The sequence below is a fragment of the Microthrixaceae bacterium genome, assembly GCA_016702505.1.
In the GTDB taxonomy this organism is placed as follows: domain Bacteria; phylum Actinomycetota; class Acidimicrobiia; order Acidimicrobiales; family Iamiaceae; genus Aquihabitans.
Genome location: JADJDU010000003.1, coordinates 288,358 through 519,043 on the forward strand (window position 1 = coordinate 288,358; position 230,686 = coordinate 519,043).

A 230,686-nucleotide genomic window follows, 5' to 3' on the forward strand; every position below is an offset into this window, starting at 1 on the left:
GGGATCGCCTGGTGGCCGACACCCTGCGCCAGCAGATCGAGGCTGCCCTCCAGGAGGAGACCAGGCGGCACACCGTCGCCGACCTGTTCGGGGACGCTGACCTTCTCGTCAAGGTCCAGAACGAGATCCAGGGAACCATCAGCACCCGCCTGGAAGCGGCGATGGGCGGACGGTTCTTCTGCGGCCCCACGTTCACAGCGGGCGGTGAGTGCGGCAACCCGACCTTCGTGATCAAGCGGATCGACATCCCCGAGTCGGTAGCCGCCGCCTTCGAGTCGAACCGGACTTCTGAGGTGATGATCACCACCCGCCAGAACGAGGTCCGTCAACGCGAGGAGGAGGCTCGGGCCATCGCCGCCATCAACGAAGCCCTCCAGCAGAACTCCCGCGCCTACGTGATGCTCAAGGCCATCGAGTCCGGGAAGATCAACTTCTGGGTCATCCCCGAGGGAGCAGACGTCGACCTCACCGCTCCCGACACCTCCACGCCGCCCACGGCCGGCCAGTAAGCATCGGCACTCCCCTAACCATGCAGCTGGTCATATTGGGAATGCACCGGTCCGGCACCTCGGGTGTCACCCGGCTGCTGAACATGGCCGGCGCCTACTTTGGCCCCCCAGGGATCGCCACCGATGCCAACGAGGAGAACCCCAAGGGTTTCTGGGAACGCCGAGACGTGCGCGCCCTGTGCGACGGGCTCCTCCAGGGAGCCGGATTCGACTGGTTCCGACTCGGCGGCTTCTGAGCCGTCCGCCATCCCCGATGATCTACGTCAGGTCCAGGCAGAAGCCTTTGCTCATGTCCTAGATGACCTGAACGCCCATCAGCCTTGGGTGGTGAAGGAACCGAGGCTCTGCCTGCTCATGCCGGTTCTGGAACACCTCCTCGACAGCGCGGTGTTCGTTCACGTGTCGCGTGACCCCATCGAGGTGGCCCGATCCGTACACCACAGGAACAACCTCCCGATGGCGGGAGCCGTCGCCCTCTGGGAGACCTACACCCTCAGCGCCCTTTCGGCATCCGCAGGCCGCCCGCGGGCCCACGTCCGCCACGAGGAGGTCATGGCTGACCCGGTCGGCACCTTGAACCGCCTGATCGCTGACCTGGAAGCGTTGGGTGTGACCGGACTCGTCGCACCGGACCCCGAGGCGATAACCGACTTCATCGTTCCCAGCCTTCACCGCCAGCGCAGCGATCGCTCCAATCGGGAACACCACCTGAACGCCGACCAGCTCCACCTGGCCGACCTGTTGGACCGCAACCCACTGCCTGAGGTCCTGCCGCCACTGTCAGCAGGTGGGGCCGACGCGCTTGCCGACCTCGTCCGCTTCGATGACGAGATCGTGGCCCGCAAGCAGGCCGAGCTCGACCAGCGGAGGGCACAGGCCGAGACCAGGCGGCTGACAGCCGAGACCCAAAGGCTTGAGCGCGCTATCGAGCGCATGGAAGCCACCCTGGACCATGAGCGAACCAGAAGGGCCGAACTCGGAGCGTCAGCCCTCGAATCGCTGGACCGAGCCGAGCGCGACATCAGGGCCATGACTGCTGGCCGGACCGCGACGGCCGCCGCCTACCTCACTGCCGCCCGCCGCACCGTGACACCTGGCGTCAGTCGGACCGACCCAACTCCGTTCTCCCGGGCCCTAGCCGGCGTCGAGAAGGGACGACGTCGCATTCGCGGGATGACCGCCGACTTACCCAGCACCTCGGTACGTACCACGACCCCTGGGATTGCTGAGGACCAAGCCGACCCCCCATCCAAACCTGAGACTCCGATCCAGCGGACCCGGCCTAGAACACCGAGCAGCGATCGACCGAAGGTGGCCGTACTGGCCTGGGACGTAGGGCACAACCCGCTGGGTCGAGCCAACGTATTGGCCGAGGTCTTGAGCGGTGATTACGAGGTAGAGCTCTGGGGCGCTCAGTTCGAGCGATATGGAAGCCGGATCTGGGCCCCGCTGCGAGACATCCCGACTCCTGTGAACGTCTTCCCCGGACGTCCCTTCCCCGACCACCTCGAGACGATGGAACAGGTCGCCGCCACCATCGATGCCGACGCCCTCTGGGTGTCCAAGCCTCGGCTGCCATCGTTCCTGCTCGGGGCATTGACCAAACAGCTCCGAAATCGACCACTGGTGCTGGACATCGATGACCACGAGCTGGCGTTCTTCGACGTCGACGAAGGGTTGGACATCAGATCGCTCTCACCCCGACGCGGCGACAAGTCGCTGATTCTCCCCTTCGAGCGGGACTGGACCCGTGCCTGTGAGCCCTTGGTCGGTGGGGCAGATCTCCTCACCGTGTCCAACGTCGCCCTCCAACAACGGTTCGGGGGCACGATCGTCCCCCACGCCCGGGACGAGGACATCTTCGACCCCGGAGTCGTAGACCGTGGAGCGGCTCGCCATCGGCTGGGCATCGGGCCCAACGAGCGGGTTCTGCTCTTCGGGGGAACACCAAGGCTTCACAAGGGGATAATGGAGATCCTCACCGCGCTCGAGAAGCTCGGCGACCGTCGCTACCGGCTGATGGTGTTCGGAACCCGCGAGTTCGACGAGATGCGACCCCAGATCGGTGATTTGGCTCGATGGCTCCTACCCCTTCCTTATCAGCCGTTCTCGGCGTTGCCCGAGGTGGTGGCAGCGGCCGACCTGGCCTGCATCCTCCAGAACCCCGAACATCCGGTCTCGGCGTACCAACTGCCGGCCAAGCTCACCGATGCGTTGGCCATGGGGGTGCCGGTCCTACTGCGGGAGACCCCACCGCTCCGTCCGATCATCGAGGCCGGGGCCGTCGCTGCTCTCCAGCCCGAAGACGACCTCGCAGATGCCATCGGTGCGGTATTCGAAGATGCCGAGACCACCTCTGAGCGGGTGGATGCCGGCCGCCGGCTGTTCCTGGACACGATGAGCTATGGGGCGGTCCGCCACCAGATCCGCCCGGTGTTCGACTCGCTCATCAGCGATCCCCCCGCCCTATCTGCTGACCTCCGTGCCCTGATAGAGGTGCCAACGGAGTTGTTCGCCGGTCAGACCTCCTCGAGCCGCGAACCCCAGGCGTTCGCGCCAACCGTCGCGGCCTCGAGTCTCGGACCTGGCTGTACGGCGGCTCCCGGACCAGACGTCTCGGCCTGCCGGCCCGCAGCGACTACGTCGACCACGTCACCCGCGCACTGGCGAAGAAGGGCATCGGCGAGCGGCCATGGGTGCTTTGGGCATACCCGACAAATCCCGACCTCCCCCTTCTCATCGATCGTCTTCGTCCCGACGTGGTGTTGGCCGACGTGGTGGACGACAACCGGACCTGGTACTCACCGGGTACCGCCGAGCACGATCGGATCGACCAGAACTACCGCGACGTGCTGAGCCGCTCCGACCTGGTCATCGCCAACTGCGAGCCGGCAGCCGCGGCCATGAAGGAGTTCGCCCCCGAGGTGCACGTGGTGCCCAATGGTCTCGAGCTCGATCCCCCGACGGTCACCGCCAAGATCGATGTGCGCGCTTTCGGCAGCCCGATCATCGGCTACGTGGGGAACCTCTCGTCCCGCATAGACATCGATCTGCTCGACGCCCTAGCCCGGGCACGACCTCGCTGGCAGTTCGTGTTCGTGGGCTCGACCCACCTGGACCCAGCCATCCTCCGCCTCGATGAGCACGCCAACGTTCATTTCCTCGGAGTTGTCCACCATCACCAGGCCAGAGCGATCATGGCCGACTTCGATGTGGCTCTCATTCCCCACATCGACAACGAGATGACCCAGTCGATGAATCCACTCAAGGCTTTCGTGTACGCCTCCGTTGGTGTCCCGGTCGTGTCTACGCCCATCGCCAACCTGGGCGAACTAGGTGGGCTCATCTCGATCGCCAGCGGGGTCGACGGCTTCGTGACCGCCATCGAAGCCGAGCTGACCAAGCCGCGCACCTCCGTCGACCGTGCCAGGCTCGAACCCCATTCCTGGGGGTCGCGACTGAAGTCGGTCCTGGATCTGATCGACGGCATCGGCCGTGGTGATTCGCCTTTGGGACCTAACAACTAGATGCGCGTTCGCTGATAGCTTCCGCGCGTCGTCATCTGTCAAGGGGTAGATCCGCAACATGTATCCGTTCTGGGATATCGCTGTCGCGCCAGCGCTCAAGGCCGCCAAATCACGAAGGATCGTGGAGATCGGTGCCCTCCGTGGGGAGACCACGGCGTTCATGCTCGCCGACCTCGGAGCCGACACCGAGCTTCACGTGATCGACCCTGTTCCGGTCTTCGATCCGTCTGAGCACGAGGAGCAGTTCCCTGGTCGCTACATCTTCCACCGCGACCTGAGCCTCAACGTCCTGCCCGATCTCCCAGCGGTCGACGCCGCCCTGATCGACGGTGACCACAACTGGTACACGGTGTTCAACGAGCTGCGGCTGTTGAGCGAGACCGCCCGCGCCGCCGAGGCCCCACTGCCGCTCCTGGTCCTCCACGACGTCGGGTGGCCCTACGGCAGGCGGGACCTGTACTACGTCCCCGAGCAGATCCCCGAGGAGTTCCGCCAGCCCTACGCCGCTCAGGGAATGCTCAGGGGCCAATCCGAGCTGGCCGAGCGAGGCGGGCTGAACCCCACCAACTGCAACGCCACCCACGAAGGTGGGCCCCGCAACGGCGTCATGACCGCGGTCGACGACTTCATCGATGGCTACGACCGGCCGCTCCGACTCGTGTTCCTCCCCACCTACTTCGGGCTGGCGATCGTGGTCGAGGAAACGGTGCTAGAGGCGCACCCGGCGCTCAGAGACCATCTCGACTGGCTCGAAGGCAGGGATGGTCAGGCCGCCTTGGTCGAGATGACCGAGGCCTCCCGGCTCGACACGCTCGTCATGCAGCACAGCGTCTACTTCACCGACAAGGAGCGGAGCGCGGCGGCCGCCGACCGCTACCTCGGGCTGCTGGAGGGCGCCCTCCTCAACGAGCACTACATCGAACAGGAGATCCGCATCAGCTACCTGCTGGAGTGCAGCGAGCGCGGCATCACCCCTCGACCCGAGGCACTTCGAGACCCAGCCCGCCAGCTCACCGAGGAGCTCCAGCGCCTTCGTCGGGCCAGACACGCCGGCGATACCGTCGACGATGCCGGGCCTGTGGGTGCCGCGTTCCCCTACACCACCGTCGGGCGCCAGCACCTCCGCCACCTTGTCCAGCTTCTCGACACCATCCATGCCGAAGCGGTGACCGGAGACCTTGTCGACATAGGCCCAGGACGCGGCGGTACCTCCATCCTTTTCCGGGGATACCTCGAGGCCTACGCCATCGACGTGCCCCGGGTATGGGTGGTCGACCGGTTCCGAGCTCGTCCAGCGCCATCCGATGATCCTCGGGCGACGTCTGTCGGTCGAAGTGGCGACAAGCCTGTAGAGGCCCAGAGTGCCTGGGAAGTCGTGGGAGGACCGGGACTGCCGGAACTGCTCGGGGACCTCAACAGCGTTCGCGAAGGTTTCCATTCCTTCGACCTACTCGATGACCAAGTTCGGTTCGTGGCCGGAGACGACCTCACCGCCCTGGAAGCCGCTCCCATCGAACGGATTGCGTTGCTCCACCTGGGTGAACGGTCGGCTTTGGACGTTGCCGCTGCCCTTGATCTGCTCTACGACCGTCTGACACTGGGTGCATTCATTGTGGTCGACGACTTTGACGACCCCGACCGCCGGGCTGCGGTGGAAGCGGTCCGGGCCCGACATGGGTCCGACGAGGAGATCGTCACCATCGACCACGGCACCGTCATGTGGCGCAAGACCGAGAGGTCCCAGGCCGAGCTCGATGCGGCCGACGGAGCCTTGCCATCCTCAGACGATCGACCCACCGGCCCCGTGTTGGCCCCAGCACGAGGCTGGTTCCCGACCGACCTAACCGTGGTCGTGGTCTTCTACAACATGAAGCGCGAGGCAGCCCGGACGTTGCATTCGCTGTCCCGGGCCTACCAGCAAGGTATCGACGACATCACCTACGACGTCGTCGTCGTCGACAACGGCTCGGCCCCCGACCAGAAGCTCGATCCGGCCTGGGTCCGAAGCTTCGGCCCGGAGTTCCGGTTCATAGACATGGGCAGCGATGCCAAACCGTCGCCCATCCCGGCACTTAACCGCGGGATCGCCGAAGGCCACGGCATCAACTACGCCCTCATGATCGACGGTGCCCACGTCCTCACCCCTGGCGTCCTTCGCCACGGCCTGGCCGGCCTGACCACCTATGCCCCCGCCGTCGTCGCCACCCAGCAGTGGTATGTGGGCCCCGGACAACAGGCCGATCTGGTGGCAGAGGGCTACAACCAGAGTTACGAAGACGTCCTCTTCGACAAGATCAACTGGCCCTCAGATGGCTACCGCCTGTTCGACATCGGCCACTTCATCGGCGAGCGAGACTGGTTCGACGGCATGTGGGAGTCGAACTGCCTGTTTGCTCCCCGCAGCCTCCTCGAACAGGTCGGAGGGTTCGACGAACGGTTCTCTATGCCCGGTGGCGGATACGCCAACCTCGACCTCTACGAGCGACTCGGCGCCAGCCCTGACGTCACGGTGGTGACCATGCTCGGTGAGGGGTCGTTCCACCAGGTCCACGGAGGTACGACCACCAATCTGTCCGGTGACGAGAAGCGCCACAACACCCTGGCCGAGTACTCCCAGCACTACCAGGATGTTCACGGTCGCCCGTTCCGCGGCAACGCCAAACCGGTGCACTACGTCGGGTCCATGCCCCGTGAGGCAGCCCGCACAAAGGCCCGCCGTCGGGTTTCGCCCAACATGTTCAGCCTTCATGCGCCCGACCAGGTCGGCGGAGTACCCGAGAAGGCATCACCGATGCCGCAGGACCTGTGGTCGGAGTTCACCGACGCCTACTGGCACACCCTCAAGTGGCGCCAGACCCATTGGATGGGTCAGCGATTGTCCAAGCTTCCTGGAGACATGGTGATCATCCAGGAGATCCTCACCAAGGTCCGGCCCGACTGGATCGTCCACACCGGCACCGCCAACGGTGGACTGGACTGGTTCCTGGCCACGATCTGCGACCTGCTCGACCACGGTCAGGTCATCTCCATAGACCGCAAGCTGCACGAAGACCTTCCCCGCCACGATCGCATCACCTACATCGAGGGCGAAGCCCACCTTTCCAAGGTGAACAAGCAGGTCACCGACCTGACCGGTCCCGATAGCCATGCCGTGGTCATATTGGGCACCAAGGCCAGCTCAGCACGGACTTCGGCCGAGTTCCACATCTACGAGGACCTGGTCCCCGAGGGGTCGTACCTGATCGTCGAGGACACGATCGTCGGTGGCCACCCGGTGTGGGGCAACTTTGGGGTCGGGCCCTACGAAGCTGTCAAGGGCATCACCGAAACCAGGGGAGACTTCGTATCCGACACATCCCTGGAGAAGTACGGCCTGACGTTCAACACCACCGGCTACCTCCGGCGGATCAGCAAGGTCCAACACACGGCGCGCCGAAAAGGGCGCAAACGCTGACTACCCCGAGCTAACCCCCACCTTTGCTCAGAAGAGGATCGGTAGCTGCTCGGCCGGGTAGTGCGATGGCGAGAAGAACCAGTGCTCCAGCGCGTAGCGGTTGGTGTCCATCCCCGGAGAGATGCCGGTGCGGTGGAGCAGGAGATCGTCGAAGAGAAGAGCGTCACCAGCGTTGAAGACCGGCCGGATCACCGGTGCATCGATTGCCAACTCGTCGGCCAAACCGTCGCCCACCGCCCAGTCGAACAACGCCCCGTGAGAACCGGTCTCGACCAACTCGTCGAGGCGGCGGGGAATCCACTCCAGGCCAGGGGCCGTGGAGTCTCCCCCGCAGTCGGTGAGCGTCACCCAGACGTTGCAGCTACGGATCCCACGGCTCATGAACGCCCCGTCTTGGTGCCAGCCCGTTCCCGTTGTGTAGGGGACATGACGCAGAGTGCCCTTCTTGAGGGACAGGGCCGGGCGTTCCCCGAAGTACTCGGTGAGAACGGCCTGGAGGTTGGCACCCTCGAAGAAATCGAGCAGGGTCTTGAGCGCCCGCGGTGAATCGCCGGTGTACATGGAGCCCTGGGGTACCAAGAAGTGACGGCCACCCATCACGTCGTACTGGCCGTAGGCCTCACTGGGCTCGAAGAACGAGCACCACACCTCGGAGCCGTCTGAGCTGGTGCCCTCCACCCGTGCCTTGAACGCCGCCAAGGACTTGTCGATCACGCCCTTGAACTGCTCGACCTGTTCGGCGTCGAGCAACCCGCGCACGAGGAGACAGCCGTGGTGGCGCACCGCAGATGCCAGCTTGTCGGTGGTCAGTTCCGAGGCATCGATCTCGGGTGGTTCTACGCATCCTTCGAAAAGGTCCGGAACCGAGGGGGGCCATGACTCCCGACCACCGCTGCGGGCCACCTGGCTGAAAGCTCGATGACGAAGCTCGACCATTCGAACCTCGAGGGCATCGTCGGGCCTGACCTTCAACGCGTTCGCATAGTGCTGCACCGCAGACTGAAGGTCTCCTTCCTTCTCTGCGGCTCGACCGGCCTCAAGGGCCGCATCGGCGTCTGCGTGGTCCGTGGCAAGGGTTCCCGGAGGCGTCATGGCCGGAAGCTACTTCGACAACGGCCGGGCGGGAACCCCCACAACGGTCGTTTTTGGAGCGACATCTGTCACTACGACGGCGTTGGCGCCGATCTGGGCGTCCTCACCGATCTTGACCGGTCCGATCACCTTGGCACCCGTGCCGATGTGAGCCCGGGCCCCGACGACAGCACCGTTCACATTGCCCTCCTTGAGGCCGATCGTGACCCACGGACGCACCTCCACGTGCGGCCCGATCTCTACGATCCCGTCGATCACCACCGCCCCATGGGGAAGGTAGAGCCCAGGAGCGACTACCACCGGATCACCGATGCACACCTGGCCGATCATCATGGCCAACCGATGGAGTATCGACGGCAGAATCGGGACCTCGTGAACCTGGAGCGTCGCCTTCAGCCGATAGCAGAGCAAAGCGGCGAAAGCGTCGCTGCGCCAACAAAGCCTGATCACCTGGAGGACTAGGTCAGTCCGGGACCGAAACTCGTAACGCTCACCCCTGAACAGGCAGAAGATGCGCGCGTCCTCGCGCACCGCCCGTCTGAACGATGGGAAACGACGCCGGAACTTGCGCATCAGATCCCGACGTTGCGCCTTGGTTGGCCCCGGGGTCGTTGCCTTCACCCTCCGCCCACTCATACGAGGATCGGGACGTAGCGCTCAGGGAAGCACGAAGGCGCGAAGAACCATGACTCCAGGGCGTACCGATCGGCAGTGAACTCCCGCTCCGACGAAGACCGGTGAACGAAGAAGTCATCGAAGAAGATCGCATCGCCAGGCGCAAACGACGGGGTCTCGGGCGGAGCGTCCACGGCCACCTCGTCGACGAGACCTTGGCCTATCGAGTTGGGGAAGATCGATCCCTTGGTGCCGGTCTCCAGTATCTCGTTCACCCTCTTGGGCACGATGTCCAAGCCCGGAGCGGGATGGTCTCCACCGCAGTGCGACAACGACAGCCACAGGTCGATGGCCCTGATCCCCGCACCGATGAAGGCCCCATCTTGGTGCCAGGTGGGGGCCGATTCCCGCAGGCGCCGCAGAACGCACTTGTTGTAGGAGAGAGCCGGACGCTCCCCCAGATAGCCGGTCACGGTGTCGATAACGCCTTTGGCCCGAAAGATCTCCAGGACCTCCAACATCATCTCTGGCGCATCGGCAACCAACATCCCTCCGACCTCGCGCACCCAGGCTCGTTCGGTGGGGACGCTGGCGGCATCTACCTGGAAGGGACGGTAGGACCCGTTGCCCTCTGGACCTCCAGCGCTGGGATCGTCGTCTCGGTCTCCCAGCACATCGAGTGCCCGGGCCTTCACCGCCGAGACCTCCTCGGGGGACAACAAGCCGCGGACTATCACGCCACCGTGGTGGAGGATGCTCCCTCCCACCACGTCAACCGAGATCTGATCAGGAATGATCTCGGGAATCCCGGTTACCTCAGGGAAGGGATCGGATAGGTCCGGCGGCCAAGATGCCCGCAGCGACGGACCTCGTTCCCGGCCGAAGGCATCATGACGAAGCCTCACGATCTGGCGGGCAAGGTCAGAGTCGGGGTTGTGGCGGTACTCCTCGGTGAGGATGTCGACCGCCGCCATGACCCGACCCCCACCGTCGGAAACCAACGAACCTGTCATGCGGATGTCCTCCGTGTCGATGCACCCTGGGGCGCCTGATCTTCCGGCGCTATCACCGGGGTCGCCTGGGGTTCCTTCTTGCTGTTTGCGCCCACCGGACGGGCCGGTACGCCAGCCACCCGACTGTGCGCCGCCACGTCGCCGGTGACCACCGCGTTGGCGCCTATTCGGGTGTGGGCTCCAACCGATGCCGGTCCGTTGATGACCGCGCCAGTACCAACCCTCACATCGGTCCCGATGGTCACCTCTCCTCCAGAGGAGTCAATGGTGGACCACGGGAACATCACAACGCCGTCAGCCAGGCGAACCGGTCCGCGTAGGTCCACCTGACCATGGGCCAGGTACAGCCCTGGCCCCACCACCGCTTCGGGCCCGATGTGAACCTGGGCCACGACGGCGGCGGCCACCTTCATGAGGCGAGGAACCAACGGAACGCCATGCTGGCGGGCAGAGGCCCCAATTCGGTAACAGACCTGGGCCAGGTAGGCATCGCTTTCGAGAGCGAGCCTCACCATCTGCCCGGCGGTCACCCAACGGTTGCCCATGCGGTGGTACTCGCCCCTGAACCGGGCCGCGGCTCTGGCATCCGCGACCAAGGCCGAAACGAGCGGCGGCGATTCAGAGTTGGTGGGCACGATGGTGTGATCTACCGGCGGGCTGACGGACGGGGACCATCCCGGGACCAGGGAGGTGGGGGGATGGTAGCGGGAGCACGACGGTTGATCCGCGTGACATCGGGCCCTTCTGGTCGGGTCCTTTTGACCTACCGCCCGAGCTCAACCCAACGGCTTTCGCCAGTACGCCCCGGTCCAATCCACCGGGTGGATCTCGGCCTCTATCGAATGCTTCTTCCGATAGTCGTGAACCGCCTCCTGGCAGGCAGGAATGCAGCCGTAGTCGTCGATGATGACGAACCCGCCGGGTGAGACCCGCGGCTCGAGGTTGACCAAGGCGTCCATGGTCGACTCGTAGAGATCTCCGTCGAGCCTAAGGACAGCGACATCACCTATGGGAGCGGTGGGCAGGGACTCGGAGAACCACCCCTCCACGAACCTGACCTGGTCGTCGAGCAGGCCATAGCGGGCGAAGTTCGCCTTCACCTGTTCGACCGATACCGCCAACCCCAGGTCCAGAATCGCCTTGGCATCGGGGTTGGAGACCTGCATGGATGCATCAGCCGGGTAACGGTCCGGGTCTGGTTCGGGCAGGCCTTGGAACGAATCGCACACCCATACGGTTCTGTCGGTGACACCGAGGGTGGCGAGTACCGCCTTCATGAGAATGACCGTGCCCCCACGCCACACCCCGGTTTCGACGAGGTCACCTCGAACCCCCTCGGCGACAACTCGCCTCACCAGAGCCTCGACGTTGTCCAACCGGGCCCGGCTCACCATCGTCTCAGCGCTTCCCGGTATCCAGTCCTGGCCGATCGTCGATCGATCATCAGCGCTCATCCGTCGCACCAGCCGCCACCCGTTGGCGTGAAGAACATCCCAGACATCGTTGGGGGGGCCAAGGACCTCACTTGGCTGCCAGTGCAAGACATCGAGGACCTCATCGTCGGGGAAGAGGTCTCGGGTCAGGCAACCCTTCAGTAGGTCCAGGTATCGCTGGGCCATCGCGTTGTCGCCGGTTGGAGGATCAATGGTGGGGCTGGGCACGGCGGGCAGGATAGATCGCTCAGAGCACACCGATCGGTTCGTTGTGGCCCGGCACACCTGGGCTCACGGGGTGTCGCCGTCGCCACCTTCGCCACCCTGGTTCGCCATGAGGTGAGCGATCAGCTTCTGACGCACCTCCTCATTGGTCTCAGCCAACTGGGCGAACAGGATCTTCTCGTGCTCCTCGATCGAGACGGTGGTGAGGGTCCAGCCCTCCCGGCCGTGAGCAGCCCCGGGACCACCCCGATACGGCACCGCCGGAGCATCATCGACCACGAAATCCCACTCGGCATAAAAGTCCTTACGAGTCCAAGCCAACGTCGAAGGCGTCTCACCCGGACGCTGAGTCCGCAACGGCCCCACGAACACCTGACCCAACCCAACCCCAGAACCAGCACCCATCAAACCAGGCGGCGGACGATCGAAATACGTCCGCCAATACCGCTCCGAGAAGAACAACGCGCAGTAATCCAACCGGTGGTACTCATCGATGAACATGTACCCGTCATCGACCAGATACGGCCACAAACCAATCACACACTCATGGAAACTGGACTGATAATCCACATCCACATACGCACACACGATCGGCTCAGAGTGCGAACCCATCGTGTCCGAGAACCACCCCTTACGGAACTCACACACCTCCACCGCCCCAAACCGCGTGACGTTGGAACGCACCTCCTCCAACTCACCCTTGAACGCCCCCTCACCCATCTCACTGGCCCAATGATCGCCCTCCACCGCCGGCGGCAACCCTTCGAAGCTGTCATAGACGATCAAGCTCCGACCCGCCGCCTGAGCGATCAACGACAAGTTCGCAGTAGTACCACCCTTCCAACACCCCGCCTCCACCATCACACCTCAACCGAGCGCGGCACCGACAACACCTTCGCCGCAATGGCCAGATGCCCCCGATAGCTCAACCCGGTCTGGATCTTGGTCGTGTTCCGACGCATGCGTCGCGCCAACCCGAACCGCTTACGCCACGTCAACCCGTGCGAAGGATCGATCGGAGCCCCATAGAACAAGAACAACGTCAAATGAAACCACGACGCCGCCTCATAGGCGTCCGCAACCCGCCTCACCAACCGCGTACGCCGACCTTTCGAAAAACGCTGCGAAACCGCGGCCCGAACACGCCGACGAAGTCCAAACCCCTTAGATGACACGAGGCGCGACCGTAGTGCCCCCCTGCCACCGCGCACGGCGGCTGACCGCCAACCGTCAAGGAGCCGTCAGCGACACGTGGAACATCGGATCTCGACCAGGGTGATGGCCGATCGAGGGTCCTGGGTGGTCAGGAATCCTCGACTGCCCGGCCAGGCAGAAGCCCAGCCCGATCGGACCAGCGGTCGGACGAACCGGTGCCGATCCCAACTGCACCGACGGCCAGTCACTCGCCGGATCACCCCCCATGAAGGTCGGATCCGACCCCGAGGCGACCAGCACCGCCACCCACCACCGGACGCCGGCGTCGAGCACCACCGCATCCACAAGCGCCGCCCCGAACACCCCCGACCCTTCCAGCTCGATCCCCGCTGGTCCGGTAGAGGTGACCACCGCACCTGGCCGCCCATCCGCGGCGGTGGACACCACTGCGGCCGTCACCGAAACACCGGCCTGCGCCGACACCACTTCCAACCAGATGTCGGTGGCCCGGGCCGGTGCCGCCAGCACCGGCAACGGCATCCACATCACCACACCTCGCTCCAGCACCGTCCCGACCCCTGACGCCCGCAGCGACGAAACGGCGCATGGGACGGGGGCCAGGAATCCTCCCTGGCTCCCCATCGAGTTGGCGAGAACCGTGGTTGCGCCTCCCGGAAAGCTAGCGATCAACTCGGCCCGCCCCCCGGTGTCCCGAGCGGTGAGCACCGGGTCAGGCAATCCGGAATCCACCCGTTCGGCAGGGGTCAACCGCAACCGCGCCAGATCTACCTGCCCGGATCCACTGTTGACGGCCAAGCTCCCGACCCCCGCCCGGGAGAGGAAGGTGTCCATCGGCATGGAGCCGCCGGGTCCAAGCCCAAGGGTGGGGCCTGGGAGCCCAATGAGATCCAGGACAGGACGAGACGCTGACAGGCCCCAAGCCAGCTCCGGATCATCCTGGTGTACCCGGCCGGCCAGCACCGCTCCACCCAGTTTTGTGGAGACCGAAATGGTCCCAGCGCCTGGGCTCCACTCCTGTTCGCGGTGCAGCGAACTGACCACCTGCGATAGCAGTGATGCAGCCACGATTCCGGGGGCGATAGCCGCGGCAGCATGACCCGCAGCGATCGCCGACGTGATCGATGCCGGATGGACACCGTCGAGCGTCGGGAGCCGGCCAAGAGCACCGGCTCCATCGATCAGCAGGCACCCCAGGCGTTGGGCCACCCGACGTCCCGCCTCGGCGTGGTCCGGTGTGAACTGCGAGCTGATCGGGGCCAACCAAAGGGCAACGTCCGTCTCTGGGCGCCGCGCCTGGATGCCGGTGACCAGCCGGGAGACATCGCCCTCATAGTCATCATCGTTGGTGCCGGTGCCGACCACCACCAGGTCCGGTCGGATCGTGTCCAGAGCATCGAGAACCCAGCCGGGGTTCTCGAGGAAATCGAGGCTGGTGCTTCCACTGCGGACGGCGGGCCAGACCCTCACTCCCTGGTGCGCGTTGTGCTGGTGGACGTAGACGCCCTCCAACACCGAGGTACCCCCCTGAGATTCGATCACCAACTCCACCGGAGACGATCCGTCGGACCTGGTGAACAACGAGAGTCGCGAATGAGCCACGACCCCCTCCGTGTCGATGACGCCCATGACGCCGTCACCCCAAGTGACCCTCAACTGACCGGCATCGGGTCGACGCGTCCAAACGACGGAGAGGGCTTGACCGCCAACCTCGACCCGCGCCCTCTGACCCACCTCCAGCAAAACCGACCGACCGCCGAGGCCACATTCCGGGTCCGGAGGTGCCCCTGCCGCGCTGGACAACGGGTTCACGTAGGCGTTGTCGCTGGCCCTGCGGTACTGGACGGTCTCGACCCGATTCGAGAGCAGCTCACCGAGTTGCCACGGAATCGGGTTACCCGTCGCGTTCAGCTCGCTGATCGAGTCTCCGAGCCAGATGATGTTCGCTATCGCCGAGCCCGCTTGGGCGTCACGGAGCTTCGCCGCCCAACGGGACTCCTCGATCAACACGGTTCGGAGTTGTCAGTTGGCCATCCCGTGCGCGGCCAGCGTCCGCTCAACGGGTGAGTGCAGCTCCCAGTGGAGGTACTCGTCAATGTCGGTATCGAAACCCAGTCCGATATCGCAGAGCCGGTGAGGATCCTCAACCGTGAAGGAGGCAGGACCATAGGACTCCAGCGGAGGGACGTGGTCGGCCCAGTCTGTCCTGTGCCCGGAATCTTTGGCCTTCAACACGTCGCGGTACCAGGCTCCGACATCGTGACCCACCTCGATCGTGTAGGGGAACTTCCGACCCTGGGCGGGGAGGACGGCATGTTGGGCCGCCAAGACAGCATCGAGCCCTGAACCAGGCGGCACGCCGAGTCGCTCGACCGCGAAGCGCCCCATCTCGTCGATGAAGAGGCGCCAGCTCACGGGAGGCACCATGGTCACCGGCACCACCCGGGTAGCGGTGGTGATCGTGGGGTAGGCCTCCGGCTCGTTCTGGGTCAGCTCTCGCAACGCCTCGATCAGGTCTGCTTCTCGCAGGCCAACGGTATGGCGCAGATACCTGGCCGTGAGGCGCAACACCGCGAAGTTCTCCATCAGGCGGAACACCGCTCGGAGCTGGAGCATCACGTCGTAATCCTCCCGGGTGAAGCTGGAGGACGAGACCACCAGCGCACGTCCGAGTCCTGCTGACCCCCGAGACGGGATCGCGGGCGACGGCGATCGGTCGATTCGCTCGGTCCGGATCTGGTTCTCAGTCCTGTAGGACGGTTCGTTCATCGGGCTGTTGATCAGCATCTCGGTCTGGAAGACCTTTGCGTTGATCTCACGATCTATGCACTGCTGGAAGTCCTCTCGCACCGAGGCGGTCGTAGCTCCGGGTAGACCGATCATGAGATCAACCATCAGCGGAAGCTGGGCCTGGCGGAACTCACGGGCGAGATCGTCGTACTTCTCGACCTTGATGTTCTTCCGCCGAATGGTGGCCAGCGTGTCGTCGTCCATCGACTGCAACGAGAGAAGCCCTTCGGTGACAACGCCAGCTCCGGCCATCACCTGAACGATCTTCTGAAGGTACTTGACCGTGTTCTTGGCGTAGTTGGTGACGAAGCTTCCGGGATAGCCCTTGGTCGTATACAGCTCCGCGACCTTCTCCGCGATCTGGACGTCCTGGTCGAAGATGCCGAAGTTGGCGTCGCAGAGGAAGATCTTCTCGACCTTGTTGTCTGCGCACCACTCGAGCTCCGCGAAGATCCGCTCCAGGTCGAACTTCCTGATCCTCGAGGCAGTGCTCGATCCCCAGTCGCAGTAGGTGCAGCTGTAGGGACACCCACGGTTTGTCTCGATCATGGCCGTATTGATCACACCGCCACCGAACGGCTCGTACAGGCCTGTCAGATACGGCGATGGCACCACGTTGATGTCGGTCAGCCGGTCGCGGTCCGCCGTCCGCACGACGCCATTGGGGCCTCGGTAACTCAGGCCCGGCACCGAATCGAGGACCGAGAGGTCTCGCTCCTCGTCATCTCTAATGGGTGCCAACGCGGCCAACAGCTCGGCAAAGGTCACCTCGCCTTCGCCATGGACCACCACATCGATGAACGGGTTGGCAGCGAAGTAGGCCTCGACATCGCCCGGGTACTTGGGGGAGTCGGGTCCGCCATGGATCGTGATCGCCCTCGAGCTGCGATCCTTGATGATCTTGGAGCTCTCCAGGTTGACGCCGTGGGACCACACGTAGTTGCTGAACATGAAGACCGAGCCGTCGTCTATCAGCGACTCAAGCACGTCCGGGTACATGAAGGTGGCCGGGAGGAAGTCGTAGCTCTCCAAGAGCTGACCCTCGTTCCATGCCGATGCATATGACACCAACATCCCGAGTGACAACGGCATGATCAGCTGGTCATAGATCGGGATGACCGCAGTTCGGCGAACACCGGTCTCCGCCTGCTGGGCGTAGCGCTGCTCGATTCGATCTTCGAAATCAGATCGCAGGTGGGCCTGGGTTTCGATCGCCTTGGCGAACAGGTGACTAGCAATGAACTCCTGGCGAGAGGAGGTCTGCATCGACTCGGATCGTCCGACGATGCGCGATGCCAGGAGGATCCCGGCCGTTTCCATGAAACGGTCCTCAGTCAGCGCCGCCCGGCCCGCCTGCTCGACGTGGGCCGCAAAGGCCGCCTCGACCGATTGCGAGGTGCTCAAGTTCACGGCAGCGAGCACCTGAGCTGCGCTCAACACCGCCCGGACACCTCCGTCGTGGTCGAGCGCGTAGTAGCTGCCATCAGCCACCGTCAAGAGGATCGGGCTCCCGATGTCGAGATTGTCAGACATCGCTACTGCTTCGGCTGCCCCCTGTCCCTCCGACGAACCGCGGGACGGCACCACCGCTCTGTTGGAGCCCTCGACCAACTTGCGCTCCCGCAAGTAGAAGAGCGTGACGTGAAGGTCGAATGCGGGCACGCTCCAGTCAGCCGATATCTCCTCGATCAGGGGAGAAACGTCTCGAACCTCGGGCCCCGACAACTCAGCCATCAAGGCTAGATCGGCACCGGCGATCACAATCTCGGGAAGCATGTCGATCTTGGGAATGCACACTCCTTCGCGACGGAGCATGACGGTGGCGAAACGGCTGAGCCGCGCGCCGTCTGCGGATGATGCTTCAGAGTGTTGGCTCTCACGCGTAGTTGAGATGTCGGTCATCAAGTTCCCCTACCAGGCACACCTGGAACCTGCGCCCGTTGGCGCTGTGGACAGGATCCCACCCTATCGCCGGGTCGGGCCCGATGCCGATGGGCCGGGGCCCAAAGGTCGCAGGTGGGTCAGTCCCCTTCAGCCACGTCAGGGACGTGGGCGAGTATTCGCCGGGCCAGCGAGGGGATGATGTAGATCAGGTTCTCGACTTGATGCCCGTCGCCGCCGTCGGAGTTCACCTTTGCTTCCATCACGAGGCAAGGAGCGAGATCTCGGATCTGAAAGGCACCGTTGATGTTCAGCGCCAGCCCGTAGACCTCACCCACGCTCGAGGCCGTGACCGCCGCTATGGAATCGCAGGAGAGCAACTCGCGGCGCGCCGATGCCCGACAGATGACGTCGAAGACCGTCCGCTCGTCATCGGTCAAGCTCAGGCGAGTCTCCACCACCGAATCGATCTCGTGGTCGGACATCCTCGTGGAGATGAGGTGTCGGATCATCTGCCGACTGAACTCCTCCGCGTGTTCCTCGGGGACCGGAATCAGAACGTCACCCACCGGTCAGGATCCCTTGGGGGCGGCCGAAGTCATGCTCCCATCCTATTAGGCACCTGAGCGATAGGTCCGGTAGTCGTCGCTACCAGGTTGATCAGACCGGGGGATCAGGGGCGGCGTTCGATCGCCAGTCGGGCGCAGTGGTCGAGCATCTCCAACGCCGGGTCCGGCATTCGTCCGAGGTGAATCGGGTCAGCCGTCAGCTCCCGGAATGGGGCGCCACGAAGCGTCTGGTACTGGGCGTCCATGTCGGCCCAGGTGAACCTTCGGGACGTAGCCGCACCGCCATGGATCTGGTGGAACGTGCCCTCGGCCAGGAGCTGGACCAGTGTCGTGTCATCCCGCTGGCAGGCCCGCAGGTAGAGGTCGTGGTTCACCAGCCCGCCTCCGGGTAGGTCGAAGGCTTCGTCATAACCCCCGAGGTCAGTCCACAGATCGCGACCCATGAAGAGCGAACTGCTTTCGCTCTTGGCGCCGAACCAACCCCGATGCGACGAGCCCGCCAGGGTGGAGCAACCGAACAGCCGATAACCGTCCTTCGTCCACTCCACCTGCTCCAACAACGCGTCCTCGACGGCCTGGTCATAGCCAGCTTCGGCCGCCTTCATGTGGGTGGTGGGTCCAAGGTGGTATGCGGGAGCGGTCACCACCGCACGGTCTGCCACTCGGTCACCGCGAATGGCCATTGCCAGCAACCCAGGAGATGCCAATCGAGCACCATCCATCACCACCCCGACCAGCGACCCGCGGGCCGCCTCGATACCGATGTTGGCGGCACGTGCCGGCGATGCCGGGGCCGGGTCGAGCCTGATCAACCTGGCATCGAGCACCGAGTCTGCGACGATCCGATCCAGCGGCTCGGGGGAGCCGTTGTCGACGACGACCACCTCGTAGTCGTCAGGATCGACCTCTCGTTGGTATCGGGGAGACAGGCTGTAGAGGGTCCGTGGCAGTTCGCGACCCATTCCGTAGGCCACCACCACGACGGTCAGGGCCGGGCGTCGTTCCTCGCCCCCGGCGCGAAGCGTCACCGATTCCGGACCTTCATCGCACCCGGCGGAGGTACCCGCCGGGGTTGAAGGAAAGGTGGTACTTCTCCATCTTGGGATCGGGGGCGAAGTTCCCGTTGCGAGCCAGGATCTGCTTCACGGCCTCAGCCGGGCCAGGACCGAACCCAGCCCACACGGGGTGACCGTTTACCACCGTGTCAGCGATCACAACGTAAGAACCGACTGGCACGAGCGGCGCGTACCGCTCGAACTCCTCAGATGTCGTGTGACGGTCCACCAGGGACCCGAGCACGACCAAAGCCGTCCCCCCGGCCACCCGTCGATGCACCTCCTCGGCCACATCTCGGTGATGCGGGCGACCGGTCAGGTGCTCGAGACGGGGGTGTGTCGGTCGACCATCGCCATCGGATGGGTCGACCGACAAGACCTGCCCGTGTCCGATCAGTTCGCAGATCGAGGCCAACAGGATCGAACGACCGCCGTCCTTGGACCCGGTCTCGATGATCCAATCGGGTCGCACCGTCGAGATGATCTCCTGATAGGCGACGAGGTCGGTGGGAGGCGTCCGGGTCGACTGACCCAACCAAGTCGTGTCCTCCCAAGGCATCGCGGCGTAAACCGACTCGATGAACGCCTTGCCCAACTCCTCGGGCATGGGCCGGGGAGCCATCGGAGGACCGTCCACCCCACCGGCTGCGGCAGCAGCGTTGAACATCTCGGCCGACATCCGTCGAGGCCTGGTACGTCGGGCGGGCTGAGAGCGGATCGCCCCTACGTAGTGAACCGGCTTGCCCGGTCCGTGGAAGGCCCTACCCCTGAGATCCGCGTACTGCTGGCTGTAGTCGAAGACCTTGGTCCGACGCTCGGCGGCATCGACTCGGTTGGTGGTGTCGCCCCCGTGCAACTGGTGGAACGATCCCTCACCCAAGATGGTGGCCACAGTGATGTCGGGACCGCCCGCCAAGCGCTCGTACAAGTCGAGGTTGGCGAAACCAGCACCCGGAAGGTCGAAGCTCTCGTCGAACCCTCCGACCTGCTCCAGCGTCTCTCGCGCCACGAACAGGCAGTTGCTCTCCCACAGCCCGTCCAGCCAGTCTCGGTCACCGATGAAGTGACTGATCTCGAACAGGCGGTAGCCGTTGGTGGGCCAGGCGATCTGCTCGAACAGCCGATCCTCGTATTCACGGTCGTAGCCGGCAGCCATGGCATCGCCCTGCTGACCGGGACCGACGTACCACTGTTGGGTGGCCACGATCGCCGGTGCATAGGTGGCGAGTCCAGCCAGTCCCCAGCGGAGGACTCCCGGAGTCACCACGTGGGCTCCATCGATCATCAGCGCGAAGTTGCGACCTCGTCCCGCACGGATTCCCGCGTTGAGAGCGTTGACCGGAGACGGATGGATCGAGTCGAGCGACAGCAGGCGGAACTCGGGGCCGAACTCGGACACCAGGTCGGCACTCAGGGCCTGGCCGGGCCCGGATCCGTTGTCGATCACCAACACCTCATAGGTGATGGCGTCCACGCCGTCTTGGTACGACCTCGACAACGAGTGGAGCGTCCGACGAGCCTCACGAGCCATGTTGTGGAAGACCACTACGACGGTCAGATCTACCTGGTCACCCGGCGCGGGAGGAGCCAACGGCGCGCGAGGTAGATCGGCCTGGGGGGCGATGTCCAGAGCGCTCTCGAATGGCTCACCCCCGACCTTGCGCCACACCATCAAGCCGTGATCCCGGTGATCACACGGGCCGGTAAGACCTCGGCGCGTCCGGAACTCCTCCACCGAACGGCGGGTCTCGGACTCCTCGCTGGCATCGACGACCACGAACCCACCCACCGGGATCCGGCGGTAGAGCGCATCGAGCACCAACCCGGCATCCGCCCCGGTGTCGTGCCCCAGCCTCAACATGGCGACCTGTTCGATGTCGGCATCGGCCAACGACGCCTCGAGCTCACCCGACAGGAACTTCACCCGAGCGTCGAGCAACCCGAAGCGGGTGAATCCATCTCGGATCAGGTTCAGATCGGCGCGGAAGTCGGCCACGCCCCGCTCGGTCCATCGGGCTGACTTGAGCCCTTCGGGAGCGGCTCGGAAGCGGTCCACCACCCACACCTTCTGGTCCTTCAGGTCGTAGGCGTCGAGCCAGGCCCGAAAGAAGATGCCAGCACCTCCGCGTCCTACCCCGACGTCGACCAGATCGCCGGGTACGGCCTCTGCCTTGACGGTCTCGAGGCGACCGTGAAGATCATCGAGGCGGGCTCGTCCCATGTCGGTGTAGGGCACGAAGGAACGTCCGCGACCATCGTCGGGGCCGGCAGGCCCGAGCCGCTCGCGGGCCAGGCGAGGCCAGACCTCGGGGTCTTGGCGCACCGGGTCCCGCAGTATCCGGGCGTCGGGGGCCCGCCCGGCTTCGATCCGGGCAGCGAGGTGCGCCAGTCGGGCTTCGTCTTCCAGGTAGTGCTCGTTCAGCAGCGCCGCCTTGACCGTGCCGAGGTAGCGGGCCACCAGCCGTAGCTCTCGGGCAAGGGCCGGGAAGTGAGCGTTGTGCTGGAACACCATGGCCTGGAGACGGAGACGTTCCCCCAACTCCAAGAGCAGATTGCGTCCTTCCACACCCTCGAGGCGGTCGAGCACCGAAGCCAGATCCGGCTGTCGGGCCAGCCGCTCCTCGGCCACCACGATGGCCAGCCCGAAGTAGACGGGCAACACCACCAGCCGCACTGGCTCGTCGTAGCCAGCTATCCAATCCTCCAACCCGGTCATGACACCGTTGCGGGGTCCGCCCTCGTGCGTGGCGTTGAAGTGATTCGGGTTGAGTCCCGATGCACCCTTTGCCAGCTCGTTGCGATCGAGGTGGACTCCCTTTTGGGCATACGGCTGACGGAACTCGGCTGGCACCGTGTCCGGCGAGTAGTAGAGGTCGCGACGGCCGTAGGGCCAGCCGACATCATGGAGGATCATGATGGGTAGCTCGGCCCCCAAAGACCGGTTCCGCTCCGCCAGGAGCCGACACTCGTTGTACACCGTGTACCAGTTGTGATCGCCGTCGATCAGCGCTGCATCCATGGCCGGCAGTTCACCGAGGACATCGACGCTCAGGGCTCGGTGGAACACGTACTGACCGGCGAACTCCCGTTCATGCTCGGCGGGATCAAACGCCGGCTTCGGGTCGATCACGTGTAGCTCGGTCTCAGGCCCGAGCGTCTCGATGATCTGGCGGGTGTTCTCTCCCCGGAGGGCACCGATCTCGACCAGGCGTTTGACTCCGCCCGCCTCTAGCACGGGAGCGATGACGTCGTTCCAGAAGGGGAACATCGGCGGGGCGCGATTCCTTGACCGGGTTTGGGACGGGCGGACCCTAGCGCGGCGGGGAACGGGCGGGGCCGACGGCCAAAGAGCCGCACGGGTCACAGCTCCGGCCATTACCGGAGCCTTTCTGGTCGGGCGTGGTATCGATTTGGGGTGAGCACCGTCACCTACTCCGACTCCGCCGCAGACGGGACCGGGAGCTACACGGCCGAGTCGGCGATGGCCACCTCCCCGTCGGCACGGACCGCTCGCTGGGCGGCGTGGACATTCGGTGTCTACGTGGCAGCCGCTTTCCCTCTCATCCTGTTCGGACTCGGTCGGTACTGGTGGTTCTTCCGTGACGACTGGTACTTCGTCGCCGAGCGTGACATCTCCGTCGACGGACTGATGCAGGATCACAACGGTCACTGGTCATCCGTGCCGGTCGCAGCCTTCCGGCTCGCCTACGTCGTCTTCGGAATCCGGTCGTACATGCCGTATCAGGCGATGGTGGTGGTGGCGCACCTGGCTGTAGCGGTCTGCATCCGGATGATCATGCGTCGGTACGATGTGAACCCGTGGCTGGCAACGGTGGCGGCAGGTGCGCTCGTGCTCTTCGGTTCGGGCCGCGAGGACATCATCTGGGCCTTCCAGATCGGCTTCACCGGTTCACTGGCCTTCACCCTTGCCCAATGGGTCATCGCCGACCGGCCGGGCCCGGTGCGCCGGAGCGACTACCTGGCTCCCGTGTTGGGCACGTTGGGGCTTGCGTCTAGCAGTCCGGCGCTGATGGTCATGGCTGGTCTGTCGGTCACCCTTTTGGTCCGACGAGGTTGGAAGCCCATGGTGATCAACGTGGGCCCGCCCGCCCTCGCCTACCTGGTGTGGTCGGCCTTGATCCACCCCGACAGGAGTAGCCCGTGGGGACGCCCCGGACTCGGCGAATACCAGGACTGGGTGACCACCGGCGTGCGGGGCGTGTTCGTCGAGCTCACCGGATTTTGGTGGGCCGGAGCGATCCTCGGTCTTGCCGTCGCCGTCGGGATCGCCATGGCGGTCCTGAGGCCCGGGACCGACAGCACCAGCTCCAGCGACCGCGGCGATGAGATACACGGCTCCTCCAGCCGCGTCGTCAGAACGGTGGCGTCGGCCCGCTTGCGGCTGACACCGATCATCGGACCGCTGGCCTTGTTCGGATCGACCATCCTCTTCATCCTGGTGGCCGCCCAGCGTGCCTGGCTGTTCGGGCCCGGTGCGGCCGTGGCCAGCCGCTATCTGTACGCGTACGTGGCCCTGTCCCTGCCGCTGATAGCGGCGTCGATCCAGTCGATCTCACGGTGGTGGCGACCAGCCGCCGTTGCGATTCCTGCGCTGCTGATCCTGGGGGTACCTCACAACATCGCGCAGTTCGAGGACACCGTTTTCAGCCCCGATCACCACGACCACCAGGGCAGGCTGATCCTCAACGTCCTGCGCCATCCGGCCGCGGCCAACGCACCAGATCGACTTCGTCCCGATCCCGACGTGTTCAACTCCCAGAGCCTGACCGTGGGCTTCCTCCGCAGAGCCGCAACCGAGGGCAAACTCCCGGAGGTGTCGGGACCCATCCCCGCCGACATCGATGCCGAGTTGACGGTTCGGTTGGGGCTCATGCAAGAACTCGGTGACTGGCGGGTGGTCCCTTGCCAGGCGACAACAGTGGCCCACCTCGAGCCGACGGTCGGCATGGTCTTCTTCCTGACCGAGCCAGTGCTGGTGACTCCCCGCTCGAGTTCGGGCCAGCGCTTTCCGGTGGAAGTCACCCCCGACGACGGGGCCATCGTGACCGTGGTCGCGCCAGGCCTCGATCTCGACCTCACCAGCCAGGCGAGACCTGGTTCCCCCGCTTCGATCTGTGTCGTCAACTAACAGGGCCGAACCATCCGGTTCGGTTAGAGCGCCGAGACCAACTCGAGCACCCGACGGACCTGGAGGTCCCAACTGAAGGAAACCTCCACCTCGGCTCGTCCAGACGAACCCAGCCGTGATCGCAGATCTGGGTCGTCTCGAAGACGGACCATCGCCGACCGGAGCTCACCCAGATCTACCGGGGAAACCAGGAGGGCCTGTTCCTCGTGGGTCAGGCGACTGGCGACCGTCGGGACATCTGGAGCTATCACTGCCAGACCTGACGCCAAGTACTCAGCCAGCTTGAGCGGCGAATAGTGGAACTCCCCGTGTTCGGGAGCCACGACCACGGCCGTGTCCATCGCCCCGAAGTAGCGGGGAAGATCGAAATGGGGAACGGTGCCGGTGAACACCGCCCGCACCCCGAGCGACCTGGCCCGCTCTTCGACCATCGGACGATCAGGTCCATCACCAACCATCAACAGACAGACCCCATCGAGACCTGCTGCGGCATCCACGAGCCGGGTCAAGGAGTGGAACGGCCGGAAGCTCCCCACCCAGCCCACGACGAACTCCGCACCAATTCCGAGCCGAGCCCGCACTGCTGCCGCTTCTTCCGCGGAGGCCGGCTCCTCGATCTCCACACCCGACGGGGTGATGAGGATCCGGTCCCGGTCGACGCCGATGCGGACCGCTTCCTCGGCGACCTCCTCCGAGCCACAGGCCAACACCGAGGCTCGGCGAAGGGTGGGAGCCTCGCCTAGACGCTCCACCAACCCCCCCCAACCCGGACGCGCCACACCCCACCGCTTGGCCTCCCACACGGCGACGGCCGGAGCAAAGACCACCGAGGGAACCCCCAATGCGTCAGCCAGGTCGACCCCTGCGGTGTGGAACAACTCGTGTCGCTGCCACACGAAGTCGACCTGATGTCCAGACCAGGGCCCGTCGGGGGTGACGGTGAAGCCCGATCCCCGGGCCACCTGCCGAAGATCCTTCGCCGCGGTCTTGACCATCGTCGGAACCCGCGATGCAACCGAAGGGGACGCAGATGGACTCAGGTGGGCGCCCGAGGCTCGCCGTCGCGCTTCATCGGCATCGAGCACCCCCTCAGGGGTGACCATCCACGACGGGCCCACCACCCTTTCGCAGGCCGCCAGCCACCCAGCCGAGCTCAACAGCGCGGCCACAGGACCCTGCTGACCGGCAGTAGTCGTCGGGAGAACCAGGACCGCACCCACGGGGCGGACCCTAATGGGACCTCCCGCAGCGCACGGCTGCCAACGTCCCCGTCCGAACAATCGGAACGACCACACCCCGTGGCGGCCTATCCCCTGGTGGGGTAGCGTTTGCGCCTCGGAGCCGGTAGCCGGCCGACCGCGTCCGCCAGAAGAAGCCCACCATGATCCGACGTAGCCAGGAAGGCCCGTGAACCAGGAACGTTCGCTTCCGCCGGCCGATCCGATCTCACCGGTACCGGAGCTGCCGAGCCTCGTCTACCGAGTGGCTCGGGGGGCAGACAACCTGAGCCTACGGTTCATGGACCTGGGCATCGTGGCCGCGGCTTGGGCCTTGGCCATCAGTGCCGCCTTCGACACCTCGGCCAAGGACATGACCCTGGCGCTGGCTTGGATCATGCCCCTGGCCGTCATCGTCCAACTGGTCGGCCACCGCCTTGCTGGTCTCTACGGGCCGGTGTGGCGCTATGCCTCGGTCGACGAAGCGGCTCGGGTGGTGGCTGGCGTCTTGGGCGGGTCGATCCTGGCCACGATCACCACCGTCATCGCGGCCACCACCACCCACACCCCGTTCCCATTCGTCACCGCTCCGCCTCTCGCCGCTTTTCTGAGCTTGCTCGGTTGTGGTGGCGTCCGCTTCCAGTCCCGCCTCTTCGCCCTGGAACGTCAACAGGCCCGTGACGCCTCCGGCCTCCGGTCTGTCATCGTCGGTGCTGGCACCGCTGGCGCGGCCCTGGCCTACGAGCTCACCCACACCGACGCCGGACGACCCACCAACGTGGTCGGCTTCATCGATGACGACCCCGAGCTCGTCGGCCGGTCGGTGCGAGGCTTCACCGTGCTGGGCACCACCGACGACCTGGAATCGATCTGTGTCAGCCACCGGATCGAAAGGGTTCTGATCGCCGAGGACGAGGACAATCGGCACCGGGTCAAGACGGTGGTGGACCAGGCCTTGCGTACCCACGCCCAGGTCAAGGTGCTGCCGTTGTCCACCGGGCGGGTGGACGGCCCCCTCGTGCGCAACCTGCGCGACCTGGATGTGACCGACCTGCTCGGGCGCGAGCACGCCCCCGTCGACTCCGACGACATCGACCACTATCTACGCGACGCCACCGTGCTGATCACCGGGGCCGGGGGGTCGATCGGCAGCGAGATCGCGCGCCAGGTGGCTCGGCACCGTCCCGCTCGGCTCCTGCTCCTCGATCGTGACGAGAGCCTCCTCCACGACGTGACCACCGGGCCTCTCGCTGACTCGGGGGTAGACATCGCTCCGGTACTGGCCGACATCTGCGATCAGGTGAGGGTCCAGGATCTGTTCGAGAACGAACGACCCGACGTGGTGTTCCACGCCGCCGCTCAAAAGCACGTGCCCATCTTGGAGAAATACCCGGTGGAAGCGGTGCGGACCAACGTGTTCGGCACCTGGAACCTGATCAGCACCGCAGCCGAGTACGGCACCGGTCGTTTCGTGCACATCTCCACCGACAAGGCCGCCGATCCCTGTTCGGTCATGGGAGCCACCAAGCGCGCCGCTGAGCAGATGGTGTTCGAGGTCGGTCGTCGCCACCAACTCCCGTTCGTGGCCGTTCGCTTCGGCAACGTATTGGGCAGCCGGGGCAGCGTGGTGCCCACGTTCCTGCGCCAGATCGTGGATGGCGGACCGGTCACGGTCACCAGCCCCGAGATGACCCGCTACTTCATGACCATCCCTGAGGCCGTGAGCCTGGTGCTCCAGTCCGGGGCGATGGCCGATCCGGGCCGCGTCTACCTGTTGGACATGGGCGAGCCCGTGTCCATCCTGGCTCTGGCCCGACAGCTGATTCGCCTCGCTGGCCTCCGGCCAGGAGAGGACGTGAGGATCTCCATCGTCGGCACCAGGCCCGGAGAGCGACTCCACGAACGTCTCCACGACGACGCCGAGAGCATCGAACCGTCAGATCACCCCTCGATATCTTCGTTGAACCCGAAGATCCCATGGCAGTGGGATGAACTGGTCGAGGCCCTCGCCTCCCTGCGCAAGTCCGTCGATGCCCGTGACGACGCCATGGTCAGACACCAGCTCGAGTCGATGCTCCGAAAGGGCGGCGTCGATTGCGTACTCGACCATGGTGAGACCACCATTCCCGTCGACCAGCACCCGGGCTCGCCCCGGGCGACGGCGATCGTCAGAGACCTGTCCGAGAAGCGGGCCGAACGCCAGGCTCCACCGGCATCCGATACCGGCACCGTCCGCTGACCACCGACCAACGCGTCACGCCCCTCCCCCCACAAAGGCGAAACAACAGATGAAGGGTCTCATCCTCGCTGGCGGCTCGGGCACCCGGCTCCGCCCCATCACCCACACCGGCGCCAAGCAACTGGTGCCGGTGGCCAACACTCCGATCCTGTTCTACGGGCTTCAGCACATGGCCGATGCCGGCATCGAAGAGGTCGGCATCATCGTGGGCGACACCGGTGACGAGATCCGGGCCGCGGTGGGAAACGGATCGCGCTGGGGTCTCGAGGTCACCTACCTGCCTCAAGACGCTCCGCTCGGGCTGGCCCACGCCGTGCTGATCGCCCGGGATTTCTTGGGTGACGACGAGTTCGTGATGTACCTCGGAGACAACCTCCTCCGTGACGGGATCACCAGCTTCGTAGACGAGTTCACCGCCCACCGGGCCGAAACCGGCCCCGACTCCTGTTCGGCCCAGATCCTTTTGGCCCACGTTCCCGATCCGCAGCGTTTCGGTGTGGCCGAGCTCGGCCCCGATGGCGAGGTCGTGGCCCTGGTCGAGAAGCCCGAGGTTCCACCGTCGGACCTTGCCCTGGTCGGCGTGTACCTCTTCGATCCCTCCATCCACGAAGCGGTCAGAGCGATCGAGCCTTCGGACCGCGGCGAGTTGGAGATCACCGACGCCATCCAGTGGCTGATCGACAACGGCCACCGCGTCCGCCATGAGGTGCTCGACGGGTGGTGGCTCGACACCGGCAAGCTCACCCCACTCCTGGAAGCCAACCGCTTGATCCTCGAGGTTCTGGAGCCTTCCAACCACGGCAAGGTCGACGAGCACTCTCAGCTCGACGGCCGGGTTCAGGTGGCCGAAGGGGCCGAGATCATCCGGTCGACCATTCGTGGTCCGGTGGCCATCGGAGCCAATACCCGGGTTGTCGACAGCTACATCGGCCCGTTCTCATCGGTAGACGCTGACTGCGAGATCATCCAGTCCGAGTTGGAGCACTCGATCGTCCTGGCCAACAGCCGCGTCGAAAACGTCCCGAGGGTGATCGACTCGCTGATCGGTCGCCACGCCGTGGTCCAACGCACCCATCAGCGACCGCGAGCAAACCGCTTCTTGGTGGGCGACCACTGCCAGATCGACATCGATTCCTGAAAGAGCGACCTTCATGGCCACCATCACCCCATCCGACGTCATCGACGGGGTCACCGTCGTACAACCTGACATCCACGGTGACGAACGCGGGATCTTCATAGAGACGTACCGCCGGAACTGGTTCCCCGGCGGTCGGGAGATGATCCAAGGCAACCGCGGCGACCGCCGGGCCGGAGCCATCGTCGGCCTCCACTACCACCTGCACCAGGCCGACTACTGGTACGTGCCCTTCGGGCAGGCCCGGGTCGTGCTCCACGACCTCCGCACCGGTTCCCCCACCGACGGAGCCACGCTCACCATCGACATAGGGTCGACGCCCGGCACTGCCGGGGTAGACCACGACCACCGGGGCATCTACATCCCGCCCGGAGTGGCCCACGGGTTCTCCGCGCTCACCGACATGACCATCACCTACCTGGTCGACGGCTACTACAACCCGGCCGACGAGTTGGGGGTGGCCTGGGATGACCCCGCCATCGGAGCCGACTGGGGAGTGACCGACCCGGTCGTGTCGGCCCGAGACCAGGCCAACCCCCGCCGCTCCGACCTGGAGCCCGCCCTGCAACCTCACCACCGGCTGCGCATGGCGTAACCCGCCCCCGGTTCCCCAGCGTCCACTAAGTTCCGCACCCCATGAGCATCCTCGTCACCGGCGGCGCCGGCTTCATCGGCTCCAACTTCGTCCGCTACTGGACCGACCACCACCCCGAGGACCACGTTGTCGCCCTCGATGCCCTCACCTACGCCGGGGTTCGGGAGAACGTCGACGGGATCGACGGGGTCACCTTCGCCCTCGCCGACATCGGTGACACCGACACCGTGGCCGGGTTGCTCGAGACCCACTCCGTGGATCGCATCGTTAACTTCGCTGCCGAGTCCCACAACAGCCTGGCCGTGGTTGATCCAGCTCGCTTCTTCCGTACCAACGTCTTGGGTACCCAGGGGTTGTGCGAAGCGGCCCGTCGAGTCGGTGTCACCCGGTTCCACCACGTCTCCACCTGTGAGGTGTACGGCGACCTCGACTTGGACACCGACGAGATGTTCACCGAGGAATCCCCCTACCGGCCCCGCACGCCGTACAACGCATCCAAGGCCGGGGGAGACCACGTCGTCAGGTCCTACTACGAGACCTGGGACCTGCCCATCACCATCACGAACTGCGCCAACAACTACGGGGCCTACCAGTTCCCCGAGAAGGTCATCCCCTTCTTCACCACCCTGGCCATCCAGGACCAGTCGCTCCCCATGTACGCGTCTACCCAGAACCGGCGCGAGTGGATCCATGCCTTGGACCACTGCCGGGCCATCGACCTGATCCTGGAGCGAGGCCGGATCGGCGAGACGTACCACGTCGGCACCGGAGTCGAGAAGAGCGTGGAAGAGATCGCCGACCTGATCCTGGCGCACCTCGACAAGCCTCAAAGCCTGAAGACCATCGTTCCGGACCGTCCCGGCCACGACCGCCGCTACGTCCTGGACTGGACCAAGATCCGCACCGAGCTGGGTTGGGAGCCCACCATCGGCTGGGACTCTGGCATCGCCGAGACCATCGACTGGTACGTCGCCAACCAAGCCTGGTGGGAGCCACTGCGCGACCGTGCACCGGTAGCCGAGGGAACAGCATGGTCCAAGTGACGTCGTCGCCGTGAGCATCCGACGAAAGGTCCTGATCACCGGCGCGGGCGGCCAGGTCGGCCAGGAGGCCACCGACCTGTTCGGGGCGGCCGACTGGGAGGTCGTCGCCTGTGACCGGGCCCGTCTCGACGTCACCAACCGAGACGAGGTACTCGATGCCGTGGCGACGGCCAAGCCCGAGGCGGTCTTGAACCTGGCCGCATGGAACGCCGTCGACCTGGCCGAATCCGAACCCGACGGCGCTTACGCGGCCAACACCATGGCGGTGCGCCACCTGGCAGAAGCCTGCCGTCGCCACAACGCCCGCCTCGCCCACGTATCCACTGACTACGTGTTCGACGGGACCAAGGACACCCCCTACGTCGAGTGGGATGACACCAACCCCCTATCGGTGTACGGGCGTTCCAAACGCGGCGGTGAGGTGGAGGCCGGGTCCGAGGCGCTGGTGGTCCGGACGTCGTGGGTGTGCGGGGCCCGTGGCTCCAACGCGGTCACCACCGTGCTCCGACTGGCCGCCGAGACGGACCAGACGCTGGCCTTCGTCACCGACCAGCGTGGCTGCCCCACTCTGGCCAAGGACCTGGCCGCCACCCTGCTCACGCTCGTCTCGGATCGGCACAACGGCATCTACCACGTGACCAACTCAGGGGCCGTGAGCTGGTACGAGTTCGTTCAACACATCCTGGAGGCCGCCGGCCACCCCGTGTCGAGGGTCCGTCCGATCACCACCGCCAAGTTGGATCCCGCTCGACCCGCTACCCGACCGGCCAACTCGGTGCTCGATCATGCCGCCCTGCGCCTAAGTGGCATAGCTCCGATGCGACACTTCTCCGAGCCGCTGGCCGAGATGATCGCTGAGCTTGCGACCGGGGCACGGTGGCGTTGCCCTGAGGCCAGCGGACCAACACTGCCAACGCGCCAGCCGGTGACGACCAGCTCCCCGCACACTCGACCGCCCCGGGTTCCCTACTCGTCTCGGGGCAGGACCAGGACGCCCCTGCTGACGGTCATGGCCGTGCTGACATCTTCGGTACTGGCCGCCTGCGGGCTGTTCGGTCGCGCCGACCCGACTGTCGGCCACAAACGCACTGCTCCCTCGCGGCCATCGGTGGTGGTACTCGACCACGGGAGTTCTCCCCGGACCCGGCTCCGTTACCGCCCGACCGCCGGCACCACCGGTGAGCTGGAGCTGCGGACCGACGTTCATCTAACCCAACGCCTCGAATTGCCCATTGACGCCGATGGGTCAGGATCAGGCACCGCATCCACGCCCGTCGTCGTCGACCCTCCCGCGACCATCCACCGGATTCGCTTCACGGTGACCTCGGCCGACGACCGAGGTCACGACCTCGACCTAGAGGTGATCGACGCCAGCATCGACCCCCAGGGAACCACCCTCACCGACGCCCAACTCGCCGCAGTGACCGCCGAGGTACGAAAGTCGATCGGTTGGCGCGGAACGGCACGGATAGACCCCCAGGGCGTAGCCACGTCGCTCGACCCCCTGTCCGCTCCGGCCGTCGCGGTCCAAGACGATGCGCCCAGCGGGTCACCTCGAACCGAGACCGACCTGAGCCACCAGCTCGCGACCCTGATCCCACCCCTCCCCACCCAACCGGTAGGTCGGGGCGCACGTTGGCGCGTCACCACCACCTCCCCCGTGGGCGGCACCAAGCTGCGACAGGTCGCCACCTACGAGATCACCTCGATCGACGGTGGCTCCGTGCTCTACCGGGCCACCATCCAACAAGACGCGGGTCAGCAGGTCTTGTCAGGCTCGGACCGGGCCACCACCCAAGGCGGGAGTGCCTCCGACAAGACCCAGGCTGGCCAGCTGATCGCCGCCCACCTGAGCGGGACCACCACGGGCCGCTTCGACCTCGACGGGTTGAGATCGGAAAGTGAGACCCATTTGACCGGATCCCAACTGGTCGATGTCTCCAGCGAACCGGCGCGACGAGTTCGTCAGGAGATGCACCTGACCTCCAGTAGCGGACCGGCACCAAGCTGACGCGACCCAAATGCCTCGGGACATGCGAACATGGTTCCCGTGAGCGGTCCGGACCCCTACGAGCATTCTGGCTCGACCGACGTCGACCTGACCGTACCGGCCAGACCTGCATTCGCCCGGATCGCCCGCTTGGCCGCCACCGGCCTTGCCGCCAGGAACGGCTTCTCCTACGACGACGTCGAAGATCTGCGGATCGGGATGGGAGAGGTGTGCAACCTGCTGCTCGACGGGTCCGGTCGAGACCTGGTCATCAGGTTCTCGCTCCAGCCCGAGCGCATCGACGTGAGGGCGACGCGAACCGGAACCGATCAAGCTTTGACCGTCACCGACCTGAACGTCCAGATACTCAGGTCGGTCCTCGATGATGTCGAGATCGACCCCTCTGGTGGTCTCGTCGTTGCTACGAAGCACCGGACTTCCTCCTAGTGAGCAGTCCCGGCGGGAACCACCCACCCTCGTTGGACGAGTTCGTAGCCTTCCGAGCCGCCGAGGACGACGGCGAGCGACGGACGTTGCGCAACGACCTCGTCGAGAAGCACATGGCCCTGTCCGTTCACCTAGCCCGACGCTTCGTGAACAAGGGAATACCCGAGGACGACCTGATTCAGGTGGCAGCCGTGGGCTTGGTCAACGCGGTGGAGCGCTTCGACCCTCACCTCGGGTTCGAGTTCACCACCTTTGCCACCCCGACCATCCTCGGTGAACTCAAGCGCCACTTCCGCGACCGTGGATGGGCAGTGCGGGTGCCCCGCCGCCTCCAGGAGCTCAACCTCCGGATCACATCGGTGGCCAGTGAGCTGACGCCCCAACTCGGGCGATCACCGACCATCACCGAATTGGCGGCCGCTACCGGCGCCACCGAGGAGGAGGTGCTGGAGGCACTCGATGCTTCGCGCGCCTACCGCTACCGACCCACTGGCGTCTCAGCCGACGACGACGACGGTCCGGAGCTGGAATTGGGAGAGCACGACCTCGAGCTCCTTCGATCCGACGGGCGGCTGGAAGTCGAACGGATCCTGGAGCGCCTCCCGCGTCGCGAGCAGTTGATCCTCCGGCTCCGGTTCTACGAGGAGATGACCCAGCAAGAGATCGCGTCCCGCCTCGGCGTCTCCCAGATGCAGATCTCTCGCCTGCTGGCCCGGGTGTTGGAGCAGCTCAGGTCCGACCTGGTCGAGGACTGAGCCTGATGCCCCGACGTGTCCTTCAGGCGGTCACATTCCGGTCGAGCCGAATCCGCCCATACCCCGCTCGGATTCGTCGAGCGCTTCCACCAGGCAGAAATCCACGTGCTCGACGCGTTGGATCACGAGCTGAGCGATTCGATCTCCCCGCTTGATCTGGAACGGCTCAGTGGGGTCGTGGTTCACGAGCAGCACCTTGATCTCATCGCGGTAGCCGCTGTCGATCAGACCCGGGGAGTTCAGGCACGTCACGCCATTACGCAGGGCCAGGCCGCTGCGGGGCTGGATGAACCCGGCCGTGCCCGTCGGGAGAGCCAGGGCGATTCCTGTCGCCACCAACACCCGCCCACCGCCGGGGGCGAGAACCGAGTCGTGCCGGGCACACAGGTCGGCCCCGGCGTCGCCGATCCGAGCGTAGGAAGGTAGATCCAGGTCAGGGTCGAGTCGGCGGACGGGGACGCTCAGCATGCTCCGAATCTAGGCAACCGGCCTGGGTGTCCGTCCGCTCCGAATAGGTCTCGTGTCCTGAGCGGTAGCCTCGGCTGATGCTCGTTTGGATGGATCTCGAGATGACCGGCCTGGACCCCGATCAGCACGTCATCGTGGAGATCGCCACCCTCATCACCGACGATGATCTGGTCATCGTGGCCGAGGGACCCGACCTCGTCGTCCACCAACCCGCCGAGCAACTTCAGGGCATGGAGCCGGTGGTTGTCGAGATGCACACCTCGTCTGGGCTACTGACCGCCATCGGTGAGTCGACCATGACCCTCGAGGATGCCGGCGCCCAGACATTGGACTTCATCCGCCAATGGGTACCCGAGCCTCGCACCGTTCCGCTGTGCGGAAACTCGATAGGAACCGACCGGCGCTTCTTGAGTCGACACCTCCCCGAGATCGAGAACTACCTGCACTACCGGTCGGTTGACGTGTCGACGCTCAAGGAACTGGCCCGACGGTGGTACCCCGAGGTGGTTTCGGCCGCGCCCCGCAAAGCCGTGGCCCACCGGGCCCTCGACGACATCCGCGAGAGCATCGAGGAGCTCCGCTACTACCGCCAGAAGCTGTTCATCCCCGGCCAAGCTCCCATCAAGTAGAAGGTTCAGCGGATAGGTCCGGTCGTCGGCGCTGCGAGGTTGATCAGCCCGAGGCTTTGCCTCGGCTTGACCATGCCGTGGCTACGGGTCGCTGCTACATACGGCGTCTGGCTCCCTGGACCAACACTCGTTGATAGAGCCCGACAGGTAGGCGCGAGATGACGTCGATGACCTTGGCGTCGGGGCCGATCAGGGCTCGGCGCCGGTTTCGCTCGACCGCCTTGAGGATCTGCTGGGCCGCCTTGTCGGGTGTGGTCCGAGCGATCCGATCGAACTCCGCTCCGATCCCTCCAGGACCGGCCCGATCGGCGAGCTCGGGATCGACACGGGCGCGGCGGGCGATGTTGGTTCGTACGCCGCCCGGGTGGATGGTGGTACACGACACTCCGCAGTCGGCGACCTCAAGTTCCATCCGGAGGGCGTCGGTGAAGCCTCTCACCCCGAACTTGGCCGCGTTGTACGCCGACTGGGTCGGGATGCTGATGAGCCCGAACACGCTGGAAATGTTGATCACATGACCATCGCCGGCGGCCTTGAGGTGGGGCAGGAAGGCTTGGGTACCGTGAACTACGCCCCAGAAGTTGACCCCCATCAGCCATTCGAGGTCCGCGATCGCCATGGATTCGATGGGCGCTCCCAAGGCCACCCCGGCGTTGTTGAACACCAGGTTGACCCGACCATGATCCTCGACCACCTTGTCGGCCCATGCGAAGACGGCGTCCCTATCGGCCACGTCGATCTGGCTCGATGACACCTTGACGCCGCGCCCTTCACAGGCGGCGACTGTCTCGGCCAAACCGGTGGTGTCCACATCTGAGAGCGCCAGGTGGGTACCTCGGCGAGCCAGTTCGATGGCCAAGGCTCGGCCGATACCCGAACCAGCGCCGGTGATGGCGGCGACCCTGCCGCTGAATCTGTCGTTCCCCATCACTTGGCCACCAGTTCCTTGGTCTCGTTCGACCGGGTCTCGTTCGACTGGGTCTCATTCGATCGGGTTTCGGAGTCGAGCTTCGTACCGCTGCCGCCATCAGGCCTGCGAGGGTTCGAGAACTCCAGATCCTGGTCTATCGCTCCCCGCTTGATCAGCTTGAGGTCACGCCAGTAGTTCTGGTGCACCAACCAGGGCTCACGCGACCCTTGTTTGGGCAGGTACGCGCTGGCCCGTTCGACATAGCCGGAGTCGAGACCGAGCAACGGTCGCTGTTCTTGTTCACCGCCCTGGTTTCGGGGAGTGCACTGGCGTAGACCGCGGTCGCGCATGTGGTTGAGCAGGCGGGTCACGTGTTGGCAGGTGAGCTCGGCCTTCATGGTCCACGACGCGTTCGTGTAGCCCACGGCCACTCCCACGTTGGGGACACCTTCGAGCATCATCCCCTTGTACACCAGTCGTTCGCCGGGGACCACGGGTTCACCGTCCACCACCAGCTCCATGCCACCCATGAACAACAGGTCGAGGCCGGTGGCGCTGACCACCACGTCGGCCTGGAGCTCGTTCCCGGAGCGGAGGCGGATGCCGGTCTCGGTGAAGGTGTCTATGTGGTCGGTGACCACCGAGGCCTTCCCGGCCCGGATTGCCTTGAACATGTCACCGTCTGGCACCGCGCACAGCCGTTGGTCCCACGGGTTGTAGGTGGGGTTGAAGTGGGTGTCGACGTCATAGCCCTTGGGCAACATGGCCTCGACCCGCTTCCTCAGCACCTTGCGCACCAGATCGGGGCGTGCCTTGCTGAGGAAGTACGAACCCTGGGTGAACGTGGTCAAGGAGGTCCGGATGATCGGCGATGAGACCCGGTCGGGGAGGATGGCCCGCAGCACGCGAGCCAGCGGGTTGCGCAGCGGCAGGGATGCCACGTACCCGGGTGTGCGCTGAAGCATGGTGACGTGGGCGGCCTTGTCGGTCATGGCCGGGAGCAGGGTGACGGCGGTGGCTCCGCTGCCGATGATTACGACCTTCTTGTCGGTGTAGTCGAGGTCTTCTGGCCAATGCTGGGGGTGGATGAAGGTGCCCTGGTAATCGTCGCGCCCGGCGAAATCGGGCTGATGACCGTGGTCGTATCGGTAGTAACCGGTGCAGGACATGAGGAAGGAGCAGGTGAGGGTGACGGCGTCTCCCTCGGACCGTTCCAGGGTCACCGTCCAGACGGCATCGGTGGTCGACCATTCGGCTTTGACGACGCGGTGGCGGAAGCGGATCTTCTCGTCGATTCCCTCGGCCACGGCGGTGGCCTTCAGGTAGCGGAGTATGTCGCCACCATCGGCGATGGTCTTCTCACCGTCCCACGGTCGAAACGAGTACCCGAGGGTGTACATGTCAGAGTCGGAACGCACGCCGGGGTAACGGAACAGGTCCCAAGTTCCGCCCATCGATTCTCGGGCTTCCACCACGGCGTATGACGCCCACGGGCAGTTGGCCTGGATGTAGTGGGCGGCGGCGATGCCCGAGATCCCGGCTCCGACGATCAGGACGTCGACGTGTTCCGCGGCCTCGGGGGTGGTCACGTTGGATCCGTTGGACGCCGTTTCCACCGTGTTGGTTCGTGTACTCATGCCGAAGCCTTGAGCAGGTTGCCGTTGAGCTCTCCCTCAGTCCCGAAGAACCGGTTGCGCCACTCTTCCTCCAAGGCGGTGGTGTCGCGATCGTTGGGATGGAAACCAGGTCGGTCGTATTCGCAGAGTCGGCGCCACGTCTCCTTGCTGACAACCGGCGATCGACCGAACTCCTTGAGATGGCGGCGGAGGCTGCCCTGACGGCGGGCGTCGCGGTCCAAGACGATCCCGATGATCACCATGAAGGCCAAGGAGATGGCCAGACCGGAGCGGATGAACTTCATGGTCCAGACCCGCATCCGCTCAGAACCCCCAACGGCCCGGTAGACGTCGAAGGCCACGGCCTTGTGCTCGGACTCCTCGAGAGCGTGCCAGACGAACAGGTGCCGGGCGCCGTCATGGCCGAACATGTTGCGGGCATCTTCATCAGCGAGAAGCAGCTCGGCGAGCGTGGCCGTGAAATGTTCGAGGGCCGCGGTGGCGGCCAGGTTGGCCTTGGCTGGAGCGAAGCGGGTTCGAGCTTCCAACGCCCGCTTGGTCATCCGTTCGGAGAAACGGGTGTTGTAGCCCAGTTCGTCCAATCGCTGGTTGAAGTAGCGGTGCTCCCGCCCGTGAACCGATTCCTGACCGATGAAGCCAGCCACCTGCCGCTTCAGATCGGGGTCGGTGATCCGGTCACGGAAGTGGCGCACGGACCGGACGAAGTAGTCCTCGCCGTCGGGAAACAGAGACGACAGCGATGCCGCGAAGTGGCTGGAGACCGGGTTGCCGTTGGCGGCGAAGAACTTGGGCAGGTCAGCGAGGGACTCTTCGAAGGAGACCCGTCGGGTGTGGATGACGCGGTCCGGGTCGCTCGACTGGTTGGAACCGGTTGCGGCGCGCCCCCGGCTCTGCGCTTGAACAGCTTCGGGCAGGTCGGTAACTGACATCGGCAAGTTCCCCTGGCTCGGCCGGTCGACGACGTCCGTCGATCCGGACCGCCCACCACTCAGGTGGGCTGGCGCCGTCATCCTAGAAGAAAATGAGTGATTTACTCAAGTACTCATTTTTGCTACATTCGTCACATGTCCCAGATCACCGAGACCCCGACCGGCGCACTCCACGCGCCGGATGGTTACGACGCCTCGGCCAACTCAAAAGGGGCCCGAACTCGCCAAGCCATCCTCGATGCCGCCATCGTCCGGTTCGGCCGGGAAGGCTTCCGATCCACCTCGGTGACAGACATAACCCGAGATGCCGGCGTAGGCGGGACGGTCGCCTACACCTACTTCCCCAACAAGGAAGCACTGTTCTTCGCCGCCATAGACGAAGACGCGGCCCACCTGATCCGAATCGGCCTCGATTTCCTCGAAGCGCACCAGGAATCAGACTGGCGTCAGAACCTGCTCTTCTTCGTCGCTGCCGCCGTCAACGACCACCCACTGGCCCGCCGGTTGCTGGCCGGCCTCGAACCAGAGGTCACCAGTCGTGTGCTCGAGCTCCCCGCCCTAACCGACCTCCGAGCCGCATGCACGGACAAACTGCGAGCCGACCAGGTCAGCGGACGAGTCCGCCCCGACATCGACCCAGTCGTGGTCGGCAACGGGTTGGTGACCATCCTTTTGTCCCTGCTGATGTCGATAGTCCAGCTCGGCGGCACGTCGGTCTCGACCTACGCCGACTCCGTCGATGCCGTGCTGCGCGCCGCACTCGACCCACCTACGCCAGCCCCCTGACCACAGGCATCTGGGGCCGCGCCCGCTGCCTACGGAAAATCATTTGACGACCGTGCCGCCGTCGTGATCCCATGCATGTCCGACGCCACCGCGGCGTCAACTCGACCCGACCACCCCGAGCACCGGAGCCTCCGATGGCAACAACGCTGACCGAAACCCAGAGCCTCATGGCATCTGGTCTCGGCGCGTTCACCGGCGAGTGGTCGGTCGAGGCCGTACCCACCTTCGGGTACAAGACCAAGACCGCGTATGAGACCGCAGCCCCGGCGTCCGCGTGGTCCGCGATCGTGCGCAAGCACCGCAATGCCATTTCCGGCAGGCCTCAGGAGGGTTCGAGCTAGGCACACCGCCCAGAACGAACCGAGAACTCCGAGAGGCCGCCGGGACATCCCGGCGGCCTCTCGGCGTTACGGGCCATTGACCAACACCCGACACCCCACAAACTCCAAGAGCACCCCATGAAGACCCGCCACCACCGGGACATACCCACCAACCCCATCCACCGAAGACACCACTGACTCCCACCCACACGAGAAAGACGGGAAAACCGATGCTGACCGCACCGGACACCACCAACCTGACCGACGAGATCGAGGATCGCTCCTGGTGGGCCGAGGCCTCCTGTGCCACTGGAGGAGCCGGCCTGAGCGCCCTCTTCTTCTCCGACGAGCTCCAAGACATCGCGGCCGCCAAGCGGATCTGCTCGGAATGCCCGGTCCTGGCCACCTGCTTGGAAGGGGCGATGACCCGACGCGAACCGTGGGGGGTCTGGGGCGGTCAGCTGTTCCTCAACGGCCACATCCTCACGGCCAAGCGTCGGCGGGGCCGGCCACCCAAGGTGGCTCGCCCCGAGGATCACTTCCCTGAGGTCCCCATCCCCGAACACCTCCGCTCGGCCTGATCCACATCCCCGCCCCGGGGTCTGGTGACTGTGAGAGCGACAGCACCCCCCGGTAGCGTTTTGAGGCCATGACCCGCGACCACCACCCCGGTGAGGGCCTCGATCCCATCACCGATGTGCCCGGACCCCCGAGCCCCGCCGAGTCGCCTTCCCCCGCGTCCCAGCAGCGAGGCCTCCGAGGACTGCCCCGCCGCACCGTTGCCATTTGCCTTTGCCTCGCCACGATCGGCGCCCTCCTCGCCGCACTGGTGGCCACCACCATCGTCGACGGATCCAAGACCTCCGGGTCTGTACCCCAGGCCGAACTCGAACCCATCGGCGAGGTGGACATCGACCGGCTGCTGAGCGTGGCCCTGACCACAGTCGACGGCCAACCCACCACTCTCGCCGCTCACCTCGACCAGCGACCCATGGTCCTCAACATCTGGGCCCAGAGCTGCGTCCCCTGTGTGGAGGAGATGCCGCTCCTCGAGACCGCCCACCAGTCCAACCCCGATGTGGCATTCCTCGGGGTGGACACCCAGGACCGCCTCGACCGGGCCAAGCAACTGGCCGCCCAGACCGGCATCACCTACCCGTGGATCCAAGACCCGACCGGCAACTTCTTCTACGAAGCCGGGGCCACCGGCATGCCGACCACGCTGATGCTCGACCGTCGAGGGCGGATCCTCGCCACCCGAACCGGTGCCTTCGCCGACCAGACCGACCTCCAAGTCTGGATAGACGAACACCGGCCCCCTTCCTGATGGACGCCCCCCTGGCTCTGGCGTTCACGGCCGGGATGGTGGCAGTAGTGAACCCCTGCGGATTCGCCATGCTCCCGGCCTACCTGTCGTACTTCTTGGGGCTGGAATCAGTCACCCCCGACGGGTCCGACACCGAGCCGCGGGCCGACCTGAGCCGGGCTCTCGCCGTCGCCGGGGCGGTCTCGGCCGGCTTCCTGGCCTTGTTCGCCGTGGCCGGCGCGGTGGTGTCATGGACCTCGCTGCGACTCGTCGATGCATCTCCGTGGCTGACCATCGCCATCGGTCTAGCTGTTGCCGTCGGGGGTGTGGCCTTCCTCTTCGGATGGGACCCTTCGGTGGCCCTGCCCAGGCTCGATCGGGGTGGACGGACCCGGGGAATGGCCTCGATGTTCGTGTTCGGGCTGAGCTACGCCATCGCGTCGCTGTCGTGCACCCTGGCGCCATTCACCGGTGTGGTGGCCACCACCTTCGGCCGGGAGTCGTTCGCGTCGGGGCTGGCGACGTTCGTTGCCTACGGGCTGGGCATGGCTCTGCTCCTGATCATCCTCACCGTCACCCTCGCCATGGCCAGGCAGGGGATGGTCCGCGGTCTGCGACGCGCCCTCCCCTACGTGCACCGCGTCTCGGGATCGATCATGGCCCTGATGGGCGTCTACCTCATCTGGTACGGCATCTATGAGATTCGCCTGATCGGACGAGGCGAGAAGGTCGCCGGAGGTCCGGTGAGCACGGTGACCAACTGGTCGGCCACCCTGTCAGACCGCCTCTATGACGTCGATCCGTTCCAAGCCGTCCTGGTGCTCGGCCTGGTCGTTTCCACCGCAGTCCTGATCGGGCTGTTGCGCTCCGACCAGCGCTAACCGACGACCCGGCATTTCGACGGGGCAGAGCCCTTTGTGGCGGAGCCCCCGACCTGCGGAGATCTGCTTTGCCGGTCGCAGCAGCGAAGACGTCGGCCGTGAGGCCGGCGACCTAGCTCCGCCGGAAGGCTCCGCCTTTCGGTGGATCCAGGCTAAGGACCCGAGCGGGGTGGTGTGCTCGATCAGGGGGCCAGTCGGGTCAGGTTCCATCCCGACTCGGTCCGCCGGTACTCGAAGCGGTCGTGGAGCCGGTCGAGGCGTCCCTGCCAGAACTCGATCCGATCAGGGACAAGGCGATACCCACCCCAGTGGCGGGGACGGGGAACCGTGACGTCGTCGCCACCGACAGGCTCGCCGGACTCGTCCAGCCCGAATCGGGCACGGAGTTCATCGACCTTGCGGTCCAGCTCGTCGCGGCCGGTAATGGGACGACTCTGATCGGAGGCCAGCGCCCCGATCCGACTTCCCAGCGGTCGGGATGCCCAGTAATCGTCGTTGGCGGTGGTGTCGAGCAGTTCCATCCTGCCCTCGATCCGAACTTGGCGGTTGAGGTCCAACCAGCCGAACAGCAGGGACCCGTAGGGGTTCTCGGCCAGGTCATGGGCCTTGCGGCTGTCCAGGTTCGTGAACAGCTCGAATCCCTCCGGCCCGAACCTTCGACACAAGAGGTAACGAGCGGTCGGTCGACCTGAGGCGGATGCGGTGGCCAGCACGCAGGCCGCGGCGTCATAGCGGGGGGCCGCGGCCCATTCGTCCCACCAGCGGCCGAACTGCTCCAGCGGATCGGCCGACAAGTCGACGCGGCGGAGCGCCGCCACCGTGTAATCCTCCCGGAAGTGGCCCAGGTCGTAGCCAGACCCTTCTCCTAGACCAGGATCGTGGGTACCGGTGGCGTCGGAAGCCTCCATGGGTCCAGTGTGCCCGAGCCCGTGGTCAGGCGATGCGATCCGAGCCCCGGAAGTAGGGCAGGAGGACCTCGGGCACATCGATGCCGCCATCGGCGCGGTGGTACGTCTCGACGATGGCAGCCCACACGCGGGGCACGGCCAGCGCCGAGCCGTTGAGCGTGTGCACTGGGGCTGTTCCTCCACCACCTGGCCGGTAGCGGATGTTTCCGCGGCGAGCCTGGTAGTCCGAGAACCAAGAAACCGACGAGACCTCGAGCCACTGGTCGGTACCGGGTGCGTAGACCTCTACGTCGAACGATCGATGGTGGCTCTGCCCCATGTCTCCGGTGCAGATGTCGAGAACTCGGTAGGCCAGCCCGAGATCGGCGATGGTCTGCTCCACCGATGACACCATCTCCTCGAGCAAGGCCGGCGCCTGTTCTGGAGTGGCGTAGGAAAACACCTCGACCTTGTCGAACTCGTGGGTGCGCAGCATCCCACGGGTGTCTCGGCCCGCGGAGCCAGCCTCGCGCCGATAGCACGACGTTGCCGCCATGAACCGTCGAGGGAGATCGGCAACGTCGAGGATCTCGTCTCGGTGGATCGACGTGAGCGGAACCTCAGCGGTGGGGATGGCCCACAGGCCATCGCGCTCGAGGTTGTAGGCGTCATCGGCGAACTTGGGAAGTTGACCGGTGGCGGTGAGGGTCTCGGTGGTGACCAGGCTCGGGGGCCGTACCTCTTCGTAGAGGTCGGCGTTGCGGTCCAGCGCGTACTGGAGGAGAGCCCTAGCCAATGTGGCTCCGCCTCGCCTCTGCATGGTGAACATGGCACCGGAGATCTTCACGGCCCGTTCGTTGTCGAGGATGCCGTATCGCTCCCCCAACTCCCAATGGGGGACGCGTTGGTGGTCGCCGTACCCGTCGGGGTCGAATCCCGAGATCCGCAGCACCGGGTTGTCGGCATCACCGCCACCGTCGGGGGCGTCGGGAGCGGGGGTGTTGGGGATCCGAAGCAGGAGCTGGTGGATCTGCTCGGCCACCTCGCCCGCTTCGTCGGCCAAGGCCTGTTCGCGGTCGCCGAGCTCACGACTGGCGGCCTGAGCCGCCTCGGCCTCGGCGGTACGGCCCTCCTTGCGGAGCTGGCCCACCTCCTTGGACCGTGTCTTGATCTGGTTCCTGAGGTCGTCTCGGTCTGCCGCCAGCTGACGATGTTGGGCATCGAGCTGGATCACGACGTCTACCTCGGAGGCGTCGATCCCTCGACGGGCCAAGGCGGCCTTCACCTCGTCGGGTTCGGTGCGGAATCGGCGGATGTCCAGCATGGGACTCGACGGTAGCCGTCACAGCCACCACCGCTTCCACCCGGTTTTCCTGGACCCGCGCTCGGTGTGTCGTGCGTTCCCCTACGGCGATATCGTCGACCGGTGCCCGCCGTGGAGGTCTCGGACCTGACCGTGAACCACGGCCGTGTCATAGCTGTGGATCGGCTCACCTTCAGCGCAGATCGAGGTGAGGTCGTAGCACTCCTCGGACCGAATGGAGCCGGCAAGACCTCGACCGTGGAGGTCCTGGAGGGGTATCGACAGCCGACATCGGGAACGGTGACCGTGCTGGGCTTGGACCCCTCAGCCGAGCACCGCGACCTGGCCCCCAGCATCGGCGTGATGCTCCAGTCCGGGGGCGTGTACTCGGGCATTCGTCCACTGGAGATCCTCGAGCTGTTCGCCTCGTTCTACGCCGACCCGGCCGATCCCACCGCTCTCCTCGAACTGGTGGGTCTCGATCACCTGCGCCGGTCGACGTGGCGACAGATGTCGGGCGGCGAACAGCAGCGTCTGTCCTTGGCCCTGGCCCTGGTTGGCAGACCGCTGGTGGCCTTCCTCGACGAGCCGTCGGCGGGAGTGGACGTTCGTGGACGCCAGCTCATCCGCTCCGTCGTACGAGATCTGGCCCACGACGGTACCTGTGTGCTGGTTACCACCCACGATCTAGATGAGGCCGAAAAGTCCGCGGACCGGGTGGTGATCATCGACAAGGGTCGATTGGTGGCCACCGGAACTCCACATGAGCTCATGAGCACCGCCGGTGGTGCCCAGATCCGCTTCTCGGCCCCGGCCGGTCTAGACACCGCCGGGCTCGGCCAAGTGCTTGTGGCCGCCGTCACCGAGACCACTCCTGGAGAATACCTGGTCGAAACCGAGTCCTCTCCGGCAACCATCGCCGCCCTAACCGGTTGGCTGGCCCAACACGACCTACCGCTGGCCGACCTTCGGGCCGGACGCCAACGACTGGAAGACGTGTTCCTCCACCTAACCTCGGCAGCCCAAGACGGCCGCCTAGAGCACAACCCCGCTGGTCGGCGGCGTCGGAGCCAACCCGACCGAGCGCGACGACCGCGCCGAGGCCAACAGGCCGGCAAGTGATGACCACGACACGCCGGGCGGCACCGGCGCTCCAAGCCTGGCGGGCTCAGACCCGGACCGAGCTGACCCTCACCCTTCGAAACGGTGAGTCGGTGTTGCTCACCTTCCTCATTCCTGTGCTTCTCCTGGTCTTCTTCAGCCTGGTGGATGTGCTGCCAACCGGAACCGACGATCCCGTCGACTTCCTCTTCCCGGGCGTGCTGGCCTTGGCCATCATGTCGACCTCGATGGTGGCCCTGGCCATCGCTACCGGATTCGAACGCCAGCTCGGGGTGCTGAAGCGGTTGGGTTCGACGCCCCTAACACGGGGACAACTGCTGGCCGCCAAGACCGCGGCCATGGTGGCGGTGGAAGCCGCCCAAGTCTTGGTTCTGAGCCTGGTTGCGATGGCTCTCGGGTTCGGTTTCGCCGGCGTCGACGCAGTGGCCGCCGTGGGCGGGGCCCTTCTGGCCAGCGTTGCCTTCGCTGGGATCGGGCTGTTGATGGCCGGCACATTGCCAGCGTTGACCACCCTCGCCGCGGCAAACGGCATCTATCTGGTGCTACTGCTCCTTAGCGGAATGGTGATCCCGCTCGACAAGCTGCCCGACCCGGTGGCGGCCTTGTCGCGGCTGCTCCCCTCGGGGGCACTGGCCGAGGTGATCCACGGAGCGTTGGGGGCGGCCCCGATTCCGGCTCAAGCTTGGGTGGTACTAGCGGCCTGGGCGGTGGTCACGCCCGTGGTGGCAGCCAGCCTCTTTCGCTGGGAGTGACTTCGCCCTCGGCCGGAAGGCTCTGGCCTTTCGGCGGAACCATGCCGTGCTTATGGGTCGGTCCGCCTAAGCATGCCGTACTTATGGGTCGGCTCGCCTAATGGCTCGCCTCCGTATCAGTTGGGCAGGACGCTACCGCCGCCGGTAAAGAACTCGAAGGTGGCCAACACCCCGAGGTAGACGGCGAGGGCCAAGAACAACCCGGCGTAGAACGCGCCAGTGAGCAGCTTCTTGTCGAACTTGAGGTGCATGAACACCGATGCCACCACGAAGAACTTGAAGGCCATCATGGCTAGCAGACCACCTACCTCCAAGAGGTAGAGGGCCCGGCCGTCACCCCAGTCGTCCCACGGCAGGTAGGACCAGGCCACCTCGACCGCGGTGACCACAGCGAGCAGGATCGCGGTCTTCACGAACAGCTTGTCGGTGGGGTGGGCGTGCCCATCGCCATGAGCGACGTCGGCGGCGATGGTGACGGTGTTGGCGTCTGCGGTCATTGAACCCTGTTCCTACTTGATCAGGTAGACGACGGTGAAGATGATGACCCACACCACGTCGACGAAGTGCCAGTAGAGGCCCACGATCTCGACCGACTCGGCCTGAGCGGTCTTGATGCGGCCAGACAACGAAAGCCCGATGGTCGACAACAACATGACGATGCCGAGGGTTACGTGGACGCCGTGGAAGCCGGTGAGGGCGAAGAATGCCGACCAAGCCGGGCTGTGGGTGAAGCCGTAGCCAGCGTTCAAGAACTCCTTGAACTCGTAGACCTGACCGGCGATGAACACCGAGCCCAGCAGGGCGGTGGTAGCCAGCCATGTCCGCATGGAGCGGTGCTCGCCCCGCTGGATGGCCGACACGGCCAGCACCATGGTGAGCGAGCTCATGAGCAGCACGAACGACGAGATCGAGGTGAACGCCAGGTCGTACAGGTCGTGCGGGCGTTCATGTAGAGCGCCGTCGCCGACCCGGTTCTTGTAGATGAGGAAGGTGGAGATCAGACCACCGAACAGGAGGCACTCCGAGGCCAGGAACACCCACATGGCCAGCTTCTCGTTGGAGATACCGGTGCTGGTCACATGACCGTGGCCATCGTGTTCGGCGGAGGGAACCACCAGGCGGGGATCAGCGATGTCAGTCAACGAGCGCAGCCTCCTCGGGAGCGCTGACCTCGACCTGCGCCGAACTGTCGTCGGTGCCGGTCGGGTGGTCATCGGGATGGCCGTGGTCACCCTCGGGGTCGGTGGACGGTTCGATGACCCAGCCGTAGATGGCACCGACCACGCAGATGGCGCCCAGGACACAGAACCACAGGTTGAAGATGAGGCCCCAGGCGATGAACGGCATGCCGAAGGCCAAGACGATGGGCCAGTACGACGGTGACGGCAGGTGGACATCGGTGGCGTCGCCCTTCTGGGAGACGTCCTCGGTGGCGGCGATGCGAACCAGGTTGCCGTTCTCGTCTTCGCCGTACTTGCGGTGCCAGAAGTCGTCGAGCGAGTGGACGGTGGGGGTCACGTCGAAGTTGTGGGCCGGGGTCGGGCACGGGATCATCCACTCGATACCCCGGGCGTCCCACGGGTCACCGCTCAGGACAACCGCCTCGACCTTGGACCGACGCCAGCTGCTCCAGATGATCCAGAAGAAGTAGAGGAACGAGGCACCGATCATGACCGCACCGATGGTGCTGACCAGGTTCCAGAAGTTGAAGCCGTAGCCGTCACGGTAGGTGTAGGTACGACGGGGCATGCCCTGGAGGCCGAGGATGTGCATCGGCCCGAAGGTGAGGTTGAAACCGATCAGCAGGATCCAGAAGTTGACCTTGCCATGGAACTCACTCAACTTGTAGCCGAAGGCCTTGGGCCACCAGAAGTACCAAGCCCCCACGAACCCGAAGAGGGCACCACCGAACAGCACGTAGTGGAAGTGGGCCACGATGTAGTACGTGTCGGTCTGCTGCGTGTCGGACGGGGCGACGGCGTGGGTGACGCCCGACAGGCCGCCGATGGTGAACATGGTGACCAGGCCCACCGAGTAGAGCAACGGGGTGTCGAACTTCAGCTTGCCGCCCCACATGGTGGCCAACCAGTTCAGGATCTTCACACCGGTGGGCACGGCGATGAACATGGTGGCCGTGGCAAAGGCGGCCACCGAGATCGGGCCGAGACCGGAGGCGAACATGTGGTGAGCCCACACGCCCCAGCCCATGAAGCCGATGGCGATGCCCGAGAACACCATGAACGGGTATCCGAAGATGGGCTTGCGGGCGAACACCGGGATCATCTCGGAGATCACGCCGAATGCCGGCAGGATCATGATGTAGACCTCGGGGTGCCCGAAGATCCAGAACAGGTGCTGCCACAGCAGCGGGTCGGCGCCCATGCTGACGTCGAAAAACCGGGCCCCGAACAGGCGGTCGAACAGGAGCAGGAACTGGGCTGAGGTCAGCACCGGGATGGCGAACAACAGCATGAACTGGGTGACCAGCGACATCCAAGTGAACACCGGCATGCGCATGAGCGTCATGCCCGGAGCCCGCATGTTCAGGACCGTGGTGATCAAGTTGACCGCACCAAGCAGCGAGGAGATGCCGGTGATGATCAGGCCCATGTTCCAGAAGTCGATGCCGTGGGTGGGCGAGAACATCACGCCGTTGTTCGGCGCGTAGTTGAACCAACCGCCGTCGGCGCCGCCACCGAGCAGCCAGGCCGAGTTCAGCACGATGCCGCCAGCCAGGAACACCCAGAACGACAGGGCGTTAAGGCGGGGGAAGGCCACATCACGGGCGCCGATCTGCAACGGCAGCAGGTAGTTCATGAACGAGGCGCCGATAGGCATGACCACCAGGAAGATCATGGTGGTTCCATGCATCGTGTACACCTGGTTGTACAGATCCGCGCTCAGAACCTTGCCCTCCGGAGCGGCAAGTTGGAGGCGGATGAGTAGGGCTTCGAAGCCGCCGATCAAGAAGAAGAACAGCGCGGCGGCGCCGTACATGATGCCGATCCGCTTGTGATCGACCGAGGTGACCCAGCCTCGCCAGCCGGGGGTAGCCCCGGGGCGGGCGAAGACGCCCATTGGGCGGACCGGGGCTTCGGCCCCGGAACCCAGGGCGAGGGTGCCGTCAGTGGTTGCCATGACGTGCTCGCTCCTACTTCAGCGTGATGAGGTAAGCGACCAGTTGGTCGATCTGTTCTTCGGTGAGGTCGAAGTTGGGCATGCCCCGGCTCTCTGGGCTCATGGTCTCACCCGGGTACATGGCCTTCATCGACGGGGCGTCTCGCAGCCAAGCCTCGAGATCGGCCCGGTTGAGGCACTTGTTCAGCCCTTCCGGGGTGCTAGCCCAGTTGAGTCCGAGTGCGTTGCACTCGTCGGTGTCCTTGCGCAGATCGAACTTGGCGCCAGCGAACGTGGATCGACTCATGAAGTGGGTGAGGTCGGGCAGCGTGCCCGCGAGCTGGTTGACCTGATCGGGGAAGGCGAACTCAGTAGTCGACTCGGCCGGGCTGGTCTCACCTTCGACACCGGCGGGGTCCATCATCCCCCGGACCTTGTGGCAGCTCGTGCAGGTACTGGAGAAGATCTTCCAGCCTTCGATGGCCTGTTCGTCGGTGGGGTTCACCGGCTCGACCTGTTGCGCCTCGGTCCAGGCGGTGAAGTCCTCAGGGCTGACAGCCACCACCTTGATGCGCATCTCGGCGTGGGACAGGCCGCAGAACTCGGTGCACTGCCCGATGAACTCACCAGTGCGCGGGGCGTTGATGGTCAGGGGGTGGGTACGACCAGGCACGGCATCGCGCTTGCCGTTCAGCCGCGGCGCCCACCAGGAGTGGATGACATCGTTGGACTTGATCCGCAGGGCAATGTCCCGACCGGTGGGGATCACCAGGTCGTTGGCAGTGATGATCTCGTCGTACTTGCCGTCGTCATTCAGGTCGTAGCGGTACTCCCACCACCACTGCTGGCCGATCACCTCGACCCTGATCGGGTCCTTCGGCTCTTTGGCCAGATCGAAGATGGTGAGAACGGTGAACACCGCCACCACCAGCAGGATCACCGCCGGGAGGATGGTCCAGCCGATCTCCATCTTGAAGTGGCCGTGGACCTGCTCGGGGAAGGAGTTGAAGTCGTCGTCGTCCTTGGCCTTGAACTTCAGGCTGATCCACAGCGCTCCACCCAAGATCACCACGAAGACCACGCCGGCGATAGCGAACACCGGCAACACCAGGTTGTGGATCTGCTTGGCCTGCGGGCCGACGGGCTTGAGGGTGTCCTGAGGCGCGTTGGACGCGCAGCCAGCCGCGAACACCACGATCCCCAGGATCAGGGGCGTGAGCTTGGCCAAGCGGGTACGGACCGGACCGGTCATGGTTCCTCCTGGATCGGTCATGTCAGTTGGCCGCCTCAACGGTGCCACCCACTGTGCGCAGCGGGGCCAGGCCTTCTTCGCTGTGGGTGGGCTGTTCGGTTTCGTGACCGCCTTCGTGCTCCCGTTCACCGGCGATGGCCGCAACCACCCCCGCACCCAGGATCACGATGCCACCTGCTAGGAGGATCCCGGCGATGGCCGACTGGGACAGGCGGGGTCGCATTGCGACCAGAGCGCCGATGCCGAGGATCACTGCGGGAACGAGCCCGAAGACCAGGTAGGAACCGGTCTTGGGCAGGGCCAGCAGAACCCGCGACACGGCCAGAACCAGAAGGCCGACGATGATGAGGGCAGCTCCGGGAATCTCTACCGGGCGCATGAACCGATCTCGGATGGTCTGGTTGACCTCGGGGTCGCCCGTGGCCCGGTCAGCCCAAGCCCGGGCCGCCCATTCGACGGTGACGACCACCAGGCCAACCAGCCCGATCACGAACATGGCGGGCCCGACGGCGAGCCCCAGCACCAGAGCACCGGCGGAAAAGGCTCCCACCACCGGCCAGTAGTTGGCCCGGGCCGGAACCGGTACCTCGGGGACGGTCTCGAGGCCGAGGATCTGGGCGCTGGCCTCCGGATCGGTATCTCTCAGGGTGGCCAGGAAGATGCCGAGGAACAGCGACGAGGCAGCCAGGCCCATGAGGATGGCGTAACCCACGTGGTCTCCCACATGACCCTTGTAGCCAAGGGTGAGCGGACCCATGATCGAGTCCATGCCGAAGCCGTGACCCGACGTTGCCCCGCCGTAGATCACGGCCGACACGAAGCCGAAGGCGGCCAGGGCCAGCAGAAACTTTGATGCGCTCTTGGTCATGCGATGCCCTACTTGACGATGTAGATCATGTACCAGATCACCGCGTGAACGGCGATGGCGACGTACCAGAACAGGGCAGAAGCCACTAGGCCTTCACGGTCGCGCCCCGCGTATTCGCCGCCGAGGGTGCGAAAGACCATGACGGCCAGGTAGACCATGCCCACGATCACCATGCCGAGGTGGGCTCCGGTGATTGTGTAGACGAGCGCTCCCGCGGTGGTGGACACCGGGAGGGCCATCTGGGTGTACAAGAAGGTGGTGGCGTTGATCACAGCCACCCCGAACATGATGGTGAGGCCGAGGGCGAGGTAGGCCATCTGGCGATCGTTCTTGCCCACGGCATCGACGGCCCACCAGACCGAAACCGCCGAGATCAACATGGTGGCGAAGGCCATGTTGCCGGGGGTGAGCGGGATCTTGGATCCCTCGGGCAGCCAGGGCAGCCCTTCGGCGACGGCCGCAGCCCGGGTGGACGCGTAATAGCCGATCATCCCGACGAAGGCCATGGCGGTGGCGGCCGAAGCCAGAGCGGTACCGACCAGCAGCACCCGGGGCCGGGCCGGCGGAGCGGCGGGGGGAAGAGCGAGGGCGGCAGAACTCATCGGTTCTCCTCACGCAGATCGAAGAGCGGTTCGGGCGAGGTGACCACCGGGATAGGGGCATCGAAGTTGCCGATCGAGGGCGGCGAAGCGGTGAGCCACTCCAGGCTCTGACCCTCCCACGGATCCCTGGGGGTCTGGTCGGACCGACGGATGATCGGAAGGAGCGACACCACGGCCAGGATCAAGCCCAGCGCCACGACGACGGTGCCGACCAGCCCGACCAGGTTGAGCCCCTCGATGCCGCCGGTCCAGTCCGGCGCCACCTCGATGCCTTCGCCGCTGATCCCCGACACCAGATCGGGGATGGCAGCCAGGGCGGCGCCCGCCAGGAGCACAACCGGTACCAGACGAGCCAGGCCGTCGTTGGCCGGTTGACGCCCGATCTTGGTGGCCCACCAGTGAACGCCCCCGAGTGCAGCGGTGATGGCGGCGACTAGGGCCAGGTGGGCGACGCCCATGTCGTAAATGGTGCCGGCTGTCTCCAACGCCGGGATCGACCCGACGGCACCGGCCAGGGTGGCCAGCAGGAACAGGAGGGTTGAACCCATGGCGTAAACGGCACCACCGGTCAGACGGATGGTTCCCCGGCGGAACAGGTCCCCGACCAGGCCGAAGATGGCCAGCGCCGGGAGGACGGCAGCGAGGCCGATGGCCACCACGACCGGGCTCTCGAGGGAGCCGGAGTAAGGGGTGGCCAAGATCGCACCGAAGGCGGTGATCCCAGCACCAGCGATGGCGCTTTGGGCCATGGGGCGAGCGAGGAGACGGGCCCTGGTGGTGGTTGCCATCACGTCAGCAGCGAAGCCGAGAACGGGGATTGCGACCACGTAGATCTGAGGGTTACGTAGGACCCAGGCGAACCGTCCAAACAGGGCAGCGTTTCCGCCGAGGGTGCCCCCGGCGTGACGGTTGTCGACATAGGCCAACACCAGCGACCCGACTAGAACGGGAAGGGTAAGGATCCACATGATGGCGGCGACGGCCACCGACCAGGCGTAGAGCGGCACCATGCCCAAGCGCAGGCCCGTGGTCCGCAGGGCGATGACGGTGGTGGCCAGGCTGACCGCGGCCAGCACGATCGCCACGACCACCAGGATCATGGCGGCGATAAACAGGTTCACACCAGTGCTGCTGCTACCGCCCGGCCCACCGTCCATGGCGTAGGCAGCCAGGGTAAGCACCGATCCCACCAGCCAAGCCCAGTAGGAGGCGGCGGCGGCCCGGGGGAAAGCGATGGAGGTGGCCCCCACCTGAAGGGGGACGACGACCATGGCCACGCCGATGACCAGGGGGAAGGCGACCATGAAGACACCCGCTATGCGCCACAGCGTGAAGAGCTGAAGCACGGAGCCGTCGGAGAAGACCTCGAGGGTTTCGGGTTCGAGGCGCTCGAAGGCGAACAGGCCGCCAAGCACGGCCACGGCCATGCCGAGGAGCAGGGCGGTGACGATGTACATCCGGCCGACGACCTTGTGGTCGCCGGACCCGAGTACGCCAGCTAGACCGCCGGGCAGGGGGCGGTCGGACGGGCCTGCCGCTGCTGCGGCGGCCACGGTCTCGGGAGGGGTCTCGGTTACAGCCATTGGTGTGGCAACCTCACCGCCGTCGGATCCGGCTGGGGACGCGACGACGCCTCTTGGGGAACGGTTCGGTACGGCTCGGGACCTTACAAGGTGGCCCTCCGGACTTCGAAAAGCCGGGGTCCGGCGGGATCGAGCCGGTCTGCACTGTGGGATGTCTCATCGGGCGTTGGCCACGAACTGGTCGAGAGCCATGGCCCCGAACAGGAGGGTTATATAGGTGATCGAGTAGGTGAAAACCCTCATGGCGAGCTTGGTGGTGGGCTCGAGCCAGAGCTTGACGGCCATGCCCGTGAACACACCACCCAGTACCAGGGCCGCCACCAGGTACACCATGCCCATCTCCCCGACGGGGGCGAACAGGATCGATAGACCCCACAAGATGACCGTGTAGACGAGGATCCGCTGGGCTGTGGTCTTGAGCGATGCCACCGACGGGAGCATCGGTACATCGACCGAGGCGTAGTCGTCCTTGTACTTGATGGCCAGGGCCCAGAAGTGGGGCGGGGTCCAATAGAACATGAGGGCGAAGAGCACGATTGGGGCCCAACTCAACTCGTTGGTCACCGACGACCAACCGATCAGGACCGGAGCGGCTCCAGCTGCACCGCCGATGACGATGTTGTGGGTGGACGTCCGCTTCAACCACAACGTGTAGATGAACACGTAGAACAGGCATGCCGACACGGCCAGCACCGCGCTCAGCAGGTTGACCCAGTACCACAGCCAGGCGAACGCCAAGATCTCGATCGCCACCGCGAATACCAGGGCGGCCCTCGGCGTCACCACCCCGGTCACCAGGGGGCGGCCCTTGGTGCGCTCCATGACCTTGTCGATGTCCCGGTCGACGTACATGTTGATGGCGTTGGCGCCACCGGCGGCCAGCGTTCCGCCCAAGACAGTGTTGAACATGAGCCAGAAGTCGGGCATGCCCCGTGCCGCCACTATCTGGGTGGGCACGGTGGTGATCAGCAGAAGTTCGATGATGCGCGGCTTGGTAAGCGCCACATAGCCGACCAGACGCTGGCGCAGCGTGAACGGGGCCTCCTGAAGCACGACCGCAACCCTAGGGGCGGTCCTCGCGGATCAGCCAAAGAGAGCTTCGGACCGCTGCACTAGAAGCGACCGGGTCCGCTCCGGCACACTTCTGGGTGTGAGCACACCGGTGATCACCCCCAGCGAGGTCGCCTCTCAGGCCACCGACGACGCGCTCGACACCGACGTCCCCTGGATCGTCCTGGTCTGGAACGACCCGATCAACACCATGGACTACGTGGCGCTGGTGTTCCAGAAGTTGTTCGGGTTCTCCAAGTCCAAGGCCAACCGCCTCATGTTGCAGGTCCACAACGAAGGGCGGGCCGTCGTCTCCTCGGGTTCGAGGGAGAAGGCCGAGGTGGACGTGTTCCGGCTTCACGAACACGGCCTGTGGGCAACGATGCAGCACGACCGGTGAGTGAACCGATGGCAAGATCGCACCGGATTGGGTTGGCCGATGAGCCGGAGCCACGGGTGGGCCGAGAATCAGGGTGGTCCATGTGATCCGGCGCTCCAACCCCGTGGTCCGCAAGCGCTCCGGTGGTCGCTACGAGGTGGTGCTGGACCCGGTCAACCGACAGGCCATGGATTCGTTGCTGGGCGAGTTGGAATACCTACTCGACGGCGCACCCGATGATCCCAGCCTCATCCGACTTCACCCGCCTGCCTACTCAGACGATCCCGACCGCGACCTCGCCTACCAGATCCTGGCTGGTGATGAACTGCGCACCCGTCGCCGGGCCACGATCACCTCGGTCCGGGCCTCACTGAACCGCAGCGAGCTGTCCGAGGACGACTTGTGGGGCTGGCTCCAGGCCCTCAACGCGCTGCGGTTGGTGGTCGGCACCAGGCTGGGCATCCAAGACGACCACCATGATCGGCCGCCACTCAGCGGCGATGACCCACTCGTCGCATTGTGGGACGTCTACGACTTCACCGGTCAGGTGCAGTACTTCGTGGTCCTCGCCCTGAGCCCCTAGGACCCGAGCGGATAGGCACGGCACAGGGTTGATCAGGATGCCGCCATGCACATCCCCATGGCTCCGATCACCCTGCCCTGGACCGCGCTGGCCGCTTCCTCGGACTCGACGCTCAGCTCGGCCGGCGTCAACGAGGGAACCACGGCGTCGACCACGCAAGCGGCCTGCTTCTCGTTGCCACCCTGTTGAAGGATCGCCGCGTACAGGGAAGACCTCGTCACCGGCAGAGCCAACGCATCCAACGAAACCGAAGATGTGTCCACGTCAGGACCGGGATCACACGACTGGAGCTGGACGGCACCATTGGCGTCCCTCGACACGGTGGCCATGCCCTCGGGAGATGCCTGGGCCCATCGTTGGAAAGCGGCTTCCACGCGGGCCGAACGCTCCGAGTCGCGGCCCCGTGCGGTAGCTCTAACGCATACCCGAGTTCCGTCTCGGTAGGAGACGAAGCGCTCGCCTGCCACCTGGTCGGTGGCATCCATGGCGTCCTGGTGTGGGATCCGGGCCGCGAGCACCAGGTACAGCATGGGCGACCCAAGACGATCCGACTCGATCTCCTCGACTCCAGAGGGGACCACGACCTCGACCGCCACATCTTCTTCCTCGTCGGTGTCCCACAGACGAGGATCGAACAGGACACGAGTGCTGGGCGGGTTCTCGAGGGCCCGGTCGACACCGCTGTTGCCATCGGCTTCGGCCACTATCGCCACGAACGGTTCGCCGAACACATATGGGGCGGTGAACACAGCCGTAAGCCCGTCGGGTACCGAGCTCGTCACCTCGTCTACGGCGTCCTCACCCTGCTCGGCTGACTCCCGTTCGTAGTCTTCACGCTCCTCGGCAGAGAGCTCTTCGGTGATGTAGGTGTTCTCGATGCGTCCGGCATCGCCTTCGGCCACGGCGCGCAACGTCGTGTGGGGGTCTTCTTCCTCGTCACCCTGCCGTTTCAGGTCGAAGTGCTGGTCTTGGAGCACGTGTACCAGCTCGTGGACCAAGGTGACCTTCACCGCCGGCGTCAACTCGGTGCCCTTCACGTAGATCTGCTTATCGCTGGGTTGATAGAAGGCCAGGGTCCCCGAATCGCTGAGGGTGTTGACCGATTCGGTCAGGTCCACCTCACCCGAGACCAGTCCGAGGGCCCTGATCTGGGCGACGACGTCGTCGATTTCCGTGCTCTCTTCCTCGGACTCGGGGGCTTCAGAGGTGGTGGCCGCGGTGTATTCAGCCTCGGTGAGGAAGTTGACGTACACCGGGTGCTCGAACTCCAGGCCACGAGCCTCGGCCGCCCAGGCCGCCAGCGGAGCCACGCGGTCGTCCCAGCGGTCGGGATGGTCGGACTCCCGCGAAACCATGATGTAGGCCCCGCCGATCACCACCGCAGCCAGCACCAACACCGAAAGGGCCAGCACCCAACTCGGGGCTCGGTCTGGGAGCTGGTTGCCTCGTAGCCCAGGGTCCATAGACGGCGGAGGAGGAGCCAAGGTCGGCCAAGCCACCTGCCTGCCCGCCTGGTCTACGGACCCGCTTTCGGGGGCCGGCTGCGCCGGGCGCGCGCCGTTGCTGTCGCCTGAGGCGGGAGGTGGCGGGAGGATGGGCGGCGCCATCCGGGGTGCTGATGAACCTCCGGGGCCGACCGGGGGGCCACCAGCCCACACCCCAGGGTCGCGGGGTACCGCCGGCCAGACGACGCGTTCGGTCACCGGACGCTCCACTGTGAGTTGATCTGGCGGTGGCCGTCGGAGGTCACGCTCCTAAAGGTCGGCAGGTCGCCGAAGGGATTGAGGGGCCGACACCAGACCGGGCGAGGGACCCGGGCGGATAGGTCCGGTGGATCCCTCGGCCAATCCCCTTGTGAGGGCTCAGGATGTCGGCTGCTAGCGTTTCCCGGCCAGCCTGCCCCCATCGTCCAGCGGCCTAGGACGCCTCCCTTTCAAGGAGGTAACACGGGTTCGAATCCCGTTGGGGGTGCTGCGTCGTCGACCCCTGGTGGCAGCGGGTGCGGGCGATGCCCCAACGGTCCTCGTTCGAACCGGGCCAGCTGCGGCGGCCACAGCTCGCGCCCATCGGTTGGGCGCAGCACGAAGCCCTCGGCCCACTGGGGCCTCATACGCTCAGCGACCGAACCCAGCGTCGCGTGCTGCGACGATGGCTGCCGCCCGGTCGGGGACCTGGATCTTCGTGAAGATGTTCGAAAGGTGATTGCGCACCGTCTTGAGGCTGATGCCCAGCTCTCGGGCGATCGTGGCGTTGGCCTCGCCGGCCGCAACGTGGTTCAGGATCTCTTGCTCGCGTTCGGTGAGCATTGGATAGGTCGTCGGGGCTGCTGCGGCACTTCGGGAGATGTGCTGGAGGACGCGCTGGGTCAGGGCGCGCCCGAACACCGCCTCACCGCGGGCGGCGCCGTGGATCGCATCGAGGATCTCGTCCAGGTCAGCTCCCTTCACGATGTAGCCGGCTGCCCCGGCCTGGATCGCCCGGGCGAGTGAACGGTCGTCGTCGGCCATCGTGAGGGCCACAACCTGCGGCGGCGACGGCAACGCTGCGATCTGCTTGGTGGCAGCAAAGCCATCGAGTCCGGGCATGGCGAGATCCATCAGCACCACATCGGGTCGCCGCTCGGCCACGAGCGCCACCGCCTGTCGGCCGTCATCTGCGGTTCCGACCAGCTCGATTCCGTCCGCGTCGCGCAGCATCAGTGCCAGCCCGCGTCGATACACGGGGTGGTCGTCGGCGACCGCCACGCGCACCACGGCTGCCGGGCTACCGGCTCGGAGGCTCACCGGCCGTGGAGCGGCAGGCTCGCTCGCACCGCCACGCCTGACCGCTCGCCGGGGCCGAGAGAGCACGTTCCTCCGAGCTCCTCGGCCCGTTCGACCATGGTGTGCCAACCTGAGCCCGCGGTGGGGTGCTCCGTGAGATTTTGTCCGTCGTCTTGGATCGTGATGGCGAGGTCCGAACCGGCGATGACCTCGACCCGGCAGTGTCGAGCCCCGGAGTGCTTGGCTGCGTTTGCCATCGCCTCGGACGCGATGAGGTAGGCGGCGCTCTCGATCTCCGAGGGCGCCCGGGGAGAGGGCTCCGAGCCGTGCACGGTCACCAGCATCCCATTGGTGCTGAGCGAGCGCGCTCGGGCGCGCAGCGCATCGATGAGCCCGGCGTCTTCGAGGACGACCGGTCGAAGGCCCTCGACGACGCGACGGACCTCGTCCACGGCGCCGCTTGCGTCGCGGCGGACCTCGGCGAGGATGGCCTCGCGGTCGGAATCGTTCCGGCTGCGCCTGGCGACGTCGACCTTCAGGCCGATGGCGGCGAGGGTCGGGCCGAGGCCGTCGTGGAGCTCGCGGTGGAGGCGTCGCCGCTCCTCGACCCGGGCTTCGATGAGGCGGTCGCGCGAGGCGCTGAGCTCCTGGTTCAGCTGCTCGGACCGGACGACGAGCGCGACGTAGCGGGCGAGGTCGGTGAGCAGTGTCTCGTCGATGGAATCGGTCGCCCCGCCACGGGTCTCGACGGCCAGCACACCAACGTGGTGGCCCGCCGCGATCAGCTCGACGCGTACAGCGTCACCGTCGGGTGCGCCCATCTCCCACCGCGCCCGATCGGCCCCGACGGCGTCCGCGACTGACCGGAGCACCGCATCGAGCAGATCGTCCGAACCACCGTCGGCGGCCTGGGCGGCGACACGCTGCATCGCGAGATACGGAGCTGAGCGGTATCCGTACACCCAACGCTCCAGCCGCCGGTGAACCGCGACCGAGATCGGGTGCGCGATGAGCGCCACGATCACCACGGTGACGAGACCGCTCAGCCCATCGGCGATGCCCCGTTCGCTGGCAAGCCACCACGAGAAGCCGTACAGCACGGTCACGAACGTTCCCAGCACGACGTAGGTCAGGGCGCGGCTGAGCACCAACCGGATGTCGAACAAGCCGTGCCGGACGATGGCGATCGCGATCGCAGCCGGCAACGAGACCGAGGCGAGCGCCAGGGTGGCGTCGAACAGCAGCGCCAAGTCGCCGTCTGCCACGAAGTAGTCGACCCACCCGACCGCGATCGCGACCGGGATCGGCAGCACACCGGCGACGAGCCACAGGAGCTGTTGGCGCTCGTCGCCGCCCGCACCGCGAAGGCGCGCCACCACCGAGGCGACCGCCCCGACCAACAGGCCCACAACGCCCAACAGCCCCACGACGCCCAACACCGCGGAGACCGGTTCGGGCAGCCACGGCACGGGAGGCTCCCGCCCACCGTGCGCAGCTGCGAAGCCCGTCTGGTCACCAGGAGCAGCGACGACGAGCAGCACCATCCCCGCCACGCCGGCCAGCATCCAACGTCGCCAGAAGCTGCTTGCGGGCCGGCCGTCCGGTACGAGATAGGCCGCCGTGGCCACGCCTGCGAAGAGCAGCACCCAAGCCCCTGACAGCAACTGGTCTGCCACCAGGCCCGAGCCCCGGTCGTGGGGCCCTGCCGCCGCCAACACGGCGCCGAACCCCACGCCCTGGAGCACCAACAGCCAACCAACGGGATTCCGCGGTCGCCGACGGACGACGAACGCTCCGGCGAGGATCGGCCCAGCGGCACCCGAGAGGAGCAGCAGGAGCGGCATGGTCAGAGATTCTGACCGCTCGATCGTGACGACGACGGCGAACCGGGACCATTTCCCGGGCTGCTCGGGACGCTGGCCCATGCGCTCGGGCCGCCCGCCAGCACAGGGTGGACCAACAAGGACACCAACGAGGGGAACGACGCCATGGCTGCTGCAAGGATCGAGCGGATCATCCCCTGGGGCGGGGTCCTCGCCGCCCTCGGGTGGATCCTGGGCAACGCCGCACCGACGCCGGACAGCCCCGGAGCCACGGGTGCGCTCGAGCGTCTGGAGGACGGCACCACCCTCCTTCTCGTCGCCCAAGAGGGGTACGCCATCATGGCCGTCGGGCTCCTCGCCCTCTCCGTCGCCATCCGCGCCCGGCTACGGGCCGGCGAGAGCGACGAGTCCTCCTACTCCGGCCTCGCCCATGCCGGGCTCCTCCTCGCCGCTGCGGCCGTCCTCGCCCGCCTGGCGCTCGTCCAGGTGGCGGCCGCCGCCGCCTCAGACGGTGACGCCGCAGTGGTGCACGTCTGGTCCTACCTCGACTTCTACGCCTGGTGGCCGATCCTGATCGGCGTGGCGAGCGCAATGCTCTCGGCTGGCGTGGGCGGCCTCCGCACCTCCCAGCTGCCCCGCTGGTTCGCACGCACCACGGTCGCCCTCGGTGCTCTCGGATTGCTCGGAGCCCTCAACGTGCCGCCCGGAGGCGCCGTGATCTACCTCCTCCTCCCGCTCTGGCTGGTCGGCGCCACCGTCGTGCTCCTGCGCGGTGCGCCCACCCCGGCACCCTCCGCAGCGGCCGCCCCCTAGTTGCGCCAGCGATGGACGAAGATCACGAGCACCAAACCGAGCCTTCACGGCTCAGCTCGTGGGCATCGAGCCGCAACGCACGGTCCCTGGCGCCCCCGACGCCGGCCTGTTCACCAACGAGCGGGCCGAGCAGCTCCGCCGGGCGCTGCGCCGCGGACATCAGCCGGGAAGCGCCGGAAATGCCGTGCAACCCGATGCATCCTCCCTCCCTCGCCCCTCATGATCTCGAGGCCTCACGCTCGAGATCGATCATCCGAATCAAGGCGTTCCAAGCCAGGGTGTTCGAAAGAGCAGTGATCAGGGGTGCCACGAAGTCAAGCTCCTGCCGCGTCGCTGCGCTGGGGTGGCAACGACCGGCGATGGGATGCAGAAGAGCCGACCCCGAGAGGTCGGCTCTTCTGGACTTCATGGTCTCGCCTTTAGGGCAAGCGGATAGGCGAGCCGACCCATACACACGGCACGGTCCTATCCGCTAGGGCCCTTAGTCACGGAGTCGTGACCGTCGCTGCTCCGATCAGAGAGCGGCGGAGCAGACGGTGTCGACGATCATGCCGGTGACGGTGTAGGGGTCCATGTTGGCGTTGGGGCGACGGTCCTCGATGTAGCCCTTCTTGTCCTGGGCGACCTGCCACGGGATGCGCACCGAAGCTCCGCGGTTGGAAACGCCATAGGAGTACTCGGTCCACGGGGCGGTCTCGTGCGAGCCGGTGAGTCGGTCCTCGATGCCATGGCCATAGTTGGCCACGTGCTCGTCGGCCTTGGTGCCGAGGGCCTCACAGGCGGCGATGATCGGGTCGTAACCCTCACGCATGGCCTTGGTGGAGAAGTTGGTGTGCGCACCGGCACCGTTCCAGTCGCCCTTGACCGGCTTGGGCTCGACGGTGGCGCTGATGCCGAACTCCTCAGCGATGCGGTAGAGCAGCCAGCGGGCGACCCACAGCTGGTCGGACACCTCGAGGGGGCCGAGGGGGCCGACCTGGAACTCCCACTGACCGGGCATGACCTCGGCGTTGATGCCCGAGAGGGCGATGCCGGCCTCGAGGCAAGCCTCCATGTGAGCTTCGACCACCTCGCGACCGAACACCTCGTCGGCGCCGACGCCGCAGTAGTAGAAGCCCTGGGGGGCAGGGAAGCCGCCCACGGGGAAGCCGAGCGGACGACCATCCTGGAAGAACGTGTACTCCTGCTCGATGCCGAACAGCGGCTCCATGTCGGCGAACTTCTCGGCGACGGCAGCACAGGCGGCCCGGTTGTTGGTGGGGTGCGGGGTCATGTCGATGAGCAGCACCTCGCACATGACCAGCACGTCGTCTCCACCGCGGATCGGGTCAGCGAACACGGCGACGGGCTTCAGCACGCAGTCGGAGTTGTCGCCAGGGGCCTGGTTCGTGCTCGAGCCGTCGAAGCCCCAGATGGGAAGGTCGGCGACGGCGGTGCTGGCGCTGTCGGCCAGAACCTTGGTCTTCGAACGAAGGCGGGCGGTGGGCTCGGTGCCGTCGATCCAGATGTACTCGGCCTTGATTGCCACGGGATTCTCCAGTCTTAATGCCGGTCGGTTCGGGCCGGCAGCTCCGTTGTGCGAACAGCACCCTAGAGATCTCGGCGCGCGGGGTCATTTCCCAACTGTGAACGGACCGTGAACGAACTTCCGACCTCGGTCTGATTCCCACGGGAGTTGCCCACATCACCCGGGCAACGGGAGACTTGCCCGGTGGATCGCCAGATGGAGTACGTGCTGAGGACGGTCGAGGAGCGCGGGGTGCGGTTGGTGCGCCTCTGGTTCACCGATGTGCTGGGGCAGCTCAAGTCCTTCGCCATCTCTCCCGCCGAGTTGGAGAGCGCCTTCGAAGAGGGCATGCAGTTCGACGGGTCAGCAATCGACGGGTTCAGCCGCATCCAGGAGAGCGACGTCTTGGCCCGGCCCGACGCCGCCACGTTCGAGCTGCTGCCGTGGGACGACCGCCACGAAGCGTCGGCCCGCATGTTCTGCGACCTCACGACCCTGGACGGGGCACCCTTCGCCGGAGACCCACGTCAGGTTCTGCGCCGGAACCTTCACGCAGCTCGAGATCAGGGCTACTCGTTCTTCGTGGCCCCCGAGATCGAGTTCTTCTACTTCGCTTCGGCAGATCCCACCCAGGTCCCCCAACCGCTCGACACCGGTTCCTACTTCGACCTGACCACCGCAGACGTGGCATCAGACCTGCGCCGTCGCACCATCCACCATCTCGAGGCCATGGGCATCCCGGTCGAGTACTCGTTCCACGAGGACAGCCCCAGCCAGCACGAGATCGATCTGCGCTACACCGATGCCCTGTCCATGGCCGACAACGTCATGACCCTGCGGCTGGTCGTGCGGGAGACGGCGTTGGAGCAGGGCGTTCACGCCACCTTCATGCCCAAGCCTCTGGCCGGGGTCCAGGGTTCGGGCATGCACACCCACCTGTCGCTGTTCCAGGGTGATGCCAACGCCTTTCACGACCCCGACGAGCCCTATCTGCTGTCGGCCACCGGGAAATCCTTCGTGGCCGGACTGTTGCGCCACGCGGCCGAGCTCACCGCGGTCACCAACCAACTGGTCAACAGCTACAAGCGCCTGATCGTGGGTACCGAGGCACCATCCCAGATCACCTGGGCCCGCCACCACCGCGCCGCCCTGGTCCGGGTCCCGGTGAGCAAAGCCGGCAAGGAGGACGCGGTGCGGATCGAATACCGCTCGCCCGACCCGGCCTGCAACCCGTACCTGGTGTATTCGCTGCTCCTGGCCGCCGGGCTCAAGGGCATCAACGAGGGCTACGAGCTACCCGACGAAGCCACCTCGCTGTTCGATCTGCCCGCCACCGAAAGGGCTGCGGCCGGCATCGCCGATCTTCCCCAGTCCCTCGCCGAAGCGCTCGACGCCATGGAGGGTTCCGATCTGGTCCGAGAAACGCTGGGTGATCACATCTTCGAATGGTTCCTGCGCAACAAGCGCCGTGAATGGGCCGACTACAAGGCCCAGGTCACGCCGTTCGAGCTGGCCCGCTACCTGCCCACCTGGTGACCGGCATGGAACCACTTCTCGTCCACCCCAGTCCCCCACCACCAGAACTGGCGCGCCTGCTCGACCTGGGCGGCTACCCCTGGAAGGCGGTGGCAGACGAACGTGAAGCCGTAACCGCCACCCCCGACGACGGCTGGGGAGGGGCCATCGTCGGCTTCGCCGAGGATGGCGACACGGCGTGGGCGCTGTGCCGGGCCATCCGCAAGGGAGACGTGACCGTCGAACCCCTCCTGTTGCTGCTGGGCGGAAACCGCCTCGACGACCTCGAGCTGCGCGACGAGCTGTACGACGACTTCTGCCTGGACCCGTTCCACCCACGCGAGCTCGAAGCCCGCCTCAGGCACCTCTTTTGGCGTTCGGGCTCGGGTTCGGCGCCGGAGCTGGTCGAGTACGCCGGGTTGGTGTTGAACCTGGAGACCTACCAGGCCGCGGTCGACGGAGACCCGATCGACCTCACCTATATGGAGTATGAGCTGCTCAAGTTCTTGGCCCAACACCCCGGCAAGGTGTTCACCCGCGAGACGCTCCTGAGCCGGGTGTGGGGCTATGAGTACTACGGCGGCGCCCGTACCGTCGATGTCCACATCCGTCGTCTGCGGGCCAAACTGGGCGAGGAGCACGCCAACCTCATCTCCACCGTACGCAGCGTCGGCTACCGGTTCGGCCAGTCCCGCTGGGGGAACTGACCAAGCGGATAGGTCCACACAGGACTGGGCGGGGGTTGTTGGCGCTGACTCTTGGAGAGGCGCGCCGAGCGGGGGCAGAGCCCCTTGTGGCGGAGCCCTCGAGACCTGCGGAGATCGGCTTTGCCGGTCGCAGCAGCGAGGACGTCGGCCGTCAGGCCGGCGACCGAACTCCGCCGGAAGGCTCCGCCTTTCGGTGGATCCAGCCGCAAGTCCCTAGAGGCCGGCGAAGGCGGCGCCGAGCTGACCGGCCAGCCACGTGTTCCAGAACCAGGCTGCCGAATCGGTGTCGAAGTGGGCCCCGTCCTCGCGAATCGGTACCCCTTCGGGCGTCTTGTCTATCGAGTTGCCTTCGGCGTCGCACAGCTTGGCCGTCGGGTCGATGACCCTGACCCAGGTGCGGTTTCTTGCCGCGACGGCCAACAACCGTTCGTTGACCCACTGGCGCCTCTTCTCGTCGTAACGTTCCTGGCCGAGCCGGCTGGCCTGCTTCCCGAAGCACGGCACGGTCGGCATCACCGTGGGGATGCCTTCGGCTCGGTACTGGTCGATGCGTTCCTGGAGCCGCTGTTCGAGGATCTTGGCGTACTCGTCGGTGAACACCGAGATCTTCTGACCGAACACGACGTGGTCGTAGACCTCCCACGCCCCGAGCCACAACAACACCACATCAGGACCGTTGTCCAACCCCAGCCGCTCCGCGTTCTCCTGCTCCAGGCAGTAGGCGCTGTACTTCTCGGACCCTCGACCCTCCACCACCCAGAACGACGCCGGTGGCATCACGCCGCACCCGATGATGGCCCGATCCTCGATCTTGACCGAGCGGGTCAGGTCATCGCTCGGTTCCCAGCCGAGCGACCAGCCGACAGAGTCACCGGCGATCATCACTCTGAGAGAGCGCCCGTGCAGGTCATAGGGGTCCACCGCGGCATCTGGGGGAACGAGGGCGGTGACGGTCTCGCTGAAGGGGCCGACCGGTCCCGGTGGCAGCGGCAAGGTGGTGGCTGGACTGGGGGCCGTGGTCGGGGTGGGACCCGACGGCACAGTGGTCGAGATCCGAGCCCCGCCCGATTCGGGGCCATCGTCGAAGCCCGACGACGAGGCCAGAGCGCTGGCAGCAGCCTCGGCATCGGACACGGCCATGTAGCTGGGAGCGGCATCCCCGCCGCTGGTCGCCGCTGACGCCAGGGTTCCGCACAGCAACACCCCCAACCCGAAGCGGAAGGCGACCGGGTAGCGGAGCTCGACGGCATCGTCGCGCTCGCGTCGTCCTCGCGGCTTGGGCTGTCCCCAGCGGGTTCGTATCGGCTCCTCCACGAAACGGAACGACAGCGTGGCCAGGGCCATCGTCACGACCACCACCACCAGATACAGACCTATCCCCGACAGCCCGAAGTGCGACGAGACGTAGATCTGCACCGGCCACGACCACAGGTAGATCCCGTAGGACCGCCGTCCCAGCCAGCACAGGACCGGGTGCCCCAGACCGGCGCTGACCTTGCCTTCACCGGTCGACACACCGGCCACCACCACGGTGGCCAGCACCGCAACCGTCTGGAAACCGATCCGGTAGAACCATGAGGTGTCCTCGGCGGCCACCACTGCCATCACCGCCAGGGGGACAAGAGCCAAGCCGCCGGCTCGTGTGAGCGGGCGGGCCTTATCCAATGCATCGATCGGGCGGGGAGCGTCGGCCACCACCGGGTCCCACCAGCACGCCAACCAAGCACCGGCCAGCAGGGCAAATGCTCGCGTGTCAGTGCCGTAGTAGAGGCGGCTGAGGTCCATGTCGGTGCCGGCTGCGATCGTCATCCACAGTGCCGACAACAGCGCTCCGCCACCGGCCACACCGGCCAGAACCAGGCGGTAGCGACTGTTCAGCCGCTTCAGCACAAGGACCACGACCAGGGGCCACAGCAGGTAGAACTGCTCCTCGATGGCCAACGACCAGGCGTGACGCAGCGGGCTGGGCACCACCCCTTCGCTGAAGTAGGACTGCCCGGACAGCACGAAACGCCAGTTGGCCACGTAGGCCAGGGTGGCCAGGGCATCAGTTCGCAGGTCCGCCCACCGCCAGCTCGGCATCCACCACCGGGCCGCGATGGTCACCCCAGTGATGGTGACCAGCAGCGCCGGTAGTAGTCGCTTGAAGCGACGGGACCAGAAGCCACCCATGTCGATGGTCCCGCTGCGCTCCCGTTCGGCCAGCAGCAACCTGGTGATCAGAAAGCCGCTGATGACGAAGAACACATCGACGCCGATGAACCCACCGGGTAGCAGGCCGAGGTGGAAGGCGACGACCGCCGCAACCGACAGCGCCCGCAGACCATCCAGGGCCGGAAGGTAGGTGGGCCGGGGTTTGACCACAACCCGAACCGGACCACCGTCCAGCGTCGCGTCGCCCTTGGAGTCGGGCGGGGTCAGCCGACGCCGAGTGAGGGTTTCGGCGGCATCTGCCACTGGACTGGGCACCGCCTGTCCGGGCCGAGGAGCCGGGTCCCTGAGGTGGTGGAGCTCGGGCTCGGGGGCTTCAGGCCGTGGGTGGCCATCGAGGTCGTGGCCGGTGGGGCCGGGGTGGGGAGGCGACGGTCGGCGGGCCCGCTCGCGGGTGGGTAGCGGGACCGTTCCAGGACCGTCGACATGTTGGGGCCGGGGTCGGGCCGACATGGCCTCTGTCGGCTCAGACCGGTTCATGACCTGCTCCACGCTACCGGGTGGGGTACCACGCGTCCCGGTCGGGGCGTGACGATCCCTCCGGTTACATATCGGCGCGGTGCCGCCGAAGACTTGAGCCGTTCTCCACCTTGGGACCCGAGCGGATAGGTCCAGTCGTCGTCGCCGTGAGGTTGATCAGACCGAGGCCTCGCCTCGGTTTATCCATGCCGTGCTTATGGGTCGGTCCGCCTATCGGCAAACCTCCTAAGCCTCGATCCACCGATCGGACTTGGCTTGTGCTCAATTCTCCCTGGCCACTCCGGCAAAGCCAGTTCTCTGTGCGGCCACCGTTAGTGCTCGGCTGTCTGATGATCCCGAACGCGAGGGCTGGGCGGGGGTTCGGGGGCAGAGCCCCTTGTGGCGGAGCCCCCGACCTGCGGAGATCGGCTTTGCCGGTCGTAGCAGCGAAGACGTCGGCCGTCAGGCCGGCGACCGAACTCCGCCGGAAGGCTCTGCCTTTCGGTGGACGCTTATGGGTCGGCTCGCGTATCCGCTCACCTTGGGCTCGGGCCCGACTCGGGGTGGCGGAAGTAGGGGTGGACCGACGACAATGGACCCATGGGTCCTGTTCTCATCGTCATCGTCCTGGTCGTGGCCATTCCGGTGAGCGTGCTCGTCTCCGGAGCCGCCATTGCCGCCGGGCTGGGCTTCGCCGTCAAAGATGAGGTCGACCGCAACCACGCCGGTAGCGAGCTGCTGAAGACCAACGTCTGACCTCTCAACGACCTGTCCGTTCGGTTCGTACGCGCGCCAGGCACGAGCCGCCCACCGGAACCAGGCGACCGCCCTGCGTGGTTGGGGTACCGTTCTGACCACAGTCAGTCAGAAGGGGGCGGGGATCTCGGACGTCCGGGGCCTCGTCATGTCGCAAAGGGGTTCCATGCCCACCGGTACCGTCAAATGGTTCAGCGCCGAGAAGGGTTTCGGCTTCATCGCTCGTGACGGGGCTGAGGACGTGTTCGTACACCACTCGGCCATTGAGATGCAGGGCTTCCGCAATCTCCAGGAAGGCCAGGCCGTCGAGTTCGAGCTGACCAGCACCGACAAAGGTGACCAGGCTCAGGGTGTGCGGGTGATCTGACCCAGGCCGTCACCTGGGATTAGATCCGGCGGACAGCACTGGGGGAGGCCCAAGAGGCCACCAAAGGTCAGGGGCGACGAGCCCAGGCCTCGATTTCGACGCGCCCCCCGAGCGGTAGACGGGACACCTCCACGGCCGAACGGGCCGGTCGTGGCTCTTCGAAGGCCAGTGAGTACCGCTCGTTGAAGACAGAGAACTGGTCGAGGTCGGTCAGGAAGCAGGTGGTCTTGACCACGTGCTCCAAACCCAGGCCGTGCCCGGCGAGTTGAGCGGCCAGGTTGGCCAGGACCTGGTCCACCTCGCCGGCGAAGTCCTCCACCAAGGCCCCGTCTCGCAGACCGAGCTGACCCGACACCACCACCCATTCTCCGGCCGTCACCGACGGCGTATAGGGGAGCCCGGTCGGATGGGTCATGGTCACCTCCAGAACATCTTGGGTCGACTCGCGTGTCTCATGGGAGCGTGTGGGTCCCCGAAGGCAGATCGGACGGACAGCCCTGTGCCAACCACACCGCTGCGGCAACCGCGGCAAACGCCGCGTCAGAAACCCGTACCGGCGGCCCCGACTCGGGTTCGACGTGGACCTCGATCGGAGGAACATCAGCGGCCCGCACCACCCCGAACGACCGGATGGTCAGGTCCCCCACACCACCGTCGGGGGCCACACTCAGCCCTTCGCTGGTGATCAGGCCGAAAGCCATGTGGGCCGCCCCGATCACGTAGGACCGCAGAACCACATGATCGAGGGGATCACCCCCACCCACCGTCACCGAGATACGGCCATCCGCCACCGAAGCTCGGGCCCAGCCGCCCTCGGGGTCACGCACCTCGCCTGCCTCCCCCCGGGCCGCGGCCACCAACATGGCGACCTCGGCCCACACCGCGGCCCGCAGGTCCAGCGATGTGGGAGGACCAGCCACCTCGACTTGTTCGATCTCGAATCCGGGAGCCAGTTGGGCCGCGACGGCATCCAAGCCTGGGGTGCGGGCCACCCGGAGCACACCGGTTCCGTCGGACCGGACCCCACCGGCCAGTGGCGGCCTCTTGGGGCCGTTGCGCACCGCATCTTCCCGGGACCACAGCACCCTGACCGGCCGTCCGTGACGATCAGCCAACTCACGGGCGGCGGTCGGGAGAGGACTCGACATCTTGCCCCCGAAGGCGCCCCCGTTGGCAAGCACCGACACCGGTTCGCCACCCGGGACGCACCAGGACGCGTCGGTCTCCAGGTACGCCGGTTCCACCCAGGAAGTGCGCAGGGTGGCAACCCAGTCCCCGTCGGGCACCTCCAGCGGAGGTTGGGCGGGAGCGGTGGTCCGTCGGCCTTGGACCTTGCCCGCGGCCCGCCGAGCATCCTCGACCGTGTCGGCCACCACCCATCCCCCGGTACCGTCGGGGACGGCCACCAGGGCGTCAGCCGGGGCGGTGTCTTCGGCGAAGCCTCCCCGTCCCAGCGCCACCCCCGGGCTCACCGTTTGAGGGCCGCCAGATTCCAACGTGGCTCGCTCGGTGGCAGCCACCAGATCACGGTCGCCATCGGAGGGTCGGTCGAGCCGATCCCACGCCTCCACCACCGTCTGCCATCCGGTACAGCGACAGAGGTGGGCCTGCAACGCCCGCTGGACCGCCCCGTGATCGTCACGCCCCTCTCCCTGGCGTTCGTGTAGTGCCGCCAGACGCACAACGATGCCCGGGGTGCAGAACCCGCACTGGCTCCCGCCGGTGGAGCACAGGGCTTCGGCCCACTGCTCTTGCACCTGGGGGTCGAGCCCGTCGACGGTGGTGATGGTCCGACCCGCGACCCGCCGAAGGGGCGTCACACACGCGACACGGGGGGAGCCGTCGACCAAAACGGTGCAGCATCCACACTGCCCCTGGGGGCTGCACCCGTCTTTGGGTCCGTGCCGACCGAGTTGGTCTCGCAGCGCGTGTAGGAGCGAACCTCCCGAGTCGGCGACGGTCACGGCCTCGCCGTCGACCACCAGTTCGACGAGGTCACCAGATCGGTCGCCGCCCGGGGGCGGAACCGTCACGGTCAGCTGAAGGAGGAGCCGCAGCCGCAGGTGCGCTGCGCGTTGGGGTTATCGATGGAGAACCCAGCCTGGTTGAGGCCATCCTTGTAGTCCAACGTGGCACCGGTGAGCATCTGAGCGCTGGACGGGTCGACCACGACCTTCACACCGTCGAAGTCGGCGGTGACGTCATCGGTGGCGATGTCGGAATCGAAGAACATCTCGTAGCTGAAGCCCGAGCAGCCACCGGGCCGGACGGCTACCCGAAGGGCGAGGGCGTCGTCACCCTCAGCGCTGATGAGTTCCTGCACCTTGGTGGCAGCGGTGTCGGTGAGGGTGATCACGGGTTCCTCCACGGTCCGAGTTGGTAGACGCCATCGTATCGGCCCCCGCCCCTCGTCACACCAGACAGGGCATTCGGCCCCTACGGCTCGTTGCCGATCGGACCCCGCTGACCAGAGGGGGATCTGGGGGTCCGCCGGTAGGCTCCACCTCGTGACGGCTTCCGAGGTGCAACGCCCCTCACCCGACGATGTGCGCAACCATCTGCGGGGCGTCATCGACCCCGAACTGGGGTCTGACATCGTCGATCTGGGCATGGTCCGCAACGTCGAGGTGGGCCGCGACGGCTCCGTGGTCGTCACCGTCGCCCTCACCACCGCCGGCTGTCCGCTGAGGGCTCAGATCCAACGGGATGTGCGCACCCGGGTCGGCTCCATTACCGGCGTCACGTCGGTCACCCTGGACTGGGCCGAGATGACCGATGCCGAACGGACCCGAGCCATGGATCGGGCCCGATTCAACGTCTCTCAACGACCGGAGGACACATCGATCGCCCCCACCACCCGTGTGGTGCTGGTGGCCTCGGGCAAAGGAGGGGTCGGCAAGTCCTCGGTCACCGCAAACCTGGCCGCGGCCCTAGCCCAGAGGGGCCTGAAGGTCGGGGTTCTCGACGCCGACGTGTGGGGGTTCTCGATACCACGCATGCTCGGGCTCACCGGCAGGCTCGCAGGCCAGGCCTCAGGGGAGCGCCGAGAGATGGTCCCCCATGAGCGCGCCATCGGATCCGGTGTCGTGCGGGTGGTCTCCATGGGTCTGCTGGTCGACGACGAGGAGACGGCGCTCATGTGGCGGGGGTTGATGCTCAACCGCGGTGTTCAGCACTTCCTCCAAGATGTCCGCTGGGGCGATGACCTCGACTACCTGCTGGTCGACATGCCGCCCGGCACCGGAGACGTCCAGATGGGCGTGGCCAAGATGGTCCCCCGGGCCGAGGTCATCGTGGTGACCACCCCGGCCGTGGCCGCCCAGAAGGTGGCGATCAGAGCGGTGTCCATGGCTCGCAAGTCATACCTGCGGGTGGCAGGCGTGATCGAGAACATGTCGGCGTTCACCTGCGACCACGGAGACACTTACGCATTGTTCGGCGAGGGAGGAGGCCAGGCTCTGGCCGAGAGCGCGGGGGTGGACCTACTGGGCCGGATCCCGATCGAGCCCGCGGTCTCGGCTGGTGGTGACGCCGGTGAACCCGCCGTCCTCGCCGGAGGGGCGGCCGCCACGGTGTTCAGTCAGATCGCCGAGCGAATCGTGACCGATGCAGTGCCTCCCACCGCCTTGGCCGGTTGCTCGGCCCGGATGCTGGAGGCGGCGGTGGCCGCGCTCGACGCCCTGGACGCCGAGGAGGCCGCAAACCAACAGAAGACGACGTCGGCCTAGGCCAGCTGAGTGGTCGGACCCGATGGCTCAGCGCACTCGCAGGTTGCGAAGCGCCTCGGGTAGCTCCCCCACCACCGGACGCAGCACTCGTTCTTGGGCTTGTCCGGCTGTGGCCCCCGTGATGGGCACGGAGGTGCTGCACGTCTGGGCTTCGGTCGACGAATCGAAGTCTGAGCCGCGGAGGATGAGCCGAACCCCGAGCTCGGTCTCGACCGAAAGCGACTCGGCCAGCTCTTCGCTCACGTCTAGAACCACGCCCTCGTCTCCGGGGTAGTTGAGGCGCAGGTACTCGGGGGCGAACATCGGAACCCCTGACACCTCTCCCACCTCTTCTTGGTCTGGGCCGGGCCAGAAGTCCTCGTAGAGGAATGGGGCCGTCGACTCACAACACCCGGTCCCGATGGTGATGGACAGCGTTCCGGCTCTTCTGCGCGCCATCTCGGCAACCACCTCGGCGGCACGGGCGGTGGCGGTGATCTTCACCCCGACGACCATAACGCCGCGATCTCCGATGTGGTCGCTGCGGGTCGGACAACTCGGCTCGCACCCGACAGCGCGGGTAATTGGGTGGAAGGGCCCGAGGTCGGACATTCGCCCATCAGGGTGGCCCGGGACGAGTACCGTTGTGTCGCCAACTGGGCGGGACTCCTGGGGGCACCTTTTCCGTGGCAAGCCCGCCCACAACCAAGGAGCACCACCCATGAAGTCACGACTGCTGGCCACCGGCCTGCTCGCCGTCATGTTGCCCTTCGGCGCGGTTGCCTGTGGCGCCGACAGCACCGGCGACCTCGACAAGGGAGAGATGTCCAAGAAGCTTCAAGACGAAGCAGGCATGGACAAGGAAACCGCCGACTGTGTGGCCGGCGCCCTCATCGAAGCCGACTTCACCGAAGAAGAGCTCGAGAACGCCGACTCGCTCGAAGGCGAAAAGGGCGAAGCCTTCACCAAGGCCGTGGCCGAGTGCATGGGCATCGACCCCAGCCTGATGGAGGGCGCCACCGGCGGCTGATCTCACGGTAACCACCCGTTCGGATACGAGCCTGAACGCAGAGAGACCCGGGGCTCATGCCCCGGGTCTCCTCATGTGCGACGGTCAACCGCGGGTGCTGTCAGATGTTCCCGCTCAACGCCGACAGGTGGATGTAGTTGTCCCGGCTGCCGCCGGGGTTGGCGTGAACGTGCTTGACCTGCTGGTAGGCGCGAAGGCCTTGGATGCCAAGCTCCCGGCCGATGCCCGACTGCTTGTAGCCACCGAAGGGGCGCTCCGGCGAGATCAGGTGGTAGTCGTTGATCCAAACGGTTCCGGTACGCATCCGGTTGGCGATGGAGCGTGCCCGCTCCTGGTTGGTGGACTGCACACCACCCGCGAGGCCGTAGATGGAGTCATTGGCGATGGCGACGGCCTCGTCGTCGGTCTCGAACGGGATGACCGACAGCACCGGACCGAAGATCTCCTCTTGAGCGATCTTGGCCGAGTTGGGAACTCCGGCGAAGATCGTGGGCGTGTAGAACGCGGCGGCGTCGAGCCCTTCGGCCAACCCATCGGGGCGCTTACCGCCACAGATCGGGTCGCCCACCTCCTGTCGGCCGAGTGCGACGTAGCGCTCGACCGTCTCGACCTGGCTGCGGCTCACCAGCGGACCGAGATCGGTCTCGAAGTCCATCTGGCTACCGATCACGATCTTGCCGGCCTTGTCGGCCAACAACGACAGGAACTCGTCGTAGATGCTCTTGTGGACCAGAGCGCGGGTGCCGGACTCACACACCTGCCCGTTGTGGAAGAAGGTCCCCCACAACGTGACGGCGGCAGCGATGTCGAGGTCTGCGTCGTCGAGGATGATGTTGGCGGACTTGCCACCCAGCTCCAAGGTCACGGGCTTCACCGAGCCCGACGCGAGCTGCATGATCCGTCGGCCCACCTCGGTGGAGCCGGTGAAGGCGGTCTTGTCCACGAGGGGGCTGGCGGCCAGTTCCTCGCCGGCGGTGCCGCCGGGGCCGGCCACGATGTTGGCCACGCCTGGGGGTAGGTCCACCTCCTGGAACACCTCGCCCAACATCAGAGCGGTCACCGAGGTGAACGAGGCGGGCTTGAGGACCGAGGTGTTGCCCGCGGCCAGGGCAGGGCCGAGCTTCCACGCGGCCATGATGAACGGGAAGTTCCACGGGATCACCCCGGTGCAAACACCGTGGGGCTCGTAGCGGACCCAGTTCTGCGACGGCGGGAACGGAGTACCGGGCACCTCGATCTCGTCGGCTTCCTCGATGGCCAGCTTGGCGAACCACCGGAAGGCGCCCACTGCTCCCGGCACATCGGCGAAGGTGGACTTCTTGATGGTGCCGCCGCCGTCTCGCGACTCCATCTCGGCGAAGGCGCCCGCCTTGGCCTCGATGGCATCGGCTATCTGGTTCAGCTTGTCGCCGCGCTCCTTGCCCGACATTCGGGGCCAGGGGCCTTCGTCGAAGGCCTTGCGGGCCGCTTCGATGGCGCGCACCGAATCCTCACGGCCGGCCTTGGCCACCTCGCCGATCGGTTGACCGGTGGCGGGATCGTAGGTGGTGAAGGTCTCGCCCGACTGGGCTTCGACGTATTCACCGTTGATGAAAAGCTTGTAGTCGGCCATTTGCCGCGGCCCCCTTGGCTGCGTGGTGACGGATGTGTCGATGACAGGGTCGCTGTGGTGCGTCGATTGGACGGCACAGTCTTGACCCGTCGGTCAAGACGCTAGTCCCGGATCGGCCCGGCCGCACCAGCGGTCCACACCGCCCCCATGTCGTCTCGATCAGGACAGGTGGCTCGGCCTTCGGCCTCCAACTTGCGGAGGTGAGCCCACACGCTGAAACGAGCCACCGGATGAAGCGATTCGGGCACGTCGACGTAGATGGCCGCCACCAGGGCCGCGGTGTCGGCCCCGTCGGGACCGGCCGCGGCCAGAGCGTCGACGACCTGGCGTTCCCGCTCGGCTCGATGGTCCACGTAATAGGCGAGGTAGGCCGCAGGGTCGGTGATGAGGTGACCGTGGGCGGGTGCCACCGCTTCCAGCGGAGGGTCCCAGGTCCGCAGCCTCTCTACCGAAGCCAGATAGTCACCCATGTCGCCGTCGGGCGGGGTTATGACCACGGTGGAGCCACCCATGACGTGATCACCGGCGATGAGCACACCGTCTTCCTCCACCAGGAAGCACAGGTGATTGGAGGCATGACCGGGGGTGTGGATGGCCCTCAGGGTGAAGTCGGGACCGGCGATGGTGTCGCCGTCAGCGAGATGGCGGGTGCACACCAGCCCATCGCGGTCGTCGAAGGCCAATACCTCAGCCCCGGTGGCTGCCGCCAGGCGGGCTGCCCCCGGCGAATGATCGGGATGGGTGTGCGTGCACAGGATCCACCTGACCGAGCCAAGTCCGGCCAAGACCGCCTGGTGCGCCTCCAGGTCAGGTCCGGGGTCGATCACGGCCAGATCGCTGGCTCCGACCACGTAGGAGTTGGTTCCGGGGCCGGTCATGACCGACGGATTGGGACACAGCACCCGACGGAGCCGCGCCGTGAGCGACGTCGGCACCCCCACCTCTAATGGGGCGAACTCGGGTCCGCTGGACACTTCAGGCCCAACTCTCGTCATCGGGCCCGAACCCGGTGGTGGCCGGAGCCGTGTAGGACGGAGTCGACTCGGTGATCCCCTTGGCCGCTTCGGTGACCTGCCCCATCCACGGGCGGTCTTGCTTTCCGAAGGCGGCGTCGGCGTCGTAATCGGGGTCACCGGGGAGCACGATCCGCATACCTCCGTCGACGGACACCACCCGGGGCAGGATGGCGGGGACCGAGGTGATCTGAGTGGCGGCGGTCAAGGCGTCGGCGGCGGTGTCGAAGCGGGCCATGGCCTTCAGGCTGGAGATGGTTGGCGGCATCATGGTGATCTCACCGTTGAGGCACCGGGTGAGCGCATCGGCGGGGCGCACCCATTCGTTGGCGATCACCTCGTGATCGTCGTGCAAGGGCGTCTGGTTCTCTGGGGCCGCAGCCAAGAAGAAGCGGGTGTCGTACCGACGGGGGGCACCCACCGGCGTGATCCAATGGCCGAAGTAGTGCATCTCACCCACCGCGAGGCGCAGCGACTCCTCGGCGCACACCTCTACCAGGCGCCGCCGCCGGGCATCGATGTCGGCCCGATGTCCGGCCCAGCGTTGCGACCCTCGACGGTCGTCGAGGTCCACGAACCGGCCACCCCCGTCGACGGCCATGAGGATGCCGGCCTCTTCGAAGGATTCCCGGATGGCGGCCACCCAATAGGCGAGGCCACCCCGACCGATGCCGAGACGGTCCGAGGCGTCGGAGTCGCTACGCCCGAGGCAAAGGTCCTCGAGGTCGGATTCGCGGTCCTCGGGGTCCACCGCCCCGCCGGGGAAGACGTAGGCGCCACCCACGAAGTCCGAATTGAGGTTTCGTTGCAGCATGAAGACCTCTAGGCCCTCGCTTCCGTCGCGTAGCACCAGCACGGTGGCGGCGTCTCTCAACGGAACTTCGTTGGCAGACGGTGAAGAGGTCGAACCGCTCTGTTCTGTCATCGGAATGGAGGCTAGGTCGGCTAGCTCACCGACGTCCTCAGGCCTGGATGCTGCGGTCGGGTTGGTCGTGACCCGATGTGTCGATCACATCACCGGTGTAGAACCCGCCGCCGCTGGAACGGAACGAACCCACCCATCGACCGCCGCTCGCCGATGCTGAGAAAGCCGAGAAGGCGCCCAGCTTCCCCGCCTTGAACCGGGCCAACAAGGGAGCTCGAAACAGCGCCCGGGTAGGCGGGATGACCAGCAGATAGGCCAACAGGTCGCCGACGAAACCGGGAGCGAGCATGAGCGCGCCCGCCACCAGCAACAGGAACCCGTCGAGCAGTTCACGGTCGGGTATGCGCCCGTCGTCTACGGCCTGAGATATTCGGGCCAGCACCGAGATGCCCTGAGCCTTGAGCAGCCACGCCCCGATGGCACTCTCGACGACCAGCAGGGCGATGGTCTCCCACCCTCCGATCACCTGGGCCACCTGGATGATCACCCACAGTTCGAGCAGCGGCGCCACCACGAACAACACGAGCAAGACCAATCCCATCTCCCCACGCTACCGACGTCTCGGGGGTGTGCCCCGTCGCCTCTGTCACACCACGCCAACGCAGCAGGGAGGCGGGGCGGCTCCAACCTTGGAATGATGGGGGGATGGGCAGTATTGACAGGTGGCTGGGGTACGCCAAGGCCAAGGTGGAGTCTGCGCTCCGCTCGGGCAACCGAGAGCTGGACGAGCTCGAAGCCGAACGGGAGGCCGCTACCGCCGACCAGCCCTGGCTTCGATCGCAAGGCCCCGCTCCCACCTTCGAAGAGGCCAAGGCCCGCATCGAATACCAGGCCCGCCAGGCTGCCGAACACGGCGAGCCCAAGCCGGGCCAGGATCCGCCCCAGCCGCCCACCGATGGCGAGACCTCCCCGCCGGTCACGTCGCCTCAGGACCAGGCCCAAGATGCCGAGGCGGCATCGGCCAAGGTCGAGTTGGAGGCCCGTCAACGAGAAGCCTCGGCCCGCCTCGACGCCATCCGCGAGGAACTGGGAGTCGACCGTCCGGTCGATTCCGGCCCTTCGACTCCGTCAACCTGAACTCCGCCGGAAGGCTTTGCCTGTCGGCGGATCCAGGTTCAGGTGGAGCTCAGTACCAGGTTCTTGCGTTCGGCCTCGTTGAGGCCACCCCAGATGCCGTGAGGTTCCTTGATGGCGATGGCGTAGTCGAGGCACGGTCGCTTCACCGGACACGTGCGGCAGATCTCTTTGGCCTGCGCTTCTCGTTGGATCTTGTCTGCCTTGCGTTCGAACTCGCGTGGCGGAAAGAAGATCACAGCCTGGGGCCCGCGACATGCGGACCTGATCTGCCAGTCGTCTTCGACTCTTTGTGCACTCACCGGAAGTCCCCCTTTCGGTGCTCAGCGACCGTAGAGGCAACGCCGATAGGCCACAAGACCCAACTTTCGCGACCACAGTGCTCATCATCGCGAGCACCGATGGTCAGGAGCGGGGGCGCTTCTCCCGGTAGTCCACCGCTCCACCTTCGAGCGGCTCGACCTCGAGCAGCAGCCCCTCCACCTCGACAACCCGAACCGGATCGTTGAGGCCAATAGGGGTGGCCCGGTTGGTTCGAGCCCGCCACAGGGCGCCGCGGACCCGGACTACACCGTCGGGAGAGATCGCCGACACGGCCTCACCCTCCTCGCCGATCATCCATTCTCGTCCGATCGTGGGAGTCGAGAACCGGGTGCGAACCATGGCCGGCATACCGGCCAGCATGAACAGGGCGGTACCCACGATCCCCACCAGCAGCGTGATCCACGACAGCGACAGCCCGTCGAACACCAGCAACGACCCAGCGATGAGGCTGATGCCTCCGATGACGGACCAGAACCGCGGCACCCCGGTCTGGACATCCACCGTGAACCCGAAAACGGCCAGCACCAACAGTGCCAGCCCCACTGGCCGCACGGGCAACACGGCCAACCCGTAGGCCGACAGGGCGAAGCACCCGGCTCCGACCAGCCCGGCCACACCGACACCGGCGGTGTAGAGCTCGAACACGATCAGGGACAGGCCGATCAGGAACAACAGGTAGGCGGCGGCCGGGCTGGCCACGGTGTGGAAGAGCTGGTCCTGGATTGGTAGCGCCGAGAACACCGGCACCGACACCGGCTGGGTGACCTTGCGGCCATCCACGGTCACCACCTTGGTCTCCACACCGTCGATGCCGATGATGAACTCACCGATGACGGGAGCTGGGTGGTCCGGAGAGATGCCGAGCTGCCGGGCCTGCTCCTCGTCGACGGTGCCGTTTTCCAACCGGCCCTGAGCGGCTACGAACTCGTCCGAGAGGAGATCCTCGGGAATCTGGAGCGTGCCGGTCTTACCCAAACGGGAACCGGGGGCAAGCCCAACGATGTCGGCGGCACCGGCGAGTTGGGCGGCGCCGCCGAGAGCCACCGACCCGCTGGGACCAACCCACACAGCCACCGGCACCGACGCTTCGTGCACGGTACGAGCGAGGTCCTCGAGCTTCTCGGCCGACAGCACCGAACCGGTGCTGTCCAATTGGACCACGACCGCGATCATCCCAGTGCGTTCGGCGTGACGGATCGACCTCTGGAGGAAGTCGGCCAAGACCGGGTCGATCAGGCCCTCGGCCTTGAGCACGCTGACCCGGCCCGGCGTCGTCGAGGCGCTGACCCCCGGCGTCGTCGAGGAGGAAGGGGTCACCGCTCTGGTGGCTGGGGATGCTCCGGCCGGCATGGCCAGGGTCGCCAACCCGACCAGCAAGCCCAACAGCATCAAAGTGACACCGGTGACATGGCGGGGCTGGCGACCGACGACGCGGTCGGTGGTGGGTAAGGTTCGCAACAGACAGGCCTGACTGAGCGTGGACGGAGAGTGTCGGAGTGGATCCAGCGCAGTTTTTCGCTGCATCCCGACTTGTCATCGTTGCGGGCAAGGGCGGAGTGGGCAAAACCACGGTGTCGGCGGCCCTGGCCCGAGCCGCCTCCCGAACCGGCCTTTCCACCTTGATCGTGGAGGTCGAAGGCAAGTCCGGTTTGTCTGCCATGTACCACCAGCCCCAGTTCACCTATGAGGAAGTGACCCTGGCCGAGGCCGGACCGGACGGGTCAGCTGAGGTGCGAGCCCGGACCCTCACCCCCGACGACGCTCTGCTCGACTATCTCCAGAGCGCCGGAATGAGCCGAGTATCCAAGCGGCTGGTGGCCAGTGGAGCTCTCGACATGGTGGCCACCGCGGTCCCGGGGATCAGAGACATCCTGGTACTCGGCAAGGTGAAGTCCCTCGAACGAGGCCGAGCCGCAGACCTGATCGTTCTGGATGCTCCCGCCGCTGGCCACGCCATCACCTTCCTCCAGTCGGCCAGCGGCCTCGCCGACGCCGTACGTCTCGGCCCCATCAACAGCCAGGCTCGAGACGTTCTGGAACTTCTGGCTGATCCAACCCGGTGTCAGGTGGTGCTGGTGACGTTGCCCGAGGAGACGCCGGTCAACGAACTGGTCGACACCGCCTTCCAACTCGAGGACAGGGTCGGCGTGAGCCTGGGCCCGGTCGTGGTCAACGGGCTCTACCCCGAGCTGCGGGGCCTGAACACCGACCCCGACGACGCCGCCGAGCAGGCCGACGCCGCGCTACGCCCCGGAGAGGCCGAGTCCTTGGCTCGAGCCGCCGAGTTCCGCCGAGAGCGCATGGCTCTCCAAGCCGCCCAGACCCGACGGCTCAGCGAGGCGCTCCCACTCCCCCAGATCCACCTGCCCTACGTGTTCGACGCCGAGATCGACATGCCTCAACTCGATCAGTTGGCCGATGCCTTGCTGGCCGACATCGACGCGCTCGACGCCGCCGCCCTCGGCCGCTCCGAGGGGGACCGGTGAGCATCGGCACCGAGCACCAGCTCCTGTCAGACCTGGTGGCTACCAGCAGCATCATCATCTGCTCGGGGTCGGGCGGGGTGGGCAAGACCACCACCGCTGCGGTGATGGGCATGGAGGCGGCCCGCACCGGGCGCCGAGCCGTGGTCGTCACCATCGACCCGGCCAAGCGACTGGCCGACGCCCTCGGTCTCGGAGATGACGGAATCGGCAACGAGCCCAGACTCATCCACGGCGACTGGCCGGGGACCATGTCGGCAGTCATGCTCGACACCAAGTCCACCTTCGATGGCCTTGTCACCAACTACTCCTCCGACCCCGATCAGGCCGAACGGATCCTGTCCAACCGCTTCTACCGCAACATCTCCGGTGCGCTCAGCGGAACCCAGGAGTACATGGCCATGGAGAAGCTGTACGAGCTCCAGGCGTCACCAGAATTCGACCTGGTCGTCGTGGATACGCCTCCCAGCCGCAACGCTCTGGACTTCCTCGACGCCCCCCAGCGCCTCACCCGCTTTCTCGACCACCGGCTCTACCGGGTGCTGACCGCCCCGACCCGAGGGGTGATGAAGGCGGTGAACGCCGCGGCCCAGGCCTTCGTCCGCAGTGTGTCCAAGGTGGTCGGCGGCGAGGTGTTCGACGACGCCATCGCCTTCTTCCAGGCCTTCGAAGGCATGGAAGAAGGGTTCAAAGAGCGGGCCGAACTGGTGCTGAAGGCCTTGACCAGCCCCGACACATCCTTCGTTCTGGTGGCCTCACCGAAGCGAGACACGGTGCAGGAAGCCCACTACTTCGCCGACAAGCTGGCCGAAGCCGACCTGCAGGTGGCGGCCCTTATCGTCAACCGCATGCACCCCCGTTTCACCGAGGAGATGCCCGAGGCCCTGGCCGCCAGGGCCAACACGCTGGGCGACACCGATCTGGGGGGACTTTTCCGCAACCTCTCTGACTTCGCGCTGGTGGCTGACCGGGAGGAGGCCCACCTCAAAGGTCTCGCCGCCCAGGTTCACCCCGCTCCGGTGATCCGGGTGCCGTTCCTTCGCACCGACGTCCACGACCTGGCTGGCCTGGACCTGGTGGCCGATCAGATCTTCGGACGGACCCGATGACCCTCGGCGGCCCCTACTTCGAGGCCCAGCTCGTGGCGGTCCTGCCGGTGCACGACCTGGACCGGGCCGAGCTCTGGTACGGACGGATCGGTTTCGAGGTCTCGGCGAGCTACCCCGACTATCGGGTCCTGCGGGCCGGGCACCTGATCTTGCACCTTCGGCTGCTGGATCTGGGCGAAGGCCCCTCGACGGCCGGCGTCTACCTGACCATGCCGTCCGAGGATGCGGTGGCCATCGTTCACGCGGCTTGGACTGCGGCCGGTCCCGGCGTGTTGACCGAGCCGATGCTTCACCCACATGGATTGGTGGAGTTCGCGGCCGAAGATCCCGACGGCAACCTGTGGCGGATCGGCGCCCCGGCTGGGACCACACCCGCTCCAGAACGTGCTGTGGACTCCGGGCTTGCTCCCGACCGCGCCCCCGGTCGCGAGCCCGGCCCCGCCATCAGCGGCGAAACCGACGACGGGCCCGAGCCAGCCACCGGGACCAGCATCGTCGGTGAACCCGATTGGCTGACGTTGATGACGGCCGGCCACTGCACCCTGTGCAAGCTCACACCCTCTGAGGGGAACGCTCCCGGACTGGCCGGGAGATTGCGCGACGAGGCCCATCGCTGGAAGGTGGTTCTGCGCGACGCCGATGACGACATGGTTCGCATAGCCGGTTCACCCGGGGCATGGTCAGCACTCGAATACGGAGTCCACGTCCGAGACGTGTTGGCGGTGTTCACGGAACGAGTTCTGCGCACCCTGGCCGAGTCCGATCCCGAACTGGGGTGGTGGGACCATGAGGCCGCTATCGCCGACGGCTTCGCCAACGAATCCGACCGTGACGCCGTCGGTGATGACCTGGTCGAGAACGCCAACCGTCTGGCCGACGTCTTGGCCGGCGTGTCCGGCGATCAGTGGGAGCGCGGCGCCACCCGCCAGGAGACCGAGCGGTTCACGGTCGAGCTGTTGGCCCGCTACGCCCTGCACGAGGTTGTCCACCACCGCGTTGATGCCGAGCGGTCACTCGAGCCCTGAGGAGGCGAGCGGAGAGGCGAGCCGACCCATGAGCACGGCATGGTCAAACCGAGGCGAAGACTCGGTCTGACCAACCTCGCAGCGACGACGACCGGACCTACCCGCTAGGACCCTGAGGATCCAGGCCTCTAGCCCGGTGGTCAGCTTGGATGGCCGACGGCGACGACGGCCTCATCGACGGTCTCGGTGACCGACACGATCCGGTCGAAGCCGGTGGTGTGGAGCAATCGGGTGAGGGTGGGTCGGCTACATGCCACCGCTACCTCACCGCCGTTCTCTCGTGTTCGACGTATGCCCCCGATCAGTGCCCCCAGACCGGCAGAGTCCATGAACGGGACGTCGGACAGGTCGATCACCACCCGAGGCCGGGTGGACAGCGCGCTCAGGGAATCTCGGAACGTGGAGACCGTGTAGGCGTCCAGTTCGCCGACCGGCCGACAGACCACGTGGTCTCCTCGGTCATCGGTTTGGATCTCGAGCACGCGTGAAACTCCCATGCGGGGATCAGAAGGACACGTTGATGGTACCGGTCCAGCCGCCACCCACGGCCTGGACCCATAAGGACCCGAGCGGATAGGTCCAGTCGTCGTCGCTTTGAGGTTGATCAGACCGAGGCTTCGCCTCGGTTTAGCCATGCCGTGCTTATGGGCCGGCTCGCCCATTCGCTCGCCTCCTAAGCCTGGATCCACCGATCGGACTTGGCTTGTGCTCGATTCTCCCTGGCCACTCCGGCAAAGCCGGTTCTCTGGGTGGCCACCGCGGGTGTTCGGCTGTCTGATGATCCCGAACGCGAGGGCTGGGCGGGGGTTCGGGGGCAGAGCCCCTTGTGGCGGAGTCCCCGACCTGCGGAGATCGGCTTTGCCGGTCGTAGCAGCGAAGTCGTCGGCCGTCAGGCCGGCGACCGAACTCCGCCGGAAGGCTCTGCCTTTCGGTGGATCCCGGCTCGGGTCGGCGTGGCCCGGTGCCGGTCCCACGGGGAGGGCGACACCAGCGGGCACGGCCTTGGTGGGTGTGGTCACCACCCGGACTAGCCTCTCGGGCCGTGCCACGTGTCCTTCTCGCCACCGATGCCGATTGGATCCATCATGATGTGGACGCCGCTCTTGCCGGTGATGACATCTCGGTGGTGAGGGTGTCCCAGGGCTCCCAGGTGAGACCTGCGGTCCAGGCTGGCGGCGTGGACCTAGTGGTGCTCGATCTCCAGATCGGGAACATGGGCGGCATGGCCGCGTGCATGGATCTGCGCCTCGACGAGAGCGTCGACCTCTTGGACCGGGTTCCGGTGCTCATGTTGCTGGATCGGCCTGTGGACTCGTTCTTGGCTTCTAGGTCAGACGCCGACGGTTGGGTGGTCAAACCGCTCGATCCGTTCACGCTGCGTCGGGCGGCGTCGGCCCTGCTGGCCGGTGAGGGCTGGAAGCCAGACACCGGCCCCGACGCGGGTCAAGTGGTCGAGGTACTGGATGACCTGGAGGCCGAAGCCGCCGAAGCAGCAGCGGCCGCCGCGGCCGCGGTCGAAGCCGCCGAGGCCGAAGCCAAGGCTGTCGCCGAAGCTCAGGCTGCCGCCGAGGCCGATGCAGCCGCGGAGCAAGAAGCCGTCGAGCCGAACGACGTCGGCGACGAGCCCGAGGCCTGACCAGACCCCAGGTTGGTCGATTGGTGCGGCTACCAGGTGGGACCGACGCCGGAGCCTGCGCTACGGTGGCCCTCCGCACAACACCGGGGTGTGGCTCAGCTTGGCAGAGCGCTGCGTTCGGGACGCAGAGGTCGTGGGTTCAAATCCCGCCACCCCGACCACCAACCAAAGGGTTGATCAGCGAGGCTCCAGACCGGGTGGTCTGGAGCTCGTCCTTTTTCGAGACGTCGATGCCCGCACGCTCCCTGACGTCGGTCCCGACATGAGGCGGTCAAGCTGCCACCTCCCGTGACAGGGGTCACCACAGAATGTGGCCGAGGCTATTCGTAGCGCGGTTATGGAATGCGAATGTGCTGGTCAGAGGGTTTTTGTTGACCTGACAAGGAATAAGAGCGGTCATGTCATTATCATGAACGTCAAGTGCTCCCGCCTCTCCGGATCCCGCCACCGGATTGAGGCGGGGGCATCAACCCTTTTCGCCCGACCCGCTCGGACGGCTCGGTGCAGCGTTCGCCTCCCAGCCATGAAGCGCTGCCACCCGTGACACCACCCGGGCGAACACGTCCGGGTGCAGCGCCGCCCCCTCTCGTCGGATCTCCGAGGGGATGAACCGCAGCAGCCGGGATGCGTCGACGTAGCTGACCCGACCCTTGGAGTCCCAGGCCCCTCGCCCGATCTCGATCCACTCCGCGGCATCGGCACGATCGCGATGGCTTCGACTCGAGAGTTGAAGCCCGACCAGGAGGTGATTCTGATAGCCGATCACCAGAACCGGTCGGTCCTTGCCCTGAGCCGCGTCCTCCTCGTAGGGCACCCAGGCCCAGACAACCTCCCCGGGATCGGCGTCGCCATCACGATCGGGTGCATAGCTGACCGTGATCCCGTCATCACTCGAAGGCCACAGACGATCCGCCGTGGCACGAGGACCGGGAACCCGGCCATCGGGGTGCCCCAGCGGCGCGGTGAATCGACGCCGCAACCGACCGAGGACCCCTCCTGACATTGCCCAACCGTAGGAGATGGAGATCGACCAGGGGCCGTACCATCGCCACGACCTCAGGAGGGCACAGTGGACATCGCCGATCTACAGGACGTGATCGCCCGCACCTACGGCGACCGCGACCGCCAACGGGGAACTCCAGCCACCGTGGCATGGCTGTGCGAGGAGCTGGGCGAACTGGCCCAGGCCACTCGCAAGGGAACGCCCGAGCAGCAGCTCCACGAACTCGGTGATGTGCTGGCCTGGCTGGCCTCGCTGGCCCACCAACTCGGGTTGTCACTGGACGAGGCGGTCCAGCGCTACGCCGGAGGCTGTCCGCGCTGCGCCCAGATCCCCTGTGGCTGCCCCTGAGGAACCAGCCGCCCGCGGTCGGTCAGCGCTCGGCGGCCACCAGCTCAGCCAGTTGAACGGCGTTGAGGGCTGCGCCCTTGCGGAGGTTGTCGTTGGACAGGAACAGGGCCAGACCGTTCTCGACGGTCTCGTCCGGCCGGATCCGCCCGACAAAGGTGGGGTCGGCACCGGCCGCCATGAGCGGCGTCGGCACGTCGGCCAGCTCCACCCCGGGGGCGTAGGCCAAGATCTGGCGAGCCAGCTCAGCACCTATCGGACGTTCGAACGAAGCGTTCACGGCCAGAGAATGCCCGGTGAAGACGGGGACCCGGACACAGGTCCCTGAAACCTTCAGGCCCGGAATGTCGAGGATCTTGCGGGTCTCGTTGCGAAGCTTCTGTTCCTCGTCGGTCTCCTCCAGACCGTCATCCACGATCGACCCGGCCAGCGGGACGACGTTGAAGGCGATGGGGGCCACGAACTTCTGAGGGGCCGGGAACTCCACCGCTCGACCATCGTGGGTGAGAGTGGCGGCCCGGTCGACCACCTTTCGGGCCTGCTCATCGAGCTCGGCCACCCCGGCCAAACCGCCTCCCGACACCGCCTGGTAGGTGGACACCACCATCGAGCGCAGACCGGCCTCGCGGTGCAGCGGACCCAGTACCGGCATGGCCGCCATGGTGGTGCAGTTCGGGTTGGCCACGATGCCCTTCGGGCGATCGCCGATGGCGTGGCCGTTGACCTCGGCCACCACCAGCGGCACCTCGGGGTCCATGCGCCACGCCGAGGAGTTGTCGATCACGACGGCCCCGGCGGCCGCAACCTTGGGAGCAAGCTCCTTGGAGGTGGTACCCCCGGCCGAGAACAGCACGATGTCGAGACCGGCGTAGTCGGCGGTGGCAGCGTCCTCAACGACGACATCACCGGTGGGGCCGTCCAGCGTCCGACCCGCCGAGCGGGCCGAGGCGAACAGGCGGAGCTCGGTGAGCGGGAACTGTCGCTCGGCGAGGATGCCCCGCATGACGCCGCCGACCTGACCAGTTGCTCCAACGATGCCTACACGCATGACCTAAGGCTACGGCCGACCTCGCCATCCCCCCAAGGGCTATTGGTCCCGCCTTCCCAGGCGAGGCGCCAGGCGCAGGTGGTTCATGACCCGGGATCATCGACCCCGTCGTTGTCGGAGTTGTCGGAGACGTCGGGGGACGTCGGGGGCCCCGGAGGAGGCGTAGGGGCCCCGCCCGCGCCAACGGGCCAGCCCGGCGGCGTGAACGCTTGCTTCGGACTCTTGGGGTGACGTCGCCGCCACCAGCGCCGTCCGATCCACGCCGCCACCAGGATTGGGGTGAACGGCAGGACGAACCCGACCCCGGCCACGAGCACGAGGCCGACGTTGGCCATGGCCACGCCTCCGGCTCGGAAGGCCTTGGCGAAGCCGGGCAGGTCATCGGCGACCTCGGGATCGGTGGCCTGGTCCTCGGTGAAGCGGACCGTCACCGTGGACAGATCGACCTGGTCGCGCAGGACCTGGAGCTGGCCCTTCATCTGCTCGATCTGGGTCTCCCGATTGGTCAGCTCGGTCTCGATGGCCAGGAGGTTGAGCACCCCATCGGCCTCGGCCAACAGCTCCCGGAGGCGCTGGGCGCTCACCTCGGTTCGGGAGATGCGGACCTCGAGATCCACCACCTGGTCGGTGACGTCCTGGGCATCGAGCTGCTTCTCGAGCACCTCGCCCAACTCGGCGATATCGCCGAGGACCGCGTCGAAGTCACCCACCGGAATCCGCAAGGTGATCGAGACCTCCCGGTCACCCTCCAGCGTCGCCGTCTGTTGGCCGACGTGGCCACCGGCCGCGGAGACCAGATCTCGGGCCCGGTCCGCCGCCTTCTCGATGTCGTCCACCCGCACCACCATGTCGGCCGTGTAGATGACTTCCCTGCGCACGCCGGGTACCTCGGCACCGTCGGGTACCTCGGCTCCCGCCTTGGCCGTCTCGGCCGCGGCATCCCCGCCGGAGTCAGTGGACCCTTCGCCGGAAGCCCCACCGGCGGTGGCGTCGGAGATCGACATCCCGACGGTGTTGAAGTTCTCCTTGCTCTCGGAACACCCGACAGCAAGGCCCAACACCGCTATGACCGGAACAACCAGAGAGGCCCGTCGATTCATCACGTGGTTCTAGACGAAACCCATCGCCGAAAGGTTCCCGGCTGGCCGTCGAAGCGACCCGCCAGGAGCGCTGGTCAGGCGGCGTCGAGGCCGAAGGCGGTGTGGAGGACCGCTACGGCACGGTCGCACTGGTCGCCGGCCACCACCACCGAGATGCGGATGGCCGATGTGGAGATCATCTCGATGTTGATCCCGTTGGCGGCCAGGGTCTCGAACACGGTGGCTGCCACCCCCGGGTTGGTCCGCATGCCCGCTCCCACGAGCGACACCTTGGCGATCGAGGGGTCCGAGAGGACCCGGTCTGCGCCGATCTCGGCTGCCACCTGCTCGGTCAAGGGCAGCACCGTGGCCAGCTCACCGGCAGGAAGGGTGAAGGAGATGTCGGTGTGACCGTGTTCGGACACGTTCTGCACGATCATGTCCACGTTGACGTCGGCCGATGCCAATGCCCGGAACACCTTGGCCGACACCCCGGGGCGGTCGGGTACCTGGGTGATGGTGATCTTGGCCTCGGAGTCGTCGCCGACCACGCCCGAAACAATCGCGTCTTCCATCTCAGGATCCTCCTCGATTATCCAGGTCCCCGGCTCCCAGGTGAAGGCCGAACGAACGTGGAGCGGAACGCCGTGGGTGCGGGCGAACTCGACGGCCCGCATGGCCGGCTTGGGACATCCGGCCGCGCACATCTCGAGCATCTCGTCGAAGGAGATGCGGGACATCCTGCGGGCGACCGGCACCACACGCGGGTCGGTGGTGAACACGCCCGACACGTCGGTGTACAGCTCGCACACGCCACCGAGCGCTTCGGCCAGAGCCACGGCCGTGGTGTCGCTGCCGCCCCGACCCAAGAAGGTGACGTCGTTCTCGGTGGAGACGCCCTGGGCACCACCCACCACCGGCACCCGCCCGGCGTCCACCGCGGCGCGGATGCGGTCGGCTCGCACCTCGAGGATCTTGGCGTTCATGTGGTTGGTGTCGGTGAGGAAGCCGGCCTGGCTCCCGGTGAACGAGTCGGCCGGAACCCCCAGATCGTGGAGGGCCATGCACAGCAGCGCGGTGGCCTTGCGCTCACCGGCGGTGATCAACATGTCCATCTCCCGGCCCGGGCGGGTCTTGGAGACCTGGCTGGCCAGGTGCAGGAGCTCATCGGTCTCCTTCCCCATGGCCGAGACCACCACCACCACCTGGTCGCCCCGCTTGACGGTGCGCGCCACGTGGTCGGCCACCTCACGGATCCGCTCGGGATCGGCAACCGAGGTGCCACCGAACTTCTGAACGACTACGCCCACGGCGTGGCACGGTATCCGCCCGGTCCGGTCAGTGGGAAACGGGTACGAGGTCCGCTGTTGGCAGCCCGAGCGGGGTCCTCAGACCTGGTGCAGCGGATCGGCGGGTACCTCGGGTCCGTCGACCATGACACCCCAGGAGCGCAGTTGTGCCACTCCGGTCGGGATGTCCCCGCCCACCAACGTGCACAGCGCCTTGAGGTCGTCGTGGCGTAGCGACAGGACCTTGCCGTTGAAGTCACCGCGGGCGTCGATGATCGAATGCACGAACCGGCGGATCGGGGCCGCCGGGTCGATGCGGCCCACCGCTTCGAGGTCGAGCACGATCTTGCGTCGCTCGCCCGCCGGGGCCATCGAGGTCGGCTCTCCAAGCAAAACACCAACGGGCACCTTGTAGAAGTCGGCCAGTGCCCGCAGGCGGGGAAGCGACAGCGTGCGGAACCCTCGCTCGTAGGCGCCCACCGCCGAGGCGCTCCACTTCCCCTCCGAACGGACCTCGACCTCGGCCAGCGACAGCCCCTGCGCCTGGCGGATGGCCCGAAGGCGCTGACCGACCGCACGGGTGAAACCGTCCTCGTCCAACGAAGCGGGGCCGGCCTCGGTGATGGTGTCGTCGGCGGCGGCGGCTGAGGTCACCTCCCCATTGTGCCCGCTCAGCACGGATCGGCAATACCCAACCACGGAGGGTGTCGGCTCGAGCTGGTCAGACCCGTCTCCCTCACGCCCTCGGGTACTGCTCCGACATGAGAGACCCGATGGCGCGCTTGTAGGGTCTGGCCACCATGGGAACCGAAAAACGAGAGCGCCAGAAGGCCAACCGCGCCGCCCGGATCGCCGCCGAGGAAGCAGCCGAGGCCAAGGCCCGCCGCATCAAGACCATCCGGAACGTGGTGCTGTTCGGCGTCGGCATCATCATCGTGGCCGTACTCCTGTCCCTCACTGCCTGCGGCTCGACATCGAACTCCGATGACAAGGCCGACCAGCCCACATCCACGTCGACCACCGACGGTTCCGGTGAGGAGGCGGCCTCCGAGCCGAGCTCGGTCAGCCGCCCCACCGAAGCTCCCGAGCACGGGATCGGAGAGTGCCCGCCCGTCGAGGGGGTCGAAGTCCCGGTGATCGACTTCACCGACGCACCCAAGCTCTGCATCGACCCCTCGCGTACCTACACCGCCACCTTCACCACCGACCTCGGTGAGTTCACCGTCGAGCTCGACACCAAACGGACCCCGATCACCACCAACAACTTCGTGACGTTGGCCCGGTTCGGCTACTTCGACGGCACCGACCTGTTCCGCACCGAGGCCTCCACCGGCATCATCCAGGGCGGCTCGCCCCACACCCAGTCCAACAGCGACCCCGGTCCGGGATACACCATCCCCGACGAGGCCCTCCCGTTCAGCGCCGATGACTACGGACCCGGCGCGCTGGCCATGGCTCGCACCTCAGCCCCCAACAGCGGCAGTGCCCAGTTCTTCCTGCTGGCCAACGAGGGAGGCCGCTACCTCGGCGATCCCGCCCAGCTGGGCCCCAGCGCTGGCTCCTACGTGGTGTTCGGCCAGACCGTGTCGGGACTCGACGTGCTGGTGGCCATCGCCGAACTAGACGACGGCACCGGTGTCCCGTCTTCACCAGTGGCCATCCAGTCGGTATCCATCACCCAGACCTGATCATCCCGAGCCAGGGCTCCAGCGCCTAGCCCACCGAGCCTGTTGGGTGCCGGAAACACCAGCGCGCCACGTCCTCACACCCTCTCGCCACGGGTGAGCGGAGGCCGTCTCGGCCAAGTAACGCCGAGCGCACGGCGAAGAAACCGCCGTGCGGGATGGTCTCACCATGACCGCCACCACCACACGCGCGCCGTCGCCGGGGCGCCACGTACTCGAGCTCACCCGAACCATGTTCCGGAAAGGCCCCGCCCAGCGGACCCTGCACCTCACCTGGTTCGCCTTCTTCTGCACGTTCGTGGTGTGGTTCAGCTTCGCCCCCTTCGCCACCACCATCGGGCGCCAGTTCGATCTCACCAAGGGTCAGCTCGTAACCCTCGGGCTCTGCAACCTGGCGCTGACCATCCCCGCCCGCTTGGTGGTCGGCACCCTGCTCGACCGCATCGGTCCCCGCCGCACCTTCACCGGAATCCTGGTCTACGCCGCGGCTGCCAGCCTGCTGTTCGCCACGGCGCAGAGCTTCGAGATGTTGGTGGTGAGCCGACTGGCGGTGAGCGTGGTCGGGGCCGGTTTCGTCGTCGGCATCCGGATGGTGGCGGAGTGGTTCCCCCGCTCCGAGCTGGGCACCGCCGAGGGCATCTACGGCGGGTGGGGCAACTTCGGCGCCGCCGCCGCCACCCTCGCCCTCCCGCCGCTGGCCGCCCTCATCGGCGGACCTGATGGCTGGCGCTGGGCCACCGGTGGGGTGGGTGTGGCCGCCGCCATCTACGGCCTGGCCTACTTCCGCCTGGTGGACGACACCCCCGCCGGAGTTCCCTTCGAGCGAACCCGGTCGGCCACCGCACTCCAGGTCCCTGACCGCCGGTCCGTGTTCGGCCTGATGGCGTTGTCGGTGCCACTGGCCTTCGCTCTCGGAGTCATCGTGTGGCGGATCAACGTGGCCGGCGTGATCGGCTCGGCTGGCATGGTCGGCGGGTTCGCCTTCGTAGTGGTGCTCCTCGGTCTTCAGCTCACCGCGATCTGGCGCACCAACACCGCGGCCCGCGCCAACGCCGTACCTGCCGCCGAGCAGTACCCGTTCCGATCAGTCGTGGCCCTGGCCTTCGCCTATGCCTGCACCTTCGGTTCCGAGCTGGCTGCGGTGTCGTTCCTGCCCGAGTACTTCGAGCGGACCTGGGGACTGTCGGAGATGGTGGCGGGCGCCGCTGCTGCCGGATTCGCCGTGCTCAACCTGGTGTCCCGACCCATGGGCGGAATGCTCTCGGACGTGGTGAGCAGTCGCCGTCGTTGGTTGTCCACCCTTCTGGCCGGCCTGTCCCTCGGGTTCGTGGCCCTGTCAACGGTGTCGGGCGACTGGCCGGTGGCCGCGGCCTTCGCCTTGGTGGTGGTCACCTCGATCTTCGCCCAACTCGGTAACGGCGCCGTCTACGCCATCGTCCCGTTGGTCAACAAGAAGGCCAGCGGCCAGATCGCCGGCATGGTCGGCGCCTACGGCAACGCCGGCGGAATCGCCTTCCTGACCACCCTCCTGTTCGCATCGACCGGGGTCGGGTTCTTGATCATGGCCGGAGCCGCGGCGCTGGCCATGGTGGCCGGCAGGTGGCTGGTGGAGCCCGGTCGCAACCCCTCCGATGCCACTCCGGCGGTGGTCGAGGCCACTGCGGGTAGCGGTCACCCAGGGATCGAGGTTGCCGGACTCAGCGTCGAGCCGGCCATGGCGGGCTGATCTCTTCGGCCAGCCATGACAGCTCTGGCGTTCAGCCTGCTGGTAACACTGTCGGAGGGGGTGGAGACCCGTTCGGGATCAGACGGGCAGAGCCGAGAGGTCGGCCGGCTGACCGCCCAGGAACACCGCTACCTCTCCAGCCCCTTTACTCCTCCAGGTGCCATCGGCGGCCCGGATCAGGGCGGTGCGCTCGTCCACGCCGGCCAACACCAGGTCTGGTGGGCACATGCGCAGGGTCCGGTGGGCGGCATCCTCGGACCAGTGATCGTGGGCCGGGATCACGGCCACACCCACCAGCAGGTCCAACCCAACGGTGAACGCCCCACCCCGGGGATCGACCATGGGATTGCACATCACCATCGCTCCCGCAGAGGAACCGGCCAGGACCCCGCCGTTGCGCCATGCCGTCGTCAACGCCTCCCACACCGGCGAATCCATGAGCACCGAGCGGGCGTGCATGGGCGACCCGCCGACCAGGTAGGTGAACCGAGATCCGGCCACGACGGCGGCGTTCTCGGGGTCCATGGCGTGGGGACGGGCCAAGACATCGAGCCCCCGGGCCTTTGCTCCGAGACGGTCGAACCACGAGACCGCCTGCTCGACCAGACGCTGGGGGTGCTCATAGGCAGCACCGGTAGGCAAGACCAGCACCTCGTCGGTGCCGGCCGCCTCCAGGAGGTCGGTATCGAAGCTGCACCCGTCGGTGAACTCGCCACCACCCACCAACGCCAAGGTCCCGGTCATGGGCCGACCATACCCCGGCACCTCGCCCGGCCTGGACCCGGTCGACTCCCGTCGAGGTCCGTCATTTGGGCGGGCATGGCGGAGGGTCGGTAGCTTGGCCCGCCATGACGATCAAGAGCGTTGGCATTCTGGGTTCGGGGATCATGGGGTCGGGCATCGCCGAGGTGGCAGCCAAGACCGGTCACACCGTGGTTCTGCGGTCGCGCAAGCAGGAGTCGGCCGACGCCATGGTCGCCGCCTTGGACAAGTCGCTGACCAAGCAGGTCGAGCGGGGCAAGCTCACCGAAGATGACAAGGCCGCCACCTTGGCCCGCGTCACCGCCACCGATCACATCGGCGCCCTGGCCGATTGCGACCTGGTGATCGAGTCGGTCGTCGAGGACCTCGACGTCAAGACCGCCTTGTTCAAGGAGTTGGACGGGATCGCCAAGGAGAGCGCCATCTTGGCCACCAACACCTCGACCCTGTCGGTGGTGAACATGGCCGTGGTCACCGACCGTCCCCAGCAGGTGGTGGGTGTCCACTTCTTCAACCCGGCACCCATGATGTCGCTGGTCGAGATCATCCGGCCCCTCACCGCGTCCGACGAGACCGTGGCCGCCGTCACCGAGTTCGCCCGGGCCTGCGGCAAGGACCCGGTTGAGGTCAAGGACCGGGCCGGGTTCATCGTGAACGCGCTGCTGTTCCCCTACCTGAACAACGCGGTGCGGATGCTGGAGAACGGCACCGCCAGCCGTGACGACATCGACACCGCCATGAAGGGCGGCTGCAACTTCCCCATGGGTCCGCTCGCCCTGCTCGACCTGGTGGGCCTGGACACGTCTTTGTCGATCCTCGACGCCCTCTACGAGGAGTTCCGCGACCCCAACTACGCCGCGGTCCCCGCCCTGCGCCGCATGGTCACCGCCGGGCAGCTCGGCCGGAAGTCCGGCCTCGGCTTCTACGACTACTCCAAGAAGTAGTCACGAACCCGACCGGTCCCCCGTTTCCTCCGGTCGAACCGGAGCCCACTTCCTGGGTGATGCCCGACCCGCGCCAAGGTTCGGATCCGTCGGGCCTGGTCGCGGTCGGGGCCGATCTGGAACCGGGGACGGTACTGGCCGCCTATCGGGCCGGGCTGTTCCCGATGCCGTTCCGGAAGCGGTCGGTCGGGTGGTGGTCGCCCGACCCCCGCGGTGTGATCCCCCTCGACGGTCTGCGGATCAGCCGGTCGTTGCGTCGGAGCTGCCAGCGCTATCAGGTGCGGGTGGACACCGCCTTCGACCGGGTGATCGCCGCGTGCGGCGACCCCCGCCGGGACCACGGCTGGATCAACCGGTCCATCGTGGACGCCTACACCCACCTGCATCAGATGGGCTGGGTCCACTCGGTCGAGACCTGGACCCCAGAAGGCGAGCTGGTTGGCGGTTTGTACGGAGTGGCGGTGGGTGGACTGTTCGCCGGCGAGTCGATGTTCAGCCACCGCACCGACGCATCCAAGGTGGCCCTGGTGGAACTGGTCGAACGCCTCCGAACCGGCGGAACGACCCTGCTCGACGTGCAGTGGACCACCGACCACCTGGAGTCGCTGGGCGCGGTGGACGTGCCCCGGGCTGGCTACGTCGCCATGGCCGCCGAGGCGGTGGCCCTCCCCCAGACCACCGCCTTCTGCTGACCCGGGCTGCCGCACCGGTCTGACGCCGAGGGTCCGCGCCGGAACGGTTCGGTCCTGTTCGCCGGGAGAATTCCGAGAGTGCGGTAAACCTGACGGCGTCTTGCGGCGAGTGAGTGCCATGACAGACCTGAAGCGCGTGGAGGTAACGACGGTGCCAGATCGGCCTCAACGCCATCTCCGAACAGCACCCGAGCCGGAAGGCTCCACCGAACCGTCGGGGCAACCGACCGCGGTCACTACCGGGGCCTTTGACGACCTGTACCGGGCCGAATGGTCTGCCATCGTCGCCCTCGGTTGGACGCTGACCGGGTCTTGGGTCCAAGCCGAAGAACTGGCCCAGGATGCCTTCACCGACACCTACCGGAGGTGGGCCGACGTCGCGCGGTTCGACCGCCCCGGGGCGTGGGTCAGGCGGGCGGTGATCAACCGGGCCGCTTCGTACCATCGACACCGGGCCGTGGAGAACCGGGGGCTGGAGCGCTGGTCCTCGATGGAGCGGGACGGTGCCACCCATGCAGGAACCGACCTGACCGGAGACGCGGCCACCGACCGAACCACCGACCCCGTCTTCTGGGCGGCCATGCGGTCACTTCCCGAGCGTCAGCTCGCGTGCCTGGCCCTCCACTACCTGGAAGACCTGTCGGTGGCGGCGATCGCCAACATCCTGGGCTGTCGACAGTCGACGGTGAAGGTCCACCTCCACCGGGGCCGAAAGGCGTTGGCCGACCAACTCTCTGCTCAGGCGACAACAGAGGCAGGGCACGGAACCGCGATGGGGGCAGAGCGATGAACGACCCGACGTCTCCCGCCAACCAGCACTCCACCCGACGTTCGTCCCGGCAGACGGACACCGACACTCACACCCACACGGGAGTCCCGATGATCGACGACATCGATGCCCGAGGCCGGGCCGCAGCAAATCAGGTCCTGACCGAAGCGACTACCAGACCGGTCCCCACCTTCGACCCAGAACGGGTCGCGACGGTCCCGGCCCCAACCATGGCCGATAGCGACCCCCGGAGACCGGCTCGACTACTGCTGGCGGCGGCCGCGGTGATCGCCGTGGTCGCCGCCGGCGTGGTGTGGTCGACCTCGAGAGACGGAGACGACCAGACCCCGGCCGGGCAGGTCCGCACCAACCTGATCCGCCCGTACCTGCCCGAACCTCCGCCCGAAGGTCTGAAGCTGGCCGGGGTCGCCGATATCGACGACTCAGGGACCGACCTGGCCGGAACGGACGCCGAGGGCGGGCCGCTGATCACTTACGGTCCGGCAGTGGATGATCCCCGCCTCGGGATCACGGTGATGGCCAACGAAATGGACCTCTCCGGCGAGGACTCTCCCGAGACTGTGCAGATCGGCGAGCAGACCGCCGTCATCCAATCCGACCCCGCGTACGGGGGTACGACCATGTTGGCCATGGCCCTTCCGGGCCAACCGGCGGGCCGGACCCTGATGGTGATCGGCCGGGACGTCCAACGCGAGCTCATCACCAAGGTCGCCGGAGCGACCACCGTCGACGGGCTCGAGCCGGTGGTGGACAGCGAGATCCTCCCCGACGGTTGGAGCCTGCTGAGCAATGACCCCGGCGGCCTGATGGGTGCATCACCCATGGCGGCAGCACGGGGCGGGATCGGCCGCCGGGCCCACATGGCCTCGTACATGTCCAACGGCGCTGACCCCCAGTCCATGCTCACGGTCACCGTGGCCGCCGCGGATGAATCCTCCACCTTCACCCAGCGGCTGTTCCTGGCCGAGTCCGAAGCGGTCACGGTGCGGCCACCAAGGAGTGGTCGGACGCATTGGTGGCCCCGATACCGGAGTCGAGGGCTGGGTGCTGCTGTGGCTGGAACGGCCGGGAGAGGCGATTTCGATCACGGGCCTCGGGATGGATCGCGCCGCGGTGGAAGCGGCGGCCGAAAACCTCGAACCGGTCGACGACGCCCGATGGCGTGAGCTTCTGGAGTCGACCAAGCTCGGCGACCTGCTCGGCTGGCAGGACCCAGAGCAGAGCCAGGAGGTCGCCCGGGGCCAGTTCGCTGACGGCACCGGGTGGGTGCTGCGACTGGTCACCTACGACGTCATCTCCGACGACGCCGGAGCGAGCGGACAGGTGAGCAGCGACAGCGAAAGCTCAGAAGGGACCGGCAGCTCCGACGAGCCAGTCGCTGACACCCAGCCCGAACCCATCCTGGAGCTCACGGTTGCGCTCAGCGGAAATTCCTCCACCAGCAGCGAGGGCGGAGCTGTCAGCGAAGGTCCCGGAGGCGATGGAGGGCCCGGAACCGAGCCGGTGTTCGGACAGTTGTCCACCACCACCATCGAAGGCCGTACCTTCGGCGCCGGCGAGGTGTCAGAGGCGGTCACAAGGGTGGTCCTGGTCGACCGGGACGGCAACGTGGTGGCAGAGGCTGAACTGGTGTTTGGGGCCGGCGTCCACGCCTGGGTGGCCGAGATGACTCCGTCGGGTGGAGACCTGGCCCGTCAACCGGTCGAGGCGGTGGCCTACGACGCTTCGGGCAACGAGCTGGCCCGAAGGGCGGTCCCCTGGGCGACCGGCGACGGATCCATGCAGTTCCCCGGGGATCCGGGCGTGGATCCCGACATGCCCACCACCACTGTCGGCGGTTGAGCCGAGGACCCGTCGGGGCAGGTCGGATCAAACCTGTCCCGACGGGCTGACCAACCTGACCAAGTGGTCAAGTTCTGGCAGGCTGGGAGCGTGACCGACCCGACCCGAGCCGTGTCCGACGCCGCCCCACCCGCCACCGACGGGGCCGGTCTGATCACCCACTTCCGCGGCCCCTACGCCGACGGTCCGCCGCCCGAAGCGCTCCGTGTCCACCCACCTCAGCTCGACAGGTTCGGCCTGGCCGAGGTGCGCAGGGCCTTCGTCATCGGTTTCGTACTGGTGGCCTCGGTGCTTCGAGCCCTGGTCTTGTGGGGAATCCGCCGCCAAGGCCGAAAACCGGCTGCCGCCGCCTCCGAGGGCCTGGTCGACGGTTTCGAGGTCCTCGGTCCCACCTTCGTGAAGCTGGGCCAGCTGATCGCATCATCACCCAGCCTGTTCCCCGAACCGCTGGTGGAGGCCTGTGCCCGCACCCTCGACGAGGTCGGCCCGTTCGACCCGGCCGAGGTGAGGGCCATGGTCACCAAGGAACTGGGCCGACCACCGGGCCAGTTGTTCAAGTCGTTCGACGACCGGCCGCTGGCGTCGGCGTCCATCGCCCAGGTCCACGCAGTCGAGCTCCCTGACGGACGCCAGGCGGTGCTCAAGCTGCAACGGCCCGACATCGCCGAGCGGATGAACACAGATCTGCGGATCCAGCACTTCATCGCCCGCACCGTGCTCAGCCGGCTCAAGGCCATGAGCACCGCCAACGTCACCGCCATCATCGAGGACCTGCACCAGGTCACCAACCAGGAGCTGAACGCGGTTCTGGAAGCCCACCGCCAGACCCGGTTCAGAGACCAGATCTCCGCCTTCGGTGACAACGCCGGCATCACCGCTCCCGAGGTCTACTGGGAGTACTGCGGACCCCACCTGATCTGCATGGAGCGCATGTCCGGAGTTCCGATGGACGAGTTCGACGTGATCGAGGCCATGGGCATCGACGGCGAGCTGCTCCTGCGGCGGGGGATCAAGGTGTGGATGGAAGCGGCGCTGATCCACGGGCCCTTCCACGGCGATGTCCACGCCGGGAACCTGTGGGTGCTGGACGATGGCCGGGCCGCCTACCTCGACTTCGGGATCATGGGTGAACTGCCTGATCTTTGGAAGCAGACCCTGAGCGACATCCTCTACACCGCCATGATCGACCAGGACTACCGGCGGGTGGTCCGGGCCTACCAGCGGGTGGGGGCCATGCCCGCCGACATCGACCCCGAGATCGCCGGGCCCCAGATAGCCATGATCATGGAACCGATGCTGGTTCAAGGCGTCGGTTCGATACCTCTGGGAGAGAGCCTCAAGGCCAACCTGGAGCTGGCCCAACAGCTTGGCCTCACCGCCCCCAAAGAGCTGGTGCTGGTGTCCAAGCAGCTCCTCTATTTCGAGCGCTACGCCAAGGTCCTGGCCCCCGGCTACGTGCTGGCCAGGGACGCGTTCCTGGTGCGCAACGTCTTTCCCGACGACGTGGCTCAACTCGTCGCCAACCAGGGCATCACCCTGCCGGATTGACGCGGCCGGGCGACTCGGACCGGCCCAGGGTTCAGCGGCCGGTCCTGGCCACCTGCACCGCCACGAAGGTCGACAGCAACGCCGGGGGCACCATCACCGCCAGCATCGCCGGTGCCTGCCCCGTGGCCCCGACCCAGAAAAGTATGTAGACGGTGGCGTACACGATCCCGCCGGCCACGAACATCGCGACGGCGGGGGCCCACCGGCGACCGGCCAGGATCCCGCCGGCCGCAACCAACGAACCGACGATGCCCAGCACCAGGTCGGCCAACAGGAACGAGTTGGTTACGGCCCGCTCGGCCCCGAGCATCTCGAAACCTCCGCGCTCCTCGGTTCGTAGCCACAACAGAATCCAAAACGCCGCCCCGGTGATGGCCTGGATCAAGAAGTAGCCCCCGTAGGTTCGCCGGGCCAGTTCGTCATCCACAGCGTCGGACGCTACGGCACCGGCCGCGACCGGAAACCGACAAACACCCGAACCGGACGGGTCGAACCGCCAGACCAGGGCACCGCCGAAGCCTTCACCGGTCAACAGGGGATGTCTTTGCCGGCGCGCCACGCCGCGAAGATCTGACGTTGCGTCAGGTTCCCGGGTTCGCTCGGTGTGACATTTCAGGTCGGCACGGCGGAGAATGGGGCATGACCGACCAGCGCCAGCCGGACCGTCCGTGGATGATGCGGACCTACTCGGGCCACTCGACGGCCAAGGCCTCCAACGAGCTGTACCGCACCAACCTGGCCAAGGGCCAGACCGGGCTCTCGATCGCCTTCGACCTGCCGACCCAGACCGGCTACGACAGCGACGATCCCAAGGCTCGAGGCGAGGTCGGCAAGGTCGGTGTACCGGTCTCCCACATCGGCCACATGGAGACGCTGCTCAGCGGGATCCCGGTTGGTGAGATGAACACTTCGATGACCATCAACGCCACCGCGGCGTGGCTGCTCGGCCTCTACGTGGCCAACGCCGAACGTCAAGGCGTGGAGTCCAAGGCGCTGCGGGGCACCACCCAGAACGACATCGTCAAGGAGTACCTGAGCCGCGGCACCTACATCTACCCGCCGTTGCCGTCACGGCGCCTGATCGTCGACATGTTCGCCTTCTGTCAGGAGTGGATCCCCCACTGGAACCCGATGAACGTGTGCAGCTACCACCTGCAGGAGGCCGGAGCCACACCGGTCCAGGAGATCGCCTACTCCCTGGCCACCGCCATCGACGTGCTCGACGCCGTGCAGGCGTCGGGCCAGGTCCCCGAGGACCGCATGGCCAACGTGGTCGCATCGATCAGCTTCTTCGTGAACGCTGGCATCCGCTTCGTGGAGGAGACCTGCAAGATGCGGGCCTTCACCCAGATGTGGGACCGCCTCACCGCTGAGCGCTACGGCGTCACCGACCCCAAGGCCCGCCGCTTCCGCTACGGCGTGCAGGTCAACAGTCTCGGCCTCACCGAGGCCCAGCCCGAGAACAACGTGCAGCGCATCGTGCTGGAGGCACTCGGTGTCACCCTGTCACGAGATGCCCGGGCCCGGTCGCTCCAGCTTCCGGCCTGGAACGAGGCCATGGGTCTGCCTCGCCCCTGGGACCAACAGTGGGCACTGCGGATCCAGCAGGTGCTGGCCTTCGAGACCGACCTGTTGGAGTACGACGACATCTTCGCCGGATCTCACGTGATCGAGGCCAAGACCAACGCCTTGATCGAGGAGGCCCAGGCCGAACTGGACGACGTCTTGTCGCTGGGCGGGGCCTTCGAGGCCATCGACGAGCTGAAGGGCCGCCTTGTGCGCAGCCATGCCGAGCGGATGCGCCGCATCGAATCGGGTGAGCTGAAGGTGGTGGGTGTCAACTGCTTCACCGAGACCGCTCCCTCGCCGCTCGACGGTGACGACAACATCTTGAAGGTCGACCCCGCCGTGGGTGAGCAGGCCAACGCCGATCTGGCCGAGTGGCGCAGCACCCGGGACTCCGACGCGGTGAAGCGCAGCCTCGACGAGCTGCGCCGCGTGGCGCGCTCGGGCGAGAACGTGATGCCGGCCACCATCGACCTGGCCCACGCCGGCGGCACCACCGGCGAATGGGCCGAGGTGTTGCGTGAGACCTTCGGCGAATACCGGGCCCCCACCGGAGTGGCGGCCGCGGCCGGAGCCGGCGGCGGGTCCCAGGGGCTGCGCGACGTGGCCGAGCGGATCAAGGCTCGGACCGAAGGACCACCCCGATTCCTGGTGGCCAAGCCCGGTCTCGACGGTCACTCCAACGGAGCCGAGCAGATCGCCGTTGCCGCCCGCGACGCCGGGTTCGAGGTGATCTACCAGGGGATTCGCTTGACTCCCGAGCAGATCGCCGCGGTGGCCCGAGACGAGGACGTGGACGTGATCGGCCTGTCCATCTTGTCGGGCAGCCACCTTGAGCTGATCCCCGAGGTGGTCCGCCTGGTGCGCGAGCTCGGGGTCAACGCCCCGGTCATCGCCGGCGGGATCATCCCCGAGGACGACCGGCCCCGCCTGCTCGACCAGGGCGTTGCCGCGGTGTACACCCCCAAGGACTTCGAGCTGGCCCGCATCATGGGCGAGGTCCTCGACCTCGTCGGGTAAGGAGCCAGCCGACAGGGCCACCCAGGCCAGGACCCACGCGGGCCGACGAGGTCCCACCACGCCGCACCGGTCAGAGCGGCGCGACTCCACCTCGAGTCCCTGACAACCGGCTACCCCTCGTGCTGGTCACGCATCGAACGAGGCCAAATGCCGTCCAACTCGGCCAGCACCGACGCGGTGTCGGCGCCGAGCGGGCGACCGGCCCAGCGCAGGCGACCCGGCGTCTCCGACAACCGCGCCACCAAACCCTGCATGGGAGCACCGTCCAGATCTACGACCGTTCCCCGGGCCTGAACATGGGGATCTTTGGCCAGCTCGCTCATGTCGTAGACGGGGGCGGCGGCGGCGTGGGCCGCTTCGAAGATGGCCAGGACCTCGTGGCGTGGTCGATCCGCACACCAATCGGCCACTCGGGCTTCCACCTCGTCACGGTGGGCGATCCGCCCGGCGAAGCCCTCCATCCTCGGATCGCCACCCAACCCGACGATCTCCATCACCCGCTGGGCTACAGACTCGGCGCTGGTGGAAATCGCCACCCACAGCCCGTCGGCACAGAGATAGGTACCCCTTGGCACCGAATAGGGGATCCCCGAGCCCAACCGTGGTTGGAGGCCACCGTTCAGCTTCCAGTGGCTCATCAGTGGGCCCATCATCTGGAACAACGACTCGAGCAGGTTGACGTCGACGACCTGGCCCACGCCGGAGTGAAGGGCGACCATGGTGGCGAAGGCCGCGACCAGGCCGGTGACCTCGTCGGTCAGGGCGATGGGTGGGAGCAGTGGGGCGCCGTCTGGTTCACCGTTGATGGCGGCGAAGCCCGACATGGCTTCGGCCAGGGTGGCAAACCCGGGGCGCTGGGCATAGGGGCCGTCCTGACCGAACCCACTTACACGGGTCACCACCAACTTGGGGTTAGCGGCGATGAGCTCCACCGGATCCAGACCCAGCCGCTCGAGGGTGCCAGGCCGGAAGTTCTCGATCAAGACATCAGCGGTGGCCGCCAAGCGCACCATGGCGTCCAGGTCGGTCGGATCCTTGAGGTCGAGCACCACCGTTCGCTTGTTTCGGCCGATGAGCTTCCACCACAGCGTGACGTCGTCTCGAGGGTCGGTCCAACCCATGGCTCGGGTGGTGTCACCCGAGCCAGGTCTTTCCACCTTGATCACGTCGGCCCCGAAATCGGCCAGATAGCGGCCGCAACCGGGGCCGGCCACCACGGTGGCCATGTCGATGACCCGGAGGTCGTGCAACGGCCCGTCACCGGGTCCGGGGGGTGCGGGGGGTTGCGGCCGCGCCTCGTGGTCGCCGTCGTGGCCTATCACTGGAGGACGTGACAGCCACGACCCGGGCGTCGCCCGGTCAAGGCCCGGATGGAGGCGGTGGCCGCGCTGTCTCCAGCCAGATCCGACAGCACCCGGACGGTGACGTCGGCCGATGCCGGGGGCGGGTTCACGTCCAGGCCGATGGCATCGGCCAGATCGAGCCCGTGGACCACCAACTCGACGACCCTGGTGGCCAGGTACTGATCCAGCGCCATCTCGCCCACCATCAGGTGGCAGGTGGCGTCGGCGGGGGTGTCGGCGATGAGCTTCTCGCAGTGGAGCGCCAACTCGTCGGTGGCGGTCACCCAATCGTCTCGCTCGGCCGCCTCGCGTTTGGCTCGGGCCGCTATGTGAACGTGTGGGGTCTGCTCAGCCAGAACGATCCGGAAGTACTCAGCGGCGGTAGCGATCGGGGTGGGGTCGACCGTCTCTCCGGTCAGGTAGTCGATCACGGTCCGATAGGCCCGGTCGGTGTGGGCCACCAGCTCACGGACCGACCACTCCCCCAGCGCGGGCTGGTTCCAGTAGTCGCTGTCCACCGCTCCGACCATGGAACGCCACCAATGGCTGGCGAACCGGAACGCATCCGAGGTCTCCTCGATCCGAAACACGGTGTCGGGCACTGGTAGCTCCTGGTCTGTCGGTAGCGGACACGGACGAACGAGGACCTCAGCCCAGACCGATCCCGAAGCAGCGGTCGGCCAGGCTCCCGAAGGCGTAGTCCTCGTACAGCCCTTCATACATGTGACGGGTTCGGTCGCTCCACCTGAGGGCAGCAGGATCGGAGATCCGGTGCACGATCTGGAGGATCCCACCTTCGTGAACCCGGTATTCGGCCCACACCCCGGGAAAGTCCTTGACCGAGGCCACCTCCACCCAGGGCACGTCTCCGGTGGCCTCGAACCTACGGACCCGGTTGCGGTGGGTGTGACCGGCGAAGTAGCCCCGGATCGCCGGGCGGCGGGCTACCAAGTCGACCAGGGCATCTGACGCGTCCACATCTATGCCGAAGGTGTGGTCGGCCTTCTCGGCCGACCGTCGGTCACCGACGTGGTGATGGCCGAAGAGGAGCACCGGGCCGTCGGCCACCGCGGCCAACGAGTCGACCTCGTCGAGTTGATCGGCCGAGAGAGTCCCCGCCGCCGAACCGTCCACCGACGTGTCGACCATCACCAGGGTGACTCCGGGGAGATCGATGCGCTGCACCGGGTCGGCCGCGAACCGGGCGTGGTGGTAGGACTCGTGATTGCCCCGCACCACGTGGAGCCGATCGCCGAAGGCGGGCTCGTACACAGAGCGGAAGGCGTCGTACTCGGCGACGGTCCCGTTGGAGGTGAGGTCTCCCTTGACCAGCACCGCGGCGGCACCCGCGGCGGCGATCTCGGCCACCGCGGCCCGGTTCATCATCTCGGGATAGGGCGGGTCGCCGGGCTCAGCGCGAAAGGTCGGGCCGATGTCCACACCGTGGACCTCACCGCACACCTCTTCACCGAAGTGGACATCGTTGACGGATACGAAGGTGGCCAACAGCTCACCGGGTTCGGGCAGGGTCTCGAACGCGAAGCCGTCCAGCTCGTAGACGGTGGACGGCTCCAACCCCTGATATCGCCGTATGAGGCTGCCCTCGTGGACCACCGCGGACCGGGACCCAACGGTGGTGAGCTCGGGCGGGGGGGACGCGTGGCTGACCGCGTCCCACCAGTCGACGACAGGATCAGAGCCGTCGGGGGGTACGGCGTCCATCGCCTGTGACCCTACCGCCGTCCTGGGCCGAGGTGGTCGTCCTCAGCGACCGACGGTCACCAGGGTCGGATGCGACGCGACGGGATCGGCTTGGACCACCACCGGCCCGACCACTTCCAGCGCGGCGACTCGACGGCAGCCGGGCTCCCCGACGCGGGGGTGGCGGTCTGCAACGCAGCCAATATCGCCACCACCTCCTCTTCGGTGGGGTCGGGGTGATGGTGGTGGGATCGATCACGACGAGGCCTCGGTGTGGGGAGAAGGGCCGGGCTTCACAGTGGCATGTTGCCGTGCTTGCGGGGCGGCAGCTCTTCCTTCTTGGAATCCAACATCTGGAAGCCGTCGATCAGCATCCGACGGGTGTCGGCCGGGTCGATCACGTCGTCTACATAGCCACGCTCGGCGGCCACGTACGGGTTGAGCCACTTCTCGGAGTAGGCATCGACCAGTTCGGCCTTCTTGGCGTCCTTGTCGTCGGCCGCGGCGATCTCGGTGCGGTTGAGGATCTCGACCGCACCCTGGGCCCCCATGACGGCCAGTTCGGCCGACGGCCAGGCGTAGGCCAGGTCGGCCCCGATGGACTTGGAGTCCATGACCACGTAGGCACCGCCGTAGGCCTTGCGGGTGATGACCTGGATGCGGGGCACGGTGGCCTCGCAGTAGGCGTAAAGGAGCTTGGCCCCATGGCGGATGATGCCGTTGTACTCCTGGTCGACACCGGGCAGGAACCCGGGCACGTCGACGAAGGTGAGCAACGGGATGTTGAAGGCATCACAGGTCCGCACGAAGCGGGCCGCCTTCTCGGAGGCTTCGATGTCGAGCACGCCGGCATAGGCCGCAGGCTGATTGCCCACGACACCGACCGACTGGCCACCGAGACGGATGTAGCCGCAGATGATGTTGGTGGCCCAGCGGGGGAAGTACTCGAAGAACTCGTTGTCGTCGGCCACCGCCTCCACGACCTTGCGCATGTCATAGGGGACGTTGGCGCTGTCGGGGATGAGGTCGAGCAGCTCGGGCGTGGCCCGGTCGTGGGGGTCACCCGAGTCCAGGATCGGAGGGGTCTCGAGGTTGTTGGACGGCAGGAACGACAGCAAGAAGCGCACGTCGTCGAGCACGGCCTTGTCGTCGGGGGCGGTGAAGGCGGCAATGCCCGACTTCGAGGAGTGGGTGTGGGCGCCGCCGAGTTCCTGCTGGGTGACGTCCTCGCCGGTCACGGTCTTCACCACGTCAGGGCCGGTGATGAACATGTAGGAGGTGTCGTCCACCATGAAGATGAAGTCGGTGAGGGCCGGGCTGTAGACGGCGCCGCCCGCGCACGGGCCCATGATCACGCTGATCTGGGGGGTGACCCCCGAAGCCAGCACGTTGCGGTGGAAGATGCCACCGTAGGAGGCCAAGCTCACCGGGCCTTCCTGGATGCGGGCACCGGCGCCGTCGTTGATGCCGACCACCGGCGCACCGACCTTGAGGGCCATGTCCATGACCTTGTGGATCTTCTCGGCGAACACCTCGCCCAGCGCCCCGCCGAACAGGGTGAAGTCCTGGGAGAACACGAACACCTTGCGGCCGTCCACGGTGCCCCAGCCGGTGATCACACCGTCGGTGTAGGGCCGGTCCTCCACGTCGGGGCTGCGGTGCCGCGCCAGCATGTCGAGCTCGTGGAACGAACCCGGATCGAGCAGGTAGTCGATCCGCTCACGGGCCAACATCTTCCCGCGGTCGTGCTGACGCTGGATGGACCGCTCGGATCCAGGGCTGAGGGCCTGCTCCTTGCGGGCCAGCAGGTCGTCCAGGCGCTCGCGGATGGTGTGCTCGGGCATCCCGCAAAGCTAGAGGTTCTTTCGAACCGGTCGGAAAAGACCGCGGTCGGGTCAGATCCGGATCAGATCGACCAGGCGATCGAACACCGCGGTGTCACCGACGAGGTCGACGGCGGTCAGCGGTCGGCGGCGCCACAGGACCAACAACAGATCCGGGGCCGAGCCTCGTACCGCCACGTCGCCTTTGGCGTGGCCCTTCGAAACCACGGCGGCGCCGTCGGACACCGAGATCAGCCATTCTGCCGCCAGGTCCGAGCCATCGGGGCCGGGGGTCGACGGGTCGGTTCCATGGAGGTGGATCGACCGTTCGTCCAGGTCCTCCGGCAGTCGACCGGCCCGGCGCTGCCACAACGGGAGGAACACATCGAGCCACTCTTCGACCCCGTCTACGGCCACGTCCTTTTCAAACGAAGCCGAGTCCCCGCCGTGGGACTCGCGCAAGGCATCGTCCACGTCGACGAGGTGGACGGCTAGCTCGTGGGCTTGGCGGCGAGCCCAGAAGCCGCCAGGCTGAGGGCCGGTGAAGGTGGCGACCGGGGCATCCAGGTCGAGGGCGGCGAGGCGGCGCCCGAGTGCAGCGTGGGCGTCGCGGTACTCGGGCAGGCACGCCGGTCCCGGCGACAGGTCGGCCACGCTACGAGCCACCTCCCCTGGATCGGCATCGATCGGCGCAGTCAGGTATGCCAACACCCGTCGATGGACCTTGCCGGTGTGACGGATCACGTCCTCCACCGTCCAACCGGCAACGGTCGGAACCGGCAGGGCCAGGGCTTCCGGCGAGACCGAAGCCATCTGTGCTCCCTTGGCCTCGTACACCTCGAGCAGGCGTTCACGCGGGAGCAGGCCGAGCGCAGACATGGTCCGATTCTGGCACCAGTCGATCCCTCCGGTCTGCCGGCCTCAGAAGTTTCGGAGCGCTCCACCACCGTCAGGCACTCGCCTCCAACGCGGCTGGCGACCCCCCGGTTCACCCTCCCGGAGACCGTTGCGACCCGCCACGGTTGGTCCTAACGTGCCGACCCGGCCCGGCGACCGGTCGGTGCCTCGTTCGAACGGGGATCATCTGATGGTTGCTGACCGGGGCCGCAAGGCCGTCCGACTCACCGCGGCAGTGCTGGTGGCGACATCGCTCGCCCTGACCGGATGTTCCTCTGACGACGACGGGAGCAGCAAGGCCGCGGGCGCCGATTCGTCGTCCAGCACCACCGCCGCCGTGTCGACCGATCCGGGCTACTCCCCACCGGAATGCGATCAGGGGGCCACGACCGACGACGTGAAGACCACGCCGGTGGATGGCACCCCTTCGGATCTGACCCTCACCTCCCACGACGGCACCGAGATCCGCATGCACTGGTTCCCGGCCGACGATGTGACCGACGAGGAGCCCGCTCCCACCGTTCTCATGGGGCCGGGTTGGTCGCTGGCCGGCAGCGTCGAAGACACCGAGACCGTCATGTTCGGCGCTCTCGACATCTCCTCGATGAACGAGCGGGGATACAACGTGCTCACCTGGGACCCCAGAGGATTCGGTGAGTCCGGTGGCACCGCCTCGGTCAACGACCCTGAACTAGAAGGTCGGGACGCCCAGATCCTTCTCGACTGGGTGGCCGAACAGCCCGAGGCCCTCACCGACGACGAAGGCGACCCCCGGGTGGGGATGGTCGGGTTCTCCTACGGGGGCGGAATCCAGCTCACGTTGTCGGGCCTGGACTGTCGGGTGGATGCAATCGTCCCGGGCATCGCTTGGAACTCCCTGGAAACGGCGCTGTTCCGCAACGAGACGGTCAAGACCGGCTGGGCCGGCATCCTGGTGCAGGCGGCATCTGCCGGAACCGTCGACCCCCACATCCCCAGCTCGTACGAATCTGGGACCACCACCGGCACCCTGAGCGACGAGGACCGGGAGTGGTTCCTCGGCCGGGGGCCGGGCGAGCTGGTCGACAAGATCCGGGTACCCACCCTTCTGGTCCAGGGCACCGTGGACACGCTCTTCACCCCCGACGAAGCCATCACCAACTTCGGTGTGCTGGCCGGCAACGACGTGCCCGTCAAGATGCTGTGGTTCTGCGGTGGCCACGGGGTATGCCTCACCGACGAGGGAGATGCCGATCGGGTGAGCGAAGCATCCTTCGCCTGGCTCGACCGGTGGGTGAAGCGAGACACCAAGGTCGACACCGGCCCGGTCCTCGATCTGATCGACCAGCGTGGCGTGGCCTGGACCGGTGAGACCTGGCCGCCCAAGGCGGGCAGCGCGCTGGAAGCGGCCGGGTCGGGCACCCTCTCCCTCACCGCCGAAGGCGGATCCACCGGACTCGAACTGTCCGATGGGGATGGCGGCATCCTCGGGGGCCTGGTGGCCTCCAGCACCCCGGTGCGGGCTTCCAACGCGCTGAACGTCGCGGCATCGGTCGAAGACGACGTCTTGATCGTCGGCGCGGCCGAGCTGACCATCACCTACAAGGGCACCGTTGAGGCCGGAGACCGGCCGATGCGGGTGTTCGCCCAGCTGGTGGATGACCAGAACGACGTCGTCATCGGCAACCAGATCACCCCGGTTCCCGTCGAGCTCGACGGGGTCGAGCACACCGTGACGGTACCGCTGGAGTCGGTTATCCAGTACCTGAAGGCCGGCGAGACGATCACGCTTCAGATCGTGGCCACCACCGGTGCCTACGCCCAGCCCCGGCTGGGGGGTGAGATCGAGTTCTCGTCGGTGTCGCTCTCTCTGCCCACCACCAAGGCCCTGACCGAGACCCCCTGAGGGCTCCCTCCAGTCATCGCCTCGCCACCTGACCGACTAGGACGCTGACGGGTGCCGACGCGCCCTACCAGCGACGATCGACGAGAAGGCCCGTACGCTGCCGGACATGGATCTGCCGGTAATGCCCCCGCTGTCGCCGATGCTGGCCAAAGCGGCCACCGCTCTACCCGAGGCCGAGGCCGGGACGTGGTGGTTCGAACCCAAGTGGGACGGTTTCCGATGCATCGTCTTCCGCGACGGCGACGAGGTGGAGCTCGGCTCCCGCAACGACCGACCGCTGACCCGCTACTTCCCCGAGTTGATCGGACCCTTGCAGGCTTCGCTGCCCGAACGCTGTGTGCTCGACGGCGAGGTCGTGGTGGCCGGGCCCGACGGACTGGCTTTCGATGCCCTTCAACAGCGCATTCACCCGGCGGAGTCCCGCATAACCAGGTTGGCGGCCGAGACCCCCGCCGCCTTCGTGGGCTTCGACCTGCTGGCCTTGGGCGACCATTCGCTGATGGATGTGGCCCAATCCGAGCGCCGACGCTTCCTGGAGGAGATCCTGGTTCCCTCGTCGTCGGTTCACCTGACGCCGGGCACCTTCGATCGAGACCTGGCCGCCGACTGGTTCTCCCGCTTCGAGGGGGCGGGCCTCGAAGGGGTCATGGCCAAAGCTGCCGCCGACCCCTACCAGCCGGGCAAGCGGTCCCAACTCAAGATCAAGCACCTGAGGACGGCCGACTGTGTGGTGGCCGGGTTCCGGGAACACAAGAACGGTGACGGACCGGGGTCGCTGATGCTGGGCCTCTACGACGACGACGGCAACCTCCACCACCTCGGAGTGGCATCGTCGTTCTCGGTGGCCCGTCGGGCCGAGCTGCGAGATGAGCTGGCCCCCTACGTGACCGAGAGCTGGTCGGACCACCCGTGGGGGCGTTGGGCCGAGGCTGCCGCCCACGAGTCGTCCGGCGGCCGCCTTCCCGGCGGCCAGTCCCGCTGGAACGCCAACAAGGACCTGTCATTCACCCCACTTCGCCCCGAACTGGTGGCGGAGGTGGCCTACGAGCGAGTCGACAACGGTCGGTTCCGCCACAGCGCACGGTTCCAGCGCTGGCGCCCAGATCGAGACCCGGGGTCTTGCACCTTCGGTCAGCTAGAGGTGGTTGCGCCGTTCGAGCTGACCGAGGTCCTCGGGTCGACCAACCGCTGACGACCCGATCCTCGGATGCGGTTTGCGGGGGCGCGGGTGCGGCCGGTAGGTTGCGCCTTCGCCTCGGCAACGGGGTGAGGCGTCAGAACCCTCGGGTTCAGGCACCAGAAGGTCCCGTGGTGCAGTTTGGAGTGCACGCCGGCCTGTCAAGCCGGAGGTCGCGGGTTCAAATCCCGTCGGGACCGCTCTGGTGGCATCGACTCCGGTCGATCCACCGGAAACATGGGGTCGGGTAGCTCAGTTGGCAGAGCGTCCGCCTGAAAAGCGGAAGGTCACCGGATCGACGCCGGTTCCGACCACCAGGAGTACCAGCAGGTCGGGCCGGGTTCCCGGTCTGACCTGCTGGTCGTTTTCCGGTATGGGGGTAGCCGCCCTTCCATTGGTGAGCCCACCGTCGGATCGATCCGCCACCACAGACAGGATCAGGGCCAACCGGTGGAAAGGGGACCTGACCGCCGGGCGCTTTACGCTGCCACGTGTGGTTACGGCGAGGCGATCGATCCGACGGGGGGAGTCCTGAGTCCTGGTCTGATCGCCATGATCGTGCTGGCCTCGGCCCTTGGTGCCGGGGTCAAGGGCGTAACCGGGATGGGCTATCCGTTGCTGGCCGTGCCGCTGATCAGCCTGGTCGGAGGCGTCGACGTAGCGGTGGTGGCCGTGTCCGCCCCCAACCTGGCCGCCAACATCTACCTGTGTTGGCAGGCCCGGGCCGGGCGCAGCGAAGCTCGGGACCTCGGTCGCCTGGTGGGGTTCGGCGTAGCCGGGGCCGCGGTGGGCACCGTTGCCTTGGTCAACATGCCAGACGACCCGCTGTTGGTTGTCCTGGCCGTGACCATCGTCGGCTTCGTCATCCAGTTCGTTCGCCACCCCGAGATGCACATTCCGCCCGCCACCGCCCGGCGCTGGTCCCCGCTGGCCGGAACTGTCACCGGACTCCTACAAGGCACGATCGGTGTCTCCGGCCCGGTGGTAGCGGCGTGGGTTCACCCCTACCGCCTGCCCCGGGACACGTACGTGTACACCATCACCTTGTTGTTCGGGGTCACCGGAGCCGTGCAGTTGGTGGTGCTGTTGGGCCAGGGTGAGATGACCGCCATCCGGGCCTGGGCATCGCTGGCCGCCGCGGCGCCCGCCGCGATCGCCCTGCCGCTGGGGGTGCGGCTTCGCCAGAGACTGGCTGGCCCCGCCTTCGATCGGGTGGTCCTGGCCGTGCTCGGAGCCTCAGCCTTGTCGCTGCTGGTCGAGGTGGTGGCCTGACCCTCGAGATCGGCATCGATGGTGTCGGCGACCATCGGTCCGGCACGGCCGAGGTGGATCCACAGCCGCCGCGGTACCGTCAGGAGCGGGTCCTGAGCACCCTGCTCGGCTGACCGTGCGGGACGGTTCGGCCAGCTCGCCGGCCCCGGGGGGGGGGGGGCGGGGGGCGGGGGCGCAGCCCCCGGGGAGAAAAAAAGAAAGGGGGGGGGGGGGGGGCCGGGCCGGCGGCGCGCCCGGCCGGCCCCCCGGGCCCCCGGCCCCCCGGGGCGGGCCCGGCCCGGCGGCCCCGGGGCTGGGCCCGCCCCCATCGCCACCCGGTACCGGTGGTGACGTTTCCCGCCACCGCGTGGACCGAGCCCCAGCCGGTGGGCGTCGCCCTCGTGATCGCCCCGTGGAACTACCCGGTTCAGCTCCTCCTCTCGCCGCTGGTTGGTGCCCTGGCGGCCGGGTGCTGTGCCCTGCTCAAGCCATCCGAGCTGGCCCCCGCCTCAGCCCGGGTCATCGCCGACCTCATCCCCCGCTACCTCGACCCCGAGGCCGTGATCGTGGCCGAGGGAAGTGTCGACGTGACCACCGCACTGCTAGCCGAGGAGTGGGACCACATCTTGTTCACGGGGAGCACACGGGTCGGCCGCATCGTGATGGAGGCCGCGGCCCGTCACCTCACCCCCGTCACGCTCGAGCTGGGAGGAAAGAGCCCCACCATCGTGGCCGCCGACGCTGACCTGGCCGTCGCCGCCCGACGGATCGCCTGGGCCAAGTACCTCAACGCCGGCCAGACCTGCATCGCCCCCGACTACGTGCTGGTCGAACACTCCGTCCAGGACCGCTTCACCGGTCTCCTGGTCGATGAGCTGTCCAAGCTGCGAGATCGGGCCGAGCCGGCGTCGATCGTCAACCACGACCACATCGCACGACTCGAGGGCCTGCTGGAGGGACACGGCGGCGAGGAGCTACTACCACCCAAGACCGACACGGTCACGCGGGTCATGGCTCCCGTCATCGTCCGCGAGCCCAATCCGGCGTCGCCTCTCATGCAGGAGGAGATCTTCGGCCCGCTGCTACCGGTTCTCGGGGTCGAGTCCATCGCGGAGGCCATCTCCTTCGTCCGGAGTCGCCCCAAGCCGCTGGCCCTGTACCTGTTCACCTCATCGGGCGACGTCGAACGCCGAGTACTCGATCGCACAAGTGCCGGCTCGGTGTGCGTCAACCACCTCGTGTACCAGGTGGCAGCACCGTCGCTTCCCTTCGGCGGCGTGGGTCCGTCGGGCATGGGGGCATATCACGGCAAGGCCGGCTTCGACACGTTCACCCACCACAAGCCCGTGATGCGCAGACCGACGCGCGGTGATCTGTCGGTCATGTACCCGCCGTTCTCGCCAGTGGTGCAGAACGTGCTGCGCCTCGTCACCCGCTGGCCTTGGCGCTGACCGGACAACAGCGACGCCACCACTTGACCAGATGGTCAAGCAAGCCGCCTAGGGTTGTCGCTCTGGCCCGTCGGGCCAGCGCGCCGGACCTGAGGTCGGACCGGAAGCTTCAACCGCACAAGGACCCCCATGATCGACCTGAGCCGCGACGGCGAGGTGTTCATCCTCCGCCTGGACCATGACGAGAACCGCTTCTCCCCCGACATGCTCGACGCCATCGGCACCGCCCTCGCAGAGGTGTCCAACGCCGAGGGCCCGCGGGCCCTGGTGACGGTGGGCACCGGCAAGTTCTTCACGAACGGCCTCGACCTGGACTGGCTCGGCGACAACCCGGACCAGATCCGCTGGTACCTCGACCAGGTCTGTGCCCTCTTCGCCCGAGTACTCACCCTGCCCTGCCCCACCGCCGCGGCGCTCAACGGGCATGCGTTCGGAGCCGGGGCCATGCTCTCCCTGGCCCACGACCACCGACTGATGCGGTCCGACCGTGGGTTCTGGTGCCTACCCGAGGTGGCGCTGAACATGCCTTTCCCACCCGGCATGCAAGCCCTCGTCCAGGGTCGCCTTCCCCGCCTGACCGCCCACGAGGCCATGATCACCGCCCACCGCTATGGAGCAGCGGAAGCCCTAGCCAAGGGAATCGTGGAATCGGTGCACACCGAGGACCAGGTGCAGACGGCGGCCATCGACCGGGTCAGGCCACTGGCTGTCCATGCCGGCCCCAACCTGGCCGGAGTACGCAGCCAGCTCCACGCCGACGTCTTGGACACCCTCCAACAACCCAACTGAGGCCGGTCGAAAAGTCCGACCTCTACGACTGGGCGGGGGTTCGGGGGTGGAGCCCTTTGTGGCGGAGCCCCTGAGACCTGCGGAGATCGGCTTTGGATCAGGCCTGGGCTCGGGTCACTCCGTCGAGGACAGCCGCTTCGGCCACCGCAGTGGCCACCAGCTCTCCGACGCGCATGTCGAACACCGACGGAATGATGAAACCGGGCGCAAGGTCCTCGGGAGACACGGCGCTGGCGATGGCCTCGGCCGCAGCCGTCTTCATGTGCTCGGTGATGGTGGTGGCACCGGCGTCGAGAGCACCCCGGAAGATGCCCGGGAAGGCCAACACGTTGTTGATCTGGTTCGGGTAGTCGCTACGCCCCGTGGCCATGACCGCGGCCAAGCCGGCGGCCGCCTCGGGCCGGATCTCCGGGTTGGGGTTGGACATGGCGAACACGATGGGATCGCTGGCCATCTTGCGCAGGTCGTCAGGTGTGATCAGATCGGGAGCACTGACCCCGATGAACACGTCGGCGCCGGGCAGAACCTCGGACAGGGTGCCGCTGATCTGCTCCGGGTTGGTGATCTCGGCGAAGCGCCGCTTGACCTCGTTCAGGTCGGTCCGGCCGCGGTGAACCGCTCCCTGACGATCGGTGGCCACGATGTTGTGCACACCAGCATTCATCAAGATCTTGGCGATGGCAACGCCTGCGGCACCCGCCCCGGCGATGACCACACGGATGTCGCCCATATGCTTGCCCACGATCTTGAGGGCGTTCTCCAAGGCGGCCAAGGTGACGACCGCGGTTCCGTGTTGGTCGTCGTGGAAGACGGGGATGTCGAGCAGCTCGTCGAGGCGCTCCTCCACCTCGAAGCACCACGGGGCGGCGATGTCTTCCAGGTTGATGCCCCCGAACACTGGGGCGATGCGCACCACCGTGTCCACGATGGCGTCAACACGGTCCTGCAACGGGAGGTCGCGACGGCCGGCGTCGATGCAGATGGGGAAGCCGTCGACCCCGGCGAAGTTCTTGAACAGGAGGGCCTTGCCCTCCATGACCGGCAGGGAAGCCTCGGGACCGATGTCTCCCAGGCCCAGCACCGCGGTGCCATCGGTGACGATCGCCACCGTGTTCTTCTTGATGGTCAGCTCGTGAACCCGTTCCGGCTTCTGTTCGATCTCGGTGCAAACCCGGGCCACACCGGGGGTGTAGGCCATGGAGAGGTCGTCGCGGTCAGCCACCGGCATCCGGGCCAAGACCTCGATCTTGCCGCCCTGATGCATGTCGAAGGTGCGATCGGAAACGGTGAGCACGTCGACACCGTCGAGGTGCTGGAGTGCGTTGCACACCACCTCGATGTGCTCCTCCGAGGAGCAGTTGACGATGAGATCCTCGTCCAGGTAGGTGTCACGGGCCTCGAAGCCCTCGAGGGCGACGATATTTCCGCCTACCTCACCAATGGCCGCCGCCAGTCGCCCGAGCGTGCCCGGGGTGTTGTCGAGCCGGACCCTGATGGTCACGGAGAAGGCAGCGGTAGGCGAGACCATGGGCCGACGCTAGCCGCGGGCCTTTCCGATACGACAACCGACAAGCGGTCTCGATCGCCGGTGGAACCGCCTCCGGCTCCTCAGCCCGCCGCCGAGTCCAAGTCGGGGCGCGACACCACCGAAGCCAAGGTCAAGCCCTCTGCGGCCAGCGCCTCGGCCCCACCTTCGCTGCGGTCGATCACGCACACCACGTCGGTGACGATGGCACCGATCGAACGAAGGTCGGCGGTGGAGAGCACGGCCTGCCCGCCCGAGGTGATCACGTCCTCCACCACCAGCACCCGTCGTCCGGCCACGTCGGCGCCCTCCGCGAAGCGGGCGGTTCCGTACTCTTTGGCCTTCTTGCGCACGAAGCACGCGGGCAGGCCGGTGACCCGGGCCAGGGCGGTCACCACCGGTATCCCCCCCATCTCCAAGCCGGCCAGGACCTCGACGCCCTCTGGTACCAGGGTGGCCATGGCCTCGGCGATGTCGGCGAGAAGCACCGGGTCGGACTCGAAGCGGTACTTGTCGAAGTACTCGTTGGACACCCGACCTGAACGCAACGTGAAAGTCCCGCTCAGGTGGGCGATCTCATGGATCCGCCGGGCCAGGTCGGCCCGGCGGGCAGGGTCGTCAATCGGCATGGTCGGACCGTAGCCCCCAACCCACACCCACCCGCTCCAGCCGTTGGTCAGCTCAGGTGGGAGACGTCGTTGTAGCCACGCACCACCCATCGACCCCGAACCGACACCAGCGTAGAGATGCTTCCGTTGTCGACGCCCACGAAGGCGAACCGCCGAGGGCTCTCCACCGCCTGGCGGATGGCCTCACCGATGACGCCGCCGTGAGAGAACACCACGATCCGTTGGTCGGGGTGAGCCGCAACCAGTCGGGCGAGCACACCGCGCACCCGACTGGTGAACGCTTCCATCGGTTCGGCGCCGGGGATCACGTCCCAGCGTTCCTCTTTGATCATCTGGGCGACCATTGGATGTCCTTCGGCGATCCGCTGTCGGTAGAGACCCCCGTCCCACTCGCCGAGGTGGACCTCACGGATGTCGGGCTCGACCACCGGGGTCATCCCGGTTGCGGCCAGCAGCGGCGCCGCCGTCATGGCCGTCCGACGGAGGGTGGAGACGTAGATGGCGTCGATGCGCGATCCACTCAGACGCTGACCGACCCGCTCAGCCTGATCGAGACCGTCTGGGGCGAGGGCGGGGTCTCCGTGACCGTCCACCAACGGGAACGGCTGACCCGGGACCGCGGGTTCGGACTCACCGTGCCGCACCAGCACGATCTCGGTAGCTCCCGTCGGGCGTTGGAAACGGGCCTGACGGTACCCGCCAGTGGCTTCGTCGATGCGGGGGCCGGCTGCCTCGGCCACCGCCGCAGCTTCGGGACCGGCCGGTCCGCAGGTCGATTCAACGGGGTTCGGCGAGTTGTCCATTCCGGCCGAACCTAGCGCCGCGCCCCTCCATCCTCCGACGCCTTGGATCCCGTGAGCCCTCGCCGTGGATTCAACCTGACCGGCCTCCGTCGACGCAGACTCGGAGGAGCCGACCGAACCGAAATGACACCATCACCCTCAGAAGTACAGGGCGGAGTCCGAGTTCTCCCCCACCTCCGTCGGGTGGCACACTTCTGGACCATGACCACCACCGCGGTTGCCAACCAGAAGGGTGGGGTGGCCAAGACCACCAGCGTCCACGCTCTCGGGGTAGCCATGGCCGAGATGGGGGCCAAGGTCCTACTGGTAGACCTCGACCCCCAAGCGTCGCTCTCGTGGGCCTGCGGTGTCGACCCCGAATCGTTGCGAGTCTCCATTCACGATGTGCTGCTCAACCGAGCGAAGCTGGCCGATGTCATCCACGAGGTCGCGCCGCCTGCACCGAGCGTGGAAGGCGGGGCAGTCGGCCAACTGCACCTTGTGCCCAGCACCATCGATCTGGCCGGTGCCGAGATGCACCTGCTCACCAAGACCGGCCGGGAGTACGTGCTCCGAAAGGCGCTGTCCAAGGTTGCCTCCAACTACGACCGGGTGCTGATCGACTGCCCACCCTCGCTGGGGATCCTCACCATCAACGGGCTCACCGCAGCCGACGAGGTGCTCATCCCGCTCCAGTGCGAATCGCTGAGCCAAAGAGGTGTGGGCCAACTCCTCGACACCATCGAAGATGTGCGGGACTACACCAACCCCGACCTTGCGGTGCGCGGCGCCATCGCCACCATGTTCGATGCCCGAACCCGCCTAGCCCACGAGGTCATGGAACAGGTCCGGGAGCAGTACCAGATCACCGTGTTCGAACCGCCGGTCCCCAAGTCGGTGAAGGTGGCCGAGGCACCGGGCCTGGGTCGGTCGGTGATGACCCACGCTCCCCGATCCAAGAGCGCACAGGCCTACCGGGAACTGGCCCTGCAACTGCACCCGCCGTCACGGACCAAGAAGCGATGACCACCTCCGATTCACCCCGATCCACCGCCAAGACCCCAGCCACCGGTCGGCGAAAGTCACTCGATCCCCAGGGCCGTCGGGCCCTGTTCGAGACGCCGGTCAGCGCCGCTCGAGACTCAATCCGCTCAGGCGAAACCCTCGAAGGCAAGGATGCCCTGTACTCCACCGGCCCCCGCCAGACCGGCACGGTGATCGTCAGTTGCTCGTCCTGCCAAGCCCGAACCCGAGTCAACCTCACCGATCTCGGGCTCCGCTTCCTCACCGGTACGGCCTGGATCCCCGGTCGGCGCGACGGTCACTGGATGAAGTGCCCGAGCTGTCACCACCGCTCCTGGTGCAGCATCTCCTGGCGCAGCTAAGGACCCGAGCGGATAGGCGAGCCGACCCATAAGCACGGTCCCGGTCAGAGCCGAGGCGGGTGAGACCAGACCTCGAGCAGCTCGATCTCGTCATGACCGCTCGGAAAGGTGATCTCCACCGACTCCACGGCCTGGTCCCCCAGGTACACCGTGACCGAGCCACCCCATCGATGGAGGTCACCAGCCGCCAGGGTCTCGACGCCGGTCGCGCTGTGAACGGTGATCCGATCGGGCCGGGGCAAGGAGGTGGCAGCCACCAGGGTCAGAGATCGGGACCGGCTTCCGGACACCGCTACTCGTACCGCCTCGCCGCTGTCGAACACCACCCCGGTGTCGCGGCGATCGGTGAGGCGCGAGAGGTCCAGTCGATCCTGGCCCGCTTCGACCTGCGATACCCGGGACTGCTCGGGCGGGGCCGACAACACCCGTAGGTACTCACCGCGGCGTTGATAGAACCGGGCCTCCCTCCACACCGGTGAGATCTTCGAGAAGTCGAACGCAGGCACCTCCCTGGGTGAAGAGTCGAACAACAGGGACCGACCTGACACCAACCCGGTCGCCGACGATTGATCGCCATCGTCGGGGTAGCCCTGGTCCAGGTGTGAACCGCGCAGGACCCCCAACCAATCCCCGGTCGCAGCCAGACCGGTCCCTTCGGGGAACGTCCGCTGAACGTGTTCACTGGCCGCCGCCCAATCCTCGATCGGGAGGTAGTAGCGCCCATGGGGAGCCGCTACTGCCCGACTCGACACCACCATCACCGCTACCGACAGGGCGACCAACGCCGAGACCCTGACACCAGCCCCCAACTTGGGCCGTACCCAGTCGACCAGCTCTGAGCCGGGAACGAGCACGGCAAGGGCGAGGGGTACCACCGCGAACGACGTGGTTCGAAGTGCGGCCGTGCCCAGGGCGACGTTCACGCCGAAGAACACCCCTGCACTAGCGATGCACACCAGCGCGAATCGACGGGATGACGACGAGATCGGAGCCAATGCCACCAGCGGTACCGACAAGAGCACCACCACCAGCAGGATGGTGACCGTGGACAGGTCGGCGAGGTCGAGCACCCGACTGCCGAGCAGGTAGGTGCGGATCGTGTCACCAACCGAATCGATGCTGGTGTAGGAGCGCCCGTAGATGTCGCCGTAGGTGGTGGTCTCCTTCCACAACTGACCCGCCACCGGCGCGTAGACCACCGCTATCGCCACCGCGGTCGCAGCACCCGCCATAACCACCCGCCGGGTTCGGGTGGCCGCCAGCAGTGCAAGCCACACCGGTGCTGCGAACATGACGAACGAAGGCAGGGTCCACGTCCCGATGAATGAGGCCACGCCCAGCACCACCGACGAGCCGGTCTCGGGACGTTCCAGGTGACGCCAAACCGCCATGCAGCAGAGCGTGGCCATCAGGCCGGTGACCGCGTATCCCCGGGCCTGAAGGGTCAGGTCCAGCCAGTCCGGGTTGGCGGCGAACAGTGCCACGAACACCGCGCCGGCCAGGAACCAGCCCCGACGCCAGAACTCAGCGAGCGCCACCGCCAACATGGCCACCGCTGCCACCATCGACCACATCCGCGCCCGGGCCGGATCCATCGATCCGGCACCGGGGGTCAGCGAGTTGATCAGGTTGAAGAAGATGTGGTTGTTGGACTGGTAGCGGGTGACCACCTCCCACGGACCCTTGTTACTGGAAACGACGATCGAGAAGATCTCGTCGTTCCACAACGAGCGGCTGGTCGCCAGCCGGAGGAATCGAGCCAGATGCACCGCCGATGCGGCCAGGAGCACCGTCGCCAACACCACCTCGGGCCAACGTTCACGGGCCAGACCGGTGAACCTGCCCCAAGACCGAGTTGCAGCCTCTGATTCTCCGCTCAACAGCTCACTCGACGGTCAGGAGAACCTGACGTCTCCGTGGCCGCGCACAACCGTCCCGATCTGGGTGGCGAGATGACCATTCGTCCGCAAGACGTCGATAGTGCGGTACGCGTCATCAGCGGAGACCACCACCACCATTCCTACGCCGAGGTTGAACACCTTGCGCATCTCGGCATCGTCGATATCACCGAGACGCTGGATCTCTCCGAAGATGCGTGGGGCTTCCCACGAGCCCGACTGCACCTCTACGTCGACACCCTTGGGCAGGATCCTGGTGAGGTTGCCGGCTAGCCCTCCACCGGTCACGTGGACCACGCCCTTGATCTGAACCTGGCGCAAGAGGGCCAGCACCGCGGGGGCGTAGATGACCGAAGGAACGAGGAGCTCCTCGGCCAAGGTGTGATGTGCTCCCTCGAAGGCGGGGCCATCGAGGGGAAGATCGGCCCTTTCGAGCAGAACCCGACGAGCCAACGAGTACCCATTGGACCGCAAACCGGGCGACGGCAGCGCTATCACCACGTCGCCGGGAGCAACGTGTTCCCCCGTGATCAACTGATCCCGCTCGGCCACGCCCACGGCGAAACCGACGAGATCGAACTCGCCGGGCTCCATGGCGCCTGGGTGCTCGGCCATCTCGCCTCCGATGAGCGCACACCCGGCCTGACGACACCCTTCGGCCACACCTTCGACGAGCTGTTCGATGTGATCGGGGTCGAGCTTGCCCACTGCGATGTAGTCGAGGAAGAAGAGGGGCTCGGCACCCTGGCACACCAGGTCGTCAACGCACATGGCCACCAGGTCGACACCGATCGTGTCGAAGCGTCCAGCAGCCTGAGCCACCAACGCCTTGGTGCCGACGCCATCGGTGGATGAGACCAACACGGGATTACGGAAACGATGGTTGGCGAAGCTGAACAAGCCACCGAAGCCGCCGATGTCGCCGATCACCTCGGGGCGGAAGGTCGAACGCACCTTCTCCTTGATTCGCTGAACGGCTTCTTCGCCGGCCGCTATGTCCACCCCGGAAGACTCATAGGTCTCGCCCATGTAATTGATCCCTCGATCTAGGTCGGTTCAGCCGCCCTGGCGGGCGTCGTCGGCAGGAAGCATGGCCGGAGCGAACAGCCCCGAGGTCACTGGTGCACCGATTCCCGAGGGCGCCTCCGGGGTGGCCTCGAGAACCCCCTTGGACAGCGACACCGGGACCGGCACCGGGTACTCGCCGGTGAAGCAGGCGGCACAGAACCCCGCACCCGGAGCTCCGGTGGACGCCACCAAGCGGTCCAGGGTGATGAACGCCAAGGTGTCGACGTCTAGGTAGTCGCGGATCTCCTCGACGGTGAGGTTGGCAGCCAGAAGTTCGCTGCGTCGACCGGTGTCGATGCCGTAGAAGCAGGACCACTTGATGGGGGGTGAGGTCAACCGAAGGTGGACCTCGGCCACTCCGGCTTCCCGGAGCATCTTGACCAACTGCTTCTGGGTGGTCCCCCGAACCACCGAGTCGTCTACGACGACCACCCGCTTACCAGTCAGGTTTTCGCGCAACGGGTTCAGCTTCATGCGTACCCCGAGAGCACGCATCTCTTGGCTGGGAGCGATGAACGTACGCCCGATGTAGCGGTTCTTCACCAACCCCTGCCCGTAGGGGATGCCGCTGGCCCGGGCATACCCCTCGGCGGCGGGCAGCCCCGATTCGGGGACCCCCATGACCATGTCGGCCTCGACCGGCGCCTGCTCGGCCAGCAACTCACCCTGGCGGACCCGGGCATGGTGGACGCTCTGGCCGTACAAACGGGTATCGGGGCGGGCGAAATAGACGAACTCGAAGATGCACAGCGAGGGGTTCAGGCGATCTTCGGGGAACGGGCGGCGCGAGGTCACGCCTGACTCGTCGATGATGACCATCTCGCCAGGCTCGACCTCACGCACGAAGTGAGCACCGACCACGTCCAGGGCCGGGGATTCAGAGGCCATCACCCAACCGCCTTCGAGGCGGCCGAGGCACAGCGGACGCAGGCCGTTGGGGTCCCGCACGCCGATGATGCGGTGCTCGTCCATGAACACCAGTGAGAACGCCCCCTCCAAGCGCGGTAGCACGGCGGCGACGGCGGCATCGAGGGTGGCGCCACGGCCCATCAGGGTGGGATCAGCGGCATGCCCACCCGACGGTGCCGACGGGTGGACCGAGACCGAAGCGGCCCGGTCGAGTTCGGCGGCAACCAGTTCGGCCACCAGGTCACTGTCGCTGGCCACCGTGCCGTCCAGCATCCCGGCTTCTCGGGCCAGCTCTGCGGTGTTGACCAGGTTGCCGTTGTGGCCGAGAGCGAACTGGGTGTCGCCCACCCCCCGGTATACGGGCTGGGCGTTCCTCCAAGTACTCGAACCGGTGGTCGAGTAACGGGTGTGCCCGATGGCCAAGTCACCGGTGAGCGGGGCCAAGGTGCGCTCGTCGAAGACGTGAGACACCAGGCCCATGTCTTTGACCACGGTGACCTGGTCACCATCGCTCACCGCCATGCCCGCCGATTCCTGGCCCCGATGCTGCAGGGCATAGAGACCCAGGTAGGTCATGTGGGCAACCGGTTGGCCCGGTGCGTACACGCCGAAGACCCCACAGGCCTCTTTCGGCGAGTCGTCGTCGGGGTCTCGGTGGGGGACCCCACCCAAGGGCTCGCGCACGATCCCATTGTCGCACGGGCACACATGAATGCCACCAATCCCAGCCAACCTGGCACCCTTGGGTCCCATGCCCGGGCCTCCGACATCGCCGTCCTCGACGGACACAGTTGCCACCGGCTCGCGCCCGGTGACAGCACCACTGGCCATCGGCCCCCTCGAGGTGTGGCCACCGGTGGTCCTCGCTCCGATGGCCGGGGTCACCAACGGGCCCTTCCGTGACATGTGCCGCAGCCACGGAGCGGGCCTGTACGTGAGCGAGATGATCTCGGCGCGGGGGATGGTCGAAGGCCACGAGAAGACATTCCGCCTGGCTCGGTTCGGCCCCAACGAGACCCCCCGCTCTATCCAGTTGTACGGAACGGATCCGACCGTCATGGGGGAAGCAGTTCGTCGGCTGGTCGGCGAACTGGGAGCCGAGCACGTGGATCTCAACTTCGGTTGCCCGGTCCGCAAGGTCACTCGCCACGGCGGCGGCGCCGCCCTGCCATGGCGCCGGCGCCTTTTTGCCTCGGTGGTTCGGGCCGCCGTCGACGGGGCCGGTCCGGTACCGGTCACCGTCAAGATCCGCATGGGCCTAGACGACGACCACCTGACCTTCCTGGATGCAGGACCGATCGCGCAGGACTCTGGCGCCGCCGCCGTCGCCCTTCACGCCCGGACCGCCGAGCAGGCCTACTCCGGGCGGGCCCGATGGGCAGCCATCGCCGAGCTCAAGTCGGTGGTGACCACCATCCCGGTGCTCGGCAACGGAGACATCTGGCTGGCCTCCGACGCCCTGAAGATGATGGCCGAAACCGGCTGTGATGGCGTGGTCGTCGGGCGGGGATGCCTGGGTCGCCCCTGGTTGTTCGCCGACCTCGCGTCCGCCTTCGACGGACGACCCTGCGATAGCGCCCCCTCGGTAGGCCAGGTGGTCGACACCATGGCCGACCACGCCCATCGCCTGTGTGAATGGCACGGCGAAACCACCGGTGTCCGCGACATGCGCAAACACGTCGGTTGGTACCTCCAGGGCTATCCGGTCGGACCGGCGGCCCGACGCCTTCTGGTCGAGGCCGCCACGCTCGAGGAGTTCTCGGACCGGCTCGACCAGCTCGACCGAACCGTGACCCTTCCCGTCGAGGCGGTGGGCCTTCCCCGCGGCCACCAACACGGCCCTCGCCCGGTGACCGTGCCGCGTGGGTTCTGGGACAACCGCGATGACGACACCCCGTTGGACCGGGCCGCCGATTCCGTCACCTCGGGTGGATGAGACCCGTATCCGCGCAGGACCGAAAGCGGATCAGACACCACCGGTGCCGCACCTATATGACGGCGAATCAGGCGCCGGCCTTTGCCCCGCCCGCACGCATCCACACCGCCAGATCATCAGCCGGTAGTGGGCGGCAGAACAGATATCCCTGCGCCATGGTGCAGCCCAAAGACGTCAGGGCGGCGATCTGAGCTGGCGTCTCCACACCTTCGGCCACCGAGGTGAACCCGAGGTCACGGGCCAACAACAACGACGCCGACACGATGGCCCGATCTCTCGGACTGCCGACCTCCAGGTCGGCGACGAAGGACCTGTCGATCTTGAGCTGGTGTGCCATCGAGAACCGACGGAGGTAGTCGAGCGACGCGTAGCCCGTCCCGAAGTCGTCGATGGCCATCTGCACGCCATGGGACCCCAAACGGGTCAGGGCCGAGAGGGCCGCATCGGTTTCGGCCACCAACGCACTCTCGGTGATCTCGATCACCAACGACCCGCCGGCCAGACCGGCCCGGTTCAATGCGCCCGTCACCACCTCGACCAGATCGGTCGCTCCCAACTGTCGCGCCGACAGGTTCACGTTCATGTGCACCTGGCCGAAAATTCCCTGCCCACGCCAGGCCGCTAGCTGTCGACAGGCCTGGCCCAGCACCCACCTGTCGATCTGTGTGATCAGACCGGTCTCGTCTGCCACCGCCAGGAACTCGTCGGGCGCGACCAAGCCGTGACCCGGGCGGTTCCAACGGACCAGCGCCTCCACCCCCGCCACCGACCGGTCCGATATCCGGATCACTGGCTGGTAGTGGACGGTCAGCTCGCCGTTGGCGAGAGCGGCACGGAGGTCGCGTTCCAGCTCCAGTCGCCGCACCATCCGTTGCTGGAACGCCGCTTCGAACACTGCATAACCGGCTCGCCCCTGGTCCTTGGCCTGGTACATGGCGACGTCGGCGTCGCGGATGAGAGCTTGTGGCTCCAGCTCACCGTCGGCACTCACCGTCACCCCGATGCTGGCCGACACGTGGATCTCGGCCCCGTCCACCACGACTGGGTCTTCCAGAGACCGGGCCAGCTGCTCGGCCAACCCCACTGCGCCGTCGTAGCCGTTCACTGCTTCACAAACGATCACGAACTCATCTCCCCCGAATCGGCCCACCAGGGCTCGTTCGGGCATGACCTGTCCGAACCGTTCGGCCACCTGTTCGAGGAGCCGGTCTCCGACGCTGTGCCCCAGGCTGTCGTTGATGACCTTGAAGTTGTCCAGGTCCACGAAGAGCACGGCGACGTCGACACCATGGCGCTTCGCGGTGGCAAGGGCATCCTCTACTCGGGCCATGATGAGCACCCGGTTGGGGAGCCCGGTGAGTACGTCGTGAGCTGCCTGGTGTTCGAGCCGAGCCTCGAAGTTGTGGCGCTCCATGGCGATGGTCGCGAGATCTCGGGCCTGCTCGAGCAATGCCATCTCCGATGAAGTCGGAACCCGATCGTCGGCGACCATCACGGTCACCATGCCGAGCTGGTTGTGACCGCCTTTGCCGTGCATGGGGAAGCACCAGCAGGAGGCGAAGCCGGCATCGATGACCGCTCCCAATCGAGACCAGCGGGGATCTTCGGCGATCCCCGTGAAGATCGCAGGACCCTCGAGACGGATGGCTCTCCCCAGGTCACTGTCGAGCGGATGGTCGTTGAGCGCCGCGACCACGACCGGGGGCAGAGCCAAACCCTCACCGTGTCGAATCACACCCGAACCGTCCATGGACGCCACCGACACCACCGCGGCCTGGATTCGGCCTTCCACCATCGCCACGATGTGGTCCACCGTGTCCTGCAACGGGATCCCCCGAGCGATGCCTTCGAGCACTGCTGCCTGTTCGGCGGCGAGTTCCTCGACCCGACGACGTTCGGTGACATCACGCCCGTTCAACACCAGGCCCCCCACATCGGGGTCGTCGACCAGGTTGCTGCCCAGGATCTCCAGATGACGGTAGGTGCCGTCGGTGGCCATCACCCTGAAATCGAAGGGCACCCCATCCAGTGCCGCAGGTTCGTTCATGGCCAAGGCCATGCTCTCCACGGCCCGGCCGAGGTCATCGGGATGGATCAGCTCGAAGACGCTGATGCCCTGGGCTTCGTGGGGAATCCCGAGGATCCGTTCGACTGACGGGCTGGCGTAGACGACAGTCCCGTCGGCTTCGACCAGGACCACCAGGTCCGAGGAGAACTGGACCAATGCTCGGTAGCGAGCCTCGGCCCGACGTCGGGCGTCCTCGGCTTCTACCCGTTCGGTGGTGTCACGGGCCACGGTGACCAACCCGCGGATGGTCGGGTCATCGATTCGATTCGTGACCACCGATTCCATCTGCCTAACCCCGCCGTCGCGAGTCTTCAGGTTGAGGCCGAAAGGTCCGTGGGTTCCGGGGGCAGCACAAACCGCGGCGAACACGTCGTCGAAGTCCTCGTGGTGTTCCAGCGCCATGAAATCCGCAATGGGAAGACCGATGACCTCGGCGGGGTCCCAGCCCAGCTGTGAGGTGATCGACGGGCTGCAATAGGTGAGGATCCCGTCTGAGTCGATGACGGTTACCACCTCGGACACCAGTTCGATCAACAGGTACCGAGGATCCAACGATGGCGGTGCCATGGCGGTCTCGTTCATCTCCCTCGAGGTTGGCTCTGATGCCATGTCTCGCGAACCTTCTCCCTACAAGGCGCCCATTGTGCCAGGGCCATGAGGCCGACGTCTGACCTCACCGAGATCTGGCCAGGGGCCCGGTGCTGGTCAGGCTTGGGTGGTTCCTTCGCCGAGGGCATCGGGCAAACGGTCGCGCCAAGTAGCGGTCAAATGGTCGAGGCTCACGGCGATGAACGGACCGTCGGGACCGTCGATCGCGAACGAGGCTCCGCCAGCGATACCCAGGCGCTTGACCAGCACCCCCTTGGTTCGAGCCTCGGCCTCCACCGTGATCGCCGCCTCTTCGTCGAGGGCGACGACCACCCGCGCCGGGAGTTCGGCGAAGAGGTGAGCCGCCGTGGGCAAGCCCGAGACGCTCGAACCGACGCCGGAACGAACCGCCATCTCAGCCAACGCCACCGCCAGACCACCGGTGGACACGTCGTGCACACCCGCAAGCGAACCACCAGCCACCAGTGACCGCACGAAGTCACCCAGGATCGACACCTCTGCCGGGTCGAGTGCCGGCAGGTCGCCTCCCTTGTGACCGTGCAGCCATGCCGCGGCGGAACCGGCCAGAGACGGTTCGGGCCCGCTCAGGTCGTCTCCCAGGAGCAGCAGGACATCACCCTCTCGCTGCCCCACCCCCGGCGGGCGACGATCAAGCTCGTCGACAACTCCGAGCAGCCCCACCACCGGGGTGGGATCGATGTTCACACCCTTGGATTCGTTGTAGAGGCTGACGTTCCCGCCCACCACCGGAAGCCCGAAGGCAACACATGCCTCGGCCATGCCGTCGATGGCTTCGGAGAGCTGCCACATCACCTCAGGATGCTCGGGATTGCCGAAGTTGAGGCAGTTGACGACCGCGATGGGCCGAGCGCCGACACAGGCCAGGTTGATCACCGACTCGGCCACTGTCGAAGCCGTGCCCTTGCGGGGATCCACCGCACACCAGCGGTGGTTTCCGTCGGTGGTCAGCGCCAGGCCCCTCCCGGTGTCGACGCCGGTGGTGGGGTGCTTCAGGCGCAGCACCACCGCATCGCCGCCCGGTCCCTCCACGGTGTTCAGGAACAACTGGTGGTCGTACTGGGAGGACACCCAGGTGGTGTCGTACATCAGGTCCAACAGGGTGGCGGTCGGATCGGTCGGCACCGGGGGCACATCGGCTAGGCGCTCGTTCCGACCAGCCGGCTCGGCCCGGGGACGGTCATACAGCGGGGCGGCGTCGTGCAGGCTCGAAGCCGGCACCTCGGCCAGCACCTCGCCGTCGAACCCGTCCACGATGCGCAACATGCCCACGCCATCGGGGCCCGGCGCGGTCACTCGACCGACAACGGTGGCCGTCACCTCCCACCGTTCACAGAGGCGCATGACCTCGGCCAAACCGTCGGGGGTGACGATGGCGAGCATCCGCTCCTGGGACTCCGATGTCATCACCTCGAACGGCTCCATGCCGTCCTCTCGTCGGGGCACCGCGGCGACGTCGAAGTCCATGCCGACCCCGCCCCGCGAGGCGGTCTCACTGGCGGCACAGGTGAGTCCGGCACCGCCGAGGTCTTGGATGCCCACGACGAGGCCGGCATCGAGCAGGGCCAAGCACGCCTCGATGAGGCGCTTCTCCTCGAACGGGTCCCCCACCTGGACGGCCGGACGCTTGTCTTCGCTTCCCTCGTCGAAACCGGCCGACGCCAAGACGCTGACCCCGCCGATCCCGTCCCGACCAGTGGAGGAGCCCAGCAGGACAGCCAGGTTTCCCTCACCAGAAGCCTGACCGAGTACCAGACGATCGACCGGAAGGAGGCCCAGGCACAACACGTTGACCAACGGATTGCCCTGGTAACAGGCGTCGAACACCACCTCACCGCCGACGGTGGGCACTCCGACCGAGTTCCCGTAACCCGAGATTCCCGACACAACCCCCTCGGCCACCCAGCGGCTACGCGGATCGGACAGCGGCCCGAACCGCAGGGGGTCCATGAGCGCTATAGGCCTTGCCCCCATGGTGAAGATGTCCCTGAGGATCCCACCCGCTCCGGTAGCCGCCCCTTGATAGGGCTCGATGTAGGAAGGATGGTTGTGGCTCTCGATGCGGATTGCCGCCGCGATCCCATCGCCGACATCCATGACACCTGCGTTCTCCCCGGGACCTACGAGCACGCCTTCACCTGTCGTCGGGAGCCGCTTCAGGTGGATACGTGACGACTTGTAGGAGCAGTGCTCGGACCACATCACCGAGTACATCGACAACTCGAGACGGTTCGGGTCTCTCCCCAGGATGGAACGGATGTCGTCCAGTTCGCTGTCGGTGAGGCCGAGCGCCCTGTGGATCGGCGTGCCGTCAGCGGCGATGTCGTTGGAAGCGGGCGTGGCAGCGGCGTCGGTCACGGCCTGAGGCTACCGGCGCGCCCGCGCCGCGGTCAGTTCGTGACCCACCCACCGAAACCGCCCAAGGCCCCCCATCGCTTTGGCCGCTCATTTTTCTCCGTTCAATCTGCCAATAAATCGAAGGGTTCCAGGCTCAGGTCAAGGACCAACTTCGACGCCAACCAAAATTGAGCGCAGGGATCAGACCTCCAGAACAGGTATTGAGTTCAACATGCCAACCCTCCACAGGTGAAAACCACCACGGGTTCCGGCTGAGAACGTCGACGGCAATTGGCAAATGTAGGTTTCCTTGTTATGTTCATCGACCATGGCAACCAAAAAGACTGAAGACATCATTCGTCGCTACCTCGACTCACTAGGGAAGTCGGATCGGCCGGTTGTAGACCGTGAAGCTGTCAGCGCCCTCAAGCATCAAATCCGAGCTGAGGGTGACCTACTCGAAAAGGCCCGTCTCCTGTCTGCCCTCGAGATCGAGGAAGCAGGCCGGGTCCCCGACCGCAGCGGAGAAGAGGAGGCCTTCGTGGCCGAGGCTCTCGCCTGGGCCGAGGATGCCGGCGTCACCGCCGGTGCTCTGCAGGCACTCGGCGTGGCCGACGACGTTCTGCGCAAGGCTGGCTTCGAGGTCAAGGCAAGTTCCGGCGCCCGCGGCACCGGCCGAGGGCGACGTGCCAGCAGTGGCGGCGGCCGGTCTCCGGCCATCCCGCTCGACGACGTCGCCGCCGCCGCCCGCAAGCTCGGATCGGGCTGGCGTCTCGCCGACCTAGCTGGCGTGTTGAACCGCGACAACATGACGGTTCGGAACTACGTGAGCAAGCTGATCGAAAAGGGCGTGGTCGCCGATCTCGGTGACGACCCTCGCCATGCCGGTCGAGGACGGGCCCCCAAGATCTACGGAATGGCCTGACGGTCCGAGCGGATCGGTCCGGTCCGATCCGGATTTCGGTGGTACCGGCACCTCAAGCGGGTGCCGGTATCACCGAGGTCGCCGAACCCAGGAACGAACGCATGAGGGGCACGCCGTCGGCGGAGCCCAACAGGTCACTTATTGCACGCTCGGGGTGAGGCATGAGACCCACGACGTTGCGGCCTTCATTGGTGATTCCAGCAATGCTGTCGACGGACCCGTTGGGGTTGTCGACGTAACGCAGGACAACCCGGTCCTGATCCTTGAGCTCAGCTAGCACTTCGGGCGAACAGGTGTAGTTGCCTTCGAAGTGGTTGATCGGCACCCGAAGCACAGAGCCGACCTCGGCTTCGCCGGTCAAAGCCGACTTGGCCGTTTCCACCCTCAACTCCACCGTTGTGCACAAGAACTTGAGGCCCCGGTTCTTCTGGAGTGCACCAGGCAGCAGGCCGGCCTCGGTGAGCACCTGGAAGCCGTTGCAGATTCCCAGGACAGGTCCACCTGCGGCCGCATGGTCACGAACCGCGTCCATGACCGGCGAGAAGCGGGCGATGGCCCCGGGACGCAGGTAGTCGCCGTGGGCGAACCCGCCGGGAACCACGACCGCATCGACGCCGTTGATGGACCGGTCGCCATGCCAGCAGATCTCGGCCTCTCCCCCCAGGAGCGTCACCGCCTCGATCACGTCGAACTCGCAGTTGGATCCGGGGAAGAGGACCACCCCGATGCGGGCAGTCACCTGGCGGCTCCGTCCAGCACGGATACCGACACCTCGGCCGACTCGATCACCGGGTTGGTGAGGAAGCGTGCACAGAGATCCTCGACTTCTGCCCGAGCTGCGGCCTCATCGGTCGACTCCAGTTCGAAGCGGATCTGCTTACCGACCCTGACACCACTGACCCCGTCGAAACCGAGGTGGGGTAGAGACCGTTCGATGGTGGCTCCCTGAGGGTCAGCCACCCCCTCCCGGAGCGAGACATCGACCTGGACGAAGAAGCGCATGCCCCCCATCGTCGCACAGGCCCTCGACTCTGCTGAACCCGAACGGATCGGGTTCAGCTCACCCCCGGCCAATCGGCGAACGACCGCCCGGTGATGCGCTCATAGGCCTCTATGTAGCGGGCCCTGGTGGCGGCCACCACGTCGACTCCCAACGGCGGCGGCGGCGGGCTCTTGTCCCAGTCGAGTCCATCGAGGTAGTCGCGCACCGGTTGCTTGTCGAACGAGGGAGGGGTCGTGCCCGGTGTCCATTGGTCAGCGGGCCAAAAGCGCGAGGAGTCCGGCGTGAGGACCTCGTCGGCCAAGATCAGCTCACCGTCCACCAGACCCAGCTCGAACTTGGTGTCGGCGATCACGATCCCGCGCTCCGCCGCCCACTCGGCGCCGCGCTGGTACACGGCCAGAGACACGTCACGGGCCCGTTCGGCCAGGTCCCGGCCCACCAGATCAACGGCCTCGTCGAAGCTGAGGTTGATGTCGTGCTCACCTAGTTCGCCCTTGGTTGACGGGGTGAAGACCGGCTCAGGCAGCTGCGCCGACTCCAACAGGTCAGCGGGCAGGGTGGCGCCGTGCATGGTGCCCGATGCCTTGTATTCCTTCCAGGCCGATCCGGTGATGTAGCCGCGCACGATGCACTCGATGGGCAACATCTCGGCCCGGCGGCACAACATGACCCGACCGGCGAGGTCCGGGTGGCGGGCCTCGGCGGGCATGTCGTCGAGGTCGGTGGAGATGAGGTGGCCAGGGACCAGGTCGGCGAAGAGCTCGAACCAGAACGCAGACATGGCGGTGAGAACCCGGCCCTTGTCCGGGATGGGCTCGTCCATGATCACATCGAAGGCTGAGATCCGGTCTGACGTCACCAGCAGCAGCCGACCATCACCCGCGTCGTAGATATCTCGAACCTTGCCCGATGAGAGATGTGGAAGGGAGATGTCGACCATGGAGGCGACGCTACCGGAGGCCCACCCGCTCCACCCATCTGCACCGGTCGATCAAAGGATGGCGCCGGGTCGGTAGGCCGCTGACTCTGGGTCTGCCTCGGCCAGTCTCTCCACCGTGGCGACGAAGGTCGCTACCTGGGCCGGGGCCGTTCCCACGAAGTCGATCGGTCGGGCGACGGCGGCACCGATGGCGTCTCTGTCCAGACCGAGCCGGGGGTCGGCTGCGAGGCGGTCCAAAAGCGTGTTCTCACTGGCAGCCTGCTCACGCATCTCGAGCGCCACAGCCACGGCGTGCTCCTTGATGGCCTCGTGTGCCTGCTCGCGACCCACGCCGGCCCGCACGGCAGCCATCAGCACCTTGGTCGTGGCCAGGAAGGGCAGGTACCGCTCCAGTTCCCGGTCGATAACGGCCGGGTAGGCACCGAACTCGGCCAGTACCGTCAGGAACGTCTCGAACAGCCCGTCTAGTGCAAAGAAGGCATCAGGCAGAGCGACACGGCGCACCACCGAGTCGCTCACGTCTCCTTCGTTCCACTGGTCACCGGCGAGGTGGGTGACCATGGCCAGGTGGCCGGCCAAGATCGCAGAGAACCCGTTCACGCGTTCACACGACCGCGAGTTCATCTTGTGCGGCATGGCGGAGGACCCGACCTGGCCGGGCTTGAAGCCCTCGGTGACCAACTCCTGGCCGGCCATCAGCCTGATGGTGGTGGCCAGGCTCGAAGGTCCGGCCGCGGCCTGCACCAATGCCGAGATCACGTCGAGATCAAGCGAGCGCGGGTACACCTGCCCGACATTGTCGAGTGCGGTTTCGAAGCCGAGGTGCTCGGCGACCGCCGTCTCGAGCCGATCGACCGCCTCGGGTGATCCGAGGAGGTCGAGCATGTCCTGTTGGGTACCCACCGGCCCCTTGATGCCGCGCAGCGGGTAGCGGGCGATCAGGTCGTCCATCCGGGCCAAGGCCACCAACAGCTCCTGGCCGGCGTTGGCAAACCGCTTGCCCAGGGTGGTGGCCTGCGCCGGAACGTTGTGGCTTCGGCCGGTGATGACCGTGGCCGAATGCTCGGCGGCCCGCTCGGCCAACCGAACCAGGGTCGTGACCATCCGGGAACGGACCAGGGTCAGCGCTGCCTTCACCTGGAGTTGCTCCACGTTCTCGGTCAGATCGCGGGAGGTCATCCCCTTGTGGATGTGCTCGTGACCGGCGAGGGCCGAGAACTCCTCGATCCTGGCCTTGACGTCGTGACGGGTCACCCGCTCCCGCTCGGCAATGGAAGCCAGGTCGACTTGGCCCACGACGGTCTCGTAGGCGTCGATCACACCATCTGGAACCAGGACTCCGAGCTCGGTCTGAGCCCGAAGCAAAGCCAGCCAGAGCTGTCGTTCGAGCACGACCTTGTTGCGGGCCGACCACACCTCGGTCATGGCGGAGCTGGCGTAGCGCTGGGCGAGAACGTTGGGGATGTCGGTCGTCACGAACAGATGGTAACAACGGCCCCCTCTATGCCCTCAGGGTGGCCGGATCGGCACCCGCTGGTGAACCACCGAGCGTGCAACCACAGCCCGCCATCCCCACCCACGGTGGCGAAATGGGCCGAATGGTCCTACTCTGAGGCCGAGGGGGCCATCTGGCCCATTTTCGGGCCAGAACCCGAATGATGCTTCACCTTTGTGGACTCGGTACCGAAGGTTCTAACGACCTCATCGGAACGGAGGGAGACCGGGACATGAATTACTGCTTGCGCCATATGGAGGAGCCATCCACCGGTGAATGCCGGAGCTGCCACGGCTCGTATTGTGCTCGGTGCTTGGTCTATTCGTTCGGCCCCAAGAAGCCACCGTTCTGCGTGGGCTGCGCCCTGCGGGCATCCGGCGTGCGGTCGGGTCCTCGGCCCACATTCCAGCCCGATGCCACGCCGACCTCGGTTCCCGCCATGGGCTTCAGCGACGCACCCGCTCTCTTCGGGGATTCCGACCACCACAACCACCAGGACCCACCGTCGGGGCCCCAGGGTGGAACCCCCGCCAGTGGGGTTCGCTCCTCGTGGGCTCAGAAGCGTTCGCAGCGCCAAGCTGCCAAAGCCGCTCGACGTTCCGCTGAACCTGCCCTGGTCGGAGCTGGCTCCAGTGCCCCACAACCGACGAGCGCCGACTTGGAGCCGCTGCTCACACCCGGTCAGCGCTCGGCGCTGGGACGCCTCGTCCACGACGGATCGCACGCCTGACCCACGGTCAGACCGCCCGGTGCGCCGGGCACCCGATTCCTTGCTTCTGCTGTTCGTTGTCACCCCCGCTCCCTCGGAGCGGGGGTGACAGCGTTTTGTGCCGCGGTCGATATCAGGAGACGGCGGCCCGGGCCTCACGGTCCTCGACCAGTGCATCGGCCAGGTTCTCGTCGGAGATGGCCAGCATCTGGACCGCCAAGAGTGCGGCGTTGACCGAACCATCCACGGCCACGGTGGCCACCGGAATCCCTCGTGGCATCTGAACGGTGGCGTACAGGGCATCGACCCCGTTGAGGGCTCCCCCCGACAGAGGGACACCGATGACCGGAAGGGTGGTGTGGGCCGCGGCGGCACCAGCCAGGTGAGCCGCCATCCCAGCACCGCAGATGATGGCGGCGTAGCCCTCTGATCGAGCCCGGCTCACGAAATCGGCCACCTTGGCCGGAGTCCGATGGGCCGACATCACGTAAACGTCGGCGGTTATGCCGAAGGCCGCCAAGGTCTCGGCGGCCGGATCCATCTTGGGCCGGTCGTTGGGCGAACCCATCAGGATCGCAACCTTGTACTCGCTCAATGTTCCTCCTCGAAACGTTGGATTGTTCGGATCAATGGCTCGACGTGAGCCTGGGATCGGGACCGGTCAAGGGATGCCGGTCACCGGGCGATGTCGGTGCGATGGTGCATCCCGGGCCAATCGATGTGACTGATCGCTTCGTAGGCACGACCCCGCGCCGTGCTCACGTCCGACCCACGACCGACCACGTTGATCACCCGCCCGCCCTTGCTGATCAGCGACCCGGCGTCATCGACGTCGACCCCCGCGCCCAGGACCGTCACCGACGGGACCTGGCGTGCCGCCTCCAACCCCACGATTCGGTCTCCGGACCGGGGCGTTGCCGGGTATCCCTCGCTGGCCGCCACGACCAACACCGCGAAGTCGTCGGCGAACTCGGGCTCGGGCACCGCGCTCAGGTCGCCGTCGGCGGCAGCGCACAACAACTCAGCCAGGTCCGAGGTGAGGCGGAGAAGGACCACCTGGGAGTCGGGATCACCGAAGCGGACGTTGTACTCGAGCAGCTTGGGGCCATCAGGGGTGAGCATCAGACCGGCGTACAACACGCCTCGGTAGTCGATCCCGCGTGACCGGAGCTCGGCCAGTGTCGGCTCGATGAAGGTACGGGCCACCACATCAGCCAGGTCATCGGGAGCGAAGGGCAGAGGCGACCACGCGCCCATCCCTCCGGTGTTCGGACCGGAATCTCCATCTCCCACCCTCTTGAAATCCTGAGCCGGAGGAAGGCAAACGGTCTTGGTCCCGTCGCACACGGCGAACACCGAGACCTCCGGTCCGGTGAGGAACTCCTCGACCACCACTCGCCGTCCAGCATCTCCGAAGGCATCTCCGGCCAACTTGGACCGGATGTCGGCCTCGGCTTCGGCGCGATCCCCGGTCACCAAAACCCCCTTGCCTGCCGCCAGTCCATCGGTCTTGACCACGTAGGGGCCGGGCAAGGTGTCGAGGAACTCGACGGCCTCATCGACCTGTTCGAAGGTTCCGTAGCGGGCGGTGGGAATGGCGGCCGCGGCCAGCAGGTCCTTCATGTAGGCCTTGGACCCCTCCAGCCTGGCACCGTCGGCACCGGGGCCGAACACCCGGACGCCCGCGGCCCGCAACCGATCGGCCAGACCATCGACCAAGGGCTGCTCCGGACCGATCACGACCAGGTCGACCGACCCGTCGGCCACGAGATCTTCGACCGGCTCGGTAGTCGAACCGGGGATGGCCGGGTTGCCAGGAGTCACGATCACCTCGGCCGTGCGGCCCAGCACCTCGGCCAGGCCATGCTCTCGCCCGCCTGAGCCGACCACCACGACCTTCACCGCATCACCCGTACCGGACCGAACGGGGATTGGCCTTGCTGGCTGGCCGCCACCGACCTCACTCCCCACCCCGCTGGACGAACTGCTCGCGGCCTGGCCCCACACCGACCAAGGTGACCGGAACTCCAACCTGTTCCTCCAGGAAGGCCAGGTAGGCCTCGGCGGCGGCGGGAAGCTGGCCGGTCTCGGTGATGGTCGACAGAGGTTCGCTCCATCCCGCCAGCTCCTCGTAGACCGGCACGGCAGCATGGAGGTCGCTCTGGTGGTACGGCAGGTGCGTCACGCGCTCGCCGTTCACGTCGTAGGCCACGCACACCTTGACCGTGTCGAGCCCGTCGAGGATGTCGAGCTTGGTGATGGCCAACTCCGAGAGCGAGTTGAGCCGAACGGCCTGACGCAGCATCACCGCATCGAACCAGCCCGGACGGCGGCGTCGGCCGGTGACAGTTCCGTATTCCCGACCGACCTCGACGAAGTGATCACCCAGGCGGATCTCCTCGGCATCGGCATCGGCGGCGGACTTGCCCCCGATGGCCTCGGTAGAGATGGCCAACTCGGTCGGGAACGGACCGGTGCCGACCCGGGTCACGTACGCCTTGGCAACCCCGATCACCCGATCGATGTATCGGGGCCCCACACCGGCCCCGGTGCACACCCCGCCCGCCACCGGGTTCGACGACGTGACGAACGGATAGGTGCCATGGTCGAGATCCAAGAAGGTGGCCTGGGCCCCTTCGAACAAGACATGTTCGTCTCGCTCCAACGCCTCGTGCACCAGGGTGACGGTGTCGGCGATGTGGGGGGCGAGTCGAGGCGCGCAGTCTTCCAGGTACTCCCGAGCGATCTCATCGGGATCGAGGGGAAGCTGGTTGAACACCTTGGCCAACACCGCGTTCTTCTCGCGGGCCATGATCTCGAGCTTGGCCCGGAAGATGGCGGGATCGAGGAGATCCTGGACGCGGATGCCGACGCGAGATGCCTTGTCGGCGTACGTCGGGCCGATCCCCCGCTTGGTGGTACCGAGCTTGCGGCTACCGAGGCGGCGTTCGATCAGCCGGTCGAGCTCTTGGTGGTAGGGCAGGATCAGGTGGGCGTTCCCGCTCACCTTCAGACGGGACGGGTCCACGCCCTTGCTGATCAACATGTCCATCTCGGCGATGAGCACCCGAGGATCGACCACCACGCCATTTCCGATGACGGGGGTGATGTGGCTGTAGAGGATCCCGCTGGGACAGAGCTGAAGGGCGAAGCTCTGACCGTCGACCACGAGGGTGTGGCCTGCGTTGTGGCCTCCCTGATACCTCACCACCAGGTTCATGTCCCTGGCCACGAGATCGGTGAACTTTCCCTTCCCCTCGTCACCCCATTGGGTTCCGACCATCACGGTCGCAGGCACGGTCGCGCTCCTCACATCGGCGTTCAGACCGAGGGTCGATGCTAGTGCCAGCCACCCGCTGCTCCGGAATGACTTGTTCGCGCACATGGCGCGACCCAGATAGTTGCGGTGGAAGTGATCCGATCAGATGACAAGATGTCGCCCATGTCCGTCACCGCTCCTGAATCCGCCGCGCCCCACCCCCCGCCGACAACGGCTCGGTGGCGGCTCGGGCCGTCGACGCTCGCAAGGTCTACGGCTCGGGTGACACTGCGGTAAACGCCTTGGCCGGCGTCACGGTCGACTTCGAGGTCGGCCGATTCGCGGCCATCATGGGCCCGTCTGGTTCAGGCAAGAGCACGCTCATGCACTGCTTGGCGGGGCTCGACTCGCTCACCTCCGGCGAGGTGTGGATCGAGGGGGTGAACCTCACCGACCTGGGCGAGAAGGCCTTGACCCGACTCCGGCGAGACCGAGTCGGCTTCGTCTTCCAAGCCTTCAACCTGATCCCCACCCTCAGCGCCGAGGAGAACATCGTGCTGCCCTTGTCGCTGGCCGGGCGAGACGTGGATCGAGCTTGGTTCGACGAGGTGGTCGGCACGGTCGGTCTGGCCAACCGCCTGACCCACCGACCCAGCGAGCTCTCCGGTGGCCAGCAACAGCGGGTGGCCGTCGCCCGAGCTCTGGCCAGCAAGCCGGCGATCATCTTCGCCGACGAACCCACCGGGAACCTCGATTCGAGGTCGAGCTCGGAGATCCTGTCGTTCATGCGCCGGGCCGTGAGCGAGTACGGACAGACCATCGTGATGGTCACCCACGACCCAGTGGCCGCCAGCTACGCCGACCGCGTCCTGATCTTGGCCGACGGCAACATCGTGAACGAGATCGCGCAGCCCACCACCGAGTCGGTCGTGGACTTCATGAAGACCTTCGGCGAGTAGCGCCCTCCCGGCGTCAACCGCGTTCATCCTTCACCGTTCAACCTCCCCTCAACTCAGGTCTCCCCATGCTCAAGACGACCCTCCGCTCGTTGTGGTCCCACAAGTTGCGCCTCGTATCGACGTGTCTGGCCGTGGTGCTGGGCGTGGCCTTCATGGCCGGAACCCTCGTCCTCAACTCCACTCTCTCGCGGGTGTTCGAGGATCTGTTCAGCGACCTCGGCGAAGGCATCGATGCCGTAGTCCGGGGGCCCGAGCTCTTCGAGAGCGATTTCGACGGGGCCATCCGAGACGTCCTGCCCGAAGAGACGGTGGACAAGGTCCGCCAGGTCCCCGGGGTGGCGGCCGCCGAGGGCGGGGTAACGGCCTTCGATCTCACCCTGTTGGACTCCAAGGGAGACCCCATAGGTGGGGCCGGCCCTCCCACGATCGTCGGCTCGTGGACCGCGGATGACCAGCTCAACTCCTACCAGGTGTTCGAGGGTCGGGCTCCAGAGGCCAACGACGAGGTGATCATCGACCGGGGGGGAGTGCAAAAGGGCGGCTTCGCTCTTGGCGACCGGATCACCCTCATCGGGGCCACTGGGCCTGAACAGTTCGATCTGGTCGGGATATCCAAGTTCGGCGAGGCCGACTCTGCTGCCGGGTCGACCTTCGTCGGAACCACGTTGGGTACAGCCCAGAGGCTGGTGGGCAAGGAAGGCAAGGTCGACCAGATCGACGTGCGGGCCGAAGAAGGTGTCACGCCCGAAGCACTGGTGGCATCGCTGAAGAAGGCGAACGTGGCCCCTCGGGCCGACGTGATCACCGGCCAGGAACTCTCCGACGAATCGGTGAGCGAGATGCGAGAGGCGTTCGGGTTCTTCACCACCGCACTTCTGGTGTTCGCCTTCATCGCCCTGTTCGTGGGGTGGTTCATCATCTCCAACACCTTCAGCATCCTGGTGGCCCAGAGGACGCGCGAGCTGGCCCTGCTGCGGGCCATCGGCGCCGGGCGCCGTCAGGTACTCGGGTCGGTTCTGTTGGAAGCGGTGATCATCGGTCTGGTCTCGGCCCTGCTCGGTGTCGGCGCGGGGATCCTCTTGGCGGCTGGGGCCTTCGCTTTGCTCGATGCTCTGGGCGTGGACATCCCGAAGACCACGCTGGTGATCCAGCCCTCCACCGTGGTCCTGGCCGCGGTGGCCGGTCTCGGGGTGACCACGGTTGCAGCCCTCATGCCCGCAGTCCGGGCCACCCGAGTACCCCCGCTGGCCGCGCTGAGGGAGGTGGCGATCGACCGGTCCCACAGCTCTCGGTTACGGGCCGCCTCGGGTGTCGTCCTGTTGGCTCTGGCCGCGTTCATGATCCGCCCGGCCCTGGGCGGTGACCTGCCCGACAGCGATCTTCCGGCCGTCGGTTTGGGCATGGCTCTCCTGATGCTCGGCGTCATCGTCCTTGGCCCGGTGTGGGCCCGCCCCATCGCCAGGTTCGTGGGGGCCTGGCTGCCCTCGGTCAAGGGGGTCACCGGAACGATCGCCCGCCAGAACGCCATGAGGAACCCCCGGCGAACGGCTTCGACGGCGGCCGCGCTCATCGTGAGCGTCACGTTGGTCAGCTTCATCACTGTGTTCGCCAGCTCGACCCAGGCCTCCATCGCCGGAGCTATCGGTCGAGGGTTCGACGGCGACTTCATGATTCAACCCGCCAGCCAGTTCTCCATCACCGAGGCCACACCGGCGTTGGTAGAAGACATTGCCAACGTCCGGGGTGTCGAGACCGTCGCCGCCCTCGAACTCTTGGTGGCACAAGCTGAGGTCCCCAACGGTGACAAGGTCGGTGCCTTCATCGGTGCCCTCGACCCCGACACCGCTGAGCGGGTCTTCACCTTCCAGATGGCCCAAGGCTCCATCTCAGATCTCACGCCGGGTCGCATCATCGTGGGAAAGCGCGTGAGCGAGGAGCAAGGTCTCGTCATCGGAGATGAGGTCGAGATCCTGGGCCCGTCGGGTCAAGCCGTCACGCTGAAGGTCGGTGCGATCAGCGACGACGCCTCCTTCCTCGGGGACTGGACCATCACCCGCGCCGACTCGGCCCGCTTGGTCCGCCAGCCCACCGTGGCCCGCATCGGCGTCAAGCTCGACCCAGGGGTACAACCCGATGACGTCCGGGCTGCGCTCAAGTCCCAGGTCAAGAACTACCCGACCATGACCCTCCAGGACCGTGACCAGTACACCAGCAGCCTGGTGAACTCGATCTCGGCGCTGTTGAACGTGATCTACGGGTTGCTGGCGGTTTCGATCCTGATCGCCCTGATCGGCATCGCCAACACGTTGTCGCTGTCGATCCACGAGCGGACCCGCGAGCTCGGACTCCTTCGGGCCATGGGCATGAGCCGTTCCCAACTTCGTTCTTCGGTGCGTTGGGAAGCCGTGATCGTGGCCCTGATGGGAACCGCCCTGGGAATCGGCGTCGGACTGGCGCTCAGCTGGATCATGGTCCTGGCCTTGCGCTCTCAGGGGATCACCGAGTTCTCGGCCAACCCGGGTGAGATCGGGTTCATCGTGATCCTGGCCGCCGTGTTCGCGGTGGCGGCGTCACTTTGGCCAGCGTGGAAGGCCAGCCGGCTCGAGGTTCTGGACGCGATCGCCACGACTGAAACCTGTCTAGGGAGGCGATCGAACAGGCGAGCCGACCCATGAATACGGCATCGCTAAACCGAGGCGAGGCCTCGGTTCGATCAACCTCACAGCGACGACGACTGGACCTATCCGCTCGGGTCCTGAGCACTCGGTCCGGGACGTCGATCTAGCGCGTCGAGGACGATCCGGTTCTCTCGGTGGTCTCGGTCGACGAGGCCCCCGGGTCACCCATGGCGTAGAAGGCTCCACCACGGGCCCCCACGAAGATCCGTCCCTGGAACACCGTCGGGGTGGACTCGACACATCCTTCTAGCTGCACATTCCACAGCTCAGTGGGCTCGACGCGGGGGTCGGACAGGTCGAACCCGTGGAGTACCCCGTTGCAGTCGCCTTGGACCCATACGTCATCGACCACCACCGGCGACGACCAGGTCGGGCCAGGAAGTTTCTTCTCCCACAGGATGTCTCCGGTCATCTGGTGCACGGCAACGATCCGGCCGCTATCGGTGGGGGCGATGAGCACCCCTCGGTACAGGGCCGGGGTGGCCCAGAAGCCGTGCGGGTCCTCCACCGACCAGACCAGCGGATCGTCCGGCTTGGTCGGGTCGAGCTTGATCAGCTGGCCCACCTCGGCGTGGCGGTCGCTCGATGAGGACCGCTCCACCTCCTGAGCCACGTACAAGAAGCCCTGCCGGTCGATCACGATCGAGGCGTCGGTGTCGTCCCCGGTCCAGAACCGAAAGACCCGCTCGGGAGTCTTGCCGTCTTTGAGGCCACCGATGTCCCAACCTTGGACCAAGCCCCCCGAGTTGGTGAAGTAGAGGGTGTTGCCCGAGATCGCCACCGAGTTCTCGATCGAGACGTCCTCTACCCGTGAGCCGGATCCACGTAGGGCCGCGGTCAGCTCCTCGTCCCAACCTGGTGCGTTGAACACGATCTCGGGATCGACGGTGACGGTGCCATCAGCGGCATAGCCACGGTTGAGTTTGATGATGTGGATCTGGGAGTTCTCTCCGCCCTGGAACAAGAAGTCGTCGATCACCAGTGGTGAGCCGTCCCAGTCGTCGTTCCACCGGGTTGGAGAAACCGCCTTGGCCGTGAGCTCCCACAGACTCTCGGGTTCACCCGAGGGACGGTCCATGGCGATCACGTGGAAGTTTGCTCGACTGCCCGAGTAGAGCAGCGGGTAACCGTCAGGGTCGCGGGTGACCGATCCCTTGACGATGTCACCGATGTCGAACGGGCTTAGGATGTCGGATCCATCCTCGGCATCCATGAAGTGGACGTTCTTGTCATAGGCGCCAAAGGCCACCCAGGTGCGGCCGTCTTCCAGCCAAACCGCCGGTTGGCCGGTCCAACCGGTTCCGCACCACGTCTTGGCCTGTCCGCCGACCGCGGACTGACCGCACATGCCGCCCGACTCGGGGTAGCGCCACAGGATCTCGGGCGCGGTGGGCACAGGACCCAGGCCGTAGTAGCTACGCGTCGGGTTGCCTCGGAATGTGAGCTGCCCCACGATCTCCGAGCTCCACGGTCGCCCCGACGTGGCGGGATCCACCCAACCATCGAACGGCACGGTCGTAGGAGGGGCCAGTCCCGGTGCCACCGTCGTCTGTGACGTGGCGGTAACCGTGTCTCCGTCACCGGACGCGGCCTCGTCGCCACCTTCTCGACCCGAGATGGCCGAGACCGCAACAACGATCAAGAGCACCACGGCCATGATCCCGCCACCGATGATCAGTCGTCGACGGAGCATCTCGCGGTCCCGTTCGGCTTGGCGGGCCCGATCGACGCGGCTGGCGGCCGCCAAGCCGGCGACTGTGGAGGCGGCCGTGGCGTGAGAACCCGACTGGCCAACCGGTCTCGCCGACCCGAGGTTGCTCCCCGCTGGAACCCGAGACCCGGGCGACGGCGACCGCGGCGTCCGTGAATCACCTCCCCGAGTTGTTTCGGTCGACGAAGGCGAGCGAGACCGCCCGGCCTGGGGTGGGAGCCCTGACGTCGGCTTCTGCGGGACCGGGTCAGGTCGCGAAGGCCTGGGCCGGTGCTGTCGCGGGCTCGATCCCGGATGGGCCTCGGGACCGGCGGCAGCCGGATCGATGGAGTTCGGATCGGGTGATCCTCCCGGACGTGGCGGCCGTCGAGGCCCGGACCGGGGTGGAGGTTCTGGACTCACGGGTCCAGCGTAGGTAGCAGGCCCCCCTTCCTCGGGTAATGGCTCGCGCCCTCAACACTGCCGTGACGTCACACCCGGGGCTTACCCGTGCTGGAATACCGGTCTGCGATCTCCGCTCGAACCGGCCCGAGCCAACCTGATCACACGACGACCCCTGCCGAGGCCCAACCCAATGTCCAGTTCCCGATCCCGCTTCATGCCTGCCCTGTTGGTGGCGGCTGGCCTGGTCGTCGCCGTCGCCGTGGCCCAGTCGCAGTCGCTGCTTCCTCGCTTCTCAAACCCGGTCAAAGAAGAGGAGGTCGACCGGTCTGCGCCGCCTCTGGTGATCTCCCTCGAGGACAAGGCCGACCTGATCGCCTCGTCGGGCAACCTCCAGGTGTTGGTAGACCGCGAGGTGGACGTTCGTTGGCTCCCGGGAATCGTGGCCGGCGAGCGAATCGTCTATCAGGCGGTGGGCTCGGTTGATGGAATCGTGCGTCTTTCCGACGTGGAGTCGCGGGTCACGGTGGATGAGGCCACAGGGGAACGGATCGTCACCTTCCGCGTGCCCCGAGCCGAACTGTCAGAGGTCCACCTCGACCTCGACGAGTCCCACGTCGTCGAGAGCGACAGCGGGTTGTTCAACCGGATCGCCGACTTCTTCAACGACAACCCCGGTGAGCTCCAGGAGTTGCAGCGCAGAGGTAGAGACAAGATCGAGAAGGCGGCATTGGAGGCCGGGGTCTTGGAACGAGCCGAGGAAAACGCCCGAGAGACCCTCACCGATCTGGCCATGCGGGCCGGTGCCGACGATGTTGTGGTCGAGTTCGTGAACCCACCCGACGAGTCGGCCACCACCACCACCCGTCCCAGCGCCTGAACAACCGGTGAGGGTCGCCAGAAGCAAGGGGCTTGGCTCAGGCGGTCAGTGACCAATCCACCGGTGGACGACCGGCGGCCGCTAGCGCGGTGTTGACACGGGAGAAGGGACGGCTCCCGAAGAAGCCATTTCGGGCCGAGAGCGGAGATGGATGGGCCGACTCGATGACGACGTGACGTGAGGTGTCGACCAGAGATCGCTTCTTACGGGCATGGGCACCCCAGAGCACGAACACGACCGTCTCGGTTCGGGCCGATACGGCGCGTATCACCTGATCGGTGAAGCGCTCCCAGCCGTGGCCGTGGTGGGAGCCAGCACGACCGGCACCCACGGTGAGGGTCGTGTTGAGCAGCAGAACGCCCTGTCGAGCCCAGGGCGTCAGGTCGCCCGTGCGAGGGATCGCCACCCCGAGGTCGTCGTGGAGCTCCCGGAAGATGTTTCGCAGCGACGGGGCGGGGCCACGCCGTCGCGGACCGAGAAGCACAGGCCGTGAGCCTGTCGGGGACCGTGGTAGGGGTCCTGGCCCAAGATCACGGCCTTCACGCTGGCCAGAGGCGTCAGATGCAGAGCGGCAAACACCTCTTCGGCCGGCGGATAGACGGTGCCGGTGTCGCGTTCGGCGACCACAAAGGCCTGGAGGTCTCGCCAGTACGGCTGGTCGAACTCTCCGCGCAACACCGGGTTCCAGTCGGTCCGGGCCACGGGCGACCACGGTAACGCTTGGATCTCACCAGGTGCTCCGCGGCCCGGGGGGCCAAGGCCAGCTCGTGTTTACTGACCGGTACCCATTGTGTTAGGTATACCTTTCACTATGCATACACCAATCCATTCCTCCATGGATCCCACCCCGGCAAACGCATCGGGGTCGAACCGCAATCCACGTCGGCGACGCCGACTCGTCTCCGCCGCCGCCCTGGCCGTCGCGTCCGTGGTCCTTGCGGCCTGCAACGGCACCTGGGGCGTTCGGTCCTCGTTCCGCACCTACGCCGCCGGCCCGGGGGGCGGTCAGATCACAACTCAGGAAGGCGTCGAATGGCTTGACGGTCCCGGACCCGGCAAGGGTCCATTCCGGTGGCAGGTCGAGTGGGCCACCTTCGACAACAACACCGACACCGGAACGGTCCAGTTCTCTGGCGGAGCGACCATGAAGGCTCACGCCGCCGGCACCAGCCACGTCCTCGATGTCTCCATCTGGAACCCCCGCCTGGAGATCGCCGGAACCACTGGAACCCTGGTCGCCGACCTCAACTACCGGCCCTACCAAGGCACGAACCCCAACCCGCTGCCTTCCCTTCAGGCCGCGTTGGACGTTCCGTTCGCGACCGTCGACCTCTCGGCTCAGACCCTGAACCCTGACGGCAGCGGCAACTACTCGATCACCGACGCACCCATGACCGGAATGAACGCCGCCATGACCCTCATCGGGTTCGACCAGTTCTACGGATCCAACGTCGCCCTCGACCCCATCACGGCAAGCTTCAACCCTGACCTGTCGCCCAAGACCCTGGCCAACACCCCTCGCGTTGTGGTCTCCCGCACCGAAGATCTTCGCCCTGGCGACCAGATCACGGTCTGGGGCTACGGATTCGACCCCACGGCCAACCCCGGTACCCGCCCGCCGCTCACCGGCCAGCCCACCGGTACCTACGTGATCTTCGGCAAGTTCGCCTCCGCCTGGCAGCCCTCGACCGGTGCCGCCGCGGCCACCCGTACCGTCGTCGACCAGAAGTGGGCGCTCCCAGCTTCGTCCCGGGCCATCCTCGACCCGACGGGGACCGGTGCCGCCTACGTGACCATCGACTCGTCCGGGCGGTTCGAGGCCGTCGTCACCGTGAACACCAGCACGAGCACCAACCCGAACTACGGGGTGTTCACCTACCCGGGTAGCGGAGCGGTCAACGCCGCCTATGAGACCCAGACCCTGGTGACCTTCGCTCCCTGACGTCGGCCCCTGGTCACCCAGAGACGTGGTCGACGCTGGGGAACACCCCGCCGTTGCCCACCGGCGCCTCTCCATCACGGGCCTCGGCCCGGGGTCCCACGGGACCAGCGCACGTTCGGACTCCGGGAGCAATCCCGGGGTCCGAACGCGTTCTGCCCTTTCGATAGTTCAAAGGGCGAACTCACACCGTCAGGGTGATCGCTCCTTCGGCATTGGCATCCACGGTTACCGTCGCCCCGTCAGTGACCTGACCTTCGAGCACCATGAGGGCCAGGCGGTCTCCGATCTCGCGCTGGATGACCCGCTTGAGGGGCCGGGCCCCGAACGCGGGATCGAATCCCTCGGTGGCCAAGGCTCGCTCGGCCCCTTCGGTGACCTCCAGCCCGATCCGCCGCTCCGCCAACCTGGACCTGAGACCCTGGAGTTGGATGCCGACGATGTGGGACAGATCGCTCTCGTTGAGAGCTCGAAACCGAACGATCTCGTCTATCCGGTTTACGAACTCGGGCTTGAACAGCGTGAGCGGATCACCCGGCAGGTTGCTGGTCATGATCAGGACCGTGTTGGTGAAATCGACCGTGCGGCCCTGGCCATCTGTGAGGCGTCCATCGTCTAGGACCTGGAGCAAGATGTTGAACACATCGGGGTGCGCCTTCTCGATCTCGTCGAGCAGGATCACGGCATAGGGCCGACGACGGACGGCCTCGGTGAGCTGGCCACCCTGGTCGTACCCGACGTAACCAGGCGGGGCGCCAACCAGCCGGGACACGGCGTGCTTCTCCATGTACTCGCTCATGTCGATGCGGACCATGGCCCGCTCGTCATCGAACATGAAATCGGCCAAGGTCCGGGCTAGTTCGGTCTTGCCCACACCGGTGGGACCCAAGAACAGGAACGAGCCGATGGGCCGGTTGGGGTCTCCGAGCCCGGCCCTACTCCGACGGATGGCGTTTGCCACCGCCACCACGGCCTCGTCTTGACCTACGACTCGCTCGTGGAGGACCTCCTCCATGCGAACCAGTTTGGCCATCTCCCCTTCCATGAGACGGCTGACGGGCACACCCGTCCACTTGGACACGATCTCGGCTACGTCCTCCTCATCTACCTCTTCCTTGAGCATCTGTTCGGTGCCCTGAAGATCCCCCAGACGAGACGTGGCCTCGTCTACCAGCCGTTCGAGGTGGGGGATCTGGCCGTAACGGATCTCTGCCGCCTTCTCCAGGTCTGCTTCTCGCTCCAGCTCGGAACGTTTGGCTTCGAGTTGTTCCTTGAGATCACGGATCTGGGTGATGGCATCTTTCTCGCCCTGCCAATGGGCCTTCATGGCCATCGACTGCTCCTGGAGGTCAGCCAGGTCCTTGTCCAGGTTGGACAGCCGGTCCACGGACGCGTCGTCGGTCTCCTTGGCCAGAGCCACCCGCTCGATTTCGAGCTGGCGGATGCGCCGTTCGACGACGTCTATCTCGGTGGGCAACGAGTCGATCTCGATGCGCAACTTGGACCCGGCCTCGTCGACCAGGTCGATGGCCTTGTCGGGCAGGAACCGGCCGGTGATATAGCGGTCTGACAGCACCGCGGCAGCCACCAGCGCTGCGTCCTGGATTCGCACGCCATGGTGGACCTCATAGCGTTCCTTGAGGCCACGGAGGATGGCGATGGTGTCCTCCACGGTGGGCTGCCCCACGTACACCTGCTGGAACCGGCGCTCGAGAGCGGCATCGGTCTCGATGAACTTTCGGTATTCCTCCAGGGTGGTGGCTCCGATGAGGCGGAGCTCACCGCGGGCGAGCATGGGCTTGATCATCTGGCCGGCATCCATCGCCCCCTCGGCCTTTCCGGCACCGACGATGGTGTGGAGCTCATCGACGAAGGTGATGACCTCACCCTCGGCGTCTGTGATCTCCTTGAGAACGGCCTTGAGCCTCTCCTCGAACTCTCCGCGGTACTTGGCGCCCGCCACCAGGCTGCCCATGTCGAGGCTGATGAGACGCTTGTTCTTGAGCCCTTCGGGGACGTCGCCTTCCACGATGCGCCGAGCCAAGCCCTCCACGATGGCCGTCTTGCCTACGCCGGGCTCGCCAATCAGCACCGGATTGTTCTTGGACCGGCGGGACAGGACCTGGATGGTTCGACGGATCTCCTCGTCCCGCCCGATAACGGGGTCGAGCTTGCCCCGCCTTGCGGCCTCGGTGAGGTCACGCCCGTACTTCTCCAAGGCCTGGTACTGGTCCTCGGGGTTCTGGCTGGTGACCCGGTGGCTACCCCGCACCTCCCGAAGGGCAGCGAGGACTTCTTCCCGTGTTAGGCCCACCCGGTCGGCCATGGCCAGGAGAAGATGTTCGGTGGAGAGGTATTCGTCGGTGAGTTCGGATCTGGCGGTGTCGGCCGCCTCCATCACCTCGGAGAACTGCCGCGACAGTCGTGCTTCGGACCCGTAGGCCTTGGGCAGCTTGGCGAGCGTGTCCTCGGTTCGATTGCGAAGCGGGGTGGGGGACACCCCGACCTTCTCCAGGATCGGGAGCACCACACCTTCGGGTTGGCCCAAGAGCGCGGCCAGCAGGTGATCGGGGGTGACCTCGGGGTTGTTGTCGGTGGTGGCTCGGCTTATGGCCGAGTTGACCGCTTCTTGGGTCTTGAGTGTCCAACGGTTCGGGTCCATCGCCATAGATGCCACCCTAAGACGACCCCTGAAAGTTGACAACCATTGACTCAGGTTTTCTTAGGGCCCGAGCGAATAGGTCCAGTCGTCGTCGCTGCGAGGGTGATCAGACCGAGGCTTCGCCTCGGTTCAGACATGCCGTTTCTATGGGTCGGTTCGGCTATCGGCGCACCTCCTTATGTCATGTTCGGGGATCCGGCCGGCCTGGCGGTTGGACCCTCACGTCTGAAGGGGCACGTCGTGAGCCCACGGCTGAGACTCGACCAGGTCAGCCGCTCGAACCAATCCCTCGCCCAGAGGGCCCACGGCCGCATCCACCGCCCGCCAGTGAAGGTTGACGCCCGCCAGTGGCTGAGACTCCAAGAACACGCATCGCAGGTCGCCCGGCTCCATCGGGCACCGAGACGAGATCGATGCCAGCAACTGCTCGTGGTGGAGGTGACCCTCACCGAAGTTCCATCCCAGAGCGGTGGCCGCCACCAACTCGCCATCGAGAAGTACCAGAGACTCCCCCGCGTCCACCGGATCGAGTTGAGCCAATCCCCCCGGGTCATCTCCCAGCACGCGGGCCAGCACCGAGTTCAGGGCTCGGCCTTGGAGGTGCATGGATCGGAATGCCTGACCTCGCGCCATCACCACCGGGGCCAGATCCGCTCCAACGAACGTGTCAACCTGATCCAGATACGAGGGGATGGGGGTTACCAGGGCGCCATGGACCCGCTGGTACACACCCGGAGCGAACACCCAAACGCTGGCCGCCCAGTTCCCGGCGTAATACCGCATCGACGCCAGGAACGACACCCGGGCCGGCCACAGGTTGCCCACGATCGGCACCACCACCACGCACACGACCAACAACGCCGCCAGCGCCGGGGAGCCGATCTCCCAGAAGCGGACCTCGCTGTGATGGCCGAAGAGCGTGAGCGCCGAGAACACGAAGAAGACGTTCCACTCCAATGGAACACCCAGGGGGAAGCTCGACAGGATTCCCAGGTGGAAGCAGACCATCACCACCAAGGCGATCGTGGTCAGGCGGCCTCCGGAACTGAAGGCCAATACGAGCGGTGCGACGTACTCCACGACCGTGGCCCCATGGGCGATCGTGGCCGCCAACCGAGAACTGCGCAGATCGGTCGGATGGTCGCGGTACAACGCCCGACGGAACCGATCCGAACGGTTCAGGGGATGATTGGTGAGCATGGCGGTCATGACGCTCGGGAAGTGGTGGTTGAGCTTCGAGGTAGCCGCACCCATCCACAACGCCAGTTGAACCGCCTTGGCCGCAGCCAGGCCGTCGGCGGTGAACAGAAAGACAGATGTGGTCAACAGGTAGTGCTCAGCCCGCATGGCCAGGAACACCGTCTTGTCTCGCAGACCTAGGACCAGCGCAGACACCACCATCGGCCAGATGGCAGCACCATCAACCGGCGCCGACATCAACGCCCGGACGCCCGACCCCAACAGGACCACGTAGAGGACCACATCCAAAGCGGTCCGCGCATCACCTCCGGTGAACGGCATCCAGGTGAAGGGCCGCAGTCGCACGGTGCCCCGGCGGAGGAAGAAGATCACGGCCGTGAACGGCGGGTTCATCCGGCCGGTGAGCGGACCGCTGCCGCAACCCAGCCCGATCACCTCCCACAGCAGCGTCCAGATCACCGCCTTCTGGAACACGATCGGCTCGAACCACCAGTCCCCCACCTCGGTCACGCCACCGATCCCCGGAGTGAGCGATGCCACGGCCACGAATCCGCCCACGTACAAGATGAGCTTCACCACATAGAACAGGTAGGCCGCGGGCGGGACGCCGAACCCGTGGCGCGACCAGTCGACGCACATATCCCGCAGCCGATCGAAGTAGGACTGGCGAGCCCACTCTTCAAGGTCGAAGTCGGGTAGCACTGGATCAGTGAGGGTCCCCATCGTCACCCATGTTGACCCAAGCCTGGATCCGCTGGGCGGGAAACCCGCCGGTGCCGGCCTACAGGTTGCGGCGACGCTTGCCTTCGTAGAGAACGACTGACTGGCGGACCGGGACCAGATCAGCTCGGTGGCGGCGCTCGACCTCGGCCACCTGGGCTCGGGCGTTGGCCTCCACCTGGGCCAGCTGCTGACGGAGCTCACGGTTCTCGCGTTCGAGGGCCAGCACCCGCTGGACGCCAGCCAGGTTCAGGCCCTCGGTGGTCAGCTCCTGAATGCGGAGCAGCACGGCGATGTCGAGGTCGCTGTAGCGGCGGCTCCCTCCAGTGGTGCGTGCCGGCTCCACCAGACCCTTGCGTTCATAGATGCGCAAGGTCTGGGGGTGGACGCCGGCCAGTTCGGCCGCCACCGAAATCACATAGACGGCATGGTGTGGTGACCTTGACATTTCGAACCTCCTCACCCGTCGGCCAGAAGCGACTGACGGGGCGACTCGGTGGCGGCATCGGCCAGAGCTCGGACGGCGTCTCGCTCGGCCGACGACAACCTGGTGGGTACGGCCACCTCGACCGTGACCAACAGGTCGCCCGCCCCCTTGGCCGAAGGCACCCCCCGACCCTTGACCCGCATCGTCCGACCCGACGGCGTGCCCTCGGGAACCTTCAGCTTGACCGTGGCCCCGTCGATTGTGGGGACCTCGATGGTGGCTCCCAGAGCGGCTTCGGGGAAGGTGACCGGCACGGTGATCTTCAGGTTGCGCCCGTCCATTCGGAACAGCCGATGGGGCGCCACCCGACAGGTGACGTACAGGTCTCCGGCTGGGCCACCGTTGCGCCCGGGGTCTCCTCGTCCCTTGAGCCTGATCCTCTGCCCGTCTCCCACGCCAGCGGGGATCCGGACGTTGACCTCTCGGGGTCGGCGTTCGATTCCCCTACCACCACAGTTGCGGCACGGCGTATCGATCACCGAGCCTCTACCGCCACAGCCCGGGCACGGGCGCGACATGGCGAAGAACCCTTGGTCGTCTTCCACCGAGCCGCGGCCACCACAAGTAGGGCAACTCCGCGGCACGGTCCCGGGCTCGGCACCGATGCCCGAGCACACCGTGCAGGCGGCATCGCTAACCAGGTGGAGGCTGGTGGTGATCCCCCCGACGGCGTCGGTGAAATCGAGGTGCATCTCGGCTTCGAGGTCTCCGCCCCGTTGGGGGCCGGTCCCCCGGGCGCGGCCACCTCGGCCTCGACCACCTCCGAACAGGTTGCCCAACACGTCGCCGAACCCACCGGCTCCGCCCAGGTCGTCCATGGTGAAGGTGTGTCCACCGGGACCACCGAAACCGGGCCCAAAACCAGAGCCACCTCCGAAGGCACCCATCGGTCCGAGCTTTCGGGCTTCGTCGTACTCCTTGCGCTTCTCGGAGTCACCGACCACGTCGTAGGCGGCCGAGATCTCCTTGAACCGCTCTTCAGCCGCCGCGTCTCCGGGCTTGGCGTCGGGGTGGTTCTCTCGGGCCAACTTCCGGTAGGCCTTGGTGATCTCCTTGGGATCGGCGGTCTCCGAGACGCCGAGCACCTTGTAGTAGTCCTTCTCGAACCACTCACGTTGTGCAGCCATTGGCGATCACCTCCTTCCAACCGGGCTGTCTACCGGATCAGCTCCTAGCCAACTTGGGCGTAAGGGTCTGGGTTGACGTCGTTCGACAACCCAGACCCTCCAACGATCAGCCCCGTACCGTCACCATCGCTGGGCGAATGACCCGGCCCTTCCAGGCAAAGCCGGCCCGCATGACCACGGCGACGACCGTGGTCGTGTCGTCTTCCCCCGCCGGTTCGTGCATGACGGCCTCGTGACGAGTGGGGTCGAACTCCTCGCCTAGCGGATCGATGCGCTCCAATCCTTCCTTCTCCAACGATCCCAGGAGGGCGGCATGGATCGGGGCTACCTCTTCCGATCCGTGGTGGGCCGCGGCCTCACAGGCATCTATCACCGGTAGGAGCTTGTCAACCAGGGACTCGACTGCCCTAGCCGAATCGTCCGCGACCTGGCGGGCAGCTCGCTTTCTGTAGTTCTCGAAATCGGCCTGGTTGCGACGCAGAGCGTCGAGGTACTCGTCTCGGGCCGCAGTCGTGACCTCGAGAATCTGAATCAGCTCCTCGACGCTGGCCGAAGCGGGATCGATCTCGGGCCCGGTCTCCGGCCCGCTCTCACCCTCTTGCGCCACGGCATCGGTCACCACTTCGGAGTCTCCGTCAGCGGGTTCATCCACCCCCGGCGGACCGAGAGGGTCCTCGACCCCCTCGGTTCCCCAGGGCTGGTCCGAATCCGTCACTGGGAATCCTCGTCGTCGATGACCTCGGCGTCGACGACATCGTCATCGTCGGCCGATGACGCACCCGCGCCCGCCGAGGCGTCGTACTGACCAGCGCCGTCGGCCGCGGTGGCCTCGTAGAGTTTCTGGGTGAAGGCCTGTGACGTGGAGGTGAGATCTTCCAGACCCGACTTGATGGCCTCGAGGTCCGAACCGTTGAGGGCTTCCTTCAGCTTGGCCAAGGAGGCCTCGGCTGCGTCCTTCTCTGAGCCGGGGACATTGTCTCCTTGCTCCTTGAGAACCTTCTCGACGCTGTAGACCAGCGAGTCGGCCTGGTTGCGCACCTCGGCTTCCTCTCGGCGCTGGGAATCCTCAGCGGCGTGGGCCTCGGCATCCTTGACCATCTGATCGATCTGGTCCTTGGACAGCGACGACTGCCCGGTGATCGTCATCGACTGTTCCTTGCCGGTGCCCTTGTCTTTGGCCGACACGTGGACGATGCCGTTGGCGTCGATGTCGAAGGTGACCTCGATCTGGGGGACCCCCCGGGGGGCGGGAGGAAGGTCTACCAGCTTGAACTTGCCCAGGGTCTTGTTGAACTGGGCCATGTCTCGCTCGCCTTGGAGTACGTGGATCTCCACCTGGGACTGGTTGTCGTCTGCGGTGGTGTAGGTCTCGGTGCGCTTGGTGGGAATGGTGGTGTTGCGCTCGATGAGCTTGTGCATCACCCCTCCCTTGGTTTCGATGCCAAGCGACAGCGGCGTCACGTCTAGGAGCAGGATGTCCTTGACGTCTCCCTTGAGCACACCGGCCTGCACCGCGGCTCCGACCGCCACGACCTCGTCTGGGTTGACCGACTTGTTCGGTTCGCTCCCAGTCATGGACAACACCAGATCGGTGACCGCAGGCATACGGGTGGACCCACCCACCAGGATCACATGGTCGATCTGGCCCTTGGTGAGGCCGGCGTCCTTGATGGCCTGCTCGAACGGGACCTTGCAGCGTTCCAGCAGGTCTGCGGTCAGCTCCTGGAACTTAGCCCGGCTCAGCGTCATGTCCAGATGGAGCGGACCGGCATCGGTGGCGGTGATGAAGGGCAGGTTGATCTGGGTCGACTGAACCTGCGACAGCTCGATCTTGGCCTTCTCAGCCGCCTCCTTCAGCCGCTGAACCGCCATGTTGTCCTTGCCGAGGTCGACCCCGTGGTCTCCCTTGAACCCCTCGACCAACCAGTCGATCACGGCCTGATCCCAGTCGTCTCCGCCCAGGCTGGTGTCGCCATGGGTGGACTTGACCTCGAACACGCCGTCGGCGATCTCCAACACCGAGACATCGAAGGTTCCGCCACCGAGGTCGAACACGAGGATCGTCTGCTCCTGGGTGTCTTTCTCCAGGCCGTAGGCCAAGGCGGCCGCGGTCGGCTCGTTGATGATGCGCAGCACCTCGAGCCCGGCGATCTGGCCCGCCTCCTTGGTGGCGGTGCGCTGGGCATCATCGAAGTAGGCGGGCACGGTGATCACAGCCTGGGTGACGGTGTCTCCCAGGTAGGCCTCTGCGTCACGCTTGAGCTTCATGAGAGTACGGGCCGAGATCTCCTGGGCGGTGTAGCCCTTCCCGTCGATGTCGATGGTCCAGTTGGTGCCCATGTGGCGCTTGACCGAACGAATCGTGCGATCTGGGTTGGTGATGGCCTGTCGTTTGGCCACCTCCCCGACTAGGACCTCACCGTTCTTGGCGAATGCCACCACCGAGGGCGTGGTACGCGATCCCTCGGCGTTGGGAATGACGATCGGGTCGCCGGCCTCGAGGACGCTGACGACCGAATTGGTGGTGCCGAGGTCGATTCCGACGGCCTTGGGCATGGCGCTACTCCTGTGTTTGGCCCACTGAGGGGCCTGCGGTTGGATCACGTCTCACGTGCTTACAGCAGGGTGGGACGTTCACGATGATAAAACCTGAGTGTCCTGTTATCAACCTTCCCGTCAACAAAGTGCGAGAAGGTTCGCCCATCGGCCGACTCCATGGTCCCTGCGGTCCACTCGCCGATGGTGAGCAGGAGCCGACAACGACGTGATGGGACAAGATTCACCGCGACCACTCCGTACAGGTCCTATTGTCGCGGTCGCGGTCATGGTGATCGCGACAGTTGACGGGAAAGGATGCGCTCCATGAAGCGTGCACTCAGCTTCCTCTTTGCGTTCCTGCTCCTCGCTGGCCTTGCCAGCGGTTGCAGCGATGACAAGGACGAGAAGGCCACAGATACAACCGAAGCCCCCTCTGGCGAGGACGGCGGAGACTCCGGCGATTCGGCCAGCAGCGACCCCGAGGTGGCTGCCTACTGCGAGGCGGTAGAGGCCTACGTCGCCAAGGCCAAGGAAGTGATGGCAGACCCGGCGTCCGCAGACGCGTCCAGCCTGGCTGCCGAGGGCAAGGAGCTCACCGACAAGGCCACCGAGCTCGCCGCCTCCAACCTCTCCACCGAGGATGCCAAGGCTGTGGCCGACTGCAGCCAGGAAGCCGCTTCGGCTCTCACCGGCAACTGACCGGTCCCCCGACCACGTCGGGATCTCAGCGGTGCCCCGTGCCACGGCACGGGGCACCGTCGCGTCAAGGCCCCTGAAGCGACGAGTAGACCACTGGAATCGGCCCCGACAGACTCGACAAGAGCTGGCCAGGCTCAGCGGGGATGGACTGCTGGTCCCCGATGGTAAGGGCGCCACTGGCGTGGGCCGGCGACGGAACGACCGGCACCCCCGAGGGGCCGTCACCCAGGCATACCGGAGGCACTCCGTCGAGGACCTGGGCTGCCGACACCGTCGCCTCGTCGGTGCCCCCGAAAGCCATGACCGCTACCCACCACCGCTCACCGGCCCGAACCAGAACCGGCTCAGTCAGTGACGCTCCCCGGACACCCGGCTCGCCAAGATCGACCGCACCGTCCACCGTGGCTCGCGCCAGACCACCGGGTCGCCCCGCACCGTCACCAAAAGCAACTCCCATCGATGCCACTGCCCCCGACCCCGGCTCGAGCACATCCACCCACAGATCAGTGACCAGAACGGCCGAAGCCATCACGGGCATCGGAAGCCACACCACCCGACCTCGTGTCAACACCGCTCCGACCGAGCTCGGTTGGTGTGGCGGAGCGAGCGCACAGGGAACCGGAGCGCAGTAGCCGCCCCCGCCGCCAACAGCGGTATCGGCCTCCGACACCACTCGGCGGGCCTCGCCCCAGCGTCTACGACAACCAGTTCGGTACGTCCGTTCAGCCGCCGGGCTTGGAGGGTCACCGCTCCACTCTCGACCGACTCCATCTCGCCACCATCAGCGGGAAGGAATCTGAGCCGGGCAAGATCGACCTGGCCGGCTCCTCGGTTGACCACCAGGTGCGCAGGCCCACCGCGCGACAGGTGGGTGTCGACCGGATCTGAGCCACCGGGCCCGAAGGAGAGCGATGCACCAGGGAGCCCGAGCACCTCGCGGGCGAACTGATCGAGGATCAACACCCATTCGTGTCCATCGTCATCTTGATGACCCTTGCCCCAAAGCACCGATGACCCAACCGGGGCGTCAACGGCGACCGCGCCCACACCGGGTCGCCACTGCTGTCCGCCTCGGAGCGAAGCTACGGCCTGGCCGGCGATCTGAACCGCAACCTCCAGGGGTTGACCCGAAAGGGCGGCCGAGGCGTGGGCACCGGCCAACGCCGTTCCCACCGCGTTGGGGTGGGCGCCGTCAACTGTGGGCGCAATTCCCAGGACAGCGGCGGCATCGATCACTGTGCACCCGTGGCTTTCGGCCACCAGTCGACCCTGAGCGGCCTCTTCCGCGGTGAAGGAACTGTTCAAGAACGGGATCCAGATCACCAGGTCGGCCGCGGTCCGGGCGCGCACCGCCTTGATCATTTCGTCGAGCTCGTCGGCGTAACTGGTCGCCACATTGGTTCCGGTGGCGACCACCACAAGATCGGGCTTCAGGGTTCCGATGGCGTCGAGACCCCATGACGGGTGGTCGAGGAAATCTTGGGTGGTGTTTCCAGAGCGTGCCGCTGGCCACACCCTCACGCCGTGATCGACGTTTCGGTCGTGAAGGTAGACACCCTCGAGGGTGGCGACAGAGCCTTCGGCGGTGACCGTCAGCGGCTCGGCCAGGAAGCCAGCCGATCGTCGGAAGGTGGTGAACTGAGAGGCCCCGACGTCACCATCGGTATCGATGGTGCCCAGGTGATCACCACCCCAGGTCACCGCCAACGAGCCCGCGCCGCGACGCCGTGTCCACAAGATGGTGACGCCTTGACCGAGGGCGCTCAGGGTGCAGGACTGGCCGGGCTCGAGGTCTACCGAGTGGCCGCCCAAGCCGGCCCGGTCATCCGATGCCATGACCCCAGTCGTTTCCATCGACGGGGTGAACTCGGCGCCTGCGTTGCGGTACTGGACGGTCTCGGTCCAGCCCGACAGGACTCGGCCCACGTACCAGGGCAACGGAATTCCGGAGGGGTCCAGCTCGCTGATCGAATCCCCGAACCACAACACGGTGGCAAGGCGCGTCCCGGCCCTGGCGTCAGCCAGGGCCGGTAACCACGTGCTGTCCAGGTCCCCCACAGAGTCAGTTCTCGCTGCCAGAACCTTCGAGGTCATCGCCGGCCTCAGGCGTGGTCACCGCGACCGACTCAGCCTCCTGCCGCTCGAGGATCTCGGCCAGCCTCTGCTGGCCTTCCTCGGTCTCCAAGGCCGCGGCCAGCAGCTCACGGCTCTCATCTGCCAATTGGGCATCGAGCTTGGCCCGGCCCTCTGGTGTTTCGAGGGCGGCCGCGATCTTCTCCTCCAGCAGCTTGCGGGCCTCGGGATCGGTGGCCATCAGGTGAGCGATGGTCTTCTCTTCGTGTTCCTGCATGGATTCGGTGGTGAGGGTCCAGCCCTCCCGGCCGTGAGCAGCCCCGGGACCACCCCGATACGGCACCGCCGGAGCATCATCGACCACGAAATCCCACTCGGCATAAAAGTCCTTACGAGTCCAAGCCAACGTCGAAGGCGTCTCACCCGGACGCTGAGTCCGCAACGGCCCCACGAACACCTGACCCAACCCAACCCCAGAACCAGCACCCATCAAACCAGGCGGCGGACGATCGAAATACGTCCGCCAATACCGCTCCGAGAAGAACAACGCGCAGTAATCCAACCGGTGGTACTCATCGATGAACATGTACCCGTCATCGACCAGATACGGCCACAAACCAATCACACACTCATGGAAACTGGACTGATAATCCACATCCACATACGCACACACGATCGGCTCAGAGTGCGAACCCATCGTGTCCGAGAACCACCCTTACGGAACTCACACACCTCCACCGCCCCAAACCGCGTGACGTTGGAACGCACCTCCTCCAACTCACCCTTGAACGCCCCCTCACCCATCTCACTGGCCCAATGATCGCCCTCCACCGCCGGCGGCAACCCTTCGAAGCTGTCATAGACGATCAAGCTCCGACCCGCCGCCTGAGCGATCAACGACAAGTTCGCAGTAGTACCACCCTTCCAACACCCCGCCTCCACCATCACACCCTCAACCGAACGCGGCACCGACAACACCTTCGCCGCAATGGCCAGATGCCCCCGATAGCTCAACCCGGTCTGGATCTTGGTCGTGTTCCGACGCATGCGTCGCGCCAACCCGAACCGCTTACGCCACGTCAACCCGTGCGAAGGATCGATCGGAGCCCCATAGAACAAGAACAACGTCAAATGAAACCACGACGCCGCCTCATAGGCGTCCGCAACCCGCCTCACCAACCGCGTACGCCGACCTTTCGAAAAACGCTGCGAAACCGCGGCCCGAACACGCCGACGAAGTCCAAACCCCTTAGATGACACGAGGCGCGACCGTAGTACGCCACGGCAGTTCCGTCGCCGGAGGGTGGCGTGCCGGCCCGGTCGTGGCACGATTCCCGACATGGGCGACCCCACCACCGACTTCGTGGCCATGATGACGCTGGAGCCACATGGCCCCGACACCTTCGTCGGATTCGGTCCGCGCTATCCGTGGGGTGGTCTCTACGGTGGCCAGATCGTGGCCCAAGCGTTGCGGGCAGCCGCCGCCACCGTCTCGCCCGAGTTCCGCGTCCATTCGCTCCACGCCTACTTCATTCGCCGAGGCGACCATTCCGAACCGGTGCGCTACGAGGTCGACCGGGTGCGCAATGGGCGGTCGTTCGTCACCCGGACGGTCACGGCCCGTCAAGCGGTCGGTGCGATCTTGTCCATGTCGGCCTCGTTCCAGGTCGACGAGGCTGCGCTGGACGATCAGACCGCGGTCATCCCGCCGGTTGCCAACCACCAGGAACTGGCCCACGAGTCCTGGACCTCGATGTTCGACCGTGCCACCGTGCCCTCCGACGGCACCGTGGGGCGATCCCGCGGCTGGCTGCGAATCAATGGAGACCTCGGGGATGATCCGGTACTGCACGCCTGCGCCCTGGCCTACATGTCCGACGACTACCCGACCGATGCCGCCATCTCACTGCACCCCGATCGCCCCGCACCCGAAGACGTTGACCAATACCCGTTCGTGGCCTTCAGCCTGGACCACGCACTGTGGTTCCACCGGCCGATGCGCGCCGACCAGTGGCACCTCACCGCCATGGCCTGTCATGGACTCATCTCGTCGCGCGGCCTGACTTTCGGCGAGGTCTTCACCGAGAGCGGGGTTCACGTGGCCTCGGTGGCCCAAGAAGTCCTGATTCGGAGACGTCGGGACGCCTGAGCCGGAAGGCTCCGCCTTTCGGTGGATCCAGGCTTCGGATGCCAGCGGGGCGGACCGTATGCTCCCGCCCATGACGTCGACCCTGATCTTGCTTCGCCATGGGCAGAGCACCTGGAACGCCGAGAACCTCTTCACCGGCTGGTGGGATGCGGACCTATCCGAGCTCGGACGGTCTGAAGCTGCCGCGGCCGGGACCCTCATGTCCGAGGCGGGCCTGGCCCCCGACGTCGTACACACCTCGCTTCAGACCAGGGCGATCCGAACCGCCAACCTGGCTCTCGACTCCATGGGGCTGCTGTGGCTGCCGGTCAAGCGGCACTGGCGGCTGAACGAACGGCACTACGGCGACCTCACCGGCCAGAACAAGGCCGAGGCCACCGCCCGCTTCGGTGCCGACCAGGTGAAGGTGTGGCGTCGAAGCTACGACACTCCACCTCCCGAGATCGGCGCCGGCAACGCCCACAACCCCAACACGGATGCCCGTTACGCCCACGTACCCATCGATGTGCTGCCCACGTCTGAGTGCCTCGCCGACGTGGGGGCCCGGATGCTTCCGTACTGGTTCGATGTGATCGTGCCCGATCTGGAAGGTGACCGCACGGTCCTGGTCGCCGCCCACGGCAACAGCTTGCGAGCCCTGGTCAAGCACCTCGACGGGATCAGCGACGATGCCATCAGTGGGCTCGACATACCTACCGGTGTCCCGCTCGTGTACGAGCTGGACGACAACGCCCGCCCGGTGGAGACCAAGCCGGTACTGGACCGGGCGCTGGGAGACCCAGAGGCCATCCGCGCCGCGGCCGAAGCGGTGGCCCGCCAAGCGTCAGGAGGTTCCAAGTGAACCGCCGACCTTTCGCCGCCGCCTTGGCGTTCACCCTCATGGTCACCCTTGGGGCCTGCGGGTCTGACAGTGACGAGGTGAGCACCAACCGGGAGAGCACCACCACAACTTCGCCCGCCGGATCCGAAGGCACTTCAGCCGATTCCGGCTCCGACTCGAGCTCCGACTCGACCGGGGACTGCCGCACCGGGGCTGACGCCGCCAACGCCGATTCCCCCGAGCTCGACGCCCCCACCCAGAAAGCCAAGGAGCTGGTGATCACCGACCTGATCGAGGGATGCGGCGACGAGATCCCCGAGGGCTTGGTGGTCGACGTCGAGGTCAACTACATGGGCAAAGCTCTGTCCACCGGAGATGTGTTCGACTCCAGCTTCGAACGGGGTGAACCGGTGGCCTTTCCCGTCGGCGCCGGACAGCTCATCGAGGGGTGGGACACCGGCTTGGTGGGGATGAAGGAGGGCGGACGCCGCCAGCTCCTGATCCCCGGTGACCTGGCGTACGGGGCCATGGGCAGCCCACCCGACATCGGCCCCGACGACACCTTGGTCTTCGTTATCGACCTCCTATCCGTCTCTGGCTGAAGCCCGGCGCCGGCTCCGGTCCTCGGCATAGCAACCCGATCTCGGTCATCGCCGCGCGGCCCGTTCATAGTTCGTACACTCCCCACCCATGGCGACCCGCGGCAAGCACCTCGAACACCTCGCTGAGATCCCGCTGTTCTCGGCTCTGAGTAAGAAGGACCTCCAGCGGATCGCCAAGGCATCCAACGAGGTGACCTTGGAGGCTGGCACCGTGCTGGCTGACCAGGGAGACATGGGGAGGGAGGCCTTCGTGATCGTCGAAGGCACCGCCACCGTGAGCCGCAACGGCCGCAAGGTCGGTTCGGTCGGTCCCGGAGACGCAGTGGGCGAACTGTCCCTCCTGGACCACGGACCCCGCACCGCCCGGGTGAAGGCCGACACCGAGATCACTGCCTTGGTGCTGAGCGCTCGGGAGTTCGCTGGCGTGATCGAGGAAGTCCCCGGTCTGGCCCACAAGCTCTTGGGTCAGCTCGCCTCACGGGTCCGCGAACTGGACCGCCAGATCTACGGCTGAGGAAGCCACTCCCGCCTTGACCCGGCGGGGTACGTGACGGAAGGCTCGCGCCCCCGCGACTTCGCACCCAGGAGGGCGCGACCTTCACCATGCCGTCCACCACCACTCCGACCGTCGTGTTCCGACGGCGCAGCCGCGCCCGATCCACAGCCAACGTTGCCGTTCTCTCGGTTCTCCTGTTCGTCGCCGGATGCGAATGGGTGGCCACCCCGACCTATGACGGCTCGAGCAGACCCAACTTCGTCTTTCGCTACCTGACCAGAGACGGTGCCGACGGCTATACGTCGAGCGCGGTCAAGGGCACGGTTCAACTCTCCGGGCCACCCACCAACACCGGCACCAACACCAGGATGGTGCTGTTCCCCTCCGCCCAGCCTTCCTCGATCGACCAACAGGCATGCGCGACCTGGAGCACCCAGACCGATCTCCGCACCCAGCAGGGTCTGGCCCTGCGGATCCGCGCCGACCAACCCGAAGGGCGCTGGCGGGCGGTGACGGTCCTCAAGAACGTGCTTTGGGGTGCCAACTGGAACTTCAACGTGCTCACCTGGGACACCCGGAACCCGTCGGGCTGGACCACCCACGGCACTGTCGACCTGAACCGGGTGTTCTGGCCCAACCAACAACTCGCCCCGTTCCCGTGGCGGGTGTGCGCCCGGGTCACCGGCGATGTGGTGACGGTGAAGGGATGGCGAGCCGGAACGCCCGAACCGCCATGGAACGACCCAAACCACACCGGCTCGGTTCGTCTTCCCCCGGAGTGGAGCTATCCGGGCCAGGCCGGTTGGTACGTGGGCCACCTCCCCTCGGGCCAACAGACCACCTTCACCGATCTGACCCTTCACCAGCTCACCCTCGAGTCCACCCCCTGACCCACACCGTCGGTCCGCGAGGAGACCACCTGGGTCCACGTCGAGCGGCTCTGATATTCGGCCCGGACGCGATGTCGCGAGTAGGTTTCCGTGCTATGGCTACTGAGGAGACCACCGCCGAGAAGGCCCCCGCCAACATCAAGCCCCACCACCTGGTGATAGGGCTGGGTGCGGCGATCGCCTTGTTCACGGCCACGTCAGGCGTCGTGCCGCTCATCACCGAATGGCATGACGACTCACATGTTCAGCGCCACGTGTTCGGCAACATCCCGAGCGCGGTGAAGCTGGCGTTCTACATCGTGATCCCTCTGGTGATCGTCTACGGCGCCGTCATGTTCGCCATGCGGGTCAAGAACTGGGAACGGGGCACGCCCGACAACCGTCGCACCACACCTCAGAACGCCAAGCGTCGCCTGGAGGACTTCCGTTCCGGCGTCTACATGCAGACGTTGCTGCGAGATCCCGCCGCCGGGCTCATGCACAGCCTCCTGTACTTCTCGTTCCTGATCCTCCTCGCCGTCACCACGATCTTGGAGATCAACCACCAGCTCCCCGAGGGACTCAAGTTCCTGCACGGCACCACCTACCAGGCCTACTCCTTCGTCGGTGACCTGGCGGGTCTGGGCCTCCTCGTCGGTGTGGTGTGGGCCATCGTCCGGCGCTACGTGGTTCGTCCGTACCGCATCCGCATCAAGTCCAAGGCCGACCACGTCCTCGGACTTGGCACCCTGCTGGCATTGGCGGTCACCGGGCTCGGGGCCGAGGCCTGGCGCATCGCTCTGGAAGGTACCCCCGACTACGAGAAGTGGTCGTTCATCGGGTATCCGATCGCCACCGCCATCGACGGCATGTCCACGCTCAGCGGAGGCCACCAGATCTGGTGGCTGGCCCACGTCTTCTCCTTCGTGGTGTTCCTGGTGATCCTCCCGGTCACGATGATGCGCCACATGTTCACGTCGCCGTTGAACATGTACCTGCGAGACAAGGACCGCCCCAAGGGCGCCATGCGCCCCATGCCCAACCTCATGGAGACCGAGCTCGAGAACTTCGGTGCCTCCACCGTCGAGGAGTTCACCTGGAAGCAACTCCTCGACACCGACGCCTGCACCATGTGCGGCCGCTGCACCAGTGTGTGCCCGGCTCACGCCACCGGCAAGCCTCTTGACCCCCGAGAGATCGTGCTCAAGACCGGCGAGGTCATGGCCGCCTCGGGCACCCCGTCGGTGTCGCCTCCGATCAGCACCGTGGCCGAGATCACCATCGGATCCAGCTCCCTGTTCGAGCGGATCACCCCCGAAGAGGTCTGGTCCTGCACCACCTGCAAGGCCTGCGACGAGATCTGCCCGGTCAACATCGAGATCCTCGACAAGATCCTCGACATGCGCCGTTACCTGTCACTCATGGAGTCGAACTTCCCCACCGAGCTCGGCAGCGCCTACCGCGGCATGGAGAACTCCGGCAATCCCTGGGGTATGAGCCAGAACGATCGTGCCGCATGGACCTCCAAGGTCGACGACGTCGCCATCGTGGACGGCTCGGAGGCCTTCGACCACGAGTACCTGTACTGGGTCGGATGCGCCGGCAGCTTCGACGACAAGAACCAGAAGGTCACCCAGGCCATGGCCAAGCTCATGCAACGAGCCGGCGTGGACTTCGCCATCCTCGGACCGTCTGAGAACTGCACCGGTGATCCCGCCCGCCGCTCGGGCAACGAGTACATCTTCCAGATGCTGGCCATGCAGAACATCGAGACCCTCGACGGCATGGGCGTGCGCAAGATCATCACCCAGTGCCCGCACTGCTTCAACACCTTGATGAACGAGTACCCCCAGCTCGGCGGTCACTACGAGGTGGTCCACCACAGCCAGTTCCTGGAGTGGCTCATCGACCAGGGCAAGCTCGACCTGTCCGAAGCCCGACTCGAAGAGCGCATCGTGTACCACGATTCGTGCTACCTCGGCCGTCACAACGACGTCTACATGGCTCCCCGCAACGTCATCGGGAACCTCGCTGGCATCGACCTGGTGGAGGCTTCGGCCAACGGCACCAAGGGCATGTGCTGTGGTGCCGGCGGGGCCCGCATGTTCATGGAGGAGACAATCGGCACCAAGGTCAACGACGCCCGATCCGAGCAGCTGGTCGAGACCGGCGCCGGTCGTGTCGCCACCGCCTGCCCGTTCTGCTACATCATGATCGACGACGGCGTGAAGGGCATGGGCAAGGACGAAGACGTCAAGGTCGCCGACATCGCCATGCATCTCCTGGAAGCCATCGAGACCGGCGAAGCCGAGCGCACCGCCGGAATGCTCACCACCGTCGAGGACTGACCGCTTGACCGCGGAGGGTGCAGCCACCGTTCTGGTCGCACATCCCGATCCCGATGTCCCGCGAGCTCGTGGCCCGAGTGGCCGAGGGAGCCGGACACCGGGTGGTGCGACTGGATTCGCCTGCCCCCGCCACCGTGGTCGACACCAGCGTCGATTCGCTGGCGTTGGCGGTGATCCTGGACACCCAGGCCACCGCACTTCACGAGCTCACCAGCATCACCGAAGCGTTCTCCACTCGTGGCTACCCCGCTGGGGTGATCGCCCTGGTCGACGGTGAAGCCACCCGGGACTGGTGCCTGGCCAACGGCGTTCAACGGGTCCTTCAGCGCCCGTTCCACGAGCGCGATCTGGTCCAGGCGATCCAGATGGTGCTCGACCCGGACCTGGCCGAGCCTGATCCCGAACCCGAGGAGGCCACTCCCCGGGTCATGCCAATCGGGGTGGGTCACGCCTTCACCGACATCCTCCGCATGGGTCGCCAACTCTGACCTCGGTCTCACCGGCGACCCACGAGCAGCGACCGCCTTAGCCTCGATCCACCGAAAGGCGGAGCCTTCCGGCGGAGCTCGGTCGCCGTCCTAACGGCCGACGTCTTCGCTGCTGCGTAGGCAACAGCCCGGGTCAGACGATGCCGGCCCGACGGACCCGACCGAGGAAGAACCAGCACACCGGTACGGGCATCCAGTAGGTGATCAGGCGGAACACGAGCACGATCGACAGGGCCGAGGCCGCCTCCACACCTAGCCCGGTGAGTACCGCGACCAGAGCCGCCTCGATGGCACCCACCCCACCCGGCGTCGGGGCCATCGAGGCCACCGTGTTGGCCGTCATGTAGGCCAGGGACAACGCTGCGAACCCGATGCCATAGACGCCGAAGGCCTGAACCGAAAGGGCAAAGGCGATGAGGGTGGTCGTCTTGGAGAACAGGGCCCCACCGAAGAGCTGAACGACCTTCAGCGGGTCCCGGGCCAGAACCAACAGCTCCCCACCAACCTCCCGGATGCTCGCGAAGCCCTTGCCCAACAGCTTGCGGCCCCACGGCGTCAGGTAGACCAGTCCACCCAGGGCGAGCACCGCCAACAGGATCCGGGCGATGAAGGCCGAATCGGGGAGGCTGAAACCAAGGTCGGTCGAGGATCCGGCCCAGGTTGCGAACACCACCAGCAACACCACCTGCATGGCCCCGCTGGCCGCGCTGGTCAACCCGATGGAGGCGGCGCTGAGGGTGACGTCGACGCCATAGCGCTGTAGGTAGCGGGTCCGCAGTGCCATGCCTCCGGCGTTGGCGGGGGTGAAACGGTTCAGGAACGACTGGGCGTACATGACCTGAAGCGTCTCCCAGAACGGAAGCACCACCGTGACCGCCCCCTTCAGCGACCAGACCCCGCCCACGAACCCGATCAGCGACAACACCACCAGCCCGGGCAGGTAGCTCCAATCGGCATCGCCCAGTGCCTCTCGGATCTCAGCCCAGTTGGAGGCGAAGGCCAGGAGCACGTAAACGAGCACGGTGCCACCGAACAGACTCACCAAGGTCCCGAGGTTGACGCGGTCGAGTTTGACCAGTTCGTAGGACTCCAACCCGAGTCGATCCTGGAGCCCGGTCCTCACCTCGTCCCACAGGGATTTGTCAGCGTGCTCCTTCACCTCGGCGCGAGTCGAGGCTGACACCGCCAACGGCTGCACCATCGGCAGAGCGCTTTCGAGGATGGCTCGGTCGACGTGGGCCATCGCGGCATCGAGGGCCCGCTCGACACCGATGCGTGCGGCCTGGGCCACCAACAACTCGGCCACGTCGGTTCCGATCAGGCGGCTGTCCGCGGCCACCTGTGCTGCCCTGAAGCCTCGCAGGTACACGTCGCCTGAACCGTCCAGCACGAAGTGGTCGAGGTTTGGTCTCCGGTGTGTCAATCCTCGTCGGTGCAGCAGGTCGAGTTGCTGCCAGGTCTGAGCTATCACCTGGTCGTTCAGGTCGGCGTCGTCGAGCGCGGCCAGCCTGGTCCCGGCCACGTCTGTGGCCACGATCACGCCGTCCCCGTCGGCGGTCTCGGAGATCCCGATGATCTCCGGTGTTCTCACTCCGGCCCCGGCCGCCAGGAGGCTGCACAGGGCCTGGTGCTCCACGGTGGCCGCTGGCGACCATCCCGGCCGGTCCTCGTCGATTCCCTTGACCCTCAGCGTCTGCACCGCTCTCACCAGCAGGTCGGCGTCGCGTTCGTCTCTACCGACGACCTCGACCACCACAGGGTTGCCCGCCGACGTGCCTCGCAGGCGCCGGGAGAGGCCGCTTCCCCTGGCATCGAGCATCAAATCCTCCACGTCGAGTCCGATGCGCGTTAGGGCTTCGACCAGTGACGCCAGGTCGAATCGACGGGCCGGGGAGCCGACCAGCACGAGCACCAGCGAACCCACCGCGACACCCACCGCTACCGTGGTCAACAGGTTGAGGGGCACAGCGACCGCGCTGAACACCCGAACCAGGCACAACCCCGAGATCCACAGCCACATGAACCGGCGCCACTTCCGTGAGAACGACGGGCTGAGCACCGTCACCCCAGCGGCCAGGGCTGCTAGGTAGCTCGCTGACGGGAAGGCCGAGCCGGTGACCCAACTCCGAAGGCTCAAACTCCGTTCCACGGCCACCGGCGTAGCCCGGTCGAACCAACTCTGAAGACCAGCCACCGTGGCCGCAGCCACCAGGCCGGCCAAGACACCGAGACCGGTCTGTACGGGGCGACGCCACCTGATCGCCACCGCCACCAGGACGAGCGGCGTGGCCAGAGCCAAGATCTGGACGACACCCAAAGCCCCTGCTGGGCCAGGTCGGGCACGTGGCTGGCCAACGCCACCAGGTCGGCTGAGATCGACCGGAGATCCCCGGGGTACACCGCCACCACGAGAGCCCCACCGGCAATGGTCAGCAGGGCGGCGACGAGGCGGGCCACATCCGCGGGGTGGCGACGCCATTGCGCTCCGCCCTCGGTGAGCCCGGGAGTGAACCGGGTGCTCCAGTTCTGGTCGGGGGTCTCGGCCCGGCCCGGAACGGTCCCACCCGCATTCTTCACGCCCATTCCTGGCCCTCCCGTTCCTCGGTACCGGCCCTCGAGACCTAGCGCCGAGGGTAACGCCCGAGCGAACTGAGGCCAGGCACCGACCCGAAAGAGGCAGGTTCAGCCGGTAGTGTGACCGCCGGCCGTCCTGGACCGAAGGGCCAAAATGGGCATGGTTGCGCGCGCAGATCAACATAGAAACAACCGCTCCGACCTGCCAGGCGATGTCGAGTCGCATCGGAGAGCAAGCACACCGAGGTCCGTCGAGGTCACGTCGTGAGCCTGCGCCACCTTCGACTGTTCCCACCCATCCTCCCGCCCGATGAACCCGGACCAGACATCGGCGAACCAGGCAGTCGGCGCCGGATCGTGCTGGTGGCCGCCACCCTCACCGTGATCACCGAGGTGGCGGTACTGGTCGGCGTCACCCCTCGATTGCAAGTGGGAGACATGGCGATCTCGTTGTCGATCATCCCTGGTCTGGCGTTGGCCGTTGCCTGTGGTGACCGGCTCTTCGGCCGGTCGTCGCTGCGACGGGTTGCCGCCTGGTACTGGATCCTCACCGGCGGCGTGCTGATCACCCTGTTGGCCCTATATGCGCTCCGCTCCGAGGTATCGCACTTCTGGGCCTTGACCCTGGCCGCTACCGGCGAGGAGCTCGTGTACCGCCTGGCCGCGCCCGCGGTGTTTTCGGTGGCACTCATGTACGGAGGCGTCGGAAAGGCCCGCGCCCGCCTGGCTGGCCTGGCATTGGCGGGGACGTGGTTCGTCCTGCTTCCTGGACATCAAGACCAGATGGATGGCCCGGGCGGGGTTCTGCCGTTCATCGCCTTCGCGGTGCTGGCCGCGGCCTTGGTCCACCGGTCGGGTTCGGTGCTGCCCATGGCAATGGGGCACAGCATCGTCAACCTGGCCACCTTCTTGGTGTGGGATGAGGCTCTTCCAGCCGATGCTCGGGCCGTGACGCTCGGAGCCGTGCTCAGCTTGTTGGCCCTGGCCTATGGGATCCCCCGCCAGCTCACGTTCGATTCCGATCGTGGATTGATCGACATCGGCACCATCAGCCCGTTCACCGTCTCCCCGGGGGACGGACCCGCTGATTCGATCTGAACCCAGGCTCCGGGCTCGTGGCTCAGGCCGGCGACTCGAAGTTCTCCCAGTACCGCGACGGCGTCGGGCCACGCTGTCCCTGGTATTTGGACCCGACCTCGGCCGAGCCGTAGGGGACATCGGCGGCAGTGGTCATGGCCAGGAAGCTGATCTGACCGATCTTCATGCCCGGGTACAAGGTGATGGGCAGAGTGGCGATGTTGGAGAGCTCGAGGGTGATGTGCCCGTCCCATCCGGCATCGATGAACCCAGCGGTGGAATGGATCAGGAGCCCGAGCCGGCCGAGGCTGGACTTACCTTCCAGGCGTCCGACCAGGTCCGAGGGCAGTTTGATCCGCTCGGCGGTGGAACCCAGCACGAACTCTCCGGGGTGCAACATGAAGGCCCGATCGGGGTCATCGGGGATCTCGACCAGTTCGGTGAGGTCCTCGAGGTTCTCCTTCACGTCGATGACACCCGCGGTGTGGTTGCGGAACACACGGAAGAACCGATCGATGGTGAGATCGACCGACGACGGCTGAATGCAGGACTCATCGAGGGGATCGATCTCGATGCGGCCGTTCCTCAGGGCTTCACGGATGCTTCGGTCGGAGAGGATCACGGCTGCGAACGGTAGTTGGTCTCGGACTGGTCCCGCCCACGCTCCCACCCGCGGCAGCAGTGGCAGGGCGTTGGGCAGTCACCCGACAGGAACCGTTGGCTCTACCGGATGCCCACCAGGGTCTGGCGCGCGTCGAGCGAAGCTCGGCGTCTAGCGGCCGCCTCGTCTCGTCGGGCTTCGACCGAGCCAAGAGCATGACCGCCCAACTGTTCACAGCGGCTCCGGTCCAGGTCGACCAGGGCTACGGTCCGTCCCCCACCGGCAACCTGAACCTTGAGAGTGGCCAGGCCGAGACGACGTTGGAAAGGAGACGACTCGACCCTGACGCTCTGGGTACGAGCCACCGGGACCACCGAGGTTCGTTGAAACACCGCACCTGTTCGAGCGAGCACGGTGCCCGCGGCCATGGCGTGGCCGAGGGCCCGATAGCGCGCCAGACCCACCGCAATCGCCACCGGCACCACGAGGATCCCCACCGAACCCCAGGCCGCCCCGCTCAAGACCAGCATGGCCAGAGCGAAGACCCCAGCCGGTGCCCCGAAGCGGACCAGGCAACGTCGGCGAGCCGATCGGGGTGCAGCCAACAGGGGTACCGGCAGACCATCGAGAGGACCGTTGGCGACGACGTCAACGTCACCCCGGCTATCCGTCTGATCAGGTTGACTCGGGCTCGAGCTGACACCGGCAACCGCAGCCGGCCCACGGTCGGCACCGAGGCTTCCCCGGTCCAGACCAGGACGACGTGGAGATGGCATCCCGGCGTGCGGCCGTGGCGCCAGGTCCGGTTCGACCACGCCAGGAGAGCCGCTCAACGTCGGCAGGACCGCCCGGAGCAGCCAGTCCAACTCCGATCGACGCACCAGGGGAACAGTCAGGGTCGAGCTGCTCTCGCCAGACGGAACGTTCGAGCCGCCCGCGCTCTGAAGGGCCACCGACACGTAGCCCAGCCGGCGCCTAAGGGGGTTGTCGGTGATCCAGACCGCCTGTACCCGGTGGAGAGCAAGGGTCATCTCGCTCTGCTCCAGCAGGCCCCGGCGCACATGAAGGTCGTTGTCGTAGCGGACCAGGGTGAAGCCGTGATCTCGCAGGATGGAGGCGCCCGCCGCGGCCACCAAGAAGAACGGGATGACGGCGGCCACCACCAGCACCGTGATGATCAAGGTGCCGATGAGAGCCACCACCTGACCGCCGACCTGTTCCGCCACCTCATCGGGAAGCTCACCCAGAACCAGGAACACCAGACCTACGACCGATAGCCCGGCCAAGAGGTTGGACCCGGTGACACCCGCCCTGACCAGGTCTCTGGTGGACAGCGAGACCAGAACCTCACTCGGACCACCGGCGACGGGAACGTAACCGCCTTCCGCGGACAGACCCGGGACGCCCGCCCCACGGACCGGCACAGGGGGCAGCACCGCGCCTGGCTCCGGCGGCGTGATCCCGGGGAAGCCGATCGATCCATCACTCTGGGAGCTCTGGTCCCCCCAAGGCGAGCCGACTCCAGGCGGACCGGGGTTCACCTCCGCGCCACTGCCGGTCGCGATCAGATCGTCGGGGTTTGGCCCCAGCCGATGGCGCGGGTCCAGCAGCTCTCCTTGGAGGGCCAGCGCGGCCTCATCGGACAGGCAGTCGAGTACCACCTCGGCCTGGCTCCCGCCCCCGGCCGTGTCGACACGCACGGCTACCACTCCAGCCACCCGGTGTCGGATCTGGCGGCGCAGATCCACCTGCTGGATCCGGGTGACCGGGACCTCCCGCAGGTGACGGCTCAGCACGCCGTGCTCGATTCGCAGCAGGCCGTCGACCACGCAGTAGGAGAACCTCGACCACGAAAGGAAGCGGAAACCGGTGAAGACCACGGCCACCAACGCCATCAGGGCCAGTCCCACCAGCTTGAAGTTGAGTGCCAGCACCATCAGCGGGATCAGACCCTGACGCGCCGCGGGACCCAGGTCCAGCAGTGGAGAGAGAGGGTGCAGCCGCTGCGGCCGCGACAGTTCAGTGCCCCGCTCAGACGGCGTCATCGGCCCCCGCCCGGGCCAACACCAACGTTCGGATCACCTCGGCGTGAGCCGGCTCCAGGCCGGGAAGGGCCGCGTCGGTAGCGGGCGATGCCGTGGAGATCCGCAGCTCGACCACACCGGCCAGCCGCTGGAGCGGACCTTGTCGGATGTCGACGTGCTGGACCCGAAAATGAGGAACCGACGACTCCCGTCGCACCCATATCCCGTGGGCCACCTCGAGTTGGTCAGCGGTCACGCGGTACGTCCAGCGTTGGTAACGAACCCTCGGCACCAGCACGGTCGGCACGCCTAGGACGACGAGGACCACCACCACCGCACCACCCGTGCCCGGCAGCCCCCATCGAGCGGCGACACCGACCAAGCCCGTCACAATGGCTATCAGCAGGGCGAACACCAACCACGGAACTCCCCAGAACAACTTCACCCGGGGACTCAGGTGCTGCACCGAGTCGAGCCCTGAACCGTCCGTGCTCACCAGACCCGGTGACGGGGTGCCCTCGGTGGCGTCGCCGTCAGCCCAAGCCATACAGATACGCACGCTAGCCAGCGTCCACCATCGTTCACCGACCGGGCCCATCGGTTGGAGGCCATCTCACCACGACCGAGGACCGAGTTCCCCACCTGCCTCCGACTGGTGCCGACCGGGCCGGATGGTACGGTGGGCGCTCCCGCGGGTGTAGTTCAATGGCAGAACATCAGCTTCCCAAGCTGAATACGGGAGTTCGATTCTCCTCATCCGCTCTCTAGAAACCCGCAGCTCAGAGGCGCTTTTCGGAGGTCTCAGGGCTGCGGGTTTCGTCGTCTCCGGCAGTCATGTGCCACACGCGTGCCACACCGGTTCCGGCCGTGCCATGATCGGGCGCATGACGAAGACCAAGGCGTCGTGGGGCAGCGTGCGCAAGCTCCCGTCGGGTCGATACCAGGCGCGCTACCGGGTCGACGGGAAGATGGCCGCCGCGCCGACGACGTTCCGGACCAAGCGCGATGCCGAGGCGTACCTGTCGACCGTGCGGGCCGACATGGAGCGCGGCACGTGGGTGAACCCGATCGCCGGCAAGGTGACGCTGCGCGAGTACTCGACGAAGTGGTTGGCGCAACGGCCCGACCTGCGGCCGCGCACCGTCGAGCTGTACGAGGGCGAGCTGCGCTTGCACATCCTCCCCGTGCTCGGCGACCTCGAGCTGGCGAAGATCACGCCGACGAAGGTGCGCGATTGGCACTCGGCGTTGCTCAGGGCGGACAAGCCCGGGAACACCACGGTGGCGAAGTGCTACCGGCTGCTTCACGCCATCCTGAACACGGCCGTCGCCGACGAGCTGCTGGTTCGGAACCCGTGCGTGATCAAGGGCGCCGGTCAGGAGAAGTCACCCGAGCGGCCGATCGCATCCATCCCACAGGTGTTCGAGATCGCCGACACGATCGAGCCGAGGTTCCGGGCGATGGTCCTCGTCGGTGCGTTCGTCGGCCTGCGCCTCGGCGAGATGCTGGCGCTCACGCGTGAGCGGGTCGACCTGCTGCACGGGCGGATCAAGGTGGTCGAGCAGTACCAGGAGCTCAAGGACGGCACGCACATCCTCGGCCCGCCGAAGTCCGACGCCGGCAGCCGCACCGTCGCCATCCCGGCGATGCTCAAGCCCGAGCTGGAAGCGCACCTCGCCACCTACGCGGCGCCCGGGAAGAAGGGCCTCGTGTTCTGCGGGCCGAACGGGCAGCCGCTGCGGCGGGCGACGTGGTACTCGGCGTGGAACCGGACGATGACCGAGCTGGAGATCGAGGGTATGAAGCCCCACGACCTCCGCCACACCGGCAACACGCTGGCGGCGATGACCGGCGCGAGCACCAAGGAGCTGATGGCGAGGTTCGGCCAGTCGACCTCACGAGCGGCGCTGATCTACCAGCACGCCACCCAGGACCGCGACCACGAGATCGCCGACGCCCTCAACGGCCTCATCGAGGCAAAGCTCAAGGAGCGCTCGACGGGAACGGGCGGCGCTACCTGATCGAGCGGCCAAGCACTGGGGACGACGCCGACGACACGGCGCTACTCGACACCGGTTGGAACCTCTCCGCCCCAGGTGAGCTGACTGAGATCCGCCGAGTAGCTCGTCTCGATGAGCTCCAGCGAGACCTCTGCCTTCGTGCCGGCATCCACGAAGGCGACCACGCAGACATCCGCTCGAACCCGGGTCGCCGCTTCAGCTAGCCAAGTTCTTGTGGGCTCCTTGTCCTGCTCCTCCTCCACAACTGCGAAGAGCGCGACCCGCGGCGGCTCCTGGCTCTCGTCGAATTGCATTAAGACATCGTGGACGCGTAGGGCAGCCTCCCTGCCGCCCTTCGTACCGCACCGCTTCGCGACTTCACGCGCTGCGGGAACCATCGATTCAGGTACCGCCGGCCGGTCGTAGCGCAGCCCAAGCCAGGTCTTGAACGCAATCGCCCGGTGACCAGCCAGGGGATCGGACCGATGCTCAGCGAATCTGTGGAGGAGGGCCGGAGTGAGATGCAGGCGGGGCGCTCCGGCCTCGACGTAAAGCTCCTCGGTCAGCCGCACCCGGCTGCTTCGGATGCCCCAATCGGTTGGGGGATCGACATCGAAGACCGGTCGAATCTCGATGAGCACAGTCGACGAGTCGAGGGGACTCGATCGAAGGTCACAGTCCTGTGCGCAGACAACCCAACACCCATGTGTGAGGGACCGGATTGCCATCTCATCCTGCCCAGCACCCACATCGAGGCTGGGCGCGGATAGATCAGCGAGAAAGACACTCCCTTGCCGCCACCCGGCGTTGTAGAGGTCCCCTGTGTCCATCGAGGATCACGACTGCTCGTCGCCAACGACGGACGTGGCACGGCCCGGTGCAGCCGGCCAAATGCCGCTCATCATCCCGCTCGTCCTCCGTGGCCGGAGGACGTCGAGCGCTGCAAGATACGCGTCTGATGCTCGCGATTCGCTTAGAAGGTCGAAGGCCGAGGGTCCGCCATCGGCGCCCGTGGATAGCAGGCGGTTCGTTTCGTCGGCGTCACGGCCGGCAAGTAAGTGAATGCGTTGGACAACCTCATGCACTTCGTCGAGTCGTTCTCGATCGATCGATGGTCCGGAGGTCGTGCCAAGCTCGAGCGCTCCGACAGTTGGGTGTGTGGTGCCCAGCACACGCGCGAGCTTCCGATGCGACCATCCTGTCCATCGGAGGACATCTCGGACGTTGCGCTGCACTGCTGGGGCGGGTCTTGCTGGCCGGTCGGGAACTCGGACCCACCAGTCGAAGAGGTCTGGCGGGGCAGGCCTCTCAGGGGCAGCAACAAGTGTGCCGCTTCCCAGGAACGCGGGGATCGACAGGGCAACGGCAACCGACGCGTTAGCTGTCACGTGCTTCAAGTCCAAAATGCTCGCCCCCCTTCTCCGTCAGGGCCCAATAGAAGAATCGGTCGATCTGTTGATGGAACAGTCCGAACTGGCGCAGGAGTTCTTCGGTGTCGAATCGCTGGTGGCCCGCAGATGAGATATCGAGATCGAGTAGGAACGAGTCGTCCTCGATCTCGACGGGCGGTACACCAGGAACGGTGCTGCCGCTCGGCACAGCGCCATATCTGATCGTTCCCTGAACCTCAGCGGGCGGGCCAGCCAGGTCACCTGTTGGGTCGTGCGCGAGTTTGACTTGGCTGATCGCCGCCTGCAGGGATCCCTCAGGAATCACGTCAGAGCCTGCCCAGCCGAGGAGCTCGGAACGGAACCAGTCGCGCCATGCTCGATCGACGCCAGGGAGCCCAGCAGCAACTGACAGATAACGCACGCCCAGCCGGTCGCACCTGGGCACTCCGATCTTCGCGAGAGCCTCCAAGAGGATCTCGAACTTTACTGCAAAGTCCTCGACGGTTCGGTACGAGCTTCCCACCGAGAGAGTCGCGCTGCCCGCGCCAACGACGACCGTTTCACCGTCGTCGTTCGTCAGCTTCCAGACGACCGATTCAGCACCTCCCGATGCAGCGGGGCCAGCCGGTCCGAGAACAATCGCCACCTCTTGGACCTTTTCTTGTTCCATGTACGGGAATGCGCCTAGGAGGTGGCCTTGCAGGGGCGCGATACCGGTCATCGATTCGAGCGACGCGATCAGTGGGTAGCGCACTTGGGCGAGCGCTTGCACCAGCGGGGCACGCGTCAGTGTGTACAGGGGCGGGTCGGGGACGTCGAAAAGAGGCACGGCTACTCCTCGCGCTAACGCGCTTTCCAGTCGCTTTCCAGCATACTACTCGGAGTCAAGTCGCGTGAGATGGCGTTATATGCAGCAGGAGATACTTACATGCTGGGAGCGCAGCCGCCAAGGTCTAATCGAACAAGTCCAAGCCGAGGTCAGGTTCGAGGGTGCGGGACACCGGCTCGCGCTCACGGGGAATAGTGAGGGATTCGAGGCGGGCCATGGCTTCGGCTCGTTCTCTCGGGCCGCCAAGGAGGGATGAGCGGTCTCGCTGGGCGGGGTCCCGGTCGATGCCCAGGTAGTGGCGATCGAGGATGGTGGCGCCGCGCAGCCAGGTGGCCTGGTGCTCGGGATCGGTGGGCACCGGTCCCAAGACGTGAAGGTGGTAGTCGGTCGGGTCGGCGGCGACCTGCCACGCTCGGCTTCGCAGTTGCCGGTCGAGCTCGTAGTCGACAGCGTCGAGGAAGCCAGCCTCATGCGAATGGTCGGTCTGGAACTGCTCTCGTTCGCTCATCCCGCTGCGGGCGTCGTCGAGCTCAGTGGCGAGGCGGTCGCGGCCCTTGGACCGCTCGCCGATCTGTTCTCGTAGGTCGCGCATCTTGCTGCGCGTGCCGGGCCCTCGGAGCTTGCGGTCTGCGAGTTCGTTGTACCGGTAGACGAGCAGTTCGATCCCGCCCTGGACCTGTTCGCGTCGGCTGGTGAGGGCGACGATGTCGTGGCTTCGATCCGGAGGGCAGGCGGCGAGCACGCCGGTGAGGTGGTGCTTCTCGGCCACGAGGTCCTCGATGGGCCAGAACGCGAGCGGCTCGCCGGTGTCGATGGCGAGACGCTTGTCGCCTTGGCGGTGGAGCGCCTGTTGGACGACCTCGACGGGATCGCCGGTGAGTGGCGGAGGCCCGTGGCCTGTCGAGGCGTCGATCTCGGCGGCGCCGATGAGGTAGAGGTGGTTCGTGATCCGGCCGCGGCTAAGGGCGACGTAGCCGCGTTCGCGGAACAGCTCGTCGGTGCCCAACACGAGCCCCCGGTCGATGGTAGCGCCCTGCGTCTTGTGGATGGTGGTTGCGTATCCGTGGGCGATGTTGCCCTCGTCCAGGTACTCCTTGGGCAGCAGAACGCGCCGGTCGTCGAGCGTGATGGTGAGCGTCCCGCGGTCAGAGTCGACCGTGTCGACGGTGGCGCGGGTGCCGTTACAGACGCCGAGCCGCCGGTTGTTCTTGAGGCAGACGATCATGTCGCCGGCTTGGTACGGGCGGTCGTCGAGGACGAGTTCGGGACCCGACACGTCACCGGATCGGACGAGGTAGGCGCGTGCTCGGCCATTCAGGTCGTCGACGTCGTTGCGCCGGTAGGCGGTCATGGCGACGGTGTCGCCGGCCAGCCGGTGTGACCACCAATCGGCCACCATCGTCCGGCGAACATCGATCGCCGTTGGTGCTTGCACGATCCGGTCATTGTCCCGGTAGGCGGCGAACACCGTGTCGACGTCGCCGCAGCGAAGCTCCTCGAGCGCGTCGCGTTCCCAGTGCGCGCGTTGGCGCCGGTTCTCGGTCAGCTCGATCGGGTCGAGCCGCTTCGCGAGCCCGGTGAGCACGCCCCCGGCGTCGATCTCGGGCAGCTGGTGGGGGTCGCCGACAAGCACGACCTTGGCACCGGCGTCGTCGGCGGCGTTGAGGATCGGTGCGAGGTTGCGGGTGCCAGCCATGCCGGCTTCGTCGACCTGTTGCCTCATGTCAAAACCTCCGGGAGGGCTAGTTCGTTGCCTCACCTAAGACCTCCGGACGGTCGCGCTTGTTGAAGGCCCGGTTGATGGGTCTGGGTGGGGGCGGTTTTGGACAGGGCGAGGCGTTCGAGTTGGGCGCGTTGGTCGATGCGGCGTTGAAGTTGTCCGGGTCGGATGGTGTTGCGGGCCGGGTTGAGGGCCTTCTTCGCTGGGGTGAGCACGCCCGCGGCCAGGGCGCGCTGGTGGGGGGTCTGCGCGGTGTCGTGGCGTTTGATGATCTTGGCGCCGACACGTTCGCGGCTGATCAGCTTCTGTTGGGCGCACAGCAGGTTCGTGAAGTCGTGGTCGAGGTCCCAGATCTCGTTGAGGAGCTTGAGCTCGGCGGGGGTGTCGAAACGGAGGTAGCCGACGGGCTTCGGACGTGGGTCCAGTTCTTCTGCTCGACGTGGCTGCCGTCGTTCTTGTTGCCGGGCCGGCCCTGGTGAAGGTGATCTTGTTGGCGAGGCAGTAGTCGTAGAGATGGGAGTTGATGAACTCCGAACCGTTGTCGGAATCGATGCCCAGGATCGGGAACGGGAACCGTGCTGAGGCGTGCTTGATCGCTTCGACAACGTGGATGCGGCCTTGTTGGGGATCGAGCGGTTCACGGTCCAACCCGTTGCCACGTCAGTGATCGTGAGGGTGAAGCAGAACTCGCCGTAGCTGTTGCCGCCTTCGTGGCCGACCAAGTCGATCTCCACGAACCCGGGTTTGTTCTCGTCCCATTCAGACCAGGTTCGGATCGGGATCTGTGATTTCAACAACGAGCCCGGCTGGTGTGGAGCGGCCCGTGAACCCGCGACAGCTTTCGAGTTCGCCAGGCGTCGATCGATCGTCGCAGCCGACATCGCCACGAGCAGGTCCTGGCGCAGCTGTGCCCGGGCCCAGTCGCGATGCCAGCCGGTCAACTCGACGAGCTGGTCAAGGATCTGTGTCTTCTCCCGCCGCGTTGCCTGCCGGTACTTCGTTGCCATCTGGTTCGTGACCGCACGCCGTTGCGCCATCGAGAGTCCCATCGATCAGGCGTAGCGGGCCACACCCCAAACGGAGGAACTACATGAGGCAACGAATCCCCCTACGCGGAGGTTTCGAGTGAGTCAATGCGCGATCACCACGACGGTGCGGTCGTCGAGTAGGATGCGGTGGGCGTCGAGGTTGATCTGCAGCATCGCCAGGGTCATGGACTCGATGGCGGCGGTGGACTGGAGCTCCTGGGCGGCGATCCCGGCGAGAGCAGCTCCGATGACGCGGTGGCCGCTGGCCTCCCAGGCCTCGCGGGCGGCGTCGAGGGTGTAGGTCTTGCCGGTCCCGGCGGCGGCGCACACGACGTCGATGCCGTTGCCGCTCGTGCACAGCCGGGTGCCCATCTCGGCCTGCTCGGCGGCCAGCGTCGGGCGTCGTTCCATCACCTCGGCGAGCACGTCGTAGGGAACGATCGCCGTACCTTCGTCGGCCCGAGCCGTGGCTCGTCCGACGACGTGTCGTTCGATCCCGATCAGCTCGGCGGTCGACCAACGGGTGTCGCCGACGCCTGAAGCGGCGACGATCGTTCCGTCGGTTCGGCGGATCACGTTCGACGACAACAGGCCGGGCCCGTCGGTCTCGACGAGTCGGACGACCTCGGCCCGATAGAGAACCTGGTCGGCCATCTCCTCGATCTCGGTCACGGTCGCCCCCGCTGGGAGCCGGCTGCAGATGCCCCGCAGGACGTCTCGACGATCGAACGACGATGCCTGCTTCGTGAGGCCGTCGGCGCTCATCAGGTCGTCGGCGAGCATTTCGAGGTCGGTGTCGACGGCGACCCGCTCGACCCGATCGAGCGCCAGGGTGAGGTCGGAGGGGTCCCAGCCGATGTCGGCAGCTTTGGCCTCCCACACGTCGCGCATGGAGCCTTCGGCGAGGGTCGCCTTCTTCGCCTTCCGGGTAACGAGCGTCGCGAGCTGGGCGGCTCGGGCGGTGCGGAACCCGACCTCGTCGAGGTGTTCCTCGATCTCCTTGCGGCGATCCGAGAAGTGAGCCCGCACGTCGTCGTCGATCCCGGCGACGTCGGCGATGCCTTCCTTGATCGGTCCCCATTCGACGCCGAGACGGGCGGTGAGCTCGTGACGGAGGTGCGCTTCGTATAGGTAGCCGGCGGTCGAGGCGTGCAGGTACAGCCACCGGCCGTCGAGTGTGCGCCAGGTCCCGTCGGCGCCTTCGGCCATGTTCGCCACGAGCACATGAGTGTGGAGATGAGGGTCGCCGGCGCGGCTGGTGCGGTGCCGGAACGCGGCAGCGACGAGCCCTTCGACCTCGATCTGGTTGACGCCGTTCTTGCCCGTACGGGACCGGGCCGCCTCGCGTTCGATGTACGCGAACGCCGCGTCGACCGCTGCTTCGTGTGACTCGCGCACGACTTGGGCCGTGTCGGGATCGCCGAGCCCGGCGAGAAGCGACACGGACTTCGGGGCGCGGAACGTGAGGTCGAACCCGGTGACCTTGCGGTTCGGGAACCGCCCCATGCGCTCGGCGGTGGCGGGGTTCTCGCCGGCCCAGATGGCGTGCAGGTCACTCGCTTCGACCTCGCCATCGAGGTCGAGGTCGTGACTCGCGGAGCCGACCCAACGACCTGGCGCTTCGCCGACACCGCGGTAGTACTCGTCGATGCCGTCGGCGACGGCGTTGAGGTAGTAGCTCTCGCCGGAGAGCTGGATCTTGCCGAGGGAGAGCACAAGGTGTGCTCCTTTCAGATCGGTCCCGGCCGTGGCGCACAACGCCGTGGCCGGTTCGGGCGACGCGGGAGCGGGACGGTCCCGGCATCGGGATGCAAGTTCGTGGCTGTTCTTCGGGGGTCTGGAGCGGTGACGGGACCGAAGGGAAGAGCGCGCTCTACGAGACGGGGCAATCGGAGCGACGTCGAGCGGGATCCGCTTCAGCCGAGGAGGCTGAGCTGGTCGCCAGGAGCGCGCGATGTGGTGGGCATCGGGTGAGTGACGACGGCTTCCGGTGCGGCGTTCTGCGACGCGGTGACGACGGTGATGCCGGCGGACGCGAGATCCACGCGATACGTCGTCGACGAGAACCGACCGGAACGTTCCTCGCGGTGATCGACGCGCTCGACGATCCCTGCGTCGGTGAGCGACCGGAACGCGCGCCACCGAGTCCTTGGACACGCCGACGATCCCGGCGAGCGAGCGCGAGCTGCACCGCACCTCGACCACGCGTCGGCCAGTTGATGCGTGCGCGGCGATCGCTTCGAGCACGAGCCAGCCGATCGGCCCGGCCTGCGCGCGCACGGCAAGGGCAGTCTCGAGCTCGATCAACAGCTGGCGGCGCTCAGGCGGCATCGGTGCTGCCGAGCTGGGCTTCGATCCATGCGAGCAACGCCCGCTTGGGGACCCGCAGCGTGCGGCCGATACGAATCGAGGGCAAGCCCTCGACGCCGCCAGTGCGCTGGAAGGCGGCGACTTCGTCGTAGGCCCGGCTGCGACTGATCCGCAGCACCGCTGCGGCCTCGTCGACCCGGAGCATGTCGGGCAGGGTGTCGATGTCCATAAGGGGTGTCTCCTGAGGGTGGGGCCGTGTCGGTCCCACGGGGACGACACGGAGTTGATCCGTCTCTAGACACACCCACCCCAATGTCGGGTCGGGTCCCCAAATTTCTGAAATTTCCGGACGCAGGGTGACTTCGGGGTGAGGGGCCTTACCCCCCATCCCCACTGCCAACTCAGCGGACCGTCGCGGTCTTTTCCGTTCGTGGCGACGCCAACTGCGGGTGGTGTACGGTTGGCACATCCGAAAGATGTGTACGTGTGATCCTTGACGTGTACGTGTGAACGTGGTACGGTGCTCACATGACGAAAACAGCGATCCCCAACAAGGAGGTCCGTCACCTGGTCTTGATCGATGTCGAGAACCTGGCGGCGAGCCCAAGCCCATCCCAACGAGAGGTGCTGGCGGTCAAGGCCGCGCTTGAGGCACAGCTCCCCGATCACGACTCAGCGTTCTGGGTCGTCGCCTGCAGCCATCACGCCGCCCCGGCCGTGATGTTCGAGTTTCCTCGTGCTCGTCGCCTCTTGCGCTCGGGACCAGACGGAGCCGACCTAGCTCTGCTCGACGTGCTGGACGGCGAGTCCATCGAGAGCCGGTTCGGACTGGTGACGATCTGCTCCGGCGACGGCATCTTCGCCGACGGTGCTGCTCGCCTCGCTCACCACGGAGTCAACGTCACCGCCGTTGCCGGGCGGGGCGGTCTCTCAGCCAAGCTCCGTCTCGCTGCTCGGAATGTGCATCGCCTGCACATCGACGACGGACTCGCGGCAACCGGGAGCGTCGGCTGATGGCGGAGGACGAGTTCGAGCTCATCTCGATGGCGGACATTGCACGGCTGGCCGGCGAGAGCCGAGCCACGGTCGGTAACTGGAAGTCCCGGAACCCTGACGACTTCCCGCCCGAGCGGGGCCGGAGCCCGCGGGGGCCCATGTACGACCGTGCCGAGACCATGCGGTGGCTCGAAGGCAAGGGACGCCTGGACGCCCGACCTCGCGAGGTCCTGGCTGTGTGGCACCTGCTCGATGGCCTGCGCGGCGAGCTAGATGTCGAGGACGCAACCGCACTGATTCTCGTTCTCCTGGCGATGAGGGTTGAGAACGCTGCCTCTGCGTGGGGGCGCCTTCGAACGACTGCTCCGAGCGAATTGGATGACGCGCTGCGCTCGGTCGTCCACGCAGACGCTCAGTCCGATCCCGACTTGCTGCCGCGAGCACCAGTGCCTGCACGAGTTCTGGCTGAAGTAGTGACCACGCTCGACAGCCTGAATCCCGCTGATACTCCGGCGATGGCGGACGCCCTCCTCGAGCGAGCAGCCAAGACCATGGGTCATCGGGGCGGCGAGTACCTCTCCCCGCCGTCCGTTCGTCGCCTGATCATCGGCATCGCTGACCCCACGGGAATCGTCTACAACCCCGCGTGCGGAATCGGACAACTGCTCATCGACGCGGCGCAGGCCGCTGGTCCTCAAGCGAGTCGGTTGGTCGCCCAGGAGGTCAACCAGCGAGTCTGGTCCATGGCAAAGGCGAACCTGCTCCTCCACGACGTGGCGGCGGAGGTCGAGCTGGGCAATGTCTTCACGGAGGACCGCTTCCCCGACCTTCGGGCGGACCGGGTCATCGCCATCCCGCCGTGGAACCAGCGCCTTCGAGAGCTTCGCTTCCTCGACGATGCCCGTTGGACATGGGGGGAGCCCGGTGAGCGCGACGGCAACTCCGCTTGGATCCAGCACTGCCTCTACCACCTAGCGGACGACGGCCGAGCCGTACTCGCCATGCCCAACGGGGTTCTGTTCGAGGGCGCTCGTGGCGGAAGGATTCGGCAGCGCATCATCCGAGCAGGCCTTCTGGACGCAGTGATCAGCCTGCCCGGTGGCTCGTTCCAATGGACCGGAATCCAGTGCTCATTGCTGGTATTCGTGAAGGGTCGCCCGACCATCAACGGGAAGCCGGCACCGACGTTGATGGTCGACCTCACCGGCGACGGGCCCCAAGTGGCGGGAAGCCGCCAGGCCGCGCTCGACGGCGCGACCGTCGACGAGGCCATCGCGCTCTACCAAACGTGGGTGGCGGGCGGGGATCCGACTGACAGCCGCGCCGCGGTCGCTGCCTTCGACACCCTGGTCGACAACGACGTGATCGACCCCGGCCGGTACCTCGCCCGGGCCGAGCTTCCGAGCGTTGGCGATCTCACTGCCAAGCGATCGACACTGATCGACGAGCTAGGCAACCTGATGTTCTCGTCCAAGCGGGCCGACGACGAGCTCCGCTCACTTCTGGAGCGTGATCGATGAGCGATGCACCATTCGTTCGGCTCGCCGATCTCACATCTGCGGTGTCGATCTCGAGAGGGTTCCTCACAGCCAAGTCAGCAGAGACCGGCGAGGTACCGATTCTCTCGGTTGCCATGATCAGAAATCAGTCGCCGGCGAAGAACTTCACCGACGGTGCGACCATCGACGACCTCGGCATGAGCCGTGCGATCCCCGGCGACATCCTGGTCGCCATCGAAGGGGGCACCGTTGGCGAGACGCTCGTCGTCCGTGACGAGGAAGAAGTATTTGTTCCGTCTCAGCAGGTTGCGACCCTTCGGGTGGTTGACGGATCCGTACTCGACACCTGGTACTTGGGCGCCTGGATGACCACCGACGCAACCCGTGACCAGGTTCGGCGACTCGCCAGGGGTGCCGCAATCCAACGCGTGCCGATCAAGGACCTCGGCAATCTGACGGTGCCTCTCCCTCCCTTGGCTGAGCAGCGCTCAATAGGCATGCGGTTCCGCGCGTTCGAGGAATCGATCGCCGGGCACCGCGCTGTCACCGCCTGCCTTGAGGAGCTCCGTGACGTCGACCTTGCCGCGACGTTCGCGGCTTTGGAGCCACCCGACCCCGATGAAGGAGACCCCAGTGGCAGCTAATCCCATCGCCGCCCGGCGGCACTGCCTCAGGGGGAGCGAAGGCACGCGTCTGACCGCAACGCTCGGGCCCGTGACGCCCCACCGGCCATGTCACACTTTCAGCAGACATTCAGGTAGCGCCCGGTTGCTGGGCGAGCGTGGGAGGCGGCCGTGAGTCCGGCAGGCGTGACACAACAGGAACTCGAGGACGACGGCTTCGCGGATGACGTCGCCCTTGGGAAGGTGAGCGAGTTGGTGCGGCATGACGAACCGCATCACCCTGACCGAGTTGGAGCAGTACCTCGCCCGAGCTGCAGACCTGCTGCGTGGCAGCATCGACCAAGCTGACTTCAAGGCGTACATCTTCCCGTTGATGTTCTTCAAGCGGATCAGCGACGTCTACGCAGAAGAGTTCGAGCAAGCGCTGGAGGAGTCGGGCGGGGATCACGAGTACGCGACGTTCGCGGAAAACCATCGCTTCGCGATCCCGGACGGCAACCTGTGGTCGGAGGTGCGGGAAAAGACCGAGAACATCGGCACGGCGCTGCAAACGGCGTTCCGGGAGATCGAGAAGGCCAACCCGGAGACGTTGTACGGCATCTTCGGCAACGCCAACTGGACGAACAAGGACAAGCTGCCTGACCGCAAGCTCGCCGACCTGTTCGAGCACTTCTCCACCAAGACCCTTTCGAACGCAAACGTCGCGCCGGACGTGTTCGGCAACGCCTACGAGTACCTCATCAAGCGGTTCGCCGATCAGTCGAACAAGAAGGCTGGCGAGTACTACACCCCGCGTTCGGTGGTCGGTCTGCTGGTCAACATCCTCGACCCGACCGAGGGTGAGTCCGTCTACGATCCCGCATGCGGGACGGGCGGCATGCTGATCGAGGTCATCGAGCACGTGAAGGCGGCCGGCGGTAGCCCCAAGACCTTGTGGGGCAAGCTCTACGGCCAGGAGAAGGTGCTCGCCACCTCTGCGATCGCGCGGATGAACCTGCTGCTCCACGGTGTCGAGGACTTCAAGATCGTCCGTGAGGACACGCTGCGCAACCCGGCCTTCTACACCGGCAACCACCTCGCGCAGTTCGACTGCGTCGTCGCCAACCCGCCGTTCTCGCTGAAGGCATGGGGTGACGTCGAGTGGGCGTCGGACAAGTGGGGACGCAACCAGCTTGGCGGAGTGCCACCGAGGGGGTACGCCGACTGGGCGTGGGTCCAGCACATGTTGGCTTCTGCCAACCCGAAGACGGGCCGGGTCGCAGTTGTGCTCCCGCAGGGAGCCCTGTTCCGACAAGGCGCCGAGGCCCGCATCCGCACGCACGTCCTGAAGGCTGACAAGGTTGAGGCCGTCATCGGACTCGCCCCGAACCTGTTCTACGGCACTGGCCTCGCTGCCTGTGTGCTGATCCTGCGCCACGACAAGCCCGCCGATCGCAAGGGCAAGGTGCTCTTCATCAACGGCGCCGACCTGATGAAGAAGGGCCGCAACCAGAACACCCTGGAGCCCGAGCACGCGGCCGAGCTGTTCGAGGCGTACGGCGGATTCGCCGACATCGACGGCCGCGCCAGCATCGCCACGCTCGATGAGATCGAGGGCAACGACTTCAACCTCAACATCCCGCTCTACGTCGCCCCGGCCGACACCGGGAAGAAGCTCACGCTGGCCGGCGCGTTGGCCACCCTCGAAGCAGCGCACACCAAGGCGCAGGAGACCCGGTCCGCTCTCGAAGCAGAGTTGGCGAAGTGGGGGCTTCCGGCATGAGCGGGCAGATCACCCAACGGGAGCTGGAGTCCTACCTGTGGGGCGCGGCGATCGTCCTGCGGGCCTCATCGACGCTGGCGACTACAAGCAGTACATCTTCCCGCTCGTCTTCCTGAAGCGGATCTCCGACGTCTACGACGAGGAGCACGCCGCCGCTCTTGCGACCTACGGCGATGAGGAGCTCGCTGACCTCCCCGAGAACCACCGCTTTGCCATCCCCAACGGCTGCCACTGGGACGACGTCCGCTCTGCCACCGAGAACATCGGTGCGACGATCCTCAAAGCGATGCGGGCGATCGAGTCCGCCAACCCCGACACCCTGCCCGGAGTGTTCGGTGACGGCGACTGGGGAAACAAGAACCTTCTGCCCGACTCGACGCTGGCGGATCTGATCGAGCACTTCTCTACCAAGACACTGTCGATCGCGAACCTGCCGGAGGACGAACTGGGCAACGGGTACGAGTACCTGATCAAGAAGTTCGCCGACGACTCCGGCCATACCGCGCAGGAGTTCTACACCAACCGCACACTGGTGCACCTGATGACTCTGATGCTCCAGCCCCAGCCCGGCGAGTCGGTGTACGACCCGACGTGTGGCACCGGCGGAATGCTCATCTCGACCGTGGCCGAACTCAAGCGCCAGGGCAAGGAGTGGCGCAGCGTCCGGCTCTACGGGCAGGAGCTCAACTACGGGACGTCGGCGATCGCACGGATGAACCTGTTCCTGCACGGCATCACCGACGGCCACGTCGCACACGGCGACACCCTCGCTCGGCCAGCGTTTCTAGATGGTAGGGGCGGCCTAGAGACCTTCGATGTCGTGCTCGCCAACCCGCCCTACTCCATTAAGGCCTGGAACCGCGAGGCCTTCGCCAAGGACCCGTACGGCCGCAACATGTGGGGAGTGCCGCCCCAGGGCCGCGCCGACTACGCCTTCTTCCAGCACATCGCCCGGAGCCTCGACCCCCAGACCGGCCGGGCAGCGATCCTCTTCCCGCATGGCGTTCTCTTCCGCCGTGAGGAAGCCGTTCTCCGCCAGGCGCTGGTCAAATCCGACCTCATCGAGTGCGTCCTCGGTCTTGGCGCAGGCCTGTTCTACAACAGCCCGATGGAAGCCGTCGTCGTCACCCTGCGCGCCAGCAAGCCGGCCGAGCGCAAGGGCAAGGTGCTGTTCATCAACGCAGTCAACGAGGTCGCCCGCGAGCAGGCCCAGTCATTCTTGCGGGAGTCCCACCAGCACAAGATCCTCGACGCCTACCGGTTCAGCGACGTCGACCAGTTCGCAGCCGTCGCCACCTCGACCACATCAGCCGACAAGGGTCACAGCCTCGCCATCCCGCTGTATGTCGCGGGCGCCAAGGCGGCCGAAGCAGGGCGAGCAGGTCAACGTTGCTGACGCGGTCGCCGACTGGCGCGCCGCAGCTGCCGCATCCGAAAGCGCAATCGCCGACGTGCTAGCGCTGCTTCGGGCGGAGGTGAGGGCATGACTCTGAACCTCGACAAGTCCGCGTGGAAGAGTGTCGCGTTCGGCGATGTCGTCAACAACGTCAACGCAACCGTCCGTGACCTCGACGCGGCCGGCATCGACCGCGTCATCGCTATGGAACACATGGACCCCGGCGAGTTGAAAGTCGGCCGCTGGGGCTCCACAGACGACGGCACCACCTTCACCCGGCGCGTGAAACCTGGACAGACCCTCTTCGGCAAGCGTCGCGCCTATCAGCGCAAGGTCGCATACGCCGAGTTTGACGCCATCTGCTCCGGCGACATCTACACCTTCGAGGCTGACGAGAGCCAGCTTCTCGGAGAGTTCCTGCCCTTCCTCGTCCAGTCCAATGAGTTCTTCGACCACGCCCTCGACACCTCGGCGGGCTCGCTATCGCCACGCACAAACTGGCGCGACCTCGCCAACTATGAGTTCGACCTCCCGCCCCTCGACGAGCAGAAGCGCATCGCTGACCTCCTTTGGGCCATTGAGGTCGCGCGGGAATCGGCCAAGGGTGTCGCTCTGGGGCTTGCTGCCGTCATGTCGGAGACGTTCGAGGACGCGGCCGCGTCCGCTACGACCGCCCAGCTCTCCTCCTGGGTTGAACGAATCGACGCCGGACGAAGTCCCCGCGCTGCGAATGAGCCAGCCAATGACACTGAGTTGGGCGTTCTGAAAGTTAGTGCCGTGGGCCGCGACATCTTCGTGCCTCGGGAAAACAAGCGGCTGCTCGACGCCGCAGACTTCCGCCTGGGCGACACCGTCCACGAGGGCGACGTGCTGGTTACCCGCGCCAACGCCGTCGTCGACAACGTCGCCCGACCATGCATGGTCGATCGCGAGTTTCCAAACCTCATGCTCAGCGACAAGACATTGCGCCTTGTTCCGCGACAAGGGTATCCGGGCCGCGTCCTGCTAGCGGCTCTCAGCGCTCCCCCCTACCGCGCATATGTGCGTGAGGTCGTCAACGGTACGGAGGCCAAGAACATCTCACAGGCGAAGATTCTGGCGGGGCCGGTCCCAGCGCTGAATGCGTCGGACGTCGAGTGGGTAGCTACTGCTCTTTCATCGATTGACACAGCGGCAGCAGCTGTTACTTCGGAGATCGACGGCCTTATCGCTCTCAAGGGCTCGGTGCTTGCAGAAATCTTCGGAGGCAAATGATGGCCCTGTTCAACGAGGCGAATACCGTCCGCGATTTCGTCCGCGATCTGGTGACCTCGATCGATGTCCGGTTCGTTCCGGGCAACGAACTGCCACGCGGCACTGATGAGGTGATGTTGGAGGGTGCGGTCAAGGCGGCGCTCATTGATCTCAATCCGGAGATCATGGCTGATCCGAGCAAGGCGGACGAGGTCATCCACACATTGCGGGCGATTCTCATCTCGGCCCGCACGACACCACACCCCGTGGTCGCTAACGAGGAGTTCATGGCGTGGCTGACCGGGCAGAAGTCGATGCCGTTCGGCCCGAACGGTGAGCACACCACCGTCAGGCTCATCGACTTTGACCACCTCGAGGACGATTCGTCGAACGATTGGGTGATCTCGACCGAGGTCCCGTTCCAGATCGGCCGGGTCGGCAAGCGATTCGACCTCGTGCTGTGGTGCAACGGGTTCCCGCTGGTGGTGGGTGAGGCGAAGACCCCGATCCGAGCCGCCTACTCCTGGATCGACGGCGCCGCGCAGGTACACGACGACTACGAGGCGAGCGTGCCGCAGTTCTTCGTGCCCAACGTGTTGTCGTTCGCGACCGAGGGCAAGGACTTCCGCTACGGCTCGGTCGGGATGCCGGTCGAGTTGTGGGGTCCGTGGCGGGAGGACGAGTCCGACCCGGACGCACCGGCGAAGGTCGGGCTCGAGGTCGTCAAGGACGCCGTGAACGGAGTACTCAAGCCGGCGGCCGTGTTGGATTTCCTGCGGTTCTTCACCGTCTACGCGACTGACAAGAAGCACCGCAAGATCAAGATGATCGCCCGGTTCCAACAGTTCCAGGGCACGAACCTGATCGTGCAGCGGGTGCTGCACGGGAAGATCAAGCAGGGTCTGATCTGGCACTTCCAGGGATCGGGCAAGTCGCTGCTAATGGTGTTCACCGCGTTGAAGCTGCGGGCCATGGCCGAGCTGACCAACCCGACGATCCTGATCGTGGTCGACCGCATCGACCTTGACACCCAGATCACCGGCACCTTCAACGCCTCCGACGTGCCCGGGCTGGTGTCAACGGATTCGCGCAAGGAACTCCAGACCCTGCTGAGTCAGGGTGCGCGCAAGATCATCATCACTACGATCCACAAGTTCGGCGAGGCCGAGGGCGTGCTGGACGATAGGCAGAACATCATCGCGATGGTCGATGAGGCGCACCGGTCCCAGGAGGGTGACTACGGGCAGAAGATGCGCGAGGCGCTGCCCAACGCGTTCCTGTTCGGGCTGACCGGGACTCCGATCAACAAGCGCGACCGCAACACGTTCATGTGGTTCGGGTCGCCGGAGGACGAAGGCGGCTACCTGTCGCGCTACACGTTTCAGGACTCCATCCGTGACGGCGCAACCTTGCCGCTGCACTTCGAGCCGCGCCTGTCCGAGATCCATCTCGATCAGGAGAAGATCGACGCCGCGTTCGAGGAGCTCGCTGCCGACCGCAACCTGACCGAGGGCGAGAAGATCACGCTGTCGAAGAGGGCCGCCTCGATCGAGGTGCTCATCAAGGCACCCGACCGCATCCACCAGGTCGCCGCCGACGTGGTCGAGCACTTCACGACCAAGGTCGAGCCGGAAGGGTTCAAGGCCCAGCTCGTTGCCTACGACAAGGCGTCGTGCGTTGCCTACAAGGAAGCCCTCGACACGATGCTGCCGCCTGAGGCGTCGACCATCGTGATGTCGAAATCCCGCACCGATCCGGCATCGTGGGCGAAGTGGACGCCCGGCGCCGAGGACCTGGAACAGGTCGTTGCTCGATTCAACGACCCAGCCGATCCGCTGAAGATCATCATCGTGACGGCGAAGCTGTTGACCGGGTTTGATGCGCCGATCTTGCAGACGCAGTACCTCGACAAGCCGCTCAAGGAGCACACGCTCCTGCAGGCCATCACCCGCACCAACCGGGTCTATCCGCCGAATAAGACGCACGGCCTGATCGTCGACTACCTCGGCATCTTCGACGACGTCGCCAAGTCACTCGCGTTCGACGAGACCACCGTCCAGCAGGTCATCTCCAACATCGAGGAGCTGAAGAAGCGGCTCGCACCTGCGATGGCGACCGCCATCGCGTTCTTCCCCGGCGTCGACCGCACCATCGGTGGCTACGAGGGACTCATCCAGGCACAGGCCGCTATCGCCGACGACACCATCAAGGACGCGTTCGGGTCGGCATACAGCGTGGTGTCTCAGTTGTGGGAGGCGCTCAGCCCCGACCCGATGCTCAAGCCGCACCGCGACGATTACAAGTGGCTCACTGACGTGTACGAGTCGGTGCGGCCCGCCGACATCACTGGTCGGCTGGTGTGGCATGCGCTGGGGGCCAAAACCATCGAGCTGATCAACGAGAACATCCAGGTCGAGATCCCCCAGGGTGCAGAGACCATCGTTCTCGACGCCCAGACCATCGAAGACCTGATGACCGGCACGCGCAAGGACGTGCCGCTCAAGGAGATCGAGAAGCAGATCACCGCCCGCATCGCCAAGCACCTCAACAACCCGGTCTTCATCGAGCTCGGACAGCGCCTCAATGCGCTGCGCGAGAAGTACGCCGACATCCAGCAGTCCAGCCTCGACTTCCTCCGGGAACTGCTCGAGCTGGCCAAAGACACCGTCGCCGCCGAGAAGGCCGAGGAGCTCATCCCCCGCGAGGAGAAGGGCAAAGCCGCCCTCACCGAACTCTTCGAGGCGCTCAAGGGAGACGAGACCCCGATCATCGTCTCCAACGTGGTCGACCGCATCGACGACGTCGTCCGAGCCGTCCGCTTCGACGGATGGCAGTCGACCATCGCCGGCGACCAGGAGGTCCGCAAGGCCCTGCGCCAGACCCTTTACGTCCAGTTCAAGATCCGTGACAACGACGTCTTTGAGAAGGCCCTCGGCTACGTCCGTGAGTACTACTAGGACCTGGCCACTCTCCCGCGACGGCGATCCCCGTACTTGAGGCGAGATGTCATCGACGACGGCTGCCTCCTCTGCAGCGAGACAAGCCTCACCATTGCCCCGTCGCGTCGTTGCCGACTACCTGCGCGAGCGATGGGGCGCCATCGCGATCGAGCACCTCGTGTGAGCCGGCCGTGTGGCACGAAGGAGCCGCGCCGGCGTCGTGGCGGACGAACACTGCGCCAAGCTGAGAGCGCTGGGCCGGTTCCCCCGCCTTTCGGCGTGCCACATTCGTGCCACAACGAAAAGAATTTCAGCGGATCGGGACGGACGGGCTGATACCAGGAAAACGGTCCTGACCAGCCCGTATGCCCGTCGGCCCAGGTCAGCGGATCGGGCCTTATCGAATTCCCAAGCTGAATACGGGAGTTCGATTCTCCTCACCCGCTCCACACGAAAGGCCCAGGTCAGCCCCGGCTTCCGGGCAACCTGGGCCTTCGTCGTACCGGGGCCGAACCGGCGGCGTGACCCTAACGTGACCCTACGGATCGGTCATCTCGCTCCGCCGCTGGCCGCAGCGTGATCCCGATCGCGGCGTGCGAGCGACAGTGGAGCGATGAGGTCATCGGGGATGCGACGGTGAGCGCTGGTGGGGCAGCCGGCGACGAGCGGGACGATGTGACGCTCGTCGCGGCCGTCGCCGCTGGCGACGCCGCTGCGCTCCGGGTCCTCTACGAGGCCCGAGGGTGGATCGGCCGTGGTTGGTCGCCCGACTGCGGGCCCGTTGCTGGGACGATGCGCTGGTGGCCGATGCGGTCCAGGACACCTTCCTGGCGGTGTGGCGGGGCGCTGCCCGATGGCGAGCTGACGGCGATGTCGGTGCGTGGATCTGGGGGATCGGCGTGCGCCAGCTCGTCACCCACCTGCGCCGGGCCGGTCGTCACGCCCGACCGGCACCGTTCTCGTCGCAGGGCGATGTGGTGAGCACCGAGGAGCGGGTGCTGGAGTCGATCGACCTCGGCGAGGCGGGGGCGGTGCTGGCGTCACTCTCACCAGAGTTGATGGAGGTGGTGCAGGCGATGGTCTTCGACGGCCTGACGGCGAAGGAGACGGGGCGGATGCTCGGTGTCCCCGAGGGAACGGTGAAGGGCCGGATGCGCAAGGCCAAGACCGTCCTGCGAACCGAGCTGGCTGGCACGTCGTTGCAGGTGGGAGATCTCCGATGAGCGCCTGGCACATCGACGACGCGGTGGCAGCCGCCTACGGCGAGCGCGGGCTCGACCCCGTCCAGCGGGCATCGGTCGAAGCGCATGCCGTGCGGTGCGAAGCGTGCCGCGCCGTCCTGGGAGCCGGCGCGACGGGACCGATCAACAGCCAGCGATCGCCCGATCTCGACCTCGAACACCTGTGGGCCCGCGTCGAGGCCGCGGTCTCGACCCCTGAGGTCGGTCGCAGCGGGCGGGCGTTGCTCCGGCTCGGCGTGTCGATGTCGGACGTGGTGGTGACGCGCGTGGTCGCCGCGCAGAGCCGGCAGTGGACCATCGCCACCATGCTGGTGCTCGCCGTCACTGCGGTGGCGGCAGTGCTCGGTCCGGTCGACTCGGCCCACGCGGCCTTCCTGGTCGTGGCGCCGCTGCTCCCTGCCCTCGGCGTCGCCGCCACCTACCGGCTCGTACCCCACGGGATCGACCTGCTCGAGCGGGCGGCGCCCTTCTCCCCGGCGCGGATGCTGCTGTGGCGCACCGCGTACGTCGTGGTGACGGCGGTACCGGTCGCCGTTGCAGTGGGGGCGATGGTCCTTCACCACCCCGGGGCGGCAGTGAGCTGGCTGCTCCCGGCTCTGGCCTGCACGTTGTGCGTCGCCGCCGCCGCGACCTGGCACGATCCCGTCCGGCCTGCGGCGCTCGTCGCCCTGGGATGGACGGCGGTGGTCGTCGCCTGGCAGGTGCGCGACACGCCCTGGGCCGTCACCACCGCTCCGACACAACTCGTTGCGATCGCCGTCTCGGTCGGAGCAGCGCTGCTCCTCCACCATCGACTTTCGAGCGACCCGGCCCCGTCCGCCGTCAGCAGCACATGAAGGAGCACCCATGCCCAGCACCGTCCGCGTCTCGCACGTGACCCGCCGCTACGGCCCGGTCGCCGTCCTCGACGACGTCAGCTTCGACCTCGCCCCGGGAATCACCGCGCTGTTGGGCCCCAACGGCGCGGGCAAGACGACGCTGCTCGGGTTGCTGAGTACCGCGTCCCGAGCCGACGAGGGCGAGATCACGGTTCTCGGACATCGCACCGACGGCCCGCTGGCCGAGCGCACCGAGATCCGTCGCCGGTTGGGCTTCCTTCCCCAGGAGGTCCGGTTCCCTGCTGGGATGACAGCCTTCGGGTTCCTCGACTACATCGCGGTGCTCAAGGAGTGGGATGACAGCTCCGCTCGCCACGCCGAGGTACGGCGGGTGCTCGCGCTCGTCGCGCTGGACGACCGCCCCACGATCAAGGTGCGGAAGCTCTCGGGTGGCCAGCGCCGCAGATTGGCCTTCGCCCAGTCGCTCATCGGCGACCCGGACCTGCTGATCCTCGACGAGCCCACCACCGGCCTCGACCCAGAACAGCGGGCGATGTTCCGGGCCACCTTGTCGGAACGAGCCCGCGCCGGCACCGTGCTGCTGGCCACCCACCAGACCGAGGACGTCGCTGCGGTGTGCGACCGGGTGATCGTCCTCGTAGGCGGGCGCCTGGCCTACGACGGCGACGTCGCCGGGTTCGTAGCGTCGGCCCGAGACCGGGTGTGGCTCCACGACCGACCGGTTGCCGACGCGGTGGCGACCTGGCGCGACCCGGCTGGTGGGGTGCGATCCGTCGGCGGAACGCCCCCGACCGGAGCACAGGCGGTGCCACCGACCGTCGAGGACGCCTACCTGCTCCTCGTCGGGCCTGCTGCGATGGAGGGGGCGGCATGACCGCCGCCGAGTCCCTCCCGACCGTCACGGTGGCCGAACCGGGCCGGCCGCCGTGGGTCGAACTGGCCCGCATCGAGGTCCGCCGCTACTTCGGTCGCCCCGCTTTCCTCATCGGGTTGGCTCTCACCTACGCCGCGCTCCTCCCCTACCTCGACGGCGACGAGCCGACCGACGAGCTGTCGATGATCGCCCCGGCCGCCCTGCTCGGGATGGTCGGCATCAGTGTGAGCGCGCATCGGGTGTGGGCGTCGGACCGCTGCGCCGAGGCCGCCGGCCCGACCCCGCTCGTCCAGGCATCCCGCACCATCGGGCACCTGGCCGCCTGCCTCGTACCGTTCCTGGCCGGCCTCGGGTTCGTGCTCGTGACGCTGTTGCGGGCACGCTCGGTGCCGACCGTTCACGGCGGGTACGCAGAGATGATGTCGGACGGGTGGGTGGCTGCGGTGTGGCTCGCCCTCGGCGCCGTGAGCTGCCTGGGCGGACCGGTCCTCGGTGTCGTCGTGGCCCGCAAGACCAAGCGAGCCGCGGCACCGATCGTCACCACCGGCGGCCTCGTCGTGGCGGTGATCGTGTTCCAGGGCCTGTTCGAACCGCTCCGCCGGGTCCGCGTGGTGCTCCCCTGGACCTATTGGGGTGGCCCGTTCGGTATCGACGGCGACCCACAGAGATCGGTCGTGCTCACCGGCTCACCGGGGTGGTGGCTGGCCTACCTGCTCGTGCTGTGCGCGATCGGAGCGGTGGTCGCGGTCAGGGCCGATGTCGAGGCCCGGACGGCCAGGAGTCGGTCTGCCCTATTCGTCCTGGCCGGGTTGGCGGTGGTTGCCGTGGTGCTCGCCATGTTCACCGGGACGGCCGAGACGATCGTGAGCCCGGTGCCCGGGGGCGCGCTCTCAGAGGGTGGATGACAACGTGGCGGGGCGCGTCGGAGGGACGCTCCGCTACCTCCTCATCGCGACACAGTGGTCGTTCCTGGCCGGAGCCGCGCTCCTGGTAGCCGGCGGCGTCGCCCTCGTGGCGAGGTGGCCGAACGCACTCTGGCCGTTGCACGGCGCCGCCCTGGGGCTGGTCATGGGAGCAGCTGCGGTCGCCGTCGACGAGCGTTGCGCGCTCGTGGTGGACGTCAGCCCCCGCCCGCTCTGGTGGCGGACCGCGGTCAGGTCCGTCGGCCCGACGATCCTCATTTTGGTGTGGGCTGCCGTTCACTGGGTGCTCCGGGCCCCTCTACCCGACCACCTCGAGGTCCTCATCCTGCAAGGCGTGGTCGCCGCAGGGCTCGGGTTCGGGCTCGCCACCGCCGCCCGGGCCGCCGGCCACAGCGAACCAGGAGCGGTCCTCGCCGCGACAGCAGTCCCGTTGGTCGCAGGGGCGGCACTCGCCCGCCCCTTCGAGACCGACCTGCCGCTGTTCCCCGTCTGGCCGCACGAGGACTGGGGCCGAGCGGCGCTCATCTGGGCGGTGCTGGGCACGGCGGCCGCGCTCGTCGCCGGACGGGCCTTGTGGCGGGATGCCCGGCAGCGCCGAGCCGTCGGCGGCGCGCATCTTCGAGATCGGTGATCCCGGATCGGCGATCGGAGCGACAGAGCAGTCAAGACCCGAAGCCTTCGGGCCCGTCCCGCACCTGGAGGAACCATGCCGTCCACCGCCGTCCGCCGCATCACCCAGGCGGTAATGGTCGCCGCCCTGTCCATCGGCGCGATCGCCGCGTGCAGCGACGATTCCGACGACGCGGCCGACGCCGGCTCGACGACCACGATCGCCGAGGCCACCACCACTGCTCCGGCCGACGACCTCGTTGCCTTCTGCGCCGTGGCAACGGAACTGGTCGGCGTCACCCCGACCAGCGAGCAACTCGCCGAGTACGCCGCGCTCGCGCCCGCGGAGATCGCCGGACCGGTCGAGACGTTCGTCGCCGCCTTCGAGGCCGCCGACGGCGACCTCGGCGCCGCGTTCGCCGATCCCGAGGCCTCCGCTGCGGCCGATGAGATCGCGGTATTCGAGTCCGAGGAGTGCGGCATCACCCAGCCCGGCCCGCCGCCCGGCGCCCCCGGCAGCGAGGGATAGACGACCCGGCATCCCTGACCGGGCACCAAACGTCCTCCCGCCGGGGCGATGAATCCCTGCCCAGGCTCGGTCAGGTCGACCGTGGGGCGAGAAGCTCGTCGAGTGCCTCCGGAATGGCTCGGTCGCGCGTTCTGGTGGCGTGTTGGTAGCGGAGGGCGGCTCGGTGGGTGGTGTGGCCGAGGCGGTTCATGACCTCCTTGCTGCTTGCGCCGGTGCTCGCGGCCAGGGTGCCGGCGAGGTGGCGGAGGTCGTGGAGGTGGATCTCGTGGACGCCGACCTCGGTTCGGGCCTTCTCCCACGCGTCCTGCCAGACGTGGGGGCGCGAGCGGGCCGCCCTTCTGGCCGGTGAAGACGTAGCCGTCGTCGCCCGGCTGCGCGAAAGGCGTCGAGGTGGCCGCGTAGGTCGGCCACGAGCGACCCCGGGATGGCGAGGACTCGTCGGCCTGCGTCGGACTTGGGTGGTCCGACGAGGTACGCTCCGTGGCGGTCGAGCTGGCGTTGACGGAACGACGAGCGAGCTCTTGCCTGGGATGTGAGCGGCAAGGGTCACTGGGGCAACGGCCCGACCGAGGTCACCTGGCCGAGGACGATGACCTCACCTACGTGGTGGGCCTGGTTCGGCAAGCGCTCGAGTACCAGATGGGCGGCGACTGGCTTGACCGCGAGTTCCGGCGATCGACTGACGTTCTCGATCGGAGCCTGCGCGAGCAGGCGGCAACAGCGCTCGTCGAGGCTGTGGGAGGCGTGCAGTCCCCAGCCAGCTCAACGAGTGACCTCGAGATCGAGCTCGACGGTCATCGGGTCACCGTTGAGGTGAAGACGATGGCCTACGCGACGGTCGACCGCGTCGAGGCACTCAAGCGGAAGGACCGGTCTATGGGCGACCGTTCGGTGCTGGTCGTAGCCGACCGGATCAACCAGCCGGCCCGGGCCGCGCTGAGGGAGGCGGGTTGGGGCTACCTCGACATCGCGACCGGGAGCCCGTTCCTCCGTGCTCCTGGAATTCGGATCGACACCACCGTCGATGTGGTCGACCCGGGCACGCGGCCCAAGCCGGTCGGCGTCGTCGGTCGGGCCGGCCGGGTCGTGGCCTACGAGCTGCTCCGGCGCCGATACGACCGGGATCCGCGCCCAGTCCTGACCACGACCTCGTTCGACCAGTTCGACCTCGCCCGCTCCTCCACCAGCGACGCCCGACGGGCCCTCATAGGCGCAGGACTGCTCACCGAGGACGGGGAGCCGCTGCTGCCCGAGCTGTTCTGGGCCCTCGCCCGGGAGTGGGCGCCGACGGACCGACGGTGGCTCGCCAGCGTCCCCGACCCCACGGACTGGGAACGGGCCCACGACCCGACCGAACCCACGTGGCGGCTCGGGGGCACCCAGGCCGCGATCGCCCTCGGCGCGCCCATCGTCAGCGCAGGCGAGACACCGGCAGAGCTCTACGTCCCCGGTCCCGTGCTGCTGTCGATCGCCGTCCGGCGCTACGGATCCTCCGATCCCCTCGCCGCTGCAGCCTCCGTCGCTGTCCCCGTCGTCCACCAGGTGACGGCGCCCCCCGATCCGGCATCAGGGGAACGTCGCCACGACGGGTGGCTCCTGGTCCACCCGGTGGCCGCCGCCCTCGACCTGGCGGCGTCTGGCGACGCAAGGTCGATCCAGGTGCTCGCCGAATGGCAACCCGACGGCGAGGCCGTGTGGCATGAGCGCTGAGGTCCCCACCGTCATCCTCGCCGGCCCCGCCATGGTGCCGCTCGTGCGGGCGGCAGCCGCGCTCGAAGCCGAGGACATCCCGCCCTTCGCGATGATCGGCGGCGTTGCCGTCACCGTCCGGCTCGGCTGGACGTTGCGAGCGACCGCCGACCTCGCGGCCGCCAACCCGAGCCTCGTCCGCGTGGTGACCACGACCGTCCGCGACCAGCTCGTCGCCGGCGTGGCCCGGGCCCGATCGGTGCTCCTCATCTCGAACGACGAGCGCTACCAGGCCATCACCGCCGAGGAGATCAACTACTCCGCCGGATCGACGCGACGTGTGCCACGCTCCATGGGGTGGATCCAGCAGCCTTCCTGGAGGGGCATCCGGTCGCTCTCTCGGTCTACGAAGAGGTCTACGCCCGCCTCGGTGCGCTCGGCTCGTTCGACATGCGCACGACGAAGAGCCAGATCGCGTTCCGACGCAAGCGAGGGTTCGCCTACCTGTGGCTACCGGGCCAGTACCTGCAACACTCCGATGCAGAGGTCGTGTTGTCCATCGCGCTCGGCCGAGAGGTTCGCTCTGGCCGGTTCAAAGAGGTCGTACACCCCGCCGAGCGCCATTGGATGCACCACTTAGATGTGCATGGTCCCGACGAGATCGACGACGAAGTCGTCGAATGGCTTGCGGAGGCGTTCGAACGAGCCGGTTGAGACTGGGGGAGGCGTGCAACCAGCGGGCAACTCCACGGACGATCTAGAGAATGTCAAAGCGGGCGTCGTAGCCAGAGAACGCCTTCACCGACCCGACCGGCGAGGTCCTCACGACGGCATGACTTGCGTTCTACCGCAATGAAGCCAGCTTTCGCGCGTGAAACTTGGAATCACGAGGATGAAGTCCAAATCTCGAATCTTGGTCCGTAAACGCCGCGATCGGATCATGAACTGGCCCCGCGCCAACGAACTAGGTCGGTTGCTTGTCATGGGAGGTCGAGGTTGATGGTGGCTGCGAGGGTGCGGATCATGTGCTGGACGCCGATCTCGTTACGACCGATCAGCATGTGGTCGTGCTGGGCGTTTCGGACTCCGTCGCCGCATGAGGGCAGCATGGTGAAGTCCTCGTCGCGCACCGCGGCGTGAACCTGGTCGTAGATGGCGTGATAGCTGGCCTGCTCCTCGTCGGTGGTCGCCGGGAAGCGGGCCATCCAGCTGTGGCGCACGCTGCAGGCCGTGGGTTCTGCGACCGGGAGGATATCGATGATCTCGACGCCGACGGGGCTGTTGGCGAGGATCAGGTTCGGGTAGATCCAGTAGATGACACCCATCTGGTCCGTGGGGTCCCATGAGCCGGCGGGGTCGTCGGCGAGCGCGGTGATCCAGTTGAATGGGAACCCGAGGCGATGGTGGCATCCGAACGGGTCGTGGATGCTGGTGTTGGCGACGGTGTTCTGGCCGATCACGCTCTGGCCGTGGACATAGGGGAAGTGGTAGCCCTCGGCGAACGCTTCGAGCGCTCCTTTCCAGTTCACGCCTGAGGTGAACTGGCGTTCGGTGAGATAGCCATAGTGGCCGTAGTTCCACGCTTCGAGCTCGGGATCGAGTGGGCCGAGATGTTCAGCCACATCGATCGGGCTTCCCTTGGTAAGCGATGCCCAGATGAAGCCGTGACGTTCCTCGGACGGGAGCTCGACCAGGCCATGGTCAGCGGTTTCGATGTCGGTGAAGCCTTCGGCCCCGGGCAGACCGACGAGAGTGCCCGCCGGGTCGTAGGTCCATGCGTGGTAGGGGCAGGTGTGCCGGCGAGCGTTCCCGCACCCCTGGGCGGGGCGGGCGCCGCGGTGACGGCAATAGTTCAACAACACATGCGCGGCCCCCTCGCCGTCACGGGTGATGAGCAACGAGGTTCCGAGCACCTCGCGGACAACGAAGTCGTTCTGCGTCGGGACCTGGACAGATGGAACGATCGCGAGCGGAACCGTGCGCAGCATCGCCAGCTCACGTTCGAGGTGCGCCGGGTCGCGGTAGTAGCCGAGCGGGACCCGTAGTACCTCGGGGGCGAGGTCGGTGGTGCCCTCGAGCACTGCCCTCAACGCACGCTCGGTCAAAGAGCGATCGAGCAATGCGGCACGGTGATGGTCGGTGATAGTCACGCTCGTTCCCCCAGCGCCTTCGTCAGCAAGACCTAGACCATACACTCTCAAACTCTGTCCTGTCGGATTGGCATTGCGATAGTTTGAGCGGATGAGGCGTCACGGCTGGGGAGGCAACCTCCCCGAGAACGACGACGAGGCGCGAGCGCGAATCCTCGCCGCGGCCAAGGAACTTCTGGAGATGCGCCCGACACAGGCCCCGAGCATCTCCGAGGTCGCCGACCAGCTCTCGGTCACCCGCCAAACCGTCTACCGCTACTACCCCAGCAGCCAGGCGCTGCTCACCGCTTCAGTCAGCGACGGTATCGACGCCTTTCTCGATGACATTGCCCGGCATTTGCGCCGCACCACCGACCCGGCCGACGCCGTCGTCGAAGGCATCGCCTACACGTACGAGCAAATGCAGCAACGCCCCGACCTCGCTCTACTGCTCGCGACCGCCGGTGGGCCCACCCAGGAGATCACGTCCCCTACGGCGCTGGCCCTCGGTCGGTCGATCCTCGAACGGCTCCCCGTCGACTGGTCCGCCGCCAGCTACCGCGACGAGGAGCTCAACGAGCTCGTCGAGCTCATGCTCCGTACGCTCCAATCCTTCATCGTCGATCCGGGCACACCACCACGCTCGGCCCGGCAACTCCGCCGCTACCTGCACCGCTGGATCGGCCCAGCCGTCGCTCCCTCCGCCGCGCTGACGCCTTGACGCTCTGCACTGGTTGTTTCGAGCCGGATGAAGACCGGCACGCCGGCCGGTCTCTGGATCGGGTGCGGGCCATCTCCGTGGCGTCCTTCCCATCTTGACGACGGAGCGGGGCGTTCGATTCGGATGGACCGACTCAGGTGTCCAGGAGGGCTAGGAGTTTGGTGGTGGTGGCCCAGTTGCGGATGGTCATCTGCTGGTAAGGCGGGGTGCCGATGATCTTCGACATGTGGCTCTGGGCCCGGCGCGCACTGAGGCGCTGGAAGTAGACGACGCCGTCTCCAGGCCACGCCTCGTCCACCCCGTCCCGGCATTTCACCACCGCCATCGCTTCGGAGCTGGTGAGTGGGGATTTGAGGTACACGACATCGCTATGAAAGGTGTCCGGGCGCGTACCGAAGCCGCCCGGAGCCTCAGCAACAACGCGCCTCACCTGATCGCAGGATCGGACGACTACTACCAACGAGAGTCCGAACCGTTCGGCCACACAGGCAGAGACCCGTCGTTCCAGTTCCTCGATGGAGCCATGACCGTCGAACACCACGTTGCCGGATTGGATGTAGGTAACGACCCGGTCGAATCCCGCTTCCTCGACAGCGGCTCGGAGATCTGCCATCGGTACCGGGTTGCGGCCACCGACGTTGATCCCCCGCAAAAGGGCCACGTGACGGCTCGGGGACGGTGACGCCATCACTTCAGCTCAAGCCGAGCGCGCCTGCGAAGCGTTCCAGGGCGTCGAGGTCGAAGGGAGCACGGATGGCCAGGTTCACCTGATCGGCACCGGCATCCACGTAGGTACCGATCCGATCCACGACCTCCTGGTCTGATCCGCCCAGGACTCCCGGCCGGACGAACTCGGCGATGGCACCGAACTGGGCGTTCAGGCTGTCGTCATCCCAGGCCAGTCCCAGGTTGATCGCCCGCCGTAGGGCCGATGCCGGTCGCCCCACAGCCTCACAATGGGCGTCGAGAACCGCGGCCTTGTGGGCGAAGGTCTCGGGTGACACGAAGGGGATGTTCCACCCGTCGGCATAGCGGGCCGCTACTCGGAGGGTCTTCTTCTCCCCGGCTCCCCCAATCCACACCGGAATGGCACGTTGGGCGGGCCGGGGCTCGTTGCGGGCGTCAACCATCCTGAAATGGGCGCCCTCGAAGTTGGTGACCTCGTCGCGGAGCAGACCCCGCACGCAGGCGGCCGCCTCCGATAGTTGATCGAGGCGCTCCCCCGCCGCGGGGAACGGGATTCCGTAGGCGGAGTACTCGACCTCGGCCCAGCCACCCCCCAGCCCGATGGCGGCTCGCCCACCCGACAACAAGTCGATAGCGGTGACCGCTTTGGCCAGCACGGCGGGATGGCGATACCCCACCGAGTAGACGAGACACCCGACTTCGACCCTGGTGGTGTCCAAGGCCAAGGCGGTGTGCATGGTCACCGCCTCCAGGCATTCGGCGTCGGCGGGGTCTCCGGTGGCGCCATAGAAGTGGTCCCACACCGAGATCCAGTGGAACCCCATCTCCTCGATGCGACGCCACGCTGTCCGCAGGTCATCGGGCTGGCAGTTCTGAAGGCCGAGGTGTACGCCGAACCGGGTCATTCCCGCACGGTATCGGTCAGCTACCGACAGACCGAGGTCAGTCCAGATTCAGATTCGACCGACCGCCGGTCGACCACCAGTCTGCAGTCACCTGGTAGCCGGTGACCGACGACGGCGGGTAGAGCACCTCGTAGATCCGGCGGTACGCGGTGGCAGCGATGACCCAGCGTCCGTCGATCCGTTCGTAACGGTCCTCTATGTAGGCCGCTCCTTCGAGCACCAAGTCGAGGTCGGTCAGCAGCACCCTGTCGGCCATCGCCCAGGTTGCGGTGGCTTCGTCATCGGCCAGCAGGTCTATCTCAGGATGGTGGAAATGGTGACTCCCCAGCACCGTGGGCAGGCCAGCGGTGTCCTGGATGAACCGCAGGATGTCGGACCTGTGCGAAAAGGTGTAGGCGCCACCTGCGAACGAGGCGGTGGCGTGAGCGGCGAAACAGGACTCCAGGCCCGCCCAATCCTTCTGGTCCAAGAACCGCGCGTAGCGGTAGCGAAGACGCTTGATCTCCTCGATCACGACCAGATCGTTGGGGGACACAAGGCGCACGCTATCGGCGAGCGTGCGATCTCGCTGACGAACCGCGCGGCCCCATGACCTCGGCACGTTTCAGATGCCGAAGCAGGCTTCCATGAACTGATCGAAACCTTCATGGTCGGGCCTCACTCGCAGCGCGCCGTCCTCGTCGCGTCCGACCTTCAACACAGGACAGAAGAACGACTGGTGGGCGGTGAAGAAGTGAGGTGAGCCCGTCACCTTGCGCTCAACCCCCTCCGCGTGTTCTCGGTGGACTCCGATCACGTCGTCATCGGAGGTCTCCACTCCGTACGCGCCCGAAACCTCGGCCAGAACATCGGCATCGGAGATGTCCTCTCCTAGCTCGAACAATCGATGGCGGAGCTCAAGGCTCACGGCTTCCCCGGTGATCGGCGACACCCGGTAGGCCGCTACCGCCAGAGCCAGCGCAGGGATGGCCGTGGCGGGCCACGCCTCGGGGTCGAAACCTGCGAAGAGGTCGGGCGCCACCTGTTCGCGGATCTCCAGCACCTCTTCGGCAATGAAGGCGGCGTCCAGAGGATGGCCGTTCACGACCTCCAACGGCCAGGACCTCACCCAAAGACCCACGTCGGTACGACCCAGCGACTCCCGCCGCTCGACCAGACGGCGCAACCCGACATGGGTGAACGGGCACAAAACGTCGGCAAACACCTCGACCTGGGTGGAGCTGGTCATGGTTCCCTCCTGTGGGCTCGAGTCGTCGAGCACCCGATACCGACACGGTACCGGTGCCCAACCGTGCATCCCTCCCCCTGCGGAGGTACCCAAGAGGCCCCGTCAGCAGGCAGTGCCGTCGCCCGAGGGCCCGAGGCGCCCGCTGGGTCCAGGCGAGCCAAGGAGGAGTGCCCATAGGCGGACCGACCCACAAGCACGGCATGGAACCCGTTGACGCTCGCTCGTAGGCTCGGGAGCCACGCGGTGCCGGGGTTTGCGTCTCAGGAGCGGGATATTGGCGATCTTCAAGAACCTCAAGAACCTGGGTAAGCAGATGGCCGCCGGGTTTGCCCCCACCCCTCTGACCGAGGAGCAGCTGGCGGCGCTACCGCCCGAACAGCGGGAGGCCTACGAGGCGGCCCTGGCCGAGGTGGCCGCGGGTCAGCGTCAGCTCGATGCCATCTACGACTCCCAGATGGCGGCGCGCGCCCTGCACGGTCCTGCTGGCCTTCACGTCTATGGCGCCGATCCCCGTGAGATTGCTGAGGCCACCAATCAGGCCTTGGCCACCGGTGGGTTGGCGGCCTACATGAAGGCCTCGTGGAAGGCCACTGGCCCAGGCGGTGGCGAGCCACCCACCCCGACGCCGTCGAGCGGTCTGCCCGTCGACCCGGCTACCCGCCCGCAAGAAGAGTGGCAGCGCCGCCAGGAGGCACGCGCCCCGTACCTTGCCCCATCCCGGTTTCCGGTGACGTTCACCCGAATAGCAACCAGGGCTTCCACCCAGATCGACGACGTGGCCGCGCACCTGACCAGCAGTGGCCTGGCTGCTCGGCCCGAGCTGGTCTTCGGTCTGTACCCCGTTCCCGACCACATCGGCCACGGTATGGGGCGGTCCAAGAACCGATACATCGAATGGGATGTGGTTCACGCCGCCAGCGAGCCGTTGCCTCCAGCATCAAATCCCGGGTTCACGTTTCTACCCGGCAATTTCGCCTGGGTGGCTCGGTCATCGGGCGAACAATCGGTCTTGGACGAGGACCTCGCCATCACGATGTTGGCTTCGGCTGGGCTCGGCCCCGAACACTGCCTCGGAATCGCCCGAATCATCGCCACCGCCGATCGTGACGGCGGCGATGATTCGGCCGGCTACACCGCCATCAACGTCACCGGTGCGGCCGTGTTCGGCCACCCGAGCCTGGGAGATCACAGCCGCGATGCGCTGGCCGGAGCCGCCCCCATGAGTCTGCCGGTCGGCGCTCCGGCCGGCGTGCACGTCGAGGTCCTCAACTGGCATGCCATCGCTCAAGCGGTACACCCTGACAGCCAAAGCCGGCCACCGGTCCCGTCACCGTTTCCCTACCTGCCAGGAACACCCCAGGAGCTGATCCGGAGCTACCTGGACATCGTTGGGGTGAACCCCTTCGACTCCTACGCCGCCTCGGTCACCGAGGACACCTTCCGAGACCTGCGGACCCTTCGTCGCAAAGGATTCATGCAGGTGAACACCAACACGAGCACCTCGTTGCCCTGCGTAGACGGTGAGTCCCGCATGAGGATGTTCGGAGGTTCTCTGGTGGTGGTGGCCTACCGGGACCGCCCCGACTACGTCACCGGCCGTCAACGGTGGGCGGCCTACGAACGAGATGTCCTCCAGTCTCAGCTGAGCCAGGGGACTGGAGCGCGTCGCCCGGTCACCCCCATGGCGTTCGGCAGCTTGGGCCGAGGGACCCGGCAAGCCATCCGCTGGGCCGAGATTGCCTTGGATACGGTCAGCTACTTCGTCGATGACGCCTCGTCAGACCAGCGAGGCGATCGTCAGCCTCACCGCTACTGCTGGCCTCCCACCGACATTCGCTGAGGGCTAGCGCCACGGCGGTCCCGTGGGGTCGTTTTGGTCATGCAGCACCTGCGCTCTCCAGGGCCGGGCGACGCCACTGACCCGAGTCTCAGGGGGAACTGTGACCGGCACCGATCGCCGGGCGGGTGCGCTCGAGGTGGGACGCGCTCTCGATCATTGGCCCGCAGCCCATGGCGTGCTGACACCAGGCCCAGGGGCGACGATCGCGGGTTCGTCCCCGGACACAGCACCGCGGGTGGGAAGGCGCACGACGTGGGCATCGCCAATCCCAGCGAAGCGGCCCGGGCTGCAGGTGAGGACCACCACCTGGCACTGACGACTGGCCAGAGCGATGGCGGATGCCATCTGGGTGAGGCGTCCAGGGTCGGTCCATCCCAAGGTGTCGTCGAAGATCACCGGCGCCCCACCGTCTCCCGAGACGATCATGGCGCAGGCCAGCCGGGACAGGACGCCGAGTTGCTCGCGTGCTCCGGTGCTGAGCTGCTGGTAGCCGACGGTGATCCCGTCGAGCGTTCGGGTCTGGATCTTCAGGTCGTCATCGAGGGTGACCTCGAGGCTGGGCCCGAAGACCAGCCGACCGAGTTGCTCGATCCGCTCCCGGAACGGGGCCTGGTAGCGAGCACGGGCCGCCGCACGTCGAACGGCGAACGTGTCGTGCAACAAGAGTGCGGCGGCGGCCCTGGCTTCCAGGCGTTCGAGCTCCAGCCGCAGGTGGTCACGCTCGGTCAACGCCAGGTCCAGGTTGTGGGCTAGTCCCTGTTCACCTCGGCTGGCCAACACCGCGGCCAGGCTGTCTCGGGCTCGCTGATTGGTGGTGATGGCATTGGTGCCACGAAGTTGGGCAGACCGGGCGTTGTCGACCAGCTGATCGAGGGTTTCGGCGTCCTCTCGGGCCAGGCGAGCCCGGCCGTCGGACAACTCGCCATCGACCGCAGCTAGATCGTTGGCGGCCGCCACCAACCCGGCCGCGATGGCCAGGTCGGGCTGATCCAGCCGGGCCTGGGCCAGTCCGGCACGGACTCGTTCCAGGGCGGCGCGCTCGGCGTTGACCTGCGCGTCCAGCCCGGCACTGGTCACATCTGCTTCCTTCAAGACCAGGTTGGCGGCAGCCAGTTCGGCCTCGACGGCGGCGAGTTGGGTCCGCAGTTCGCTCGCGGCCCTCTCCGCCTGCTCCCTGATCTCTTGAGCGGAGTCCAGGTCCTCGGGAAGGGCCGGCTCTGGGCCACGCTCGGCGGCGTAGCTGGCTATCCGTTCGGCATGGCGGGAGATCTTGCGCTCCAGCGCCTCCAAGGTGAGGTCTCGAAGGTCGTCTCGGATCTGCTCGACAGCGCGGCTTCGAATCCGCTCGGCGTCGGCTCGGGCGTTGGCTGCGGCCCGGGCCTGATCCAAGTTGGCCACGCCGTGTTCCCGGCACAGCCGGGCCAGCTCCTGCGCGGCTCGGAGCTGACCCTCGTGCAGGGTCTGGGCTTCTTGGCCGACCTCCACGTCTACCTGCACTACGCCGGGAATGCTCAGTTGGGTGTTGGTGGCCACGGCCAGCAGATGGCTTTCACCAGCGCTCAAGGCGACGGCGGACTCAGGCGCCACCACCTCGATACCGCTAAGAGCGGTGACGGTGAGGCGCACCGCTCCCCCCGCAGCCGCGGCCTCGGCCCTCACGAAGTCGAGATGGGCCGACTCGATCCGATCCAGAACAGCCGCGTCGACACAGTTGGCTTCGAGGACAGCCTCGGCCGATTCCAGCGCCGCTTGGTTTCTGCGCACGCGATCACGACGCTCGACGAACTGCTCGACCTCGATCTGTTGGCGTCTGAAATCGGTGTCGGCCACCGATAGGTCATGGACGGCCTCTGCCCTCTTGAGCGCCGACTGGAGGGAGTCCCGATCACCTTCACCCGAGTCGACCGCGGCCCGGGCGGCCGACCGGGCCGGTTCGACCTGGACCAGCTCTTCCTCGGCTCGATCCAGTCTGCGAACCTGCTCGAGCTCGGCCGAGATGAGTCCGTCTCTGATCTCACTGAGTTGGAGCCAATGTCGGTGATCGGCAGCCACGCCATCTCGACGGGACTCGATGTGGCCGACGAAGCGGCGGAGCTCCTCCACGGCAACCAGACGACCCTCGTATTCGACCACTGCCCGCTCCAGTTCGACCTGCCGGCCGGCCAGCTCAGTGGCCTCCTTCTCCAGTCGAACCATCTCGTCGGTCTGAGAGTCCAGTTCGCGCAGTTCGGACTGGAGGCTGGAGACACGGGCCTCGGCCCCAGCGACCCGTTCGGCCAATCGTTTCCGTTCGGAGCTCGGTTGTCCCGAGGCGGTCCAATAGCTGTTCCGCTCCGCCACGATCCGTTCCCACAACCCGTCGTGATGGTGGTCCTCGTCTCCACCTCCAGCCGCCAGGTCCAATGCCCGCCCCAGTGAGGGGACACCGAAGTCGACCTGGTCGAGGTCGGCGCCCTGCTCCAACCGCAGGGCACGCCACAGGTCACCGTCGAGGGTCTCGCCCAGGATGGTCAGGACCCGTTCGTGAGCTTCCCGACCGGTCAGCTGCTCTCTCACCGGTTCGATCACCGTGAGCGTGGTCTCAGGCTTGCGAAGCCATCGCTTGGAATACTCGATCCGGTAGGGCCCGGTGGAGAGATCCACCTCTACCTCGGGACCCGCGTCTCGGTGCACCGGCTTGACCGCCATCACGCCCTGCTTGCGGCTGTCGTCACGAACCTCCAGCACCATGGTCAGTGCTTCGGCCAGCGAGCTCTTGCCCGCCTCGTTGTCTCCTTCGATGATGGTCACGCCCTCGGAAGGGAAGGTGACCTCGGCCGAGGTGACGCCGCGGAAGTTCCGCAGGGTGAGTCGGTTGATCCTCACGATGCCACCCCTGCGAGCCGTGCCAATAGGGCCATGGCGTCTTGAGCCACCACCGACTCACCCGGTGGTGCCGCCAAGGCTTGAAGATCAGCTAGGGCGTCTAGAGCAAACCCAGACAGACCGAGGGAGTCGAGGTCGGTGTCGTCGGGGAGCACCAGCAGGTCGATGCGTCGCTCCCAACCCTGAAGGGAAGCGAACAGATCGCCGTGATGGGCCAGAACGGAGTCGAGCCTGGCCTTCTCGGTGAGCGACAGCTGACCGACCAATGACAACCTCACAATGGTGCGGGCCTTGTCTGCCAGGGTGTCCAGGAAGGAATCCAACAGGTCGACATCGCTGTGCCCGGTGAGGTTGGCCTCGTGACGAACGAAGTGCCACGTGCCCACGCGATGTGCCTCTACCGCTACCCGTCCGCTCTCGTCGAGCTCCACCACCAGCACCTGGCCCGGGTCCACCTCACGGAAGTCGGTGGGTTCGGGCGCCCCCGAGTACCGCACGCATCCGGTACGGCCGACCGAGGTAGCCGAGTGGCGGTCTCCCAGAGCTAGGTAGTGGATCCGGCCGTCGGCCAGGGCGGCTTCCACGCCCGCAAGGGCCACCAGCGCTGGATTGGTGTCGTCCGGTGAGAGCACGTCCAACGCGCCATGGCCCACCACGATCCGCCGGGTATCGCCAGGAACCAGGTCTGCTACTGCTCCACCCACCAGGTCTGTGAGCGGCCGCTTGGAGGTCCAAGGCGCGGGCACCAATTCAACACCAGGAACCGGCGAGATCAGGTCGGTCGACTCGAGCACCACCACGTTGGCGGGGCGATGGGAGACGAAGGTCTGAGACCGGAATACCGACGACGCGTCGAGCGGGTCGTGGTTTCCGGGCAGTAGGTAGAACGTGATCTGCGGTGTGGCGGCCATGGCGTCCAGGGCTCTCACCACCACCTGGCGCTCGACGTGGTTCGTCTCGAACACGTCTCCGCACACGACCACGAACGGGCAGCCTTGGTCTAGCGCCAAGGCCCCGATAGAGCGGATCACGTCGATCCGGGCCGCGGAGAAGCGCGGCTGGGCGTCGCCACCCAGATAGTGCCTGGTCATTCCGAGCTGCCAGTCGGCGGTGTGGATGAAGCGGACCATGCATCGACCGTACCGAGGGGGTGTGACAAAGAAGCGGACCTGTCCCGGTCGCCACCGATACCGAAAGGGAGGGGTGGGGGGTACCAGGCTGTCGGGGTCACGACGGAGCCCGTGCTGGATGTTGCCGGCACGCCGAACCGGGTTCCCCTACCCTGCCCGATCGGGTATCTGAAAGGGGACCGAGGTGTCCAGCACTCGAATTTCCATTCCACGTCGACGCCGTCTGGCCGCGGCCCTGGCCGTCGCAGTGGCGACCGGTGCCGTAGTGGCTCCCCTTGCGGCTGGGGCCGGACCGTCCTCGACGATTGCCACCGCTCTCGATTCTCTCCCGACCTTCTCGCCCACGGTTAGGGCCGTGCTGGCCTCGGCGCAAGGGGCTGCGGCTGGAGCGCAGACCCCGTTCCTGTGCACCACTGAGTACAACGATCTCGGCCAACCAACGGTGGACAACCAGGAGAAGCGGGGCACCCCGGTGTACCCCCTCGACGGCGCAGGAGCGCCCGATCGAACCAAGGACCCGCTGGGCTGGAGCGAACGCTGCCAGGTGGAAGAGGTGGTCCAGTACCGCTACCGCACCACCGGAGGTCAGACGAAGATCCTCGCCCCCGGGTCCGCCGAGCTGCCCAGCGATATCGCCATGTTGACCGTGACGAACATGATCGGTGCCGACCGGATGAACACCGATGGCGCCGACCAGATCCCATACCTGATCCGTTACCAGCGCGGCACCCTGCCCGGAACCAGGTTCATCTACAGCATCGCCATGCTCGTGCCCTTCTCGGAGTATCAGGCCACCGGCTCGGGCCACACGTGGAACCACGACCACTGGAACGGGCGCCTCCTCTACAACTTCGGTGGCGGAGTGGGCATCGGGCACAGTCAGGGTGATCTGAGCACCGGCGCCTCTCTCATGCACGAAGCTCTTCGCCTCGGCCATGCCGTGGTGTACTCCAGCGGAACCCGGACCTCGAACCACTACAACCTCATGCTCGGCGGTCGTACCGCAGTGGAGCTCAAAGCCAGGTTCGTGGCCGACCACGGCGCGCCGCTGTACACGGTCGGCATCGGAGGATCGGGCGGAGGGATCCAGCAGTACGTGTACGGCCAGAACCACCCCGGGCTGCTCGACGCCGCCATCCCCCAGTACTCCTATCCCGACATGACCACCCAGACCATCAACGTGGGTGACTGCGAACTGCTCGAGCGGTACATGGATGTGACCGATGCCGACAATCCCCGGTGGCAGAACTGGGACAACCGCAAGATCATCCAAGGCCAGAACACCATCGAAGGCTTCACCTCGGATTGGCAGGCCCGCACCGGCGACACCGGAAGCAGCGAGTGCATCGAAGGCTGGCGGGGAGCCACCCCCTTGGCCATGAACCCGACGTTCGGCCTAGCCACCGGCATGGACGAGGCGATCATGCCCTACCTCGGTGAGCTCCTGGCCAAGCTCGGCGCTGGTCAGCCCGTCTACCCCGATGACTTCCCCGATCTGGGGCGGCTGCTGCGAACCCACGAAGACCCGGCCCAATGGGTTCAGTGGACCCACTGGGCCGACGTGGAGGAGGTCTACGGAGTCGACCCAGCCAGCGGGTTCGCCCGGGTGCCATGGGACAACGTCGGCATCCAATATGGGCTGAGAGCGGTGGCCGACGGCACCCTCACCCCAGAGGAGTTCTTGGACCTCAACGCCAACATCGGATCGTGGAAGGAGCCCGAAGACAACGTTCCCGAGAGCTGTGGAATGGTCAAAGCCATGGTCGGCGACGACCTTGGGGTGTTCGCATCCATGATCGGTCTGTGCCAGGGAGACGAACTCGACCAGTACTCGTCACGGCAGATGAACCTGGCCCCCGACGACGACACCCCGGCACCTCGCCGTTCCGCCGACGTGGCGGCCATCACCGCTGCCTTCTCCAGCGGTTTGGTGTTCGACGGAAAGATGGCGCGCGAGATCCCGATCATCGACGCCCGTCACTACCTCGAAGACCAGCTCGACATGCACAACGTGCACCAGTCGTTCGTGATCCGTGAACGGATCCGTCGAGCCCAAGGCGACGCCGACAACCAGGTCATCTGGTTCCTCGATGCCCGACCCGAGGAGAGCGATGAGGCCACCGACGCCCTCCACGACGAGGGGTTCCGGGTCATGGACCAATGGGTGCTCAACATCGTGTCGAACCCGTCGGCCGGCGTGGCCGCCAATCGTCCCGAAGAGGCGGTTGACCGTTGTTGGAACACCGACGGCACCGAGATCGCCCGAGGGGACGACGTGTGGAGCGGCGCGGTAGAGCTCGTGACCACTGGCGCCGGAGCCTGGACGGACACCGCCCCTACCCAAGTCGACGGGGTACCAGTAGGTGAGTGCTCGGCAGCGTTCCCGATGCACTCCACTTCTCGGGTGGTGGCCGGTGGGCCCATCACCAACGATGTCTACAAGTGCCACACCAAGTCGGTGGCCCAGGCCATCGACGATGGCGACTACGGCGAATGGGAACCGACCGCCGACCAGCAGGCCCGGTTGGAGGAGATCCATCCCGAGGGCGTGTGCGATTGGACCAAGCGCAGCGTGGGCTACCCGGGAGCGGGACCGGTCCTCCCGCCGGACCCCGAGACCACGACAACGACAACGACAACCCGGCCCGGGTCGTCCTCGACGGTGTCCACCTCCACCACCCTCGAGCCTGGTTCGACCACGATTCCCTCGACCCCGCCGTCCACCGCCGTGCCCGCTACCAGCACGCCCAACCCGACCCCACAGGACCGAGACCCGGGCTACACCTACGGCGGCAACGCCCTTGCCCGCACCGGGTTGGGAGTCGTGGGCCTGGTGGTCACCGGCCTGCTCCTTACCGGTGGAGGATCGGTGCTGAGACGGGGCACCGGCCGGCGTCGCCGGAGCTGAACGGTCCCACCTACCGTCTAGGTCGTGCTCCCATCATCATCAGACATCGGGCCCGAACTGCCCGCACCTCTGCCGGCGCCAGCCGGAGGACGCTCCTACGCCGGGCGCCAGCGGGTCCGGTGGGGAGACGTGGACACTGGAGGCCGGCTTCGACTCGACGGCACGGCCCGATACCTCCAGGACCTGAGCCACGACGACACCCTGGCGAGCGGGACGGGACGAACCGGCCCGTGGGTAGTGCGTCGGACAACCATCGACGTAGTCACGCCCGCGGTCGGGGATGAGGACCTGGAGCTGGTCACGTTCTGCGGCGGTCTGGGCTCACGTTGGGCGGAACGACGCACCAGCATCACCGGCAGCGAAGGTGCTCGCATCGAGGCCATGTCGCTGTGGATCCGCATCGACGGGACCACCGGTCGCCCCACCAGGTTGGATCCGGCGTTCTTGGATCTCTACGCCGACTTCACCGGAGATCGCAAGGTGGGTGCATCGCTGACCCACGGAGATCCGCCCGCCTCGTTGGAACGAAGGCCGTGGCCCCTGCGGGTGACCGATCTGGACCCTATGAACCACGTCAACAACGCCGCCACGTGGGAGCCAGTAGTGGAGGAGTTGGCCCGCCACCATCTGAAGGCTCGCCGAGCGCAGGTCGAGTACCGCGCCGGGATAGACCCTGGTGACGATGTCGAGGTGGTGACCATGGTGGCAGGCGGAATGATGCGGGTCTGGCTCGAGGTAGACCGCAAGGTCCGCGCCTCTGCCGTCATCCACCCTCGTCCCAGCGACCAAGCGTAAGAAGGCCACCGAACGCCGCCGGAAGGCTCAGCCTTTCGGCGGATCCAGGATTAGACCGAGGTGGTGACCTGACCGAGGAGGTTGGCGGGCAACAGGTCGTAGTGATCGTGGGTCGCGGTGAAGCGACCACGGCCGCCGGTGATGGCCCGGAGGTCCACGGCATAGCGGGTCATCTCCGCGGCCGGGACCAGCGCCACGATCTCATGATCGCCATCAGGCCGCGCATCGGTGCTCTGCACCCGGCCCCGCCTGGCGTTGAGGTCACCGAGGACCTCGCCCTGCAAGTCGGTGGGCATCACCACGTTCACCCGGTCGATCGGTTCCAGGACGGTCGAACCGGCCTGATCCAGCGCGGCCCGAAGGGCGAGGCGGCCTGCGGTCTTGAACGCCATCTCCGATGAGTCGACGGAGTGCTCTTTGCCGTCCACCAGTTCGATCTCCAGGTCCACCACCGGAAACCCGTAGCAGCCGCCGGTGGCCATGGCCTCCTCGATGCCCTTCTCGACGGCAGGGATGTACCCCCTCGAGATTGCGCCACCCACGATTCGGTCGACGAAACGGAAGCCGCCGCCACGCTCCAGCGGACGAGCCACCACGTTGCACACGCCGAACTGGCCGTGACCGCCGGACTGCTTCTTGTGCCGACCCTCCACCGCGGCCTCACCCGAGATCGTCTCCCTGTAGCCGATCCGCACCGGCTCGATGTCGACGTGAACCCCGAAGCGGTTCTCCAGTCGGTCGAGCGCCAACGACAGGTGGGCTTCGCCGATCCCGTACAGGACGGTCTGGTTGGTATCTGACCGTCGAAGCACGGCTAGGGCGGGGTCCTCGTCGAGGAGCCGGTGGAGCGCTTCGGCCATCTTGTCTTCGTCGGCTTGGGTTCGGGCGCTGATCCCGATTCCCAACGACGGCTGAGGTGGGTCGAACCCTTGGACCCGAACCGGTCGACCCTTGACGCTCAACGTGTCGCCGGTGGTGGTGCCCGCCAACTTGGCAACCGCCGCAATGTCACCGGCCACCACGTCGGAGACCACCTGATGCTCGGACCCGCGCAGGTTGAACAGTCCGTGGAGGCGTTCATCTGTGCCCGAACGCGAGTTCACCAGGTGATCGTCGGCCCGCACCGTGCCCGAGAGAACTCGAAACACGTTGACGTGTCCTACGAACTGATCGGCCAACGTCTTGAACACGAACACCAACGGATCTGCGGCGGGGTCCGGAGACACCCCGACCACGGTTCCTCCGGCCTCGACCTCGACGGGGGGACGATCCAGGGGCGACGGCCCGATCTCACAGATGAAGTCGAGGAGGCGATCGATGCCTATCTCCTTCAGCGCCGACCCGCACACCACCGGGAACACGGTGGCGTCATCGACTCCAAGCGCCATGGTCCGCTCCAGTTCCTCGATGGAGGGGATGTCTCCATCGAGGTACCGAGCCATCAGTGCCTCGTCGGCGACCACGATCCCCTCGACCAGGTTGTCGTGGACCTGGTGCTCGAGGTCGGCCATGTCGTCGGGCACCTCGGTGTGGGTGGCGACGCCGGCGTCGTAGATCCATGCCGTGTCCGAGAGGAGGTCTGCCACCCCTCGGAACCCGTGTTCCTCTCCGACCGGGAGTTCCAGAGGGGCTACTCCGGCCCCGAAACGGTTCCGCAGGTCATCGAGCGTGGCGGTGAAATCGGCGCGCTCGCGGTCCAGCTTGTTGATGAAGACCATCCGGGGTAGGTCGAGTTCCACGGCCTGGCGCCACGCCGCTTCGGTCCCCACCTCCACGCCTGCCACCGCCGACACCACGAATACCGCCATGTCGGCGACGCGCATGGCAGCGTGCACCTCGCCGACGAAGTCGGGCTCGCCGGGCGTGTCGATCAGATTGACCTTGTGGCCCTTCCACTCGAAGGGGAGGACCGCCAGCGAAAGCGACGAACCCCTGGTCTTCTCGGCAGGGTCGAAGTCGCTGACCGTGGTTCCATCCTCCACCCGCCCGACGCGGGAGGTGGCTCCGGCCACGTGCAACGCCACTTCGGCCAGGGTGGTCTTGCCCGACCCGCCGTGGCCCACCAGTACGACGTTGCGGAGCTTGTCGGTCTGGACTGCGGTCATGCCTACCTCCTGGGGTGGCGTCGACGGCGCCAACCTACCGAGCCGTACCGGCTCGTGCCCGGGGAACTGCGACTCGATCCCCGCTAAGGACCCGAGCGGATAAGTCCGGTCCTATGCCGTGATCACGGCGGCCACGGCGGCATCGAGTCGGCGACGAACCGCTGGGTCCTCAGCCCCCGACGCCGACTCGGCTCGGGCCGCTCCCAACACCAGACCGGCCAGCAGGTCGACGCTTCCCTGAACCTGGTCGGCAGGGGTACCGGCCTCTGCCACCACGCGGGCCACCACGTCCATCATTGATCGGTGGAGCTGGGCCACGTCGGCCCTGGTGGCGTCATCCAACCCGGCCAGAGCATCGGTGAGCGGCGACACGAGCTGGTGCTCTGGACTCCGAGCCCAGGAGAGGTAGGTCCGAGCCCATCGTTCGAGCTTCAGCTCAGGGGGATCATCACCAGCCACCGATGCCTCCCAGGACTCGATGATCCGGGGGATGGTGGCCTGGAACCACTCCACTAGAAGGTGGGCCTTGTCGGGCACGTAGCGGTAGATGGAGTTGCGGGCCAGTCCCACCTCGGCCGCGATGTCGGCCAGCCCGACCTCTCCGTAACCCCGCTCTATGAACAGGCGTACGGCGGCGTCGAGCACCGCGGCCCGTTGTTGGGCCACGTGGTCGGCGATGTTGTCGGCCTTGATCCGAGGCACCATGTCAGCCTGTCACGGGTGTGCTCTCACCAGAAAGAGGGCCAGCGCCACTCGGTGATGAGTCCGGCTCAACCGGATCGAGGCGACCTCCTTGGAGTCGAAGGTGGCGATCGGCGTGGCGGAGAGCGGCGGCGTCGTGGGCCACCACCAATGTGGCGATGCCGTGGCCGTGAGCCGCTTCGGCCAGGATCGCAGCCACGCTGGCCGCCCGCTCTGGGTCCAAGGACGCCGTGGGTTCATCGGCGATGAGGACCGTGGGCGCCGCCATCAGGGCCCGAGCGATGCCAACCCGCTGGCGCTCACCGCCCGAGAGCTGAGCTGGTAGCTGGTTGGCGCGGTTCTCGATGCCCAGCTCGGCCAGTAGGTCCATGGCCCGGTCCCGGGTGGCGGAGGGTCGCTCGCCTCTGAGGTGGCCGACCAGTTGGAGCTGCTCTACCGCGGTCAGCGATGGCAGAAGGTTGGCCGACTGGTAGACGAAGGAGATGTGGTCTCGACGCAGCGTCGTGCGTCGTCGGTCGTTCAACCCGCCCGACGCGGTTCCGGCCACGGTGACCTCCCCGGAGTCGGGTCGACGCAGCAGGCCGACCACGGTGAGCAGGGTGGATTTGCCGGCGCCAGATTCTCCGCTGACGACCACCATCTCGCCGGACGCCAACGACAGGTCCAACCGGTCCAGGACTACCCGTCGATCGGGGCCATCGACGTAGGAGACGACGACTTCGTTGGCAATGAGAGCATCGGTGCTCACGATTCAACCCCCAGGGCAATAGCTGGTTCGACCTGGGTGATCCGTCGCAGGGCGACGAGGCTCCCCAGGATTCCCGAGACGATCAAGGACAGGGCGACGGTGGCCACCGCCGATGGCGACAACTCGACTGGGGCGGCGCCGCTGCTCAAGAAGGCGACGATCATCGATCCCAGAGCCACACCGGCCCCGGTGGCCATCACCACCAGGATCGTCATCTGACCGACGCTGTCCCTGACGATGTATGAGTTGCTGGCTCCCATGGCCTTGAGGAGACCGATCTGGCGGGTTCGTTGCACGGTGAGGACCGTGAAGAAGGCACCGATCACCAGAGCAGATATGACCAACAGGAACACCCGGATGAGGGTCATCGTGGTGGTTTCGGCGGTGTAGCCCGGTGAACCGGCGTAGGCCTGGGACTTGGTGAGCAGGGTCAGGTCGTGCTCGGTGGCCACCTTCTCCAAGTCGGACGACGAGCCGCCCTTGATGGCCACCGCCGAGAAGCGACCTTCCGGTGTGGCTCCGAACTGGATCTGCTGCCAGGTCTCGAGGGAGACGAACCCGATGGGGGCGTGTCCGTAGGTGCCAGCGAAGGTGAACCCGAGAACGGGGAGCTCCACGTTGGACCCACCCAAGGTGTAGCGGTCTCCAACCTCGACCCCTTCTTCCTCCAGTTCGCTGGCCAGCACCAGCCCGGGCGGGCCGGCCAGGGCGGCTCGGGCGTCGTCTCGTTCGACCAGGAAACTGTCGGCTGAGACACCGAACAAGGCGAGGTCCAGGCTCGGTCCACCGTCGGTGGATGCAGCGTTGGCGAAGCTGGCGCCGAGGGGGGTGACCTCCGCGCCGGGAACGGAGCGGAATGCAGCCAGCTGCTCGTCTCGAAGGGTGGATCGACTGAACGTCGCTTCGGATCCGTCCTGGAGAGCCAGGCGCTGAAGGGGTAGGGCCCGCAGACCCGAGATCCCATCTGTCACCAGGCCGGTGGCCAGACCGGAAAGGACGGTGGAGAGGAGACCGACCAGCGCGATCACCACCCCGAGAAGGACGAAGCGCCGGGCGCCCCGCCGAAGATCACGAAGGGCGAGGAACATCGCTTCTCCAAGTTGTCGACGTCATGTCCCCATCATAGAGACAGCGTGTCGATAACACCACCCAAGTGACCGCCCGTCCCTAGGACCCTGGGTCAGGCCCCGTTCACATTCGAGAAAACGTGACCTTCCAGTCACCGCCCTCGAGCTCGTCGGCCACATAGGTGAAGCCCTGTTCACCCAGCACGCCCTCCAGGGGAACCGGCTCGAACGGGGCGTAGACCACCAGCTCCTCGCCGACCTCGACCAGGCCAGCGGCCTCCATGATCTCGTTGAACGGTTCGCCGCCAGCGGCCAACGTTGGTCGAGCATCCACCATCTGGTTCATGACTTCCTCCTCTACCGCACCAACCGCGGGGTGATATTCTTCTAGCTCACGGTAGAGAAATAACCAAGTGAGGTCCCGTGGCCGCACCGACCACCCAACACAGGCCGACACCACCCCTGGCCGCACCGTTCATGCCCGGTGCCAGGGGTACGACACCACCTCCCTCCATTCCGTTGGGGTTCCTGGCCCTGTCGGGGCTGGGACTTTGGGCCTTCGGAGTCGCTGGCGGTCTGGCTGCCGACCGACTCGTGAGCACGCCGTCGCACCCCGGCGCCCTCGCCGCCGTGCACGTGGGCATGCTCGCATTCCTCACCACCGCGGTGCTCGGGGCAATCCACCAGTTCGCTCCGGTCGTCGGCCGCCGACCACTGCGATCGATCCCGGCCGCCCGCTTCACCCTGGTGGGCATGGCCATCACCGGGTGGCTGATCCCGAGCGGGTTCGCCCACGGCCCCGAAGCGTTGGTGGCCACAGGCGGGGTCATCGGTGCCCTAACCGTGGCACTGGCCGCCTGGAACCTGTCCGGACCGCTGTCGGCTCGCGACGGTGGCGTACCGCTAAACGGTCTACGTCTGTCCGTCGGCTATCTGATGGTCACGGTCGCCTTCGGTGTGGTCTACGCCTTCAACCGCCAGACCGGATGGTTCCCGCTACTCCCCAACCGGGTGCTGGCTCACGCCCACCTCGGCCTGCTGGGCTGGCTCGGGCTCACCTACGTGGCCGTGGCCGAGAAGCTCTGGCCGATGTTCCTTCTGGCCCACCGACCCCGGGCCCGAGCTGGTGCCTGGGCCGTGGGCCTGCTCGCCGCTGGCACCCCGATCTTGGCCACCGGGCTCCTCTTCGCCGTACCCATCCTGGGATGGCTGGGCGGACTGGCAGCTGCGGCCGGCATCGGCTTCCACCTCACCTCGCTCTACACGGCGGTGCGTCACCGAAGACGGGCCCTGGAGCTGCTACACGGCTACCTGTTCACTTCGGCCGCCTTCGCCGTCATCGGCGTTGGCTTGGCCGCCACCGCCGCGGTCGCCGACGTGGACTACACCACCCGCTCCACCCTGGTGGTCGCCGAGGTGACAGCCCTGGCTGCATGGCTGTCACTCGCGGTCATAGGCCATGCCCACAAGATCGTTCCGTTCATCGGCTACACCGTGTTGCGGTCCCGCGGCATCGCCACCGGGCCAACGGGTCGGCCGCTCATGTTCGGCGACCTCTTCCACCATCGGACAGCACAGGTCAGCCTCATCGCCGCCACCGCCGGGTTCGATGCCGTCATGGTCGGAGTGCTCATCAGATCCGCTGCGGTGGTTTCTGTCGGTGGTTTGCTGATCTCGCTCACCGGGCTGATCGTGACCGCCAACCTGGTCCATGGTCCGCGTCGCGCAATCCGCGCCCACCGCTCCGCCGTGACCGTGCCCGAAGTTCACCCAATGGTCGCGACCCGCCCGGCATCATGACGTCAGCGCCACCCGTCTCCTGCTCCACCTTCTCGTTGTCGAGGTGATCCGAAATGATCAGACCCCCCGTATCGGACTGGACTGAACAGACCCCAGACGAGAAGGCATACGGCGCCCTCTCCAAGGTGTGGGACCCCGAACTGGGTCTCGACATCGTGGCGCTGGGCCTGGTCTACGACGTGATCGCCGACGAGACCTCGGTCAAGGTGATCATGACCCTCACCACCCCTGGCTGCCCGGTTTCCGAGCAGCTCCCGGCAGAGGCCGAGGCGGCGGTGCGGCTTGCGATGCCTGACCACGACGTTCAGGTGGAGCTGGTGTGGGACCCACCGTGGACACCCGAGATGCTCACCCCGATGGCACTCGAGCGCCTCGGCTTCAACCGCTACCGCTGACGCAGTTCTCCCTGTCTAGTAGCAGCGAAGGCGACGGCCGGTTTCCAGGCTTCGCCAGGGCCGTGCGGCAAAGGAATCGGTACTGGCTTCGCCGCCTTCAAGGCCGGCGACATCGACGGCGCCTGGGTCCCCGAGCCATGGGTTTCGCGGCTCGTCCAGGAAGGCAACGGAACCGTTCTGGTCGACGAGGCCGACCTGTGGCCCGATGGACAGTTCGTGACGACCCACATCGTGGTTCGCACCGCGTTCCTCGAGGACCATCCAGACGTGGTCGCCGCCTTCCTCCGCGGTCACCTCGCTGCCCTCGACGCCATCGAGACCGACCCCGCGGCTGCCCGAACCCTCACCAACACCGGCATCGAGAAGCTCACCGACAAGGCCCTCCCAACCGAGGTCATCGATTCCGCTTGGAAGAACCTCACCTTCACCGCCGACCCCGTCGCATCCAGCCTGTCGAAGTCCGCCCGCGACGCCGAGCAGGCCGCCCTGTTGGAACCGGTCGCGCTCGACGCCAGCTCCTACCTGGAGGTACTCAACCAGCTCCCCGCCTCCGCCGGAAGCGCCGAGGTGGAAGGCCTGTGAGCACGGCCGACACCCACCATCTCCCGGCCAACGTCCAAGCCATGACCGACGCTCCCCCGGCCATCCGTGCCCAGCGGGTCAGCAAGGTTTTCGGTCACGGGACCCACGCCGTCACAGCACTCGACGGAGTCGACCTGACGGTCAGAGCCAGCGAGTTCGTGTGCATCGTGGGTGCGTCCGGATGCGGAAAGACCACCCTGTTGAACCTCGCCAGCAGCCTCGATGCGCCGACCTCGGGGCGCTTCGAGACCCATGGGCAGGTCGCGGTCATGTTCCAGCAGGATGCCCTGTTCCCTTGGCTCACCGTCAGCGGAAACATCGAGTTGGCTCTCGAACTGCGCGGCATCAACAAGGCTGCCCGTAAAGCCCGGGCCGACGAGTTACTGGCTTCTGTGCGCCTCGAGGGGTACGGCCACCGTCGCCCCCACGAGCTGTCCGGCGGCATGCGTCAACGGGTGGCCTTGGCCCGGGCGTTGGCCCAGGACGCCGACGTCTTGTTGATGGACGAGCCTTTCGGTGCTCTGGATGCCATGACCCGGGATCTGATGCACGATGAGCTGGAGCGGGTGTGGTCAGACCGTCATCTCGCCATCCTCTTCGTGACCCACAACGTTCGAGAAGCCGTCCGGCTCGGAGACCGGGTTCTCCTCCTCTCGTCACGTCCCGGCCGAGTCGTGGAGGAGTTCGCGGTACCGATCGATCGGCCCCGTCGCATCGAGGCCGCCGATGTCAGCGAGCTGGCCGGTGAGATCACGGCCCGACTTCGCGAGGAGGTTCGCCGTCATGCCCGGACCTGATATCGCAGCCGCTCTGCACTCCACGACAGAGGAGCCGGACCGCCGGATCCGTCTCGACGATGAACTGGCGGGGCTCGACGCCCTCGAGCTTGCCACCAGCTCCAGACCGAGCCTGACTCGACGAACCTGGGCGGCCACGTGGCCCAAACTGGCCGCCCTGGTGGTCGCCATCGGACTCTGGCAGATCGTCACCTGGACCCAGTGGAAGCCGAGCTACGTCCTACCGGGGCCGGGTCCCGTCTTCGCCGAGCTCACACAGCGAGTCGGCGATGGGACCATCCCCAACGCACTAACCCGAACCATGCGTCGGGCCGGAACCGGCTTTGCCCTGGCCACCCTCATCGGTGGCACCACCGGGCTGTTGGTGGCCCGCAGCTGGATACTCCGCACCGCGGTCGGGTCGCTCATCACCGGCCTCCAGACGATGCCATCCATCGCCTGGTTCCCGTTGGCCATCCTCCTCTTCAAACTCTCCGAGGCCGCCATCTTGTTCGTCGTGGTCCTCGGGGCGGCTCCGTCGATCGCCAACGGCATCATCGCCGGCGTCGACCACGTCCCCCCTTTGCTCGACCGCGTCGGCACCGTGCTGGGCGCGAAGGGGATCAGTCGAGTTCGACACATCGTCCTGCCGGCGGCCATGCCCCAGGTGGTTGCCGGCCTCAAGCAGGGTTGGGCTTTCGCGTGGCGGTCACTCATGGCCGGTGAGCTATTGGTGATCATCGCCAACCAGCCTTCGATCGGCGCCCAACTCCAGATCGCCCGAGACTTGGCGGATGCCGCGTGGCTGCTCTCGACGATGGTGGTCATACTCGCCATCGGCATTGCCGTCGACGCCGCGTTCGCCGTGGTGGAACGGTCCATCCTTCGCCGGCGGGGTCTGGGCGTCCGCTGAGCTGAAGTCCAGCCTTTGATCACCGCGAACGCGGGCGGGTGAGATCGCCACTCACCGACGGAGTTCAGTCGACTCGGGTGTCGGACTCGAGCAGCCGGCCCGAGGCTCGGATCATCGGGATCATCAGGGCCACCACCGCAGCAAGCCACAGGGGACGGGTGATCCACCAGGCCACCGTCGGAACATCGCTCAAGCCCAGCCCGGTCGCTTCGAGCGCCAGCACCATCGCCACCACCACGATCATGTGCAACAGGTAGGCAGGAAGCGCGTAGCCACCCAGCGCGTCGAGGCGGCCCCTCATTTGGTCACGGTCCAACCAGGCCGCCAGACGGGGGCGGAACACCAGCAGCAGCCCGCATTGCAGTAAGGCCAGCATCATGACCGGAACGGTGGTGGGCAACAGGTTGGACATCGAGTCGGTGGTGGTTGCCACCATCGGGCGGGGATACACGTCGATGTTGGTGGTCACTACGAGACCTACGAAACCAACCGAGGCCAGAACTCGCCCGGTTCCACGGGTCGCCTCAGCGCCCTGGGCCACCGCTGCCCGGTACACCCAACCAAGCTGGTAGGCCACCAGCCAGACCCCGATGGTGGAGACGGTCTGGGCCACGGCGGCCAGGTCCGAACCTGCTCGGAACCGCACCAGATCCGACAGCACCACAATCGACCCCAGCCAGACGGTGGTGGTCGTCCCGAAACGGCGCCAAGCCCGGTCCAACATCGCAGTCGCCGGGGCGTAAGCCATCAGTAGACCCAACGTCCAAAGCGGGACGAGGATCACCAGGTGCCTGGTAATGAAGGGTTGACCGTTCAAGGCTCGACCGGTCAATTCGGCCACCGCGCAGAGGGCCACCAGCATCGCCAACGGCGCAGTGAACCGACCCACTCGACGCCTCACGAACGCAGTGAGACCACCCCCTCTTTGGTGATGTCGGTTCCACGCTTCGGCGTTCACCGAACCCGAGACGATGAAGAAGAGCGGCATGACCTGGAGCACCCAGGTCAGCATCCACAACCCCCGATAGGACCCGACCGGGTTGGGCATCGTCAACACCCCCTCGGAGTTGCGGTGGAACAGCGACAGCGTCGAGTGCCACACGATCACCACCCCAAGAGAACCCACCCGCACAAGGTCCGCTACCCGGTCACGGTCAGGTGGTGTCGCGAGGTTCCCATCGAGGTCATGGGAATCCACGGTGGACGCCGGGCCGGGGGCAACGGTTTCGATCATGGGGAGAGGATCACCTAGCGAAAGCCTCCCGGGAATGGGGGGAACCCCTCATCTGGTCCTGGGGAGCGACGGTGCCGAGACGTTTCCGCAAACGAAGGTTTCCGTTAACCGTCGGCCCGATACCTTGCCGGCATGGAACTGGTGCTGGTCCGCCATGGACAACCTCGATGGGTGGTCGATGGGCGGAACCGAAACGACCCGGAACTGACCGAACGCGGCCACCTTCAAGCCCAGCGCGTCGCCCAGCGGCTCGGGGACCCCGCGTCGGACCCCCTCGATGGCCCGGTCGACCACCTCATCGTGTCACCAGCCCGGCGCGCCGCAGAGACCGCGTCGCCGATCGCCACCGCGCTCGACGTCGGCTCGACCACCTTGGATTGGTTGGTCGAGGTCAAGATGCCCGACGCCTGGGACGACCAGCCCATCGAGGTGGTGGAAGAGGCCTTCGCTGCCCAACAGAACAAGCCCCGAGTGGAATGGTGGGACGGCTTGGCTGGCGCCGAACCGATGCAGGCCTTCCATGACCGTGTGGCCAACGGCATCGACTCGACCCTCACCGACTGGGGAGTCGAACCCCTCGGCGAAAATCTCTGGCGTGTGGATCCAGACGCCCCCAGGAGGGTCGTGGCCGTGGCCCACGGTGGAACCAACAGCACCGTGATCGCCCACCTTCTCGGCGTCGAGAAGGAGCCGTGGGATTGGCACCGGTTCGCCATGGGTCACGCGTCGGTGGCGGTGCTCCGAACTCAGCGCATCGCCGGTGCCGCCATCTGGTCTCTCACTGCCCTCGGTGATGTGGCCCACATCGATCCAGGCGACCGAACGGCCTAGCCCGGGAACGTCGACTTCAAGACGCCCATCGGCCATGTTGCCGATTGGTGGCGACTCGTCGGGCTCATCCCTACGCTCCGGTCAGTGTCACTCTGGTCTCTGCCCGGGAGCTTGGCTCCTACGCTCGGTGTCCTTCGTGGGCAGCATGCTTTGTGCCGGCTCCCGGGCGCAGAACCGGCCGGCGTGGCTTGATAGGAGCGTGGCATCGCCCCCACTGAGGTGTGCCCACCGACCGGTTCTGGTCCGGATCACCAACGTGAAAGGCGACCAGAGCCCCATGATCACCCTCGGAATCGATGCGCACAAGCGCACCCATACCGTCGTCGCGGTCGACGACGTCGGATGCCAGCTCGGCACCAAGACCACGACCGCAACGACCAGCGACGACCACCTGGAGATCATCCGGTGGGCTGACCGGTTCGGCCCCGAACGGCAGTGGGCGGTCGAAGACTGCCGGCACCTCTCGCGCCGTCTCGAGTCGGACATGCTCGCCGCGGGCGAGCGGATCGTTCGGGTGCCACCCAAGTTGATGGCCCACGCTCGCGACGCAGCCCGCACCTACGGCAAGTCTGACCCGATCGACGCGCTCGCCGTCGCTCACGCCGCGTTGCGCAACCCGGATCTTCCCGTTGCGCAGCTCGATGGTCCTGCCCGGGAACTGCGACTGCTGGTCGACCACCGCGAGGACCTGGTGGCGGAGCGGACCCGTTGCCTCAACAGGCTTCGCTGGCATCTCCACGAGCTCGACGCGTCCTGGGATCCGCCCGCTCGATCGCTCACGTCCTACAAGAACCTCGACGCGATCGCTGCCCGGCTGACGAGTTTCGATGGTCCGGTTGCTCGCATCGCAGCCGAGATCGTCGAGCACGCCCGGCACCTGACCGTGCGCGAACGCGCCCTCGAACGCGAGATCACCGGCATCGTCAACAAGCTCGCCCCGACCCTGCTCGCCCTCGCCGGGGTCGGCGCGCTCACCGCCGCCAAGATCGTCGCGGAGACCGCAGACGTTCGCCGGTTCAAGCACAAGGACGCGTACGCCCGCCACAACGGCACCGCACCCCTGCCCGTCTGGTCCGGCAACCGCGAACGCCACCGCCTGTCTCGCACCGGGAACCGCCAACTCAACGCGGCCATCCACCGCATCGCGATCACTCAGGCCCGCTGTCACGACGACGCCATTGCCTACATCGACCGGCGCCTGACCGATCACCACAACACCAAGACCGAAGCGCTCCGAGCCCTCAAACGACGTCTCTCCGACGTCGTCTACCGAGCCTTGCTCGCCGACGCCCAACCCGCCCAAACGGCACCCGCCGACTTGCTCGCGGCCGCCGCTTGACATAGGAGCAAATCATGGCCCACGAGATCATGTTCGATGAGGATGACCCGGTGTTGGCTCAGGTGCGGACCCTGGCGCTGGCGCTCCCCGATAGCGACGAGAAGGTCTCCCACGGTCGACCTGCGTTCTTCACCAAGAAGGTGTTCGCGTACTACGGCGGATCGGTCAAGAACGCCGACGGGTGGGTCCGTCACGACCAATGCCTGGTGTTCCTACCCGACCCCGAAGATCAGCGAGCGTTGGAGGAGGACCCACGCAGCTTCAGCCCCGCCTACCTCGGTCCCTACGGATGGATGGGACTCGACCTCGATGAAGCCACCGACTGGACCGAGATCGCCGAACTGCTCGAGTCGTCGTTCCGGCTGACCGCCCCCAAGCGCACAATTGCCCGCCTTGACCAGGCCCGGAACCAGGACGCTTCCACACCGCACTGATGGCCCTCGGCACTCCTTAGGTGATCTAGGATGGACGAGCAGGTTGCCTGACTTCCGTCCGCTGTCGACCTCACCGAAGCGAACCTTCCGTTCGAACCTGGTGAGAGTGCTGCGGACTTCGTCGATCACATCAGCGAATTCATGCCCGTTGAGCGTTATCCACACATGCACGAGCTGATCGCCGAACAGGACGCGGGCCAGGCTGTACGGTCACCGCCCATCGCCAGCAACGCTCCAGCCGGGGTCGATCCCCCGTACCCTCCCGGCGGTGTCGGGCCGTTCTCTTTCAGCCGACCGCCCCGATTGGTGTTCCACCTGGTTCTGGCCCTCGCGACCGCGCCGATGTTGCTCGCCGCCAGCTCCCCCGCCGGCGGACGGTTCCTGTGGATGTTGGGATCCGTGCTGATCTTGGCCGCCGCCGGCCTGCTCTGGCTGGTGTGGGTGGGACTGTGGTTCTCGGCCCGACGACGAAATTTCGCGGTCGGGTCGTCCCGCTGGTTCATTCTTGCCCCTGTGGCCGGAGCCGTTGTGGTCGCCATGTTGGCCTTCGACGTCCCCCTTCACCTCCGGTGGTCCCAGGCCCGACCCGCCTTCGACCGGTTCGTGGAGGAGTCAGCGACTCAGGGTCGGGTGGAACCCATCGAACTCGACACCCCTTCGAGGATGGGCACCTACGTGATCGATCGGGCCGAGCGGCTCGACGGTCAGACGTTCGTGTTCCTCGACACGTCGTCATCCCCTCGCCCGTTCCTGACCTCAGCCGGCTTCGCCCACCTGCCCGACGGTCCTCGCCACGATCTCCCGGTAATGAACGTGCTCGGAGGGGAGCGGGTCGAGTACCGCCACCTCGTCGGAGACTGGTACACGTTCTCGGCCTACTGGTAACCGGAAATCCATTCAGGACCCGTAGCTGCCTCGCTTCGAAGTCGCTCGTGGGTCGTTGCCGCAACATGAGGTCAGCACGGACTGGGATGGCGTCAGCGTGTCCAACGGTGAGTAGGTGACCGTCAACCCGCCAACCCGAGACCCCGGCTCGGCGGCGGCCGATCACGAGGTAATGGGCGGCGTCGGTCCGGCGGGCTAGACCGTCGGCGCACCCCACGATGGCGTTCTCGGTGTCGAGCACCGCCACGGAGCGCCCACGACCGGTTGCGGGCGCCAGGTTGGCCGATCAGCGCGACCGCATCACCCGACCAGCCCGGCCACCGAACATTGCCAGTACCAAGACCCGCTGATACGCCTCGTGAGTCGCCACGGCAACGTCAACGACGTGCCGGACTCCAGCGATCGATCACGATCACGCCGAGGATCCTGGATCAGTCGTCGAGGTGATAGCCGCCGCCAAGCAGCGGATCGTCGTCGCTGATCGCAGCCAGGCCAGCTGCGAACTCCTCGACAAGGTCACTCGTGGTGATCCGCTCGAGGATGGCGCGATCGGCTTCCGTCAGCCGTGGATCACCGGCGCGACGCTGGCGCTCCAGGTCTTCGAGCAGTTGCTGACCAAGAGTCATGCGCACAGTCTGCCGCGGCTAGCACCGGTTCGGTAGCCCCAGTTCCTCCCGCGTTGGGCACGAACCTGAGACGGCCCGCAGGGAGCCAGCTCGGCGCGGTCAGCGATCAGCTGATCGGCTTCGTGTCGCCCTTCGGCGCCCACTGCTTCGAGCAAGCCGAGGGCGGCGGCGACTAGTCCGTTCGGTGCATATCAAGCACCAGCGGCACCCTATCGGTGTACTCCAGGAAACGACCACCGCTCAGGCCCCTGAGCGGCCCACGGACGATGCCCACCTCCGCGACCTTTGATGAGCCGACTCGCCACTCGAAGACAGTGTGCGGCTTCCCGTAAGGGGAAAAGAACCACCAGCTGTCGCCAAGCTGAGTGACAGCGCTCGCTCCACGCACCGTGCCCGGAACGACGTGGGTTCGTTCGGCGCCTGTCGTGAAACTCCACTCGGTCAATCTCCACGAAGTGTAGGGCCAGAACCCGATCGTCTGGGAACCGACCTTGACCGCCGCGTAGCAATCCATGATCGGCTCGCCACCGGATGACACAAAGCCCCGGTGAAGGGTGCCGTCGACGCCGAGAATCGCCACCCCTTCCTCGGACAGTGGTTCACCGATTCCCTCATCGAAGTAGGTCACTGCCACCTTGTCAGGTCCGAGGGCGATGAGATCCTGGACAGCGTCGCCCACGAAGAACTTGTGACCTGAACCGGTCGGGCCGACCACCCATGCGTTCGGGGTCTGACGTGGCGTTCGGGGCACGACGGCAAGAACTCGATCCGCGTCCAGGACCGCGACCTCTAGGGAACCGTGATTCTGACGGAGCACCACCTCGAGTCCGCTCGAGAACCGCACCACGGTGCGCTGTCCATCATCCACGGCCAACGCCCAGACTCCATCGTCGGCGAGGTCGCACGACAACACTCGCTCTCGGCGGCGCACAACAGCGCCAAACTCCTCGCCAGCCAATCGCCGCGTCACCACTCACCTCCTCGCCAGTCGTCCATGCACCACCGTGCCCGATTCGGACACGGTTCGCCCGATCGAAAAGGGCACATAGTGGGCATGCCGCCCGATCCGCCTACGGCCGAGGCCGGGCCGCAGGGCCCTGACCTGCACCTTCTTGGTGGAGACGATGGGAATCGAACCCACGACCCCCTGCTTGCAAAGCAGTCCAGGTGATCGGCATCGTGCCTGGTCCGAGCGCGAACGCCCTGGTCACGCCATATTTCTCGGCATCGCACGTATCGCCGAGTACCAGCCCGTACCAGTGCTCTCGCGGAGTTTTCGCGGAGTGCTACGGGCTGGTCCGATGCCGATCAGGCAGCCTTGTGAGCCGATGGATCCGGCCGTAGCGTCGCAAGGACATGCCGCGACCGATGAAGAAGATCCTCGAAGACGCCGACGTGTTGGCTGCGCGGTTCGAGAGCTACGAACCCCGCGAGGAGGACGAACGAGCCTCCGCCGGGCCCAAGGTCACCAACACGGCCGAGTACGAGCACACCCGTCGGAAGCTCGCGGACCTTGAACAGCTGATCGAAGCTCTTAGCGAAGGCAGCGCCGGCGACGACGGCTTTCGGGATCTCCAACTCGCCGGTCTCCGCTCACAGGCCGAGGACCTGCGGGAGGAGCTGGCGGAGTTCGATCAACGCAGGTCGAATACGACCTGACTCTCGGCAGGTCACTCCCCGCCTTGGTCGGCCTCGGTGAGCGCAGCGGCTGCCCGGGGCAGGCCAACCGATAGGGCCTCGACGATGTCGCGGCGAGTCGTCGGGTACCGACGGCGGCGGGCGGACATGGCGTCGATCACACCGAGCATGGCGACGGAGTCACGCTCGACGTGCTCGAGCACGAAGGTGTCGACGGAAAGCGCCTCGACCTCGTGGCGGCGCAGCAGCCGCTGCGGGAAGTCCCGCAGGTTCTCGGTCACGATCAGCGACGCGCCGGTGTGGACCGCGAGAGCCAGCACGTGGCGGTCCTTGTCGTTCACTGACATCTCAGCGATGAGCGAAGGAGGCGGCTCCTCCAAGGCGCCAGGCAGTGCCCGGTTCATGTGGGCGATCCGTCGATCGATCGCCGACGGCTCAAGGTCCTTGCGCACCTTGAGGTTGCGGGCGACCTCGTCAAGGATCTCGGGCGACCAGTGCGGCCGGTACAGGCGGCGGGTAGCCATGGTCAGCAAGAGGTCGGTGACCTCGATGCCGTACAGGACGTTCGCGTCGAGAACCGCGACCCGCACCGCCATCGGTCCCGGGCCCCTGCGCTACTGGTAGAGGCCGAGGTCTTCGGCGTCGGCGGTCATCGCATCGAGGGCCTCATTGGCCTGCGCGTCAAGCCGGTCTCGGTACGCGAGGACGTCGACCAGCTTCAGCCGCCGGTGGGAGCCGACCATGTGGTGTGGCACCTCGCCCGCCTCGATCTGCTTGATGAGGTGGGGGCGACTCACGTTCAGCAGCTCGGCAGCCTGCACCGTGGTGAGCTCGGCGTGCAGCGGGATCACAGACACGCCGTTGCCGGAGCGCAGGTTCTCCACAATCGACACGAGCACCGACTGGATTCCCACTGGCAGTTCGACCACGTGACCGTCGCGGTCGACGAGGCCCGCACCGTCCAGAGCGCGCATGACCGCGTCGAGCGCCTCGGGCGTGAGGGTGTCAGGACGAACTTCGAGCACGTCACTCATGACGCCGACGCTACCATCATCTGCAATAAACGCAACGGAGTTCACCGCGTCGTTCGGGCACCGCGATCCGCTTGCAGCCGGTAGGCGAGAACCCACTGTTCGGTCCCGGACGAGCAGTCGACCTCGGGAGGGTCGAATAGCTCCGGCACCCTCGGCACTGCCGTGAGGATGCTGTCGGAGCTGGCAGTGACGATGAGCCGGCAGTACTCATCGCGCCTCGCGAGCTTGAGCCGGAAGCGGCGCTCGGCGCCATCGTCGAACATGACGACCTCGCATCCACCCATGACCCGCGGTCGACAGGCCAACTACGCCCTTGTCGTCGACTCGACCGGCACCACCGACCCCGCCGAACGACTCACGGAGATCATCACCAGACCCGCCGCCGCGCACTCGGCACTCGCTGCTCAGGCCCAGCTCCACCGTGCCGCAGGACTCGAGCCACCCGACCCAACCGCCGCAACCCGAACAGCGCTCGCTCAACTCCGACACGACGACGATCAGCAGTTGACGCCCCAGCCGACCCCGATGAAGCCACTCCCGACACGACCGGTCGCCCCG

209 protein-coding genes, 5 tRNA genes and 3 pseudogenes (2 of these 217 running past the window's edge) are annotated in these 230,686 nt (G+C 66.4%); 106 read left to right on the top strand and 111 right to left on the bottom strand.

The features are described 5' to 3' along the window. From IPG97_04430 to IPG97_04450, 5 genes are all read left to right on the top strand, one after another. Positions 1-509 carry the 3' portion of an SPFH domain-containing protein gene (locus IPG97_04430; protein MBK6855809.1) on the top strand. 694 nt of this gene lie to the left of the window's left edge, so 509 of the gene's 1,203 nt are visible here — the last part of the coding sequence; its start codon lies off the left edge, out of view; the stop codon is at positions 507-509. 20 nt (positions 510-529) lie between these two features. Continuing rightward, on the top strand, positions 530-745 hold the full coding sequence (locus tag IPG97_04435) for a hypothetical protein (protein MBK6855810.1): 216 nt from the start codon (positions 530-532) through the stop codon (positions 743-745). Between the two features lie 91 nt (positions 746-836). Then, complete coding sequence (locus tag IPG97_04440; GenBank protein MBK6855811.1) at positions 837-3,365, top strand: glycosyltransferase; 2,529 nt, start codon at positions 837-839, stop codon at positions 3,363-3,365. After that, positions 3,269-4,036, top strand: a complete 768-nt coding sequence (locus tag IPG97_04445) for a glycosyltransferase (GenBank protein ID MBK6855812.1) — start codon at positions 3,269-3,271, stop codon at positions 4,034-4,036. The genes IPG97_04440 and IPG97_04445 overlap by 97 nt, the downstream gene beginning before the upstream one ends. Positions 4,037-4,094: 58 nt before the next feature. Beyond that, positions 4,095-7,490, top strand: a complete 3,396-nt coding sequence (locus IPG97_04450; protein ID MBK6855813.1) for a class I SAM-dependent methyltransferase — start codon at positions 4,095-4,097, stop codon at positions 7,488-7,490. 27 nt (positions 7,491-7,517) lie between these two features. Here IPG97_04450 and IPG97_04455 read toward each other — a convergent pair whose 3' ends face one another. The 12 genes from IPG97_04455 to IPG97_04510 form a co-directional block, all read right to left on the bottom strand. After that, positions 7,518-8,582 (bottom strand): phytanoyl-CoA dioxygenase family protein, encoded by a 1,065-nt coding sequence (locus IPG97_04455; GenBank protein ID MBK6855814.1) that lies wholly within the window; start codon positions 8,580-8,582, stop codon positions 7,518-7,520. 9 nt (positions 8,583-8,591) lie between these two features. Continuing rightward, complete coding sequence (locus tag IPG97_04460; GenBank protein ID MBK6855815.1) at positions 8,592-8,915, bottom strand: hypothetical protein; 324 nt, start codon at positions 8,913-8,915, stop codon at positions 8,592-8,594. 299 nt (positions 8,916-9,214) lie between these two features. Continuing rightward, positions 9,215-10,210 carry a hypothetical protein gene (locus IPG97_04465; protein ID MBK6855816.1) on the bottom strand — a complete coding sequence of 332 codons (996 nt, stop codon included), beginning with the start codon at positions 10,208-10,210 and terminating at the stop codon, positions 9,215-9,217. Beyond that, positions 10,207-10,845: a hypothetical protein gene (locus IPG97_04470; GenBank protein ID MBK6855817.1), complete on the bottom strand. Its 639-nt coding sequence runs from the start codon at positions 10,843-10,845 to the stop codon at positions 10,207-10,209. The genes IPG97_04465 and IPG97_04470 overlap by 4 nt, the downstream gene beginning before the upstream one ends. Before the next feature lie 141 nt (positions 10,846-10,986). After that, a complete protein-coding gene (locus IPG97_04475) occupies positions 10,987-11,829 on the bottom strand; it encodes a class I SAM-dependent methyltransferase (protein ID MBK6855818.1) in 843 nt (280 codons plus the stop codon). 105 nt (positions 11,830-11,934) lie between these two features. Further along, on the bottom strand, positions 11,935-12,732 hold the full coding sequence (locus IPG97_04480) for a class I SAM-dependent methyltransferase (protein MBK6855819.1): 798 nt from the start codon (positions 12,730-12,732) through the stop codon (positions 11,935-11,937). Continuing rightward, entirely contained in the window at positions 12,729-12,959 is a 231-nt protein-coding gene (locus IPG97_04485) for a hypothetical protein (protein MBK6855820.1), read from the bottom strand. The genes IPG97_04480 and IPG97_04485 overlap by 4 nt, the downstream gene beginning before the upstream one ends. A gap of 139 nt (positions 12,960-13,098) precedes the next feature. Next, positions 13,099-15,051 (bottom strand): SGNH/GDSL hydrolase family protein, encoded by a 1,953-nt coding sequence (locus IPG97_04490; GenBank protein ID MBK6855821.1) that lies wholly within the window; start codon positions 15,049-15,051, stop codon positions 13,099-13,101. Between the two features lie 12 nt (positions 15,052-15,063). Next, positions 15,064-17,733 carry a B12-binding domain-containing radical SAM protein gene (locus IPG97_04495; GenBank protein MBK6855822.1) on the bottom strand — a complete coding sequence of 890 codons (2,670 nt, stop codon included), beginning with the start codon at positions 17,731-17,733 and terminating at the stop codon, positions 15,064-15,066. Positions 17,734-17,852: 119 nt separating this feature from the next. Next, entirely contained in the window at positions 17,853-18,281 is a 429-nt protein-coding gene (locus IPG97_04500; GenBank protein ID MBK6855823.1) for a hypothetical protein, read from the bottom strand. 104 nt (positions 18,282-18,385) lie between these two features. Further along, entirely contained in the window at positions 18,386-19,309 is a 924-nt protein-coding gene (locus IPG97_04505; protein MBK6855824.1) for a glycosyltransferase family 2 protein, read from the bottom strand. Between the two features lie 13 nt (positions 19,310-19,322). Continuing rightward, positions 19,323-22,604, bottom strand: a complete 3,282-nt coding sequence (locus tag IPG97_04510; GenBank protein ID MBK6855825.1) for a class I SAM-dependent methyltransferase — start codon at positions 22,602-22,604, stop codon at positions 19,323-19,325. A gap of 147 nt (positions 22,605-22,751) precedes the next feature. On the opposite strand from IPG97_04510, the gene IPG97_04515 reads away from it, so the two are divergent. Beyond that, on the top strand, positions 22,752-24,485 hold the full coding sequence (locus IPG97_04515; GenBank protein MBK6855826.1) for a hypothetical protein: 1,734 nt from the start codon (positions 22,752-22,754) through the stop codon (positions 24,483-24,485). Positions 24,486-24,508: 23 nt separating this feature from the next. Here IPG97_04515 and IPG97_04520 read toward each other — a convergent pair whose 3' ends face one another. Then, positions 24,509-25,705 carry a glycosyltransferase gene (locus tag IPG97_04520; protein MBK6855827.1) on the bottom strand — a complete coding sequence of 399 codons (1,197 nt, stop codon included), beginning with the start codon at positions 25,703-25,705 and terminating at the stop codon, positions 24,509-24,511. A gap of 298 nt (positions 25,706-26,003) precedes the next feature. Here IPG97_04520 and IPG97_04525 point away from each other — a divergent pair, with 298 nt between their 5' ends. From IPG97_04525 to IPG97_04555, 7 genes are read left to right on the top strand one after another with little or no spacing between them, the layout of a single operon-like run. Further along, positions 26,004-27,941, top strand: coding sequence for a polysaccharide biosynthesis protein (locus IPG97_04525; protein ID MBK6855828.1), 1,938 nt, complete (start codon positions 26,004-26,006; stop codon positions 27,939-27,941). Between the two features lie 49 nt (positions 27,942-27,990). Continuing rightward, complete coding sequence (locus IPG97_04530; GenBank protein ID MBK6855829.1) at positions 27,991-29,079, top strand: glucose-1-phosphate thymidylyltransferase; 1,089 nt, start codon at positions 27,991-27,993, stop codon at positions 29,077-29,079. Between the two features lie 13 nt (positions 29,080-29,092). Beyond that, positions 29,093-29,671 carry a dTDP-4-dehydrorhamnose 3,5-epimerase family protein gene (locus tag IPG97_04535; GenBank protein MBK6855830.1) on the top strand — a complete coding sequence of 193 codons (579 nt, stop codon included), beginning with the start codon at positions 29,093-29,095 and terminating at the stop codon, positions 29,669-29,671. A gap of 41 nt (positions 29,672-29,712) precedes the next feature. After that, positions 29,713-30,714 carry a dTDP-glucose 4,6-dehydratase gene (rfbB, locus tag IPG97_04540; GenBank protein ID MBK6855831.1) on the top strand — a complete coding sequence of 334 codons (1,002 nt, stop codon included), beginning with the start codon at positions 29,713-29,715 and terminating at the stop codon, positions 30,712-30,714. 16 nt (positions 30,715-30,730) lie between these two features. Further along, complete coding sequence (gene rfbD / locus IPG97_04545; GenBank protein ID MBK6855832.1) at positions 30,731-32,725, top strand: dTDP-4-dehydrorhamnose reductase; 1,995 nt, start codon at positions 30,731-30,733, stop codon at positions 32,723-32,725. A gap of 39 nt (positions 32,726-32,764) precedes the next feature. Continuing rightward, the gene (locus IPG97_04550) at positions 32,765-33,151 is read left to right on the top strand and encodes a hypothetical protein (GenBank protein ID MBK6855833.1); all 387 of its coding nucleotides are present in this window, start codon (positions 32,765-32,767) and stop codon (positions 33,149-33,151) included. A gap of 32 nt (positions 33,152-33,183) precedes the next feature. Beyond that, positions 33,184-33,906, top strand: a complete 723-nt coding sequence (locus IPG97_04555) for a SigB/SigF/SigG family RNA polymerase sigma factor (GenBank protein MBK6855834.1) — start codon at positions 33,184-33,186, stop codon at positions 33,904-33,906. A 30-nt stretch (positions 33,907-33,936) separates the two neighbouring features. Here IPG97_04555 and dut read toward each other — a convergent pair whose 3' ends face one another. Next, positions 33,937-34,374, bottom strand: coding sequence for a dUTP diphosphatase (gene dut / locus IPG97_04560; protein ID MBK6855835.1), 438 nt, complete (start codon positions 34,372-34,374; stop codon positions 33,937-33,939). 77 nt (positions 34,375-34,451) lie between these two features. On the opposite strand from dut, the gene orn reads away from it, so the two are divergent. After that, positions 34,452-35,003, top strand: coding sequence for an oligoribonuclease (gene orn / locus IPG97_04565; protein ID MBK6855836.1), 552 nt, complete (start codon positions 34,452-34,454; stop codon positions 35,001-35,003). A gap of 94 nt (positions 35,004-35,097) precedes the next feature. Here the strand turns inward: orn and IPG97_04570 are convergent, their stop codons facing one another. Genes IPG97_04570 through IPG97_04580 form a run of 3 tightly spaced genes read right to left on the bottom strand, consistent with a single transcriptional unit; the run spans position 35,098 to position 38,386 of the window. Then, on the bottom strand, positions 35,098-35,931 hold the full coding sequence (locus IPG97_04570; GenBank protein MBK6855837.1) for an SDR family NAD(P)-dependent oxidoreductase: 834 nt from the start codon (positions 35,929-35,931) through the stop codon (positions 35,098-35,100). Next, a complete protein-coding gene (locus tag IPG97_04575) occupies positions 35,931-37,550 on the bottom strand; it encodes an NAD(P)/FAD-dependent oxidoreductase (GenBank protein ID MBK6855838.1) in 1,620 nt (539 codons plus the stop codon). Before IPG97_04575 ends, IPG97_04570 begins: the two co-directional genes overlap by 1 nt. Beyond that, positions 37,547-38,386, bottom strand: a complete 840-nt coding sequence (locus IPG97_04580) for a metal-dependent hydrolase (GenBank protein MBK6855839.1) — start codon at positions 38,384-38,386, stop codon at positions 37,547-37,549. The genes IPG97_04575 and IPG97_04580 overlap by 4 nt, the downstream gene beginning before the upstream one ends. 228 nt (positions 38,387-38,614) lie before the next feature. On the opposite strand from IPG97_04580, the gene IPG97_04585 reads away from it, so the two are divergent. From IPG97_04585 to IPG97_04605, 5 genes are all read left to right on the top strand, one after another. Next, positions 38,615-39,265, top strand: a complete 651-nt coding sequence (locus IPG97_04585) for a TetR/AcrR family transcriptional regulator (protein MBK6855840.1) — start codon at positions 38,615-38,617, stop codon at positions 39,263-39,265. 134 nt (positions 39,266-39,399) lie between these two features. Further along, positions 39,400-39,606: a hypothetical protein gene (locus IPG97_04590; protein ID MBK6855841.1), complete on the top strand. Its 207-nt coding sequence runs from the start codon at positions 39,400-39,402 to the stop codon at positions 39,604-39,606. 209 nt (positions 39,607-39,815) lie between these two features. After that, entirely contained in the window at positions 39,816-40,166 is a 351-nt protein-coding gene (locus tag IPG97_04595) for a WhiB family transcriptional regulator (protein ID MBK6855842.1), read from the top strand. 68 nt (positions 40,167-40,234) lie between these two features. Then, complete coding sequence (locus IPG97_04600) at positions 40,235-40,912, top strand: TlpA family protein disulfide reductase (protein MBK6855843.1); 678 nt, start codon at positions 40,235-40,237, stop codon at positions 40,910-40,912. After that, the gene (locus IPG97_04605) at positions 40,912-41,772 is read left to right on the top strand and encodes a cytochrome c biogenesis protein CcdA (protein MBK6855844.1); all 861 of its coding nucleotides are present in this window, start codon (positions 40,912-40,914) and stop codon (positions 41,770-41,772) included. Before IPG97_04600 ends, IPG97_04605 begins: the two co-directional genes overlap by 1 nt. Positions 41,773-41,954: 182 nt before the next feature. Here the strand turns inward: IPG97_04605 and pdxH are convergent, their stop codons facing one another. Continuing rightward, complete coding sequence (gene pdxH / locus IPG97_04610; GenBank protein MBK6855845.1) at positions 41,955-42,680, bottom strand: pyridoxamine 5'-phosphate oxidase; 726 nt, start codon at positions 42,678-42,680, stop codon at positions 41,955-41,957. A gap of 25 nt (positions 42,681-42,705) precedes the next feature. Then, positions 42,706-43,983 carry a serine--tRNA ligase gene (serS, locus tag IPG97_04615; protein MBK6855846.1) on the bottom strand — a complete coding sequence of 426 codons (1,278 nt, stop codon included), beginning with the start codon at positions 43,981-43,983 and terminating at the stop codon, positions 42,706-42,708. A 66-nt stretch (positions 43,984-44,049) separates the two neighbouring features. On the opposite strand from serS, the gene IPG97_04620 reads away from it, so the two are divergent. Then, positions 44,050-45,084, top strand: a complete 1,035-nt coding sequence (locus tag IPG97_04620) for an ABC transporter ATP-binding protein (GenBank protein ID MBK6855847.1) — start codon at positions 44,050-44,052, stop codon at positions 45,082-45,084. Then, complete coding sequence (locus tag IPG97_04625) at positions 45,084-45,836, top strand: ABC transporter permease (protein ID MBK6855848.1); 753 nt, start codon at positions 45,084-45,086, stop codon at positions 45,834-45,836. Before IPG97_04620 ends, IPG97_04625 begins: the two co-directional genes overlap by 1 nt. Positions 45,837-45,952: 116 nt before the next feature. Here the strand turns inward: IPG97_04625 and IPG97_04630 are convergent, their stop codons facing one another. The 8 genes from IPG97_04630 to IPG97_04665 form a co-directional block, all read right to left on the bottom strand. Next, positions 45,953-46,333: a cytochrome C oxidase subunit IV family protein gene (locus IPG97_04630; protein ID MBK6855849.1), complete on the bottom strand. Its 381-nt coding sequence runs from the start codon at positions 46,331-46,333 to the stop codon at positions 45,953-45,955. Between the two features lie 12 nt (positions 46,334-46,345). Continuing rightward, a complete protein-coding gene (locus IPG97_04635) occupies positions 46,346-47,050 on the bottom strand; it encodes a cytochrome c oxidase subunit 3 (GenBank protein MBK6855850.1) in 705 nt (234 codons plus the stop codon). Beyond that, a complete protein-coding gene (ctaD, locus tag IPG97_04640) occupies positions 46,971-48,974 on the bottom strand; it encodes a cytochrome c oxidase subunit I (GenBank protein ID MBK6855851.1) in 2,004 nt (667 codons plus the stop codon). Before ctaD ends, IPG97_04635 begins: the two co-directional genes overlap by 80 nt. A gap of 13 nt (positions 48,975-48,987) precedes the next feature. Beyond that, positions 48,988-50,205 carry a cytochrome c oxidase subunit II gene (coxB, locus tag IPG97_04645; protein ID MBK6855852.1) on the bottom strand — a complete coding sequence of 406 codons (1,218 nt, stop codon included), beginning with the start codon at positions 50,203-50,205 and terminating at the stop codon, positions 48,988-48,990. A 22-nt stretch (positions 50,206-50,227) separates the two neighbouring features. Beyond that, the gene (locus tag IPG97_04650; GenBank protein MBK6855853.1) at positions 50,228-51,073 is read right to left on the bottom strand and encodes a hypothetical protein; all 846 of its coding nucleotides are present in this window, start codon (positions 51,071-51,073) and stop codon (positions 50,228-50,230) included. 8 nt (positions 51,074-51,081) lie between these two features. Beyond that, on the bottom strand, positions 51,082-51,675 hold the full coding sequence (locus IPG97_04655; protein MBK6855854.1) for a cytochrome c oxidase subunit 3: 594 nt from the start codon (positions 51,673-51,675) through the stop codon (positions 51,082-51,084). Then, entirely contained in the window at positions 51,672-53,258 is a 1,587-nt protein-coding gene (locus tag IPG97_04660) for a cbb3-type cytochrome c oxidase subunit I (GenBank protein MBK6855855.1), read from the bottom strand. Before IPG97_04660 ends, IPG97_04655 begins: the two co-directional genes overlap by 4 nt. Positions 53,259-53,414: 156 nt before the next feature. Further along, on the bottom strand, positions 53,415-54,287 hold the full coding sequence (locus IPG97_04665) for a protoheme IX farnesyltransferase (protein ID MBK6855856.1): 873 nt from the start codon (positions 54,285-54,287) through the stop codon (positions 53,415-53,417). Between the two features lie 115 nt (positions 54,288-54,402). Between IPG97_04665 and clpS the strand changes: the two genes are divergently transcribed. Continuing rightward, positions 54,403-54,708 (top strand): ATP-dependent Clp protease adapter ClpS, encoded by a 306-nt coding sequence (clpS, locus tag IPG97_04670; GenBank protein ID MBK6855857.1) that lies wholly within the window; start codon positions 54,403-54,405, stop codon positions 54,706-54,708. A 73-nt stretch (positions 54,709-54,781) separates the two neighbouring features. Further along, positions 54,782-55,270: a DUF2017 family protein gene (locus IPG97_04675; protein MBK6855858.1), complete on the top strand. Its 489-nt coding sequence runs from the start codon at positions 54,782-54,784 to the stop codon at positions 55,268-55,270. A 32-nt stretch (positions 55,271-55,302) separates the two neighbouring features. Here IPG97_04675 and IPG97_04680 read toward each other — a convergent pair whose 3' ends face one another. Next, complete coding sequence (locus tag IPG97_04680; protein MBK6855859.1) at positions 55,303-56,754, bottom strand: hypothetical protein; 1,452 nt, start codon at positions 56,752-56,754, stop codon at positions 55,303-55,305. Between the two features lie 414 nt (positions 56,755-57,168). Between IPG97_04680 and IPG97_04685 the strand changes: the two genes are divergently transcribed. Beyond that, positions 57,169-57,241 (top strand) — tRNA-Glu (locus IPG97_04685). A 143-nt stretch (positions 57,242-57,384) separates the two neighbouring features. Here the strand turns inward: IPG97_04685 and IPG97_04690 are convergent. After that, positions 57,385-58,023, bottom strand: a complete 639-nt coding sequence (locus tag IPG97_04690) for a response regulator transcription factor (protein ID MBK6855860.1) — start codon at positions 58,021-58,023, stop codon at positions 57,385-57,387. A 26-nt stretch (positions 58,024-58,049) separates the two neighbouring features. Further along, positions 58,050-59,876: a sensor histidine kinase gene (locus IPG97_04695; protein MBK6855861.1), complete on the bottom strand. Its 1,827-nt coding sequence runs from the start codon at positions 59,874-59,876 to the stop codon at positions 58,050-58,052. 144 nt (positions 59,877-60,020) lie between these two features. On the opposite strand from IPG97_04695, the gene IPG97_04700 reads away from it, so the two are divergent. Further along, entirely contained in the window at positions 60,021-60,668 is a 648-nt protein-coding gene (locus IPG97_04700; GenBank protein MBK6855862.1) for a hypothetical protein, read from the top strand. A 58-nt stretch (positions 60,669-60,726) separates the two neighbouring features. After that, a complete protein-coding gene (locus IPG97_04705) occupies positions 60,727-60,891 on the top strand; it encodes a hypothetical protein (GenBank protein MBK6855863.1) in 165 nt (54 codons plus the stop codon). Positions 60,892-61,182: 291 nt separating this feature from the next. On the opposite strand, the gene IPG97_04710 is transcribed toward IPG97_04705, so the two are convergent. Beyond that, positions 61,183-62,196 (bottom strand): glutamine synthetase beta-grasp domain-containing protein, encoded by a 1,014-nt coding sequence (locus IPG97_04710; protein ID MBK6855864.1) that lies wholly within the window; start codon positions 62,194-62,196, stop codon positions 61,183-61,185. A gap of 183 nt (positions 62,197-62,379) precedes the next feature. Between IPG97_04710 and IPG97_04715 the strand changes: the two genes are divergently transcribed. Both IPG97_04715 and IPG97_04720 read left to right on the top strand, forming a co-directional pair. Then, positions 62,380-63,711 (top strand): glutamine synthetase, encoded by a 1,332-nt coding sequence (locus IPG97_04715; GenBank protein ID MBK6855865.1) that lies wholly within the window; start codon positions 62,380-62,382, stop codon positions 63,709-63,711. A gap of 5 nt (positions 63,712-63,716) precedes the next feature. Further along, a complete protein-coding gene (locus IPG97_04720) occupies positions 63,717-64,397 on the top strand; it encodes a response regulator transcription factor (GenBank protein MBK6855866.1) in 681 nt (226 codons plus the stop codon). Positions 64,398-64,610: 213 nt separating this feature from the next. Here IPG97_04720 and IPG97_04725 read toward each other — a convergent pair whose 3' ends face one another. Further along, a complete protein-coding gene (locus IPG97_04725; GenBank protein ID MBK6855867.1) occupies positions 64,611-67,088 on the bottom strand; it encodes an acyltransferase family protein in 2,478 nt (825 codons plus the stop codon). A gap of 579 nt (positions 67,089-67,667) precedes the next feature. On the opposite strand from IPG97_04725, the gene IPG97_04730 reads away from it, so the two are divergent. Beyond that, positions 67,668-67,823, top strand: coding sequence for a hypothetical protein (locus IPG97_04730; protein ID MBK6855868.1), 156 nt, complete (start codon positions 67,668-67,670; stop codon positions 67,821-67,823). A 166-nt stretch (positions 67,824-67,989) separates the two neighbouring features. Further along, entirely contained in the window at positions 67,990-68,190 is a 201-nt protein-coding gene (locus IPG97_04735; GenBank protein MBK6855869.1) for a cold shock domain-containing protein, read from the top strand. 67 nt (positions 68,191-68,257) lie between these two features. On the opposite strand, the gene IPG97_04740 is transcribed toward IPG97_04735, so the two are convergent. The 3 genes from IPG97_04740 to erpA are packed head-to-tail and all read right to left on the bottom strand — an operon-like array spanning position 68,258 to position 70,762. Next, the gene (locus IPG97_04740; protein ID MBK6855870.1) at positions 68,258-68,605 is read right to left on the bottom strand and encodes a RidA family protein; all 348 of its coding nucleotides are present in this window, start codon (positions 68,603-68,605) and stop codon (positions 68,258-68,260) included. Positions 68,606-68,642: 37 nt separating this feature from the next. Continuing rightward, complete coding sequence (locus IPG97_04745) at positions 68,643-70,223, bottom strand: hypothetical protein (protein MBK6855871.1); 1,581 nt, start codon at positions 70,221-70,223, stop codon at positions 68,643-68,645. Positions 70,224-70,225: 2 nt separating this feature from the next. Next, positions 70,226-70,762, bottom strand: a complete 537-nt coding sequence (erpA, locus tag IPG97_04750) for an iron-sulfur cluster insertion protein ErpA (GenBank protein ID MBK6855872.1) — start codon at positions 70,760-70,762, stop codon at positions 70,226-70,228. Here erpA and IPG97_04755 point away from each other — a divergent pair. Then, on the top strand, positions 70,698-71,918 hold the full coding sequence (locus tag IPG97_04755) for an Mrp/NBP35 family ATP-binding protein (protein MBK6855873.1): 1,221 nt from the start codon (positions 70,698-70,700) through the stop codon (positions 71,916-71,918). The genes erpA and IPG97_04755 overlap by 65 nt on opposite strands. 27 nt (positions 71,919-71,945) lie before the next feature. Here IPG97_04755 and IPG97_04760 read toward each other — a convergent pair whose 3' ends face one another. Continuing rightward, on the bottom strand, positions 71,946-72,401 hold the full coding sequence (locus tag IPG97_04760; GenBank protein MBK6855874.1) for a DUF779 domain-containing protein: 456 nt from the start codon (positions 72,399-72,401) through the stop codon (positions 71,946-71,948). A gap of 217 nt (positions 72,402-72,618) precedes the next feature. Between IPG97_04760 and IPG97_04765 the strand changes: the two genes are divergently transcribed. Further along, entirely contained in the window at positions 72,619-72,927 is a 309-nt protein-coding gene (locus tag IPG97_04765; GenBank protein ID MBK6855875.1) for a hypothetical protein, read from the top strand. A gap of 100 nt (positions 72,928-73,027) precedes the next feature. Here IPG97_04765 and IPG97_04770 read toward each other — a convergent pair whose 3' ends face one another. The 4 genes from IPG97_04770 to IPG97_04785 all read right to left on the bottom strand — a co-directional run bounded on the left by IPG97_04770 (position 73,028) and on the right by IPG97_04785 (position 77,018). Next, entirely contained in the window at positions 73,028-74,539 is a 1,512-nt protein-coding gene (locus IPG97_04770) for an aldehyde dehydrogenase family protein (GenBank protein ID MBK6855876.1), read from the bottom strand. Between the two features lie 101 nt (positions 74,540-74,640). Beyond that, entirely contained in the window at positions 74,641-75,534 is an 894-nt protein-coding gene (locus IPG97_04775; GenBank protein ID MBK6855877.1) for an MBL fold metallo-hydrolase, read from the bottom strand. Beyond that, positions 75,515-76,477, bottom strand: coding sequence for an NUDIX domain-containing protein (locus IPG97_04780; protein MBK6855878.1), 963 nt, complete (start codon positions 76,475-76,477; stop codon positions 75,515-75,517). Before IPG97_04780 ends, IPG97_04775 begins: the two co-directional genes overlap by 20 nt. A 37-nt stretch (positions 76,478-76,514) precedes the next feature. After that, a complete protein-coding gene (locus tag IPG97_04785) occupies positions 76,515-77,018 on the bottom strand; it encodes an FxsA family protein (GenBank protein MBK6855879.1) in 504 nt (167 codons plus the stop codon). Positions 77,019-77,122: 104 nt separating this feature from the next. Between IPG97_04785 and IPG97_04790 the strand changes: the two genes are divergently transcribed. Next, positions 77,123-77,554: a hypothetical protein gene (locus IPG97_04790; protein MBK6855880.1), complete on the top strand. Its 432-nt coding sequence runs from the start codon at positions 77,123-77,125 to the stop codon at positions 77,552-77,554. Positions 77,555-77,592: 38 nt separating this feature from the next. Here IPG97_04790 and IPG97_04795 read toward each other — a convergent pair whose 3' ends face one another. Then, positions 77,593-77,853: a WhiB family transcriptional regulator gene (locus IPG97_04795; GenBank protein MBK6855881.1), complete on the bottom strand. Its 261-nt coding sequence runs from the start codon at positions 77,851-77,853 to the stop codon at positions 77,593-77,595. Positions 77,854-77,956: 103 nt separating this feature from the next. Continuing rightward, on the bottom strand, positions 77,957-79,264 hold the full coding sequence (locus IPG97_04800; protein MBK6855882.1) for a hypothetical protein: 1,308 nt from the start codon (positions 79,262-79,264) through the stop codon (positions 77,957-77,959). 107 nt (positions 79,265-79,371) lie between these two features. Between IPG97_04800 and IPG97_04805 the strand changes: the two genes are divergently transcribed. From IPG97_04805 to IPG97_04815, 3 genes are read left to right on the top strand one after another with little or no spacing between them, the layout of a single operon-like run. After that, entirely contained in the window at positions 79,372-80,361 is a 990-nt protein-coding gene (locus tag IPG97_04805; protein MBK6855883.1) for a hypothetical protein, read from the top strand. Continuing rightward, positions 80,358-81,467, top strand: a complete 1,110-nt coding sequence (locus IPG97_04810; protein MBK6855884.1) for an ArsA family ATPase — start codon at positions 80,358-80,360, stop codon at positions 81,465-81,467. Before IPG97_04805 ends, IPG97_04810 begins: the two co-directional genes overlap by 4 nt. Beyond that, positions 81,464-82,492, top strand: a complete 1,029-nt coding sequence (locus IPG97_04815) for a DinB family protein (protein MBK6855885.1) — start codon at positions 81,464-81,466, stop codon at positions 82,490-82,492. The genes IPG97_04810 and IPG97_04815 overlap by 4 nt, the downstream gene beginning before the upstream one ends. Before the next feature lie 140 nt (positions 82,493-82,632). Here the strand turns inward: IPG97_04815 and IPG97_04820 are convergent, their stop codons facing one another. Next, a complete protein-coding gene (locus IPG97_04820) occupies positions 82,633-82,989 on the bottom strand; it encodes an STAS domain-containing protein (GenBank protein ID MBK6855886.1) in 357 nt (118 codons plus the stop codon). Positions 82,990-83,534: 545 nt separating this feature from the next. Here IPG97_04820 and IPG97_04825 point away from each other — a divergent pair. Next, a complete protein-coding gene (locus IPG97_04825; protein MBK6855887.1) occupies positions 83,535-84,128 on the top strand; it encodes a response regulator transcription factor in 594 nt (197 codons plus the stop codon). An 84-nt stretch (positions 84,129-84,212) separates the two neighbouring features. After that, positions 84,213-84,289, top strand: a tRNA-Pro gene (locus IPG97_04830). Positions 84,290-84,594: 305 nt separating this feature from the next. Here the strand turns inward: IPG97_04830 and IPG97_04835 are convergent. Then, complete coding sequence (locus IPG97_04835; GenBank protein ID MBK6855888.1) at positions 84,595-85,131, bottom strand: type II toxin-antitoxin system PemK/MazF family toxin; 537 nt, start codon at positions 85,129-85,131, stop codon at positions 84,595-84,597. Positions 85,132-85,197: 66 nt separating this feature from the next. Here IPG97_04835 and IPG97_04840 point away from each other — a divergent pair, with 66 nt between their 5' ends. After that, positions 85,198-85,479, top strand: coding sequence for a pyrophosphohydrolase (locus IPG97_04840; protein MBK6855889.1), 282 nt, complete (start codon positions 85,198-85,200; stop codon positions 85,477-85,479). Positions 85,480-85,501: 22 nt separating this feature from the next. On the opposite strand, the gene IPG97_04845 is transcribed toward IPG97_04840, so the two are convergent. The 4 genes from IPG97_04845 to IPG97_04860 all read right to left on the bottom strand — a co-directional run bounded on the left by IPG97_04845 (position 85,502) and on the right by IPG97_04860 (position 89,546). Continuing rightward, positions 85,502-86,524 (bottom strand): aspartate-semialdehyde dehydrogenase, encoded by a 1,023-nt coding sequence (locus IPG97_04845; protein MBK6855890.1) that lies wholly within the window; start codon positions 86,522-86,524, stop codon positions 85,502-85,504. An 83-nt stretch (positions 86,525-86,607) separates the two neighbouring features. After that, positions 86,608-87,624: a DUF4349 domain-containing protein gene (locus IPG97_04850; protein MBK6855891.1), complete on the bottom strand. Its 1,017-nt coding sequence runs from the start codon at positions 87,622-87,624 to the stop codon at positions 86,608-86,610. 74 nt (positions 87,625-87,698) lie between these two features. Continuing rightward, on the bottom strand, positions 87,699-88,913 hold the full coding sequence (locus IPG97_04855) for an aspartate kinase (protein ID MBK6855892.1): 1,215 nt from the start codon (positions 88,911-88,913) through the stop codon (positions 87,699-87,701). Positions 88,914-88,991: 78 nt separating this feature from the next. Next, positions 88,992-89,546, bottom strand: coding sequence for a helix-turn-helix domain-containing protein (locus IPG97_04860; GenBank protein ID MBK6855893.1), 555 nt, complete (start codon positions 89,544-89,546; stop codon positions 88,992-88,994). A gap of 146 nt (positions 89,547-89,692) precedes the next feature. On the opposite strand from IPG97_04860, the gene IPG97_04865 reads away from it, so the two are divergent. Both IPG97_04865 and IPG97_04870 read left to right on the top strand, forming a co-directional pair. Beyond that, positions 89,693-90,580, top strand: a complete 888-nt coding sequence (locus tag IPG97_04865; protein MBK6855894.1) for a peptidylprolyl isomerase — start codon at positions 89,693-89,695, stop codon at positions 90,578-90,580. 229 nt (positions 90,581-90,809) lie between these two features. Beyond that, positions 90,810-92,303 carry an MFS transporter gene (locus tag IPG97_04870; GenBank protein ID MBK6855895.1) on the top strand — a complete coding sequence of 498 codons (1,494 nt, stop codon included), beginning with the start codon at positions 90,810-90,812 and terminating at the stop codon, positions 92,301-92,303. A 78-nt stretch (positions 92,304-92,381) separates the two neighbouring features. Here IPG97_04870 and IPG97_04875 read toward each other — a convergent pair whose 3' ends face one another. Next, complete coding sequence (locus IPG97_04875; protein MBK6855896.1) at positions 92,382-93,047, bottom strand: Type 1 glutamine amidotransferase-like domain-containing protein; 666 nt, start codon at positions 93,045-93,047, stop codon at positions 92,382-92,384. Positions 93,048-93,151: 104 nt separating this feature from the next. On the opposite strand from IPG97_04875, the gene IPG97_04880 reads away from it, so the two are divergent. The 6 genes from IPG97_04880 to IPG97_04905 all read left to right on the top strand — a co-directional run bounded on the left by IPG97_04880 (position 93,152) and on the right by IPG97_04905 (position 98,881). Further along, the gene (locus tag IPG97_04880; GenBank protein MBK6855897.1) at positions 93,152-94,009 is read left to right on the top strand and encodes an NAD(P)-binding domain-containing protein; all 858 of its coding nucleotides are present in this window, start codon (positions 93,152-93,154) and stop codon (positions 94,007-94,009) included. Positions 94,010-94,068: 59 nt separating this feature from the next. Further along, on the top strand, positions 94,069-94,701 hold the full coding sequence (locus IPG97_04885) for a leucyl/phenylalanyl-tRNA--protein transferase (protein ID MBK6855898.1): 633 nt from the start codon (positions 94,069-94,071) through the stop codon (positions 94,699-94,701). A 118-nt stretch (positions 94,702-94,819) separates the two neighbouring features. Further along, a complete protein-coding gene (locus IPG97_04890; protein ID MBK6855899.1) occupies positions 94,820-95,491 on the top strand; it encodes a sigma-70 family RNA polymerase sigma factor in 672 nt (223 codons plus the stop codon). 89 nt (positions 95,492-95,580) lie between these two features. Continuing rightward, the gene (locus IPG97_04895; protein MBK6855900.1) at positions 95,581-96,657 is read left to right on the top strand and encodes a hypothetical protein; all 1,077 of its coding nucleotides are present in this window, start codon (positions 95,581-95,583) and stop codon (positions 96,655-96,657) included. Then, on the top strand, positions 96,590-97,333 hold the full coding sequence (locus IPG97_04900) for a hypothetical protein (protein MBK6855901.1): 744 nt from the start codon (positions 96,590-96,592) through the stop codon (positions 97,331-97,333). Before IPG97_04895 ends, IPG97_04900 begins: the two co-directional genes overlap by 68 nt. A 150-nt stretch (positions 97,334-97,483) precedes the next feature. Continuing rightward, positions 97,484-98,881: an AarF/ABC1/UbiB kinase family protein gene (locus IPG97_04905; protein MBK6855902.1), complete on the top strand. Its 1,398-nt coding sequence runs from the start codon at positions 97,484-97,486 to the stop codon at positions 98,879-98,881. Between the two features lie 31 nt (positions 98,882-98,912). Here the strand turns inward: IPG97_04905 and IPG97_04910 are convergent, their stop codons facing one another. Further along, positions 98,913-99,308 carry a hypothetical protein gene (locus IPG97_04910; protein ID MBK6855903.1) on the bottom strand — a complete coding sequence of 132 codons (396 nt, stop codon included), beginning with the start codon at positions 99,306-99,308 and terminating at the stop codon, positions 98,913-98,915. A 212-nt stretch (positions 99,309-99,520) separates the two neighbouring features. Between IPG97_04910 and IPG97_04915 the strand changes: the two genes are divergently transcribed. Further along, a complete protein-coding gene (locus IPG97_04915; protein ID MBK6855904.1) occupies positions 99,521-101,467 on the top strand; it encodes a protein meaA in 1,947 nt (648 codons plus the stop codon). A 110-nt stretch (positions 101,468-101,577) separates the two neighbouring features. Here IPG97_04915 and IPG97_04920 read toward each other — a convergent pair whose 3' ends face one another. From IPG97_04920 to IPG97_04930, 3 genes are all read right to left on the bottom strand, one after another. Then, the gene (locus tag IPG97_04920) at positions 101,578-102,693 is read right to left on the bottom strand and encodes a CoA transferase (GenBank protein MBK6855905.1); all 1,116 of its coding nucleotides are present in this window, start codon (positions 102,691-102,693) and stop codon (positions 101,578-101,580) included. A gap of 92 nt (positions 102,694-102,785) precedes the next feature. After that, positions 102,786-103,412 carry a maleylpyruvate isomerase N-terminal domain-containing protein gene (locus tag IPG97_04925; GenBank protein MBK6855906.1) on the bottom strand — a complete coding sequence of 209 codons (627 nt, stop codon included), beginning with the start codon at positions 103,410-103,412 and terminating at the stop codon, positions 102,786-102,788. A gap of 46 nt (positions 103,413-103,458) precedes the next feature. Beyond that, positions 103,459-104,532: a metallophosphoesterase gene (locus IPG97_04930; protein ID MBK6855907.1), complete on the bottom strand. Its 1,074-nt coding sequence runs from the start codon at positions 104,530-104,532 to the stop codon at positions 103,459-103,461. Positions 104,533-104,601: 69 nt separating this feature from the next. Here IPG97_04930 and IPG97_04935 point away from each other — a divergent pair, with 69 nt between their 5' ends. After that, positions 104,602-104,751 carry a hypothetical protein gene (locus IPG97_04935; protein ID MBK6855908.1) on the top strand — a complete coding sequence of 50 codons (150 nt, stop codon included), beginning with the start codon at positions 104,602-104,604 and terminating at the stop codon, positions 104,749-104,751. A 53-nt stretch (positions 104,752-104,804) separates the two neighbouring features. Here IPG97_04935 and IPG97_04940 read toward each other — a convergent pair whose 3' ends face one another. Together IPG97_04940 and IPG97_04945 are read right to left on the bottom strand one after the other, a co-directional pair. Continuing rightward, positions 104,805-106,355 carry an acyl-CoA carboxylase subunit beta gene (locus IPG97_04940; GenBank protein MBK6855909.1) on the bottom strand — a complete coding sequence of 517 codons (1,551 nt, stop codon included), beginning with the start codon at positions 106,353-106,355 and terminating at the stop codon, positions 104,805-104,807. A gap of 51 nt (positions 106,356-106,406) precedes the next feature. Continuing rightward, positions 106,407-107,213, bottom strand: a complete 807-nt coding sequence (locus IPG97_04945; protein ID MBK6855910.1) for a maleylpyruvate isomerase N-terminal domain-containing protein — start codon at positions 107,211-107,213, stop codon at positions 106,407-106,409. A gap of 208 nt (positions 107,214-107,421) precedes the next feature. Between IPG97_04945 and IPG97_04950 the strand changes: the two genes are divergently transcribed. The 7 genes from IPG97_04950 (at position 107,422) to IPG97_04980 (ending at position 113,784) form a co-directional block, all read left to right on the top strand. Next, a complete protein-coding gene (locus IPG97_04950) occupies positions 107,422-109,116 on the top strand; it encodes a hypothetical protein (protein ID MBK6855911.1) in 1,695 nt (564 codons plus the stop codon). A gap of 106 nt (positions 109,117-109,222) precedes the next feature. After that, positions 109,223-110,308 carry an ATP-dependent DNA ligase gene (locus IPG97_04955; GenBank protein ID MBK6855912.1) on the top strand — a complete coding sequence of 362 codons (1,086 nt, stop codon included), beginning with the start codon at positions 109,223-109,225 and terminating at the stop codon, positions 110,306-110,308. Positions 110,309-110,418: 110 nt separating this feature from the next. After that, positions 110,419-110,493: transfer RNA gene (locus tag IPG97_04960), tRNA-Asp, on the top strand. Between the two features lie 41 nt (positions 110,494-110,534). Continuing rightward, positions 110,535-110,610, top strand: a tRNA-Phe gene (locus IPG97_04965). Between the two features lie 133 nt (positions 110,611-110,743). Beyond that, positions 110,744-111,565, top strand: coding sequence for a sulfite exporter TauE/SafE family protein (locus IPG97_04970; GenBank protein ID MBK6855913.1), 822 nt, complete (start codon positions 110,744-110,746; stop codon positions 111,563-111,565). A 326-nt stretch (positions 111,566-111,891) separates the two neighbouring features. Then, entirely contained in the window at positions 111,892-112,995 is a 1,104-nt protein-coding gene (locus IPG97_04975; GenBank protein MBK6855914.1) for an aldehyde dehydrogenase family protein, read from the top strand. A gap of 129 nt (positions 112,996-113,124) precedes the next feature. Continuing rightward, positions 113,125-113,784, top strand: a complete 660-nt coding sequence (locus IPG97_04980; protein MBK6855915.1) for an enoyl-CoA hydratase/isomerase family protein — start codon at positions 113,125-113,127, stop codon at positions 113,782-113,784. Positions 113,785-113,881: 97 nt separating this feature from the next. On the opposite strand, the gene IPG97_04985 is transcribed toward IPG97_04980, so the two are convergent. From IPG97_04985 to IPG97_04995, 3 genes are all read right to left on the bottom strand, one after another. Further along, complete coding sequence (locus tag IPG97_04985; GenBank protein ID MBK6855916.1) at positions 113,882-115,312, bottom strand: NAD-dependent malic enzyme; 1,431 nt, start codon at positions 115,310-115,312, stop codon at positions 113,882-113,884. An 80-nt stretch (positions 115,313-115,392) separates the two neighbouring features. Beyond that, positions 115,393-115,938, bottom strand: a complete 546-nt coding sequence (gene pyrE / locus IPG97_04990; protein ID MBK6855917.1) for an orotate phosphoribosyltransferase — start codon at positions 115,936-115,938, stop codon at positions 115,393-115,395. Between the two features lie 47 nt (positions 115,939-115,985). Then, the gene (locus tag IPG97_04995) at positions 115,986-116,741 is read right to left on the bottom strand and encodes a histidine phosphatase family protein (GenBank protein MBK6855918.1); all 756 of its coding nucleotides are present in this window, start codon (positions 116,739-116,741) and stop codon (positions 115,986-115,988) included. Positions 116,742-116,942: 201 nt separating this feature from the next. On the opposite strand from IPG97_04995, the gene IPG97_05000 reads away from it, so the two are divergent. Both IPG97_05000 and IPG97_05005 read left to right on the top strand, forming a co-directional pair. Then, positions 116,943-117,746 (top strand): AAA family ATPase, encoded by an 804-nt coding sequence (locus tag IPG97_05000; protein MBK6855919.1) that lies wholly within the window; start codon positions 116,943-116,945, stop codon positions 117,744-117,746. Further along, positions 117,743-118,105: a hypothetical protein gene (locus IPG97_05005; GenBank protein ID MBK6855920.1), complete on the top strand. Its 363-nt coding sequence runs from the start codon at positions 117,743-117,745 to the stop codon at positions 118,103-118,105. The genes IPG97_05000 and IPG97_05005 overlap by 4 nt, the downstream gene beginning before the upstream one ends. Before the next feature lie 44 nt (positions 118,106-118,149). Here the strand turns inward: IPG97_05005 and IPG97_05010 are convergent, their stop codons facing one another. From IPG97_05010 to purF, 3 genes are read right to left on the bottom strand one after another with little or no spacing between them, the layout of a single operon-like run. Then, complete coding sequence (locus IPG97_05010) at positions 118,150-119,985, bottom strand: hypothetical protein (protein ID MBK6855921.1); 1,836 nt, start codon at positions 119,983-119,985, stop codon at positions 118,150-118,152. Between the two features lie 15 nt (positions 119,986-120,000). Beyond that, positions 120,001-121,032, bottom strand: coding sequence for a phosphoribosylformylglycinamidine cyclo-ligase (locus tag IPG97_05015; protein ID MBK6855922.1), 1,032 nt, complete (start codon positions 121,030-121,032; stop codon positions 120,001-120,003). Between the two features lie 27 nt (positions 121,033-121,059). Then, entirely contained in the window at positions 121,060-122,733 is a 1,674-nt protein-coding gene (purF, locus tag IPG97_05020; GenBank protein MBK6855923.1) for an amidophosphoribosyltransferase, read from the bottom strand. On the opposite strand from purF, the gene dusB reads away from it, so the two are divergent. Further along, positions 122,732-123,916 carry a tRNA dihydrouridine synthase DusB gene (gene dusB, locus IPG97_05025; GenBank protein ID MBK6855924.1) on the top strand — a complete coding sequence of 395 codons (1,185 nt, stop codon included), beginning with the start codon at positions 122,732-122,734 and terminating at the stop codon, positions 123,914-123,916. The two genes, purF and dusB, sit on opposite strands and share 2 nt — an antisense overlap. A 67-nt stretch (positions 123,917-123,983) precedes the next feature. Here the strand turns inward: dusB and IPG97_05030 are convergent, their stop codons facing one another. Together IPG97_05030 and purL are read right to left on the bottom strand one after the other, a co-directional pair. After that, positions 123,984-126,566 (bottom strand): EAL domain-containing protein, encoded by a 2,583-nt coding sequence (locus IPG97_05030; GenBank protein ID MBK6855925.1) that lies wholly within the window; start codon positions 126,564-126,566, stop codon positions 123,984-123,986. Between the two features lie 123 nt (positions 126,567-126,689). Continuing rightward, positions 126,690-128,969: a phosphoribosylformylglycinamidine synthase subunit PurL gene (purL, locus tag IPG97_05035; GenBank protein ID MBK6855926.1), complete on the bottom strand. Its 2,280-nt coding sequence runs from the start codon at positions 128,967-128,969 to the stop codon at positions 126,690-126,692. A 307-nt stretch (positions 128,970-129,276) separates the two neighbouring features. Between purL and IPG97_05040 the strand changes: the two genes are divergently transcribed. Beyond that, positions 129,277-129,873 (top strand): hypothetical protein, encoded by a 597-nt coding sequence (locus IPG97_05040; protein MBK6855927.1) that lies wholly within the window; start codon positions 129,277-129,279, stop codon positions 129,871-129,873. Positions 129,874-129,925: 52 nt separating this feature from the next. Here the strand turns inward: IPG97_05040 and purQ are convergent, their stop codons facing one another. The 4 genes from purQ to IPG97_05060 are packed head-to-tail and all read right to left on the bottom strand — an operon-like array spanning position 129,926 to position 133,298. Continuing rightward, on the bottom strand, positions 129,926-130,612 hold the full coding sequence (gene purQ, locus IPG97_05045) for a phosphoribosylformylglycinamidine synthase subunit PurQ (GenBank protein ID MBK6855928.1): 687 nt from the start codon (positions 130,610-130,612) through the stop codon (positions 129,926-129,928). Then, complete coding sequence (gene purS, locus IPG97_05050; GenBank protein MBK6855929.1) at positions 130,609-130,875, bottom strand: phosphoribosylformylglycinamidine synthase subunit PurS; 267 nt, start codon at positions 130,873-130,875, stop codon at positions 130,609-130,611. The genes purQ and purS overlap by 4 nt, the downstream gene beginning before the upstream one ends. Positions 130,876-130,928: 53 nt before the next feature. Then, positions 130,929-131,816 carry a phosphoribosylaminoimidazolesuccinocarboxamide synthase gene (locus tag IPG97_05055; GenBank protein MBK6855930.1) on the bottom strand — a complete coding sequence of 296 codons (888 nt, stop codon included), beginning with the start codon at positions 131,814-131,816 and terminating at the stop codon, positions 130,929-130,931. Positions 131,817-131,867: 51 nt separating this feature from the next. Next, on the bottom strand, positions 131,868-133,298 hold the full coding sequence (locus IPG97_05060; GenBank protein ID MBK6855931.1) for an adenylosuccinate lyase: 1,431 nt from the start codon (positions 133,296-133,298) through the stop codon (positions 131,868-131,870). A gap of 326 nt (positions 133,299-133,624) precedes the next feature. Here IPG97_05060 and IPG97_05065 point away from each other — a divergent pair, with 326 nt between their 5' ends. Next, positions 133,625-134,041 carry a hypothetical protein gene (locus tag IPG97_05065; GenBank protein MBK6855932.1) on the top strand — a complete coding sequence of 139 codons (417 nt, stop codon included), beginning with the start codon at positions 133,625-133,627 and terminating at the stop codon, positions 134,039-134,041. 112 nt (positions 134,042-134,153) lie between these two features. Here the strand turns inward: IPG97_05065 and purE are convergent, their stop codons facing one another. The 3 genes from purE to IPG97_05080 all read right to left on the bottom strand — a co-directional run bounded on the left by purE (position 134,154) and on the right by IPG97_05080 (position 137,318). Continuing rightward, entirely contained in the window at positions 134,154-134,588 is a 435-nt protein-coding gene (purE, locus tag IPG97_05070) for a 5-(carboxyamino)imidazole ribonucleotide mutase (GenBank protein ID MBK6855933.1), read from the bottom strand. Positions 134,589-134,695: 107 nt separating this feature from the next. Next, positions 134,696-135,922, bottom strand: coding sequence for a phosphoribosylamine--glycine ligase (gene purD / locus IPG97_05075; GenBank protein MBK6855934.1), 1,227 nt, complete (start codon positions 135,920-135,922; stop codon positions 134,696-134,698). A gap of 58 nt (positions 135,923-135,980) precedes the next feature. Continuing rightward, positions 135,981-137,318, bottom strand: a complete 1,338-nt coding sequence (locus tag IPG97_05080; protein ID MBK6855935.1) for an adenylosuccinate synthase — start codon at positions 137,316-137,318, stop codon at positions 135,981-135,983. A gap of 164 nt (positions 137,319-137,482) precedes the next feature. Here IPG97_05080 and IPG97_05085 point away from each other — a divergent pair, with 164 nt between their 5' ends. Both IPG97_05085 and IPG97_05090 read left to right on the top strand, forming a co-directional pair. Then, positions 137,483-138,238, top strand: a complete 756-nt coding sequence (locus IPG97_05085; protein MBK6855936.1) for an ABC transporter ATP-binding protein — start codon at positions 137,483-137,485, stop codon at positions 138,236-138,238. 65 nt (positions 138,239-138,303) lie between these two features. Next, on the top strand, positions 138,304-140,913 hold the full coding sequence (locus IPG97_05090) for an ABC transporter permease (GenBank protein MBK6855937.1): 2,610 nt from the start codon (positions 138,304-138,306) through the stop codon (positions 140,911-140,913). A gap of 106 nt (positions 140,914-141,019) precedes the next feature. On the opposite strand, the gene IPG97_05095 is transcribed toward IPG97_05090, so the two are convergent. Next, entirely contained in the window at positions 141,020-142,663 is a 1,644-nt protein-coding gene (locus IPG97_05095) for a PQQ-binding-like beta-propeller repeat protein (GenBank protein MBK6855938.1), read from the bottom strand. Positions 142,664-143,225: 562 nt separating this feature from the next. On the opposite strand from IPG97_05095, the gene IPG97_05100 reads away from it, so the two are divergent. Further along, positions 143,226-143,888 carry a DUF4230 domain-containing protein gene (locus IPG97_05100; GenBank protein MBK6855939.1) on the top strand — a complete coding sequence of 221 codons (663 nt, stop codon included), beginning with the start codon at positions 143,226-143,228 and terminating at the stop codon, positions 143,886-143,888. Between the two features lie 37 nt (positions 143,889-143,925). Here the strand turns inward: IPG97_05100 and ung are convergent. Continuing rightward, positions 143,926-144,590: pseudogene (ung, locus tag IPG97_05105) on the bottom strand (uracil-DNA glycosylase). A gap of 133 nt (positions 144,591-144,723) precedes the next feature. Here ung and IPG97_05110 point away from each other — a divergent pair. Beyond that, positions 144,724-145,830, top strand: coding sequence for an HtaA domain-containing protein (locus IPG97_05110; GenBank protein MBK6855940.1), 1,107 nt, complete (start codon positions 144,724-144,726; stop codon positions 145,828-145,830). Between the two features lie 181 nt (positions 145,831-146,011). On the opposite strand, the gene clpB is transcribed toward IPG97_05110, so the two are convergent. The 6 genes from clpB to dnaK form a co-directional block, all read right to left on the bottom strand. Beyond that, entirely contained in the window at positions 146,012-148,489 is a 2,478-nt protein-coding gene (gene clpB, locus IPG97_05115) for an ATP-dependent chaperone ClpB (protein MBK6855941.1), read from the bottom strand. A 219-nt stretch (positions 148,490-148,708) separates the two neighbouring features. Further along, positions 148,709-150,412: a DUF3556 domain-containing protein gene (locus IPG97_05120; GenBank protein MBK6855942.1), complete on the bottom strand. Its 1,704-nt coding sequence runs from the start codon at positions 150,410-150,412 to the stop codon at positions 148,709-148,711. A gap of 58 nt (positions 150,413-150,470) precedes the next feature. Beyond that, positions 150,471-150,857, bottom strand: a complete 387-nt coding sequence (locus IPG97_05125; GenBank protein ID MBK6855943.1) for a MerR family transcriptional regulator — start codon at positions 150,855-150,857, stop codon at positions 150,471-150,473. Positions 150,858-150,868: 11 nt separating this feature from the next. Then, entirely contained in the window at positions 150,869-152,023 is a 1,155-nt protein-coding gene (gene dnaJ, locus IPG97_05130) for a molecular chaperone DnaJ (GenBank protein MBK6855944.1), read from the bottom strand. A gap of 106 nt (positions 152,024-152,129) precedes the next feature. After that, entirely contained in the window at positions 152,130-152,738 is a 609-nt protein-coding gene (locus IPG97_05135; protein ID MBK6855945.1) for a nucleotide exchange factor GrpE, read from the bottom strand. Further along, a complete protein-coding gene (gene dnaK / locus IPG97_05140; GenBank protein ID MBK6855946.1) occupies positions 152,735-154,579 on the bottom strand; it encodes a molecular chaperone DnaK in 1,845 nt (614 codons plus the stop codon). The genes IPG97_05135 and dnaK overlap by 4 nt, the downstream gene beginning before the upstream one ends. Positions 154,580-154,885: 306 nt before the next feature. Here dnaK and IPG97_05145 point away from each other — a divergent pair, with 306 nt between their 5' ends. Then, on the top strand, positions 154,886-155,260 hold the full coding sequence (locus tag IPG97_05145; GenBank protein MBK6855947.1) for a hypothetical protein: 375 nt from the start codon (positions 154,886-154,888) through the stop codon (positions 155,258-155,260). A gap of 64 nt (positions 155,261-155,324) precedes the next feature. Here IPG97_05145 and IPG97_05150 read toward each other — a convergent pair whose 3' ends face one another. Genes IPG97_05150 through IPG97_05165 form a run of 4 tightly spaced genes read right to left on the bottom strand, consistent with a single transcriptional unit; the run spans position 155,325 to position 158,509 of the window. Then, the gene (locus IPG97_05150) at positions 155,325-155,789 is read right to left on the bottom strand and encodes a hypothetical protein (protein ID MBK6855948.1); all 465 of its coding nucleotides are present in this window, start codon (positions 155,787-155,789) and stop codon (positions 155,325-155,327) included. Between the two features lie 35 nt (positions 155,790-155,824). After that, positions 155,825-157,354 carry an SGNH/GDSL hydrolase family protein gene (locus tag IPG97_05155; protein ID MBK6855949.1) on the bottom strand — a complete coding sequence of 510 codons (1,530 nt, stop codon included), beginning with the start codon at positions 157,352-157,354 and terminating at the stop codon, positions 155,825-155,827. Next, positions 157,323-157,919: a hypothetical protein gene (locus IPG97_05160; protein MBK6855950.1), complete on the bottom strand. Its 597-nt coding sequence runs from the start codon at positions 157,917-157,919 to the stop codon at positions 157,323-157,325. The genes IPG97_05155 and IPG97_05160 overlap by 32 nt, the downstream gene beginning before the upstream one ends. Before the next feature lie 35 nt (positions 157,920-157,954). Beyond that, positions 157,955-158,509, bottom strand: coding sequence for a hypothetical protein (locus IPG97_05165; GenBank protein MBK6855951.1), 555 nt, complete (start codon positions 158,507-158,509; stop codon positions 157,955-157,957). Positions 158,510-158,672: 163 nt separating this feature from the next. On the opposite strand from IPG97_05165, the gene IPG97_05170 reads away from it, so the two are divergent. From IPG97_05170 to IPG97_05200, 7 genes are all read left to right on the top strand, one after another. Continuing rightward, positions 158,673-159,482: a thioesterase family protein gene (locus IPG97_05170; protein MBK6855952.1), complete on the top strand. Its 810-nt coding sequence runs from the start codon at positions 158,673-158,675 to the stop codon at positions 159,480-159,482. 70 nt (positions 159,483-159,552) lie between these two features. Then, positions 159,553-160,323: a 2,3-diphosphoglycerate-dependent phosphoglycerate mutase gene (gene gpmA, locus IPG97_05175; GenBank protein MBK6855953.1), complete on the top strand. Its 771-nt coding sequence runs from the start codon at positions 159,553-159,555 to the stop codon at positions 160,321-160,323. 38 nt (positions 160,324-160,361) lie between these two features. Then, the gene (locus tag IPG97_05180; protein MBK6855954.1) at positions 160,362-160,904 is read left to right on the top strand and encodes an FKBP-type peptidyl-prolyl cis-trans isomerase; all 543 of its coding nucleotides are present in this window, start codon (positions 160,362-160,364) and stop codon (positions 160,902-160,904) included. Between the two features lie 88 nt (positions 160,905-160,992). Next, complete coding sequence (locus IPG97_05185) at positions 160,993-161,418, top strand: cyclic nucleotide-binding domain-containing protein (GenBank protein ID MBK6855955.1); 426 nt, start codon at positions 160,993-160,995, stop codon at positions 161,416-161,418. 89 nt (positions 161,419-161,507) lie between these two features. After that, positions 161,508-162,290 carry a hypothetical protein gene (locus IPG97_05190; protein MBK6855956.1) on the top strand — a complete coding sequence of 261 codons (783 nt, stop codon included), beginning with the start codon at positions 161,508-161,510 and terminating at the stop codon, positions 162,288-162,290. 95 nt (positions 162,291-162,385) lie between these two features. After that, positions 162,386-164,617, top strand: coding sequence for a (Fe-S)-binding protein (locus IPG97_05195; protein ID MBK6855957.1), 2,232 nt, complete (start codon positions 162,386-162,388; stop codon positions 164,615-164,617). A 53-nt stretch (positions 164,618-164,670) separates the two neighbouring features. Further along, positions 164,671-165,105 carry a hypothetical protein gene (locus IPG97_05200; protein MBK6855958.1) on the top strand — a complete coding sequence of 145 codons (435 nt, stop codon included), beginning with the start codon at positions 164,671-164,673 and terminating at the stop codon, positions 165,103-165,105. Positions 165,106-165,238: 133 nt separating this feature from the next. Here the strand turns inward: IPG97_05200 and IPG97_05205 are convergent, their stop codons facing one another. Continuing rightward, positions 165,239-167,422, bottom strand: coding sequence for a flippase-like domain-containing protein (locus tag IPG97_05205; GenBank protein ID MBK6855959.1), 2,184 nt, complete (start codon positions 167,420-167,422; stop codon positions 165,239-165,241). A 521-nt stretch (positions 167,423-167,943) separates the two neighbouring features. Here IPG97_05205 and IPG97_05210 point away from each other — a divergent pair. Beyond that, positions 167,944-168,777 carry a hypothetical protein gene (locus IPG97_05210; GenBank protein ID MBK6855960.1) on the top strand — a complete coding sequence of 278 codons (834 nt, stop codon included), beginning with the start codon at positions 167,944-167,946 and terminating at the stop codon, positions 168,775-168,777. A gap of 22 nt (positions 168,778-168,799) precedes the next feature. On the opposite strand, the gene IPG97_05215 is transcribed toward IPG97_05210, so the two are convergent. From IPG97_05215 to IPG97_05225, 3 genes are all read right to left on the bottom strand, one after another. Continuing rightward, positions 168,800-169,378, bottom strand: a complete 579-nt coding sequence (locus tag IPG97_05215) for a dCTP deaminase (protein MBK6855961.1) — start codon at positions 169,376-169,378, stop codon at positions 168,800-168,802. A gap of 101 nt (positions 169,379-169,479) precedes the next feature. Beyond that, entirely contained in the window at positions 169,480-171,294 is a 1,815-nt protein-coding gene (locus IPG97_05220) for a PH domain-containing protein (GenBank protein MBK6855962.1), read from the bottom strand. A gap of 94 nt (positions 171,295-171,388) precedes the next feature. Further along, positions 171,389-171,928, bottom strand: a complete 540-nt coding sequence (locus tag IPG97_05225; GenBank protein MBK6855963.1) for a PH domain-containing protein — start codon at positions 171,926-171,928, stop codon at positions 171,389-171,391. Positions 171,929-172,072: 144 nt separating this feature from the next. Here IPG97_05225 and IPG97_05230 point away from each other — a divergent pair. Together IPG97_05230 and IPG97_05235 are read left to right on the top strand one after the other, a co-directional pair. Next, positions 172,073-172,143, top strand: a tRNA-Gly gene (locus IPG97_05230). Positions 172,144-172,265: 122 nt separating this feature from the next. Then, positions 172,266-173,402, top strand: coding sequence for a tyrosine-type recombinase/integrase (locus IPG97_05235; GenBank protein ID MBK6855964.1), 1,137 nt, complete (start codon positions 172,266-172,268; stop codon positions 173,400-173,402). A 41-nt stretch (positions 173,403-173,443) separates the two neighbouring features. On the opposite strand, the gene IPG97_05240 is transcribed toward IPG97_05235, so the two are convergent. From IPG97_05240 to IPG97_05265, 6 genes and pseudogenes are all read right to left on the bottom strand, one after another. Beyond that, positions 173,444-174,211, bottom strand: a complete 768-nt coding sequence (locus IPG97_05240) for a hypothetical protein (protein ID MBK6855965.1) — start codon at positions 174,209-174,211, stop codon at positions 173,444-173,446. A 547-nt stretch (positions 174,212-174,758) separates the two neighbouring features. Then, positions 174,759-175,601: a TIGR04255 family protein gene (locus tag IPG97_05245; protein ID MBK6855966.1), complete on the bottom strand. Its 843-nt coding sequence runs from the start codon at positions 175,599-175,601 to the stop codon at positions 174,759-174,761. A 124-nt stretch (positions 175,602-175,725) separates the two neighbouring features. Continuing rightward, on the bottom strand, positions 175,726-177,324 hold the full coding sequence (locus tag IPG97_05250; protein MBK6855967.1) for an AAA family ATPase: 1,599 nt from the start codon (positions 177,322-177,324) through the stop codon (positions 175,726-175,728). 19 nt (positions 177,325-177,343) lie between these two features. Beyond that, positions 177,344-178,391, bottom strand: a pseudogene (locus IPG97_05255) (transposase family protein). A gap of 60 nt (positions 178,392-178,451) precedes the next feature. Next, entirely contained in the window at positions 178,452-180,065 is a 1,614-nt protein-coding gene (locus IPG97_05260) for a relaxase domain-containing protein (GenBank protein MBK6855968.1), read from the bottom strand. Positions 180,066-180,669: 604 nt separating this feature from the next. Further along, on the bottom strand, positions 180,670-180,888 hold the full coding sequence (locus tag IPG97_05265; GenBank protein MBK6855969.1) for a helix-turn-helix domain-containing protein: 219 nt from the start codon (positions 180,886-180,888) through the stop codon (positions 180,670-180,672). A 299-nt stretch (positions 180,889-181,187) separates the two neighbouring features. Between IPG97_05265 and IPG97_05270 the strand changes: the two genes are divergently transcribed. The 13 genes and pseudogenes from IPG97_05270 (at position 181,188) to IPG97_05330 (ending at position 196,122) form a co-directional block, all read left to right on the top strand. Continuing rightward, on the top strand, positions 181,188-181,673 hold the full coding sequence (locus IPG97_05270) for an NYN domain-containing protein (GenBank protein ID MBK6855970.1): 486 nt from the start codon (positions 181,188-181,190) through the stop codon (positions 181,671-181,673). Next, positions 181,673-183,175, top strand: a complete 1,503-nt coding sequence (locus tag IPG97_05275) for an N-6 DNA methylase (protein ID MBK6855971.1) — start codon at positions 181,673-181,675, stop codon at positions 183,173-183,175. Before IPG97_05270 ends, IPG97_05275 begins: the two co-directional genes overlap by 1 nt. After that, on the top strand, positions 183,172-183,798 hold the full coding sequence (locus IPG97_05280) for a restriction endonuclease subunit S (GenBank protein MBK6855972.1): 627 nt from the start codon (positions 183,172-183,174) through the stop codon (positions 183,796-183,798). The genes IPG97_05275 and IPG97_05280 overlap by 4 nt, the downstream gene beginning before the upstream one ends. Positions 183,799-184,039: 241 nt before the next feature. Beyond that, a complete protein-coding gene (locus IPG97_05285; GenBank protein MBK6855973.1) occupies positions 184,040-185,539 on the top strand; it encodes an SAM-dependent DNA methyltransferase in 1,500 nt (499 codons plus the stop codon). Then, positions 185,536-187,026, top strand: a pseudogene (locus tag IPG97_05290) (SAM-dependent DNA methyltransferase). The gene IPG97_05285 and the pseudogene IPG97_05290 overlap by 4 nt, the downstream one beginning before the upstream one ends. Then, entirely contained in the window at positions 187,023-188,189 is a 1,167-nt protein-coding gene (locus IPG97_05295; GenBank protein ID MBK6855974.1) for a restriction endonuclease subunit S, read from the top strand. Before IPG97_05290 ends, IPG97_05295 begins: the two are co-directional and overlap by 4 nt. After that, entirely contained in the window at positions 188,189-191,125 is a 2,937-nt protein-coding gene (locus IPG97_05300; protein ID MBK6855975.1) for an HsdR family type I site-specific deoxyribonuclease, read from the top strand. The genes IPG97_05295 and IPG97_05300 overlap by 1 nt, the downstream gene beginning before the upstream one ends. 725 nt (positions 191,126-191,850) lie before the next feature. Beyond that, the gene (locus IPG97_05305) at positions 191,851-192,330 is read left to right on the top strand and encodes an RNA polymerase sigma factor (protein MBK6855976.1); all 480 of its coding nucleotides are present in this window, start codon (positions 191,851-191,853) and stop codon (positions 192,328-192,330) included. Beyond that, on the top strand, positions 192,327-193,184 hold the full coding sequence (locus IPG97_05310) for a hypothetical protein (GenBank protein MBK6855977.1): 858 nt from the start codon (positions 192,327-192,329) through the stop codon (positions 193,182-193,184). Before IPG97_05305 ends, IPG97_05310 begins: the two co-directional genes overlap by 4 nt. A 10-nt stretch (positions 193,185-193,194) precedes the next feature. Continuing rightward, positions 193,195-194,061 (top strand): ATP-binding cassette domain-containing protein, encoded by an 867-nt coding sequence (locus IPG97_05315; protein MBK6855978.1) that lies wholly within the window; start codon positions 193,195-193,197, stop codon positions 194,059-194,061. Then, positions 194,058-194,966, top strand: coding sequence for a hypothetical protein (locus IPG97_05320; protein MBK6855979.1), 909 nt, complete (start codon positions 194,058-194,060; stop codon positions 194,964-194,966). The genes IPG97_05315 and IPG97_05320 overlap by 4 nt, the downstream gene beginning before the upstream one ends. Beyond that, a complete protein-coding gene (locus IPG97_05325) occupies positions 194,959-195,615 on the top strand; it encodes a hypothetical protein (GenBank protein ID MBK6855980.1) in 657 nt (218 codons plus the stop codon). Before IPG97_05320 ends, IPG97_05325 begins: the two co-directional genes overlap by 8 nt. Before the next feature lie 75 nt (positions 195,616-195,690). Next, positions 195,691-196,122, top strand: a complete 432-nt coding sequence (locus IPG97_05330; protein ID MBK6855981.1) for a hypothetical protein — start codon at positions 195,691-195,693, stop codon at positions 196,120-196,122. 70 nt (positions 196,123-196,192) lie between these two features. Here the strand turns inward: IPG97_05330 and IPG97_05335 are convergent, their stop codons facing one another. After that, positions 196,193-196,312 (bottom strand): integrase, encoded by a 120-nt coding sequence (locus IPG97_05335; GenBank protein ID MBK6855982.1) that lies wholly within the window; start codon positions 196,310-196,312, stop codon positions 196,193-196,195. 290 nt (positions 196,313-196,602) lie between these two features. Here IPG97_05335 and IPG97_05340 point away from each other — a divergent pair, with 290 nt between their 5' ends. Both IPG97_05340 and IPG97_05345 read left to right on the top strand, forming a co-directional pair. Next, positions 196,603-197,832, top strand: a complete 1,230-nt coding sequence (locus IPG97_05340) for a hypothetical protein (GenBank protein MBK6855983.1) — start codon at positions 196,603-196,605, stop codon at positions 197,830-197,832. A 429-nt stretch (positions 197,833-198,261) separates the two neighbouring features. Continuing rightward, entirely contained in the window at positions 198,262-198,525 is a 264-nt protein-coding gene (locus IPG97_05345) for a hypothetical protein (protein MBK6855984.1), read from the top strand. 266 nt (positions 198,526-198,791) lie between these two features. Here IPG97_05345 and IPG97_05350 read toward each other — a convergent pair whose 3' ends face one another. Beyond that, entirely contained in the window at positions 198,792-199,955 is a 1,164-nt protein-coding gene (locus IPG97_05350) for an aromatic ring-hydroxylating dioxygenase subunit alpha (protein MBK6855985.1), read from the bottom strand. A 97-nt stretch (positions 199,956-200,052) separates the two neighbouring features. On the opposite strand from IPG97_05350, the gene IPG97_05355 reads away from it, so the two are divergent. Then, a complete protein-coding gene (locus IPG97_05355) occupies positions 200,053-200,661 on the top strand; it encodes a TetR/AcrR family transcriptional regulator (GenBank protein MBK6855986.1) in 609 nt (202 codons plus the stop codon). 133 nt (positions 200,662-200,794) lie between these two features. Here IPG97_05355 and IPG97_05360 read toward each other — a convergent pair whose 3' ends face one another. The 4 genes from IPG97_05360 to IPG97_05375 form a co-directional block, all read right to left on the bottom strand. After that, entirely contained in the window at positions 200,795-201,349 is a 555-nt protein-coding gene (locus tag IPG97_05360; GenBank protein MBK6855987.1) for a DUF1697 domain-containing protein, read from the bottom strand. A 4-nt stretch (positions 201,350-201,353) separates the two neighbouring features. Beyond that, positions 201,354-202,253, bottom strand: a complete 900-nt coding sequence (locus IPG97_05365) for a TIGR03560 family F420-dependent LLM class oxidoreductase (protein MBK6855988.1) — start codon at positions 202,251-202,253, stop codon at positions 201,354-201,356. 37 nt (positions 202,254-202,290) lie between these two features. Continuing rightward, entirely contained in the window at positions 202,291-202,788 is a 498-nt protein-coding gene (locus IPG97_05370) for a nuclear transport factor 2 family protein (GenBank protein MBK6855989.1), read from the bottom strand. Positions 202,789-202,857: 69 nt separating this feature from the next. Next, a complete protein-coding gene (locus IPG97_05375) occupies positions 202,858-203,481 on the bottom strand; it encodes a DsbA family protein (protein ID MBK6855990.1) in 624 nt (207 codons plus the stop codon). 274 nt (positions 203,482-203,755) lie between these two features. On the opposite strand from IPG97_05375, the gene IPG97_05380 reads away from it, so the two are divergent. After that, positions 203,756-205,321, top strand: a complete 1,566-nt coding sequence (locus tag IPG97_05380; GenBank protein ID MBK6855991.1) for a hypothetical protein — start codon at positions 203,756-203,758, stop codon at positions 205,319-205,321. Between the two features lie 153 nt (positions 205,322-205,474). Here the strand turns inward: IPG97_05380 and IPG97_05385 are convergent, their stop codons facing one another. Further along, the gene (locus IPG97_05385) at positions 205,475-208,186 is read right to left on the bottom strand and encodes an AAA family ATPase (protein ID MBK6855992.1); all 2,712 of its coding nucleotides are present in this window, start codon (positions 208,184-208,186) and stop codon (positions 205,475-205,477) included. Further along, complete coding sequence (locus IPG97_05390) at positions 208,183-209,316, bottom strand: metallophosphoesterase (GenBank protein ID MBK6855993.1); 1,134 nt, start codon at positions 209,314-209,316, stop codon at positions 208,183-208,185. The genes IPG97_05385 and IPG97_05390 overlap by 4 nt, the downstream gene beginning before the upstream one ends. Before the next feature lie 184 nt (positions 209,317-209,500). Between IPG97_05390 and IPG97_05395 the strand changes: the two genes are divergently transcribed. After that, the gene (locus IPG97_05395) at positions 209,501-212,224 is read left to right on the top strand and encodes a hypothetical protein (protein MBK6855994.1); all 2,724 of its coding nucleotides are present in this window, start codon (positions 209,501-209,503) and stop codon (positions 212,222-212,224) included. Positions 212,225-212,248: 24 nt separating this feature from the next. Further along, a complete protein-coding gene (locus IPG97_05400) occupies positions 212,249-213,019 on the top strand; it encodes a hypothetical protein (GenBank protein ID MBK6855995.1) in 771 nt (256 codons plus the stop codon). A gap of 50 nt (positions 213,020-213,069) precedes the next feature. On the opposite strand, the gene IPG97_05405 is transcribed toward IPG97_05400, so the two are convergent. From IPG97_05405 to IPG97_05425, 5 genes are all read right to left on the bottom strand, one after another. Further along, complete coding sequence (locus tag IPG97_05405) at positions 213,070-215,124, bottom strand: elongation factor G (protein MBK6855996.1); 2,055 nt, start codon at positions 215,122-215,124, stop codon at positions 213,070-213,072. A gap of 111 nt (positions 215,125-215,235) precedes the next feature. Beyond that, on the bottom strand, positions 215,236-215,826 hold the full coding sequence (locus IPG97_05410) for a TetR/AcrR family transcriptional regulator (protein MBK6855997.1): 591 nt from the start codon (positions 215,824-215,826) through the stop codon (positions 215,236-215,238). 4 nt (positions 215,827-215,830) lie between these two features. Then, complete coding sequence (locus IPG97_05415; GenBank protein ID MBK6855998.1) at positions 215,831-216,574, bottom strand: ABC transporter ATP-binding protein; 744 nt, start codon at positions 216,572-216,574, stop codon at positions 215,831-215,833. Continuing rightward, entirely contained in the window at positions 216,571-217,662 is a 1,092-nt protein-coding gene (locus IPG97_05420; protein MBK6855999.1) for an ABC transporter permease, read from the bottom strand. Before IPG97_05420 ends, IPG97_05415 begins: the two co-directional genes overlap by 4 nt. Positions 217,663-217,765: 103 nt before the next feature. Further along, on the bottom strand, positions 217,766-217,987 hold the full coding sequence (locus IPG97_05425; protein MBK6856000.1) for a DUF2249 domain-containing protein: 222 nt from the start codon (positions 217,985-217,987) through the stop codon (positions 217,766-217,768). A 77-nt stretch (positions 217,988-218,064) separates the two neighbouring features. Here IPG97_05425 and IPG97_05430 point away from each other — a divergent pair, with 77 nt between their 5' ends. From IPG97_05430 to IPG97_05450, 5 genes are all read left to right on the top strand, one after another. Next, on the top strand, positions 218,065-219,441 hold the full coding sequence (locus IPG97_05430) for a hypothetical protein (GenBank protein MBK6856001.1): 1,377 nt from the start codon (positions 218,065-218,067) through the stop codon (positions 219,439-219,441). A 53-nt stretch (positions 219,442-219,494) separates the two neighbouring features. Next, entirely contained in the window at positions 219,495-219,836 is a 342-nt protein-coding gene (locus IPG97_05435) for a metal-sulfur cluster assembly factor (protein ID MBK6856002.1), read from the top strand. Between the two features lie 75 nt (positions 219,837-219,911). Next, positions 219,912-220,418, top strand: coding sequence for an ABC transporter substrate-binding protein (locus IPG97_05440; protein ID MBK6856003.1), 507 nt, complete (start codon positions 219,912-219,914; stop codon positions 220,416-220,418). A 41-nt stretch (positions 220,419-220,459) separates the two neighbouring features. Continuing rightward, positions 220,460-221,215 (top strand): ABC transporter ATP-binding protein, encoded by a 756-nt coding sequence (locus IPG97_05445; protein ID MBK6856004.1) that lies wholly within the window; start codon positions 220,460-220,462, stop codon positions 221,213-221,215. Next, positions 221,202-222,107 carry an ABC transporter permease gene (locus tag IPG97_05450; GenBank protein ID MBK6856005.1) on the top strand — a complete coding sequence of 302 codons (906 nt, stop codon included), beginning with the start codon at positions 221,202-221,204 and terminating at the stop codon, positions 222,105-222,107. Before IPG97_05445 ends, IPG97_05450 begins: the two co-directional genes overlap by 14 nt. 64 nt (positions 222,108-222,171) lie before the next feature. Here IPG97_05450 and IPG97_05455 read toward each other — a convergent pair whose 3' ends face one another. Further along, the gene (locus tag IPG97_05455; GenBank protein MBK6856006.1) at positions 222,172-223,341 is read right to left on the bottom strand and encodes an acyltransferase; all 1,170 of its coding nucleotides are present in this window, start codon (positions 223,339-223,341) and stop codon (positions 222,172-222,174) included. A gap of 132 nt (positions 223,342-223,473) precedes the next feature. Between IPG97_05455 and IPG97_05460 the strand changes: the two genes are divergently transcribed. From IPG97_05460 to IPG97_05475, 4 genes are all read left to right on the top strand, one after another. Further along, a complete protein-coding gene (locus tag IPG97_05460; protein ID MBK6856007.1) occupies positions 223,474-224,172 on the top strand; it encodes a histidine phosphatase family protein in 699 nt (232 codons plus the stop codon). Between the two features lie 277 nt (positions 224,173-224,449). After that, a complete protein-coding gene (locus tag IPG97_05465) occupies positions 224,450-225,511 on the top strand; it encodes an IS110 family transposase (GenBank protein ID MBK6856008.1) in 1,062 nt (353 codons plus the stop codon). A 14-nt stretch (positions 225,512-225,525) separates the two neighbouring features. Next, the gene (locus IPG97_05470) at positions 225,526-225,945 is read left to right on the top strand and encodes an MmcQ/YjbR family DNA-binding protein (GenBank protein MBK6856009.1); all 420 of its coding nucleotides are present in this window, start codon (positions 225,526-225,528) and stop codon (positions 225,943-225,945) included. Positions 225,946-226,110: 165 nt separating this feature from the next. After that, positions 226,111-226,830: a hypothetical protein gene (locus IPG97_05475; protein MBK6856010.1), complete on the top strand. Its 720-nt coding sequence runs from the start codon at positions 226,111-226,113 to the stop codon at positions 226,828-226,830. 431 nt (positions 226,831-227,261) lie between these two features. On the opposite strand, the gene IPG97_05480 is transcribed toward IPG97_05475, so the two are convergent. Both IPG97_05480 and IPG97_05485 read right to left on the bottom strand, forming a co-directional pair. Beyond that, positions 227,262-227,456 (bottom strand): hypothetical protein, encoded by a 195-nt coding sequence (locus tag IPG97_05480; protein ID MBK6856011.1) that lies wholly within the window; start codon positions 227,454-227,456, stop codon positions 227,262-227,264. Positions 227,457-227,628: 172 nt separating this feature from the next. Continuing rightward, positions 227,629-228,426, bottom strand: a complete 798-nt coding sequence (locus IPG97_05485; GenBank protein MBK6856012.1) for a hypothetical protein — start codon at positions 228,424-228,426, stop codon at positions 227,629-227,631. Between the two features lie 386 nt (positions 228,427-228,812). On the opposite strand from IPG97_05485, the gene IPG97_05490 reads away from it, so the two are divergent. After that, positions 228,813-229,115 (top strand): hypothetical protein, encoded by a 303-nt coding sequence (locus IPG97_05490; GenBank protein ID MBK6856013.1) that lies wholly within the window; start codon positions 228,813-228,815, stop codon positions 229,113-229,115. Between the two features lie 11 nt (positions 229,116-229,126). Here IPG97_05490 and IPG97_05495 read toward each other — a convergent pair whose 3' ends face one another. The 3 genes from IPG97_05495 to IPG97_05505 are packed head-to-tail and all read right to left on the bottom strand — an operon-like array spanning position 229,127 to position 230,391. Continuing rightward, positions 229,127-229,690, bottom strand: coding sequence for a PIN domain-containing protein (locus IPG97_05495; GenBank protein ID MBK6856014.1), 564 nt, complete (start codon positions 229,688-229,690; stop codon positions 229,127-229,129). Between the two features lie 18 nt (positions 229,691-229,708). Further along, the gene (locus tag IPG97_05500) at positions 229,709-230,128 is read right to left on the bottom strand and encodes a helix-turn-helix domain-containing protein (GenBank protein ID MBK6856015.1); all 420 of its coding nucleotides are present in this window, start codon (positions 230,126-230,128) and stop codon (positions 229,709-229,711) included. A 41-nt stretch (positions 230,129-230,169) separates the two neighbouring features. After that, on the bottom strand, positions 230,170-230,391 hold the full coding sequence (locus IPG97_05505; protein ID MBK6856016.1) for a hypothetical protein: 222 nt from the start codon (positions 230,389-230,391) through the stop codon (positions 230,170-230,172). Positions 230,392-230,410: 19 nt separating this feature from the next. Here IPG97_05505 and IPG97_05510 point away from each other — a divergent pair, with 19 nt between their 5' ends. After that, a protein-coding gene (locus tag IPG97_05510) for a hypothetical protein (GenBank protein MBK6856017.1) crosses the window boundary here: on the top strand, positions 230,411-230,686 show its 5' portion. 42 nt of this gene lie beyond the right edge of the window; only the first 276 of its 318 coding nucleotides appear in the window; it begins with the start codon at positions 230,411-230,413; the stop codon falls past the right edge of the window.

Bases quoted from the DNA above. Each gene is read 5' to 3' on its own strand.
- IPG97_04435 (MBK6855810.1), top strand. From the start codon at position 530: ATGCAGCTGGTCATATTGGGAATGCACCGGTCCGGCACCTCGGGTGTC.
- IPG97_04450 (MBK6855813.1), top strand. From the start codon at position 4,095: ATGTATCCGTTCTGGGATATCGCTGTCGCGCCAGCGCTCAAGGCCGCC.
- IPG97_04455 (MBK6855814.1), bottom strand. From the start codon at position 8,582: ATGACGCCTCCGGGAACCCTTGCCACGGACCACGCAGACGCCGATGCG.
- IPG97_04460 (MBK6855815.1), bottom strand. From the start codon at position 8,915: ATGATGATCGGCCAGGTGTGCATCGGTGATCCGGTGGTAGTCGCTCCT.
- IPG97_04465 (MBK6855816.1), bottom strand. From the start codon at position 10,210: ATGACAGGTTCGTTGGTTTCCGACGGTGGGGGTCGGGTCATGGCGGCG.
- IPG97_04475 (MBK6855818.1), bottom strand. From the start codon at position 11,829: ATGGCCCAGCGATACCTGGACCTACTGAAGGGTTGCCTGACCCGAGAC.
- IPG97_04495 (MBK6855822.1), bottom strand. From the start codon at position 17,733: ATGACCGACATCTCAACTACGCGTGAGAGCCAACACTCTGAAGCATCA.
- IPG97_04510 (MBK6855825.1), bottom strand. From the start codon at position 22,604: ATGTTCCCCTTCTGGAACGACGTCATCGCTCCCGTGCTAGAGGCGGGC.
- IPG97_04525 (MBK6855828.1), top strand. From the start codon at position 26,004: ATGGACCTGGGCATCGTGGCCGCGGCTTGGGCCTTGGCCATCAGTGCC.
- IPG97_04530 (MBK6855829.1), top strand. From the start codon at position 27,991: ATGAAGGGTCTCATCCTCGCTGGCGGCTCGGGCACCCGGCTCCGCCCC.
- IPG97_04535 (MBK6855830.1), top strand. From the start codon at position 29,093: ATGGCCACCATCACCCCATCCGACGTCATCGACGGGGTCACCGTCGTA.
- rfbB (MBK6855831.1), top strand. From the start codon at position 29,713: ATGAGCATCCTCGTCACCGGCGGCGCCGGCTTCATCGGCTCCAACTTC.
- dut (MBK6855835.1), bottom strand. From the start codon at position 34,374: ATGCTGAGCGTCCCCGTCCGCCGACTCGACCCTGACCTGGATCTACCT.
- orn (MBK6855836.1), top strand. From the start codon at position 34,452: ATGCTCGTTTGGATGGATCTCGAGATGACCGGCCTGGACCCCGATCAG.
- IPG97_04570 (MBK6855837.1), bottom strand. From the start codon at position 35,931: ATGGGGAACGACAGATTCAGCGGCAGGGTCGCCGCCATCACCGGCGCT.
- IPG97_04575 (MBK6855838.1), bottom strand. From the start codon at position 37,550: ATGAGTACACGAACCAACACGGTGGAAACGGCGTCCAACGGATCCAAC.
- IPG97_04585 (MBK6855840.1), top strand. From the start codon at position 38,615: ATGTCCCAGATCACCGAGACCCCGACCGGCGCACTCCACGCGCCGGAT.
- IPG97_04590 (MBK6855841.1), top strand. From the start codon at position 39,400: ATGGCAACAACGCTGACCGAAACCCAGAGCCTCATGGCATCTGGTCTC.
- IPG97_04595 (MBK6855842.1), top strand. From the start codon at position 39,816: ATGCTGACCGCACCGGACACCACCAACCTGACCGACGAGATCGAGGAT.
- IPG97_04600 (MBK6855843.1), top strand. From the start codon at position 40,235: ATGACCCGCGACCACCACCCCGGTGAGGGCCTCGATCCCATCACCGAT.
- IPG97_04605 (MBK6855844.1), top strand. From the start codon at position 40,912: ATGGACGCCCCCCTGGCTCTGGCGTTCACGGCCGGGATGGTGGCAGTA.
- pdxH (MBK6855845.1), bottom strand. From the start codon at position 42,680: ATGGAGGCTTCCGACGCCACCGGTACCCACGATCCTGGTCTAGGAGAA.
- serS (MBK6855846.1), bottom strand. From the start codon at position 43,983: ATGCTGGACATCCGCCGATTCCGCACCGAACCCGACGAGGTGAAGGCC.
- IPG97_04625 (MBK6855848.1), top strand. From the start codon at position 45,084: ATGACCACGACACGCCGGGCGGCACCGGCGCTCCAAGCCTGGCGGGCT.
- IPG97_04630 (MBK6855849.1), bottom strand. From the start codon at position 46,333: ATGACCGCAGACGCCAACACCGTCACCATCGCCGCCGACGTCGCTCAT.
- IPG97_04635 (MBK6855850.1), bottom strand. From the start codon at position 47,050: ATGACCACCCGACCGGCACCGACGACAGTTCGGCGCAGGTCGAGGTCA.
- ctaD (MBK6855851.1), bottom strand. From the start codon at position 48,974: ATGGCAACCACTGACGGCACCCTCGCCCTGGGTTCCGGGGCCGAAGCC.
- coxB (MBK6855852.1), bottom strand. From the start codon at position 50,205: ATGACCGGTCCGGTCCGTACCCGCTTGGCCAAGCTCACGCCCCTGATC.
- IPG97_04650 (MBK6855853.1), bottom strand. From the start codon at position 51,073: ATGACCAAGAGCGCATCAAAGTTTCTGCTGGCCCTGGCCGCCTTCGGC.
- IPG97_04655 (MBK6855854.1), bottom strand. From the start codon at position 51,675: ATGAGTTCTGCCGCCCTCGCTCTTCCCCCCGCCGCTCCGCCGGCCCGG.
- IPG97_04660 (MBK6855855.1), bottom strand. From the start codon at position 53,258: ATGGCTGTAACCGAGACCCCTCCCGAGACCGTGGCCGCCGCAGCAGCG.
- IPG97_04695 (MBK6855861.1), bottom strand. From the start codon at position 59,876: ATGCCGCTCCTGCTGCTCCTCTCGGGTGCCGCTGGGCCGATCCTCGCC.
- IPG97_04700 (MBK6855862.1), top strand. From the start codon at position 60,021: ATGGCTGCTGCAAGGATCGAGCGGATCATCCCCTGGGGCGGGGTCCTC.
- IPG97_04720 (MBK6855866.1), top strand. From the start codon at position 63,717: ATGGAACCACTTCTCGTCCACCCCAGTCCCCCACCACCAGAACTGGCG.
- IPG97_04725 (MBK6855867.1), bottom strand. From the start codon at position 67,088: ATGAACCGGTCTGAGCCGACAGAGGCCATGTCGGCCCGACCCCGGCCC.
- IPG97_04730 (MBK6855868.1), top strand. From the start codon at position 67,668: ATGGGTCCTGTTCTCATCGTCATCGTCCTGGTCGTGGCCATTCCGGTG.
- IPG97_04735 (MBK6855869.1), top strand. From the start codon at position 67,990: ATGCCCACCGGTACCGTCAAATGGTTCAGCGCCGAGAAGGGTTTCGGC.
- IPG97_04740 (MBK6855870.1), bottom strand. From the start codon at position 68,605: ATGACCCATCCGACCGGGCTCCCCTATACGCCGTCGGTGACGGCCGGA.
- erpA (MBK6855872.1), bottom strand. From the start codon at position 70,762: ATGACGCCCCGCAGATGGTTGCGCACATCGTCGGGTGAGGGGCGTTGC.
- IPG97_04765 (MBK6855875.1), top strand. From the start codon at position 72,619: ATGAAGTCACGACTGCTGGCCACCGGCCTGCTCGCCGTCATGTTGCCC.
- IPG97_04770 (MBK6855876.1), bottom strand. From the start codon at position 74,539: ATGGCCGACTACAAGCTTTTCATCAACGGTGAATACGTCGAAGCCCAG.
- IPG97_04775 (MBK6855877.1), bottom strand. From the start codon at position 75,534: ATGACGAGAGTTGGGCCTGAAGTGTCCAGCGGACCCGAGTTCGCCCCA.
- IPG97_04780 (MBK6855878.1), bottom strand. From the start codon at position 76,477: ATGACAGAACAGAGCGGTTCGACCTCTTCACCGTCTGCCAACGAAGTT.
- IPG97_04785 (MBK6855879.1), bottom strand. From the start codon at position 77,018: ATGGGATTGGTCTTGCTCGTGTTGTTCGTGGTGGCGCCGCTGCTCGAA.
- IPG97_04790 (MBK6855880.1), top strand. From the start codon at position 77,123: ATGGGCAGTATTGACAGGTGGCTGGGGTACGCCAAGGCCAAGGTGGAG.
- IPG97_04800 (MBK6855882.1), bottom strand. From the start codon at position 79,264: ATGCTGTTGGGCTTGCTGGTCGGGTTGGCGACCCTGGCCATGCCGGCC.
- IPG97_04815 (MBK6855885.1), top strand. From the start codon at position 81,464: ATGACCCTCGGCGGCCCCTACTTCGAGGCCCAGCTCGTGGCGGTCCTG.
- IPG97_04820 (MBK6855886.1), bottom strand. From the start codon at position 82,989: ATGGGAGTTTCACGCGTGCTCGAGATCCAAACCGATGACCGAGGAGAC.
- IPG97_04835 (MBK6855888.1), bottom strand. From the start codon at position 85,131: ATGTCAGGAGGGGTCCTCGGTCGGTTGCGGCGTCGATTCACCGCGCCG.
- IPG97_04845 (MBK6855890.1), bottom strand. From the start codon at position 86,524: ATGCGTGTAGGCATCGTTGGAGCAACTGGTCAGGTCGGCGGCGTCATG.
- IPG97_04850 (MBK6855891.1), bottom strand. From the start codon at position 87,624: ATGAATCGACGGGCCTCTCTGGTTGTTCCGGTCATAGCGGTGTTGGGC.
- IPG97_04865 (MBK6855894.1), top strand. From the start codon at position 89,693: ATGGGAACCGAAAAACGAGAGCGCCAGAAGGCCAACCGCGCCGCCCGG.
- IPG97_04870 (MBK6855895.1), top strand. From the start codon at position 90,810: ATGTTCCGGAAAGGCCCCGCCCAGCGGACCCTGCACCTCACCTGGTTC.
- IPG97_04875 (MBK6855896.1), bottom strand. From the start codon at position 93,047: ATGACCGGGACCTTGGCGTTGGTGGGTGGTGGCGAGTTCACCGACGGG.
- IPG97_04880 (MBK6855897.1), top strand. From the start codon at position 93,152: ATGACGATCAAGAGCGTTGGCATTCTGGGTTCGGGGATCATGGGGTCG.
- IPG97_04885 (MBK6855898.1), top strand. From the start codon at position 94,069: ATGCCCGACCCGCGCCAAGGTTCGGATCCGTCGGGCCTGGTCGCGGTC.
- IPG97_04890 (MBK6855899.1), top strand. From the start codon at position 94,820: ATGACAGACCTGAAGCGCGTGGAGGTAACGACGGTGCCAGATCGGCCT.
- IPG97_04895 (MBK6855900.1), top strand. From the start codon at position 95,581: ATGATCGACGACATCGATGCCCGAGGCCGGGCCGCAGCAAATCAGGTC.
- IPG97_04900 (MBK6855901.1), top strand. From the start codon at position 96,590: ATGGATCGCGCCGCGGTGGAAGCGGCGGCCGAAAACCTCGAACCGGTC.
- IPG97_04915 (MBK6855904.1), top strand. From the start codon at position 99,521: ATGACCGACCAGCGCCAGCCGGACCGTCCGTGGATGATGCGGACCTAC.
- IPG97_04920 (MBK6855905.1), bottom strand. From the start codon at position 102,693: ATGGCCACCGTGGTGGCCGGCCCCGGTTGCGGCCGCTATCTGGCCGAT.
- IPG97_04930 (MBK6855907.1), bottom strand. From the start codon at position 104,532: ATGGACGCCGTACCCCCCGACGGCTCTGATCCTGTCGTCGACTGGTGG.
- IPG97_04935 (MBK6855908.1), top strand. From the start codon at position 104,602: ATGCGACGCGACGGGATCGGCTTGGACCACCACCGGCCCGACCACTTC.
- IPG97_04940 (MBK6855909.1), bottom strand. From the start codon at position 106,355: ATGCCCGAGCACACCATCCGCGAGCGCCTGGACGACCTGCTGGCCCGC.
- IPG97_04945 (MBK6855910.1), bottom strand. From the start codon at position 107,213: ATGTCTGCGCTCGGCCTGCTCCCGCGTGAACGCCTGCTCGAGGTGTAC.
- IPG97_04950 (MBK6855911.1), top strand. From the start codon at position 107,422: ATGGTTGCTGACCGGGGCCGCAAGGCCGTCCGACTCACCGCGGCAGTG.
- IPG97_04955 (MBK6855912.1), top strand. From the start codon at position 109,223: ATGGATCTGCCGGTAATGCCCCCGCTGTCGCCGATGCTGGCCAAAGCG.
- IPG97_04980 (MBK6855915.1), top strand. From the start codon at position 113,125: ATGATCGACCTGAGCCGCGACGGCGAGGTGTTCATCCTCCGCCTGGAC.
- IPG97_04985 (MBK6855916.1), bottom strand. From the start codon at position 115,312: ATGGTCTCGCCTACCGCTGCCTTCTCCGTGACCATCAGGGTCCGGCTC.
- pyrE (MBK6855917.1), bottom strand. From the start codon at position 115,938: ATGCCGATTGACGACCCTGCCCGCCGGGCCGACCTGGCCCGGCGGATC.
- IPG97_04995 (MBK6855918.1), bottom strand. From the start codon at position 116,741: ATGGACAACTCGCCGAACCCCGTTGAATCGACCTGCGGACCGGCCGGT.
- IPG97_05000 (MBK6855919.1), top strand. From the start codon at position 116,943: ATGACCACCACCGCGGTTGCCAACCAGAAGGGTGGGGTGGCCAAGACC.
- IPG97_05005 (MBK6855920.1), top strand. From the start codon at position 117,743: ATGACCACCTCCGATTCACCCCGATCCACCGCCAAGACCCCAGCCACC.
- IPG97_05015 (MBK6855922.1), bottom strand. From the start codon at position 121,032: ATGGGCGAGACCTATGAGTCTTCCGGGGTGGACATAGCGGCCGGCGAA.
- dusB (MBK6855924.1), top strand. From the start codon at position 122,732: ATGCCCGGGCCTCCGACATCGCCGTCCTCGACGGACACAGTTGCCACC.
- purF (MBK6855923.1), bottom strand. From the start codon at position 122,733: ATGGGACCCAAGGGTGCCAGGTTGGCTGGGATTGGTGGCATTCATGTG.
- IPG97_05030 (MBK6855925.1), bottom strand. From the start codon at position 126,566: ATGAACGAGACCGCCATGGCACCGCCATCGTTGGATCCTCGGTACCTG.
- IPG97_05040 (MBK6855927.1), top strand. From the start codon at position 129,277: ATGGCAACCAAAAAGACTGAAGACATCATTCGTCGCTACCTCGACTCA.
- purS (MBK6855929.1), bottom strand. From the start codon at position 130,875: ATGCGCTTCTTCGTCCAGGTCGATGTCTCGCTCCGGGAGGGGGTGGCT.
- IPG97_05055 (MBK6855930.1), bottom strand. From the start codon at position 131,816: ATGGTCGACATCTCCCTTCCACATCTCTCATCGGGCAAGGTTCGAGAT.
- purE (MBK6855933.1), bottom strand. From the start codon at position 134,588: ATGGGTTCGCCCAACGACCGGCCCAAGATGGATCCGGCCGCCGAGACC.
- IPG97_05090 (MBK6855937.1), top strand. From the start codon at position 138,304: ATGCTCAAGACGACCCTCCGCTCGTTGTGGTCCCACAAGTTGCGCCTC.
- IPG97_05100 (MBK6855939.1), top strand. From the start codon at position 143,226: ATGCCTGCCCTGTTGGTGGCGGCTGGCCTGGTCGTCGCCGTCGCCGTG.
- IPG97_05110 (MBK6855940.1), top strand. From the start codon at position 144,724: ATGGATCCCACCCCGGCAAACGCATCGGGGTCGAACCGCAATCCACGT.
- clpB (MBK6855941.1), bottom strand. From the start codon at position 148,489: ATGGACCCGAACCGTTGGACACTCAAGACCCAAGAAGCGGTCAACTCG.
- IPG97_05120 (MBK6855942.1), bottom strand. From the start codon at position 150,412: ATGGGGACCCTCACTGATCCAGTGCTACCCGACTTCGACCTTGAAGAG.
- IPG97_05125 (MBK6855943.1), bottom strand. From the start codon at position 150,857: ATGTCAAGGTCACCACACCATGCCGTCTATGTGATTTCGGTGGCGGCC.
- dnaJ (MBK6855944.1), bottom strand. From the start codon at position 152,023: ATGGCTGCACAACGTGAGTGGTTCGAGAAGGACTACTACAAGGTGCTC.
- dnaK (MBK6855946.1), bottom strand. From the start codon at position 154,579: ATGCCCAAGGCCGTCGGAATCGACCTCGGCACCACCAATTCGGTCGTC.
- IPG97_05145 (MBK6855947.1), top strand. From the start codon at position 154,886: ATGAAGCGTGCACTCAGCTTCCTCTTTGCGTTCCTGCTCCTCGCTGGC.
- IPG97_05150 (MBK6855948.1), bottom strand. From the start codon at position 155,789: ATGGCTTCGGCCGTTCTGGTCACTGATCTGTGGGTGGATGTGCTCGAG.
- IPG97_05155 (MBK6855949.1), bottom strand. From the start codon at position 157,354: ATGACCTCGAAGGTTCTGGCAGCGAGAACTGACTCTGTGGGGGACCTG.
- IPG97_05160 (MBK6855950.1), bottom strand. From the start codon at position 157,919: ATGTTCATCGATGAGTACCACCGGTTGGATTACTGCGCGTTGTTCTTC.
- IPG97_05170 (MBK6855952.1), top strand. From the start codon at position 158,673: ATGGGCGACCCCACCACCGACTTCGTGGCCATGATGACGCTGGAGCCA.
- gpmA (MBK6855953.1), top strand. From the start codon at position 159,553: ATGACGTCGACCCTGATCTTGCTTCGCCATGGGCAGAGCACCTGGAAC.
- IPG97_05180 (MBK6855954.1), top strand. From the start codon at position 160,362: ATGGTCACCCTTGGGGCCTGCGGGTCTGACAGTGACGAGGTGAGCACC.
- IPG97_05185 (MBK6855955.1), top strand. From the start codon at position 160,993: ATGGCGACCCGCGGCAAGCACCTCGAACACCTCGCTGAGATCCCGCTG.
- IPG97_05190 (MBK6855956.1), top strand. From the start codon at position 161,508: ATGCCGTCCACCACCACTCCGACCGTCGTGTTCCGACGGCGCAGCCGC.
- IPG97_05195 (MBK6855957.1), top strand. From the start codon at position 162,386: ATGGCTACTGAGGAGACCACCGCCGAGAAGGCCCCCGCCAACATCAAG.
- IPG97_05200 (MBK6855958.1), top strand. From the start codon at position 164,671: ATGTCCCGCGAGCTCGTGGCCCGAGTGGCCGAGGGAGCCGGACACCGG.
- IPG97_05220 (MBK6855962.1), bottom strand. From the start codon at position 171,294: ATGGTGCTGGCACTCAACTTCAAGCTGGTGGGACTGGCCCTGATGGCG.
- IPG97_05225 (MBK6855963.1), bottom strand. From the start codon at position 171,928: ATGGCTTGGGCTGACGGCGACGCCACCGAGGGCACCCCGTCACCGGGT.
- IPG97_05235 (MBK6855964.1), top strand. From the start codon at position 172,266: ATGACGAAGACCAAGGCGTCGTGGGGCAGCGTGCGCAAGCTCCCGTCG.
- IPG97_05240 (MBK6855965.1), bottom strand. From the start codon at position 174,211: ATGGACACAGGGGACCTCTACAACGCCGGGTGGCGGCAAGGGAGTGTC.
- IPG97_05250 (MBK6855967.1), bottom strand. From the start codon at position 177,324: ATGAGGCAACAGGTCGACGAAGCCGGCATGGCTGGCACCCGCAACCTC.
- IPG97_05265 (MBK6855969.1), bottom strand. From the start codon at position 180,888: ATGGACATCGACACCCTGCCCGACATGCTCCGGGTCGACGAGGCCGCA.
- IPG97_05270 (MBK6855970.1), top strand. From the start codon at position 181,188: ATGACGAAAACAGCGATCCCCAACAAGGAGGTCCGTCACCTGGTCTTG.
- IPG97_05275 (MBK6855971.1), top strand. From the start codon at position 181,673: ATGGCGGAGGACGAGTTCGAGCTCATCTCGATGGCGGACATTGCACGG.
- IPG97_05280 (MBK6855972.1), top strand. From the start codon at position 183,172: ATGAGCGATGCACCATTCGTTCGGCTCGCCGATCTCACATCTGCGGTG.
- IPG97_05285 (MBK6855973.1), top strand. From the start codon at position 184,040: ATGACGAACCGCATCACCCTGACCGAGTTGGAGCAGTACCTCGCCCGA.
- IPG97_05295 (MBK6855974.1), top strand. From the start codon at position 187,023: ATGACTCTGAACCTCGACAAGTCCGCGTGGAAGAGTGTCGCGTTCGGC.
- IPG97_05300 (MBK6855975.1), top strand. From the start codon at position 188,189: ATGGCCCTGTTCAACGAGGCGAATACCGTCCGCGATTTCGTCCGCGAT.
- IPG97_05310 (MBK6855977.1), top strand. From the start codon at position 192,327: ATGAGCGCCTGGCACATCGACGACGCGGTGGCAGCCGCCTACGGCGAG.
- IPG97_05315 (MBK6855978.1), top strand. From the start codon at position 193,195: ATGCCCAGCACCGTCCGCGTCTCGCACGTGACCCGCCGCTACGGCCCG.
- IPG97_05320 (MBK6855979.1), top strand. From the start codon at position 194,058: ATGACCGCCGCCGAGTCCCTCCCGACCGTCACGGTGGCCGAACCGGGC.
- IPG97_05330 (MBK6855981.1), top strand. From the start codon at position 195,691: ATGCCGTCCACCGCCGTCCGCCGCATCACCCAGGCGGTAATGGTCGCC.
- IPG97_05335 (MBK6855982.1), bottom strand. From the start codon at position 196,312: ATGAACCGCCTCGGCCACACCACCCACCGAGCCGCCCTCCGCTACCAA.
- IPG97_05345 (MBK6855984.1), top strand. From the start codon at position 198,262: ATGCGCACGACGAAGAGCCAGATCGCGTTCCGACGCAAGCGAGGGTTC.
- IPG97_05355 (MBK6855986.1), top strand. From the start codon at position 200,053: ATGAGGCGTCACGGCTGGGGAGGCAACCTCCCCGAGAACGACGACGAG.
- IPG97_05360 (MBK6855987.1), bottom strand. From the start codon at position 201,349: ATGGCGTCACCGTCCCCGAGCCGTCACGTGGCCCTTTTGCGGGGGATC.
- IPG97_05365 (MBK6855988.1), bottom strand. From the start codon at position 202,253: ATGACCCGGTTCGGCGTACACCTCGGCCTTCAGAACTGCCAGCCCGAT.
- IPG97_05375 (MBK6855990.1), bottom strand. From the start codon at position 203,481: ATGACCAGCTCCACCCAGGTCGAGGTGTTTGCCGACGTTTTGTGCCCG.
- IPG97_05390 (MBK6855993.1), bottom strand. From the start codon at position 209,316: ATGGTCCGCTTCATCCACACCGCCGACTGGCAGCTCGGAATGACCAGG.
- IPG97_05405 (MBK6855996.1), bottom strand. From the start codon at position 215,124: ATGACCGCAGTCCAGACCGACAAGCTCCGCAACGTCGTACTGGTGGGC.
- IPG97_05420 (MBK6855999.1), bottom strand. From the start codon at position 217,662: ATGTTCCTCGCCCTTCGTGATCTTCGGCGGGGCGCCCGGCGCTTCGTC.
- IPG97_05425 (MBK6856000.1), bottom strand. From the start codon at position 217,987: ATGAACCAGATGGTGGATGCTCGACCAACGTTGGCCGCTGGCGGCGAA.
- IPG97_05435 (MBK6856002.1), top strand. From the start codon at position 219,495: ATGATCAGACCCCCCGTATCGGACTGGACTGAACAGACCCCAGACGAG.
- IPG97_05445 (MBK6856004.1), top strand. From the start codon at position 220,460: ATGACCGACGCTCCCCCGGCCATCCGTGCCCAGCGGGTCAGCAAGGTT.
- IPG97_05450 (MBK6856005.1), top strand. From the start codon at position 221,202: ATGCCCGGACCTGATATCGCAGCCGCTCTGCACTCCACGACAGAGGAG.
- IPG97_05455 (MBK6856006.1), bottom strand. From the start codon at position 223,341: ATGATCGAAACCGTTGCCCCCGGCCCGGCGTCCACCGTGGATTCCCAT.
- IPG97_05460 (MBK6856007.1), top strand. From the start codon at position 223,474: ATGGAACTGGTGCTGGTCCGCCATGGACAACCTCGATGGGTGGTCGAT.
- IPG97_05465 (MBK6856008.1), top strand. From the start codon at position 224,450: ATGATCACCCTCGGAATCGATGCGCACAAGCGCACCCATACCGTCGTC.
- IPG97_05470 (MBK6856009.1), top strand. From the start codon at position 225,526: ATGGCCCACGAGATCATGTTCGATGAGGATGACCCGGTGTTGGCTCAG.
- IPG97_05475 (MBK6856010.1), top strand. From the start codon at position 226,111: ATGCACGAGCTGATCGCCGAACAGGACGCGGGCCAGGCTGTACGGTCA.
- IPG97_05480 (MBK6856011.1), bottom strand. From the start codon at position 227,456: ATGACTCTTGGTCAGCAACTGCTCGAAGACCTGGAGCGCCAGCGTCGC.
- IPG97_05490 (MBK6856013.1), top strand. From the start codon at position 228,813: ATGCCGCGACCGATGAAGAAGATCCTCGAAGACGCCGACGTGTTGGCT.
- IPG97_05495 (MBK6856014.1), bottom strand. From the start codon at position 229,690: ATGGCGGTGCGGGTCGCGGTTCTCGACGCGAACGTCCTGTACGGCATC.
- IPG97_05500 (MBK6856015.1), bottom strand. From the start codon at position 230,128: ATGAGTGACGTGCTCGAAGTTCGTCCTGACACCCTCACGCCCGAGGCG.
- IPG97_05505 (MBK6856016.1), bottom strand. From the start codon at position 230,391: ATGTTCGACGATGGCGCCGAGCGCCGCTTCCGGCTCAAGCTCGCGAGG.